A 230686-nucleotide genomic window follows, 5' to 3' on the forward strand; every position below is an offset into this window, starting at 1 on the left:
AGTATTGCTTACCTGGATTGCTAAAAGAAGAAAGCGAAAATATGCGTACGCGTCCCTTGCTAACGAAAGCTTTACTGTTTTAGTAGCACTAACCCTGGGCATATCTGTGGCTTATTTTACCAGGAGCTTCCAACCTACCTACTATTATTATGGTATAGGTATTTTCATTGCAGCGGCACTGTATGGCTTCCTGGCTGTTTATCTCCAGTCCAAAATATTATGGACCTGTATGTTGCTGGCGCTGATCAGCAGTTGGGCTACACAAACTTACGCATGGTCAACGCCTCCCTCTCATTCTTACTTTTTAGGAATGAATTATCCTTTAAGAATGGTCTTGTTGGGCATATTGATGATATTTCTATCGCCGCTGACCCAACAGCACCCGTCTACTACAAGATACTTCAACCTGTCCTGGTATGCGGGCTGGATCTTCCTGCTGCTTTCCGCACTCTTCCTTTCAGTGTCAGGTAATTTAAGTTATGATGTATGGTCAGCCATCAAGCAGGGAAAGCTTTTTATGTGGGCGATAACTTACACCCTGGTTTTGAGCGGCATTTTAGTATATGCTATAAAACAAAAAGATGAAACCCTGAGAGATATCGCCATTGTCTTTTTCCTGCTTAATATCTATACCCGTTATTTTGAATACTTTTGGGACCACACCAACAAGGGATTATTTTTCGCATTGCTGGCGCTCTCCTTCTGGTTAATTGGCAAAAAAGCTGAGCAGCTGCGCAAACGGCTTTCTGAGTAAAGCAGATTGCATTGATCTTTAACCGCGGAGAAATAAGGGCGCGAAGGATACGCAGAGATTACTCAATCCCTCATGCCGTAAATTGAATAATACAAATTATTTACCGCTCTGCAGAGTCTCTGCCTCTCTTTTTCTCAGCAGTTAATAATATCCAGTCACTTAACCATAGCATAACAGGCATCAACTAAAACATAAAACCCAGTCCGATATTAGCCCCTATACTGGTATTTTCTCCAAAACGCTGGGCGTTAAAATTCAGAGATGGCAAAAACGAAATGGTTTCCCCGAGCGGGATACGGTATGCGGCTCCAAGTTTTAATAAAGCGCCGCCGTCGAGATACATTTTATCGAAATCGTTTTTAATGTTCAACAAAGGAGCGTACCCCACATCTAATATTAGCATTAAGCTATTTCTGGTACCGTTAGGGTAATATCTAAAATCGGCAAAGATCGGCAAGGCTGTCATGCTGTGACCGTCCTCAAAATACCCGGCCGCAAAAGTACTATCAGGCGTTGCCGCATTTCGGTGCGCTTTATACCGGGTAAACTGAACGCCCACGCCCAGGCCAATAGATAAATGAGGGTTCAGAAAAACTCCGTTAATCGTGCTGGCAGCAAAACCAACAGTCTTAATATAAGCGTCGCCAAACGCCAGTTCAGACGAATCAACAGATTGTAAATATTGAGGCTCAGCAATATTAGTAATATTGAAATAGCCTTTTCCCTCTTTGGCCCTTAATTGGGCAGATACGATATGGGTGCACAATAATAAGCAGCCCAGAAGTGCAGGTTTAAAGATATTCATGAAGGAGGTGGTTTATTACATTAACATTTCCTTTAAAGTTATACTATTTTAATGATATAAGATGCAACACCTATCCCCGCCACACATTCTTTTGGTTCAGCCGGAAAATGGATAGAAAGTTCCTTCAATACAACTTAATGTTTCCGTTCCTGCCAAAGCATCATTGCGCAGGCCTGACCCAGCCATTTACACGAAGTGAAATTTACCTACCGGAACGAGTTAAAACTATTTCAGGTCCTCGCCCACAGGCAGCAGGTTAGCTTAGCCCTGCTTTTTCTTCTATTAGATAAGCATTTCGGCCTGCAGCGTTACGGGATATTAATTCACTCAGGAAACCCGCGAGGAACAATTGCATCCCTATAATAATAGTGGTTAATGCGATATAAAAAGTGGGACGGTTAGTGATGGCATATTCGAAATTGATCAACTTGGATACAATTAAAAACAGCGATGTCAGAAAACCGACCAAAAAGAAAATCATTCCCCACAAACCAAAAAAGTGCATGGGTTTTTTAGAGAACTTACCTACAAAAGTAATCGACATCAGGTCAAGAAAGCCGTTGATAAAGCGATCCCAGCCAAATTTAGTAACACCATATTTTCGTTTACGGTGCTCCACCACTTTTTCCCCGATCTTTCTAAAGCCCGACCATTTGGCTATTACCGGTATATAACGATGCATTTCACCATACACTTCAATGCTCTTAACTACTTTCTTATTATAGGATTTGAGGCCACAATTAAAATCGTGCAGTTTTATTTTAGAAACCTTACTGGTTACGGCATTAAAAAACTTGGAGGGAATATTCTTGGTCAGCGTGTTATCATAACGAACCTTCTTCCAGCCGCTCACCAGGTCGTATTGATCTTCTACAATCATCCTTCTTAGCTCGGGAATTTCATCCGGACTGTCCTGCAAATCGGCATCCATGGTTATCACCACATCACCCTGCGAAGCCCGGAATGCCTCGTTTAAGGCAGCAGACTTCCCATAATTTCGTTGAAATTTAATGCCCTTGATACTATCATTCTTAGCCCGCAGCTCCTGGATCACCTTCCAGGAATGATCCGTACTTCCATCGTCTACAAAAATCACTTCGTAGCTAAAGTTGTTATCGTGCATTATGCGGGCAATCCATTCAGCCAGTTCGGGCAAAGATTCTTCCTCATTTAAGAGAGGTATAACAACTGAAATATCCATTACAAGTTTTTGTTGCGCAAATATAAAGCCCCGGAAGTTGCCATTGTAACAATAACGCCTGTAAATAAGTTAGAAAAAACTAAAATAGACAACTGAAAGGGGATATAGTATTTACGGGTTTGCTGGGCTTCCGTTTCTATTTCCGCGGGAGTGCGGTCTTTAGCGGTCCTGAGGCGCTCCTGTTTAGCCTGCTGTACCACTGCATCAATTTCTGTTTCATTCAATTTAAAATAAATAAACGTGTATAGCGCCAAAACCAATGTGGCAGCCAGTACACACCGAAACCCCTGTTGAAACAAATCTTTAAACTGAGTAGACCGGGTTTGTTTTACAAAGGAGGTGATGCTCCAAACTATACCCAACCCAAAAATAACATAGCCCAGATAGTTTAACGGGGATGTTTCGTCGATCTTATTGAAATAAAAAGCAACTGCCACAGCTACCATCAGCAGCCCTGTTATCAATCCTTTTATCGTAGCGTTTAACTTCACAATTGATTATTTAATGTAAGCCTGCTTTTATGATAAATACCCAAAGGCTTACCGGTAAACTTATGCCCGGTTAACGGAGTATTCTTGCTTTTGGAAACAATGTCTTTCAACTCCAGCACCCATTCCTGCTTAGGCAAAAATAAAGTAAGGGACGCTTCGTTACCTTCAGCAATGGTAGGAACGGGTATATTTAAGATACGGCGTGCATTAATAGCCAATAATTCTACCCAACGCTCCTGGGAAATCTCCGGTAAACAGGTATTTACAGCTGCATAGCTAGCTTGCAGGCTGATCATACCATTTTTGGCATATTCAAATTCCACCACCTTGTGATCTTTATCCTGCGGTATATGATGTGAAGCGATACAGTCAATGAAACCTTCTGCAACGGCTTTCTGCAAAGCCTTTCTGTCTTTCTTACTTCTCAATGGAGGATTGACCTTCAGGTTAGAATCGTAGGTAGTGATATCCTCATCACAAAAAATAAGGTTATACGGAGTTACCGAACAGGTTACAGCTACTTTCTTCTGGCGGGCCTCTTTTACCAGTTTTATGGATCCTTCCGTACTAATACCCGTTAAATGCAGGTTAGATTCGGCATAGGCGGCCAGTTTCACATTAGCAGCCACCGCAATTTCTTCTGCAATCTCAGGGCGCCCCGGCAATCCCATCCGGGTAGAAGTAATTCCCTCATGCATCAGGCCGTTAGGACTGATGCTTTTATCATCCGGTACCTGTATCAATGCACCGTTGAAAGATTTTACATACTGAAGGGCTTTTACGAGTATACCAGCAGACTGAAGGGAAGATTTACCATCGCTGAAAGCCACGGCGCCACTAAGCTTCATGTCATATATTTCGGCAAGATCTTTTCCTTCAACGCCACGTGTAATGCTTCCAAGCGGATGAATACTTACGGGTAATTGCCTGGCCTTCTGCACCACATATTCCACCACCGATTTCTGATCAATAGCAGGTTTCGTGTTCGGAACCACACAAACATCTGTATAGCCTCCGGCGGCGGCCGCTGCCGCACCGGTTTCCAGGGTTTCCCTGAACTCATACCCCGGATCAGCAAAATCTGCAAACAGATCGATCCAGCCCGGAGAAACATGCACACCCGGAGCGTCTACTATTTTAGCACCCTTTGCTACAATATCTTTACCAATTGAAACTATTTTGCCGCTGGCAATATGTATATCAGCAATTTGACCGTTGTGAGGCGATGTAGGGTCAGTAATTTTTGCCTTCTTAATGATAATGTTCATTAAGGTGCGAAGATAAGGCAATGAAATTTTAAAATTAATATTTGCGATTCGTAGTCTACAACATTTTTCGCCGCTGCTTTTTTCAAGTTCATACCCATGTATTTTAACACACACATTATCTCAAATACTTATATGCAATTTCCGGCTTATAGTTTAATCTTTACTTAAATGCGGAGCACAACGAAAATTGTTATTTCATGATATTTGAAAATTGCGTAAGATTTATATACATTTGCGTCCCTTCTGCTTTTGCAGAGCTGAGTTCGGGACGTAGCTCAGCCCGGTAGAGTACACGTCTGGGGGGCGTGTGGTCGCAAGTTCGAATCTTGTCGTCCCGACATTTAAAAATCCGCTGTGTTATTCTTGATGCAGCGGATTTTTAATTAACGCACTTAATCCATCAATATCATTTCATGCATGCTCACATACAACATTTAATCCGTTGCATTAACCTGGAGGAAAAGGAGCAAACCGAACGTTACCAGTTAAGCCAGGCGCATACGTTAAGATCATTAAAAGCAGAAGGCCTGGCCCTACACCCTATTGCTGTAACCCGTAAAAGTTTTGGGTACGCCGATTATCCCGAGATCAGTTTTCGCCTCCCTTATCCCGGCACCACGCATTTGTTTCGCGATGGCGCGGCTATCGAATGTTTTAAACAGGGAGAGGAACCCGTTAAAGGCATCATGATGAGCATGGAAGGCAAGACCGGGGAGTTCAGGCTATTCGCACCCGACTTTCCGGACTGGGTAGAAGATGAAGGCGTGGGTATTAAGCTGGCGCCGGACACCCGTACCAATAGCATTATGAAAGAAGCCTTAACGAATCTTGAAAAGAATAAGCACCTCTTCCGCTTATTCGAAGAACTACATGGAGAGAAGGCCACAGCTGCGGGCATTCCAGCTTTCAATACCAGGCTCTCTTTTTTCAATAAAAACCTGAACAACAGTCAGCAGCAGGCAGTATCGGCTATCACAGAAAACCAGGAACTCACCATTGTACACGGACCTCCCGGCACGGGCAAAACAACCACACTTATAGAAGCTATTCAACAATTGGTTAAGCGTGGGGAAAAAGTGCTGGTTTCTGCTCCAAGCAATGCAGCGGTAGATAATATTTGCAAAGGGGTGCTTGAAAAAGGCATACAATTACTACGAGTGGGCAATGCCAGTAAAACTGATGAAGCCATCTTCATGCACACACCTGAAGGCAAACTCAGCAATAGCAAAGTGCAGAAAGATATCCGCCAGTTAAAACTAAGAGCGGAAGAATTCAGACGGATGGCCTTAAAGTACAAGCGAAATTTCGGTAAAGCCGAAAGAGAGCAGCGAAGCCTGTTATTTAAAGAGGTTAAAAATATCAGAAACGAAATAAAGCAGTTGCAGCATTATAATGAAGAAAAGCTATTTACAGAAGCGCAGGTAATTGCAGGCACACCAATTGGCCTGCACGACGCAGGCCTGGAAAAGATCGCATTCCATCATCTTATTATTGACGAAGCAGGACAGTGCATTGAGCCCCTGGCCTGGTGCATATTTCCTTTTGCACCTAAAATAGTACTGGCCGGAGACCACTTGCAGCTCCCCCCTACTGTTTTAAGCAGCGCTGCCGTGAAGGCCGGATTTAATCGCTCTATCCTGGAAATTGCTATTGATATCATCCCGGCAGTTTACCTGCTAAATACACAATATCGTATGAAGCCGGTAATTGCCGGATTTAGCAGCGAATACTTCTACAAAGGTTTACTCCTATCAGCATCTCACCTGGTCAACCAGGCTCCCCACCTCACTTTTATTGACACAGCAGGCTCTGGCTTTAACGAAAGTAAGGGGCCTGATGGCAGCAGCCTCCAAAATGAAGGCGAGCTGAATATTGCACAGCAACTCCTGCAGAATGAAGAAGTAACTGCTGAAGATGCCGCATTCATTTCGCCTTATGCGGGCCAGGTGCTGATGGCTAAAGACCAGCTTCCCAAAACTATGCGCATCAGCACCATTGACAGCTTCCAGGGGCAGGAAAAATCTGTTATTGTACTGTCACTGGTAAGAAGTAACGAAGATTGCGAGATTGGATTTTTAAAAGATTACAGGCGCATGAATGTTGCGATCACCAGAGCTAAAGAGATGCTTATTGTTATAGGAGACAGCGCTACCATTGGCGCTGATCCGTTCTACAAATCGTTTCTGCAATATGTAGAACAACACGGCACTTATCGTTCAGTATGGGAGTTTGATATGAGCTGAACCCGGCGAAAGTTCAAGCCCCGGTGTCGGCATATTTCTGATAAACTAATGTAAGCTCGCGAGTATACGCCGCCCTGTCTTGAAGATTTTTATATTTAAAAGCAAATGTCTCCCAGTCTTTGTTTCGCAGATCTTCGTCAAGCGAAAGATTGGTAAGGTACTGAATAAAGGCCAACAGGTGTTCTCCCTCGCTTTTATACATAGCGCTGACAAAATCCTGTAATGAGTAATATCCCGCCAGCGCATAATTATATCCCATCAGCTGAAATTTGCCCCAGCTGGCAGACATCAGTGCTGCGTTCCGGTCCAGCCAGGCTGCTTTGTGCAGTCGGTCATGTTGAATCGATACAGGCCCGAATTCACCCGGTTCCGGATTTGAGATATCCGGCGCGATCCTGTCATATACTCCCTGAGTCCGGCGCGAAAAAACATCCTTATGAAACCAAAGCAAAGGTTCGTAAGTTGATAAAAAACCACTGTGGCGACCTTCTACTTCAACGATAGTCTTTATGATTGCCATGTCACAGCGCATCACAGCGGCTGCTTCCGATAAATCTGAGTTTGTTAACCCTTCAGTTGTCATTAATGGTACTCCCTTATGAGCAGGTTTAGAAAGTTGTACATTAGCGAAAATTATGCCGCTTTTTGATTTTCTTCTAATAAAAACACATTAAAATCACTGTATTTTTTAATTCATTTAAAATCATCTTAATAAAATAAAATCTGAAAGGAAAAAATTTTTATTTTTTTTCAGCCAATAAAAAGTTAAAAGCCTCAAAATAGTGATTTGGAGCAAAATTTGATATGTTAAATTGAGCTTAAAAGCTTTTGTATTGTTACATTTGCTTAGCAATCTCAAATTAACTTTCTTATACATCCAAACAAAACCAGATGAAAAATTTGCTATCACTTGTTACAGTAATTGTAATGCTGGCTTCGTGTGGCAAAACAGACATAACTCACGAACAAAAAGAGCCTCTTAAACTGGATATTGATCAATTGGTAGGATTTATCGGCAAGAAGTATTACACGCTTCAGTCTGCATTTGCAAACACTAATATTGTTATTATAGATTCCATGGGCTATAAAAAAGCCACAGTACCCGTATTGGACAAGGAGTCTCCCAATCCGAATTTTATTTGTGTATTGTCCGAAGAAAACGACATCATCACAAAAATAGAGATCAACGCCACTATTGGCACCCACGGTACCTACAAGAACACTTTCCACTATTTTGACAATTTACTGAGCTCGAAGTACCCGCTGTCAAAATTCTATGCAATTGATGCCGATGGAGGTGTGAACAGCAGCAGTCAAACCAAAGAAGATCTGTATAATTATTTACAATACAATACTTCTTCGGGGGCGGCATTAGAATTCAAGACCTCTACAGCTGATATTGTAAACTTTTTCTTCAACGAGGCTAATAAAGCCTTCATTATTTCCATAGAACGAAAAAAGTAACAAACAATTGTCTTTACATGATACAGGAAAGCCAGGTTAGATTCGTTTCCAACCTGGCTTTTGGCTTAAATGCTTTTTAGCTAAGCTTCCGCATACATCTCTGTCGGCTCGCAGGTACAAATAAGGTTTCTGTCCCCTACTGTATTATTCACCCTGGCTACAGATGGCCAGAATTTATTAAGCGTTACATAGTGAATTGGAAATGCTGCAACCTGGCGACTGTAACTATGGTTCCACTCATTAGCAGTTACCACCTGCTGCGTATGAGGTGCATTTTTTAAAGCATTATCTTTTACATCAGCCCTTCCCTCTTCTATCGCTCTAATTTCTTCTCTTATGCTGATTAGCGCATCACAAAAACGGTCTAACTCCGCTTTATCCTCACTTTCTGTAGGCTCGATCATAATAGTGCCCGGCACAGGAAAACTCATAGTAGGTGCATGAAAACCATAATCCATCAGGCGTTTAGCCACATCTTCAGCTTCTATCTGTGCTGTCTTTTTAAAGGGTCTCAGGTCTACTATGAATTCATGCGCACAAAGCCCGTTATCGTTAGTGTATAAAATATCATAATGCTTGCCCAATCTCGAGCGCATATAATTAGCGTTTAATATGGCATATTCGGTAGCCGATTTAACACCATCTCCCCCCAGCATCATTATATAGGCATACGAGATCAGCAGGATAGATGCGGATCCGTACGGAGCTGCCGAAACTGCATGTTGCAAACCATTGTCCCCCAGGAAAACGTGACCGGGTAAATACTGGGCCAAATGCGCTTTCACACAAATAGGCCCCATGCCCGGGCCACCACCACCGTGCGGGATAGCAAATGTTTTGTGCAGGTTCAGGTGACAAACATCGGCTCCAATCAGGCCCGGGGCCGTTAAGCCCACCTGGGCATTCATATTGGCCCCGTCCATATATACCTGGCCACCATGATCATGTACAATCTGGTTAATCTCTTTAACTGTTTCTTCATAAACCCCGTAGGTGCTCGGATAAGTGATCATGATACCTGCGAGATGCTCCGAATGCTGCGCGGCTTTTGCCTTCAGATCTTCAACATCAATATAACCATTCTCCAAAGCTTTTACCACCACCACTTTCATACCAGCCATAACCGCAGATGCAGGGTTAGTACCATGTGCAGATATAGGGATCAACATCACATTTCTATGCGGATTGCCCTGTGCTTCATGATATGCCTTTATAGTAAGCAGACCGGCATATTCGCCCTGCGCTCCACTGTTGGGCTGAAGGCTACAGGCATCAAAGGCCGTAATCTCACATAAATATTTACTCAGGTTATCAACCAACTCCCTATATCCACCCGCCTGATCCACAGGGACAAAAGGATGAATACTGGCCCAATGCGACCAGCTTAAAGGCATCATTTGGGTTGCCGCATTCAATTTCATGGTACAGCTTCCCAGGGATATCATCGAGGTATTTAAAGACAGGTCTTTGTTTTCCAGGTATTTGATATAACGCATCATCTGGCTTTCGCTGTGATGTGTGTTAAAAACAGCATGAGTCAGGTAGGACGACTTCCTGATCAATGCTTCTGGAAGACGATAGGTGCCTGAATCGGCATTAATATCAAAAGCAACGGGATCTGTATCATTTTCAAAGCAGTTAATGATATCAAACAGATCCTCCACAATAATTGTTTCATCAATTGAAATACCTACCAGGTTATCACCAATATATCTGAAGTTGATCTTCTGAGCTTCGGCTTTTTGCCTTATAGCTGCTATATCTGAAGCTTTTACCACAATAGTATCAAAGAAATATTCGCTAACCAGCTCAAAACCGCGCGCCTCTATTTCTGCGGCCACCGTTTGCGCATATATCGCAATTCTTTCAGCAATTGCTTTCAGTCCTGCCGGACCATGATAAACGGCATACATGGCAGCCATATTGGCCAGCAATGCCTGCGCAGTACAGATATTTGAAGTAGCTTTTTCTCTTTTTATATGTTGTTCGCGGGTTTGCAAAGCCATTCTCAGCGCTCTGTTACCCTGAGCATCCACGCTAACACCAATGATGCGGCCGGGCATTACCCTCTTAAAATCATCTTTTGCCGCCATAAAAGCTGCATGCGGCCCCCCATAACCCAGGGGTACACCCAATCTTTGGGCGGAGCCGATAGCTACGTCTGCGCCTAACTCCCCCGGAGCGGCTAAAACAGTAAGCGCCAGCAGATCTGTTGCCATCACAACATGCCCGCCAATATGCTGAACAGCACTGATAAAACTGCTGTAATCCTCAATGCTACCTACGTTATTGGGATACTGTACCAGTGCGCCAAAATAAGTTTCATCGATCGTTACCGATTTATAATCTCCCTCTATCACTTCAATACCAAAAGGAATAGCTCTTGTATGAATTACATCTTTCGTTTGGGGAAAAGTTGCCGCATCTAAAAAGAAACGGGGCCTCTCAATATGGTCCTGCCTGTTTTTTAGGTTAAAGAACATGGCCATAGCTTCCGCAGCGGCTGTTGCTTCATCCAGGAGAGAAGCGTTGGCCAGCGGTAATCCCGTCAGGTCGCTTACTAAAGTCTGGTAGTTTAAAAGACTTTCCAATCTGCCCTGAGAAATCTCTGCCTGATAGGGAGTATACTGCGTGTACCAGCCCGGGTTTTCAAAAATATTACGCAAAATAACCGAGGGTGTAATGGTACCGTAATATCCCTGCCCGATATAGTTCTTGAAAATCTTGTTTTTAAGAGACACGTTCTTGATATGCCTCAAATACTCATGCTCACTCATGGCCCTTGGAATCCGAAGCGCAGTTTTCATCCGGATACCGGAAGGTACAGTCTTCTCAATTAAGCCATCCAAATTGCTAAACCCCGTCTCCTGCAACATCTTTTGGGTTTCAGCTTCATTAGGCCCGATATGCCTTTTTGCAAACTCTTTTGACTGGAGTTCTAAAATACTCATAGTGTGGTAGAAATTAAAATTTTTGACCGAAGATCAGCAGAACTCCCTTGGAGGCTCCTTCGGAGGATGTGCAAAGGTAATGGTAATTTATCAGCTGTTTTTGTGCATACGATTGACCATCTGCCATAATACACATAACATGTGCATAAGTATTTTGTTTTGTATTAATGTAACCGTTAGCAGATTAGCCTGAATACCAAAATATAAACTTATTTATCTTTGCGCCCATTATGGACACAGCCAAAGAACAACTGTTAATTTTACTGACGACGCCCTTATATATGGTTGTAATTGGTATAGAACTGATTTTTAGTCACTTAAGAAAACAGAATACCTATTCTTTTAAGGATACCGTTCAGAATATCTACCTGATGCTATTAAATGGCGGACTGGATCTGGCCTTTCGTTCTGTGTACATAGGCGTCGTATTGCTGTTTTTTTATAACCACCGGCTAGTGGCGCCTATTGAAGCACCATGGCTGTACTGGCTTACGTTATTAGTGTTCCAGGACTTCATGTATTACTGGCTGCACCGGGTAGATCATGAATGCCGTTTATTCTGGGCAACCCATTTCACCCATCACTCGTCTCCCAAATTCAACCTTACCGTAGGATTCAGGTCATCAGTTTTAGAGCCCCTGTACCGCTTTGTCTACTTCATTCCTATCGCATGGCTGGGCTTTCATCCGATAGATATTGCTTTTATATACTCTGCTACCCAGATCTGGGGAATTTTAATACATACCGAAAAAGTGGGCAACCTGGGGATATTGGAATATATTTTTGTTACGCCATCACATCACCGCGTGCATCATGGCTCTAATCCCAAATACCTCGATAAAAATATGGGTATGTTCCTGATCATTTGGGACAAAATTTTTGGAACCTTCCAAAAAGAGCTGCCTGCAGCATCATATCAACCCATCAAATATGGCCTTACCACTCCTATGGAGAAAGAAAATGCATTTACCATTGTATTTTACGAATGGATCAATATCTTTAAAGATCTGAAACAAAAAAACCTGACTTTCAAACAAAAGTTAGGTTATCTTTTTGGACCACCCGGATGGAGCCATAATGGCAGCCGTCAAACCAGCGAGCAGATGAGACAACAGGAAGAGCTGGAACAAAGCAATCAATAATGGCAAAAGATATACTTCAGAACTGGGAAAAAAGATCTAAAGAACATCGTAAACAGTACCAACAGTTTCTGAAAAGGACCGACAAAAATAAAGTGTTGAAATCTTTACCAGCCCTTCATGAAGAAGCTTTTGAACAGGTAGATTGCCTTAGCTGCGCCAACTGTTGTAAAAATTATTCCCCCCGCTTTAAAACACCGGATGTAAAGCGCATTTCAAAACATCTGGGCATGAAAGAAAGCGCTTTTATAGATACTTATCTCCGTGTGGATGAAGATGGTGATTTTGTAGTAAAATCGTCCCCCTGCCCTTTCCTTGCCGCAGACAATACCTGCAATATATACGAACAGCGCCCCTCCGATTGTGCCCGTTTTCCGTATACCGACGAGGATGTGCTGATCAAACGCCAGGCCCTGACCTTAAAAAACAGCGAGTTTTGCCCTATTACCTATTATGTGCTGGAAAAATTAATCCAGTAATACCATTCCCGGCAGGTTTTCTGTCCTGTACTTACTTGATATTCCTGCAATTTTGATGTAGTATACTAAATTTGCATACATTTTAATTTTATGAGGCAAAAGGTTTTAGTGATAAAGTTGGGTTCTGCAGTTATCACCAACGCGAACGGCAATATTAATAAAGCTGTTATTAAGAAGATCGTAACCGACATAGGTAACCTCCATACCAACTACAAGATCGTTTTGGTGAGTAGCGGAGCCGTTAGTAGCGGTAAAAAATATCTTTCGGGCTATAAGGGCACCCTGCTTCAACGTAAGGTAGCAGCCGCCATAGGCAATCCCATACTGATTCAACTATACAGAAGCTATTTCCAAAGGAGCGGGCTTACCGTAGCTCAGGCTTTGTGTGAGCGATCACATTTCAGTAACCGGAAGCAGTTTTTACAGTTGCGCGACACCTTTAATACATTCTGGTCGCACAATGTTATTCCTGTTGTGAATGAAAACGATGTCATCAGCGACCTCGAACTGAAATTTTCCGACAACGATGAATTAGCCACCTTACTGGCGATTGCTTTTGATGCCGAAACATTAGTACTATGTACCTCTGTGGGTGGTTTCTTAAATGGAGAAAAAAAGATCATCCCTGAAATAAAAGCCATAGACAAAGATGTTCTGGGGTTGGTAAAAAAGGGAGAAAAATCTGAATTTGGTTTGGGTGGGATGCTATCAAAATTAACCTTCACCAGGTTGGCCACCAATTTAGGTATCCATGTAATCATGTGCGGACTAAAATCTGCGTCTCCTATTACAGATGCTTTAAATAAAAAAACAGGCAGCTGGTTTCATGCGCAAAAATCCAATTTAAAAAACAGGCAGAAATGGCTGGCCAGCGGATCCATCACTTTGGGTAACGTCAAGCTCGATAAAGGAGCGGCAAAAGCTGTAGCAGAAAGAAAGAGTTTATTAACAGTGGGAATTACAGGCATTGAAGGGAGTTTTGCGATTGGTGAAGTGGTGCAATTAATGGGTGAGGATGATATCATTATTGGCATTGCCAAAACCAAATTAAGCAGCGCTGAATTAAAGAAACAACTAAAGGAAAAAAATGTTGTAGCTGCACATGCTAACGATATAGTGTTGGTTTAATATTAAAAAAAATAACAAAAACGAAGCAAAAAAAAGAGGGCTAAAAATGCATAAATTTACACTCGTTGTAAAAACGAGTGTAAAAAATTACTCTTATCAAAATGAGCAACTTCACCCCCAAAATACCGTATAATAATTTGCCAGACCGGCCTTCGGCAGCCGATATTGAAACGAAGTAAATACTTCGAAAAACTATATAAGAGGGAAGAGCATTAGCCAATTAAACAGAACACTGCTCAATCTTTGTAGCCCCAGTAAATATACTGGAGAATTAAACAAACTAATCAATCCTACTTTCGCAAAAGGTACATACCATATAAGAACCATCAACATGTCAATACAAACAACGCTCATCAAAACCAATAAAGCTAAAATAGCTTTACAAAAACTGCCGGAAAAGCAATTAAAAGGCTTATTGCAAGCCATTGCCCATGGTATTCTCAAAAATGAAGCGGCTATCTTAAAAGCCAATAAAAAAGACCTGGCGGCAAAAGAACCGAACGATCCTAAGAACGACCGCTTAATGCTCAACAGCGAGCGGCTTAAAAATATTGCCAATGCTATTAAAAACATTGCGCTACTCCCCGATCCTACAGGAACCGTTCTTGCTAAAAGAACTTTACCCAATGGTATCCGGCTTAAAAAGGTAGCGGTATCACTGGGAGTAGTAGGCGCCATTTATGAGAGCCGACCCAATGTTACCTATGATATTGCGGCACTTTGCTTACGTAGCCGGAATGCCTGTATATTAAAGGGTAGCAGCGATGCACAGCATACTAACAAAGTTTCTATCAGCATTATACAAACAGCGTTAAAAGAATTTGGCCTGGATATAAACACGGTAAGCCTGCTACCCCCTCAACGGGAAGTAGTACAGGAAATGTTTACGGCTACCAGATACCTGGATGTATTGATACCGCGGGGATCTGAAGGCCTGATCAGTTTTGTTCGTCAGAACAGCCTGGTACCGGTTATTGAAACAGGCGCAGGCGTTTGTCATGTATATATAGAAAAGACCGCCGACCTCAAAAAAGCAGTAGCTATTGCGGTAAACGCCAAGGTAAGCAGACCCTCGGTTTGCAATGCCGCAGATACCATTTTGGTAGACAAAGACATTGCCACCGATTTCCTTTATTTATTAAAGCCAGCTTTTGAGAAGTATGAGGTTGAAATTTTCGCAGATGCTGTATCTTATAAAAACTTAAAAGGCTACCCCTATTTAATCAAAGCAAAACCGGAAGATTTCGGCAGGGAGTTCCTGTCTTTGAAATGTGCTGTAAAGACCGTTAAGGATATTGATGAGGCTTTGGACCATATTGCCGAATACTCCACCAAACACTCAGAAGCCATTGTATCCAAAAACAAAAAAGCCTGCGAACGTTTTGTTACCGAAGTAGATGCAGCCGCAGTTTATACCAATGCGTCTACAAGATTTACGGACGGTGAAGAGTTTGGCCTGGGAGCAGAGATCGGCATTTCCACACAAAAACTACATGCCCGTGGGCCATTTGCCCTGGAAAAGCTCGTAACAGAAAAATGGATACTGGAGGGTAACGGACAAATAAGATAAATTCTAAAGTTCCTCATCAACGAAAAAGCTGGTAAATCACTTTACCAGCCTTTTTTATGAGCCGAAGAAGGGAGTCGAACCCCCGACCTGCTGATTACAAATCAGCTGCTCTACCAACTGAGCTACTTCGGCCTGCTGCAAAAAAGCACTGCGTTTTATCAACGGGCCGCGAAAATAAAGTAAAATTCATACCATACCACCATCACTATATTTCCTTCACTTTAATGCGTCTTCATTCCATTGCCACCTAACAATTTATCGAAATATCAGCTCCTCATGCCGCAAAAAACGACTTTTAAAACAGCGCCCCTTTACAGTTATCCACTACAACTCCCGGTATTGCTAAATAATCATTAATTTAGCCGCCTCATATAAAAGCATTGATTATGCCCCAAAATGCAAACAGGCAGTTCCTTGATTTTGAAAAACCAATAAAGGATTTATTGGACGAAATTGAATTAACTACTGAGCGAGAAAAGAAAACGGACATCGATCTAGGCGGCCAGATAGAGCAGCTTCAAAATAAAGTAGATGAAACGCGTAAGACCATCACTCATAATCTTACCGATTGGCAGCGTGTACAATTAAGCCGGCACCCGGACAGACCTTATACACATAAGTATATTGAGCTGATGACGGAGAACTATACGGAATTATATGGCGACCGTAACATTAAGGACGACAAAGCCATGGTAGGCGGGTTTGCTTCTTTAGATGGTCAAACAGTAATGATCATTGGCCAGCAAAAAGGATCTAATACCAAAAAGCGCCAGTTACGCAATTTTGGTATGGCAAATCCTGAAGGTTACCGTAAGGCCCTGCGTTTGATGAAGCTGGCCGAAAAATTTAATAAACCGGTTATTACATTGATCGATACTCCCGGAGCTTTCCCCGGTTTGGAAGCCGAAGAGCGGGGACAAGGCGAAGCGATTGCCCGCAATATTTACGAAATGATGCGTTTGAAAGTGCCGGTAATATGTATTATCATTGGCGAAGGCGCAAGTGGCGGAGCATTAGGCATAGGTGTGGGCGACAGAGTGTATATGATGGAAAACACCTGGTACACGGTTATCTCTCCCGAAAACTGCAGCACCATTCTCTGGCGTAGCTGGGACTATAAAATGAAAGCGGCAGAACAACTAAAACTCACTTCTACTAAAATGAAAGAGTTTGGCCTTATAGACGGTATTATACCCGAGCCTGATGGCGGAGCACATTGGGACTATGAACTGGCCGCTCAAAATTTAAAGAAGCAAATATTAGCAGGTCTCGCAGAAATAAAGAATATGAAACCTGAGAAACGTGTTGAAGCCCGTATAGAAAAGTTCAGCAAAATGGGCTTCTGGGAAGAAGTGTAGTAACAGATGAAAGATAGTAGTTTACGGGATAGCCGCGATACAATATCCTTACACCCGTTGGCGCTATCATTTTAAACTGATTATCTGCCGAAGCTAAAAGCATGCACTTCAACTGAAAAATAAAACCAATTAAGTTATGTTAGATACGTGATGTATATCCGTTATCTGTCAACTATCACCTATCATCTCAAATTTCGGACTAAAATGTCTTTACAACAAAAACTTACCGGCACCGGTATTGCAATAGTAACTCCCTTTACATCTAATGGCGATTTTGATTGGGCCACACTCGAAAACCTGATCAACTTCTGGATTGAAAATAAAATAGAATACCTGGTTGTAGCAGGTACTACAGGCGAAAGTGCTACCCTTACACGTGGAGAAGAACAGGAGTTGTTCGATTTCGTAAAGGAAAAAGCTGCGGGTCGCATTGGCCTGGTAGCGGGTATTGGCGGCAATGACACACGAGAAGTAGTTCATGCTTTTCAAACCATGAAACTGGATGGATACGATGCCATTCTTTCAGTAGCGCCTTATTACAATAAACCAGGTCAGGAAGGATTATACCAGCACTATAAAACCATTGACGCTGTAGCACCTTTACCGATAATCATGTATAATGTACCGGGACGTACCGGCCAGAGCGTAAGCGCTGAAACTACCGTTCGGATTGCCAATGATTGTAAAAACATTATTGCTACAAAAGAAGCTTCGGGTAGTTTTGAGCAATTCAATTATATCATGAAGTATAAACCAGCCGGGTTCATGCTGATCAGCGGAGATGATCCTATTGCGCTACCCATGATCGCACTGGGAGCCAAAGGAGTTATATCGGTGGTAGCTAACGCTTATCCCAAAGAGTTTGGAGACATGATACGTCTTTGCCTCGCAGGTGAATTTTCGCAAGCATTGCCTTTACACCTGAAGTTCACAGACATCATCACTTCTTTGTTTGCAGAAGGTAGCCCCGCTGGTGTAAAACAGTACCTGCAGGAGATGGGATTTTGCACTACCAACTCCCGTCTCCCGGTCGTGCCTGTAAGTGATGCGCATGCAGCGAAAATAAAAGCGCTCATGGCAACTGTTTAGTTATACAGCGATTTAGATTATTGGGGGTTGATGGCTGTTGCTGTCAACCTTTTTTTAATGCCTGTATTGGTCTGTAGCCGGTGGCTTAAAATATTGTCGTGTAAAAAAAGCGATGGGCAAACCGATGCAGAAAAATAAAATCGCGATTGCTGTAAGCGCAGCACTAAGCTCAAAGGAAGACGCCCCAATCTTACTTAAGGGAACAACCAACAGCGTAGTAACTGCCCAGGCTATAAGCGCTACCAACAGCGCGCTCAGAAAAATATTTTTCTGTAGGAATTGCATCCGGGGAAACAATTTAAAATAAACCACTACACAAGCGAGTACAATAAGAAAATGGCATAATAATCCAACTAAAGGATAGAGCGCCCCACCTGTAAATGCAGTTTTACCAAAGAGCCCGCTTGCGATATATCTCAATATGATATCCGGCGGTGTTTTACGGGCTACATAATTTTGGGCGAACGCACCAAATATATCTAATATGCCGGCAACTAATGTGGTTTTCAATATTTCCCTTTTCATAACCTGTTATTTAAACGATGACCTCCGCCTCAATAAATACACAAGTAAGCTAGTATTTTTTTTAATGGACAAGATGGTTCCTGCCGTTCAGTTGCTAGTTACCATCATTTTCAGTTTTGATCAATAGTTCTGTCAGCCTGTTCTCCAGGGCCAGCAAACGGTCCATTTTTTCGTGCAGCAGCTTTATTTCGAGCTCTGCCTTCAGGTTGATCATATAATCTTTCTTGGCCCTTTCCCTGTCTTTTTCCTCCTGCCGGTTCTGGCTCATCATAATTACCGGCGCCTGCAGCGCTGCCAGGCAGGACAGAATAAGATTCAGAAGGATAAAAGGGTAAGGATCAAATCCTTTATTCAGCAGTATCAATGCGTTAAGCCCAATCCATAATAGTAAAAAAACAATAAAGGAAATAATAAAGGTCCAGCTTCCGCCAAATGTGGCCACCTTATCTGCAACTCTTTGTCCGAGGGTAGCGCCTGAACTATTTTCATCCTCAATCGCATCTGCCAGTATCGTATCCCCGGCTATTGACTCCATAACGTTTTTTGCCAGGTCAGTAACTTTCCCGGTTTGGGCTGACAGGTGATGAACAATATACTTTTCCCTGTAGGCTTTTAACTCGGTAACCGACAGGCAATGATGGGTTGTAAAACCAGGGCTTTCCTGCCGGATCAAATCCACAATTTTATCATTGAGAGAACTGCCCGCCACCTTTTGAGATACAGGATACTCTCTCCCTGAAACATCGCTACGAAATGTTTTCATCAGATACGATTTAAAATTCAACCTTCCTTTTCAGCCATCATCCTTTTTCAAAAAGCTCCTTTAACTCTTTAGCATCGTCGGGCTTCATTTTACCGCCTAATATTAATCTCAACTGGCGACGACGCAATGCGCCGTTGTAACGTTCAACGTCATCCGCGGTTTCAGGCTCAATAGGCTGAGCGGCTTTGGGCCTGCTGTGCTCGTCCAAAGCAACAAAAGTGTAATAAGCTGTATTACTTCTATATTTCTGTTGCGTTACCAGGTCTTCCCCCCATACATCCAAAAACACTTCCATCGAAGAATTAAATGCACGGGTAACACGTGCTTCAATATGCACGGCATTGCCCAACTTAATAGCGTTTAAAAAAGAAATATTATCAACAGAAGCTGTTACTACAGGTGCGTTGCTGTGTTTTTGAGCAGACAAAGCAGCGGCAATATCCATCCAATACATCAATCTCCCTCCCATTAAATTCCCAAACACATTCGTATCATTCGGTAATACCAATTCTGTCATCACAATCAAACTATCTGCGGGTTTTTTAACCATTCTATACTTTTTTTACAAATGTAGCAGCAAATTGCAGATTTTTACAGTTACAACTTAAATATCAATAATAATACATGAGTACTACATCAGGCATTAAAATCCAGTCCGGTCAGAAGCAGGAAACCCGGGCCTTAGGTCTTTTTATGTTAGGATGGTTTATTGTAAACGCTCTGCAGGCCTATTTCCTGGGACTGGAAGGAGACGAAGCGTACTACTGGCATTTGTCCCAAAATATAGATTGGAGTTATTTCGACCATCCCCCTATGGTGGCTTTACTGATCCGGATGGGAGAAATTTTGGGTCATGGAAGCTTGTTTACCCGCTTAGGCACGGTATTCATAACAACGCTCTCCATTGGCATTATTTATAAAGCCCTGCCTGACTATTTAAAGAATATAAGATGGTATATACTGATAGCTGCATCAACACTTTTGGTAAACGTTTATAGCTTTATCACAACACCCGATGCGCCTCTTTTATTTTTTTCGTCCTTATTCCTGTTAACCTATAAAAGCTTTTTGAATAAAAGAAGTATTGCCAATAGTCTTTTGATGGCTTTATGTATCACCGGCATGTTTTACAGCAAGTATCATGGTATCTTACTCATTTTTTTCGTAGTACTTTCCAATTACAAATTGCTTATCAACCGGTATTTCTGGCTAACCATATTGATTACTACAGTTTTCTTTTTACCGCATATTTACTGGCAGTACGAGCACGACTGGCCTAGTTTCCGTTATCATTTGAATGAGCGTCTCGCCAGGCACTACCGAATAAACCACACCACCGATTATTTGCTAGGCCAGATTTTGGTTTTCGGCCCGTTTATCTCACTATTATTTTATGCAACCTGTTACAGACTTAAGATCAAAGACCCATTACTCAGAACTCATTTATTCATTTTTGCAGGCACTCTGATCTTCTTTTTGATCTCCTCCTTTAAAAACACGGTAGAAGCACACTGGACATTAATAGCAGCGCCTTCATTTATGACCTTATTTATGTCGCTTATTATAAACGGCACTAATAAGTACCAGCGTCTTTTTCGCAAATTTGCTATCGCCAATATCGTGATCATACTATTGGCCAGGGTGCTTTTTTTAGTTCCCCACTCTCCGTTTACCTTAATCCGGCATTATTATCCGTTTTTCTACGGAAAGCAATGGGCCGAAACTTTGCATAAGGCCGCAGGCAACACTCCGGTCATTTTTGAGAACTCTTATGTATTGCCATCGCTGTACACTTATTATTATCCGGAAGCTCAAGCCCTGGATTACAACACTAAGAGCTACCGCAAAACCAATTATAATCTGGAAAACGATTGTAAATTGAGTGGCCAAAAAGTATGGCATTATCAAATAACCCGGGAAAAAGATCCGGCTTTTACTTATATCGATACTAAATACAACCCCGGGCAGCTGCGTCCTATTGAAAGTTTCACCTGTGTCAATTCCTTAAGGATCGTTCCTCTGCAATTACCTTCCCGGTTAAAGGCCGGCTCGTCTTATCCAATTAAGATTAGGTTTGAAAACAAATCTGCCCGGACAATCACGCTTTATAATGAGCTTGAGATCGATTATGCTTTTTTTATCGCAAAGTCCGATTTTGTTAACGCGGATGAAGCTTATAAAATTGACGGGGATACGATTGCTCCGGGGCAAAAAAGCATTATTGCCCTTAACCTACGGACACCTGATCAACCGGGCTGCTACAAACTCCTTTTCTCCATAAAAAACAGACATCTGCAAGGCAACTTTGCCAGTCCGTTTTATGAAATAGAAATAAACTAAAGCCACTACCGTACAGTTAATCGGTTATCGATTAACCGGTTATTGTATTGCTGAATAAACGCTTTTAATCTTTTGTTCATTCGTGCCAAAGTATCTGGTTTTTGTTGCGCCAGGTCGGCTTGCAAAAACCGGTCAATCTTCCAGTTGTATAACTTTCCAGGTTTCAGGGCATCGCTCATTAATAAATAATCACCCTGAAACCAGCGGTATCCACCCGAGTATTGGTAAGCAAAATGAGGATCTTGTTGTGTACTGTCCAACACATTATTGCCGTAGGCCAAAAACGGTTTGTTGTAGTTGAGATAGCCCAGCACCGTCGGCATAATATCAATTTGCTGTATAATTTCATTCGTTACTCCTTTCATATTGTCATCGCCCGGAGCGTACAGGAGTATAGGAATGGCATATTCACCCCAGGCGTTCTGATATTCGCGGTGATGGGTTTCCGTAGCATGGTCGGCGCTTATAATAAAAAGTGTATTGTTAAACCAGGGCTGTGTTTTTGCCCGGTTGAAAAATTTTCTCAGGGCCATATCTGTATAACTAATACACTCAAATACGGGTAAGGCTCCTTTTTCAAAAACACCCTCGTATTGTTTAGGCACTTTAAAAGGATGATGCGATGAAACTGAAAATATAGTGCTGAAAAAAGGTTGCTGAAAACTGCTTAGCTTTTCATCAAAAAACTGGAAGAATGGCTCATCCCAAATGCCCCAGATCCCATCATATTCTTTATCATTATTAAATTCATTTTTTCCATAATAATGCGCTATACCCAATAATTTGATAATTGCTGCAAACCCCATTGACCCGTTTGGTGCTCCATGAAAAAAGGAGGTATGGTAACCTTCATTTTTCAAGGCATGCGCTAACCCGCCAATAGTATCAGACACATAGGGAGTCAGTACAAACGGATTGAATCCGCTTGGGATAGAGGCGATGCAGGATGGTATCGCATCTATCGATTTACGGCCATTTGCAAACGAATTCCAGAACACTTTGCTTTGCCCGGCCAGTGAATCCAGAAACGGCGTATAACCTTTATAGGTTCCATTATCCAAATCCTTATTATAAAAACCAACGGCCTCTTTACCAAAACTTTCGAGTAATATTAAAACCACATTCTTTTTTTGAAAGTGATTAGCCGGATCAGGCGTGTGAACCGGCGTGTAAATAGCTTCCAGCGCATACTCTTTGTAATACTCCATTTTTTTCAGCCCTTTCACACTCATGGTTCGGATAAATGTGAACGGAGTATTTAATACCAGGTAAATTTCATTGGGACTTTTCACATAATCGCCTGCGTTGCTGATGGTGATAGGCCTTGTGCTATGTTTAAAATCACCACGTATTCCACCTATAGCAAGTACTACTGTTAATACGAGTATGCCCGTACCCGTGATGTAATATCTAAGTTTGGATGAAGAGCTGTTGAACCTGGCCTGTACCCTGTTATAAAGCCAAATCATTGACAGGATGAGCCCCGCAAAAATCAATACAACATACCAGAAATCAAATATAAAATCCCAAACCAGCTTCAGGCCGTTTTTTTCATTTTGAAACTCCTGCAAGACGCTGAATGTGGTGCGGCGTAAAGTAAACCTGTAGTAGATAAAATCAATACAGTTAAGCAGCAGAGCAATACCTATGAAAATAAAAAATACAAGCCTTACTATTTTCAGGTACATTTTATTGTTACGCCATTTCTCCGGCACAGGCAGCAACATCATTACCAGCGGAAGCCCCCCAAAATAAAACAGGGCGGCGATATCAAATTTGCCTCCTCCCTTTAAAATATTAAACCAATCTTCCCACCCCAGGTGAGGAAACATTGATCTGTTAATCCAGAAAAAAAACAGTCTGCACAGGAAAAACAGGAACATTACCGTTGTAAACCGGTAAAGGACAACTGCATAGTAGTTAGTTTTGTACGTTTTCATAGCAAAAAAGAGCGCAAATTTAATAATATGATAATACTAGTTTAATAAGGCTTGCTTAAAATTTCCTTAAACTACCGGGAATATCTGCCGGCGCATGATTCAATTGGCAAATGACAATCGCTTATCATAAAAGTAGTTAAGATGGCCTGGCCTCTGTATGCCGGGCAATTTTCGTATCTTTGCAGCCCTGTCAAATTGTCTGTATGTTTAATACAAGCATTGTTTTTGACAAGAATATTTCTTTAAAAGATTTTAATTATTAATATATTATCATGTTTGGTTTCCTATCAAAAATTTTCGGGGGCAGTAAGTCAGAGAAAGACACTAAAAAACTTCAGCCGGTTATTGAAAAAGTAAACAGCTTTTTTAGTCAGTACCAGTCTTTAAGCAATGATGAGCTTCGTTATAAAACGCAGGAGTTCAGACAAAGAATTAAGGAACGTCTCAATAAAATTGACGAAGAAATCAATACCCTGAATGCCAGTGCAGAAGCATTGTCTCACGAAGCATTACAGGAAAAGGATAATATATACAAACAGGTAGACGACCTCAAAAAAAATCGGGATAAAGAAATCGAAGCGGTACTTGAGGAAATAATGCCGGAGGCCTTTGCAGTAATGAAGGAAACAGCGCGAAGGTTTAAAGAAAATGAAAAAGTGGTAGCCAAAGCTACTGATCTTGATCGTGAATTAAGCGTAAAGAGCGAGTACATTACTATTGATGGCGATAATGCCATATTTAATAACAGCTGGACTGCAGCCGGCAACACCGTAAACTGGAACATGGTACATTACGATGTACAGTTAATAGGGGGCGCTGTTTTACATAGCGGTAAAATTGCCGAGATGGCTACAGGTGAAGGTAAAACGCTGGTATCTACCCTGCCCGCCTACCTGAATGCCCTGGCCGGGGAAGGTGTACATATTGTAACGGTGAACGATTACCTGGCACGTCGGGACCAGGAATGGAACGGCCCTATTTTCGAATGGCTCGGTCTGAGAGTAGATTGTATTGATAAGCACCAGCCTAATACCGCAGCCCGGAGAAATGCATACCTCGCAGATATCACATATGGTACCAATAACGAGTTTGGTTTCGATTACCTGCGTGACAACATGGTGCATACCGCCGATGAAATGGTACAGCGTAAGCACCATTATGCCATGGTAGATGAGGTAGATAGTGTTTTAATTGATGATGCACGTACACCATTGATCATAAGCGGGCCTGTTGACAAAGCAGACGACCAGCAATATCATATTCATAAACCACGTGTACAGCAATTATTTATTGAGCAGGAGCGTATCGTAAGAAACGCTTTAAATGAGGCGAAGAAGTTAATTGAAAAAGGTGAAGATGATCCCAAAACAGGAGGGCTTCATTTGTTCCGTGCGTTCAGGGGCTTACCTAAGTACAATCCGCTTATTAAGTTCTTAAGTGAACCCGGCATCAAAGTAAAACTTCAAAAAGCAGAAAATTACTACCTGCAGGATCAGGAGCGTAATATGCATATCATTGATTCAGAATTATTGTTCAGAATCGATGAGAAAAACAAATCGGTAGATCTCACCGAGAAAGGCCTGGGAACTATTACCCGCTCAGGAGAAGATCCCGATTTTTTTGTGCTCCCGGACATCAGCGTAAGCCTTGCTGACATAGAAAAAAGTGATGTACCGGCCGAAGAAAAATTAAGACAGAAGGAACATATTCTTAATGATTATTCACAGAAAGCTGACCGTATCCACTCGGTACAACAATTACTGAAAGCCTATGCCCTGTTTGAAAAAGATGTAGAGTATGTGGTAATTGACGGGGCTATCAAAATTGTAGACGAACAAACAGGCCGTATTATGGATGGCCGCCGTTACAGCGATGGCTTACACCAGGCACTGGAAGCCAAGGAGAATGTGAAAATTGAGGCGGCTACGCAAACTTATGCAACGGTTACGCTTCAAAACTTTTTCCGTATGTATCACAAACTAGGTGGTATGACGGGTACTGCCGAAACAGAAGCTGCAGAGCTTTGGAGTATTTATAAACTGGATGTAGTAAACATTCCTACCAATGTTCCTATCATTAGAGATGACAAACAGGATCTGGTTTATAAAACCAAGCGTGAGAAATACAAGGCCGTAATCGATGAAATTGAAGTATTGAGAAACGCGGGTCGCCCGGTACTGGTAGGTACTACTTCTGTTGAGATAAGTGAGCTCTTGGGGCGCATGCTGCAACAAAAGAAAATCCCGCACAATGTATTAAACGCCAAACAACATGCCCGTGAAGCCAGCGTTGTTGCTGAAGCAGGATTGGCAGGCGCAGTAACCATTGCCACCAACATGGCGGGTCGGGGTACCGATATCAAACTGGGCCCAGGTGTAAAAGAAGCAGGCGGTTTAGCCATTATTGGTACAGAGCGGCACGAAAGCCGCCGCGTTGACAGACAGCTTCGTGGTCGTGCCGGTCGCCAGGGAGACCCGGGTAGTTCGCAGTTTTATGTATCGCTTGAGGATGACCTGATGCGTATGTTTGGTAGTGACCGTATTGCGGGCATGATGGACAAACTTGGTTACAAAGAAGGCGATGTCATTCAGCACAGTATGATCAGCAACTCTATTCAGCGTGCGCAGAAGAAAGTGGAAGAAAATAACTTTGGTATCCGTAAGAGATTGCTGGAGTATGATGATGTGATGAACAAACAGAGAAATGCTGTTTACGAAAAAAGAAATCATGCTTTGTTTGGAGAGCGCCTTTCACTGGATATTGACAGCGCCTTCTCAATAGTAGCAGAAAGCGTGGTTAATTCTTTTAAAGAGCAGGACGATTACGAAGGGTTTAAGCTGGCATGTATTGTAAACTTTGGTATGGATACCGCTATCACCGCTGATGAGTTTAACGCTACTTCGGAAAACAAACTGATTGATAAATTATACGAAGAAGCTACACAACGTTACAACCGGCATACAGAAGCGATTGGCCAGAAAGCAATACCCGTATTTAAGAATATTCGGGCAACGCAAGGCCCTCATATCGAAAACGTGGTGGTACCATTTACAGATGGCCGCAAAGGCATCAACGTTCTCGCACCTTTAGATAAAACGGTTGAAACCAACGGACAGGCACTTGTGGCTAACATGGAAAAATCTATTACCCTGGCGGTGATAGATGATGCATGGAAAGAGCATCTGCGTGCAATGGACGATCTGAAGCAAAGCGTACAAACAGCCTACCTGGAGCAAAAAGATCCATTGGTAATTTACAAAGTAGAAGCCTTCCAGTTGTTTAACAACATGACCACTACTTTGAACAAGGATATTATATCCTTCCTTACACAGGCTAATTTACCGGATCAGCAGGAAAGCAATGAGATAAAAGAAGGTCGCCAGGAGAAAACAGACTTAAGTAAATTAAGCGCTAATAAAGATGAGATCGATGCAGCTGGCGATGATTATGCCGCTAATGAAAATGATTATTTCGATCCGTCGGCACCGCCTGTAAAACAAGAGCCTGTGCGCGTTGGGCCTAAAATAGGACGTAATGACCCCTGCCCTTGCGGTAGCGGAAAAAAATTCAAGCAATGCCATGGCAAAGGCGCAGAATAAAATTGCAAAGTCCCTTCACTCCGAAGGGACTTTTTTTATGGAAATCTATTTACTGACGCATCTGTGAATAAACGACTAATGTCTTATGAGAGCCCTGCTGTTACTATTTCTTTTTCCTTTTTTCGGGCAATGCAGGAATTACTGCAGTTCCGGGACGTATCCCACAGCTCACGACACCACTGATACTCTTTTCTGTGTTTTGTCCGCCAGGGCTGCCCGGGCAGCTACCCTGCTTGCACAAACGGCCAGTTATGATAATGCTGTTGCCTCCATCAGGAAAGCACAGGCCATCGATTTTAAAGAGCATGTGGTTTCTTTCGGGAAAGATTCAACCGGGCAAGTGATCCATTCTCTGACAGGCACAGGCAATATCAATAATGGTTATATCCCTGCTATTAATAATCGATTGGCAGACATACATATCCACACCAATGAGCAACCACCATCCACCGGCGACCTGTATGGATTTATTGATCAGATCACAACTGACACCAGCTATATCAGATATATTATAACTCCTATGGGCACCGAATACGCCCTGGTGCTACTTAATAAAAAAGAAGCGCTAAGCTTTAATATCTCTTACGCCCGAAGAGCAGGCATTAAACAAATTCAGTCTGATGGTGCCGCTGTTATTTATCAGCCCACATTTCCCCCGCAATTGGTAGACGAGTTCAATGAATTAAGATCCTGGAACCACGCGACGCATGAAGCGGCACTGGCATTTTTGCTTAAAAAGTATAAAGCGGGGATAGCATTACTAAAACAAAACACAGGTGGCCACTATACCGCGCTTGATGTAGTAGAAAAAAAAGATAAACAAGGAGATAAAACTTATCTTCTTTCCCACTGTCCTTAACCAAAATACCGGATCACAAAACACCTGTCCGTTATATTGTAATAACAATTACAACGGATCTGCCGTACCTTTGCAGCCGATAACTTATTCTTGTCTAAATCCATGCTTACTATGGATGATTTTCTGGCGGCTCGTTCGCAAATGGCGCTTTCTCTTGGCTTTCACATCATTTTTGCATGTATCGGGATGATCATGCCTTTCTTTATGGCAGTGTCTCATTACAAGTGGTTAAAAACAGGTGACACTACCTATCAGAATGTAACCAGGGCCTGGAGCCGGGGTGTTGCCATATTTTTTGCAACAGGTGCAGTTTCCGGCACTGTTTTGTCTTTTGAGCTGGGCTTATTATGGCCGGAGTTTATGAAACATGCAGGCCCTATCTTCGGCATGCCTTTTTCTTTGGAAGGAACGGCCTTCTTTATCGAAGCCATTGCATTAGGTTTTTATTTATATGGATGGAATCGCTTTAACAGGTGGTTTCATTGGTTTACCGGTGTGGTGGTAGGGCTAAGCGGCTTGGCTTCGGGCATACTTGTGGTGGCAGCCAACGCGTGGATGAATAGTCCAACAGGATTTGAATACGTAAACGGACAATATATCAACGCCGATCCTATAGCTGCCATGTTTAACGATGCCTGGCTTTCTCAATCTATACATATGGTGTTGGCGGCTACCGTAGCCACCAGCTTCGCTGTAGCCGGTGTGCATGCCCTGATGATACTAAAAGGAAAGAATACACAGTTTCATACAAAAGCATTTCGGATTGCGGCCGTATTTGCTGCAGTCAGCGCCATTCTGCAACCATTGAGCGGAGATTTTTCAGCCAAGGATGTAGCGAAAAGACAACCTGCAAAACTGGCTGCCATGGAAGCTCATTTTAAAACAGAAGAAAAAGCAGCATTGATCATAGGCGGTGTTCCGGATGAAAAAACCGAAACCGTAAAATATGCATTAAAAATACCGGGAGCCTTAAGTTTCCTGGCCCATGGCGATTTTAATACTGAAGTAACAGGCCTGGATAAAATCCCCAAAGATGAACGGCCTCCCGTTGCAATAGTACATTACTCTTTCCAGGTCATGGTAATGCTGGGTGTGGCAATGATGCTCATCGCCCTTCTGTATCTGTTCATTTTATGGAGAAAGAAAAACTGGCTTCAAAAAAGATGGCTGTTAAAGATGTTTGTACTCGCTATCCCGGCAGGATTTATTGCTGTGGAAGCCGGGTGGATGGTGACTGAGGTAGGAAGACAACCGTGGATCATGTATGGCTTTATGCGCACGGCTGATGCGGTTACTCCCATGCCGGGCATTATCTATTCGTTTTATATTTTCACTGCAGTTTATCTTTCCCTGAGCATTATTGTAATGATATTGCTGTACCGGCAGGTAAAAATGGTGGGTGCTTTATACGATACTCCCGCAAACCAATCATTACCCGATAACCATTAAAGGATTTTATGATTTACGTAGTAATGGCATATTTATGGGCTTCAGTTTTACTGTACGTATTAATGGGTGGAGCTGATTTTGGCGCCGGTGTGCTGGAGTTTCTCTCCACATCGAAAAGTAAAGACAGTACCCGTAAAGTAATGTACAGAGCCATAGGACCTATTTGGGAAGCCAATCATATGTGGCTGATTATTGCTATTGTAATACTTTTTGTGGGGTTCCCGGTCATTTATACCACCATGTCGGTCTATCTCCATATTCCTTTAACCATCATGCTGCTGGGCATTATTGCCAGGGGCACAGCTTTTACTTTCAGGAACTACGACGCTGTAAAAGATAAAATGCAGGTAGTGTATTCCAAAACCTTTATGTACTCCAGTATCATCACTCCGCTGTTCTTAGGCATCATTGCGGGTAGCGCTGTATCGGGCAGGATAGATCCCGGCGCTGCTAATTTTTTAGATGCCTATATTTTCAGCTGGCTGGCGCCATTTCCCGTTGCCGTTGGAATTTTTACCGTCACCATCTGTGGTTTCCTGGCAGCTATATTTATAATTGGCGAAACAAGATCTGAAGAGGATACAAAACGTTTTGTTACTAAATCAAAACATATGAGCATTGCGGCCCTGGCAGCCGCAGCACTAGTATTTATAGCAGCCCGGGTAGAAGATATCCCGCTGGAACACTGGCTTTTTGGAAATCCTGTAAGTATCATTTGCGTAATATTAGCTATCATATCCCTGGTATGGATGTGGGCCTCTTTATTTACCAGGCAAACCAAACTGATCAGGGTAATTGCCGGCGCCCAGGTATCTCTGTTACTGGTTGCTATCACCTACGAGCATTACCCCGTATTAGTCAACCTGAAAAATACGGAGGGACTATCTTTATTGGCACAGCAGGGAGCAGAAAAGACCATCAGGGCGCTGGGCATAGCATTGCTTGCGGGAAGTGTTTTAATATTACCCTCCTTGTTTTACCTGTTATATAGTTTTTCTAACCGCGCAGAGGAATAAGCCTTTAACAAACAATTATTGGAGGACCAGGTTACCTGCATATACATAACCCTTACATTTATATATGATTACCCGCTATATACTTACATTTTGCCTGCTAATGGCCATGCTACCGCTTGCCGCACAAAAAACAGTAAAAGGAAGAGTGAATAATTTTACTTACGATACGATATCCCCCCTGCCCCACGCTACTGTAACTAATATTAGCCGTAGCTCATCTGTATCAGCCGACAATAGCGGTTATTATATTATAAGGGCTAATGAAAATGACAGCCTGGTCTTTTCTTTCAATGGCTATATCAGCGATACAGTCCGGGTTCAGGAACAGTTTTTTATATCCGGGTATGATGCTGCGCTCATTGAAAGAGCTGCATTTTTAAGCGGGGTGACAGTTATGGCTGATTATCGCAGAGACTCTATCCGTCGACGGCAGGAATATAGCTATGCCTATGAAAAACCATTGGGAATAACAGGTGGTCATACGCCCTCTGCCGGAGCAGGCATTGTATTAAGTCCGTCCAGTATATTTTCAAAGGAGCGTAAAGCCAATAAGAGACTGAAGGCGCGGTTACTAAAACAGGAAGAAGATGCTTATATCGACTATGTATTTTCTCCAGGCTGGGTAGGCTCTTTAACAGGCCTTAAAGACGGAGCGCTTGAGACATTTATGAACCGGTACAGGCCCTCTTACGAATTCTGCCGGCAACGTGACAGGGCTGAAATGATCACTTATGTTAGTGATAAATTCAAGGAGTTTCAAAAGGCTAATGCGGTAAAATAACCCAATAAAAAAAGGTGAGCGCGAGGCTTCACCTTTATCAAAACATAACCAAAAAATACTTGACTATTTTTTAAGATCTTCTTTTACTTCGTTCGCTTTATCACCCACTTTACGGGCTCCTTTCTTTATTGCCTGACCTACATCTTCCGCTGTTTCTTTGGTAGCATCGGTAGCCTTTTCTACTCCTTTTTTAGTAGCATCATAACCTTTTTCTACAGCATTACCTGTAGCTTCGGCTGCGTTCGTCACACCCCTTTTCGTAGCGTCCCATGCATCTTCTACTGCTGCACCCGCCCTGTTGAAAAACAAACCTGTTTTAGTTACCCTTTCGCCGTCTTCCAGGACGATGGTTCTGCCGTTCTGGTCAACAATTTCACCGTTCTTTTTAACGGTAACTCCATTGTCCAATACCAGGTCTTTTTCAACTGCAACCCAGGCACCATTGGTGTATACAACCAACTGACCGTCTTTTCTAATGACATCGCCTTCTTTATAATCCGAGAAGGTTTCTGCTACCGGTAATGTATCAACAGGAGTAATTGCAACGGTGTCATTCGCTTCAGTTTGATTAGCTTCATTGTTACATGCAACAGCTATCGAAGCTACTGCAGCTGCCAGTAATAGTTTTTTCATTTGTTTAAGTTTGGTTCCGGTGATGACTTACATTCACCGGAGGTAGTTAAAAATAAGGAATATATATGACAAAAGCGGCCCAAAACCGCTTTGCCCTAATGCATACTAATAACCATTCCTCTGCCTTTCTTTCTTATCTACGATAGCACCCACACCCGCGCCGGTTGCTGCTCCTATAACACCACCTACAACACCCCCACCTAACCGGTTCTTTTTGTTAGCCACCGCTCCGATCACCGCACCTGAAGCCGCGCCTACGATAGCTCCTTTAGCAGTATGACTCATTCCCTTCCTTTGAGGAGCGGGGGCCGGGGCAGACGCAGTGCCTGAACCTGATGAGTTGCTGCTTCCGCTGCTGCTGCCGCCACTACTTCTATACACTCTGTTTCCTGATCTCGAACTACTTGAAGCGGAAGATTTTCGTGTAGCAGCAGCTGCTGCTGCGGCGTTGTTCTCCAGTTCTTTTTCTGCTTCAATTTTTTCACGTATTTCACTTTCCATTTTCCATTTTTGATACTCAGCTAATCCAAGAGTATCCTGTACCTGTGCAGCACCGGCCTCAGCATCTTTTTTCCTGCTGGTGCAAGACGTGATGAAGAAGGTGAATAATATTGCTGCTATTAATACAATACTGAACTTTTTCATAAAAAATAATTTTGTCTGGTAATAATGATCTAACACCTAATAGACAAAAAATTATGCCAAAGAGGTTGGCCGCTAATTCTTAAAAAAAAGCCAATAGCCACAGACCATTGAAATCCAAAGCCAACTGAAGCTTCCGATTAATGGACTTTAATAAAAAAGCCGTTTCTTACGAAACGGCTTAAACAAACTTTTATAAAACAGATTAAATAATCTTTTCTACCTGCATATAGTTTAACTCTACCGGTGTTGAACGCCCGAATATCTTAACTATAACTTTCAATTTCTTCTTCTCATCATTTACCTCTTCAATAATACCATTAAAGTCGTTAAATGGTCCTTCTACTATCTTAATAGTTTCTCCCACGATGTAAGGCTCAACCATACTAACGCCACCCGCTTCATTCATTTCATCCATACGGCCCAGCATCTTATTCACTTCAGCCTTACGTAATGAGATCGGGTTATCCTTTCCTAAAAAATGAATAACACTATTCGTTCCAACTACCAAATCACGTAAATCATCGCTCATCTTACCATCCTGCACTTCAATCATCACATAACCTGGGTAGTAGTTTCTTTCGCGCATTACCTTCTTCCCATTCTGCACCTTGTATACTTTTTCAACAGGCAGGAACACCTGTTTAACTACTTTTTCGAATGGGCTGCGAGAAATTTCCTTATCCAGATACTCCTTAACCTTGCGCTCTTTACCGCTCACCACACGCAACACGTACCATTTGGTATCCTGTTGTGGAGCAGCTTCTGCGGCATTATTATCAACAATATTCTCTACCATTTCTTAGCTGTATAATATTTTGTACAAGAAGTTAAGGCCGCCACCCGCTAAAAAGTCCATAATCCAAACTAAAAGCGTAATGAGAATAGTAGCAACCAATACAATCATAGTAGATTGCTGTAACTGAGCCCAATCGGGCCAGGTTACTTTTTCAGCTAATTCTTTATAGCTATTCTTTAAATAATTGCCAAATTTGTTCATCTATAAAGTTTAAAGTTTAAGATTCAAGGTTTAAAGCTTGGCTATGCCATTTATCTAACTTTAAACTTTAAACATCAAACAACAAATGATTGCACGGGCACTAGGATTCGAACCCAGATCAACGGTTTTGGAGACCGGTATCCTACCATTGGACGATGCCCGTAAACTAATTAGCTAATTAGCGAACTGCTAATTAGCTAATGTTTAGTATTTCAAAGAAATTAATTCTTACTTGATGATCTCAGTTACCTGACCAGCACCTACTGTACGACCACCTTCACGAATCGCAAATTTCAAACCTTTTTCCATCGCGATTGGAGTGATTAATTTTACAGTTAAGGTAGTGTTATCACCAGGCATAACCATTTCTGTACCTTCTGGTAAAGAACACTCTCCGGTTACGTCAGTTGTACGGAAGTAGAACTGAGGACGGTATTTTTGGAAGAATGGAGTGTGACGACCACCCTCATCTTTGCTCAATACGTAAACTTCGCCTTTGAACTCAGTGTGAGGAGTGATAGAACCTGGCTTACAAATTACCATACCACGACGGATTTGAGTTTTCTCAATACCACGTAATAATAAACCTGCGTTATCACCAGCTTCACCTTCGTCTAATATTTTGCGGAACATTTCAACACCTGTTACAGTAGATGTTAAAGGTTTTTCCATCAAACCTACGATCTCAACTGGATCACCGGTTTTGATTTTACCTCTTTCAATACGACCTGTAGCAACTGTACCACGACCTGTAATAGAGAATACATCTTCTACAGACATCAGCATTGGCAGATCAACCGGACGAGGAGGAAGAGGAATATAAGTATCAACTGCATCCATCAACTCAGTGATAGCGCCAATCCATTTTTCGTCACCAGCTAATGCGCCGGTTGCAGAACCTTTAATGATTGGAGTGTTATCACCATCAAAACCACGTTTGCTTAACTCATCACGAACTTCCATTTCAACTAAATCTAAAAGTTCAGGATCGTCAACCAAATCAACTTTATTTAAGAAAACCACCATTTTAGGTACACCTACCTGTGCAGCCAAAAGGATGTGTTCTTTAGTTTGAGGCATAGGACCGTCAGTAGCAGCAACTACAAGGATAGCGCCATCCATCTGAGCAGCACCTGTGATCATATTTTTTACGTAGTCAGCGTGACCTGGGCAGTCAACGTGTGCGTAGTGACGGCTGTCAGTTTGATATTCTACGTGAGCAGTATTAATTGTGATACCCCTTTCTTTTTCCTCAGGTGCACCATCGATATCGTCATATTTCTTTGCAGTAGCTAAACCTTTTTTCGCAAGAACTTCAGTAATAGCTGCAGTCAAAGTTGTTTTACCATGGTCAACGTGACCAATAGTACCAATGTTTACGTGGGGTTTCTCCCTCTTAAAGGTCTCTTTTGACATTGTTATCTGTTTTTAAAGTTGTTTTTATATTCTTGTACGATACAGCAAATTTACTAAAAGCCTTGTTGTGTCGCATGTTTGTACTACTGTACACAGTTGGAGCTGTTGAAGAGAATTGAACTCTCGACCTCTTCCTTACCAAGGAAGTGCTCTACCCCTGAGCTACAACAGCGTTTGTCTAAGCTGACAGCTGACTGTTGTAGGCTGACAGTTTTCATTCCATCGCTGTCATCCGTCATCTCATCTCTGTCATTTACAAAGAGCGGGAGACCGGGCTCGAACCGGCCACCTGAAGCTTGGAAGGCTACCGCTCTACCAAATGAGCTACTCCCGCTGATTAATTTTGAAGCTTAAATATAAGCAATCAAAATTCAAAGAACTAAATGTGGGCAGTGAAGGATTCGAACCTCCGTACTCGTGAGAGAACAGATTTACAGTCTGTCGCCTTTAACCACTCGGCCAACTACCCGGTTAAGTTTAAAGTCCAAAGGTTTAAAAGTTAACAAGGAAATCCTTTTCAACTTATCAACAAATCAACTTGTCAACTAAGAAAAGAGCCGAAGAAGGGAGTCGAACCCGCGACCTGCTGATTACAAATCAGCTGCTCTACCAACTGAGCTACTTCGGCTTTTAAATAAAGAACTAAATTTTTCAGATTTTCCGCTATTCTGTAGCTATACAATTAATAGCACCCTCAAAATTTGGAAGGCAAAAGTAGGGGGAATTTTCCAAACCTCAAAATACCCAAACAATATTTTTATAAAAATTTATTAAGTCGCGTCTTTTTCCTTCTCTTACCTTAGAAAATGATTGTTAATCAACCTTTTTAAGAATAATTAGGGCTTGCAGTAACCGTATCTAACCGGGTAAAACAAAAGCCCAGGTTAAATCCTACATACAGGTTACGCCGCACAATATCCCGAACTTTATTTACATCGCAAAAACAAGGTCGTATATTAACCATTTCCCGTAACAGCCTTTGCTCATAACCCCGGCGCAAAATCAGGCCGGGTTTATATCTTTCGTAAATATCCCTGCCAGCTGCTGAAATTGTCAGGTGTTAAAGCAGCCGGTAAATTTCATAATTCCTTTAAAGCGACAATTTAATAAAAACACACATCGAAAATCTTCTATACAAAAATGCGTCAACTGTCAAGGAAGTATTTTACCACTCATCCCTTTTAACAATACAGATCAGATAAGCCACCCTATTTTTAGTGAAACCAAAATAGCGGGTATACCAGCCTGTTTAAAATAATAAATTCACAACACCAGAATCATCATGCATATCCATCGACTGTTTAACAAACGCCTGTTACTGATCATTACAATAGTTTGCAGCAATTATATGCTTTTAGCCCAGCAAGGTTCCCTGAAAGGAAAGCTGGAAGGGCTAACAACAGGTGAGCTGCCTGTATTAAACCTGGTAACAGCAAAAGACTCCCAGTTAGTTAAAACAACCATTCCCGACTCTGCCGGTAAATATGAATTTAACCAGTTAAAAACCGGGAATTACTTCCTGTATATAACCCATATCGGTTATCAATCCTATTATAGTAAACTTATTGATATCAGCAATCCTAGCCAGGAGATCAGCCTTCCCCCCATTCAAATGACACCAAAAATAAACGAACTGGAATCCGTAAAAGTGTCGGCCGTCAGGCCATTCATACAAAGGAAAATTGATCGCGTAGTTGTCAATCCGGACGCATTGATCAGCAATGCCGGCACTACCTCGCTGGATGTACTTGAAAAAGCGCCCGGGGTGCTGGTTGATATCGATGGTAACATTTCAATGAAAGGTAAATCGGGGGTGGTAGTATTCATCGATAATAAGCCTACCTATATGGCTGCAGGCGATCTGGCTAATTATTTACGTTCGCTGCCCTCCGGCTCTATCGATGCCATAGAACTGATGACTACCCCTCCGGCAGGCTATGATGCAGCGGGTAATGCAGGTATCATCAACATCAAGCTAAAAAAGAATACAGTAAGAGGACTAAACGCCGGTATCAACCTTAGCTATGGCCAGGGAAAATATTTACGCTCTAACAACAGCTTTAATTTCAACTATCGCGTTAACAAATTTAACCTCTTTAGCAATCTTAGCTGGAATCAGAACAATAACTACCAGGACCTGACTATCAACAGGTATTACTACAAACCTGATGGAACTTACAATTCAGGCTTCTCTCAAAACTCTTATATAAAAAGAAAATCAACAGGTCAGAACGCCAGGGTGGGCGTAGACTATTACATGACTAAAAAGTCTACTATTGGTGCTGTACTATCGGGATTTATCAATCCCTTCAAATCAGGCATACTCAACAATGCCCAGGTATTGAATGCGAATAATACCCCTACAGCCCTGATCAATGCAATAAGTGAATCTGACAGAAAATGGACAAACGGGAGCGCTAATCTAAACTACAGTTATAAAATAGACGAAAAAGGAAAAGAATTAACCGCCAATGCTGATTATATTACCTACCGTGCTAACCAAATACAAAGCCTCATCAATAGCAGCTTTACACCTGATCATTCACTAACTGATCAGTCCGTGCTGGAATCTACATTGCCGGCTACTATCAAAATACAAACAGCCAAGTTAGATTATATTCATCCTTTGGAAAAAACAGGCAAGATAGAATTAGGCGTTAAAAGCAGCTTCGTTAATACCGATAACACAGCTTCCTTTTTTGATGTGGTGAATGGAATAAGTACCCCCAATTATGAGTTTTCCAATCGTTTTAAGTATAAGGAAAATATTAACGCCGGATACTTCAACTACTCCAGGGACTGGACCAAGCTATCCCTGCAATTGGGTATGCGGCTCGAAAATACCAGGATTGACGGGCACCAGTTAGGCAATCCGTTGATCGCAGATTCCGGCTTTACCAGAAACTATACCGGACTGTTCCCTACCCTTTACCTGGCTTATCGTCCCGATAGTGCTCAAAAACACCAGTTCGGCTTCTCTTTAGGCAGAAGAATTGACAGGCCGGATTACCAGGACCTGAATCCCTTCACCTACCCTATAGACCGGTTTACTTATTATGGCGGCAATCCTTTTCTGGTTCCCACCTATTCTTACAACCTGGAACTATCACATACTTATAAAAACAAGATCACCACATCACTCGAATACAGTATTATTAAAAACCTGATACAGGAAACCAACGAACAAAAAGGCACCGTTTATTATAGCAGGCCCGGCAACTATGGTCAGCAAACGGTTTTCGGCCTTACCATAAACGGCAACCTGCAACCTTATAAATGGTGGACCTTACAGGTATATACTGAATTTAAAAACGTAGGGTTTGAGTCGATACTATATGGCCAGACACTGGATGAAAAAAGGTGGTATTGGTATGTGGGGCCAACCAACCAGTTTACGATAACTAAAAATTTAAGTGCCGAATTAGCCGGCTCTTATCAAACAAGAATATTGTCGGGACAATTCTTAACTATACCGGTATGGCAGGTGCGCACCGGTCTTTCGCAAAAGGTGCTGAAAGGAAATGGTACAGTACGATTGAATTTATCAGACGCTTTTTATACCAATCAACCAGGCGGGGATATCAGGAATATTGCCAACTCAAAAGCCAACTGGCTCAGCAAGCTGGATAGCCGTGTATTCACCATAAGCTTTGCGTACAGGTTTAACAAAGGCAAAACGCTTAACATACGCCAGTCTGGAGGCTCCGACTCGGAAAAGGGCAGGGTAAGAACCAGCTAACATTTTAATAAATAACCCGCCGAAAAAAGCATTAAAAAAGCCCGTCGCTTTAAACGACGGGCTTTCAGTATTTTATTTAAGCAATCATTTTTTCTTTTCGTCTTTTAACCTGGTTTACCAAAGAATCAAAAGCGGCTTCAAATGACTCTTCAAAGGACTTACTGGTTGATTTAACAAAGAAACTATGACGCGGCACATGTACTTTTATCTCTACAATTTTGTCTTTAATGTTATGCACCACGTTATCCAGTTTTAAAAAAACATCCGACTCAATAATGCGATCATGAAACGTATTTAACTTCTCCATTTTTCGGCTCACTAATTCAATAAGTTTCTGATCGGCATTGAAATTAACCGTTTGAATGTTTACATTCATAGTTCATATATTTAAGAGTGAATAATCGAAATAAATTCTTTTCAAAGAACTGCTTTAGCTATAAACTAAAGTTACTAAAAACAACATCGATTCTCAAAAAAATATTTGCTAAAGTTTTTATATAAATTTCAAGCTTTGGGGTGAGCATTTTTATATACCTCTTTCAGCTTTTCGATGGTATTATGCGTGTAAACCTGGGTAGCCGCCAGGCTGGAATGCCCCAGTAATTCTTTAACCGCATTCAGCTCAGCTCCATTATTAACCATATGGGTAGCAAACGTGTGCCGTAGCACATGCGGACTTTTTTTATCCAGCGTTGCAACTTCAGAAAGTAGCTTTTTAACCAGGAGATAGGCATATTTAGCGTACATCTTTTTACCCTTTTCCGTAACCATCAATTCCGCTGACGGTTGCTCAAACTCCTTTCTTTTGAGCGCTATATATTCCCGGATATCTTGTAATACATTTTTGGTAAGCGGAATGCTGCGTTCTTTATTACCCTTACCCAAAACTTTCAGTTGTTGCCTGCTAAAATCAACCTGACTTTCCTTAAGGTTAATCAGCTCGCTTAAACGCATACCAGTGGCATAAAAAAGTGTCATCAGCATTTTCTCATTCAGGGTTTTCCAGTCTTCTGTGGCAGCGCTAACCCTTTCCTTTAATATTGCAACATCATTTTCCTTAATAAATACTGGCAGGCGTCTACTCGTCTTGGGAGTAACAATTTTAGCCATAGGGTTGGCTTTTATATTCCCGTGTTTAAGATGATATTTAAAAAAAGATTTAAGCGTAGAGATCTTCCGGTTAATACTTCGTGAGGTAAGTTTATTTTCTTTGAGATCTGCCAACCAGCTCCTTATATGCTGATAATTCAGTTCAGTAAAAGCTACTCCATCAAATACACGCAGTAAAAACAGGCTAAAATCTTTTAAATCGGTAGTATAAGCCAATATTGTATGTTGGGAAAACCTTTTTTCAAATTTCAGAAAATTGATAAAAGTATTGATTGGCTCGTTAAAGGTATCCGTATCAGGCATAAAAAAAGTCCTACAATAATGTAGGACTGCAATTTATTTAAAATCTTATTCTAATTATAATTCGATTTTACCGCTGGCGATCTGCTGCTTGTAAACGGCTTTCAAAACCTCTCCACGACGTTTAACAGATGGCTTTGTAAAGCTCTGACGTTCACGCAATTGTAAAAGAACTTTAGATTTCTCAAATTTCTTCTTGTACTTTTTCAGCGCTTTATCAATGTTTTCGCAGTCTTTAGAATCAATAATTAACATAATTTATATACCTCCTTTGGTAAATTTTTTGAGAGTGCAAAGATAGTATATTCTTTTTTACAAACAAATATTTTGGATATTATGTTATTGTGTAGAAATTAGCGTCATGTTTACCGGTATTATTGAAGCCTCAGGAATTGTAAAGAAAATAGCCATTGCGGGCAGTAACAAAACTTTTTGGATTGAAAGTCCTATTAGTCACGAGTTAAAGGTAGATCAAAGTATAAGTCATAACGGCGTATGCCTCACCGTTGAATCTGTAGCAGGAAGCATTCATTCGGTGACAGCCATTGACGAAACCCTGAATAAAACCAACCTGGGCACTCTGAAGGAAGGAGATTTATTGAACCTGGAACGTTGTATGATCATGAACGGACGACTGGACGGGCATATTGTGCAGGGGCATGTAGACGGCACGGCGCGATGTATTGAGGTAGCGGAAAAAGAAGGTAGCTGGGAGTATGTATTTCAGTTTGACGAAAAGTTTGCTCCGCTGATTATAGAAAAAGGATCAGCCTGTGTTAACGGCATCAGCTTAACCGTTTTTCAGGTTAAAAGAAATAGTTTTAAGGTAGCAATCATCCCCTACACCTATAACCATACTAATATTAAACAGGTAACGGAAAACAGCATTGTCAATATTGAATTTGACGTGATAGGAAAATACATTATGCGTAGTAATGAACTGAATCAGCACAGTTAGCGTACAAATTCGGTGATAAAAACCGAAACTGCGCAGTCCGAAACAATTACCTTTTTTTAAGCGAATAAACTACCGGCCATGGCTGCGGTTTCCTGCTTTTGTCCCCAGTCATTTTTTTTCAATATTATTTTTTTTGTTACATATTTTTGCAGCTTGTTTAAATAAGAAGCAATGAATCTAATACCCATTCCAACGGTTGAAACTATTTCTACCGGCGACTTTAAAACGAACTATTACAACACCAATCAACCGCTGATCATTAAGAGACTTGCCAGGCAATGGCCCGCTTATAACAAATGGAACTGGGATTATTTTATTGATATTGTAGGGGAAAAAGAAGTGGGCGTATACAATAACGTAAAGAGCGATTCTTACACACCCATCAACACAGCGGATGCCTACATGAAATTTGGCGAATACCTGCAGATGGTAAAAAAAGGACCTGTTGACCTGCGCATTTTTTTGTTCAATATATTTCAGCATGCGCCACAAATTGTACAGGATTTTACCTGGCCGGATGAATACATGAAAGGTTTTGTGAAGAGATTCCCTATGTTATTTGTCGGCGGGCAAGGCGCTATTACGCATATGCATTTTGATATTGACCTCAGCCATATTTTGCATACGCAGTTTGCTGGACGCAAACGGGTGTTATTATTTCCTTTTGAAGAACAGCATAAGCTATACCGGAAACCCTGGGAAGTATTGAGCCTGGCCAATTATGCGAATTATAATGAGCAATTTGACTACGAGAATTTCCCTGCCGTAAAACTGGCTAAAGGTTTTGAAGCGGTACTGGAGCATGGAGATACTTTATTTATGCCTGCAGGATACTGGCATCATATGGAATATATCGATGCAGGTTTTGCCATGAGCCTCCGGGCCCTGCAAAGCAGCCTGGGCGGTAAGCTCAATGGTGTATGGAATCTTTTTGGTATGCGCAATATCGACACCCTGATGAAAAAAACTGCTCCCAAATGGTGGTACGACCGTAAGAAGGAGAAGCTATACCAATATGCGGCTAAGGAACTGGCCGCAGCTAAATAATCATCACGTTTTTAAATATAGTGTAAAGGTTCATTCAGCCTGTCACTTTTGACCTGATTATGTTTTAAACCCGATGAGATTACAGGGACGGGGACGCATTTTTTCTTCCATAATTTCTTTGATCAGCTCGAAAATAGTTTCGATTTCGCCATCATGCATTTTTACATCATGGCCAATACCAATAAGTTTGCGATCTAATTGTTCAGGCTTTAATAAAATATCCTGATTAGTCATTAGCGCTTCCCTCAACCGAACGAAAATGTCGATAATCTGTAAGCTAACTTCTATAGCTTTCTTACTTTTCAACACATTGGCCAACATCAATACACCATGCTCTGTAAAAGCGTTAGGCAATGAGCCGCCCAAAATCTGCCTGGATGGTATCGCATTTTGCGACACCATCAATTCCACTTCTTCTTCAGTGAGTTTGAATGCGAAATTTTCAGGGAAGCGATCGGTATTACGTTTCACCTGCTCATTTAGTCTTCTCGTTTCCACTCCATACATTTCAGCCAGATCCCGGTCTATCATCACTTTTTGATTTCTGATCTGTAATATTTTTGATAACAGGAGATCGTCGGTTATCAACATTTCGGTTTTCATATGGTTATTCGTTTATTTACAAAGTTGTTAGCTACCTTAAATTTACTAATCTTTCTACATTTTCTGAAATTTCCAGGCGATCAAGGGGTACACGTAGCATTTCAGCATGTCTCCGCCAAAAATGCATTACTTTCGCGGCCTTAGAAAAGAGGATATTGCAATGAGCGAACCTAACGTACAAGTATATACAGGCAGTAATTGCATCGAAGTACAATACTATTTCGAAGAAGAAACGCATTTAATGGATGCGTTGGTTCAAAATAAATGTGAATATGAATTACTGGCATTGATCAAAGAAGTAGCAGCGCGCTTCCGGCTGAGCATTCACATAGAAACGGCGCCGTTGGCCGAAAAAGGATTCAGATGGCGGTTTAAAGTAGCTTTAAAAAAAGATAACAAAACCGGGCCTGTCGCTATTACCATTGCTACCGCTGTTTTGGTAGCAATGATCGCTAATCCACTAGCTACTTCAGGGAGCGAAGAGGCGAGACAGCTCATCGATCATTTAGTTGCCACACCCGAATTTGAACAGTTTTCCGACGAAAAAACGAAAGCATTGGTGGAGAAAAGGGTACAGCAAATGGTAGCCAGCTGTAGTAACCTGGATGCCAGCAATGTATTGAAAAAACGCCGCTCCAATTTTTTTGAACTCCTGAAAAAATATCCCAGGATCAACAAAGTACAACTAACAGCTTTAGACGAGCAACGGTCTAAAATAACCCAGGAAAAAACGATCACCCGGCAGCGATTTGAGCAACAGATATTAACCTCGGATGTACTGGAGCCCGAAGAAATTGACCATGTAGATATAGAAATTGTATCTCCCGTACTTAAAAAAAGTAATTACAAATGGGTGGGCGTTTACAATGGAAAAGCCCGTTCATTCACCATGCTCTCAAAAGAATTTAAAAAACTGGTTCAATCCGGTAAAGTGGAGTTCAAGAATGGCACCATCATTAATTGTCAGATATCCATCCATAAAAAGATCAATAGCGAGGGCACAGAACGGATTACAGGAATGACCATTGACCGGGTAAACCAGTACTATGAGAACGACAAACCGGTAGAAACAAACGAAGGTAAAAAACAAAAGAAACAGCCGGAACAAGGGCCTACCCAACAATTAGCGCTGTTCATGTAACCATTGCATCAATCAGGGTAACCGTTCTTCTTTAAAGTTAATTTTATTATTGGGAGTCATCATTCCATATCTGCCAGCTTAATTCTGCCTGGCCTACCAGCATCTCGTATCCGTTTTTTATGGCAGCGCCCCGCTCCTCCCCTTTTTGAAGAAACAGGGTTTTAGCAGGATTATATACGAGATCGTATAAGTAGTTATCTGCAGTCAGATATTCATAGGGTATATCGGGAGCCGTATCTACTTTAGGAAAACTACCTAAAGGTGTAGAGTTGATAATAAGTGAATATTCCTGCACGATGGCCTTACTAAGTTCATCATAAGTAAAACCGGCGCCTTTGCTACGTGATACATATGCATACTCAATTCCAAGGCTACGCAACACATATAGCACGGCTTTGGCGGCGCCACCTGTACCCAATATCAGCGCTTTCTTATGGCCGGATTTAAGTTGAGGCAACAAAGATTGCTTAAAAGCGGGTGCATCGGTGTTGAAGCCGGTTAAATGACCGTTGGTTATTTTGATACAATTACAGGCGCCAATCTCTCCCGCCTCTTCATTTAAACCCGATAAAAAAGGCAACACCTGCTCTTTATAAGGAATGGTCACATTCAGACCTTTCAGATTGGGTTGTGCGGCCAGCAAGTCCTTTAGCAAGGAAATATTTTCAAGAGGAAATAATTCGTATGCCGTATCAGCTATTCCTTCCTGTTCAAATTTTTGGGTAAAGTATTTTTTTGAAAAGGACTGTGCCAACGGCATACCGATAAGCCCGTACAAATTCATCAGGCTGAAGTTTTCTTGTTCAGGTATAAATCGAAAGTATCGCCACGAAGTCCAATACGCATAGCTTCCAGCGCTATTACTTCATTGGGAGGTATATTACCGAGGTTTACATTGCATCCGATCAGTTCCAGGAAATAAAGTTGCTGTGCTTTCTGAGGCGCTTCCCATACAATTTTTTCTGCGGGTATCTGCGTTAGTATCTCTTGTACAAGACCCTCACGAACTTCCCCGCTGCCACGATAAATACCGACATTTCCTGCTTCCCTCGCTTCGGCTATCACATAAGAAGAACCCGCTTCCAGTTCGGCACGCATCAATTCAATCCATTTATAAGGAGGTATGATATGGGTGGCATCCTTGCTGCCTACTTCACTTAGCACTGTACCATGCTTAGTAAGTTTTTCTATATAGCCACATTTTTCTGCATGCGGTATTTCTATTGATCCGTCACTCACTTCCATATAATCAATGCCGAAAGACTTGCAGGTATCTATATAATCCTGTATCTGGTTACGCACCAGGTAGGCTTCAAATAAAGTACCACCAAAGTAAACGGCCATGCCATGCGACTTATATAAAGCGATCTTCTCTTCGAGTCGGGGTGTAACTACGGCGGTGCCAAAACCCAGCTTCACAATATCTACATGCGGTTGTGATACATCCATAAAGTTTTTAGCTTCTTCAAGACTAAGGCCTTTATCCATCACCATTGTAAGACCAGCGGTTCGAGGTTGTTGATTCCTTTCTGGTAGTTGAGTCAGATTAAACTTCATTCCCTAATTCAAATTAGTGTAGCGGCAAATGTATTATATATTGTTCAATAATAGGAAAGATAATGAGGCATATCAAAATATAGCCTATTTATAAAATAAGGGATACCATTAATAATTATTTATTGCTTTTGCGTTTTTTATATTTCAAAATCAAATCTGCTACCTGCTGATGCTGAAGCATGGAGGGATTGATCTGTATAATTTTCTTCAATTGAGCCGGTGCCTCTGTCAGCGCTTCCTCCAGGTGCAGCAAGGCTTCTTTTCTTTTTCCCATTACAAAGTACAACAGCGCTTTATAATAAGTAAATACAGGCTTATTTTTGGTCATCATTACTGCATTATCCAACTGCTTTAAAGCTTCTTCGTAATACCCGGCATCATACAGGCACTTAATAAGCGCTTCCCAACCTATAGCCGATTTTGGCTTCAGTCTAACTACATTGGTAAAGTACTGAATTGCTTCTTTTGTAAAACCCAGCTGCATCTTACATTCGCCCATCAGAATATTGTACTCCGCCTTATTGCGTTTTAACTTCAAAGCGGTATCGAGCTGTTTTATGCAAAGCTCATATTTTTCCTCTTTGTAATAAGTAAAAGCCATTTTGTAAGCCAGGTACCCTACTTCAGGATTTAAATGCGAAGCCTTGCGATAGTAGAACCGGGCCTGGGCATAATTTTTCATTTTCTCATAACAGTAACCAATAGCCTCATAAATTACATCTTCGGGTTTGGAAAGCTCTAATACTTTTTCGAGGCTTTCTATGGCATCCTTATACTTCCTAAGGCGTATATAAGCGTCGCCGATATTACGATATGCGTAATCCATTTTCTCGTCAATAACCAATGCATATTGATACGCATCTATTGCTTTCTCGTATAATTTAATACCCTGAAAAGCAGCACCCAGGTTGAACCAGGCCAATTCATTATAAGGGTACTCGTCAATTATCCTCCTGTGAATCTCAATGCTTTCCGCATTACGCCCCGTATAATCGGTCCAAAAACAGATCTTGTAAAGCGCCTCCTCATTGTCAGGTTCCTGCTGCAAAATCTCCTTTAAACAATCAAATACCTTGTCAAAATCCTCGTAATCGTCATACACGTCTGCCAGTTCAAACAACAGTTCCACCCTATCTTCCCCCTCAAAGAGCTCAAGCGCTTCATTTAACAATGCTACTGCATCCTCCTGCCGATCCAACGCCAGGAACGCTTCGGTCTTTAAAATATAAATATCAATATTGCTGTTATCAAAAATAGCAGCCTGCTCAAGCAGGGCAAGGGCTTCGTCGTATTGACGCCTGTTTAGCAACAGATCGGCTTTTTTAATTAATAGTGAGGCTGAATAAGGAAACTGCTCTGTTGCTATTTCTACAGCCTGAAAAGCCTTAATGTATTGCTCCTGCGACTCAAAATACTCAATGATCTTTTCGAAAGCCTCTTCTTCCAGGTAAGAACTACTTCTGCCCTTTCTTAAATTTTCATACCGTTGCAACAGTTCATCTAACTCCTGGTCCTTTTCTTCGTCGTGTTGGGAAAAATCTCTCATAATAATCTTCTTTAAATATTAATACTAGCGACCGAACTATTAACAATTACTAATTTATACCAGTTCAACAATTAAACCATAACTAAGTTTTCCTCGCGGTGTGTAAAACTATTAGGCCCGATATTTGCCTCTTTAACAATTGTTAATAAAATTTTAAAATTTATTACACATTATCATAAAATTTCGTATCTTTGTATTGTCTTTAAATCATACGTTATGCTAAAGGCCATTTTTTTTAACCTTCTGTTTATCTTTTCCTTATCCGCAGTAGCATTTGCGGAGGGAGAATCAATTGCCGATGATTTCGGTAAAGAAAAACCCAAAAATTTTTCGTTAGACAATAAATCATCGAAGCAGTTACATTCTTTTTCATTGAGATCTCCCATGTATTTCAAGGGTGAAAACCTCATCAATGCAGAATCAACTGTTAATGCAACTTATTCGAATCTGAATATTATCAGCTTTCAAAAAGGGCAGAGCAGCTATTTGCTTCCTTATAAAAAGAAAGCGGTTCTCAATAAGCTTACTTTTAATCCCAATGAAATATTGCGGAATTATTCAGGTAAATAGAAACTTAGTTTGATAAAAAAAATCCCGGTGCTACCGGGATTTTTTTTTATCTGTTATTCTGCATTTTGAATTCGGTGTAAGACATTCTCCGATATCCGGTTTTAGGAATATCAAATTTAGCGAGGGGCACCGGGGTAAATTCGATATTAGAAACCGTAAAGGTTACTTTATCATTTCCCCGGGCAGCATCATACTGCATGGCCAATCCGGGCAACCCCCTGTTAATGCTTTGAAAATTAGCATTGGTAGGAATTAAATCCCTGGTAAAATAAACAGTGAAGCTGGTGCCATCCGCCAGTTTCCCGGTCGCTTTCTGACACTGGTAGCCAGCTATTTTCTTAAACTCATTTTCGATTTTATAGCTTACCCCTTCGTATCTTTTATTATAAGCTTTCCATTCTGCATTAGAGTAACTAATCAGGAACTTTTTATTCCCATATTCCCTGATATTGCTGGCAGTCCCATTCTTATCATCATAAATTGTAAACTGAGAGCCAAGCGAACTGATAAAATCAGAACGGCTCATATTGCCCTTAACATAAATAATATTAGTGGAGCCGTCCAGCATATCGGCCTTTTTAGGGGTATTATTATCTGTGCTCACCACAATATCGTAATATATGGTAGCTTCAGTCAGCTTCTTTTGCGCTACCGAAAATTTAGCAGCTAATACAAGAGCCAGTACTGGTAAAAATCGAGTTTTCATTTTAGTTGAGTTCAACATGATCTATAGACGCTACAAGATAAACAATAAGTTGCTTAAAAAAAATCCGGGTTACAAATAACCCGGATTTACTGCTTTTAATTATTTCTTATTTTGTCTTTGTTGCATTTGCTTCTGCTGCTCCTGCATTTGCTCCAGCCGCTCCTGCCATTTAGACTTTCCCTTTGGCTTTTTACGATTGGCCTCAATTTTTGCAAGAATTTTATCATGATCGATAATATAGTTCTGGATGATAAACTGCAATACCAGTGTAATTATATTGGATACTGTATAATACCAGGTAAGTGCCGATGGAAGCTTATTAAAGATAAACAACAGGAATATAGGCATGATATAAGGCATGTACTTCATCATCGGATTGTTCTGATCCGGTGTCATGCTCATACTATATAACGAAATTAACAAGCTGGTTACTACTGCCGCAATGGTAAATAAACTCAAATGATCTCCTAACAACGGTATGTTAAATCCAAATTTAATAGGTGCATCATACGCGGAAAGGTCATTCGTCCATAAGAAATCAACCCCTCTCAAATCTACATTGGCGCTGAAAAAACTATATAAGGCGAAGAAGATAGGGATTTGCAATAAAGCAGGGATACAGCCTCCTAAAGGATTTACACCAGCTTCCCTGAACAATTTCATCTGATCCATGCTCATCGCCTGCTGATCATCTCCATGCTTCTCTTTTAGCTTAGCAATTTCCGGTCTTAATGCCTTCATTTTGGCACCACTTAAATAGCTGCTATAGTTTAACGGGGAGATCAGAAGCCTGATAATAAGCGTAAGCAACGCGATAATAATACCATAGCTGGATACAAAACCCTTAAAGAAATTAAAGATCGGGATCACCACAAACTGGTTCAAAGGTCTTACAAAGGCATAAATACCCTGTCCTAAGTTGACAAGCTTGCTCAACCCGCCGCCTTCTTTTTTCAGGATATTATAGTCGGAAGGCCCATAAAACAAGCTTAAAGGTACAGTTGCAGTAGCAGCCGGGTTTACAGATACCCGCATATTAGCAGTGGACTGAGAAACAATATGGCCGTTACTCTCAGGCATGCTCCATTCCATTTTACCACCCGAAAACTTGTTCTTTGCTATCAGAAAGGTATTGAAAAAACGTTGTCTCACACCTACCCAGTCTACAGATTTTCCAAACTCAACAATATTCGTTTTCCCGATGGTATGATAGTCAAAGCTACCATCTTCCATGTAACCTACCTGAGTGTTTTGCTTTTCAAACTCTATATCAGCTTCCTGCTGGTGTGCCTCGTACTGCCATAAAAGATTAAGATTTCCCTGTGTAAGCAACTGTGCGGGCTGGGTCAAAGATATATTAAGGTCAATTTTATACGCATCCGGGTAAATGATATACTGGTGGGTAATATAGGTGTTACTTTGAGCACTATCGCCGCCTCTCAGCTCAAAACTAACCAACTGGGCACCTGAAGGTCCCTGCTCTACTTTACCGTTGCTGAAAAATAAATCAGCGGTTTGTGAGCTCTGATTAGCGGCTGTGTTAATGGCGTAGCTGATCTTATTAAAATCTGCTGCTGCCAACCTGACCGGTTGCTGCGTCTCGGCATTTTTAAAGTTTTTAAGCTCTACATATTTAGGCTGCCCACCTTTGTTGGTAAAAGCTACTTTAAACACATTGTTTTCTGCAAAAACCAGTTGCTCCTGCCCACTGGCAGCTTGTTGAAACATCCCTGCCCGTGTAACATTAAGCTGAGAATCAGCTTTTAAGGCGTTTAAACGCAAGGCTGCAGAATCTACTTTAGGCTGCATGGCCTTTGCTATAGAATCTTGCCTGGCCTGCTCTGCACGGGCAGCAGTCTGCTGTTTTGAATTGTAAACAAAATAAAAGATAAAAAGCACCGCCAACAGAGAAAAACCGATGACGGTATTACGATCAAACTTCATTATGAGCTGTAATTTTTTGTCCGAAGAACCCCTTCGGGAAGGCGCAAAGATAAGCATTGTGAAACAGGATCAATAGCTTTTGGAAAGATAATAAGGGTTTTAAGCTGACAAATACTGCATACATATATTTTATTGGAGATATGAACGGATGTATAGAATCAACTATTTTTATTAAAAATTTAAACTATGCCTATAAGAATGACTGATGATCCTAATGGAGAGGACAATGACTACAACAATGACCGGGGTGGCGGGGGCTCCGGATCCGGCAGCGGTGCGGGCCTTTTTGCCCTCCTTCCCTTGCTATTGAGCTTATTCAGAGGCAAAAAGATCATATTCCTTTTGGTAATCGGCGCCGCACTTTGGTTTTTTATGGGCCGCGGAGGTGGTGGTTGCGGCAACCTGAATATAGGCGACGTAGCACAACAACTGTTTTCGCAAAGCGGCTACAGTTATAATCCTAACGAATTCAACAAGGCCTCTATTTATGAAGGGCTGGAAGATAATAACAGCAAAAATCCTTTACCCGAAGCCGTATCATTACTTCGCTTTGCTCCACGCCGTGGCGACCAGGGTGAACAAGGCAGTTGTGTTGCCTGGAGCAGCGCCTATGCCGCACAAACCATTTTGACTGCAGCGGCAACTGGGAAAGACCCTAATGCGATTACCTTCAGTCCTTCTTACCTGTACAATCAGATCCGACTGGGAGACGATTGCCAGGGTTCTTATATACAACGTGCCATGCAGGCCATGAAGGCCAATGGAGGTGTTCCGATTAGCCAATACCCTTACAGCGACCAGGACTGTACGCGTACGCCGGATGGTAGCGCTATACAATCGGGCAGACAAAACCTGATTCATGGCTTTACCCGGTTAACGGAAGGTGACAATTTAAACCAGATCAGTGTTCGCGCAGTAAAAGAGCATCTTTCAAAAGATGCACCCGTAGTTATAGGAATGATGGTAGGACAAAGTTTTATGCAGGGTATGATGGGCAGGGATCTATGGCAGCCTCAAGGCGCAGACCAATCGCAGGTAGGATTAGGTGGCCATGCCATGTGTGTAATAGGATATGACGATAAGAAATACGGAGGGGCTTTCCAGATCATGAATAGCTGGTCGCCCCAGTGGGGAAATAACGGTAATGCCTGGGTACGTTACGGTGACTTTAAAGAATATGTACGCGAAGCCTACGGAATAGACCCACTGCCTAAATCATCGGCGGTTGCTACTTTACCCCTGGAATGCAATATTGGCCTGGTTGATAATTCCAATAAACAATATATCAAACTCAAATCCACGGGCAACAACACTTTCCAAACAGCCTCACCGATAGCAATAGGCACCCGCTTCAAAATGGAAGTAAAAAACTCCAACGAATGCTATATCTATATTTTCGGGCTGGAAACGAATGGAACCAGCTACGTACTGTTTCCCTACCTAAAACCAGGAGAAACGGTATCCAAACACGCACCTTACTGCGGTATTACCGGCTACCGCCTGTTTCCGAAATCTCAGTCACTTGAAGCAGATAACACAGGCACCCGGGATTATATAGCCATTGTCACCAGTAAAAAGGAACTAAGCTATAACCTCGTAAATGAGGCCATTAATAACAGCACGCAGAGCAATTTTGCAGCTAAAGTAAACGAGGCTTTGAAGAACTCCCTGGCCCCATCAAGCCAAACAGCTACGGCTGACGGCAGAATTTATTTTAAAGTGAATGCCAATCCCAACCAGGCGGTAGCGACAATCGTTGCGTTTGATAAAAAATAAAGAACATATATTGATTCTCAACGGGCAGGCTTATGGTCTGCCCGTTTTTTATTTAGGTAAGCTCCAACTGGCAACACATCAATAGCTGCCATTTTTTGACAATAATCACCCTACGATATGATACGGGTCAGCAGTTACCCGTGATATAAATGATTGCTTTGCGGTTCATTTAAACATCACCCATTGAGCAACATACCGGTCTATACTCCAACAACCTGTTATCATTGCGGCGATACCTGCAATGATACCCATCTTAAAATCGATGAAAAAGCTTTTTGTTGTGCCGGATGTAAACTCGTATATGAAATACTTAACGAAAACAACCTTTGCACCTACTACGATTTAAATGTTCACCCGGGGCGCCAGCAATTACAGCAGAAACGAAAGAACAGATTTGCCTACCTGGATAAAGAGGAAATTATCAGCCAGCTGGTTTCTTTTTCCGACGGGCAGCAATCTCATATAACCTTCCAGGTACCACAAATACATTGCAGCAGCTGTCTTTGGCTGCTGGAGCACCTGGATCGGCTTCAACCCGGTATTTTATCGACCCGGGTCAACTTTGTAAAGAAAGAGGTCTTTGTAATTTTTGACAACCTTAAGACTACCCTAAGAGAGGTAGTCGAGACGATGAATGCTATTGGATACGAACCTTATCTTAGCCTGGGCGCTACTCAATCAGGTCGCAAGGTTAGCTATTCACGTGTAACCCAAATAAGCATTGCGGGATTCTGTTTCGCTAATATTATGATGCTGAGCCTGCCCGAATATTTTTCTGTAACCAATTACCTGCAGGAGAAAACAGGAACGGCATTCCGTTATATAGCACTGCTGCTCTCCCTCCCGGTATTCTTTTATTGTTCCAGGGAATTTTTCAGCAATGCTTACAGCTCCATCAAAACAAGGTACTTAAACATAGACAGTTCTATCGCCCTGGCGATCCTGCTCACTTTTGGCCGGAGTCTTTATAATCTATTTGTATTGGATGGCAATACGTATTTCGATAGCATGAGTGGCATCGTTTTCTTTATGCTGGTAGGTAGATGGGCGCAGGACCGGACCCAGCAATCGCTGATTTTCGACAGGGATTACAGGTCTTTCTTCCCTATTGCCGTTAACGTAAAACGAAGCAGCGGCATTGAGCCTGTAATGATCCATGAGCTAAAAGAAAAAGATATTATAGAAGTGTTTGACCAGGAAATCATACCCGCCGATGCTATTTTAGCCAAAGGCAGGGCGCTAATCGACTATAGTTTTGTTACAGGTGAAAGTCTTCCCAAGCCAATAGAACCTGGTTCGCTGATTTACGCAGGAGGAAAGCAGTTAGGTGGGCGCATTGAATTAATGGTTTTAAAAAAATCGGACCAGGGCTACCTCACCAATCTTTGGAACAAGGAAGGCAAAAGAGATTCGGCAGCAAATAGTAATCTCCACCGTATCAGTAATTACTTTACCCTGGTTGTCTTTGCGCTAACCCTTACCAGCGCCATATTCTGGCTGACCCAGGGAGCTTATACTACTATGTGGAATGCGCTAACAACCACCTTAATTGTAGCCTGTCCCTGTGCCCTGCTCCTGGCATCTACCTTTACCAATGGCAACGTAATGCGCATACTAAGCCGGTCGGGGATCTTTCTGAAAAACTCTGATGTGATCAGCGATATGGCAGGCATTACCCACGTGGTATTGGATAAAACGGGTACCATCACCATTAATAAAAACTTCCATGTGAGCTACAAAGGTAAAACACTGACGGAAGCAGATAAAGAATTGATCGCCTCCCTCTGCCGGCATTCTACGCACCCCTTAAGCAAGGCGATATTCGATCACTTAAAAACAATGCCCCTCCATCCCGTTGATAGCTTCAGCAATGTACCGGGGAAAGGCATTGAGGGATGGGTCAATGACCGGCATATCAAAATCGGTAATAAGGTATTTGTTCAGCCAGGAGCTACGGATTCTGAAGCTGTTAATACCAGCAAAGTTTTTGTGTGGATGGATGGTGTTGTACCGGGGGTATTTGAACTGGAGAATATATACCGCCCGGGCCTTGCTACCCTATTACAAAACCTGAGAAAAAAATGCTCGCTATCCATTTTAAGCGGCGATAACAGTGCCGAAAGCGCCCGGCTAAGTTCCATGACCGGGGGGTGCAAGGATATCTATTTTAATCAATCGCCCGAAGACAAATATAATTATGTCACCGAATTGCAGGCAAAGGGTGCAAAGGTGCTGATGGCGGGCGACGGTTTGAATGATGCGGGAGCGCTTCGGAAAAGTGACGTAGGTATAGCCGTTATGGAAGGCAGTAATTCTTTTACGCCCGCATCAGATGTTATCATCAGCGGAACGGTATTGCCCCAGCTTACATCCATCCTGGCTTTCACCCAAAAAGCCAAACGCATCATCCTTATCAGTTTTATCATATCTGTTTTTTATAATATCATTGGTCTCTACTTTGCTTTGCAAGGCTTGTTGGCGCCGGTGATTGCCGCTATTTTGATGCCCGCCAGTACAATTAGTATTATCCTTATTACATTCCTACTATCAGAATGGTATAGCAGGAACCTAGCCCGCCTGTAAAATGACATATATCATATGTCCATCTGTTTCAAATCAAGTTTCTCCCGCATTGTTAAAGTGACCTTTGTGTGACAAATGAGCATCATTGTTATTACAGCTATTGCCAGTTTATTAATTGCGGGAGTTTTCCTGGCAGCACTGGTATGGAGTATTAAAGACGGACAATATGAAGATGATTATGCGCCTCCCAACCGCATACTATTTGATGAAAACAATACAAAAAACAAATAACCAAAGCACATGGAGTTAGAAAAATTTAGTTACGACAACAAAATCCCTAAAATGTTTGCTATTGCCACCGTCACCTGGGGTGTGGTGGGTATGCTGGCAGGGGTGCTGGCTGCTTTTCAACTGGCCTTTCCTGCTTTAAATTTCAGTTTGGAGTTTACCACTTTTGGCCGTGTTCGCCCGGTGCATACGAACGCTGTTATTTTTGCCTTTGTTGGTAATGCCATTTTTACTGCTGTGTATTACTCCATGCCGCGGCTGTTAAAAACACCTATGTGGAGCAATGCGCTCAGCAAAATTCATTTCTGGGGCTGGCAATTGATTATTGTTGCCGCTGCCGCCACGCTGCTTGCCGGATTTACAACATCAAAAGAATATGCTGAACTGGAATGGCCTATTGATATTGCCATTACGCTGATATGGGTATTGTTTGGTATCAATATGATGGGCACCATTCTTACCCGGAGAGAAAGACACTTATATGTGGCCATCTGGTTCTACCTGGGTTCCTGGGTAACCGTTGCCTTGTTACATATTGTCAACTCCTTCGAAATGCCGGTGTCTGGCCTTAAAAGCTACTCCTGGTATGCCGGAGTGCAGGATGCATTGGTACAATGGTGGTACGGGCATAACGCGGTAGCCTTTTTTCTTACCACTCCTTTCCTGGGAATGATGTACTACTTCCTGCCTAAAGCGGCTAACCGTCCTATCTATTCGTACCGGTTGAGCATTGTACACTTCTGGAGCCTGATTTTCATCTATATATGGGCCGGACCTCACCACCTGTTGTATACTGCATTACCGGAGTGGGCTCAATCTTTAGGAACAGCGCTTTCTATCATGCTTTTGTTGCCCAGCTGGGGTGGTATGCTGAACGGGTTATTTACTCTGCGAGGCGCCTGGGATAAAGTACGTGAAGATCCTGTTTTAAAATTTATAGTTGTGGCGGTGATCTGCTATGGTATGGCTACGTTTGAAGGCCCTATGCTTTCATTGAAAAACGTGAATGCCATTTCGCATTATAGCGACTGGACTGTTGCTCACGTACACATTGGAGCACTGGGCTGGAACGGCTTTTTAACATTTGGTATGATGTATTGGCTGATACCCAAAATGTTCAATACCACCCTGTTCTCCAGGAAACTGGCAGGCACTCACTTTTTGATCGGCACATTAGGTATTATTTTGTATGCGGTACCTATGTATTGGGCAGCTTTCAGAAGCTATTTTATGATGAGCGCCTTTACTCCCGAAGGCCAGCTACAATACCAGTTTATTGATGTGGTACAACAAATGGTTCCTTTTTATGCACTGCGGGCAATTGGCGGTACCATTTATTTAATAGGTGTTTTTTTGATGGTGTACAACCTTATCAAAACCGCTAAGAAGGGAACATTTATAGCCAGCGAAGAGGCCAGTGCGGCTCCTTTAACGAAGAGCTATAAAGCGCCCGCCAAAGCACACTGGCACTCCAAAATAGAACGCAAGCCGGTTATGCTTTTAGTGTTAAGCTTAATAGTGGTAGCTATCGGGGGAATGGTAGAAATGGTGCCCACCTTCCTTGTAAAAGAAAATGTGCCTACTATCACCAGCGTCAAACCCTATACACCGCTTGAATTACATGGGCGTGATATTTATATACAGGAGGGCTGTAACAACTGTCACACGCAAATGATCCGGCCATTCCGGCATGAAGTAGCCCGCTATGGAGAGTACTCGAAAGCAGGAGAATTTGTTTATGACCATCCACATCTTTGGGGTAGTAAACGTACCGGCCCAGATCTGGCGCGCATCGGCAGCAAATACCCCGACAGCTGGCATTTCAATCACATGCTCGATCCAACGTCAATGGCTCCGGGATCTGTAATGCCACCTTACCCCTGGTTATTTGAAAAAACGATCAATACCGGTGCTACCAATTCCAAGATTCATGCCATGCGTAAGCTGGGTGTGCCTTATAAAGAAGGTTACGAAGCCGAGGCTGTGAACGATCTGAAAAAACAGGCAGAAGAGATCACTAAAAGATTAGAAAAAGAAAAGATCAAAATCATGAGCGATAAGCAGATTGTTGCCCTGATCGCCTACCTGCAAAGACTAGGCACAGATATCAAAAGCGAAGCGCCTACAACTAAATAACAAAAGAATAGGGCAACCGGGTTAGCCCGGTGTCACACTCTTTGCACCAATAATTATAAAAATGAAATTCATTAATTATCTCGAAAAAATAAGCGGTGTTAGCATATACCCTGTCGTTTCGTTACTACTGTTCACGGCCGTTTTTGTATTGGTGATCATCTATGCCATGAGAGCCAGCCGCGACACCATAGCTGAAATGGAAAATATACCTCTTGATGATCAATAAAAGTAACTGCGATGAAAAAACTTCAAACAACAAAAACAACAACTCTATTCATACTTCTCCTTTTTGCAGGCGCAGCTCCATTAACAGCACAAAATACATCTGGAGCTCCTACCTCCTCTTTTACACTGGATGCAAACGCAGTGTTGATATTTGCTATAGCCCTGCTGGCAATGGTTATAGGAGTTTTGGGCTACACGCTAAGCGCCTCCCTCGATCTGTATAAAAAAAGAAAAAACGATAAAAACACCACCGGGCAGGTTGTAAAATCTTTACTCGCAGGCTTTCTTTCATTAGGTGCTTTACAGGCATTTGGGCAGGATGGCAGCGAAGCCGCAGCACCGGTGACCGGCGTTTTCTCCGACGTCCATATATTCAGGTACCTGCTGTTGGGTATCATAACGCTGGAGCTCATTACCATATTTGCACTGGTGTACTGGATACGCTTTTTCACAGGCATTGAAGAGCTTCAAAGAGAAAAAGGGGCTGAGCGCAAAACCAAACTAAAAGATGCCTCTTCGTGGTGGAGCCGTGTCAATAAGCTGAAACCGATGGAGGAAGAAGCTTCCTTGGATGTAGGTCATAGTTATGACGGCATTAAAGAGCTGGACAATGTAACGCCACCCTGGTTCACCATTGCCTTTATTGCTTCTATTGTTTTCGGTATCGGATACTTATGGCATTATCATGTATCCAAAGCCGGGCCCAACCAATATGAAGAATATGAAATTGCAGTAACCAAAGCAAATCTTGAAAAGGAAGCGTACATGAAATTAAAAGGAGACGCCATCAATGAAAATACCGTAACTATGCTGGATGCTACAGGTGTTGATGCTGGAAAAGCACTATATACCAGCAACTGCTCTGCCTGTCATGGCAATGCCGGCCAGGGCGGCGTAGGACCCAATTTAACCGACGACTACTGGTTACATGGCGGCAGTATTGGTGATATTTTTAAAACGATCAAATTAGGTGTGGTAGAAAAAGGGATGATGAGCTGGAAGGATGTTTTTTCTGCTGAACAAATTGCGCAATTAGCCAGCTATATCAAATCCACACAAGGCAGCAAACCTGCAGGTGCTAAGGAGCCGCAAGGTGAGTTGTATAAAGAAACGCCCAAAACACAAAATGCTGATCCCGTTAAAACAGATAGCGCACAAACGGCAAAACTGTAAGCCTACATAAAAAGATGGAAACAAGTATAGATGATATCGGTCCGCAAAAAGTAAGCGACAGCTTTCGGGACAGGCATAGCAATGTAACTGATAAAGGCAAACGTAAATGGATCTACGCATTGAAGCCCAAGGGGAGGCTATATCAATACCGTAGTTGCCTGTCTTTTTTTTATCTCGGTTTATTCTTCACACTGCCCTTCATCAAAATAAATAACCTGCCGGCTATACAATTAAACTTTACCGAAGCAAAGTTTATACTCTTGGGTAAAATTTTCTGGCCCGATGATTTTTTCATCTTTGCAATAGCCATGATTGCATTTATAGTTTTCGTTGCCTTATTCACGGTGATCTATGGTAGAATATTTTGCGGTTGGATGTGCCCCCAAACCATTTTCATGGAATTTGTATTCCGGAAAATAGAATGGTGGATAGAAGGGGCTCCCGGCCAACAAAAAAAACTTAATGAAAATTCCTGGGGAAAAGAATGGATGTTCAAAAAAGCATTGAAACATTTCATTTACCTTTTCATTTCCCTGCTGATAGCACACACTTTTCTCTCTTATATACTTGGCGTAAAAGAAGTATTGAACCTGATCCAACATCCGATTTCAGAAAATGCCGGATTATTCATAGGCCTCCTTTTTTTTACCGGCCTCTTTTATTTTGTTTTTGCTTTTATAAGAGATATCGTTTGTACTACTATTTGTCCCTACGGCAGGTTACAAAGTGTGCTCTTTGACAAAGACACGATGCAGGTATCTTATGACTATAACCGTGGTGAGCCGCGCGGAAAGATCAAAAAAGGCTCAGGGCAGCAATTGGGAGATTGTATTGACTGTAAATTATGTGTCAGCGTATGCCCTACCGGTATTGATATCCGAAATGGTGTGCAAATGGAATGTGTAGGTTGTACGGCCTGTATTGATGCCTGTAATGCAGTAATGCATAAGATCAGCCGCCCCTCCGGCTTAATACGATTGGCCTCAGAGAACCAGATCTCGAAAAAACACCCCTTCCGCATCAATGGTAAGATCAGGTTCTATTCGGTACTATTGCTGGCGTTGGTTGGACTCATGTCTTTCCTGCTGTTATCCAGAAAAAGTATCGACACTTCTATATCAAGAGTGAAAGGCCAGCTTTACCAGGAAATAGGAAAGGATTCCCTCTCCAATTTGTTCCAGGCAAAGATCATTAACAAAACACTTAGTGATGTGCAATATGAGCTAAGAGTAGAAGGTGATATTCCCGGCACCATTAAAATGATCGATACAAAACACCATACTTTAAAAGCTGAAAGTTTAAGCAATGCAACATTTTTTATAGCAGTTCCGGTAAACAAGATAAAAGCCCGGTCATCCAGAATCAGGATCAGCGTATATGGCGATGGACAAAAGATACAGACCATCTCTTCTACCTTCCTGGGACCGTTTATTTAAAAATAAAAAATTAACAATATGAGTTGGGGAAACAGAGTTATTATTATCCTTGTCGTATTCGTAGCCGGAATCACATTCATGGTATACCTATCCATGCGCCAAACCAACGAGGTGGTAGATGCTAATTATTATGAGCGGGAAATGAAATACCAGCAGGTGATTGATGGCAAAAAAAACCTACTGGCACTGGGCGATTCAGTTACCATCATGAACGATGGCGCCGTTATAAAAGTTGCATTCCCTCCTTCAACAATAACAAGGCTCGACTCCGGATCGATACAATTCATGAAACTCTCCAATGCAAAAGATGACAAATTCATTCCTATGAGCGGCAATAAAACTGCCCTTTACCAGATACCGCTCAGCTACATAAGCAAAGGTTTGTATAAAGTTCGTATCGACTGGAGCAACCAGGGAACACCTTATTACCACGAACAAAGTTTTAATATCCAGTAGATGATTGAGGCTATGATAACGGGTTTAACTATGGGACTGGCAGGCAGCCTGCATTGCATAGGCATGTGCGGCCCTCTGGCCCTGGCACTACCCATCCATAGCGCAAAAGGCTTTAGCCGGTTTTTGTCTGCACTAGCCTACAATACGGGTCGCACTATTACTTATTTCTCGATGGGTACAGTCCTGGGATGGACGGGGTCACGGTTAGTGGTAGTGGGCTACCAGCAATTATTTTCTATCAGCGCCGGAGTATTGATCCTTTTATTATTGATAGCAGGTAAATACCTCCGTCATATAAGGTTGTTCCCGGCCCTCCAGACTCATTTTAAAAAATATATTGCCGTTTTTTTAACAAGAAAAAATTCGGTACAGGGTCTGTTTATTTTTGGGTTGCTTAACGGCTTGTTACCCTGTGGGTTGGTCTATATGGCTATCGCCTCAGCATTGATCATAGGAGGTCCTATGCAGTCGGGCATTTTCATGGCAGCGTTCGGACTTGGCACTATTCCATTAATGCTGATCCTGATGGTTACGGGTCATATGATTTCATTTTCTGCCAGGACAACCGTGAAAAAAGCAGTGCCTTATTTTATCGGTTTTGTGGCTGTTCTAATGATCCTGCGAGGTCTTAACCTGGGCATTCCTTATATAAGTCCGGCATTTGGTACAGCTCCTGCAGTTACAAGCCATTGTGCGCCCGCCCACTAATATTTATCGTTCCCCGTTAAAACACAAAGCCGCTCCCTGATGAAGCGGCTTTAAAACATATTAAATCAATAATTATCTTCTTTCAAAGGTATAAACTATATAAACGGTTCTGCCTTCAAACTGTATGGGGCTTTGAGCAACGAAAGAATTCTCCGTAAAAGAAGTAACCTCCAATGAATACCCTTCCTGAACATGTTTAGAATCACTTTTCTTTACACCGTCCATTTTTTTGAAGTTAAAAGTGGTTGTACCCCCGTTTACGCGTTGCGACCAAATGATCTGTCTCGCTCCTGCGGGGCAATCAGCACCGCCGTTGATAGTATAAGAGCCATAGCCATTATTAGGCAATACCCATTCGCTGCCTTCGAAACATTTTAAAGCGGCGTCATCGAAAGCGGTGACATTTACTTTTCCCTCAGCCCCCTGCAGCTGTGCCGATGTAATGGTCCAGTTACCTTTAAAATCCTTTCTTGGCGCTATCGGCACATTTTTACCGGACGAGCAGGATACGAGAAAAATAGCGGCGGCTACCAGTAGGACTGTCAGATTTTTTGTAATAGTCATATATATCATTTTAAACATAAAAATGCAATTGCGATGCCAAATTTAGTTTTTTGACGATATATTGAACGCAAGGGTTGTAAATATTATATATATTTTTTTTATACACCGAAAACTTCAATCTTTCAGTAGCTTGTATTTCAAACTATTTGATATGCAGCTGCTCATCACGGCATTCCTATCTTTTGTTGTAGCATAAGTTCAGCTACAAGCTCATTTAAACATCCATTACTACATTTTGACCCATCAGACAGCTGTTAAAAAGAATTGAAATGAGCGCCCTGTGTGCCCTATGTTCTTAGCTCTCCGGATTTATACACCCAGGCTCTTTAGTTTATACCCTGCAGCAAAAGCACGGATACGTTGCAATACAGAAGACATGTCATTTCGTCTTTCAACAGACAAATTACTATGCAAACTTATTTCATTAACGAAGTAAACATCAGAGTTAATGATCTCATGTGGCGTACGTCCGGAAAACACCCTGATGTAAAGAGCGAGTATTCCTTTAATAATTTTACTATCGCTGTCGCCGTAATAATACACTTTACCATCCCGGTATTCAGCATCCAGCCAAATGCGCGATTTGGTAAGCCTGACAAGCTTTTCGTTGGTTCTCTCTAAGACATACAGGGCAGGTTTAGCGCCCATATCAGCAAAATGGCGGAGGTATTTGAACTTGCTTTTTACCTGGTCGATCATCAGTTCGAATTCTTCAATAATGGTATCCTGTACTTTGTTTAAATCCATAATGAGCGTTTTTAAATGTTAACAGAATAAATACTATTTTTTATCCGGGCTTATCAGCAATCACCAATGTGGATGGTATATCTGACAGCCAGCTGCTTTTTGATTCTATCAATGTTTTCCAGCTGTTAAGGCTGATTAACATGAGGTTACGTCCTTTGAGACTTTCAGAGGTAATAACAGCGGTGCTGTTCAACGCTATATGATTCGGCGCTTTTTGCTCTATCGAGCGAATCCGTTCCCGAGCCGTATCATTTACTTTTAAAACACCGGAAGCATCAGCGATGGTTACCTGAGCCCCGGTATTATGAATCAATTTCTGGGCATAATCGATCAGGAATACATCCTGCTCTTCCAGAACAGGAATAAATACCTGGTCGGGATCTGAAAATCCTTTGTCTACCAAAATGCCCACCGGCACCTGTAATTTAGAAAGAATCTGGCGGGTATGTTCGTCAAAAGGTGAAGTATCAAAGATATTCTCCTTACCGGTAACTGTATTCAATAATTTTTCGGGGTTGATGATTCTTGTTGTAAAGCCCAGCAATCTGCCCAGCAGGCTTCCTTCATAAATCGACTCCTGAAGACTGATCAATAAAAGGTCATAGTTGCCTCTATTGGCAGCAACCGTAACTTCGTTATCGAGATCGGCAGACTCCTTAAAAACTGTTTCCAGTTTTCGATTCATAATTACAGACTCTTCCATTACCGGACGAAACATTTCCTTTTCATATTCTTCTACATCATAAAAATGCAATTTGTTTGCAGGAGAGAAGTGGGCGGCTGTTAATGATGCGTTACCGTTCATCTTATTGGTAAAAGCATTCGCCAGCTTTAATAAATTCACCCCCGACCAGGGTTTATCAAAAGAGAGCAATATCTTATATTTACTCATATCTTTGAGCTCCTGTCCCGACACCTGTGGTCTCGACCTAAATGCCCAATTGATCAAATCAAGCGCAGGACCGGTCATAAAAGTGGTTATAAGGGCCATTAATACCATCATTGAAAAAACCTGGGGTGTTAGTACGCCCAGATCATATCCGATGTTTAATACTACCAGCTCCATCAAACCTCTGGTGTTCATTAGGGCTCCTATAGAAAGACTGTCCTTCCAGCTTTGACCCACAAATTTCGCTGCCAGTGCACTGCCTAAAAATTTACCGGCAACCGCTATAACAATGATCATTGCAGTCAGCTTCCATAGCGCCGGGTCACTTAATAAACCTATCTGGGTTCTTAAACCCGTAAAAACAAAAAATAGAGGTAGTAATATAATCAAAGCTATATCCTCTATCTTCCCGATAAAGAGATTGCGGAATCTAATATTATCCGGCATAATGGCCCCTGCCATAAAAGCACCAAACAGTGCATGAATCCCAATCACTTCCGCCGCATAAGCCGAAACGATCAGGGTCAGAAAAAAGATGGTTACAATTGGCTTGGTGAGTGTTTGCTTTGAAGTACAAATGCTGCCAATACGTGATAAAAAAGGGCGCACCATTTTAATCATTACAATTACATAAACCAGGGCCAGCGCCATTATATAGAGGGAGCTTGTAAAAGATCCCGCCTTTACAATAGCAATAACAGCCGCCAGGATACACCAGGCAGTAATATCATCTGCTGCTGCACAGGTAATGACTATAGCCCCCAGCCGGGTTTTAGTGATACCCCGCTCCTGCACGATCCTGGCCAGCACAGGAAAAGCTGTAATGCTCATGGCGATGCCCATAAATAAACCAAAGGATAAAAACTGTACACCTTCGGGTGCAAAAGATTCGTATATGAAATAAGCCAATCCGATGCCTGACGCAAAAGGCACAATAATGCTGGCATGACTGATCACCACAGCATCATGCGTTTGTTTTCGCAACATCTTCAAATCCAGTTCCATTCCTACAATAAACATAAACAGGATCAGACCTATCTGGCTCAGGAATTGCAGGTTACCCAATGATTGTTTGGGAAATAAAACATTGGAAAACTCCGGCAGGTACAATCCCAGCAAAGAAGGACCCAATAAAATACCGGCAATCATTTCGCCTACTACAGTAGGCTGACCTATTTTCCTGCAAATCCAGCCGAATAGTTTCGCTGCGAGAATAATGGTAATAATCTGTGCCAGCAGGAGCGCCAACGGATGCTGCAGGTTATGCGACAAAGTATCCATAAATTCTCCCCATTGCCCTTTAAAAGAATCGGGCTTAACAACCTGCCTGCCACCTTCTAATTTCTCTCCCATTGTTACCATCCGGTAAATAAGTACCGAGAGTCCGCCAATAGTTAGAATATAGAAGATCGTATTTTTTAATTTGCCCATTTTAAAACAGCATGTGTTGTTTAAATTCTTTTTTTGATAAGAACCCGACTTTACTCATTTTACCTGGCTACGAAAGTGAGGTGTATCCGGAAATAAAAAAAGGAAAAAGGGAACTAAAATGCCAAAAATGTAATGAAAGGGTGAAAAATTGTAACCAATTTTAAAGGTTGACCCGCTGAATAAACTCTTTGCGGTAAGCGTCGCTCAGCACTACTTTTAATGGTTCGCCCGAAGCGGCAGTTATTTTAGTTGTAATTTCATCCGAAGAAAAGGTTTGAACCGTTTTCAAAGAGATCATTTCTTTCTTGTTAACACGCACAAAACCCTCTTTTGGCAACAACTCCTGCAGCTTTTCGAAGGATATATTTTTAAGCATTACAAAGCTCTGATCTGCCAGTAAGGCCGATTTGTCCCTGCTATCCACCCCGGAGGCTTTTATATAAAGCAGCTGATCAAAATAAATCAATGCCTTTCCCTTTTCTGTATTCAGTTGTACAAAACGCGCGCCCTGGTTTTTACTTTCCAGCCGGTGCTTTACCTTATCAACAGCTTGCTGTAAGCGCTCTTTCTTTACCGGCTTTCTTACATAATCTACTGCATCCAGGTCAAAGGCTTCGGCAGCGTATTCTTTATATGCAGTTGTAAAAACAACCGGCTTTCCTTTTAACAGGGCTGCCACCTGCAAGCCATTCATTTCGGGCATTTCAATATCCAGGATACAAAAATCAAATTCCAGTTTTGGGACTTCTTCTAAAAAATAAACAGGGCTGTTAAAAGCTTTTGCAACTTCCAGGTCCTGCAACTGCTCGCAAAGCATCTTCAGGTAAGTAAGACCCGGAATCTCATCATCCAGCAGTAAGCATCTGAGCTTTGTAGTCAAGAAGATTAATTTTTAAGTGTGCAATATAAACATCTCCTTCAATAAGCTTTTCCAGCTTAAAATGATTCTTATAAATGATACGCAGCCGATTTTCGAGTGTCATAACTCCAATACCGCCCTTTTCTTTTTCAATGGGCTTTTTAGAAGATATTTTATTGGATACCGTCAGGTAGAAATGATCATCCCGAAATTCAAAAACGATGGAAATAAATGCATCAGGGCTTTGCAGGTCTGCATGCTTAAAGGCATTTTCTATCAGGTCAATGGAAATTAAAGGCGCCAGTATTCTTTGTTTATACAAGGGCTCAGATTCATTGACCCTGGCCTTTACATTCAGCTCAAATAAGGGACTGATCTTTATCTTATTGATCTCTATCAGGCTCAATGCAAAATCTATCTCCTCTTTTGGAGTCACCAATTTCTTCCGGCTTTCATACAAAATATAATCCAGCACATTTCCCAGTTTATCCAGGGCAAAATAGGTTTGGTAGGCATGTGACTGTATAGAGTTGAGAATGTTTTTAAACAGGTGCGGGTTGAGGCGCGATTCGAGTGTTTCCAGCTGAAGAGAATTCATCCTGTTTTCTATCTGCTGAAAGCGGTCTTCCATATTCTTTTTTTGCTTACCTGATTTAGCTAACCTGATACTCAGGTATACAATCACGCCAAGGAGTATTGCAACAATTATTGCAGCAATCCAAAAAATACCGGATGTATGACTATTCAACATTAAATAAGAGAAAGCTACAGCCAAAGGTATTTATTTTACGGGTAAATGTATCAGTTGCGGAAAATGATTATATCAGAAAGTGTGGCCCGTTTACTGGTAAACTAAAAAATATGTTCTTACTTAGCAGGTATCACTTCGCTAAATCATTACTTATATGACCGGTAAGAATATAAAAGGACTAGCAACTGCTGCTATTCATGCATGCGGAAACTCCCTACCCGAGCACGCTCATGTGATGCCCATCTTTGCAACTTCATCTTTCACATTTGACAATGCTGCACAAGGCATGGCCCGGTTTTCGGGTGAAGAAAAAGGATATACCTATTCAAGATTTGGCAATCCTACTACGGATACTGCGGCAAAGCTGATCGCAGACCTGGAGGCATTTGGCGCAACCGATGAAAATGGGAATACCCTTGAAGCCTGGGGTTTATTGACTGCTTCAGGGCAGGCCGCCATGTCTACCATGATCATGGCCAATGTTTCAGCAGGAGACACTATTTTATCCAGCCAATCTTTATACGGAGGAACACAGGAGTTTTTCAGTGGCATATTGCCCCGATTTGGAGTTACATGCATCTCACTGGACCTGAACAACGCTGAATTACTGGAAGCTACTTTGCAGCAGACGCCTTCGATCCGACTCATACACCTGGAAACGCCGGCCAACCCAGGTATGCAATGTATCGACATTGCGGCCGTAAGCGCACTGGCTAAAAAGTTCGATGTGCTGGTAACGGTCGATAATACTTTTGCAACCCCTTATCTCCAACAGCCTTTTAAGCTGGGCGCTGATCTTATTTTCCATTCTACCACCAAGTTTTTAAATGGTCATGGGAGCGCGATAGGTGGCGTGATTTTGGGGAAAGACCAGCAAAGCTTTCAAAAAGTGTACCCTACTTATAAACTGCTGGGCGCAAATGCCAATCCATTTGATGCTTTTCTTTTGTTACAGGGAATTAAAACACTGGCTACCCGTATGGACAAGCATTGCGACAATGCAGAGGCAGTAGCGAGGTTCCTGCAGCAACACTCCGCTGTTTTAAAAGTAAATTATAACGGACTTGAAACGCATCCCGATTATCAACTTTGCCGGTCTCAAATGCGGCGTGCCGGTGCGGTGCTCAGTTTTGAATTAAAGGACGGCTTTGAAGAAGCAGTGCACTTTATTGACCGGCTTCAGATTTTTGTAAGAGCCGTATCCCTGGGCACAACGGACAGCCTTATATCCCATCCCGCATCGATGTCACATGCAGCGGTAGCTAAAGAGCAGCGCTTAAAGGCCGGTATCACAGACGGACTCGTCAGAATGAGTGTAGGCCTGGAAGACATAACGGACCTGATCGCTGACCTGGAACAGGCCCTGAGATAGTATACTGTATTACCTTTATCCATGCCGCAAGACTACGGTGCCGGTCAGCTTTTTTCTTTTCCTTTTGTCTTTGCCTTTTCGCCTGGCTGAGCTCCGGTTTTTCCCCTGCCCGATCTCAGCACTGCCTCATGCAGTAAATACTCTATTTGCCCATTGACACTCCTGAATTCATCGGCGGCCCATTTTTCAAGCGCCTGAAAAGTGTCGGGATTAATTCTTAATATAAAACTCTTCTTATCGTTCAAAACATCAATTCTAATGATGCAGGGTCCCTGCGTTTAAAATAGGCTGAGCAGCTTTTTCTCCACACAACACTACCATTAAATTACTCACCATAGCAGCTTTGCGCTCATCGTCTAACTCAACAATATTCTCTGCAGATAGTTTTTTTAATGCCAGATCTACCATACCTACGGCACCTTCTACAATTTTTGTACGGGCAGCCACAATAGCGGTAGCTTGCTGTCGTTGCAACATAGCTCCCGCAATTTCTGAAGCATATGCCAGGTGACTGATACGGGCTTCCTGCACAATAATACCAGCCCGCGCCAAGCGGTCGGTCAACTCCTGCTCCAATATCTGGTTCACTTTTTCTCCGCCTTCTCTTAGCGTAATACCCGCATGTTCATCTTCAAGATTATCATAGGGAAAGCTTACCGCCAGGTGCCTGATAGCCGCTTCGCTTTGCGCATTCACATAATCTACATAGTTAGCTACATCGTAAGCCGCTTTATAGGTATCTCCTACCTGCCATACCACTACCGCCCCAATCTCAATAGGGTTACCCATCTTATCATTTACCTTCAAAGTTTGGCCCTGCATATTCTGAGAACGCAGGCTTAATTTGTGTGTACCATACAACGGGTTGATAAAGAACAGTCCGTTTTCTTTAACAGAACCTACATACCTGCCAAAAAATGTAAGTACTCTTGAATGATTCGGTTGTATGATCATCAGGCCTTTAATAAAAAATACAAATAGCACGAAACATAACAGACCCAATACCACACCTGCAACAGTACGTTCAGATTGTAAGAACATAAAGAAAACACCCAACCCCAGAAGAACCAGGGATATGATCAGCGCCAGAAATCCTGACATTGGTTTTACGATTTTTTCCATATAAATTATTTGATATTAAAACGATATCATAAAGATATGAAAAATTATTCTTTATTCCCCAATAATTCTCTATGCACCGTAGCCCCAAAAAAGAATAACCAGCTGCAAGGAGGATTTTTTTTTACCGATGTGTATCAGGAGGTTAAACCTGATATAAGATAAATTGATCAAGCGCTTTAGGTTTTCGGTACGACTTTGGTTATCTGATACGATGGATGGCCTTAAAAAAAACCACCTATGATTACAGAAATAAAAGAAATATCAAACAATATTGTAGCATTCAAGGCATGCGGAACCATTCATGGAAATGATTTCGAGACAACGCTGGTTCCGGCTATCCAACAGTATAAACGAAGTCACAAAGAGCTCAATTACATGCTGGTGCTGGAACATGATCTTAGTAGTTTTTCTATTACCTGGTGGATTAAAAGCCTGTGGCTGGCTGTAAGGGACTGGAGCACCTGGAAGCGTTGTGCGATCATCAGCAACCTGGAAGGGCTGAAAAACTTCAATAATGAAACATGCAACGACATCCCCGGTGAATTGCGCATTTACCCTCATGAACAAATGGATGACGCGATCAGATGGCTGCATACTAATAATGGATCTTAAAACAGACTTACACCACCTTACATAAAACCCATAAAAAGGCCCGGCAGATTGCCGGACCTTACTTAAGGTTAACAGTTTGGTCTTTTATAGATCAACTTTTTATATTTCTTAAGGGAGGGTTCGCCCACTATTTTTACAGCTGTTGATTCACTTTTGACGCTCACTCTCTTCATATTGCCAACCCCATGCCAAAGCTTGATGACTTGTGTTAACTAATAATTACTATAGCCATCTCCAAAAATTTTACAGCCCGACAATTAACAGCTCTCTCTGTATTACAATTAAATATGCAGTTCTTTTATTATAGTTATGCAGGCTTTTCTGCTTTCAAAATAAATTGCAGACTATGATCCGATCCAAACTTGGAAAAGGACTGACACTTACATTATCTATTGTTTTCCTGTGTTACGGCACCCGGCGATGGCGGAAGCCAGTACTTAATCAGCACTCACCTAATCATGGTATAGATTGCAGCTTTGAATACAGCTAACTTAGCAGTAAAATCTAAACCAATGGCACTAAATGCATACCTGAAAATTACGGGAAGCAAACAAGGCATCATCAAAGGCAGCTGTATTCAAAGAGGCAAGGAAGGACTGATAGAGGTCATTGCCTTTGATCACGAAATAACATCACCCCGCGATGCGGCCACGGGTCAGGCCAGTGGAAAGCGCCAGCACCAACCGCTGGTTGTTACCAAAGAGCTGGACAAAAGCACAACAGCCCTGATCCAGGCTTTGATTCAGAATGAAACACTAAGTTCTTTTGAATTGAAGTTCTTTGCACCTAATAAACTGGGAACAGCCGGAGGACAAGGCGCAGAATTCAATCATTTTACTATACGACTGAAGAATGCTTCAGTTACAGGTATCAAAACTATTATGCCCAATAATAAAAATCCGGAGCTGAGTAAATATGCGGAATACGAAGAATGTTCTTTTGTTTACGAGGAAATAGAATGGGTTTGGACACTAGGAAGCTTAACTACCAATGATTCTCTCAAGTCAAATCCTTAATTCATACCGGAAAAATAGTCCATTTCTTCTTTCAGGTTCAGAAACGGATACTTTTCCATCAATCCTTTTGCCTTTTCATAATGCGCTTTCAGGAACTGTTGATGAGCGTGGGTATCGGGCTGAAAAGCTTTATGCCGCCTGGCAATGGACACCTGCCTCACTTCTTTCATTATAGGCTTGGAAGCATCGTCAATACAGGCTTCTGTAAATTTCTCCAGAACAAACTCTGTAGCCTGGTAATTGGGATGCGCCAGGTCTATGTCATAAAAACGATAATCGCGAAGCACATCAATCACTAATTCATAAGCGGGAAAATAATACACCCCCGGAAATTTATCCACCATATGGTGTACTACTTCTATCAAACGGGCTTTGCTGCGATTGTTCTCGGTAACGCCATCCCGCAAATGCCTTACAGGACTAACCGTGAACAGTATTTTTATTTTAGGATTAAAGGTTCTCAGCCGATGATAGGTATTGTCCATAGCCGCTATGATCTCCTCAATGCCTAACAGCTTTTTATAAAACCATTGCCCCGGTGCCCGGTGGCAATTGGCTACATGCAGATCGTAGCGCTCCTTTTCAGGATTATCAGAAGATAAAATATAGGAAAAAGCAGAACCCAGTGTAATAACCACCCAATCGCAATCTTTTAAAAAATGATGCGCCTGCTCAACCGACTGATTCATGGCATCCAGCGCTCTTTCCTTATTGATGTGAGAAAAGCGGGAATGATGATGCCAGGAGCTCCAGATCTCGTTTAAATAAAAGAGGTCGGCCTCTGTATACCTTTTGTTTTCTATATAAGATATCAGGCTATGCCTTACACTGGCCGGCTCAAACAATATCCCGTGCGGATTCTGCAGTACATTGAACTTATAATCCGCCAGCGCATTGCCGATATGCTCAGTAAAACAAGAACCAATCAGCAGCAACTTATTTCCATAAGCAACCGGCTCCGGCAATTTCGGAATATGTATCGGGGACATAAAATCCATACAGAATGTTTAAGGTTTGAAGTTTGACAGTTTCAGGTCACCGTTTGCTCAAGTGATACCCATGAACGAGTTAGCCGTGATCCGGTCCACTATTCATTACCACCCCGTTGCTTCATCACTTCATATAATATCATCCCTGTGGCAACTGAAACGTTCAGGCTTTCAAAGTTATTTTTCATAGGAATGCTGATACGCTCATCGCATATTTTAAGCAATGCCGGGTAAACCCCTTTTTCCTCACTCCCCATTATAATAGCCGCAGGTATGGAAAAGTCACAATCTGCAATATTCTTTGATGCGGTCATTTCGCTTGCGAAAACCGTGATGCCATTCATATGCAGCTCATCTACGGCCTTCATCAGGCTGTTAACGCGGCATACAGGGATCTTCTCCAAAGCGCCTGCCGAAGTAAGGATAGCATCTTCATTCAGCGCCCCCACACCTTTATCGGGAATGATAATTGCATTAACGCCACAGCACCAGGCTGTACGGGCGATACCTCCAATATTACGTATATCGGTGATACCGTCAAGGATCAGAAATAAAGGCGTTTGCCCCTGCTCTACCACGAAAGATATAATATCCTGCAAATTCTGGTACTGCACTTTTGCTATTTGTGCGATGCAACCACCATGGCCTTCTACGTTAAAGCTATTAAGCTTTTGAGGCGGCACATAGTTGAGCGGCACGGCCAGCTCAGTAGCCAGCTTCCTCAATACAGACAATTCTGCGCTTACCAGTTTGGCATCTACATAAATTTTGTCTAAGGCTTTGCCTTGTTGCAAAGCGTCAATAATTGCGGCAGCGCCTGCAATTAACGAACTTTTTTTGGGCCTTTGCGGCGACCTGAAATTTTTCACCCGGCAAAGAAACTAAAAAGCCGCTACAATTCAATACAGCCCGCACGCAGATCTTTATAAAACGCCCGGTTCAGGTCATAATAAGCGCTTCCAGCCACTGGAATAGCTTTATTACCAGGTATACCAGCAGTGTTAGCACCAACAACATAATAATAAGAATAGAAATAATGACCGGCTTTGCGCTTCCCCGATGTTTTCCCTCAGTATAATGTTCCGTCAGCAGTTTCAGGTTGCGGGTATTGGCCTTGTAGGAAAAATCAAAAATCCACCCTAAAACCGGTATGGAGCCCACCAGGGCATCTAAGGTAGCATTGGCCAGCATCTTCATAGCTACTCTTCCTGAAGCGCCATGTTGCGCCATGGTGATGATCAGGGTAATTGATATAATGTAGCTGCTTACGTCACCCGCAACAGGAATCAGGTTGAGTATAGGATCCAGTCCGAACTTAAATCCCCCAACGGAAAACTGCTCGTCCATCAAACGTGTCACCCTTTGTACCATTTTCAGCCTGGGGTCGTTATTGATGGGAGCGGGTATATTTTGCCGGCTTTCTGACATGTTTAAATCTCTTTTAAAAGGATCATTAACTGCACCTTCTGTATAGCCATAATGGAAATAGAATCGGTAATACGACCATCGTTTACCATAGCCACGGCTTCACTAAATGGAACTTTTTTAGATCGCATGTCCTGCTCTGTTTCCTCGGGCGAAGCCAAACCTTGCTTCAGTTTTCTAGCTAAAAAAATGATGCCATGTTCATCGCAAACCGAATTCGACAAGTGAAAACGCAATAATTCCGTCCAGTTATCTGCTGTTAAGCCTGCTTCCTCCAATAATTCCCGCTGTGCAGCTTCAAGGTAGGTCTCCTGGTCTTCCGGGCAACCACCTTCCGGTATTTCCCAGCTATAAGCATCCAGAACAAACCGATACTGTCCCACGAGATAGGTATTCAAATCCTCATCCAGGGCGATAACACCAATCGCGGCATTTTTAAAATGCACTTTTCCATAAATCCCTTTTCCTCCGCCCGGGTTCACAACATCAAATTCGGTAAGACTGATCCAGGGATTACTATACACTTCTTTCTTACCGGTTACCTTCCACGGGTTTTCTATCTCGCTCATATTTGGTTCAATGTTTGTATCAAGACAATAATTATTGATAATACAGTAATTATAACTTTAGTAAAAGTAAACTTTTATATATTTTTATTCGTTCAAACCTCTTAATTAAAATTAAAAAAGCATTATGAAACGTTCTCATTTACTATTGAGCGGTATGATAGCTCTCGCCGCGCTGACATCCTGCGGTAGCGGAGCTAATACCAACAGCGATGAAGCTACAGGCGGCGATTCTGCCGTAGTGGCAACAGACAGTACCGATATACTTCCTTCGGCAGATGGCACATTGGTAGCTACAGCTAACCTGATGTCTACAGCCGACTCTACGCAACAAATTGGGACGGCTCAATTCTACCAGTTAGACAGTACACAAATACGCCTTGACCTGGTAATTGATGATAAAGCGAGAGCAGACAGTAATGTAGCCGTACATTTTCACGAACATGGCGATTGCAGCAATAAAGGAGAAGGCGCTCATGGACACTGGAACCCGACCAAAGAGCAGCATGGCGAGTGGGGATCCGCTGCTTACCATTCTGGCGACATCGGCAATATTAAATTAGACAATAATGGTCACGCTACTAAATCAGTAACTACCGACAGATGGAGCATTACTGACAAAGCAGTGAACAATGTAATCGGCCTGGGCATTATTGTGCATGGCGGCACCGACGATTATAAAACACAGCCAACCGGCAATTCTGGTCCGCGCGTTGGTTGTGGTGTTATTGTAAAACAATAATGTACTGATCCTTACCTTCTATATAAAAAGGAGAGCGTGCAGATGCCGGCTCTCCTTCTTTTCTTAGTCAGATAGTATCGTTACTAAAAGAACATTCCCAAACGAATAGCCCACCGGTTCAATCCTACTTTGCCATCTTTCCAATCCTTATTAGCTGTAATATCTGTAAACCCGTTTTCCATACCAATACCAAAGAACAGGTCTGTTTTAGGAGCTACTTCATACTCGCCACCGGCACCCACTAAAAGGCCCATATTTACTTTATTGGTATTCTTCATGGCGTTAACATTGCTTTCTGATGTCGAACCATAAGAATAATCCATTCTTGACTTTAACAAAGCTCCCATGTAAGTACCAAACTGTCCCCAGAATCTAAAACCATTATTCTGGTTGGTTTTTAACTTCACACTTAAAGGAATTTGCAGGTATTGCAGCTTTAGCTTGTAACTCTGATCGACGCCTGCTGCCTCAGCCCTTTTTAATCCCCTGCTGCTGGTGCTGTAAATTAATTCAGACGAAGCATGTGCCACTTCCAAACCTGTGGCAAATGCACCGCGACCATCACTAAACAAAATATCAGCCATCAGGCCATAGTTTACACCAAAACCACTGCCACTGCGTTCTATATCATTTTCGGCTGCCCGGAAAGAATTGGCGAATACCGGATCAATCTTAAATCCAAACCTTACATCTCTGTTGTAAACCGATCTTTGAGCGTTAAGACCTAAACACAGGGTAGCTGACATCAAACCTAATAAAAATACTTTTTTCATCCGTTATTTTTTTGTTGCGGCTGCGCCGCGTTTTTATGTCGGATGAAACGCCCTGCATACATTGTCTCAAAATGAGACCTGCCTATTGCGAGACAAAAGCCAACGGGCATTTCATCGTTCAATATTTTGAATAATAAGCAGAGGGCTCTGAAAATTGGGTGCGAATATAGGGTTTTATTCTTTATGGCTATTTACACAATATTAACCTCCGGCGCAAGTTCTACACCAAATCTCTCATATACAGCATCTTGCACCAAACTGCAGGTCTCTAAAATTTCTGCTCCACTGGCGTTCCCATAATTCACCAATACCAGGGCCTGACGGGCATGTACACCCGCATCACCTTTTCTAAAGCCTTTTAAGCCGGCTTGTTCTATCAGCCAACCGGCAGCGAGCTTCATGGTATGATCAGGGTTTTCATAAGCTACTATTTCGGGAAACATAAGCTTCAATATTTCAAATTGCTCTTTTGAAACAGATGGATTTTTAAAAAAACTACCCGCATTGCCTATGTCTTTCGGATCAGGCAGCTTGGAAGACCGTATAGCAATAACAGCATTAGCAATCGCCTGTATGGACAGGTCCTGTACGGCAGCCTTTTCCAGCTCCTGCTTTATAGCGCCATACTCTACCTTAAATACCGGCTTTTTGCTTAGCTTATAAGTGACATCAGTTATAACGAACTGATCTTTATACCGGTGTTTAAAAACGCTTTCACGGTATCCGAATTCGCAATCTTTATTAGAAAACTGTACTTCTTCTAAAGTTGCTCTATGAATAGCTGTAAGCTCATGAAAAACTTCCTTTATTTCTACACCATAAGCGCCAATGTTTTGCATAGGCGATGCCCCTGCCAGCCCGGGGATCAGCGCCAGGTTTTCAACACCTGCATAGTTATGATCCAGGCAATATAAAACAAACCGGTGCCAGGCCTCTCCCCCCCCTACTTTCAGATGCACATATTCTTCATCTTCGTATACCTTTTCAATGCCTTTTATGCTATTTTGTATCACCAGGCCATCCACATCTTTTGTAAAGAGGATATTGCTGCCACCTCCCAGTATAAAGGATGGCAACCCTTTACCGGTAGCCCATTGTAACGAAGCCCTTACCTCCTCTCTGTCCGAAACCGTTACAAAATGACTGGCCTGCACGTTCATGCTAAATGTATTGAACGATTTTAGGGATTTATTATCTTCTATCTGGATACTCATTGTGTATGCAATGTTACAGCAAAAGCAGCTTAAAAAGTTTGATTGGCATTGAAAGATCATCTAACTCAAATAACCGGCTGCTGATCACCTTTTGTATCATATCAAAAAATGCAGGTCACACATTTCCACTGTTAACAAACTTCCCAAACAGATATTTGTAAAAATTATTTGCCTACCTACTGGTAGGTTTGTACCTTTGTGAAAATATTCTCCCATGACAACACGGGACCACATCATTTCTACCGCCGACGGCCTGATCAGAGACAAGGGGTACAATGCTTTCAGCTTTGTTGATGTAGCCCGGATTGTGGGCATTAAAAAGCCTTCGATCCATCACCACTTTCCCCGCAAAACAGATTTGGGCATTGCTGTAATTGAATATCATATTAAAGGCCTGGAACAGATACAGCAGGAAACCCAGGATAAAACAGCCCTGGAGAGGTTAGAACGTTTTTTTCTGATTTATACCGATATTAAATGTCAGAATAAGGTTTGCATAGTCGGATCTCTTTCTACAGATTATAACACGCTGGAACCGGAAGTGCAGGAAAAGATAAAAGAGTTTTCTGATGCTTTTCTTACCTGGGTAACCGACATTTTAAAAGAAGGCCGGCAGGCAGGTGTTTTTCATTTTGATGAATCGCCCAGAACAAGAGCTATTTTAATCATCGCCGGCATGATGTCCATCTTGAAGCTTTCAAGACTAACCGGCGAGAAAGATTTTAGCCTGATAAAGAAAACCCTGCGGCAGGGATTATTGAAATAAGGCAGCAAATCCTAACGGAATCATTTTATACACTATTAGCTAACCAGATAACCCGTCCCGGGCATATTGCAAGGGATTATAAAAATAAAAGTAATGAAACGAGTAGTAATAACAGGAATGGGGGCCATCACTCCCCTTGGCAATACCATAGATGAATACTGGCAATCGTTGGTGAATGGTGTAAGCGGCGCTAAGCTGATCAGCAAGTTTGACACCACGCATTTTAAAACAAAATTCGCCTGCGAAGTGCGCAATTTTGATCCATTACAATATATAGAGAAATCTGAAGTGAGGAAATACGACCCTTACTCCCAGTATGCCCTGGCAAGCGCACAACAGGCAGTGGAAAATGCTCAAATCGATTTCGCTCAGTTAAATAAAGACCGGATCGGGGTAATATGGGCTTCGGGCGATGGAGGCGTTTCAACATTCGAAGAGCAAATGACCGAGTACAATAAGGGTAATGGCACGCCCAGGTTTAACCCGTTTTTTATATCCAAAAGGATCATGAATATTGCCTCGGGTCTTATCTCGATCCGGTATGGATTGAGGGGTGTTAATTATACAACGGCGGCAGCTTGTTCAGCCAGTAATACCTCTATTATCGACGCATTCAATTATATACGCTGGGGAAAAGCGGATATGATTATTACAGGCGGCTCCGAGGCTTCTATAACCCAAAGCTCCATAGGCGGTTTTAATGCATCCAAAGCTTTATCAACCAATAATGATCATTACCAGCAGGCGTCGAAGCCCTTTGATATTAAAAGAGATGGGTTTGTTTTGGGAGAAGGCGCCGGCGCCCTGGTGTTGGAAAGCTACGAAAGCGCTTTGAAAAGAAATGCGCCAATTATTGCCGAAATCATTGGTGGAGGGCTTGCTGCTGATGCCTATCATATCACCGGCACACATCCTGAAGGCGACGGCGCTTTCCTGGGAATGAATATGGCTATGGAAGACGCGGGAATTACAGCCAATGGTATTGACTATATCAATGCTCATGCTACATCTACCCCGATGGGCGACCGGAGCGAACTGAAAGCGATTCGGAGAGCTTTTGAAAGCCATCCCGGAGTAGCTATCAGTGCTACCAAATCGATGACCGGGCACCTGCTGGGTGCCGCAGGAGCCATTGAGGCCATTGCCTGCGTTAAAGCCGTGGAAACAGATACAATTCCACCCACTATCAACACTACACAGGTAGAACCGGAGTTTGAAGGTAGGTTGAACCTTATATTAGGCAAAGCCGAGATTAAAAAAGTGAATATAGCAATCAGTAATACTTTTGGTTTTGGCGGACATATTGCCTGCAGTATTTTTAGAAAATTCACTCCTTAATCATTGAAGCACATAGATTATTCAATAGCATTTTTTTTCGTACGAAACGGCAGCAATAGAGCGGCCGTTTTCTATATGAGTGCGTAAAAGATCGGTCGTTTATTCTTAACTTCAGTCAGAATTGGTTTATATGCAAATTTGATGCGTTTACATGTAGTTCCTTTATTAGTACTATTCCTTTTATATGGATTATCTTCAGAAAATAGCCGGAGACTTTGAGACACATTCCGCGGAAGGCATCAGAGAATGTTTTGAAAACGGCATTGATCCCAACCTCCTACACAGGGGTAAGCCCCTGATCTATGAACTGATCAATATGTATTTAAGAAGTGAGCGATTTAAAGACTGTGTTCAGGCATTTGTAGATTTTGGTTTACAATTCGATGATAAGGCTTTGCTTGCAGTGCTACTGGATGATGCCCAACAGTTAGATCTGCTACTGAATCAGGATAAAGAATTGCTCTATAAAAAATATACTTTCGATTGCGCATTCACGCCGCTTTACGAAGCATCATTGCTACATATCTGTGCCGAATACAACCATCTTCATTGCGCAAAAACGCTTATAGAGCACGGGATGGCTGTTAATATAAAGGCAGGCATTGACTCCTTCGGATTTGGCGGACAAACACCCGTCTTCCACACAGTAAATCAGCATGCAAATGCCTGTATAGATGTAATGAAGTTCCTTATTTCCCGGGGAGCTGATTTAAAGTTAACGTTACCCGGCCTAATCTGGGGTAAGGGTTATGAGTGGGAAACCTTCATTCCATCCATCAACCCCATAAGCTATGCCATGATGGGCCTGCTACCGCAGTTTCAGAGAACAGAGGTACAGATTTATGAAACGATAGGCATATTGCTAAAAGCTCGTTATGGTATCAGCTATTTCCCTGTAAATGTCCCGAATGAATACCTGAAGAACTAACTTCTTATAAAATGTACAGAATTGGTTATGGGCAAGCCCGGTAAATTCAACAACAAGTGATACGTAAGCAAGAAAATTTAAAGACCTTTAATTTATTTCATTACCTGAAAGAGCAGGACCAGCAAAGCATGTCGATACCTTATTTTATGGCTAACGACTCTACTTATAAAAATGCCGGTGTCAGCTTTCCTATCAGAAATTTCGTTTATGGAATAGGCATCACCTACAGCGGTAAACCTGGCAGCGTAAAGATCGGCAGCGCAGACTATGTATTGCAGCCCGGTAGCCTTACAACTATCGGTCCCGGTATCGTATCGCAATGGGAACCTTATCATAACGCAAAGCATGAAACCCTGTTTTTTACGGAAAGCATTTTTACTGATGTCATTAAAAACTCCTTTCTGAGTACATTACCATTTTTTCAGCCGGGCGGGCAGCATGTAATACAAACCTCAAGGGAGCAAACCTTACAAATCAAATCACTTTTCGCTACTATCTCAGCTTTCAGGAATCAGCCGTTGGTGATGCCTGGCCTAATTTATAGTTTATTAATGCTGGCCCAAACCTGCCATCAATCAGCAAAGCCCGCAATCTCGCTCACTTCGCAACAAGAGCAGGTTGCCGCTAAGTTCAGGAAGCTGCTTTCACTCCATGTACTGGAACAGAAAGATGTAAACTTTTATGCACAACAACTACATATCACCCCAAAATACCTAAGCGAGGTACTGGTACAGTTAACCGGGAAAACTACCAAAAAATGGATCGACGAGCACCTGGCAATGGAAGCCAAAAGCCTTTTAAGGCAAACTTCAATGACCATACTGGAAATTTCCTTCTGGCTTGGATTTGAAGATAGCTCTTACTTTATCAAAGCCTTTAAAAAATGGGAGGGCATGACGCCTTTAGCTTTTAGAAAGCTATAATTGCATTTTAACAGCTACCGAAAAAACTACCATTTTTACCGATTTATCCCCTACATCTCAGGCACTACCCTGGGCTACTTTTGTGTTGTACTTATTAATTCAACTGATTTAAACAACATAAAAATGAAAAAGCTGCTCATCGCCCTTTGCATTTGTCAGGCCGTTATATCTTTTCAAAACGCATTCTCTCAAACCTCAAATACAAACAAAATGAAACCATTTACAGTAAACATTCCTCAAGCAGTTATTACCGACCTTAAAAACCGTATTCAAAATACCCGGTGGCCCGGGGCGCCCGATGGAGCTGGGTGGCAATGGGGCACCAGCGAGCAATACCTGAAAGAACTGGCACACTACTGGGTGAACGGGTATAGCTGGGAGAAATATGAAAAACAATTAAACCAATATCCCCAATACATTGCCGAAATCGACGGAATACAAATTCATTTCCAATACATAAAAGGTAACGGTACTAATGCCAGGCCTCTACTGCTCACACATGGATGGCCGGACAGCTATTATCGTTTTCACAAAATTATTCCAATGCTTACTGAAGGAGATCAAAGCTTTGACCTGGTGATTCCGTCCATACCCGGGTTTGGCTTTTCGGAAAAAACTGCCCTTACCAGTGTGGCGGTTGCCGACCTCTGGAAAAAACTGATGACTGAAACGCTGGGTTACCAAAAGTTTAACGCCGCCGGGGGAGATGTGGGCATGGGTATCACTAAAGCCCTGGCTTCCAAATATCCCGCTGTGGTGTCAGCTGTTCACTTTACCGATCTTGGTTATCCGATGGGACAGGAAGATCCTGCAACGATGACCGATGAGGAAAAGCAATTTGCCCTGTTTGTTCAGCAATGGTGGTATAGCGAGGGCGCCTATGCAATGGTACACAGCACCAAGCCGCAATCATTAGCTTATGGACTCAATGATTCGCCGGTAGCCCTGGCAGCCTGGATCCTGAGCTTCGGCAGCGCCGGCGCATCTCCCGATGTAATTGAAGCCGCATTTGGCGGGAAAGATGAAATGCTCACCAATATCATGATTTATTGGATTACCCAAACCATAGGATCGTCGGTAAGGATGTACAAAACAGATGCGGTAGCCCAATGGGGAGGTGCGCAACCGCTAAGCAAGACCGGGGTTCCGGCCGGCGTAGCGGTATTTCCACGGGAAGCGCAGTTCCCGAAGGAGTGGGCGGAACGTTTTGTAAATGTGGTACATTATAAAAAAATGGAAGCCGGCGGTCACTTTGCAGCGCTGGAAGTACCTGAAGCATTTGCCGGCGAATTGCGGTCTTTCTTTTATTCTGTAAAATAATGGGCCATTTCGATCATCGCCTTACGGATGCCAGGAACATTGGTCCTGTAATAGCCCAAAAGCTTCATGAAATAGGCATACATTCGCTGCCTGCGCTGGCAGTACTAACACCGGTAAAAGCATATATACAATTAGCAAAAAAGTCAAATGGCATACCGCCCCCTGTATCGCACTATCTTTATGCCTTGCAGGGGGCATTAATGAACGTACACTGGATCAAGTTACCCAAAAGATTGAAGCAAGAATTACTCAACAAACTGGAGAAGGAAAGGGCGGGTGCCAAAAGAAATTTGAAGGGGAAAATATAATGCCGTATAGCTCATGAAAAATTACCCCCTATTAAAACCTGCTGACATAGGGTTGTCACAGGCCGGTTTAGTTTTGTGCCATAAAAGAGCAAGAAATGAGTATTCAAACCATTCCAACCTTCCATGTTATAGGTATATCGGTACGTACTACCAACGAAAGCGGGCAGGCCTTGCAGGATATTCCGGCGCTTTGGGCCAGGTTTATAGAGGAGCAGATAGTAGCCCAAATCCCAGGCAAGATCAATGACGACCTTTATTGTATTTACACTGATTACGAAAAAGATCATACCCGTCCTTATACTACCCTGTTGGGCTGCCGGGTTCATAACATTGACCAGATCCCGGAGGGCATGACCGGCAAAACATTTAGCGAAAGCCATTATACCCGTTTTACAGCAAAAGGCAATTTAGCGCAGGGCATTGTATATAACGAGTGGGTCAGGATATGGAATACATCATTAGACAGGGCTTTTACGGCCGATTTTGAAGTGTATGGCGAAAAGACAACCAACCCGGAGAACGCAGAAGTTGATATTTTTGTAGCACTACAATGAAGGCCTCAGAAAACTACTACGATCAACTGGAAGAGCCTGTAAAAAGCTGCTTCCTGGCTTTGCACCATCTTATTCTCAACCAAGATAAAGATATAGCCCCGGCCTGGAAGTATGGAATGCCTTTCTTTTGCTATAAAGGCCGCATGGTCTGTTATCTCTGGATCCATAAAAAACATCAACAGCCTTATATCGGTATTGTAGAAGGTAAGCATTTCAATGAACCTTTTTTATTACAGGAAGGCCGTTTGCGGATGAAAATAATGTTGCTGGATCCTCACAAAGACCTGCCTGTTGCCCGCATCAAAGCGATTATTCATAAAGCTATCCGCCTTTACAAGACGGGACTTATTGCTACTAAAAATAGTGTTCATTTTTAAAAATTAATGCATGCCCGGTATCAGACAGGAGGCTTTAATTACCACTCCGGCCTCTATCTCTTCGACGCTTTGAGCACGCAACAAGAATCATCCGCAGGGGTGGACTCCGCTCCACGTTAGTTCCATGTTCATCAATATCGGTCATCCTCAATTAATCACTATATGATATGGAAAAACTAGATCTTACTAAAAAGTACAAATCTTATTTTACGGCCAAAACACAGCCGGAAATTGTTGACATAGAAAAAGCATCCTTTATCGCTTTATGCGGCAAGGGCGATCCTTCAGGCGAGGCTTTCGCCAAAACTATTGAAGCAATGTATTCAACAGCATACACCATCAAATTCGCCTGCAAAGTGAAGGGTAAAGATTTTGTGGTATCAAAGCTGGAAGGTCAATGGTGGTTTGACACAACCTGGTTCACCGGGCAAACCATGAACAGTGCCGCTGTTGAAGTGCCCCGTAGCGAGTGGGAATACAGGTTGCTGATACGTATGCCCGGCTTCGTGACCGCTGAACATATGGAAGCAGCTAAATCGATCGTTACAGGTCAAAAAGGAATACAGAGAGCCACTGCTATTGAATGGCATACTTTAGAGGAAGGCAAATGCGTACAGATGCTGCATGTAGGTCCGTTCTCCACTGAGCCCGAATCGTTAAAAATTATGGATGCTTTTATGAAAACACATCAGTTTGCCCAAAACGGACAACACCATGAAATTTATCTTTCTGATTTCAGGAAGACAGCACCCGAAAAGCTGAGAACTATTTTAAGGGAGCCGGTGAAATAATAAAACTTGTGACATACCTCACAGGTGGCTATGCTGCTGTTTAAAGAACTTTGCTCTTTCTAAAAAACACAGCATGACAAAGATATTTATCATCAACGGCGGACAGCATTTTGCACATTCAGGTGGAAAGTTCAACCAAACATTGGTGCAATGGGATAAAAGCTTTTTCACCTCCCTGGATGGCTTTGAAGTACAAATAACTGATATCAACGAACCCTACGATCTTGAAGAGGAAGTAAGTAAGTTTGTATGGGCTGATGTAGTGATCTATCATACACCTGTATGGTGGTTTGGCCTGCCTCACAAATTCAAAGAATACCTGGATACCGTTTTTACCGCCGGCCATCGTAAAGGCATTTATTACAGCGATGGCAGGAAGAGGGAAAATCCCGAAATTAACTATGGAACAGGCGGCTCGCTGCATGGGCGTCATTATATGTTAACCACTACCTGGAATGCGCCGGAAACCGCATTTACCCTGCCAGGTGAATTTTTTGACCAGAATAGTGTGGATGAAGGTGTGATGTTTGGGTTTCACCGGATGAATGCTTTTACCGGAATGAAGCAGCTGGAAGGCTTTCATTTTCATGACCTGGAGAAGAATGCCAGGCCCGACCGGATACAGGACTATTTCGAGCGTTATACTTCTCATCTCGCTGAAACCATTCAATCTTTACCATTAACAATAACTGAGGAAAAGCCGGAGTTATGCTAAAACATTTCTTAATCAACAACAAAATATTTTGGGTTGGCACCCTGCTGGCAGTCACGCTCGCTATAGGTTGTTCCGCCATAACCCATCGATCCAATACAAAAACACATACTATGAAAAAGAAAATATTATTTGTAGTAACCAGCCACGATACCAAAGGAAGCACGGGGGAAAAAACGGGCTATTACCTGGGTGAAGTATCTCATCCCTGGGAAGTACTTACCGAAGCCGGCTATGAAATTGATTTCGTCAGTCCGAAAGGGGGTAATCCACCGGTAGATGGTTTTGATTTAAGCGACCCGGTTAATAAAAAATTCTGGGAAGACGCTGTTTATCAAAAGAAAATAACCAATAGTATGCGCCCATCAGAGGTAAAGGCAGAGGATTATGCAGCTATTTATTATGCTGGTGGACATGGCGCCATGTGGGACTTACCAACTAATGACGCGCTGAACAAAATAGCGGCAAACATTTATGAAAAAGATGGTATTGTTGCAGCGGTATGTCATGGTCCTGCCGGTATTATGAATATACAACTGAGTGATGGCAGCTACCTGGTAAAGGATAAAAAAGTAAATGGGTTTAGCAATGAGGAAGAAGAGCAGGTAAAACTCACCCGGGTTGTTCCCTTCCTTTTAGAAGATCAACTAAAGAAACATGGCGGCGTTTATGAAAAATCGGCACCCTGGCAGCCCCATGTAACAACAGACCAGCGGCTGATTACGGGACAAAATCCACAGTCGGCAAAAGCCGTGGGAGAAGCTATGGTAAAGGAGCTCAACCGTTAATAGTAAAAGGTAATCATTTACATAATAACCGATGTGCCAGTCTTGACAAGTATTAATTTCACCACATAGAGACAGTTACTGCGAAAAAGATACATAAGCTCCACCGATGCCGAAAGATAGCTTTAATAAAGCACAACGTACATAACAGACTGTTCAGATTGGTTTGGTTTTAATGGTCTAAGCAGGTGCAATAATATAATGAGCAGTATACGCCGTTTCGTATTTTTACAAAATGGAGTATGCTGCTTTTTTGCGTAAACATATAGAGGAGATCATTCCTTTTTCGGATGAAGAGCTCGAAATTATTCTACCTTTTTTTAAGCCGCTGGAGATCCGGAGGAAAGACTACCTGATCAAAAGCGGCAAAAGGGTTACGGCCGAATATCTTGTAATAAAAGGTTTATTAAAAGCTTTTATGCATGACGATATGGAGCGGGAACATATTATGCAGTTTGCAATGGAAAACTGGTGGATATCTGACTACCCCGCTTACAGGCTTCAATCAAAAGGCGAGCTTTGCGTGCAGGCATTGGAGCCTTGCCTGGTTTTGGAACTTAGCCAGGAAAGTAAACAGAGAATGTGCGAAGCGGTGCCGGCCATGTATCGCTTTCATGGAGTTAAAGCCTTTGGAGGATTTGTTGCGCTACAGAAAAGAGTATTGTCTTTAATGAAAAACTCGGCAAAAGAAAAATATGAATTATTGCTGGAACAATACCCTGAGCTTTTTCAACGGGTTTCCAAAACCATGATTGCGCATTACCTCGGTGTTTCAAGAGAAACACTCAGCCGGCTGCAAAAATAAAAGTTCGTGGGTTGGCACCAACGGACTCTAGAGGTGGCTTACGAATGTTTATTTCACCCCCATTAAATATTCTTTGGGTGGCTCGGCACCTAATAAGTGCTTTACAAAATAATCCCAGCGCCGGCGCATCATGTAGCTGGAATATTCACCAAACCCGTGTCGTGCATTGGGGAAGACTACCAGATCAAAATCTTTATTAGCCTTCTGCAAAGCTTCTACAACTAATAAGGTATTATAAGGCGGTACATTATCATCCATCATACCATGTACCAGCATCAGCTTGCCTTTCAGATTTTTTGCATAAGCCTGGTTGGCCTGTGCTGCATAATCACTATTTTCAACCAACCCGTTATAACGCTCACCCCAATCATCTTCATAATTACGGTTGTCATGATTACCTGATTCCGCGATCCCCACTTTAAAGAAATCGGGGTAGCGTAATAACGCCGCTGCTGTGGCAAAGCCGCCGCCACTATGTCCCCATATACCCACTTTGGTGGTATCGATCGGGTAGATTTTTGATAACTGCCTGATAGCAGCTATCTGGTCGGGCAAAGTGTTTTCAGCCATATTGCCGTAGCTCATATCATGGAAGCTTTTAGAACGGTAAGGATTGCTGGTACCTTCTATTACAACAACGATGAACCCCAGCTCAGCCAGGGCCTGGTTATCACCCCGCGATGGTGAAAAGCTCCAGCTACCCACACTTCCACCCTGTGGTCCCGGATATATATAATCAATAACCGGATATTTCTTCGACGGATCCATTTTAGTGGGCGTGAACACCAATCCATAAATATCGGTTTCCCCATCCGCAGCTTTTACCGATACGGGTGTTGGCGCCTTCCATCCTTTTGCCTGCAAACGGGATACGTCAGCCTTCTCTAAACCTGTAATCAACGCACCCTTTGTATTCCTGAAATTAGCAACAGGCGGCACATCAGGCTGGGAATACACATCTACAAAATGATTACCGGATGGCGACAAATAAATGTTATGATTCCCCGTTTCGGGCGTTAATAAGGTTAACCCTTTCCCATCAAATCCTATTTTATAGAAATAAGCAAAATAGGGATTTCCTTTTTCCCGCCCATAGCCGGTAAAGTAAATCGTACGCTCTTTTTCATCTATTTTCAGCACTTTCCCCACCAGCCAATTGCCTTTGGTGATCTGGTGTTTTAAATTCCCCGTCTTACTGTCGTACAAATACAAGTGTCCCCAGTTATCCCGCTCAGAGTACCAAATTATTTCGTTGGTTTTAGCCAGGTATCGCCAGTTGATGGCCCCCCTACCCGATTCAAACTGCGTTTTTACAGTCTCTTCAAATATTTCCCGTACTTCTCCGGTTGCTGTATTAGCAATGCGTACTTTGGCATTTTTATGATCTCTTGATGAAGAAACAAAAGCAACTTCTTTAGCATCCGGTGACCAGTCTATATCATCAAAGCTTCCGCTACTGGAAATATCATCACTCATTGTAGCGCGATGTGGGTCAGGAGGAATGTTCAGCGATATCACTTTTGGTGTTTCTACATCAATAACAACCCTTCTTATGGTAGGAATATATGGATCACCCGGTAATGGATATTTCCATTGCTCCAGTTTAGGAGCGCCCACATTAGTAGTCACCAGGTACATATCATTCACCTTCCGCTGGTCCTGCTGAAAAGTGGCTATCTTTTTAGAGTCAGGAGACCAGCTTACAATAGCGGCATCGCTATGCTTCCACCCTGCATTATCAGTTGCATATCCGTAATCTTTTGTACCATCGGTAGTCAGCTGCGTTTCCCTTTTGGTATCCAGATCCTTTACCCAAAGATTCCAGTCTTTAATAAATACTGCTCTTTTGCCATCAGGCGAAATCACTTCGTTGGCAGCACGTCTTCTACCCTGAGACACTCCTGCCCCGGGCATACTTCCATAAATGGCAGTTTCTGTTTTAGATTTTGTTTTAGGATCTGCTAATAACACTTTATTCCCGCTCCTGTACCAGAACTTGTCGCCCTCTACCCAGTTAGGATAGGGGTTTACCCAATCTACCAATGTTGTAGTATTATATCCCATGAACTGTTCAGCCCTCCTGTAATCATTTGCTGTAAGCTGTACAGTTTGGGCATGAGCCGCTCCTGCTACAACAGCCGTAGCCAGTAAACCAAAATATTTATTCATTTACGACTTATTTTAAAATGACCGTTCTATGGTCGGTTACAACTTTCTCATGCGACAAACGCAAACGCAATAAGGCTAAATTATTAGTTTTTGTATAAACAACCGTTTATAATTACAAAAACAAGCGCATTAATGGCATAAACGGTAATCGCAAAAAGTACAGACAAAAAAAAGGGACCTTCCGGTCCCTGATACCCATTTATTCAACTGTTGTTTTAATTAATCTTCTTTTTCATCCCATCCACCTGTTGTTGCAGGTTGGCTACAATATTTACCAACTGCCCCACATCCCAATTCTGAGCTACATTGGTTTTAGAAATCACGTATTGCGCCTGCCACATTTCCAGCACCTCATCAGAATTGATAGTGTAAGGCTGGAACGTTGGATTGTCACTCACCAATGTGATCTTATTCTTGGCTTTTGTATTTTTCTGTACCCGCTTGTAAACAATACCATCATTGCGTGACACTAATATACATGCTGTATTATTTTTCAGGGATTCGAGTTCATCTACCTTTTCTCCCACAATAACAGAACCGCTGGGAGTTGGCAACATCGAGTCTCCCAAAATCTCAAAAGCCCGGTAATTGCCACCACTAACCATCGGGAGTGTAAATGTGTTCAGTTCATCAACAAATTCGTGATCAGCGTAACCGGCCAGGTAACCCGCTGCGGCTTTAACAGGCACAAAAGGTATATGTGTAATTACAGGAGCCAGTTTAAGAGCACGTCTCTTCGCAAGATAATTGTCAGAGTTGGATTCCACACTGAGGTCTTTCCTTAACAGTTCATCCAGTGTTAATTTAAACATATCGCAGATCACTTCCAATACATCAATACGCGGCTCTGCACGTTCTTCTTCGTAAGCGCCCAGCAATGACCGTTTGATATTTAATTTAGTCGCAAATTCATCCTGCGTCCATCCCCGAAGCTTTCTTAAATACTTCAAATTCTTGTTGGCTACTGACATGACTAATTATTTTAGTGCAAAATACTAATTTTTTTATCATTTTCAAAAAAAGTATTTTTTTGCCCATTTTTTTGCCTTGAGGTATCTATTACAGAAGAGCTAAAAAAAGAAAAAATGCCGGAACAAAGTATTTAAACAGCCTTTACATCTTTCACATCGTAGCCTTCAATATCTTTTATGTAATGGTTCACTACCAGAAAATCAAATAAAGGCTTAGCTTCAACCGACACCGGCATATTTTTTAACGTTACCACCTCGTTGGTTTTCTTATTGAGATAAGGATACGCATACAGTTTTACATTGCGGCTAAAGAGATCGCTGACATAAGTCAACAACTCCTGTGTGTAAGAATCACTATAATTTTTTGCGTTGAAAATAGTACGCAGGTTAGATATATTGGTGGAAATGCCCACATTACGTGGCTTACAAAGGGCCAGGTATTGAGCCAGTTTATTATTACGCTTAAAGTTAGAAACAATTACATTATTGCCGGTAGTACAAAGCTCCTCTGCCCGTTTTGCAAAAATTTCTACATCGTTGTCATTATGCGGATCGTCGTCTTCGAGCAGGTTACTCATCAACACTTCGATGAGCACCACCAGGTTATCATCCTGTACATTCTGAGAACGTTTGAACTGCTCAATGGCCTTATTAAAAAGATCGAAATTGGGTTTAGACTTTTGCAGGAATTTGGTACGAAGGATCATGATATCCTTCTTATACAACAAATCTTTTGCCTGCGTTACATTACCATTGGGATCGAAAACAGCGGCGCCGGAGAATCCTTTGGCAATTAAGTATAAGTTGACCAACCTGTCGTTGGTATTTTTAAATACAGGACCACGCAGGCTGATCATATCTATTTCCACCGAGCCAAATGAAAGATTATCCACCAGCGACTCTACCATCAACTGCACATCATGATTATAGTAAAAGGCCCCGTACACCAGGTTTACTCCCAGTATACCCAATACATTCTGTTGCAAACTGGTATCGTTATCCAATAATCTAACGTGGAAAATAATGTCATTGTGTTCTCCACCGGGTGTAACCTGGAAGCGAAGGCCCAGCCAGCCATGCGGTTCGTTATTACGGGCGAAATTGAGCGTGGTTACGGTGTCAGCGAAAGCAAAAAATGTTTTATCATCATATTTTTCTCCGTGCAGGCGCTCGGTTAGCAGGTCATATTCATGAGACAACATTTGCTTCACGCGCGAACGGCTTACATAGCGGCCCTTTTCTTCGACACCATAAATAGCATTACTGAATGCCATATCGTAGGCGGACATGGTTTTAGCAACCGTACCGGAAGCGGCACCTGCAGTGAAAAAGTTCCTGGCAACTTCCTGACCTGCTCCGATTTCGGCGAAAGTGCCATATACCGGACCATCTAAATTAATTTTTAAAGCTTTTCTTTTAGTTTCGAGTATTTCCCTGCCCATATATTAACAAAGCTACATTTTTTAAATCCCCAGAGAAGGGTTAGTACATTAAATTATAATTAGAAATATGTACTTTGATACAATGATAGTGGATTTCAGGATAAATGGTTACCACTAATACATAAATCCCTTTATTTAAGGACGAAAGGCTAATAATCTATATAACATCGGAAACACCCAAAAGTTAATGGTCAATTCAATTCACAACGCCGAACGGCTTTCAGGTATTCATATCCTCACGGAATGCTTTCGGGTACCTAACTTTTTTTAAACCACATAGCCCCATGCATTATATAGCGTTTTAGAATACATAGAACTCCGCCTTTGGCAGCGCATAGATCTGTGTGGTTCTAATGTTTTTCTGCTTTGCGATCCCATTCTATGTGCTTATGTCCGAAGGACTCCTTTGGAGTAGTAAAAAATAAACGTTCCATAAAAATATTAAGCATCCATGCTTTATGTTAATTATAACAAAAATTGATATTTTTGTAAACTTAATAGATAATAATTATTTCAACAATGACCCTTCAACAGCTCGAATATTTACTGGCGGTGCACCAGCACCAGAACTTTTTAAAGGCCGCAGATGCCTGCTTTGTGACACAGCCTACATTAAGCATGCAAATTCAAAAACTTGAGGAAGAATTTGAAATTAAAATTTTTGATCGGCGTAAACAGCCTATTGTCGCAACCCCTGCAGGTCTTGAAATTATCGGACACGCCCGCAATGTTATTAACGCAGCGCATGAGTTATCTTCGCTGGTAGAATCACAAAAAGGCAAAATGAAGGGGCAACTGCGCATCGGCATTATCCCTACACTGGCTCCTTACCTGCTTCCTTTATTTGTGCCGTCTTTTACTAAAAACTATCCCGGGGTAAAACTACTGGTACAGGAGCAAACAACAGACGTTCTTATCAGCATGCTAAAACAAGGCAGCATAGACGTAGGTATATTGGTTACACCAATTAAAGAAAACGGTATATCAGAAGAAGTGCTGTTTTACGAAGAGCTCATGGTATATGCCTCTAAAAATAACCGGTTATACCAAAAACAATATCTGTTACAAAAAGATATAGATGTAAGCAAACTATGGTTACTGGAAGAAAGCCATTGCTTTCGTTCGCAGATACTTTCTTTATGCGAGTTAAAAAAACAAAGCAGCGAGTTCTTCAACTTTGAATACGAAGCAGGCAGTATTGAAACGCTCAAGCGTATGGTGGATGTAAATGACGGGATCACCATCATTCCTGAGCTGGTGACTTTCCAAATGCCAAAAAATGAATTGAGAGCGGTAAGAAATTTTAAAAGTCCGGCACCGGTACGCGAGGTAAGCCTGGTGGTGCATGGCAATTTTGTAAAAAAGCGGCTGATCGATTCTTTAAAAAGATCGATATTGGATACGATTCCCGAAAAGCTAAGATTGAATAAAAAGAAGAATGTAATACCGATACAGTTGTAGTGAACCGTGAGGACACGGTTCACTACAACTGAGAGAACACGGTTCATGGTATCTAGAAAGCGATTATTGGATTCAGGAGCTTTCATTAAAATTCTACCGTTATCGCCGGAGGGGAATGTAAGAGTTTAAGGCCGGGATGTCCAAACAGGTTTCACTTCTTATAAACCACATTTTTCAACAATACATCTATCCTTTTTTTTGCCAGCAGATCGGTTAGTAAAACGCCCTTCTGCTTATCCAGGTCGAGCAGGGTTACATCATGGTCATATCCCAGCTTAAAGAACACCCGGTCATCGATGATCCAGCCCTGCACACCAAAAGAATAGCCTTTAAAAGACAAGCCGTAGTTGGAGGTTTGCAGATCTTCGTCCAATACGATGGTTATCATATCACCATCCTGGAAATTCTTAATCTTCCCATTGACGTGTGCCAACACATATTGCTCCTCTTTGATTTCCGGCGCCTTTTTATCTTTATTTTTTTCCAGTTCCTTTTCAATTGCACTCAGGATATTCGGATCATTGACAACATCCAAATCTGTTTGTTGAGGTTGGGTACGCGGTCCCATTTTAGCGCTAAAGACATTATACCCGAATTTAGAATTGTACAGCTCGGGATATTCAAATAACTCTTTTACTGCGATGATCTTATAAACATATAAACCGGTTTCGGAATTTAACTTCATCGTAAAGTAATTATTACCCTGCGCTTTCATGGCATTAAGGATATTGCCTATTCCAAAATTGTAAGCTGCTATGGCAAGCGGCCAGTTAACGGAACCCGCCAGCTTACGAAGCCCGGTGTAGTTATCCCTGATCAGCTGACAAGCTACTCTTGTGGCCTTATCAAAATTCTCTCTTTCATCTATATTATCTCCCACCTGCATACCGTAGCCCCTTGCAGTAGCAGGCATAATCTGCCATATTCCCCTGGCCCCCACCCCTGATTCCGCTTTGGTCAAAAAACCACTTTCCACTATGGGGAGGTACTTCAGGTCGGGATGGAGACCGTAGGCTTTAAGATATTTTTCTACCAGCGGAAAATAACTATTGGCCCGTTGCCTCAGCGAGGGCAGGTTTACCACGTTCACCTGTTTTTTTATTACATTGATCAACTTATCCTGGATGAATTGCTGATTCATAGGCACAGCTTCCCCACAAAACGTAATAATGTGCTGGGCCTGCGCATTAATAATCGGCAGCAGGGAAAATAAAAAACAGTATACGATGATCTTTTTCTTCATTGGGTTAAACAGATTTCACAGTCATCATTTTTTCCTGCGATTTCTTTTAGAGGATTTGGTATCCGGCTCCTCCGCTTTAAACTCAGCCTGTCGTTTATTCCCTGAGGTCTTAACAGTACTTTGAACTTTTGCCAGTTCACTTACATAATACTTGCCAGGCACCACAATACTTGCGCTTCCCTTTTCCTTACGGCGATCATCAATAAATAACACCAGGCTTTCATCCTCCACTACATTAGGTGAACGGGTGGCGAACACAATATACTGGCTGGTATGAGGCCGTATAATAGGGTAAAAACTAATATAGGTCAGATAACTTCCTTTGATGATCATTTTTGCTTTTTCATTTTTATCGTACCAATACATATAAGTCCGGCCCAGTAAAAAATCTTCATTAGTCTCGTTCTCAATTTTAATCTTATAATATGTATGCACATCTTTAAACGCAATATTTTCAAGGGTCATTTTCACACCGCCGCTTAATACTTTATCTGCCGCAATATTGATCTTACCGGATGCGTCATTCCTGATCAGTGAGTCGGCAATTCTGTAGTTGCGAAGCGTATCTGCCACAATAAAAAAATCTGCGTTTACCATGGCCATCTGGCCCGCTGGTATATTATACACATCGATACCCTTTTTTCCGTATCGTTGCCAAAGCCCCATTTCAGAATAGGCTCTTTCTGCCTCTCGTTTTTTCCGGTCTGCTTCCAATTGTGCGAGTTTTTCCTGCGCCACCTTTTTCTCTGCCTCTTTTCGTTCGAATTCTTCGGTCGCTTTCTTTTGCTTCTCCTCTTCCGCTGCCTGCTTTTTTGCCAGCTCCTGTTCGCGCAATAGTTTTTGCTCTTCGGCAGCTTTTTCTGCTTTTGCTAAAGCCTCCGCATCATTTTTTGCCTTTAGTTCCTTTATCCGCTGTTCTTCAGCCGCTTGCTTTTTTGCTAAGGCGTCCGCGTCTTTTTTCTCCTTCAGCGCTCTTGCTTTTTTTTCCATTTCCTCTTTTTGCAAGGCCAGTTCCAACTGTTTCTCTTTATCTTCGGCTTCCTTTTTTGTTTTAGCGATCAGGGCGGCTTCTTCCTTTTCTTTTATTTCTTCATTTCTCCTGAGTTTTTCAGCTTCCTTTGCTTTCTCAGCAGCTTCTTCACCTGATTTTTTCTGGGCCAATGCAGCTTCCGTCTTCCTGGCTTCTATCTGTTTTTTGCGCTCCGCCTCCTGCTCTTTGTCCTGCTTCGCTATGGCGGCTTCATCATTACCTGCAGACTGGTTCTCTTTTTGTTTCTGTATAAAAGCTTTTAGCTCTTTGAGGTTAGAATGATCGTACCACAAAGGCGGTCGACTGTCGTCATTAATATTATAGGTTGAGTCGTACACAATACGGAACATATGACTTCTTCCTCCTTCGTTCACCAGTAAACCGGTGTTAGGCCCTGCTGTCTGCTCTTTATTAAACTGTAAAGAGATCGACTTTTCTTCCCTCCTCTTGGGTATATAATAATCATAAGCCCCATCGTCAGAAAAATTAATATTCAATACCTTATCCGGAAAATTGATAACGGTAATGCTTTCGCGTCCTACCAGGATACGTTCGCCATTGATATTCTGGGCATTGGTTCTCCACCCTGTTGAGCTAAAAAGAAGTATCAAAAAGATCCTTTGTATTGGCTTCATGTTTGTTTTGTTTTGAATTGAATATTACTGCTGGTCGTAGGTGGTATCCCAACTGTGCCCATCATCTCCTTTCTTACCCTCCATTTTGATCATAAAGTTTTTGGCCGGGAAATAAGGCTTCAAATGAATATCAAGGTGTATCTTATCTTTCTGCTCTGCATCCTGCTCAAAACGCCTGATGCTAAAGTCTTCTATCAGCTTGCCATTGCCCGAAACACCATCCAGGAACTTCACCACCTGCCCCATCAGCTCCTTACGAATATTTGCGTTGAAATTTTCAAAAGCCCTCCTGTTCAAAAAATCCATCAATACTTTGGCAACATGATCAAAGACCCGCACAACAGAATATATCTGCAAGCCGAGATTAGCTCCGTTGAAAAGTGTTTTGGCAGAAAAAGCCATTACCTTTCCGTATTCATTAAACATGGGAACCAGGTTCATCTTCTCCAATACCGAAACCTCACTTTTTTTTAAGGGAAATTTCACGCCATCCACGCCATTGATCACTCCAAACTTTTTCCCTGCAGCCACCTGGCTTAACAAGCTCTTATAGATCTTTCCACCCAAAGCCAAAGAGGGAGGAATGAACAAATCGTCTTCTTCATGAATCGCATCATGTTTACCGCGCCCCACCAACCAGTTACAACAAACCAAAACGCTGGCTTTATATAGATCACCTCCCGCCAGTCCGCTTGCATCAAAAACTTCCATCACGTCATCAGCTTCATCCAGATTTTCAAAATCAGTGATGATCATCACTTTGTTATCACAGGCAAGCTTGGCCCATTTTTCTACAACGGCATTGCCTCCTAGATAGCCCGGCAACAGCAGAAGGCTGTAGTTATTGCGTAAATCAATCCGGTCAAAATTCATCTTCAGCTCTTCACCGATATGATCAAAAAAACGGGGTACAGTAAGATCAGCCAACTGACTGATATCACAGTTGATAAACGATATATTACTTAACTGATCGCTCTCTGCATTTTCAAAGAAAAGCGATACGCCTCTATACGATTCTTCAACTGGTTTTATGGACTGTGTAACGCCCAGTAGATTCTTTTGTACAATAGCTTGCTGCTCCTCCGCCCTGTCAAAACAATAGCCGAGCTTTTCGTCCATTTCTTCGCATGCATCCAGTAACTCCTGCCATATTTCCAGGGAGTTTAAAAGTGCCTGCCGATCGTTTTCGTACTCTTTATCCTGTAAGAAAATATCCCGGCGAGCCTTATTCGATGCAACCAGATTGCTACATCCTTCTAATATATCTTCTAACCAATCGATACCCCCAGCATGAGTTAGCTGCGCCACCAACCCATCATACACCAGGTTACCGTGCTCAGCCATTGAACCATATGCACCGGTTGCTTCCATCATGCCTGCATCAGTTTTTAATCATTGGGGTTAAAAGAGCTGATACCTGAGGATGAGCCCGAAGACGAAGAAGAGGATGATGAAGAACCGGAACTCTCTGAAGCGCCTGTCCAGGTCTTAACCAATGTAGCTTCGGCCCCACCTCCGTCAATCGTAATCTCCCTGCAGGATATCCTGAAATCTATTTTCATAAAGGAGTCATTAAATGCATCGAAGATCTCTTTGAAGTAAATACAGTAAGCACCTTTAAACTCCACAGAGCGCACCTGTCTTCCATGCCTGTCGAAAAAATACGCGCCTCCGTCTGTCATTCTTTCATGGGAAAGCATCCATTGGATTACGGTAACATCTGAAGTAGATGATTCAACAGTCAAGTTAATAAAACCGCCATCAGGTGCGCCATTGGGCTGCCCGAAGCGATCAACAGGCTGGAAAAATTCGTAGGTCATATTAATGATCCGCCAGGTAGGTCCGCCTTCCCCTGCAGCCCCTAATTGTAATGATCCGGATATCGCCATTATACTATATTTTTATTTTTTAAGATCTTCCATCATCGCCTTTAGCATGGTTTCAAAAGCTTTTCGTTTATTCTTGTCAGTCAATACATCCCTGAGAGGTTGATTTGTTTTTAATTGCCGGGCCAACTTCAAATAGATCTTCTTTTTTTCCAGTTGATGGGTTAAGAACCGGCTTTGCCGGGTGATACTGCTGCAACTAAAATCATCAATCGTTTTAAATCTCAGCTCTTCTGAACGGGCAAGGCCTTCGGGATCCTCAAACCTGAAATGGAGCCTGGGCTGGTAGTAATTAAAAACCTGTTCAATCGTTTGTAAACCATGCACTACTTCCGGCTTCATTACTTCTTCTACCGTAAGCTTCTTAGCGATCAGGGTTCTGTTGGCTGATATATGATTTAATGTTTCACCCAAATTTCCATTTGCATCACTCATGATTTGATATGTTTTAATGTCACGATCCTAACGATCCCTTTTTCAATAACTGGAGGGCATTGAAAGAATAGCCGTACCTACCGTTACATAATCGGCTGCACCAGATGCCTTCAATCGCTCCATCGCCTGGTGAATACATTGAGTTGGCCGCACTTCCAATGGATGCCAGGTGTAAGGGTCGCGGATCGTTATCTCCACCTGGATCATACGTATCCGGTCCCGGCCTACTTCCCTTAAGTAGTAGGCCCGGTCGTCTGTTTCCCTGTTGTCATAAGGATTATAATCTCCGATCAATCGCCAATGTACTTCATCTATATTGCCATTTGAATTCACCCAATCATCCGAGTCATAATCCTGTTGCCTTATAGGAGGCGGCTGCCCATCATCCACACCCCTCCCTATAATACTACCAGAGTCCCAGCGATGATTAGCGCGCATCTGTGCATGGATCATGCTGAACACCCTTTCCCTGATACGGGGATTCGCATCAAACAAGCCCCTTACATTCTCAATATAATCAACGCCATTACCGTAACGGTAATGATACAGATGACTTTTTGCATTAGCTTGTGGCGAGACATAGGTCCAGTGAAATATGATATGATCATAAACGATCTGATCCGTTGCCGCAAAACAGATGGCTGCAGCCTGCGTTCTGGCAATCAACCAGGAAGTGTCTAGTATGATATCATCTTCATCCATTGAAAAACTTAATTATTAATAACCTTTAAGCGCCCTGCTCCTCTTCCTCTAATACTTTTGCCGGTTGAACATTTGCACTCGTCGTACCGTTTCCCTGGTATTCATTTTTTTCGAGATTGCAAACATTGGTATAGCCGGCATTTTGCATATAATCCAAATAGCCGGTTTCTTTATCGATCGTATTGAGAATAATGCCATAGGGCTTCTTTAACATCAGGTTATGCGCATTATATATAAAGTAGAGGCTGTTGGCATCCTTGTGTACGGGATAGTCATTCTTATTCAAAAAACCTTTGATTCGGCTAAGCTCCGTATCAAAATTGCGCAATGATTTCTTTAATCCAGGCTCGTCATCCGTGCCCTCGTCAAAATCAAACCCCGCCTTTACATTTCCCAGTAGATCTTTTAAAGGCGCCATGGCTGCGTCGCTTGTCAGCTTTTTTAAAAAACCTGTAATACCATCTAATGGGATATAGTTCAGCAGCGTACCGTAAAATTTCTTTTTCGAAGGCATCATCGGCAAGAGCATGGCTGCAATAGCCGCTCCGATCTTCGCTTTCGCTTCTGCACTAAGCGATTCACTGATCTCCAGATCACCCGATTTTGTCGCTGTCCCGATATTGCTTTTACAGGTACTGATCATGGTGGTAGCCTGGTCATATTGATGAACATCGGAACTTTGTTGTACCACATGTGTCGCTTCGTGTCCGGCCCGATCGCCCTGTGCGGCGCTTTCCGTTGCGGCGCGCTCCTGCTCTTCAGCTTTCTTTGCCATTTCAGCTGCTTTTTCTATATAGGGATCAACAGGAAGTATTTTGGTAGTAAGAACTGCAGGCTGCAATACTTTCTTTACTTCAGCCTTCTCCATTATTTTATCAAAAAGCTGGTTGGTTGTTTCGCTGTCAAAAGCAAATAATCTCAGCATGCCGGTGAGCTGATCCACCAGCGGGCATAAAAAATTGAATAGTTTCCCCAAACCGATGCGGCTGGTATCCAGGCTGGTACCACTATGCACTTTTTTCAATTCATCAATAAATTTCTCCAACCGGTCTACCGATTTGCCCGGCACTGAATCGAAGCCATTTAACATTTGATCGAACTTTGGCAGATCCGGCGGCCTCACTAACCCGGGGAAGGCATCCAGGATACTTTTGACAGCATTAATGCATTCTTCCACCAGTCCCTGCACATCGTCTTTACACTGTGTAAGCTTGTTTATATTGCCCTCATTATCGTGGCTGGTACCAAATCCCTTAATACTTAAAAGCCTCCCCAGCGTAGCTATCAATTGCGCTTTTATTTTCCCTGTAAAAATGGAAAGCAGGTTCGAATTACTTTCGGCGATCATCTTCAGCAACTGATCATTGGGTTCAAAAAAGGCAATGGCCTGCTGTGTTAAATCGTAGGCATTACCGAAGGAGTAGGATTTCCCTTTTCCTTTAAAAGCATCGGCCTCATTGAAACTATGCCTGTTTTTGTACAAAGGTGTTCCCACATATATTACAGACTGTACCCACCATTTTTCCTTAAAATCACTTTCTTTCACCAGTTCCTTAATACATTCATTCGCCACATTGCCCCCCTGCCCTATACCTGCAAAATGAAAGCAGGCTGTATAATTTTTCCAGGCAGCAACTTTGCCCTTAATCTCGTTTAATAATTTTTTGCCCTCCTGCGCTCTGCCTTCAGCGTCATCGGCCTCAAAGTCGAACACCAGCGTTTCATTATCATTATTGAGTTTGTTGACCAGTTCCTCTTTCATCTTTTTCATATACTGGTCCCATCCACTATAATCTTCGAAATAATTATACTCTTTATCGCATTTTTTCTCCGGATCTTTTTCTTCTTTAAAAAATAAATTGAGGCCGGGGATCGAACTGGCGGCATCCTGTACCTTGTCTGCCACACCCTGTACTTTATCAGCGATACCGCCAATCATGCTATCGGCACCCATAGCGCCTGCCGGCTTGTACCTTACCAGTACCAGCATCTGCTTTTTTTCATTGATCTGAAAGTCTCTTTGTGTCTGGCTGCCAGCCATGTCCTGTTATTTTAATTAAGAAAAGTTACCCTGCAATCGGCTTCGGTGTAGCCTGAAAGATTCTGCGTTTCGCCATTACCATTGGTTTTGCCTTCGTGCAACTGATCATCATTGGTTCTGATCTCGTATTTCACATCTTTCATTGGTTTATTGGCTTCATCTACAAGGGTAAATTTTGCCTGGAAATCTTCTTTATCTGTTTTTTCGGCTGTATCCTCTCCCTCTTTGGCCGCTTTTTTTAATGCCTCCTGGTTCGCCACTTTTTTGGCCTGCATAGCGCCTACTCCTTTGGGCACACCCCCTCCGCCTCCTACGCTACCACCACCTCCGCCACCACCACTGCCGGCATCGCCTATCAATACGGTAAAACAGCCTAAAACAATACTGCCTCCATGAGCTGTCATGTCTCCCATGCGCGCAGCAGGCATCCCGCCTATCAATACCGTTCCGCTCCCCATCGTTATGGCATCGGGAGGCCCTGTGCAGGTACACATCGTTCCGGAAGTAGCTGCCGGGGCGCCCTGAATCAACACTGTAGGAACACCCGCAGGTAATACGGGTCCTCCTACGTGAGGTACCAGTCCGTTTACCAAAGGGCAAACATGCATATCGCCTACTCTTGCTGCCGGTTGTCCCATATACTTTTTTTAATCTATAAAGAATCTTCTCCTTTTTGGTGGTTGACTGATTGAATCGGCTGACGGTGCTTCTGCCTCCGGCCCGGGCATCAGCTCCGGATTCTCACCAGCAACTGTAGCGGGTTTTCTATCCGGATCTGTTAAAGATGCCGTGGTTAAAACCTCTGTTTTCAAAACAGGTACAGCTGCCGGTTTATTAAACCTGGCCAGTTGCCATCTATCCAGCCATTCCCCGTTCTCCTGTTCAGTATAAACAGCTTTGAAAAATTCAAAAAAGCTGACCCGTTCTTTCTCGTCCCATACCGGCAAATGCTTTATTAAAACACGCGCATCCCATATCCTTACATAAACCGTTTTATTCCCCGTTTTCTTATACATATAATAGTGCAGGAACCGGCAAACCTCTTCTTTGGTTTCATGGGTTTCAAAAAGAATGCAATGATCTAATTGGATAAACGGATCTTTCCTCAATTGATAGAAATTATCGCTGACCTCAAAAAGATAGGGCGCCGCATCCCAGATATCCTGGTCATCGGTTCCTGTAAATAAAGAAATATAACCAGGATACTTTTGTATCAGTTTAACGAGCGTATACTCTTCGTTCAGGGCCGTATCGTAGCATAGGTATACCATTAATTAATTTTTACCAATCCTCCCTGCAAACTGGCAATGCCACTTCCGTTCAAATCTAGCTTGGCGCCCTTGATTTCTGTCATAGAACCTTCGGCAGCCATCTTTGCCGATGCTTTCATCTTAATGTTTACACCGGCAGTTTCAGCATCTCCCACGGCATCTATCTTAACATTCCCATCTGCCTTGCAATTGATATTTCCATCGGCCTTCAGGTTAATATCCTTTTTGGCTTCTATGCTGATAGAGCCGGAGGACTTGATCGTCATGTCGTCTTCCGAATAGATATACATTTGCTTTTTTGCTGCATCGAACGTAATATTTAATATCGCCTTTCCTCCTTCCTGACAATAGAAGCTGGCATTCTTTTCTTTATAATCCAGGATCATGGCATAGTGATTTTCCCCATCCTCCCCAGATACGATCTTAATTGATCTTCCTTCTTTACTCTCGGTCAATCGTATGAGATTTTTACCCCTGCTTTTCGAATTACCGCCATCGCTTATGGAAAGCGTTCCTTCTTCATCATCTATTAAAAGGCTTCTGCCTGTTCTGGAGCCGATCATTTTGATATGATTGCCTCCCTCAGCAATACCTGACTGGTTTTTATCCGTATAAACCGAACCATTCACAAAAGGCGTCTCCACATTACCGTCCCAAAAATCTACCATCACCTCATCATCTTTTTCGGGTATAAAACGGAAACCTTTACCATTGCCTGCATGAGGCGCTAAAACGCTGATCCAGGGCGATTTTTCGTCGTCTGCCATCCAGGGAAATTTCACTTTTACCCGGGCCAGGCCGGCATCGTCTTCGTTATCCGTAACAATGGCGGCCTGGGCAGTAGCTTTAGGCACGAGCAACGGATTGGTATAAGGGGGCACCGGTACTTCCAGGGGCACCGCGGTAAAACGATTTACATAATTGCTGGCATTGGTGGCTGTATGTTGCACCTGGGTAAGCAGGTAACTTTTACCGGCCGTATCCTGCGCATCTTTGATTTTGATAATCTTACCAATACCTAATTTCGTATCGCGGGTATTACCTGTAATATATACCGAGGAGGCCAGGATCGCCTGTTGCTCCAGTTTAAATTTATCATTTACCGCCTCCTGCGAAAAACCCGAGGGAATGAACATATTCCGGGGAGCATCTTCAATGGCCTTGCCACCCGACTCCTCTGCTGCTTTTATGGCAGGGTTATCCGGCGCCTGCTCTTTGGTAGTAGCTTCAATAACCGAGCTCTTAAAAATATCGGTGCTCGCTATACCTTTCGGGCTTTTAACAACCTGGGCTCTTATATTCAGGTTATTGACGTCGGCAGGAACATTTAATTGTATGGCATTCCCTTCCGGCTTTTTCCCAAACTGGAGTTTTTCGCCATCATAAAACATCCATTCGCCAAAACGGGTGGCTAAGGAAGACAGGAAACCAAAAGCTGTTTGATCATACTGTACCGTATAATGCAGCTCTTTTCCATTTTGGGGATTTTTGTTAATACTCTTTTTAAGAGATGAGTTTTGAAATACTGCATCAATAATAGCATCCAGCTTTTTTTTATAAAAAGAGTGATACTGTGTCAATTCATTTACCTTACAAAATAATCCGCAACCATCAATCCTGAATTCATAAAAATGCTCATCTGCGAGGGAAGAATGCACTTCAAGAATAATACCTTTAAATTGATAATTAACCGTATCTCCATCCTTAAAGCTCAACTGCACCTCCTTACCCAGGACTTCTTTCTTAAAATTAATGATGGAATTAAGCGTTCCCTCATCATTAGCAGGCCTGATGGAAAATGAAAAGCTGTTCACATTGATCAGCGACTCGCTTAACATTAAGTTGGAGAAAACAACGGGGTTGTTACTGTTATAATCCTGTATGATGATCTCTGTTTTTGCGAGTATTGAGTTTTCAGGCATCTGGCATCTTTTTAAGCTTCTTTAAACTAGTACAGAGGGGAAACCAATGTAAGTTTTGAATGAAAAGTTGAAACGGGTTAACTGCTTCGCATTGTAAATTTAGAATATTAAAATGCGTTGCTCTATCACTATTTTTAGTGATGCGCCCTTTTAAAGGTTTGACATAATTTTGAATGAAACTAAATCATGGAGCGCTCGTTGAACTAAAAGATCAGCATACCAGGTATCATTATGAATAGCCCCAGCAATAACTCCGAATTTAAATCAGCTTTTCTGGCTGAAGTGATTTTCGCTTCGCTTACGGAAGCGGGGCATGTGACTAACAACATCAAAGTGCTGAACAAAGGTGGATTCAAAAAGGGATTCAGCAATGATGTAGAACAGGTTTTCCTAGAGGAATCGGACAACCAGGTCTTTTTTGAAATGATCCTTAACCGCGATGGCATTTACGACCTGCTACCGGAGGGATTGTTTCATCAATCGAAGGGCAATACGCGGGTCAACTCCGTTCAGGATGCCGTTGAAGAGCATAAACAATTTAAGGAAGAAGAAAAACTGGCAAGAAGATTTTTTACTCCTCTGGAGCAATTGCTTTTTTTATACAGAGCGGGGGCTGAAACAGCAGAACGCGAAGCCTTATACGATATTCAAAACGGACAGTTAAACGACTCTTTCTATCGTTTCTGGAATATCGATATTAACCTGCCGGGAGGGCCAGCCAGCAGGCTGCTACGCCTGATGCCTTACGCAGATACAATTAAATCTGACAGGGATGCCACCGCAGCGGCACTCTCTTACGTGTTGCAAAGCCAGGCGACCTTAAAGGCTTCTTCACTCCCCGATAAGTACTTACTGAAACAACAGAACCTAAATGAGCAATATTTAGGAGTGGATGCCACCATGGGTAATACCATAGGCGAATGGATAACCCAATGGACCTTTACCATATGGGATATACCGGGAAAGGACCTGGTCTTATATGTAGATGGAGGCGCGCACAAAAAAGTAACAGACCGGTTCATAGAGATATTTGTACCTGTAGAAATTGATGTATTATTTGACTTCAGACAGGCACTTGATCCGGAGACAGAGACATATGAAAATATATTAGGAGTTGGTGCTTATTTATAAGCATCGCATTCAAAACTCAACAAAATGGCCTTAAAGTATTTTTTAATTTTTGCGGGGGCTTTCTTTGCTTCGTCTATGATCATAATGGCTTTTATAAAGCCGTTAAGCAGCAGCTTTGGTAATTTTGGTAAAAAGCCCTGGATATTTAATTTTATTTCGTCTGCATTAGTTTCGGGCATAGCTTTCGCTACCACTTATATTACTAAAAATCTTTTTTTCACATTCTGGATCCTTTCGGCTGTGTTCCTGCTATTCGGCATCATAATTGTGTTAATGGTACACAAAAAATATTTCAGGGTAAGACATGATAACTGGGGAAAACAGTTTTTTGCTGAACTCCTGTTTGCCCTATCCATCATACTGCTTTGCGTTGCAATCTTCTCTTCTTTACAATACTTTATAAAAGATAAAGACTTCATGCATTTCCCCACCCTGTTATGCATGCTCTTTCTTTTAATACCTTTTTTACTACTACACAGTTTTGATGCCGCGCTGGCCATTCCTGAACCTGTTTATCACTACTGGCAATATCCTGTCAACAACCCCATTGAGTTACCCGATGAAGATGAAAGGGAGCGGCTTTATGTAATCGGCCTGGAAATTCCTAAAAAGACCACTGACAGGGAACGAACTTATTTTACTGTTAAAGCGCCGGAGCATATGAAACTGGGCGACCTGTTCTACCATTTTATCAACGATTATAATGAGGTACAAAGTGAAACGCCCATACAGTATATAGAGGGAGCAACGGTTCACGACTGGACCTTTCGTACCAAACCCAAATGGTACAGCACCTCCAGGGTATTAGATTCGGCTTTAACAATCAAATACAATAAACTCAAAGAAAATTCGGTAGTCATCTGTGAAAGGGTTGTTTAAGGTTCAAAAACAACAATTAAATTATGGAACAAAATAATACATATCCGCATGTTAACTGGACCGATGGAATGAAGTTAAATAAAGACGCTTTTATTGCCCAGGACCATGCGCATACTTTTGACCTCTACAGCCTCATCTCATCAACGCTTTCACCGATACGATACGGCATATTACCGGCTGAAGGCAGCTTTAATGTCCAGATAAGTACGGATAATCAAAACACACTACGCGTAAGTGTACTATCCTGCAAGGCCATAACCATTGGTGGCGCCTATATTCATATCAATGCTACGGAGCCCAATAGCAACACAGATGCCAACCCATCAATATCGTTACCCCTACCCTCTTCGGTTAGCGAAGTATACTGGGTAGTACTTACATTACATGCTTTTGAACGTATACCTTTTGGCCTTATTAACCCGCAGGAAAACCCACCCCGTTTTCCTTATGTAAAGCCGGGCTATAGTGTACAATTAGTAGCCAATCACCAGCTCAACCAGTTTTCTCAAAACGCTTACTCCTTATTTATCGGCAAACTGGTTCCTGCCGGAGGTTACCTACAGGTAGACGCAGAATATATGCCCCCTTGCCTTTCGATTAATGCATCACAGGACCTGCTAGGGCTCCATTCTGAATTAGACAGCTTCCTGGCGAATCTCGAACAGGCTTGTGCGCAAATCGTGCAGAAAATCTATAAGAAAAGTCAGCAAAATGAACTGGCGGAACTGGCCCAGTTTGTTTGCGACCGGTTAATGCTTTATTTAAGCAAAGCCCTTACTGATTTCAGGTGGTTATATATATATGATTCCCCGGCTAAAATGATCAGCGAGATCGTAGGGTTGGCCAGGGCACTAAAAAACACCATTGATCTCCGTACCGGTTCGGGTAAAGAAGAGCTGATGAATTATTTAAGTGAGTGGAGCGAGCTCAACCAGGGAGAACTGGAAACCTTATTGAATAACATGGCTGTACTACGATATAATCATAATGACATCAACGAAAATGTGAATAGCATCATTCAATTTGCCAAGGTAATCGGCAAGCTTTTCAACACATTGAGCAACCTTGAATTTATCGGTAAGAAAAAAGAATCAGGCATTTTCGTTAAAGAGGGTTATATCAACGACTCGGGAGAGAACAGCAATGCCCCGAAACCGAAGAGAAGATTTTTTGGATAACTGTATTAACAAACGAAGCTATCGCCACTAAAAGACAAAATAGCTATCCACCCTATTAAAGAGATCAAGATGAAACCATTAAATGTTCAGGACAGACAAAGAGCCTTTCAGAGGTTTTTACTATTCTTTATTCTTACTATAGCGGTGATCATCACCGCAGTATTCTTCGGCATAAAGATCCCCTATGCTGAAAACGAAAAGCTACAGGAACAACTGGCGGTGGTTGACAAGGAAAATCATTTCAGAAACGACTTCAGCCTGGCCATGACTGAAGCACAATCACTCCTGGATACCGTTAATATGGATCCCCAGAAGTCAGGCTTACTCGACGGAAGGATTACCCAAAAGATACAGGAAATGGATGCCATGCTGGCGAAAAACGATATTACATCCAAAGGCCTGTACAGCCAGGTCATCAAATCGCTCAACAGCATGCAGTCCGACAAAAGAGGCCTGAGAGCTGCCAGTAATAAGGATTCGGTAGTGGCCATGTACAATATGCAGATACTAGAACTGAAAAATTCACTCGCCAAATGGCAGGAGTCGTATAATCAACTACAAACACAAAACCTGATATTAAGGCAAAAATAATCATGTAACCGAAAATCACAGACATGCATTCTTCGCTTTCAAAAAGATGGGCCGGCATTGACTTCAAAGTATGGATATCGCTACTGGTATTAGTTGCATTATCAGTAATGCTGCTCGCCTATAAAGTAGCAACCCATACTCCCTGTCCCGATTTCACCATTAAAGCGAAAGGTAAATTGAGTCATCCTGAGACCGGAGGCACCCAAACGTTTTATGTTAATGAACAGGTGATCTTCTTTACATCCGGCACCAATAAAACCAGCAATATTGTATGGGACTTTGACGATGGAACAGAGAAAAAAGCAGGTACTGCAACTTCGCATGTATATGCTGCGGAGGGTTATTACCTGGTTAAAGCGATACTAAATGGCAAATGCCTGCAATCCTTTAATGTTCGGGTTACACAAAGCAGCACCATACTTAATATCAGCGCACCAGCAGTAAGTCCCATTATTTCTGCGGACATAATATCCACCGGGGATGAAGCGCTCTTTAATACCAGTGCTATTGGAGCCAATTATGAATGGAGCGTGGAAGAGCTACCAGCTATGCCTCCCCAAAATGCGAATCCGGCTAAATTCATTTTCACTAAACCCGGAACTTTTACCGTAGTATTAAAAGTAGACAATACAAAGATTTATAAAAAAATAGTGCAGGTTACCGATGCCGGCGCCACATTAGATCAGGCAGGCGCGCTTCCACCAGTTTCCCCCATGGATGTGCCCCCTATACCCCAGGAACCTTTGCCACTGGAGGATAAAAAGCCATTGGATGAAACCAAACCCGTCAATGAAACTCCTACCCCCGAACCTGCTGCCCCACCTGCTAAATCATACGATCAGCTTCCCGAGCCAGCTATCAGATCTATGGTGCAGGGTGTGATTGACGGCAAAAAAAATGTAGAAGACTTTAATAATATACTTTGTAATGGAGCAGGTACGAAGGTAATGGCTAATAACGAATCTACTACGTTTGCCGCTCTTTGTAATGAATTGAAAGAAAAGAAAGGCGTTCTGATACTTAAAAAGAAAAGGAAAATAGAATCGTTTAAAGTAGTAAGGGACGAGACGAACGGCAATTGTGTAAAAATTATTTATATCCAATACAAATAAGCCAATGCCCGACAATATCAAACTCCCCATACGTTTTCATCACTTTTTTGACAGTAAAAAGTTACCGGTTTGTAGTTTGCTGGACTCAGTTTACAGAAACCTGCACCTGATCATTACTACGGTTCCCGGTGAACACAAAACCGATGAACATTATGGCGCTTCTTTCTGGGATAGTGATTATGATATTCACCTGAATAATGATGTAAGAAAAGAACTGATCATCAGTAGTCTTAAAAACCAGATCAGCCGGTATGAAAAAAGAATCACCGATGTGGTGCTGGATGTAAGCGTGCGATTATCGACAGCGATGGTCAATAACATGGAGGTTCAAAAAAAGAAAATAGAAATTATTATAAAGGGGAAGACCAAGCGCAATATGGAGGCTTTTACTTTTCAGACAGGTTTCTTTATCAGCCCGTATACGCTCGATTAAAAACCTGAAGCTTTTCAATCCGGCAATCAAAAAACATTAAATACTGGCAATGGATGTACAAAGCAGAGAACAGATAAAGGACAAGATGATCCGTCTGGCCGCGGAGCATTGGAACCTGGAAGAGAATGAAATTGAAGCCAATTTTGACCCATTGGTTGTGTTACTTTTTGATGCGGTTGCCGGTGAAATAGAATCATTGGGATATCGTATCAAAGACATTCAAAGCAACCTGTTGAATGAACTGGCAGCTTTGATGCTGCCACATTCCCTGTTAAGAGCCAAACCAGCGGCCTGCATACTATCCGCACGGCCGGCAGAAGACACCTGTTTATTAAAAAGTGAAACCAATTTCAGTACGATCGCCAAAACATCGAGAGCAGATGAAGCTATTAAAGAAGCAGAGTTAAACTTTACACCTATTGGAGAGGTGAAATTAGTAAAAGCCAGCCTGGGCCATTTACGTGCAGGCAACAGAGTTTACAAATATCAGGATGACGGGAAAAAAACCGTCCAACACCCCGATGCTGCTACCGATAGCATGATACAGCAGATACATTTTACTATTACGGGTAAAGCACCTATCCGGACTTTGGCCGGATTGCAACTTTTCTTCGATCTGAAAGGGCATTCAGAAGCTAACAGCTTTTATTTTGCCTTAAAGGACGCAAGCCTCTCTATCAATAATACCGGTGTATTATTACAAAAAGGCTTTTTCAGAAATGAGCAGTTTGAAACCTCGATAAGGGATGCTTTTAATAATGATACGGATTATTCACGCAAACTACAAAGAGAGATTGCAGGTGTCTATTCCAACCAGTTTTTTACGATAGATGAACGGTCTGAAGCGATAGCCAGCCCACCCAATGCACCTGCTATACTACAGGACCTTCCGGAGAAATTGACGCAGGAAATCAATGGCCCTAATACCGTTTTCTGTACGCTTTCGTTGCGGCGTCCATTCAGCATAGAGCTCATTGAAAGATTACAGATTGCAATCAATGCATTTCCTGTCATTAACAGGCGAATGGAACACATTTTTCATAAAACAGAAAAATGGATAAATATTATTCCATTACAACTTCATGGCACTTACCTGGATATTCATACCATCGAAAACGTGAACGGAATGAAGTACCGGCTGCAGCATGCCAACTACGATAGTAAGGTTGAGGAGGGGCAGGCCATTATACGAGCTGCCAGGGTAAGTAAAAACAGCAGCAATGATATACGTAATGCATTGAAGAGCCTGCTGGAAGCGATCCGTGATGAGAGCGCTTATTTTAGCAGAACCAGTAATGATTTTATCAGCTCCCGGCTTACGGATATCTCCAAAACTTTAACCCGGCTGGAAGATCAGGTACAACTATCAAAGGACGAGAAGCCAACCTTTCGCTATGTATTATTGAAATCTAAAAGTCCCGGCGAGCAGGTACAAGTATCTTACTGGACAACTGCACCAGCAGAAGCTGGCTTTGTGAAAGCCAATGCAGGTTTCAAGCCTGTACAACACAGCCTGGTTGAGGCAGGAAGTTGCTTTTCTGTTACGCCTGCTGTAGGAGGCATGGAGATATTAAATGACTATGCACAAAAACAAATGCTGGTAAGGCAGCTTTCTTCCAAAGGTAAAATCGTGTCTGTTGAAGATATCAAATTATTGTGCTTTGAAATTTTCGGTCAAAAGCTCAGGGATGTCCGGGTTCAAAAAACAATGAAAGTGCTTGCAGGTACGCATTCGGGTATTAGCCGGTTTATTGAGATCGCCCTTTGGTTTGCAAATGATAACTATTCAGAAGAAGAAAAAGTATACCTGGTTAAACAGCTTTCTTACCAGCTGGAGCTGAATGGATCTTTTGTGTTCCCTTTTGAGATTAGAATTAAGGAGGAATAACTTTTTGTTCAAAAAATTAAGTAATTAAGAAAGCTTACTGTGTTATACCTTTCACCTTAACTAATCTAACTCCTCAACGGTTCTATTTTATCCATTAAGGTATTGAGGCACATTAAGAGAGCGTTTAGCAGGAATCACAACCTCAGCTAATTTTACGCCTGAAGTTTTTTATTTAAAACATAAGGGAAACATTAAGAAGTCATGCCAGCTATAGCATTCAACCTTACCTCCTTAATATTTATACTACCAACACACTTAAACCGTCCAGACAAATTCATCGTTGACTGCATCCAGGGTAATAGTGGTGCCTGGCGTTAACTCACCTGCAATAATCTTTTTCGACAAGGGTCTTCTTACCTGCGACCGTATAGCGCCGTGCAAAGGACGCGCTCCATACTCGGGTGTAAAACCAAGCACTGCAATTTTGCTTTTAGCTGCCGGTGTTATGGTTAATGATATCTGTTGCTTTTCAAGCGCAGCATACAAATCTTTTAGATTGATCTCCAGGATCCGCTCTACCATCTGCTGTGTCATGGGTGCAAAAGGAACAATCTCCGTTAAACGGCCTAAAAACTCAGGACGAAAATGATTACCCATAGTCGTCAGCAATTGAGAGTGGTCGGGTATTTCGCCTTTGTTGAAAGAATCCACAACAAACTTACTACCTATGTTGGAAGTAAATATGATCAATGAATTGGAGAAATCTCCTTCCTTCCCCAGCTTATCATGCAGCTTACCTTCATCCAGTATTTGTAAGAACAGATCAAAAACGGAAGGATGTGCTTTTTCAATTTCATCAAACAATACCACCGCATAAGGTTGTTGCCTTATTTTATTTACGAGCAGCCCGCCTTCTTCATACCCTACATACCCGGGAGGTGCTCCATATAATAAAGCTGCAGAATGTTCTTCTTTAAACTCGCTCATATCGAAGCGAATGATATTACTCGCATCCTGGAAAAGGAAATCTGCCAGGGATTTAGCTAACTCCGTTTTACCGGTGCCGGTTGGTCCTAAAAAGAAAAAGGATCCGATCGGCTGACCTGCTTTCCCGAGGCCCGAACGTGATTCCAGAATAGATTCACTGATCACTTTCACTGCATGATCCTGTCCTACTACCCGCTGTGATAAAATATCCCTGATATTCAACAGGCGCTCTTTCTCCTGCGCCTGAATTTTACCAAGAGGTATGCCCGTTTTATCTGCCACTATAGAGATCACGTCATGCTTTTGTAGTTCTGTCCGCTGTTCCTGCACCAAAGGCTCTAATATTTCATACACCTGATCTAAAAAGCCGGTTACTTTTTCGGTTTCCTTCATTTGCAAGGGATCATCGGATGAGGGCACAGCACTCCACACAATCGGGCTCATGCCACTTTTCAATTGATGATAATGCCATTGGTACTCCGCCACATCCATGTCAGCTACTTCCCTGAGCTTCTGAAACTCTTCTTTGCGGGCTGCTAATGTAATAGCGCCCGTATCGGTAGCCAGCCTCAACGCCGCCATGGAGCGGTCTGCCAGGTCAATGGCAGCATCCGGTAATCGACGGTCTTTTATATATCTTTTCGCCAACCTGATAGATTCATGTAAAGTTTCGTCGTCCACATTGATCTTATGGTGTTGTTCATACAATGGCATTACCACTTTCATCATTCTGAATGCTACGGTTGGAGAAGGCTCTTCCACATCCAGTATTTCAAAACGCCTGGCAAAAGCCTCATCCCGCTCAATATTTTTACGATACTCATCTACCGTAGTCGCTCCGATAATAGTGATCGTACCTCTGGCCAGTTCGGGTTTCAGCAGATTGGCTGCCCCGGCAAAAGGACCATTCTTATCTAATAAAACATGTATTTCATCAATAAACAAAACAGCCTTATCAAACTCCTTTATCTCGGTAATTACCGACTTCAATCGCTCTTCGGTTTCTCCTTTATAGGAAGCTCCTGCTGCCATTGCTCCATTGTTCAATTCAAACAACTTAGCATTCTTCAGGAAGGCCGGCACTTTGCCTGCAGCTATAGCCAATGCAAAGCCATCAACAAGGGCGGTTTTACCTACACCGGGCTCGCCGGTCAGAATCACATTAGGTTTGCTGCGCCTGCATAAGATCTCTGCCATCATCCTTACTTCCTGTTCACGCCCGATAATGGGGTCCAGCTTGCCTTCTGCGGCCAGCCGGGTTTTATCTATACAATATTTCTGCAGTGCCTTTTTTGAAGCAACATCATTATTCTTTACGCCCCCGCCAACGCTATTGTTACTGCTTCCCAATATTTGTTCTATATCCCCGCCCACTTCGGCCAATCCTATCAATTCCTCTCTTTTTACCGGGAATGTTTTAAGCTGATCAAAAGAGAACACAACACCCGGCGTGCTGATAGAAGCCAGTACATGCAAAGGGGTAATTTCCTCAGCCTTCAACTTCAGCCTGATATTGTCAGCATCATCCAGTATTGTGGCGATATCATCTGCCGGAGGGATCTCGTCTTTAGGTCCCGGACTTTTGGGTAATGATTCTATGCGTACATCAGCCCAATCGGCCAGGTAATACATGTCTATATCGGCCTTCATTAACAGGGGATCGAGTTCAACATCATCATGCAGAAGTGCCTTTAACAAGTGAGGTGCAGCATATTGAGCATGTATATTTTCTTTGGCGATGGCTTTGGATATAGCGATTGCTTTCTCAAGCGTTTTTGATAGTTGCATGGTTTAAAAATCAGGGGTTTTAGATAAACCAAATATACCTGTTTTTACCCTTATTACAATGCTTACAGAAGAAATACAATTGGTTTCCTGGTTCTTTTTAGGAGTCACCGTCATGCTTTTAATATCGCCTGATTTTTTCAATTTTGCCAGCTTGGCGCAAAGCTCGTTGAAAGTAGAAGGCTTACCGTTTATATTCGTGTAAGTGTTTAAATTACCGTCGCAGAAATACCTGGCAAAACTTCCGGCAGTGACTCTTTTATCTGCTACCCCATACAACATGTATTTAAAATCGGTAATAGAAATTTCCGGAGCTTTCACTACAGGTGGCGGAGCAACAGGCTGCTCCGGTTCCGGATTCAGCTGTTCTTCCAAAGGATCCGTCTCCGGCTTTGTGTTGATTGGCTTGCGCCCACCTCCGGGTCTTGGAGTAACCGTTGGAGCAGGTCCCTGCCTGGGAGGGTTTACAAAAATCTTTTTTACCAAAACCGCATTATTGTTGCCATTAACTGTCAGTGTGATGGTCTTCCATCCCGGCTGCCTGAAAGAATAAACCGGGTTTTTTATATAAGCGTCTACTTTTTCGTTTTCGCCAAAACGCCATTCCCAGGCATTGGCACCAGCGGTGGTATCAGTAAAATTAGTTGGCTTCCCCACTTCGGTTAGTTCAGGAATGATCGCATGCGGCATGCGCGACTGGTCTGTCACTTCAGCTGCCTGCTGTACAAAAATGGTAGTGGTTTCCATACAACGGTCATCAACTTTTAAAGTAACCACGTACTCTCCTGGCCGGTCGTAAGAATGAACGGCGGAATTCACTTCACTATGACTGGCTTCATTGTCACCGAAATCCCATTCAAAGTCTTTATAGCCTTTTACATCTGCATCAAAACGAATTAAAGTGCCTGTGTAAATTTTGTTGGTTAATGTTTTTATCTCAAACTCCTTACAGGGCGTATGATTTTTATAGCGCACCACGAAAGCCATCGAGGCAATCACACTAATAACCAGGAAGGTTATGGTGACATTATCGTCGAGGCGAAAAGCCATATACTGCTTTTTTTTCATTCGTATATATTTTCTAAGTTTAACTTACCTGAGAAACAATAAAGCTACCGGCAGATTTTCCAGGTTTGTTTATAAAAAATTATCATTCCGTTTTGATCTTAGTTTGTACTTTTAAATATGCTGACAAAACCGATATCCTTTGCGTTGATTATTTTATTACTAGCAGGCTGTACCGCGTTGAAAAAAAGCCCCCAACCAGACTATAGCCAATTCATTTTCGAAAATGGTCCCGATGTGGCTGTTATTAATGACAGCACCAAAACGCCCGATCAAATGGTTGTTAAAGTAACCGGTAGCGCACCTGACAAAGCAGTGAGCAGCCAGGAAGAAACACGTTTAAAAAACAAATACTCGGGTTACCTGAAAACCAAGCCCGAAAAAATAACCGACGTAAAGCTCTATGCATTTATTGATGACTGGCTGCATACACCTTACTTATGGGCAGGTACTACCAAAAACGGCATTGACTGTTCGGCTTTTATACAACGGTTATTCTCCGATGTGTACAAGATCCGAATTCCGCGTACATCCGTTCAACAGTTCTTTACACAGAACGTGGAACGCTTTACAGTAAGGCCTGAACTTGCCAAAGGCGACCTTGTCTTCTTCCGAACATTGCCCGGCACTTATGTATCGCACGTAGGTATGTACCTGGACAATAATATGTTTGTCAACTCCTCTTCTTCAAAAGGCGTAAGTATTGCCAGCCTTAATGATCCTTACTGGTCATCCAAATATGTTGGAGCCGGCAGGTTGATTGTTAACAAATCGGTTCGCGTAGAGTAATCAAAGAACTAAAAACAGGTTAATAAGTACCTGCAGGATTCAGCAGGTTATTCAGGTTCTGCCTGCAGGTGATCAATTCCTTCTGCGCATTTTCATATTCCATTTTTACTTTCTGAAAATCTTCAGGCATGGTTCCCAGTTTGGCAACCTGGCTCATCGCCTCCTGGTAGCGCTGAAATACGTCAATAACACTCGCATTTAAGCGGCTGTACATACTGCTATCTTTGTACTGCAAGGCTGTAAGTTCCCTTATTTTTTCAAGTGCCTGTGAATTAATATATGCTTCATTTACCCCGGGCTTTCTTAGTGAATCAATCAGCGTGCGGGCTTCAATCATACTATTGGTAAAACGTTCCTGCGCAGCCTCCCTTACTTTAAACTTTGCCAGTTGCTCGCGCATCATCCGGTTCTCTTTAGTAGGCACCAGAGTGTCAAAGTACACGGCCAGCAATATGATACCGACAGAGATAATAAAGAAAAATAAAAACTTCCAGAAAGCCTGTCTTCTCTCTTTTGCATTAATAACGATCTGCGCCATTGTTGCTTACTTTTTATAAGGTTTAGTATTTATCAATTTTAATCAGCCAGAAAGAAACCTCTTCTTCTCGATTGTATATCTTCTTCGGGTACAATCAGCTGCTCTTTTACAAATATGCCGGTCTCTTTCTTCTTTCCTATATAATCCAATGCAGCCAGGGCATCGAATAAGCCCAATATCAGTCCGCAGAAATTAGAGCATTTTACAATTCCCGTATGTATATTCAAATGATCATAGCGATAATTGCATACTTCAGCAATCTCATCTTCCAGCTCACCTTGTTTTACATTGCACCACTCGGTAAAATAATTAATCATTTCTTCTTTGGAAGTACCCGCGTAGATATCAATTGCGTTCTTAATATTCCTTGCAAGCCCCGACACCATGGCAATCAGCTGAATGGGTGGTGCATACCGAACCGTTTGCCGGTAGACACCGTACACATTAGAGATATAAGACAATACCTGTTCGGATAATTTCCTGACAGGTTCAATAATATCATTAGACTGATTTTTTTGGATGATCTTTTGGATGATCTGTAAAGCGTTCAGTTCGAGCTTACCCAGGAACTGTTCGGTTTGTGCATGATGCTGTAACAAGAATTCGTGGCTATTTACGTTGGTACATGCAGGTATATAATTTTCTATCAGTAATACGGTTTGATCTCTCACCTCCAGTTTTCCTACCGGTAACTGAAAATCTCCCAGGGTATTGACACTGGTCTCCTCTTCTTCGAGTAACAGAACAGAATAAGCAGGCCGCAGAAAGGGTAAACGAACGGGCTGCTCCTCAGGATTAGCGGCTCCTGTAGGTTCAGGATTATATGGGTCTACAGACAGTACTATGTAGAAGGATTTGCTTTTGTCTTTCAATAAACTAAAGGGGATACTCAGTCCCGGGATCTTTGCGGAGAGCGGGTTAGCAAGGTCTACTTCATCTGAATTAAAGTCGATAATATAGCCGCCCCTTGTTATAGCCAGACATGACATAATACGGATATTAACATGATTGGCGTTATCTACACTCAACCAGATCCTTGACGATGGGGTATTGCCTTTAAACGGCAGGATACCATAGTTATGGTCGTTTAAAAAAGAGTTATTGCCCATTGCCTGCTGATAGGTGCCGGCATTTCGCTCAGCAATAAAATGGGTTTTATTGATCTTCATTCCATTGATCCAATTCACTGGTTGATATTCCCCCGGTCTTTTCATTCTTTTATGTTTTTATATATTGAACGATGTTGCCTTTTCGTCATTATACTGCTTATCAGGATACACGGATGCACATAATGATATCGTTCTCTCTTATATGATTAGTAAATATGGTTCGTTCCGAATCGATGTATTTCGTAAACAAGGTATACCATTTAGGCTTTTTAAAGAATATCCACCCCGAGGGCATACCGGTTTCATTGGAATAAGAGATGGTAGCATGCGGGTGACGTTCATTGTAATCATTAATGAAGTAATAGAACAATTCCCCAAAGTCCATATCTGATGGTGCTTTTGCCCTGAAATTGGTATAGTGTTTATCATTCTCCTTTTTCAAAAATTCAAAGCTGATCACCAACAGGTTCTTTAGCTTTTTCTCGTCGGGCTCTGAACTGGCCGCCTGCAGCGGGTAATGCCATTGCTTCAATATTTTAAAGGGAATAGCAATAGCTGCTTTATAGGTATAGTAAACAAATAAGGGAATAATAAAACTCAATGCGGCGCCCAACATGGCCCAATCCATTTCATCGCGGCTAAAATAACGATACACCATCATAAAACACAAACCGCCTGCAGCTGCTATGACTAATGTAAAAATAACTTCAGCCCAAAAGGTTTTTTCATTTACCCATTTCTGATACTTATAAAGTGTAAATACATGCAATATTCCCAAACCAATAAAAAGCAACTGAAAAAAAACAAAGTACTGCGTATAGCTTTCAAACATGCGCAGCGCAATAAAGAGCCCTGTAACCGCAAAAGCCAATGCATATAGAAGCAGGTACAATAAACAGGGTTTAACAAAAGGTTTTACACTCCCCCTGATACGGGAAATAATAATACCCGTTACCACTGAAAGACTGACCAACCCAATACCCAACACCGAAAGTATGCCCCGCATTGATTGAGAAAACCAACTATCCATTTGTAAAGCACTATTATTGATCAATAAAATTTCTATCATATTACATAACAGATGAATAACCCAATATTATTTCGTCTTCTTCAGCAAAACTCATTCCCGATACTTTGCTGTCGATTGCTATATCAATTTCTATATCAGCCTCTACAGGTGCAAAAAAATTATTAAAAGTCCTGATCAAGACCTCCCTGCGTCCTTCTTCAATATATTCAATGACACGGCTGTTTTTTAGCGGGCCTATCTTATAAACAAGGTTTGGATACTCTTCCATAAATTCATTACCACAGATCATGTAATCACCCAGTGGCTGGCTGCCTAAGCCCATATCCCAGTTGCCTTCAGCCAATGTGGGCGCCGGCTGCTTTTGTGTTATTACAACTTCTTCTTTCAACAGCACTCGCAAGCAGGATTCCATCAGCGGGATATTTCCATTGATCATATTGGCGTATGGAAACAGCAATAAAAAAGAAGCCACTTCATGCACGCTAAAACTTGTTGGCAATCCCCAGAACTTCGAAAAATATAAACTAAGGGCTTTATTTCTCAGGGTATCCAGCAGGTTTAGCTCTTCCCGCTCTAATTCCATCTGCTGATGAAAAAATTCATTTTCAAACGGCTGAAAGAATTTGCGTGCTTCTTTTTCCTTCGTAGTATTCTTTTTATACCGGGTGATCATCTCTGAAACACCTGAGCGTTGCCGGAACTCACTGGTTTCTGGTTGATGAAATAAAGCTTCGGGCAGCATGTCATAAAAACCAGACCGGGATAGTTTAATTTCGAGGTACTGCCGGAACCATTTATCCTCGGTTACAGAAGCTCCATAGATGTCCTTGGTAAATTCGCGATAAAAAAAACCATTGTGACTGACAACAAATCCTTCGTCTATTAAACCATTTTCACGAAGATGGTTTAATAAAACTTCAGCCCTGACGTCAGTGCCGCGTTTCTCCAATACACCCAGTAATTCATATAGCTGCGCTTCTCTTATCATACAGCAACAGTATTATTTACTATTGATTTTACAAATACTCTAAAAGGTATAAATGCCATCGACCTTTCGTCTAACTGCAAGGCAATGTCTTTTTCCCAATTAGCCAATTCCCCACTGTCCTTAGCATCCTCATAGCTTTTACGGTCTATAAAGATGGTTACATCTATTGTTTTTTTAAACCCGCTGGTATTTTCCGCCGATATCATAAATCCCTTTGCGATCGATACCTCACGCACTATATTACCTAATGTTAGCTGACAATACAGTTTAATATCTTCCTTACTCATTACCCGGTCTTTGGTAAGCAGCGCATACTTATAGGCCACTACACTATCTGTTTGACTCAACCTGTTTTTACCCCCCTGAGTCGGCGTTAACAAAAATGCTGAAGAGGCTTTTACCGAACTGGTGCGGTAAGACTGTAGCCTGGTTCCGGCCCTAACGCCATTTGCGGCAGCACCATTGGTGGTCCAATAAGATATGTACAGGAACCGGGAGTCTGCCTTCTTATTATTCCTAACCATCAGGTAGGGTGTAAAAGAAGTAGGATTCCCTTTTGTTCCGGCGCCTACCAATTGCTCAATTTTAGTAATGGATTGCTGCAGGTTTTTCACTTCCTGTGCTATCAGGTCTTTCCCTATATTTGAAAACGCCGCGCTTTCATCTCTTAATAACTGTACCAGATTTTCTATCACCATCTGTGCATCGCGTTCATCAAACCGGCCCGCGCCCCCGTTTCGCATCACTATGCTTAAGCCCGTCTTTTCCACTTCTTCCTGCTCACGTATATGTAGCTTTCTCCCATTCTCATCCGTAATAGCATCTATATCAAAAAACTGATTTTCCTCTGAAAGAAGCGGGATCACATTCATCATTTCCTGCAAGCGATAAGATACTTCATGCAAGCGCCTGTTCACAACAGGAAAGGCGTTGGCAAAAACACTTACTTCCTCCAGCATAGCGCCGGTGATATTTTCCGGGAAAACAATTTTGATCCACCTTAATTTTTCGTTATCCAGGCTATTGATAGCAGCGCCAAATATTTCTTTCAATGGATCCGGAATTTTTGTATCCTGGTTGATCATCCTTCCCGGAGCCTCCGCTATAGAGATAAAATAATTTTCATGTTGCTGCTTTACCAGCTTCATAAACTTATCGGAGATACTGGCTTGTTGGTGGATCATTTGCTGTGCATACCAATCTGAATTCGTATGCGGCAAACGATTATACCCCTGGCGCGTTACTGCAGTGTTGCCATCTATTATCCACTTTGTATTTTTCAGTTGATTGTAAAAAATATCTTTGTGGATCTCGCTGCGGTACTGGAAATAAAACTGGGTATTATTCAGATTTACGTGCGGATGGTCCAAAGCGATCCAAAGTGTGGCATTCGATAAAAACTGCTGCTCACTACCCATGGCTAACAGTTCTTTAGTGATACTATCTGACGTGTACCGGAAAAATTTATTGCCTGCTGCCAGGTATTTTACCGAACAGGCATTGACAAAGAAGGCATCGGCAGGTGTAAAATAGATATCAACATTAGCATTCCCTTCCTGGCCGATTGTAAGAGGCTGCGTTACAAAAAATTGCTCACGCGGCGAAAGCACCGCTGTATCATCCAAGCTATTGGCATTTAATATAGCCGAAGCCTGCTGTGGCCCTGTAAGTACATCGGGGGCCAGTATTTGCATAATACGCTCCATTACCCGGGTTCGCGAATGATGGATCTCGTTAGACAAACGTTCTAATTCCGCGGCATTTACCGACATTAATAAATTCACCAATGGATCGAAGCTGGAAGTATCTTCTGTTTCCGGATACCCCCATATCCTGGCCGCATGATGCAACATCCTGTTTCTTATATGCTCCCTGCTTTCGCTCATGTTATATTAGTTATAGGCCAGGGGACTTACAAAAAAGCTATCCCTGTATACAATGTTTTCATTGGTAGCAACCATCACAGCTGTTATTACAAAATCAAGTTTTCGTTTCATACGGGGGTCCGTAGTTCTATCCGGTACTTCTTCCTGCATCACATTCATTTCAACTTTTACTTTTTCGATACGGCTCTCGTATTTAGCAATGGTTGAGGTTATAGACTTCAGTATGTTTTCTTTTTGCTTATTTCGGTAAGACACGTTGTCGAAATCCTCATCCCATAAACTACTGCCATACCGGACATCGCTAAGCAACTCCCCGAAAGAAGTAGTTAATATCAGGTGCAAATGGTGCGCAATAGATTCTTTTTGATTACATTTTGGCAATATTTTCTTCGCCGTAATGCTCCCAAGATCAAGCGGTAGCCTGTAATAGTTTTGAAAATTCATATCCCGGCATTTTCAGTAAATGGTAAGATGCGATTAGCCAGGTTCAAAAGATATTTTCTTGATAGGTAAACGCGAAAACAGTAAAATCTCGTATAACAAATATGGTTATTTTTTAAGTTTTTCCAAGCGCTTTTAGTTAATTTTTACCAAACGTTAATAATCAACTCACTACAGGCATACAACAATTATTGTGCTAAAATTTCAACATCTTCCGTTTTTAACCACCCTTCTATTTTATAAGAGCTGTTTACCGCACTTTGGAACACGCCATAATAAAAGTTTCCGGCCCTTTTTAGGGCATGAATTTTATTTCCTTTTGATAAGAATTTATCATCCAGCACGGCGCCCCCCGGCTCCTCAAAAAAATAAGCTTTAGCGGCAACTACTCTCAGCCGGAGATTTATTGGTACTTGCTCTGTATCTCTTTCTGCTGTTACAGGTGTTTGAGCCTGTTGGAGCTTCGGCCGCAGGGGTAGTACAGATGCCTGATCCACAACAGAAGAAGGGGCTGCTAACAATTTTTCCAGCAGATGCTTATTGGAAACTCCCACCCAGACCAGGATAACCAGGATCAGTATACCGCCTGAAATAAAATGCGGAACGGTATTCGTTCTCTTTACCTTTAACCTGGCTTCTATGGCTGCTACATTACGTGCTGCCTTTATATAAGCCTGCCGGGCTGATACGTAAACAGGAGCCAGCTTTTGTATGGATGCATCAACAGTGATAGCCGGACGCCCTTCTCCCGGTGTCGTCTTCTCAGCCGCATCTTTATTCACCGCAGCAGTTGGCCGCGAAGCCGCCCTGGCTTCATCGTATACCAGGTCATATTCTGACCGTACCTCAGGATTCATTAACACTTCGAATGCCTCATTAATTTTCTTAGACCATTCCTCAAAATAGGTATCGCCAACATTTTTATCCGGATGGAATTTTAATAGCAGTTTCCTATAGGCAATACGTATCTGGTCGGCTGTAGCAGACCTGGGCACGCCCAGGATTTCATAATAATTTTTTAATGTTCCGGGCATATCAGCAATCTTTCAATTTTATTACCCGCTGATTCTCCACCACTACCTGCGTTGACGCTCCAGACAGCTTATGCTCTTTATAATACCAGTTTTCGTCGCCTGTTGGCGCATCAATCTTTTCTATACGTTGCGGATGCCCCCAAGCCATTGTAAGAAAAGTAGTGGGCATCCCGATATCCACAATGCCGTTGCTGATGTACTCAGCATAAGGCTCTTCAAATTGTTCGTTAATCAGCTGAAAAATTTCCTTTTCAATATAGTTAAAATCCTCACTTGCTTCAGATAGCCGCTGCCTGGCGTGCAACAGTTCTTCCTGAGCCGATCGGTAAGCTTTTTTTTCATTTTTATTCTTTTGGTAGATATATAAGATATACATCAACACCAGAAGCAACGCAACTACCTGTATTGTGATCATGGAGCGCAATATTGAATTACATAGCTCACAGCAAATTCATAGCCAAAGTGATACTCTAATCAAATATTCATCATACTTTTTAGAACTAAGTAGTTGTCAATGTGCAGTGATACGGCGACCGGGTGCGCTAATTCGGGCTGAAAGCCCAAATCCGAGTACGCGTTAATAATTTTAAATAATTATTTATCACTTTTAATAAATGTCGTAACGCCTTCCGGAATGGAAACCGGTAAAAGTATGACGCTAATACATACAGTAATCATAATCGACTATTTCTTCTTCATTTGATTTTAGTACTTCCTGAAAATATTTCCCGAACTATCTGTACTTTTCCTAATTAATAGCTTAATGGTGTGCTCTTTTAGTTTTGGAGCAAATGTGTCAAAACACCTACAAGAGATAAATAAAAAGAGGCAGCATCCGCTACTCCATAAAACTTTAATACCCATAATTTATTACACAAGGAAAGTAATGGACTTATCACCCGTTTTTTGAAGCTCCGAAATCATATTAAAAAGCAACACCACATTGTTTACCTTATCGGTTGTTAACAGCAAATTAAAGTAGTAATACACCTGAATACCGTAACTGAGGTCCGGAGAGCATATAGCATAAGCGAATTGATTGGCTGTTTTTATTTTGGACCAGTTCCATCCAAAATAATCTTGAATTAAAATGCCGTAAGCAGAGCCTATTTGAAAACAGTTATCAATAACTGCATCATCTGATAACGAAGAATTCTTTAGTACATCTACCTTATCCTTAATGCAGGAAAGTGCATCATTGTTATCAGAAAGATTGTTTTTCTTAAAAAAAAGATCCTTCAGCCTGGTCACTTCCGCTAATTCTAAGGATGTCATTTCTTCGATGTTCATTGGTATTTATGGATATTCGTTAATCAATTGAATCTATTGTTGTATTGCGTCATATCTGCAATGTTGACATGTTGAATAGTATTAAAAAACTCTTGAATCTTTTGATGCCCTTGTTCATCACAAATCAAATCGTGCACCGCCAGGTCTTTTAACTTAAAAATATTATAGCTAATGTTTTGTTCTAATAATGAAATCTTTTCATACACTTTGATATTACCAAAATAGTCCCCCGAATTCCTAATCTTTTCTATAGACAATCCTCTCATCTTTATTATATCCTCATTTAAAGTGAACAATGAATTTGTATAATCCACAACATCCTGAACAACGCTACGCATATCAATGAAAAAATATTCTCTTCCCCCAGAGATATCTTCACCTTTAGCATTTACTACTTTAAGCTTTACTGATTTATAGGATGGGCATTTCAAGGTATCCAATAAATTTTTAAACGCTCCACTAATAATATAGCCGTCCCAAAAGCTTGCATAATCAAGATAAAAGTCAATCCCCTTAAAAATGTAATATAGTTCCGACGGATAAACACGATCCAAATCTCTTGGTTTTGTCCATGAATACTTCATCGGAGGAAAAGGATTGTTTTTATCGTACCCTTCTGCTAAAATACCGTCAGCTGCAGAAGATGTTCGCTGACTATAATTATTTGAAAAAATATAATAATTCATTTTTAGAGTTATTTAATGAAGTTTCTTTTTACCATCTACTATCTTATGTTGAGCGTCACCTTCCCACAGTTTATTTTTATACTCATTTTGTAATTTCCAAACCTGCTTTTTTGCTGTTGAAGCATCTATCAGCCCGGCATCGTAGGCGCCTCTTATATTTGTCACCCTGTCTGCAATTTCGTCATTATATCTTGGGTGTGATCCCCTATGAACAATTTGCGGCCCTTCAGAATCAATCATAGAAGCTTTATCCGGAAGCAAAATACCATTCGTGGCTTTGTCCATTTGACCTTGTAATCCGATGTCATCAAAAAAATCCTGATTTGCTTTCCATACCTGCTCAGGTATAACGTGATGAGCTTGCATTTGATCTCCGACGACACCACCCAAATTTTTGTTTAAAATAGTGCTGCTTAATCCGAGAGAATCAAAATGTGCAGCAACATTAGCTACATATTTGTACATCCGCAACCCACCATGAAATCCTATCGGATCCTGACTTATATAGTTTCCGCTTCCATTATCGTAGTACCTGAACCTGTTATATGCCAAACCGGTTTCCTCATCCACATACTGTCCCTGGTAAAGATAAGGTACAAAACCATTTTCTCCTTTTTGTTGACGGGTAGTGCCATATATATCCAGTTCCCGCTCCCATACTATTTTGCCATCGCCATCATAGGCATGAGTGGGTGTGCCCAGATAGTCGGCAACAATACTGTATTTTTTTTCTCCTTCAAACTTGGCACAGGGCACAAAAGCCCCCTCTTCAAATAACCAGGTAATTATGTTCTCAACCGGTTCCTTCTCTTCTTTTATACCCTCTTCAGTAATTGTTTTTTTTGATGGATACTGCCCTTTATACTGCCATTCATGCAGCGGTACATTCCCATCCCAAACAAAGCGGGTAATGGTGTCATTCACTATTAGACAAGGTTCTTCGGCAAGCCCGGAGCTGTTATTCGTTTTGACTATTTTAGCTGTTCTTCTACCCAGAGGATCGTAATAAAATTCAATTTCCCTGCCACCCGGATTGATCACTTTTTGTAACATTCCATTTCCCGCCCATTCGTACTCCCAGCCTGTGGCAGTACGCCGTAGGGCTATTCCCTTTTCTTTGGCTATTTCAGTTTTATCAATTGCACTCAGGTTCTCATTGCGTTTAAACTCTTTGAAAATGAGGTTACCCTCAGCATCGTAATAGTAGCAATATTGGTCATCTTCCAGCAAACGACCACCCTTGCTATATTTCCGGTCGCTTTTGTCTTTTGTTTTAAACAGGTTACCTATTTTATCCGGCACGCGATAAATGGTTTCCGTACCGCTTTTGTCCTCATACGTAGCGCTTACTAAATTATCAAAGGCGTCATATTCAAAATTAGCCTGCGTACGTGTTATCTCATTTACAATTTTATGAAGCTTATTACCTAGTCCCCAATCATAGCGGGTTTTGCTTTGCTCTATATGCTTAGCGCCAATCGCACGGCGGGTAACCCTTCCCAACCGATCGCGTTCTGTTTGCACGCTCACCCCGCCGCTGAGCTGACGGTGCAGCTCCAGCCCCGAATCATCACGCTGAAACACAGCCTGCCAGCCTGCGGGTTCAGATGCTTTGGGTTGACTCTCGGGATTAACGGCTCCGGTAAGCCTCGCTACCCGCGCATCCACTTCTTTTAATTTAGCGTCTAATGAAGCCGCTGCCGGTGACGGTTGTGCTTCGATGCCAGGACCACATTTGCCGCTCATTTCAATCAACATACCCCACTCGTCATATTGCATTGCAATGTCGGCCCCCTGGCTGCTGGCCGTCCGGATGCAATTCCCATCGCTATCATAGGTTTTGCCTACCCAATACCCGTCCTGCTCTTCCCGGATCACCCGCCCGGATTTATCCCGGATCAATTTTATATGGCTGGTTTCGTTGATAGCCTCTGAAAGCATCGCGTCAGCATCATATTTATAAGCAGCCATGCTACCGTCACTATGCTCCTCTTTCACAATATTACCCAGGCTGTCATAATCGTAACTGGTCCATTTTTCGTCAGGTCTCAGTACTTTGCTCACCCGGCTATTGCCATCACGCTGGTATCGGCGATTGAGCCCATCGAAGCCCCATTCGCTTACAACATTGCCTAAAGCATCCAAACCAAACCTGTATACTTCGCCGCCTTCATTTACAATACTGCGTAATTGCAATTCTGTATCGTAATTAAATCTTACCACACGATCGTTTTGTTTACGCCCGCGCAATACGCCCAGGGGCCCATAATCAAACTGCACCAGGTGGCTATAATCCCTGACTTCTATCATATTGCGGGCTGCATCATATTCAAACTGGTGAATATTGCCATCCGGCCCTTTAATACGGGTCACCAGCCCTGCATCATTATTTTCATAAGTTGTTATATTACCTCTTATATCTTTGTGAAAGATGGTGTTTCCCAATTCGTCATAACTCCATAGCTGCTCTAATCCGTTAGGGTACCGCAAACGGGACAGATTATGCTGTTCATCATAAATTAATTCGAAACGGCGTTCCTTATTATCCGTGATATACCTAAGATCTTTGTTATCGTAAGTGTAGTAAACCGGGTTCCCCGCAACTCCGCTTCGGTTCACCAGCCTGTTTTGCTGATCATACTCCCAACTCATCGTTTTACCACCCGGACTTCCCGCAAAAACAAGGTTCAGCCGGTCATCATACAAATAGGTACTGGCCTCATCATTTTCGTTAATCACCCGTACCACTTTGCCATATCCATTATATTGATACTGCACCTTTCCGCCTTCCGGGTTCACCAGCACTTCAAGATCCTGGTATTGATTATAGATCTGCCGGGTAATACCGCCATTGGCATCTACAATTTTATAGATCAGCTTTTTATTATCGTAAAAATATTCCGTTTCGTGCCCCAGGCTATCCCGTGTAATAGTTATACCACTTCCATCTTCGTTTTGTTTATACTCTGTCCAGTATTCTAATATACCGCCATCTCCCCAGGTATGTATACATCTTGCGTCATCTCCCTTCCCTTCGTATTCCCAGTAAAAGCTGTGATCACTTTGATTAGTCAGCTTTACTAACAAGTGGCCATCATACTCAAAACGTTTAACGGCCCCCAGCACATCTTCATTAGTCACCATGTTGCCGGCAGCGTCATAGGTATATTGTATGAAGTTGATGCGCCGGTTGTTGGCGATAGTATACACACGGAGCACTCTTCCCAGTTCATCGCATTGTACCCTGAGCATCCGACCCGAGCTATCTATAATAGCAGACAGGCTACCTTTAGCGTCATAATCAAACCTTATATCAAATCCTTGCGGATTCGTAATAGAAGCGATCATTGCAAACCCCTGCCGGTCTTTCTTTTCGCTAAACCGGTAAACCAGCTTATGCTCATCCGTTACAAAATACCCGGCCTCATCTTTTTCAAAAAAAAGTTGTTCTATCCGATGATAAAATATTTCCCCTTTTTGCAGGTAAGGCAATGCCGCTTCCCTTCCATCTTTCAAACGTATGGCAAACCCATTGCCCACATCGTATAAGCCTATATTATAGCTATGGTGCCAGTTATACCCCAACGAAGTTTCCACTTCAGCATCGCTATAATAGGTGCGTTCCCAAACTAAAGGTATGGGGCCTGGCAAATCAAAATCTACGTTGGTATGTATTACCCGTCCCGTGGCTGCATCAACCGGTTCACCAAAAGATTTACATTTGATGGACTGCAGCACATTAGCCAGCTTCTCGTTCTTCTTCGCAATTTTATCAATAATATCCTGGAACTTATCACCCAGCTTTTTCCAGGCTTTGCTCAAACCTTTAATACCCAACGATAACATTAGCTGGAACAGGTCGATGGTAGGCGGACCTCCTACCAATACCGGTCCGCCGCTGCTGATGATGGCCAGCAACATAGAAGTAGGCATCATCAGATCGAGTACAGGCCGTGGTGTTTTGTTCATCCGGGGCAGGCTGGGAAAGCCCACCAGGTTACAGGAAAGTGCAGGGTGAAACTGCGTAGAGAAGGGGCCTCCATCTGCCAGCACCGTGCTGCTTCCCATCCACATTTCCGAGGAAGAAGTGGGAACAGCCATGGGTAGCAAATGCAGGAACATAGCGGGCAGGTGCATAACTGGCGTACCGGCATTATTGATCCAACGGGAATGAACTTTTACAGAAGGCTTTAATGCGTTAACAATGGTAGCAGCTACACCGGCTACGCTAAATCCTTCCCCTTCTGCAGGTGGCGGTGGTAAGGCGGAGGCAATCGCATTCATTACCGCGCCAAAAATATCAAATACCAGTCCTACATGCGGAACCGGAAAAACGGGACAGGGAGGTGCAATCGTTTGCTCAAAATCGATGCCCATGGCCAGGTCGAAATACTTTCCTGCGGGCATTCCCGGCATTGCGGGAAATATACTGGCCAGGCCCGCCTGAAGTTCATCGAGCTTGCCCTTTGCTTCGCCAAACAGTTCACCAAAGCCTTTACTGGGTGCTGATCCTGCTGCTACTGCCATTATAGAATGCTTTTAAATAGTTTGTATAAGATTATCAACCGCCGCTGTTATCCTGCTTAAAATGAAACCGGCGGCATGTATTTACTACGTGGTTTCACCGTACTCTTTTCCAGCTCCGTGCCGCCAATTAATTCTCTCCAGTCGTCCCCAATCCAAACATCCAGCTGCTCTTCGAGCGCTTTCAGTTCGTCTTTGGGCTTGAGCTTCTCACCCAGGAATACTGCGAGATAGGCTGCATGCAGAAAAGTACTTTGCCTGATCATTTCCTTGCTTAACTGGCTTCCCGCCACCATGGCCATCAACGTATTTTCAAAAGCCGGTTTTAATCGTCCTCTTAAATAATACAAATGTCCCGAAATACGATAACCTTCCATTACAAAAAACACATCGCCGTACTTCAGGGCTTTGGTGGCCATATCCTCATAGATTTTTATGGCCGCTTCCCATTTTCTTTTTGCAGCCTGCAATGCACCTTTCAACATCATACAGGCTTTCCAGGAGTGATAGCCACCGGCTTCCCCATTTTCCATTTCCAGTTCAGCTTTTTTTATAGCTTCATCAGCATAGCGTTCACTTGGCTCATGATCTTTAATATTATAATGTGCCTGCGAAGCCACCAATAAAGTAGATACCAGCGTGGAAGCATTGCCGGTTTCTTTAGCAATGGATAGCATTTTACCAACCTCTCTACCGGTAAGATTCGGATCTTTTTTAATGATAGTATCCATCACTGTTCTTATCTGTTTGGTCAGCCTTGCTTCCGGACTAACCGTATCACTGCTGCCTCCTCCTTTATCCATTTCGTTATTAATGGCGGCCAGCATATCTAACTGTGGGTGCAGTTCTACCACCTTGTCGGTATTAGCAATAAAAATTTTCCTGCCGGCTGCATGATCGATCGTTACTAACCTGATTTGCGGAGGAATACCGTTTTTTAGTTTTTGCGCCAGCCAGTCACCAATGATCAGCTGCCGCGGCTGAGCCGGCGGAAAGTACAGGCAAAAATTGTTTTTGTCAAAACCGCGTAGATGATCTTTTAAACGAAGCATTTCTTTCAGGAGTCCATCAAAGCCAGCGGAGGCATCTATTTCCGGGGAAAATAAGGGATTCAATATCCCGTCATTCTTTAACGCCAGCATCAGGTCCTGGGCCGGATCAGGTACGGGTTGAAACCAGCCCTCATACTCCTTCCAAAGCGCTTCTTCAAAAGAAGTAGGGTCTCCTTTATAAGGTGTATTGAAACGAAAAAATATATCGTCAAAAACGCCAATGGGTAACCGTTCTGTTTCTATAAATTTATCGATAATATCCAGGTCCTGGTAGTTCGCAATCCATACGGCGAGGCTCCATGTTTTTAGTTGATCTGCCCGGGCCCATTCTTCGCGTATCTTATAAAACTCCTGCGCTACCGATGTTTTAATGCTCATAGTTGGATTATTTAGGAGTTGATTTTTACGATAGCGCCGGTTACGCTTACATCTCCCCCCGCGCCCATATCTATCTTACCTCCATTAATGCTGGTAGTGGCCGAACCTACTGCTTCCAGCTTTTTAGAGAACAGGCCCATTTCATTAGAACCTACTACCGTAGTGGCTTTGGAAGAAACGGTGGCAGTTGTTTTTCCTGATGCCAGGAAATCCACATCTGCTACCATGGCCAGGTTGTTTTTGGCGCTGGATACCACATCTTTGGTAGCTACTGTAAAAACATCTTTACCGCTGATAGTAATGGTCCCGTCTTTTTTCATATTCAGGGTACTATCCCCACAGGTAAGCGTAATGCTTTCATTACTCTTCATCGTTACATTACCTGCACCATCCATTAGTACGCTGTTTCCATCTTTATCTTCCACAAATACGCTTCCCGCGTTATCATCCAACAACACTTTATTACCACTACGACTTTGCAGCGCTTTCACATCATTACCCGCATTACCAAAACTGTTATTGGCTTTACCGTGGTATACAGCGCCTATTACATAGGGCTTGGTGGCGCTATCCCCCTCAAAACCTATGATTACTTCCTCGCCTACCTCAGGAATAAAGAACATTCCTTTTCCACCCCCTGCATGTGGCGTCGTAACCCTTATCCAGGGCGTCTTTTCCGACCCACCCATCCAGTGAAATTTAACCCTTATACGGCCAAGGCCGTTGAAGTCGTTATTATCTGTAACAATCGCACTCTGGGTTTCACAATTAGGTTCTTTAGGTGACACTACAGGAGGGACCCTGATAGTACCCGGTACAGCCGTAAACTGATTATCGTAATTGCCCATTGCATCTACATAATGCGTTGCTGCTATTACCAGGTATTCACCATAACCTTCTGTTTGCTCGCTAAAGACATTATTGCCTGATACTTCTACCATACCTCCAATTTTTACTCCGGGATGCCCGCTCTTGCCATTGAACATGATCATACGGCTGCCCTGTATCGCGCTCTTCATATTGGTAATATCATCCTGCTGCTTTTTATTGGTGAGAAACTGGTTGTTCCATAAAACAGGTTGTGCTGTGTATATCGACTGGCCTAACTGCATTACCTGCTTCCCTAACGGATTGAGCCCGGCCTTATCTTCTACCCCCGATGGCTGACTCGTATATACCTGGCTGTTCAGGTAATCCCAACCCATCATTTGTGTTTTGACCGGCCGTGCATTTAACGACATATTAAAACTGCTGATATGACTGCCGTAGGTTAATGTAACGGATTCACCCGACTGAGGTTGTCCGATGATCAGGGCCTGACCATCCCAAAACAGCCACTCGCCGAAAGTACCGGTTAACCGCTGCAGAAACTCCCAGGCCGTTTCTTTATACTGAACGGTATAAGCCAGTGTTTCACCGTATAAGGGCTGCACTTTCGGACTTAAGAGATTTTGAGGAAAGGGTTTTAATACATCGTTCGCAATATTCTTTATAGCTTTCTTTTCCCAGCTCTGACAGTGGGGACCGCTTTCCATCATTATGGTGGGCGAATAACCACTGATAATTACATTTCCATGATGGCCCGTAAACCGCGATGTTTCCACACTGGTCACCACGCCTTTAAACAATAAGCTACCATTAAAGCCTTCTGCCAGGATACGTGCACCAAATGTGCCTCCGATCATATCTTTGGAAGAGGTAAAGATGCCGGCTTTTCCGTCGATTGCTTCTGCAGGGCAGACTAAGGAAAACTGGTGATGATCAAAAATACTTTGAGATAGAGAGAAAGAGGTGAAAACGGAAATAGCATTACCGTTAATGCTGAAAGAAGCATTGGTTAACTGAGCCATAAATAAAGGTTTTGTCGTTTATGGATGAAATATGTTTAGTTACGAATATTAGTTCATATTGATGAATGATTGCATCTACTTTTCAGGCCGATCTTTTGATAATTACAAAATACTTGTACTACTTAAAGTATTACTCATTAAAAAGATAAAAAGCATTTCCCGGATTTTTTGGTCTCCAGCCCTGCTTTTCCAAAACCACCTCGTTCCCGTTCGTATAAAATTTTATAGTAACATCCTGAGGCCTATAACCAACTGGTGCATTTGCCAGGTTAACGAGGCTGTCTTTATCTTGCAGCGATTTACCAAATACTTCGTAAGAAATTTTCTCGTCGCGCAGGTAAACCCTGAATGCTTCAAGTATATCTACCTCCTGACTTTCAGTTGAGGCTGTTGTTAAATCTTGCCAGTATTTGTCTATCGACTTCATTGTATTATTATTAAAAGTGCAAGCCATTATCATTGAGCAATGCAGTGCCAGTATCCATCCTGAAAATCTTAGGTATTTCATCCGTATATTTTTTATTTTTCAGTTTGGCCCGATGCCCACCCGGATGAACCCAGTCGGACGGGGAACTCCGCACATACCTGTCCGTCCGGTCGGGCGGGCATCTCGCGTGTGAGAAAAATCGATCATGCTCCTTTTCATTTTATATTATGTTTCCTGAATTTCTGGTTTACCCACGAAACAAAATGAGCGATATGACGGTTTCGCACTATTTCCCCATTGTTCATTACAGAAGCGCCATCATGCTGCCACCTGGTTCTGGGCTTGTATTCATCTTCCAGGCCAATCATATGTCCAAACTCGTGCACCACCCCGCGCTGACGCCCCCTGGGCTTGGTAGTCAGTACCAGATCCATACTATCTAATTGAGAAGACCCCCTTGCAGGTGTGACATAACTTTGCTCAAAGCTGGTCGTCTTTTGTACTGAAATTTCCCAATGATCAAAGATCCATATACCCTCTACCTGGGTCTTGAACTCAAATTCGAGCACCACCTGCACGCCGTTACCCAGCACTCGTAACAACTTTCTATTCCAGGCAGATTTCACCCCTGCTATCCAGTCATTTACAAAACTTTGCTTTTGTAAATCAGTCCATTTCCCATTCTTATCCTGGAAGAAAAATTGCAGGTTCATAAAGCAAACCAGCTTATATTCACGTACCGGCTTACCCCTGGCTATCAGATAAAGATCATAAGCATCATTCACATCCAGCTCGCCTGCCGTGATATCTGTTTCATGGTCAATACATACCTCATCAGCTGCTAATGTAAAAGGAGTATGATGCGGCATAAAGTTTTATTTTCAATAGATGCAACAGACGAGCCATTAAACGCCCCTCCGCAATTTTCAACAAGTGTTTAACAGTAACAGAAAGTATACCAGTTTTACACAGGCCAGTTCTTCCTGAAGCTGGAATCATTCAACTTCACTTCTTTGGCGCTTAACCTCAGCGTTATCTGCATGGGATATTCACCGTTATGTGTATACTCCTCGGTATAGTCAATACAATGAGCGTCAACAAACCTGATCGTTTTCAGCTGGCTCATATTATCTCTTCTGTAAAAAGTGATAGCGCCGCTTTTTGTTTGTGTAGGGCTAATCATCCAGTCGAAAAGATCAGTTTTACCATTGCTTTCAATAGTAACATCAATTACACCACCTTTAGGAATGGACGTAGGCCTGCTCGTGGCATCTGTTTCCTGGGAGAAATGGTATCTGCAATGAAGGACATTAATTTCTTCGCCATCTAATGTAAGTTTTGAAATAAATGACATAAGGTTGCTTTTAAGGTATCAACTTTAATTGATAGCGTTTTTCATAAGTATGGACAGCAAGTAACTATAAATAACCCAGCACCTTAACAGCAGGTGCCGGGTTATCCAGTTTAATATAACACATTTTCAAGGCTTAACAGCTCATGTTGTTCTAAAAATATTAAACAGCCCACTGGTTCATATGCGAGGCATTGCCCATGCTGATCTCCTTTGCACTAATGGTAAAGGTTTCAGTAATAGGGTTTTCACCAGTAGCATTAAAGTTTTCCCGATAGGAAACCAGGTACCCTTCCTTGAAGGAAAGCTCCTTCATAGTGGCATCAGAATCTCTTTTGGTAAAAGTTATCTTACCATCTTTTCTTTCGAAATTGTTACACATCCATTCGAAGAATTTGGTGTCACCGGTAGATTCAACGGTTAGGGTAATCTGGCCACCACGGGTGATAGATGATGGTCGGCCTGTGGCATCTGTTTCCTGCTTGAGGGCATAGCTAAGATCCAGGATGTTGTTTTTAGCACCTGCCACATCAATTTGTGCTTTAAATGACATAGTTGTACATTTTTGATGTTAAAAAATAAGTATAAAAACTATAAATAAAAAATACATGCTTATAATACTTATCTATGTAACACACGGTAAGATCGAGCTTTCAAATAATTCATCATAGATTTAAGTATAGGATTAAACGTTCGGGGTGTTTGAATTATTGCAGAGGGTTTATTAATAAAATATTAATTACTTATTTATCCTGCTCGTAGCTAGACATCCATTCTACGCCATCTGCATCATCACCTTTTTGTCCGTCCAGCTTGATTAAAAATGTTTTAGCCGGGAAATAAGGCTTCAGGTGAATGTCCAGGAAAATCCGGTCTTTTTGAAGCGGATCCTGTTCAAATCTTTTTATGGTAAAGTTTTCAATTAATTTGCTGGGGCCGGTAATACTATCCAGGAAACGAACAATCTGTCCGTTTAATTCTTTCCTGGTATTGGCATTGAAATTTTCGAAAGCACGCCTGTTGAGAAAGTCCATCATTACCTTGGCCACATAGTCAAATACGCGGACCACAGAGTAGGTTTGCAAACCTATATTATCGCCATTGAATAAAGTCTTTGCTGAGAAGGCCATTACTTTGCCATACTCTTTTGCCATTGGCACCAGGCCCAATTTTTCAAGACCTGCTATCTCGCTTTTCTTCAGATCAAACTTAACGCCGTCTACCTCGTTCATACTACCATGTTTCTTACCGGCAGTAACCTGCGACATCAGGGTGTAGTAGATCTTTCCGCCAAGGGATGAAGACGGTGGGATAAACAGGTGATCATCTTCCCCCACTTCATCTTCTTTACCCCGCCCTACCAGCCAGTTACAAGCCATTACCACATTGGAGCGGTAAGGGTCTCCCCCTGTTAAATTAGCAGCCTCAAACAATTCCATTACATCATCGGGTGTGTCCAGGTTTTCAAAATCAGTCACCAGCATCACTTTATTATCATAGGCTATTTTGGCCCATTTTTCTACCACTTTATTAGAACCCAGATAACCGGGTAATATCAAAATGCCATAGTTATTGCGCAAATCCAGCCTGTCGTAATTATTAACCAGCTCGGCCTGTACATGATCAATAAACCTGGTATTATCCAGGTCTTTCAACTGATCAGGCTCCGCATTCATAAACGATACGTTCTTCACTTTCTGGCTTTCCGTATTCTTAAAGAATAATGCTACAGAGCGATAGGAACGCTCCAGATCCCCGGTACGCTCCAGTGCTTTTCTTACATTCGACTTTAATGTTCTGTCAGCCGTCTCAGCCAATTGGTTGCAATTATCAACCATCTGTCCCAGATCGTCTGTAGACTCTAATATATCAACCCACCAGCTCAGCATTTTTTTCAGCTCCTCCCGCTCTTTCTTCTTACTGGCTTCTTCCAGGAATATCTTCTTTCTCGCCTTTCGCTCAGGGTTCAAATTTTGCACATTATCGATAGCGGATTCCAGGAGATCATATCCACCCAACTTGGCAAGCGGTTGAAGATGAGAATCCAGGGTACCTAACTCAACTGATGAAGGTTGCTTATACTCTTTTTGCAGATTTTGGTCTTCCGGGGAAAGTTGATTTTGAGCTGTTGACATATGATGACTATAGGTTTATGAATTGAATATATTATTTAGACTTACCGTCCAGTTCCTGTATGAGCACTTTTAATGCGGCAACCAGGTTTTCCTTAGTGCCAGAGTCAGACAAGGCCTGCTTCAGCAATTTATTGGTCTTAAGCTGCTTCACGATTTTTTGGTACTGGGTACGCTTCATATCCAACTCGCTCAGATACTGGCTTTGACGGGTAATGCCTTTGGGACCGAAATCTTCAAGTCCTTTAAAGTTCAGCTCTTCTCTTTTAGAGGCTCCCTCTTCCGTTTCAAATTCCATATCCACGGAAGGGTTAAAATGGTTGAATACGGCACTGACATCGGTCAGTCCATGAACAATCTCCGGCCTCACAGGAGGCAGGTCTGTTAACTTCTCGGCTAATAATACACGATTCTGCGGGATATCGGCAAAAGCTTCAAACGCATCGTTCTTTACTTCGGTACCGCCTATTCCATAAGGTTCCAGTGGCATAGTTGTTTTTTTAATAGATTGTGATAACGAATGTATATGTCATGTCCGTTTTGAAAGATCCCGCAATGCACGGGAAAGGTTATTTAAAAAGGGACTATGTAAAAGTAAACCCTTTATTTTTTTCTCATAATAGCTAAATATAGTGATGCCCAAGGTCGAAAAATTTGATAATAAATAAAATAGCCTAAGAAAGAAATTGCTATTTAATTAACTCATTTCCCTCTTAGGCCAACAAAACTCATGCCTATCATGTATTTTGTTCAGATTTTTTTTATCATTCTATATAAACCTGATCTGCATCACTATTTTCTTCCCACCTCACCAATACTTTCTGATTTTCAAAACTATCTATTGCTCTTCCGATATAATCGGCCTGGATGGGCACTTCCCGGCTAAACCGGCGATCGATCAGTACACAAAGCTCCACTTTTGCCGGGCGGCCAAAATCGAGCAGTGCATCCAGGGCCGCACGGATGGTTCTGCCGGTATACAATACATCATCTATCAGGATTACCGTTTTGTTTTCAATACTAAAAGGAATATCTGTAGCGTTGGCTTTGTGCAGGGTATTACGGACATCATCCCGGTAAAAAGTGATATCCAGCTTACCATATTCGATAGTTGTTTTACCCACCAATTGCTTTACCTGCTGATGCATCCTGTCTGACAAATAAACACCCCTGGGTTGAAGCCCAATCATTACCACTTTAGAAAGATCTGTATGATTTTCAATAACCTGTTGTGCCAGTCTTTTTATCGTTATTGATATATGTTCCTTATTTAAAATAGATTTCACGCTATTGTCTTTAGTGCTAAAAACCGAAAGTCGGAAAGTTTAAGCTTTTAAAAAACTTTTTCTTTCCGACTCTCTTATTATAAAATAACTCAATTAATCCTCGGCTAAAAACGGATATTTATAATCTGTTGGCGGATTAAATGTTTCTTTAATAGTACGGGCACTTAACCAGCGGTATAAATTTAATATAAAGCCGGCTTTATCGTTAGTACCCGAAGCACGCCCTCCACCGAATGGTTGCTGTCCTACAACGGCGCCTGTTGGCTTATCATTGATATAGAAGTTACCTGCCGCGTTTTCCAGTTTCCTTGTTGCTAACTCCACCGCAGCTCGATCGGTCGAAATAATAGCCCCGGTAAGCGCATAAGGCGATGTATTATTAACCAGGTCCAGCGTTTTCTCAAATGCACTGGCAGGATAAACATATAAAGTAAGTACGGGCCCAAAGATCTCCTCGCACATAGTAAGGTATTGCGGGTTCGTAGTTTCAATTACTGTAGGCTGGATGAAATACCCGTTTTTTTTATCACAGCTTCCACCCGCAAGTATGGACGCATCTTTATCCTTTTTCGCTTTATCAATATAATTTTTGATCTTGTCGAAGCTACGTTCGTCGATCACCGCATTAATAAAATTGCTGAAGTCTTCTACCATGCCCATTTTAAAGGAGTTGATGCCTTCAACCAATTTCTTTTTTACTTCTTTAGCAATATTGGAGGGGATGTAAGCGCGGGAAGCCGCCGAGCACTTTTGCCCCTGGAACTCAAAGGCGCCCCGTAAAAGCGCCGTAGCTACCACTGCAGGATCGGCGCTCTTATGCGCTATAACGAAATCCTTCCCGCCGGTTTCACCAACAATACGGGGATAGCTTTTGTATCTGCCAATATTTTTACCAATCGTTTCCCACATGGTATTAAACACACCTGTAGAACCTGTAAAGTGTACTCCTGCAAAATCACGATGACTAAAACATACTTCTCCTAATTCAGGACCGTTAACATAAATAAGGTTGATCACACCATCAGGTAATCCTGCTTCCTTCAAAATCCGCATGAACATTTGCGCAGAGTAAACCTGCGTGTTTGCAGGTTTCCATACCACTACGTTACCGCACATTGCTGCCGAAGTAGGCAAGTTGCCTCCAATTGCCGTGAAGTTGAACGGGGTTACCGCCAGCACAAATCCCTCCAGAGGACGATACTCCAAACGGTTGTGCATACCCGGGCCACTGATGGGCTGTTGCTTATAGATCTCGCTTAAGAAATGCACATTAAACCGGAGGAAATCTATGATCTCACAGGCGCTGTCTATTTCTGCCTGGTAAGCATTTTTACTCTGCCCTAACATAGTAGTACCATTCATGTGAAAACGGTATTTGGTAGCAATCAGGTCTGCAGCTTTTAAAAAGATACCAGCGCGGCTTTCCCAGCTTAATGCGGCCCATTTTTCTTTGGCGGCAAGCGCTGCATCAATAGCCTGCTGCACATGCTTTTTATCGCCCATGGAAAACTGTCCCAGGGTATATTTTCTTTCATGGGGAGGGTGTATGGATATTTTATTTTTTGTAAACACCTGCTCGCTACCTATATACATCGGAATATCCAGTGTCTCCGCCTTAAGCGTTGCTAACGTAACTTTTAGCTGCTCCCTTTCTTTGCTGCCGGGTGCATAATTCAATACCGGTTCGTTAACCGGTAAAGGGTATGAAAAGGTTCCTATACTCATGATAAAATTTATTAGTATAAAACTATTGAAAATAACAGTACGCTAAATTGGATAGCATAAGCTACGATGCATCTCCTTCTTTATCAGCCATCAGGTAAGCTTTAATGAAGCCATCCAGCTCGCCGTCCATAACCGGTTGTACATTCCCAACTTCATAATCAGTTCGATGGTCCTTGATCATTTTGTAGGGGTGAAAAACATAGCTGCGGATCTGGCTTCCCCATTCTATCTTTTTCTTATTAGCATTGGTGGCATTCTTTAATTCCTCCCGCTTGCGCAGCTCTTCTTCATATAAGCGGCTCTTCAGCATTTGCATGGCTTTTTCCCGGTTGCCCATTTGTGTGCGCTCGGTTTGGCAAACTACCACAATACCCGTAGGTATATGCGTTAAAAACACCTTGGTTTCTACTTTGTTTACGTTCTGCCCACCGGCGCCGCCGCTTCGCGCTGTTTCCATTTTTACTTCACTGTCCTTGATCTCGATCTCAATCGTATCGTCGATTAATGGATATACGAATACCGATACAAATGAAGTATGCCTTCTGGCATTGCTGTCAAACGGTGAAATACGTACGAGCCGGTGCACACCGCTTTCTGCTTTTAAGAAGCCGTAGGCAAAAGCGCCATCAAACTGCAGCGTAGCTGTTTTAATACCTGCGCCATCGCCCCACTGCCAATCAAGCTCGGTAACCCTCCATCCCTGCTTCTCACCATACATACGATACATACGCGCGACCATCTCTGCCCAATCCTGGCTTTCGGTACCACCGGCACCTGAGTTGATCTGCAGCACCGCGGGCAATTCATCTTCGGGCTCGTTCAAAGTGCTTTTGAACTCAGCTTCATCTAAAGTCTGAAGCGCCTGGTCGTAAGCCTCCTGCGTTTCAGCTTCTGTGGCATCCCCTTCTTTCCAGAAATCAAAAAGTATGGCAAAATCTTCTACTGCTGTTTCAGCATGGTTAAAAAGATTGACCCAATATTCGTTTACTTTTAAAGTCTTTAGAATTTCGGTTGCACGTTTGTTATCATCCCAGAATCCGGGACTTAACGATAATTGTTTGTCTTGTTGAATTTTTTGCGTACGGTTCCCGACGTCAAAGAAACCTCCTTATCCCGAGAACGCGGGACCGCATATCCTGTAATTTTTCCTGTGTCATGATTGCAAATATAGAGTGAATCCTGTTACATTGCTTTAATGACGCTATATTTGCGCTCATTAATCGTGCCCGAAAGCCATATTATATATTTATAATATGTAAATTTGTGTGTTGATGGCATTGTAAAAAATGCTTTAATTGTGGATACATGAGAGCGCTATCTTCTAATAATCAAAACATTCTGAGAAATCCGCCACTACTGATTAGCGCTTTAGCAGCTATCGTTGTTTTCATTGTTTCCATATTGATTATTGAACAGCGCCGGAATATTGCGATCACCCAGGCCAGATTTGAGCTGGCTACGGAAATGAAAAGGGTAAATACCCGTTTGAATTATTTTTTTAGCGACATGTATAGTGGATTGGCGGCTATTACGCGGATCATTGATGACAAGGGGCAGGTGCATGGTTTTGATACCGTAGCCAAAGAAGTGCTAGCCAATAACGGCAGGTTAACCAGCATCTCTCTTATTCCGGGCGGCACCATTAAATATACTTACCCCGCCAGCAATAATATGGCATTAAATAAAAGCATATTGCATACAGGGAGTAGGGAGGAGGCTGCCGGCGCTTTGGCCGCCTACAAATCCAAAAAGATTGTGATTGCCGGCCCCTTCACCAATTTCTCAAAAGTAGAATCTATTGCTGCACGACTGCCCGTTGTTATAGGCGATAAATTCTGGGGCTTCTCAAGTGCACTGGTTTCCCTGGAAGATCTTTTAGAAGCCAGCAATATCAAAAACTCTGATAGCAGTAAATACCGGTACAGCTTATCTTACATTAGCTATATCAATGGAAAGGAATCCTTTTTTTTGGGGAGTAAACCGCCTGACAGCCCTACGACATTAGAAGAACAAATGTCCCATATCAACTGGAAGTTCTATATAACAGCTCAAATGTCGTCGTTCCGTCTTTTTTGGTTGCCGGCATTTATCTCGCTATTGGGTTCAGTAATAATAGGGGTTATTCTCAAAAGAACGCTGACCAAAACCTTCAGGCTTCAAACCCTGGTATTTCAAAAGGACCAGCAAATTGCCGAAGCCCAAAAAGAGTTCAAGGCTATATTTGATAACGCGCCCATTGGCCTGGCCCTGATTAACCCGGAAACGCAAAAGTTCTCAAGCACCAATGAAACCTTCCGAAGAATTTTCGGGCTGGAAAGAGGCATATTTCCGGAAGGTAATGAGCCGGCGGTTGCTACACAGGAAGTCTTTTCCGATATGCTGGCAAAGATCAACGATATTAACGAGGGAAATATCGGACAATTATCTGGTGATTATCGCCACATTACTAAACAAGGCTATGAAATATGGACCCACTATAAGCTATTCGCATTGCCAACACTCCCTCACCAGAACCGAAAGTATGTAGTGATTGCGGAAGACATTACCGAAAAGCTGGTAGCGGATCAAAAACTTAAACATTCGGAGAAAAAATACCGGCACCTGTTTGATGAATCGCCTGTTGCTTTGTGGGAAGAAGATTTTTCAGATGTGGTAGCTCTGTTGAGAAAAAACGGAATGATGGGAAAAAGTGAGGAAGAGGTGATTGATTATTTCACCCGGCAGCCTAATTCGCTCGCTTCTTATACCGGGTTGGTTAAAGTAAAGTCGATTAACGATGAATGTTTCAGGCAGTATAAATTTAACAGCAAAGAAGAGTTGTTTGAACACTTCCCCCGAACGCTCGTCCACGATAGTAATCTTCACACCACTAAAAAGATATTAGCAGCTATCTGTGCAGGGCAACACCAGTTTAAATCGCAAAGTTTATTCTACAATGCTGAAGGGGAAATGAGAACCTGCATTTTATCATGGCAGGTCATTCCCGGGCACGAAGAAAATTATGACCAGATCATTCTTACTACAGTAGACATTACAGATCTCAGGAACTCAAAGGAAGAGCTGCGTAAATCGCTTGAAAAGCTGGATCATCAAAATAAAAGACTCCTCGATTTTTCCTATATCGTATCTCACAACTTAAGGTCGCATGCCAGCAATATCCAATCTTTAACTGATCTGATTTTGTCATCTCAGGATATGGAAGAAAAAAAAGAGCTGGTAATCTACCTGCATAAAGTAGTTAAGATCTTAGGTAGCAGTATTGATGCCCTTAACGATGTAGTAACTATTAATGCAGATGTTGATGTGTCGCAACAACAGGTTAAGCTACGGGAAGCAGTAGATAAAACGGTTCATGTGTTGAGTGATAAAATCCGTCAAAAAGAAGGGGTTATACTTAACAATGTTCCCAAAGACATAACTATATTTCACAATAGGGCTTATATAGAAAGTATTTTGTTAAATTTGGTTTCAAATAGCCTTAAATACTCTAAGCCGAATGTTTGCCCGGTCGTGAGCATTACCTACAATGAAGAGAAGTCTGAAAAAGTTCTGACTTTAAATGACAATGGTATAGGCATAGATCTTGAAAAAAATGGTCACAAACTATTTGGTCTCTTTAAAACTTTTACACACAACCCCGATGCTAAGGGTATAGGGCTCTATATAACCAAACGACAAATTGAGGCTATGGGAGGACGTATTACAGTGGACAGCGTAGTAAATGTGGGAACCACTTTTAAAATTTATTTTAAATGACAAAGCGAAAGAATGTACTGGTTGTAGATGATGACCCTGTTTTTAAATTGATAGCGAGAAAACTTTTTGAAAGAAGTGGTGATTTTTTTGAAGTAACATTTGCAGAAAACGGGCTTGAAGCTATTGAGCTTTTAAGAGCAATGATCGACGAAAAATTAAAGTCTATACCCGATATCATTCTGCTCGATATAGAAATGCCCATCATGAACGGATGGGGCTTCATGGAAGAATTTGTAAAACTACCTGAGGAAGCAACACAGGATATCAGCGTTTATACAGTCAGTTCGTCAATAGCCCAGGAAGATAAAAACCGAACCGCTTCCTACCCTCAAATCAAGGCTTATATTACCAAGCCCCTTACCGTTGATATTATCAGGAGTATCGCCGGAATACCGTAACCCTTCTATTGCTCAACAATACCCTCATAAACTGTGGTATCGCTTTTCAGGATGGGAACTTTGTAGCCGCCTGTATCAATTAATGTTCCGGGTAGTTGCTTTTTTAAAGATGACAGGTCAAACTTAGCCCCGGCTATATCGTATAGGTAAAGCCTTTCCAATCTTTTTAAACCTGACAGTTGCATAAGAGACTCAGAAGATATACGCGTTCGGCCCAGATTAAGGTATTGCAGTTGCTGAAGGGTTTTTAAAAACAACAAACCGGCATCTGTTATCGGATTACCTTCCAAATGAAGCCTTCTTAAATTTTGAAATATTCCTATAATTTTAAGGTCCTGATCCCTGACGTTTTTATTCCCCAGCTTTAACCATACCAGCTGATCCTTTAACTGTTCTAATAATTTCAACTCTTCCGTGGTTACGGGGTCTGCGCCCACAAAATTGGCGGAAAGGTAATTGCTGTTGGTAGCTACAGGTATCACAACTACCCCCTTCTCCCGAAGCGCCGATATAATTTTGCTACTGGCCGCAGCAACTTCTTTATCAGGCAAACCAACAGGCCGTTCCTCCTTCTTTTCTCCACCCGTTTGCAAGGCAGTAAGAACGGGCCTGATCTTCTCAGATACATTTAACTGGCTTACTTTTTTATTAAAACCAGCGCCACTATTCACCCACCAGTGCAACAAATCTATCTCCTGCCGGGTTAGCTGTGGCTTTTCTTTGGGCGGCATATGATCTTCGTCGCTTTGCGGCAATAATATACGGTCTATCAAAATGCTCTTCTCTGCATGATTCCAATCTACAGGCACACCTCCTTTACCTCCCTTTAATATGTAATCCGGCTCATCCAGTCTCAACTTTCCTTTTTGCTTACTACTGCCATGACAGCTATAGCATTTGGTTGAAAGAATAGGTTTGATAATATCATTATATACTATTGCCTCCTGTACACGGGCAATAGGTTTAAATTCTACGGAATCTGCAGATTGCATCGGCGCTGATAAATAATCAGCACCATGCGTAATAGAGCCGCCCAAATGCCCGGCAACGGTAATACAGAGCACCAGCAGTATCATCAAAGCCTTGAGAAATCTTACTTGTAATCGGTGTACAATATAACAAGCGATAGCTATAACTGCCGTTGTAATCCCCACCCACTGATGCGGGCCAACCGATACCTGGTCATAATCTCCGCTACGAGACAGCAAGAAGCCCGATATGCATGCGGCAAGGGCTGTTAGCATACCCGCCAGCAGGGCTATACTGATAAAGCTATACTGTGATTGCCTTTTTTCGGCGCCTGTGAAAATATAGTATAAGCAAACTAATAGCAGGATGCCGATAGGCAGATGTACCACAACCGGGTGCAGACGCCCTCCCAGCTCTGTTATACTATTTAAAGTCACAAATGATTTGAGCATTTACCAGGAGGATTAATCAGGAAGCGTAACGTTTTTTAAGTAGCTGCATCATACCCACGTTTACCTGCCATAGGTCTGCTAATGGTTTTCGGGTAAAAGGCATGGTTGGCATGTAATCCGGCGGACCAAACTCTGTTAGAAAAGTGATGCTACCCCCTTCTTTCCGTTTTCTCTCTACAACTTTATCCCACCATGCGAAATGAGCTTTGACCGCATTTTCCCATTCAGGTGCCTTGGGATCATTTACCTGCGGTCCCTGCTGATGCCCAATGCGCGCATGTATATGTTCCACTCTTTCCAGAGCCTGGTTCACTGTCTCCTGCTGATCGGCGAGCAGACTTTCATGCACACAGCACCAATGAGAAATATCCAATGTGAGTTTCAAGTCTGGATACCTGTTCATAAAAGTTCTGGCCACGGGCGCTGCATACAACATACGCCCACGATGCGTTTCATGGCATATTTTTATACCGGTTTGTTTAGCCAGGTCTAAAGTGTATTCTATAAACTTTGCATTATCATCAAAACTGAAATAATCCCTTCCTGATTGATTGTTGATATAAACCGGTTTTTTACGGGATTGGCCGGTAGCGTCATCGATCATTTTTTTAAAGGCGGCCAGATGCTCTGCGGGGTCAGTTTGCCAACCGCCGCATAAAAAACCTATTTCAAGATCATACTTCTTTAATGCATTAAATATCTCATCCTGCTCTTTTTTATCGTCCGTCCACCAAAGCTCTATACCGTCATAGCCTGCCTGTTTTGCCTTATTGCAAAACGAATCCATAGTGCCCTCAATACCCCAGTTGGTTGCCATGATCTGGATACCGAACCCTTTTGCCGGTTGGTGTTCGGGTTTATTGATCATTGCAACACTGTCCAACGAGGCCAGCAATAATGCAGCGGAACCCGCCGCTGAAGTCCTGATAAAATGTCTCCTGTTTTGTTTCATTAATTTTCTATTAAGCAAGAATGTCATGTATTACTTTACCCCCCACATCTGTAAGCCGGAAAGGTCTTCCCTGGAATTCATAGGTGAATTGTTCATGATTAAATCCCAACTGGTTCAATATTGTAGCCTGGATATCGAAGGCTTCTGTTTTACCTTCTACGATACTATAACCTATTTCATCTGTTTCGCCATAGCTGGTTCCGCCTTTTACGCCACCACCCGCCATCCATACGGTAAATGCGTCTCCATGATGATCGCGTCCTTTGAAGGCCATCGTTTTACCATCCCTGTTCTCCTGCATGGGTGTACGGCCAAATTCTGCTCCCCATACTACCAATGTTTCATCCAGTAAGCCTCTTTGCTTTAAATCCAGCAATAATGCGGTAACCGGTTTATCAACCTGCCTGCATTTATTCACCAGCCCTATATCAACTGCATTACCTGCCGAATCTCCGTGTGCATCCCAGCCCCAATCAAATAGCTGCACAAACCTTACGCCCTTTTCCACCAGCTTGCGGGCCAATAACACATTATTAGCAAAGCAGGCTTCGCCGGGCCGGGTGCCATACATATCATGAATGTATTTCGGTTCATCGTTAATATTCATCACCTCAGGAACCGATATCTGCATCTTATAGGCCATCTCGTATTGTGCGATGCGGCTCAATATTTCCGGATCATTATAAGCTTTATACTCCTCGCGGTTCACTTCATTGATGGCGTCAATAGAAGCTTTGCGGATATCACGATTCATCCCCCCGGGATCTGCAATAAACAATACCGGGTCGCCTTCACTACGACATTGCACACCCTGGTATACACTGGGTAAGAAACCGCTGCCCCAGAGGCTTTTCCCTCCGTCAGGATTATTGCCACCCGAAGTAAGCACTACGAATCCGGGCAGATTTTTATTTTCAGTACCCAGTCCGTAAGTGATCCATGAGCCTATACTGGGTCGGCCACTGCGTGCCGAACCGGTGTTCATTAATAATTGAGCCGGTGCATGGTTAAACTGATCGGTAGTTACGGTATTGATAAAAGCAATATCATCTATCGCATTAGCGAGATGCGGCAAATTATCGGATAACCATAAGCCACTTTGCCCATGCTGCCTGAACTTGGCCTGCGGTCCCAGCATCTTGGGTACGCCCCGGATAAAGGCGAACTTTTTTCCTTCCAGTAGTGATGGCGGACAATCCAGGCCGTCCAGCTTCGCCAGTTCCGGCTTATAACTAAACAATTCTAATTGGGATGGCGCACCGGCCATATGAATATATATTACCGCTCGCGCCTTTCCCGGGAACATCGGGGGTTTAGCCGCCAATGGGTGGACGGGATCAAAAAGATGATTGGAAGAGTCGGTTTTCCTCCCGCCGCAACCACTCAATAAGGAACCAAAGGCCAGCGCACCTAAACCAAATGCGCTTTCTTTTAAAAAGTGTCGCCGGGTATGCATTTGCATTTGTACATGAGCAGCCTCGCTTTGAAGCCGGTCGTTATGTAATTCATCTTTGGTCATCAGCAGGCAATAATTTAATGAAGTATTATTGATCAGTTTTTACGCCCGATCCCATTAACTTTTCGTCAGCCATTCATCGAAGTTTAACATCGCATTCGCCACCACTATCATAGCAGCCCTTTCGGGCTTGGCAACAGAACGGCCCATGCTATCTGCTACGAGGGTCATTGTTTTACCGGCATCAGCGCCAAAAGTTTTTAAAGACTTATTGTACAGGCCCATTAAAATATCCAGCTTCGCCGGATGAATGGGTTTATACATCATACATTCATAGCCTTTTTCAATTTGCTTTCCGGGATCGCCACCACCCAAGCTTTCCATTCTTTTGGCTAAATGCCGGGCCATATCTAAGTAAGCAGAATCATTGAGCATACTTAAAGCCTGTAAAGGCGTATTGGTTCGTATACGCCGGGGCAAACACACATCCCGCATGGCCGCATCAAAGCCAATCATCGACGGATAAGGAGCCGTTCGTTTCCAGTAGGTATATACCGCCCTGCGATACTGGTCTTCACCTTCACTCTGCTTCCAGTCTGCCCCGTTATAAGGCGATTTCCATATACCTTTTGGCTGGTAGGGCATCACACTTTTCCCAAACATTTTGTCACTTAAAACAGCACTTACAGCCAAAGCCTGATCCCTTATCTGCTCGGCGGAAAGCCGAACCCGTGGACCTCGTGCATATAATTTATTGGCAGGGTCTTTTGCAAGTAATTCATCCGGCACTTCTGAACGTTGCCGGTAAGTGGCAGACATTACTATTTCCCTGAGCAATTGTTTTACACTCCATTTATGGTCGTTCATAAAACGCCATGCTAAATAATCCAGCAGTTCTTTATGCGTTGGAGCCACACCCTGCGTTCCCATATCTTCTAATGTTTCTGCAATACCAGTACCAAATAGCTGCTCCCACAAACGATTTACCATGGTTCTTGCCGTAAGCGGGTTGGTTTTATCCGTCAGCCACATCGCCAGTCCCAACCTGTTCTTTGGCGCCTTAGCAGGCATAGCGTTCAAAACAGCCGGTACACCTGGTTGCACAGCATCTCCTTTCGAAAGCCAGCTGCCCCTGTCGAAAATATTGGTAGTGCGGAACATATCGGAGGGGCTCTCAACTAAAATGGGTGTAGCCGTATAATCTGAAGAAGTGATCAGGTCATTATAAAGCTTATAGGCACTATCGAAGCCTGGCAATTCTTTACCCGGAAACGGTTGCTTTAAATAAAACCAGCTGAATGTGGCGCCATTTTCTTCCGGTGTTTTTAACGCAGGGTTATGGTAAGTAAGCCAGAGATCATGCACACCTTCCGGCGCTTTTATATCAACGGTTGCCACCTGCCATCCATCGGTAGGCTTTAATACTATGCTTGCTATAACAGGTCCCTTTAACGAATCTGCATGCACCTGCCACAAACCTCCGGAAATACCTGTAGCATAACGAAACATCAGCTCCGTCTTATCGGTCAGATTCACTTTCTTAAGACGGCTGCTGCCGTTATTCCGAAGCGAGAGCCACTTGGTATCGGCCAATGCGCTATTCGTAAAAGCGTCCGTTGTAACCGAGTTGATGACAGGTTGCCCGGTTTTTAAAAAACGGATGACCTGTTCTTTCTCATTTCCCTTTACATTTTGCGATAGCCATGCTTTTAGTTTTTCAAATTTCAGGCTGTCGCCATTTTTATATTCTCTGAGCAGCGGAAAATCTTCAAAAGTATCTTCATCCCGGGTATTGTTGAAGAAAGCCATAAACCGGTAGTAGTCTTCGTGTTTAAAAGGATCGTATGGGTGGCTATGGCACTGTACACAGGCAAAAGTAGTTCCCATTAAAGCTTCCCAGGTTGTGTTTACCCGGTCAATTACTGCAGCAGTGCGATACTCTTCATTATCAGTGCCCCCTTCATCATTGGTTAAAGTATTACGCTGGAATGCAGTGGCAATATATTGCGCGTCGGTAGGATCGGGCAAAAGATCTCCGGCTATTTGCTCGATCAGAAAAGCATCATAGGGTTGATCACTGTTGAAAGCATTAATCAACCAGTCGCGGTATCGCCATATAGAGCGATGCGCGTCTTTTTCATAACCCTTTGTATCAGCATAACGCGCCAGGTCGAGCCAGAGCGAGGTCCATCTTTCGCCATAGGCCGGCGAAGCCAGCAATGCATCCACCAGCCGCTCATAAGCCTTATCGGAAGGATCATTTAAAAACTTACGGGATACTGCTTCTGAAGGGGGCAACCCGGTAAGATCCAGGCTAACACGTCTTAACAAAGTAGGTTTATCGGCTTCGGCTGCCGGGGATAAACCATTTGCTTCTAATTGGTCAGAAATAAAGCGATCTATATCATTTTTACTCCAATCCTCGTTCCCTTCAGGAACCGGTTCCTTTTGTGCGGGGATATAGGCCCAATGCTTCCCCCATTCGGCGCCCTGCTTCACCCAGCTTTTCAGGATCTTTATTTCTGCATCCGGAAGCGCATCATGCTTATAGGGCATCCGCTCTTCCGGGTTCACCGTAAGGCGTCGTATAAATTCACTTTCATCAGGTTTACCGGGAATAATTGCCGGTTTGCCACTCTCTGTTTTGGCCAGCGCTTCCTCCCTGAAAAGAACGCTAAAGCCGCCACTTTGCTTTACACCGCCGTGACAGCTGATACACTTCTTATTGAGAATAGGTTTTACATCGGCATTAAAATCCACCTTCTTTTCCGATGAAAAAAAATACCATGTCCCGGCTGTAACCACCAGTAAAGAAATAACCAGCAATACCCTGTAATTTGATAAAAGCATACAACAATCGTTCTTCAAATTTATGAAGTCTTTTCTGCAATCGTAGTACAGAATTGGTCAAAAGTTACAGCTTTTTAACCAGTTGCAGAGGGTCTCTACATAGGCGCTTTCATTAAAGCGGCAAACATCGTATCTGCTTTTTGTTTATACCCCTTTAAAACCAGTTGTTCAACCAGCTGTAATCCTTTATTTTGAAGTAGGTTGACCTGACCTTCATTTTCTTTTTCGAATACCGAACAGGTAATATAAAGCAGGTATCCGCCGGGCTTCAGATATTGAATGATATTGGCTGTAATAGAGGATTGCAGTTTCACAAATGCATCAATGCTGCCCGGTTCAAAATAAAGCAATTGCTCCGGCGTGCGTGCCCAGGTACCGCTACCGCTGCAGGGAACATCGGCAATGATCAGATCAAACAACCTGCCCGGGTTCGCACTGGTAGCGTCCCCAACAAAAGCACGGTAATTTTTTACCCGGGCTTCCTGGAACCTTTTCTTTAAATTGAAAAGAATAGTAGGTCTTATATCCGATACGGTAAGTTCCATTTGCTGCAATATATCATTGGCCAGTATCGACTTTCCACCGCTGGCAGCACAACAATCCCAAACAAGCGGAACCATCTCATTCTTATTTACTGTTTGGTATAGCTGCAGCAGCTTAGCTACCCTTTGAGAGCTGAGGTCCTGTACCACCACTTCCTGGTTCAATCGCACCAGGTCTTCCACGCGAACGCTATTGCTTAACCGTAAACTGTCATCCGTCAAAACAAACGGAATATCTGCAGTCTTGAGTTTGTCAGTCACAGCGCCTTTATGCCCTGGCCTTACACGAAGGAACAAGTCGGGTTGTATCAAATGAGACCGGGTAAATGCATCATTGTTGATTCCCGCACTGAATGAATGTACCGCTGGAAAGATATGATCAGGAGACTCTTTAGGTAAATGAAAACTGTCAAAAAAAGCAAGCCACTCATCCGGCCAGGAGGCTTTTGAAAGCCAATAGCCTTTCACTATTTTTTGCCCGGTTGCTAGTTGGGGATAGGATCGGCCCAAACGAAAATAGCAGTAGCAGAGTTCGGATATCTGCCTGCGATCTTTGCTGCCGAATTTTTTATGCTGTGAAAAATAATTCTTAACAAAATGAGCAAACGGTATGCGGCCATCATACAATTGCAAAATGGTTACGGCACTATTCAGGTGCGAATAAAAACGCCTGAATACCGGATCCTGTATTTTAGTATTGCTCATATTGCCGGTAAAAAAATGGTTCGTGCTTTGAACACGAACCTGTTATTTTTTTTTCAATTTGTTGATTATCTTATAATTCCAGCAAGGCTTTTACAGGATCTTTTTGAACCAGTAATAACGCAGGATTTTCCAGTAGCTCTTTCACTCTTACCAGGAAGCTTACTGATTCACGTCCATCAATAATACGGTGATCATAGCTTAACGCCACGTACATCATCGGCCGGATCACCACCTGCCCGTTGATGGCTACCGGGCGCTGAATAATATTATGCATACCCAGGATAGCGCTTTGCGGAATATTGATAATGGGCGTACTTAGCATAGAGCCGAATACACCACCATTGGTGATGGTAAACGTTCCGCCCGTAAGATCTTCAGCGGTTAACTTGCTGTTTTTGGCTTTATTGGCCAGGTTAATCACTTCTTTTTCAATATCGGCCATTCCCAGGCTTTCCACGTTGCGTATAACAGGCACGGTCAAACCTCTGGGGGTGCTCACCGCTATACTGATATCAGCATAGTCGTGAAATAATATCTGGTCTCCATCGATATAAGCATTAACCGTAGGCCACTCAGATAAGGCGATCGCACAGGCTTTGGCAAAAAAGCTCATAAAACCTAAACCAACACCATGCGCTTCTTTAAACTTATCCTTATACTTAGCACGAATGTCCATGATTGGCTGCATATCTACTTCGTTAAAAGTAGTTAGCATCGCTGTCGTATTTTTAGCTTCAACCAATCTGCGGCTGATGGTTTTGCGCAGGTTGGTCATTTTTTCTCCACGCTGGTTGCGTGTGAACAATTCACCTCCGTCAAAAGCTTTTTTACCCGGATTAGCTAAAGCAGCCAGAACATCATCTTTTATTATTTTGCCAGAAAAACCAGAAGGTTTCACTGTTTTAGGATCTACTTTTTTATCTGCGATAATTGCCGAAGCCACTGGTGTTGCCTTCACATCTGCAGTAGCAGCTGCGGGCTTCTGTGCTTCTACTTTCTTTTCTTCGGCCTTAGGAGCTGGTCTTTCAGATGCTGCTTTAGCCGGCTTGCCGGTTGTTTCTTTGATAACAGCAATAGTATCGCCGATCTTAAGAGTATCGCCTTCTGCAACCGAAGATTCTAAAATCCCCGCCAGCTCTGCATTTACTTCAAAAGTAGCTTTCTCACTTTCCAACTCTGCTACTACCTCATCTCTTTCTACATAATCACCTGATTTTTTCACCCACTTCAACAAGGTCACTTCGCTGATAGATTCACCTACGGTTGGTATTTTAACGGGAACTTCTTTTCCGGTTGTTTTTAATGGTTCGGCTGCCTGTCCCGGTTCGGCTGCTTTTTCGGGGGCTGCTTCTTTTGGTGCATTGGCAGCTGGCGCATTGCTACCGTCGGGTTTTGAGGCGGTATCGTCAATGCTGGCTATAATGTCTCCGATATTAATAGAGTCTCCTTCGGCAACCGTTGTAGTCAATACACCTGCTTTCTCAGCATTTACTTCAAAAGTAGCTTTTTCACTCTCCAGCTCAGCAATTACCTCATCTCTTTCAACGTAATCGCCTGTTTTTTTTACCCATTTCAAAAGCGTTACTTCACTTATCGACTCGCCCACCGTAGGCACCTTAATATCAACAGCCATAAATACAAATGATTTTTATAGAATAGGTTGGCAAATTACGTAAAAATGACAAAAAAACGGTTTTAAATAGACAGTGATATTTAAAAAATGACTTACATTAAAAAAACATCCCCAGAATTAGTGATGAATTGCTAGTAAGGCTTCAATTATCTTTGATTGTAAGATGAGTACCCCTCCTATTAAAGTAACTGTTTTCGACGATAACGCCTATCGCAGGGACAGTTTATGTATGCTAATCAACTCCTCGCCCGGGATGACCTGTGCAGGAACTTTTTTTGACTGCAGCAATGTGATTGCTGATGTCAGGAAAACGGCACCCGATGTGGTGCTGATGGATATTGATATGCCCAATGTAAATGGCATTGAAGGTGTGAAACTGATCAGGATGAACTTTCCCAAAGTTCAGGTTTTAATGCAAACAGTTTTTGAAGATGATGACAAGATATTTGCCTCTATTTGTGCGGGTGCTTCAGGATATATTTTAAAGAAATCAACACCTGCCCAGTTATTGCAGGCTGTAGAAGATGTGTATAACGGTGATGCAGCCATGACCGCATCTATTGCAAAAAAGGTATTGACCGCCTTTCAAAAAAATGTTTTCTACGAAAACAACCAGGAAATATCATTAACTCCCAGGGAGAAGGAAGTACTGGGCTACCTGGTAAAAGGATTCAGCCATAAAATGGTAGCCTCTGCCTGCGGATTAAGCATTCATACCGTAAATACGCATATTAAAAAAATATACGAAAAGTTACAGGTGAATTCAGTTGCAGAAGCCGTAGTCAAAGCATTAAACCAAAAATTAATATAAAAATCTCATGTTTAGTTTTGAATATAAGAGGGCGGAATGTCTATTCCGCCCGATATTTTCAAACCAGGTCTTATTGGCTAGCTTCCTAGATCGTAAAAGCTGTATTTACAATTTCTTCCTGCTCTGCCTTATGCACTTTCATAAATCCTGATGCAGTCGACGCACTGGCTTTTCTGCCAATGATACCGTAGTTAATATGTTTCAGGTTCATTTGAAGGAAGGAGGCGGCGCCCATATTCAGGGGTTCTTCCTGTACCCAATACCATACGGCATTCTTGTACTTATTATATAAAGCGGCCAGCTGTTTGCCCGGTAAAGGATATATCTGCTCCAGTCTTACCACTGCTACATCTTTACGTCCTTCTTTCTGTTGTCTTTCCAACAGGTCATAATAAACTTTACCGCTACAGAAAAGCACTTTCTTTACCTCATCTGCCTTCACATAACTATCATCGATTAACTCCTGGAAAGATCCGGTTAAGAAATCTTTTTGGGCTGAATAAGTACCCGGATGACGCAAATTGGCTTTAGGCGCAAAATTGATCAATGGTTTCCTGAAAGGCCATGCCAGCTGTCTTCTTAATGCATGGAAGTAATTTGCCGCTGTAGTGATATTAGTCACTACAATATTCAATTCCGCACAGGCAATTAAAAAGCGTTCCATACGGGCGCTGCTATGCTCGGGCCCTTGTCCTTCGTAACCATGCGGCAGCAACATCACCAGGCCATTCATACGGTTCCATTTTTGCTCGGCACCGGTTATAAACTGGTCAATAATTGTTTGCGCACCATTTACAAAATCTCCAAACTGGGCTTCCCATAACACCAGGGCATTGGGAGAAGAAAGCGCATAGCCATATTCAAAACCTAAAACTGCATTCTCGCTCAACAGGGAGTTAAACATCCTGATCTTACCTTCAGCACCCGGAATGCCCGCCAGCCTGTTATAAGGTTTATCATTCACTTCGTCCCTTAATACGCAATGACGGGAACTAAAAGTACCCCTGCCTACATCCTGGCCGCTCATTCTCACATCTGCACCGTCCACCATCACCGATCCGAAAGCCAGCAACTCAGCGGTAGCCCAGTCCAGCTTAGCTTCTTCATTAAACAATTTCACCTTATCCTTCAGCAGCTTATCCACCTTTTTCAAAGGAGTAAAGCCTTCAGGAATTGTCATAATGGCGTTAAACACCTGGTTAAACTTTTCTTCCGTAATACCTGTTACCGGACTTTTATCGAAATCTGCTTCTGTAGCTTTTCTCAATTGCTTCCACAATAACTCCGGAGTCTGGTAGGTATAAGGTAATGGTCTCTGCTTTACATCATCCAGTCTATCCTGCAGATCTGCCCAGAATTTAGTCTCCATTTCTTTGGCCAGGTCTTTTGCATCTTCTTCACCGTTGTCCAGTAAATACTTTACATATACTTCACGTGGATTCGGATGCTTATCGATTAACGCGTACATGGCGGGTTGCGTGAACTTAGGATCATCACCTTCATTATGCCCGTGCTTACGATAGCATACCATATCGATAAATACATCATCATGGAAAGTGCTCCTGTAACGCGTTGCGATTTCAGCGCATTTTACCACAGCTTCAGGGTCATCTCCGTTTACATGAAACACCGGGCTTTGCGTCATTGCAGCCAATGACGTACAATAGTCGGCACTGCGGGCATCCGAGAAATCGGTGGTGAAACCGATCTGGTTATTGATAATAAAATGTATGGTTCCGCCCACCTGGTAACCAGGTAGTTTCGACATTTGCAGGAGTTCATAAACCACTCCCTGCCCCGCAACTGCCGCATCGCCATGTATCAAAATAGGCAACACTTTATCGTACTGCTCATCGTGTATATTATTGGCGCTACTTCTGGCAAATCCTAATACCACAGGGTCAACTGCTTCAAGATGCGATGGGTTAGGCATTAGCTTCAGATGAATTTTATTGCCACCCGTAGTTTCGATTTCACTACCATAACCCAGGTGGTATTTAACATCACCGCTGCCCATGGTCTGGTTAATCTCGCCTGTTCCTTCAAATTCGCTGAATATTTGCTCGTAAGTTTTTCCTAAAATATTCGCCAGTACATTTAATCGTCCCCTGTGCGCCATACCAATTACCGCTTCCTTTACATCCAGCTCGGCTGATATGTTAATGATCGCATCAAGGGCAGCAATAGTAGTCTCACCACCTTCCAGGGAAAAGCGCTTCTGGCCTACGTATTTGGTATGCAGAAACTTTTCAAACATTACCCCCTGGTTCAATTTCTCAAGAATTCTCTTCTTCTTCTCTAAAGGGAAAGGTTTGGAAAAATTTCTCTCAATTTCATTGGTGATCCAATCTACTTTCTTCTGATCGCTGATGTATTTAAACTCAACACCTACATGGCTGGCATACCAGTTTTGCAGATGCGTAAAAATATTTCTTAAGGTGGTAGTACCCAGGCCAATCAAATTACCTACTTCATATTCTGTATCCAGGTCAGCTTCACTCAAACCGTAAAAGGACAATTCTACATTGGCTCCGCGGTCTTTACGTTTTTTGATAGGGTTAGTATTGGCTAAAAGGTGTCCCTTATTGCGGTACCCCAGGATCAGCCGGTATACTGCAATCTCCTTTCTCCAGTCGTTTTTTCCCGCAGATTTAGTGGCGGCACCATTTTCGGAAACAGCCGCACCATTTTTCCCGGCCAACCCGTTCCCCACTGCAAAATCAAAGCCTTCAAAAAATTTGCGAAAATCAGCATCTACATTTTCAGGATTAGCAACAAACTCATGGTACATATTTTCAATAAACGCAGGTGATGAGTTCGTGATATAAGAAAAGTCTTTCATTATAAATGAATCATTAATATATAAATAATATTTTCAATCTTAAAGTATCCGAGAGTGTTAAAAGACGCTTTAACTATATTTCCGCGAAATTAAGATTTAATTTCTATTGGTCACAATAAAGATGCATAGAAAGCGTTAAAAGATGCTTATTCTTAAGACTTTTTAATGTGTAGGTTTACAGTCCTGTTGGACGATGCGAAACGCACCCTGTAAAAAATTAAAAAAAATTATGGTAGTATCTCTAAAAGTCCTTACCTTTGCCGTCCAAAAATTAGAAATAGATGGCCAATCATAAAGCTACAAAAAAAGATGCGCGTCAGGCAGCTAAACGCCGCGAAAGAAACAGATACTATGGCAAAACTACACGTAATGCTATCAGGGATTTGAAAGCAGCGGAAACTACTGAAGCAGCGTCTAAATTTTCTTCTGTTGAAAGCATGATTGATAAATTAGCTAAACGTGGCGTTATTCACCGCAATAAGGCAGCTAACTTAAAAAGCAAGCTGGCAAAAAGGTTGAATGCAGCTAAAGCAGCTTAATTAATTCAATTCGATATATTTTATGAAGGAAGGCTTTCGCCTTCCTTTTTTAGGTTGTACTTATTGGTGACAGTGATCAGGAAACTGCATCTATCGCAAGCTTAACACTCCCCTTCTCCAGCAGCAACTGCTTAGCCCTTTCGTAGTCTGTGATGCCGGTGCGGTCCATGATCATCCGGGTTCCCCGATCTATTAATTTATCATTAGTTAACTGCATATTAACCATTCGGTTCCCTTCTACCCTACCCATTTGTATCATTACGGTAGTGGAGATCATATTCAGGACCAGCTTTTGCGCGGTACCGCTTTTCATACGGGTACTTCCTGTAACAAACTCGGGCCCTACAATTACTTCTACCGGATGATCTGCCACTTTGCTGATATCTGCATCGGGATTACAGGAAATACTGCCTGTAACAATATTATTAGCCTGGCAATGTCTTAACGCTCCGATCACGTAAGGAGTAGTACCGCTCGCCGCCACTCCTACTACAACATCCTTCTCGCTTACATTATGTTCTTTTAAATCATTCCAGCCCTGCTCTTCGTCATCTTCTGCATTTTCTACCGGGGTCGTGATCGCTTTATTACCTCCCGCAATCACACCTATAACCACACCCGGAGGCATCCCATAGGTGGGAGGAATTTCACTGGCATCCAGTATGCCTAATCTTCCGCTGGTACCGGCTCCAATATAAAATAGTCGTCCACCCGAAAGCATCCGGTCTACGATTGCATCTACCAGCCCTTCTATTTGTGACAACGCTGCTTCTACAGCCACAGGCACTGTTTGATCTTCTTTATTAATAGAGCCCAGCAACTCCTTAATGCTCATTTTTTCCAGGTCGTTATACCTGCTGGGCTGCTCCGTTACTTTTTGATTCATCCGTAATTTTTTTAGTTGCGGCACAGCCGCGATTATTCTTGTCGGTTACCTGCCTGTCGGCAGACAGGCCCGCCTGACCGGACGGGCAGAACGCCCTGAATACACATCCTCCCTTGTGTGAAAAATGCTATACGGACGTTTCATATAGATACCAGTTTATTTTTATCTCCTGAGCCTTTACGCTTCCTTATGATATTCGATCAACCCTTTCATAGGTTTTTGCAGTATTCTTCCCAGTTCAAAATTATAGGTCGCACAAAGGTCTTTAATAACATCTTTAAAACCAAACGCTATACCGCCTACAAAATTGATCGGGTACTTCCAGGCTTCATTGTATTTGCCTAAATGTGTAAAGAAAAAATCGTTCAACCCATCTTCAATGATATTTTCAATCATATAATGCCCGCGGTTATCTGCCAGAAACCGGGCGAATGACGCGAGGTAGCGGTTAGGTAACGGCTTTTTATAGACATTCTCCAGTATTTCAGTTGCATTGGTCACATACGCCGCATCAAACCGGGCCCGCAGGTCCTCATCAAAAGTATTATACATGTAATACTGTAATACTTTTTTGCCAAGATAGGCCCCGCTACCTTCATCACCCAGGGCATACCCCAGGCCCGGGTTATTCTTTTTTATTTTCTTTCCGTCGTAAAAACAGCTGCTCGAACCCGTTCCAAGGATACAGGCAATACCTTTATTATTACCACAAAGCCCGATGGCTGCCCCCTCCACATCATTGGTAACATTAACGGTTGCCCCGGGAAAGGTTTTTTTGATAGCGTTACGAACCAGCTTGTTATTGGCAGGATTCAGGCAACCTGTTCCATAAAAGTAAACCTTATCTATCTCAGCCTTTTTTAAAGAAGGTATTAATTCGTTACGCAATAATTCAGCAATTTGCGCCTCGCCTAAAAAATAAGGGCTGATACCCGCTGTTTCTATCGATTTCACTTTTCCATTTCGCAAAAGACTCCATTCGGTCTTAGTAGATCCGGCATCAGCAATAAGAATAGATTTTGACATTAGCTAACGGTTTAAAAATAATATGCTAATATAGGTATTGATATGGTGTGAACCATGATTTATACCATCTGATTCCGATATCAGGTTTTGACAGGCTATAAAACAATCAATGTTCAACAACGGTTCAGACAATTTTATCTATTTTGCAGGCTTATTTTTAATAAAGATGAAGAGAAAATTTGTCCAAGGGACTCCTTCGCGAGAGGTTTGGCTCCCGTTGCTGCTTTCCGCTGTAATGATTTTAGGCATGTATATCGGATACAGGTTTGCAACAGGACAACCCAATAAAAAAATATTCAAAAAGGACAGGGTTACTGCCTTACAGGAAGCCCTGGATATCATCAGAACCCGCTATGTTGATTCTGTACAGATCGATACCCTGGAGGGAAATGCGATACGGGAAATGATGAGCGAGCTGGATCCCCATTCCGTATACCTGCCACCTGCAGAGCTCAAGGAAGCCAATGAAGACCTCTCCGGAAACTTTGAAGGTATTGGCGTAGAGTTTAACCAGATCAGGGATACCGTTAACATTACCTATGTTATAGAGGGGGGGCCCAGTGATAAAGCAGGTTTGCTGATTGGCGACCAGATCATTAAAGTAGACAGCAATAACCTTACGGGCAAATCGATCAATAGTTTTAAAATACGGAACCTGATACGTGGCGAAAGAGGTTCACCTGCTAAACTGGAAATCATGCGTAGCGGAAAGGTATTGCCTATAACTGTAATCAGGGGCAATATTCCTACACCTTCTATTTCAGCTGCCTATATGATGGATAAAACCACTGCATTTATCAAGCTCGACAGATTCACCAACACCACGTACCGCGAATTTATGGAGGCGGCTGAAGGGCTGAAAAAGCAGGGTATGACCCAACTGATATTTGACCTGAGAAGCAATGGCGGCGGCTATATGGATCAGGCGATACAGATTGCAGATGAATTTTTAAGCGGCGATAAGCTGATTGTATACACCCAGGGCGTTAACAGTCCTAAAACAGAATACCGCTGCAAAAGACCTGGCATATTCGAAAACGGGAAGCTGGCCGTTTTGGTGGATGAATTAAGCGCCAGCGCGAGTGAAATTTTGGCCGGGGCGTTGCAGGATTGGGATCGCGCTACTATTATAGGCCGGAGAACTTTTGGGAAAGGCCTGGTGCAGGAACCGTTCCTGTTAAGCGACGGGTCGGCCATGCGCCTTACGATCGCGAGATACTATACACCTATTGGCAGAAGCATTCAGAAACCTTATACCGGCGGCAAAAAAGTGTATATGGATGAGGTTTGGGAACGTTATGCTACCGGACAATTGTATTATGCAGATAGTAATAAAGTAAGCAATGGCAAGGTTTACAAAACTCATGGAGGCAGAACTGTATATGGCGGCGGCGGTATTATGCCTGATGTTTTTGTAGGCCTTGATACCTCCAATTATTCACGTGAAATCAACATGTTGTTTTTAAACGGTTCCTTTAACGACTTCGTATTTCATTATTACCTGGACAATAAAAAGATCCTGGATCCTTATCCAAACCCGCAGGTGTATACACAACAATTTGACCCTGCCCAAAGCATGTGGATACAGTTTACCAACTGGGTAAAAAAAGATACGATAAATCTATCGGGTGTTCCGGCCTTTGAAAAAGCAAAAGTTGAGCAAAGGATGGAAGCGCAATTGGCCCGTTTCAAATGGCGGGATTCGGGCTTTTACCAGGTAATGAATACCAAGGACACCCTGGTACTTACCGCGCTTAAAGAACTGGCAAAATAATGGGCAGTATTCAGCATCAAACACAATTAATGATCTAATTTACCTTAAAAATATCAACCACATAGAAACGTAGTTTACGAAAATAGAAAGAAAACCGAGAGGCAGATAAAGTCAATGGTATAAGCACTATGTTCAACCGCCAAGGCGGTTCTATAAATACTTAATCCGGGTATAAACTATAGGCCTATGTGTTTAAAAATCGTCGGGTTATTTAGCGGAATCGCTTAATTTGAAAAATATGGACATCAAAAATAATATCCTGGAAACCATCGGCAATACGCCTTTGATACGATTAAACAAAGTTACTCAAAACCTGCCTTGCACGGTATTGGCTAAAGTAGACTACTTTAATCCGGGGAACAGTATTAAAGACCGGATGGCTTTAAAAATGGTTGAAGTGGCAGAGCAGGAAGGAAAGCTCAAACCCGGCGGAACCATTATCGAGGGCACCAGCGGCAATACCGGGATGGGCCTGGCACTGGCAGCTATCGTGAAGGGTTATAAGTGCATTTTTGTTACTACAGATAAACAATCGAAGGAGAAAGCAGATGTTTTAAAAGCAATGGGTGCAGAGGTAATCGTATGCCCGAATAATGTGGAGCCCGATGACCCGCAAAGCTATTACAGCGTAGCAGCGAGACTGGCAAAGGAAGTGCCGAACTCCTGCCACATGAATCAATATGATAACCTGGCTAACAGGCAGGCCCATTATGAAACAACAGGCCCTGAAATATGGAAGCAAACCGAGGGTAAGATCACGCACCTGGTATGTACTGCCGGTACCGGGGGAACCATTACAGGCGTAGCGATGTACCTTAAAGAGAAAAATCCAAATATTAAAATATGGGCGGTAGATGCTTATGGCTCTTTACTGACTAAATATTTCCGTACCGGCGAACTGGACGAGAAAGAAGTTTATCCTTATTTCAGCGAAGGCTTTGGTGAAGATTTTCTGCCAAAGAACTACGACATGCGTGTGATTGATGAATTTACCCAGGTGAGTGATAAAGATGGCGCAGTGATGGCCCGAAGACTGGCGAAGGAAGAAGGCTTGTTTTGCGGATATAGTGCAGGAAGCTGCCTGAAAGGACTAATGCAGCTAAAAGATACTTTAACCAAAGACGACCTGGTGGTTTGTATTTTGCATGACCATGGCAGCCGTTACGTGGCTAAGATTTATAACGATCAGTGGATGATGGAACGGGGGTTTCTTGATGTAAAGACATTTAAGGATATTATCAGCGGCAGGCCCGGAAAGCAAAAACTGCTCACAATCACTTCTGACAAGGCGGTGGCCGATGCAGTTGAGTTGATGAAGCAATACGATATTGAGCATATTCCCGTGACCAGGGAGGGCGAGATCATTGGATCTATTACGGAGGGTGGGCTATTTCAAAAAGTATTTAGTAACCCTGATATTAAAAATCAAAAGATCGAAACTGTCATAGAGCCGGCTTTTCCTTTGGTTGATTTCAACATTGCTGTTGATAAACTAAAAACGCTGATCACTAAAGAGAATGGTGCTGTAATGAGCAAAGACGATGCGGGTATTTACCACATTGTAACCAAGTATGATGTGATTCAGGCATTGGGAGTGTAAGAAAACGCAAACAGGCTGGTATCATTACAACTTCTTAACTACGACCTTTTTCCTATACGCTTCCAATGCATCCAGCTGTGCGGCAATGGCTTCATCCCAGTCTTCCTGGGCTGCAAAATCTTCACCGTGCCGGGTTTCCTGGTCGTATAGTCGCTGATAGGCTTCTGCCGCTTTAAATTTCGCCTGCACAAAGTCAGCTATTTCTTTCCTGTAATTGGCCGACAGCTTTAAGACCTGGAGTTCACGCACGGCCTGCCGGGCGAATATCTCAGAGATATCGAAATGCTTCTGTTCGTGCATCAACAAACGCTGCTTCACCGAGGCATTATAATCCAATACCCGTTCTTTAATAAAAGTATTTTGTTTGTGTACCGTTGCTTCTACCGTGATCCGGATGCTAACCGGTCTACCGTTTACTTTGTCGGTAGTCAAATAATAAGTAATGCCGGTACGTGTTAATGCAGACACCTTATCCTCTACCGTATCCAGGCTATCGTTTACCACTTTAAAATCCTGTAATTGCAGCCTTCTTCCTTCCGTCCAGAAAATAACACTGGTGCTATTACCTGTTTGAGCAGCGGCTGTGAAACAAACCAACTGCAGAACGATCAGGATATGTAGAAAAGATACTCTAATAAAAAACTATTTGATCATAAAATAACCGGCCCGGATATAGCATATATCCTCACTACTATAGAGACGTATTGTCTAAAATAAGGTTTTTAAAACCCTGTTAAAAATAGAAGTCCCTACGGCCAATATTCCAACGGAGTCCTACATTAAACACCGTGCTGTTTTTGGTAGCTACCGCGGGTGGTGTGTCATATCGTTGCTTACGAATCATACCCATAAGTTCTAAAAACAGGTTTTCTTTCAGCTCATAAGACAAGAGCAGACTTACCATTGCAGCATTCGTTTTCCAGCCACTGCCTATTTCATGTCCATAGTCCCCACCCGTTCTGGTTGTGCTGGGTAAAAATATATTACTGCCGTAATTAACCGTTCTATTACTATCCAGCCCCTGCATATAATACATGGCTCGGCCTTCTATCATCCATTTGGGAGCCGGTCTGTAACGCGCCACGCCTATCCATTCGTTAAAATTAGCCATTAAAGGATGCGCCAAAGGCTGATTATAGTGAGTATAATTGGCCACAGAATCATAGTGTGAATAGGTGTATGGTCTTACACGATTCAACTCTAACTGCAGATCCAGGTTTTTAACGGTAAAGGCATCAATGTATTTGGCTCCTACCTGGTAACCAAACTTATTGGCCCACCAGTTATTGCCCCCGGTTAACTCAGATATCTTAAATTCATCAAACAAGAGTTGCCCGTAAACCTGCGCTGTTTTTGCAATGTTTGCTTTAAAATCCATCCCTACCACCGCATTATCAGGACTCCCCTGGTCACGCTCTACCGACCTGTAAAAAATAACCGGCACCAGGTAACCTAATTCAAAACGATTGGTTCTGCCAAATATAATACCCTCAAACACCCCTACGTTCAACCATTTGGTAAGGTTGATATCCAGGTGGTGCATAGCCGCATATTTTTTACCCAATAAATTATCGCCGGGATTGCTTTGATAAGCATTCGTTAGCTCCATAAAAAGATTCTGGTAATTGAATTTCCAGATCCGTGTATTTAATCTTAAAAACAAATTGTTATTTCCAAAATCGCTTAAAAACAAACTACGCTGGCCGTTACCAATAAAATTTTTGTCGTAACCAAAAGTTACATCTACATACTTTGTAGCTCCAAATGTTATATACCCACGTGCGTCAAAAAAATCCCTCCCACCTTCTTTTTTAAACCGGTGATTAAACCCGGCACCAGGCACTGCTGTACGTTCATTCATCCAATCCTGCACATAAGTTGGATAGCGCTCCTGGTTATCGGTCAATGTTGTGTAAAAACCTATTTTTTGGGCAATGCGGCCACGTATAGCAATTCCTCTTGTATTATAAAAAAGGCTCTGATCATTGTCACTTTCTTTCATGTAGCCAATATTTAATACCGGGTTAACAGTAAGGTCGAAGTCCTTGCTATGTGTTTCATACAAACCTGCAGGATACTGATAAAATGTATTTCCTACCAGCTTTTTACTCATGTACGCTTCCCGTTCTTCTTCGGGCAACCATTCTATATTGTTGGCCAATGCACTTCTTAAGTAATACTTATCTACATTAGTCAGTTTTGCATCGAGTGCCGAATCCACATTCAGGTAATTTTTTATAGCGGGTATATAAAACTCCCTGCTGTAAGGCTTCGTCTTACTTAAATTCAGCATCGGATCTCTCTGAGCTTTGATTTCCAGGCGATCGAGTAAAATCTCCTGCTTATCGCCCCTGGGCAAATAAGTAGATTGAGATGCAGCAAGAATTGGTAATAAAACAACTGCTAGCAAAGGCAGGTATTTCTTAAATTGCATAGTTTATTGATAAGGTTAATTAAAGTATTTCTATTGATGATCCCTGTAGTACCTATAGTATTGGTTTGTAGCATATCCGACATTACTTCAAACCAATATCATTATCCGACCTGTCGGGCGGATAATATCAACCGTTTATGATAAAACGGCAATCAGCAAAACAAGGGGCCAAAAACAAAAACCATGCAAATATATCTTTTTAAAAACATTCAGGTAGTAAATGAAGGCAAAACAGAAACAAAGGACGTTCTAATAAAAAATGGCCGCATCGAAAAAATTGATAACCAAATCAATACATCCGAAAATGTTGTAGAAATAAATGGAGAGGGCAAGCATCTGCTTCCTGGCGCTATTGATGACCAGGTACATTTCAGAGAGCCCGGCTTAACCCATAAAGCTAATATTTATACAGAGAGCAAAGCCGCAGTGGCCGGAGGCGTAACAAGTTTTATGGAAATGCCTAATACAGCCCCTCCGGCATTCACGCTTGATTTACTGGAAGACAAGTACCAGATTGCTGCCCAAACCTCCCTGGCCAACTACTCTTTTTATATTGGCACCAGCAATGTTAATGCGGATGACACTTTAGCCGCTAATAAATTTAAAGACCGTATTTGTGGCATTAAAATGTTTATGGGAAGCAGCACCGGTAATTTGCTGGTGGATAACCCACTGGTATTGCACCGGATTTTTGGTGAAAGTGAAATGCTGATTGCTACTCATTGTGAAGACGAAAAGATCATTAAGGCTAATTTGCAAAAAGCTTTGGATGAAAACCGGGAGCTCACTGCAGCCGATCATCCTATCATCAGGAACGAAGAGGCCTGCTTTGAATCCTCATTTTATGCTATTCAACTGGCCAAAAAATACGAATCCCGGCTACATATTCTGCATATTACTACAGAAAGAGAGTTACAGCTTTTCACCAATATGATTCCCCTGAAAGACAAACGAATTACGGCGGAGGTCTGCGTGCATCACCTGCATTTTACGGCAGACGATTACGAACGCCAGGGCAATTTTATTAAATGTAATCCGGCTATCAAAGCGGCTCACAATAAAGAAGCTTTATGGGAAGCCCTGCTGGACGATCGCCTGGATGTAATTGCTACCGACCATGCTCCTCATACTTTTGATGAAAAAAACGAGCCTTATCTGAAAGCTCATGCAGGACTTCCATTGGTACAGCACGCATTGCCATTAATGCTTTATTATAACCGCCTGGGAAAAATATCCATCGAAAAAATTGTCGAAAAAATGAGCCACGCGGTGGCAGACTGCTTTTCCATCAGGGAAAGAGGTTATATACGTGAAGGATACTTTGCAGATTTAGTGATAGCTGACCTGAATGCGCCTTCTACCGTTAATAAAGAAAATATCCTTTACAAATGCGGCTGGAGTCCCTTTGAACAGGCTGGTGAAAACGGAGCCCCTTTCCGTTTCCCGGCCAGCATTACCCATACTTTTGTAAACGGACATTTGGTTTATGCCCGCCTGTCGGACGGACAGGGAAACGGGCAGTGGGATGAGTCTAAGAAAGGAGAACGCTTACTGTTTGAAAGATAATTCCGGGTTAAGGTTTAAGGTTTAAAATTAAAGGTAAGACCGGGGGTCAGCTTAGAATGTAAACATCAAAAAACTACCATGCAGATAGACGATATTTCTTTTAATGATATTTCCATATTTCATGCTGAAGAAAGCTATTCCATCTTCCATAAGCTGAACTTTACCCGGACAGAGGGTGGTAAAGAATGGCTGCGGCATTTTTTTTCTACCCCGTTCAGCGATATAAAAAAAATAACCGGGACCCAGAATATACTAAAAAAGCTGATTGAACAGGTGGACGACTGGCCCCAGGAGATATCTAATGGAACTGTGCTGGTGATGATCAAGTTCCTGGACTATGCCCTGGATGCCATTGGTAACAAACCTTCTGCTGTAGATGCTTTCATGTATCGTTTGCTGCACAGCGCAGATTATTCGATGGCCAAATTTTCTGTAAAACATTTTACAGATTTCTTCCGGGGACTAAAAAAAATTGAAACGATATTGGCTAATGTTGATATGCCTGTCCATTTCAAGAGATATATTGATCGTATCGGCCATTTGCTGAGCGTGGTAGAGCCATTTAAACAAATGGCTGCCGTTGAAAAAGACGAAACCATACCTCAACACAAAAACCTGTATTTCGCAGCTAATGTCAGGGTTCATTATAAAATTGAAGTACAGGAGCTGATCGATATTTACAGCAGGCTGGACGCCTGGTACTCGATGGCTTTTGCTGTAAAAAAATACAACCTGCATTTTCCCGAGTTCATAGAAAGTGATAAGCCTTTTATAGAAGCCAGGGGGTTGTACCACCTGCTATTACACAATCCCGTTCCTTACCATTTACAGATGAGCCCTGAACATAATTTTCTTTTTTTGACAGGCGCTAATATGGCCGGCAAAAGCACCCTGATCAAATCGGTAGGGTCATCCGTTTTCCTGGCACATATTGGAATGGGAGTGCCCGCTTCGGCCATGCAACTCACCATGTTTGACGGCCTGATCAGCAATATTAATGTGGTGGATAATATTGCGAAAGGCGAAAGTTTTTTCTTCAATGAAGTTCAAAGGATTAAAAACACGGTGCAAAAGATCAGCGATGGTAAAAAATGGCTGGTGTTAATAGACGAATTATTTAAAGGCACCAATGTGGAAGACGCGATGAGGTGTTCGCTGGCGGTTATTAAAGGGTTGATTAAGGTAAAAACCTCTTTATTTATCCTTTCTACCCACTTGTATGAAATTGGAGATGAGTTGCAGGAGTTGCCTACGATTGCGTTCCGGCACTTTGAAACCATGGTAACAGAAGAAGCCCTGTCTTTTAGCTACCAATTAAAAGAAGGCATCAGCAAAGACCGTTTGGGATACCTGATCCTCCGGCGCGAAAAAGTAGTGGATATGCTCGAAAAGCTTTGATTACTCGCTGCTATAAGCGTTGATCAATAAGTCAGCTATCTCGTTAATCCCCTCGTAAGAAGTATCCTGAGTAAGGGTATAAAAATTCGTCTTCATGATCTCCCTGATCCGAAGATACGCTTCGGTACTTAAAGCGGTGCTTTCCCGGTATTTTAGCGCTATTATTAAGCCGTGGGCTTTTGACAGGTAATGTAATTTAGCCACAGGATCAGCTATTTGCCGGGCACTATCGAGTGCAAATAAGGATGACTGGACTAAAGTAACCTCAGTATATCCTTTTATTGTAGCTACGGAAATAGCATTAACCCGGATGTCGCCGGCAATGGCCGAAGCCCTGGCTCTCCTGAACTCTTCATATATTTTGGCACCCGCATCCAGGTTTTTAACACCTGCAAAAAGCGCAGCTATGCCCAGTGGGCGGTTTCGTGGCACCGTTCCCTCGTTATAATCCCGGTTAGGCTCATAGCCAGAAGGGAAGCCCATATAATTATACGCCAGGTCCCAGGCCTGCACTACGCTTTGCCCCGGGCCGGACAGGTTGCTAAAAGCATTTCGCATAAAATTTGCTCCTAACATGGTATTAAACCATACTTCCTGTATCTCCACGCCGCTTTCGTTAAAAAGGCGTTTCACTGATACCGGAGTGCTTTGTGTGCGAACGCCGGCAACGCCATTACTGGCTGTAGTTCCATAAAATCGGCTCAGAATTGCAACCGAATCAGCCAGGCTTTTCAATGAATCGGCATCGCTGGTATTGGTAGCTATACTCACCCGCCTCGCCATGTTATTCAGCAGGGTATCGCTATATACAAAATCAGGAACCATTTCCCGGGTAAAGGGTCTGCCGTGGTTGAGCCATAAAGAGTCTATAACTGTAATATCAATAGGGCCGCTTACAGATTTAGACAGGTAATTGGCCATCCCATAAGTCATGATCACCCTAGCAAGCGCAGAGGAATCATTGCTTTCCTGGTTAAAAACAGGGGGTACCGAATAGGAAGATAAAAACGGTTTGTTTTTTACACAGGAAACGAAAAGCAGCGTAACAATAATAACAGGAAACAATTTAAAATGCAACTTCATTGGTGTATTTTAAAACGGACAATGCTCTAAATTAGTGTTTATTTGAATCTATGCTTCATTACTTCCCCTGTAACGCGGTAAACTCTTTGTTCAGCCCATGGATAAATGACAGCAGCTCTTCTCTCCCATCCCCGCGGGTGGCCGAAGTAACGAAATAGGGTGGTAAATCGGCCCAGGTATTTTTTAAAGTTTCGATAAATTTTTGGACATTGTTTACGGTGGCCCCGGGCTTGTTTTTATCAGCTTTGGTAAATACAATTGCAAACGGAACCTGCCATTCCCCTAATTGATCTACAAACTCCAGGTCGATTTTCTGAGGCTCATGACGACTATCAATCAAAACAAACAGGTTGCCCAGATTAGTACGCTTTAAGATATAATCTTCAATCATGGAGGTCCAACTCTTGCGTTGCTTTTGTGACACTTTAGCATAACCATAGCCTGGCAGATCTACCAGGTACCAACTCTGGCCTACTTTTGCTTTTACGTTACCTTTTGCCAGATCGTTAATAACAAAATGATTGATCAACTGCGTTTTCCCGGGGGCAGCCGATGTTTTAGCAAGGCCCTTCATATTGCACAACATATTGATCAGAGAAGATTTACCCACATTACTTCTTCCGATAAAGGCATACTCGGCTTTATCTGCAGGAGGGCATTGCGTGTAGATGGCACTACTCTTAATATAAGAAGCTGAAATAATTTGCATACAGACTGCAAATGTAGAACATACTCAGCAGTAATCAGTGATGAGTATCAGTGATAAAATCAGTACATGCCCGCGTCAATCAAAGCGATGGCCTGAGCTTCAAATGAAACGGGGTCTCGATCTTCTTTCTTTTTCCATCCAGAATCAACAATGCAGCCTGCCGGCCCATCTCCTCAAAATCAGTGGAGAAAGTAGTAATACCCTGCAGGATCAGCTTTTTTAAAGGTGTTTCATTATAGCTGATCACTCCTATATCTTTCCCTATTTTTAATTTCGACTCTTTAATTTTCTCAATCAATGTAACCAGGTCATCTTCCATTAAACTGATATATGCGGTTCCCTTCTCTACTTTTTCCTTGGCAATGTCATTCACAATTCCTGCAGAAAAAGCATACTCATGGCAAAATCTCTTAAATCCTTTCATTATTTCTTCGGGAAAATAAGTATAGGAAGGTACAATAATCTTTAAGGTTTCATATTTCTTCAAGCTGCCCACAGCTTCTTCCAGCGCGCCATAGATGTCGTTTTCAAAATTTTCATACACCGCGCTGAAATCCCCGCTGACACCCGGCACAAGTTTATCCAGCAGGATCAGCTTCTCTTTAGGAATGGTATTCAAAATCTCGTAAGCATTTTCACCACTTTCCAGGAAATGGGCGATAATTACAAAATGAGAATAATGCCTCCCCGCATTCGTTAAAAGCCTTTTAAAAAAATTAAAATCGTTGTTATAGATATAAAAGTCAATAACGGCATTGTCTCCCAGCGTTTTCACAAAAGAATCATAAATAATTTTTTTATGAGAACTCAACTTGTTGAAAAGCAAAAAAACCTTGATATCGTTTTTTACATTGGTGGTTTTTACATAATAGCCTTTACCAGGTACAGAGCCTAAAACCCCCAGCTTTTTCAGGTATTTGTAAGATTTTTCGGCTGTATCCCTCGAAATATCGAACTCAAAGCTCATTTCATTAATAGAGGGCATTACTTCATCATGCCTGATTTTGCCTAATGCAATTGCTTTGATCACAGATTGAGCCAATTGCAGGTACTTGGGGGTGGAAGAAAGCTCGTCCAGTTCTATATTATTAAAAAATTCCTTCATCGGCAACCTAATTACGCTACTAAGATATTATAAAGGCTTCGGCTACGCGCATTTCGTTTAAAATAATTACAGTTCCCGTTTTTCATATTGTTCCTTCCCGTTCCCCTGTTTCTCAATTCATCACGTATCTTTGCGCCCATGTCGGCACAACCCCACGATCACATTATACCGTTTAGCGAATCTGAGAAGACGAAAAAAGAACAGGTTGCAGAAATGTTTGATAAGATAGCAGGAAAATACGATTTTATGAATCGGTTTTTATCTGCCCGAACGGATGTAAGCTGGCGTAAAAAAGCAATCAACTCCCTGCGCAAAAAACAACCACAATATATACTGGATATTGCTACCGGTACCGGGGATATGGCCATCAGGGCTACCAGGATGCTGAATCCCAAACAGGTAACGGGTGTAGACATTTCTACTCAGATGCTGGAAGAAGGCCGTAAGAAAATTGAAAAACTAGGTTTAACCGGCCAGATACAACTGGAAAAAGGCGACTCGGAAAATCTTCATTTCGCGGATAACAGCTTTGATGTAACCATGGCTGCCTTTGGTGTTCGCAATTTTGAACATCTTGAAAAAGGGCTTTCAGAAATGTTCAGGGTTTTAAAACCGGGCGGGCAATTATGCATTATTGAGTTTTCGAGACCCCGACCGGCTTTTATCAATAATATCTACCAGTTTTATATGAGCCTGGTGGCGCCGCAAATTGCAAAGGCTTTCAAGCAGGATAAACAGGCTTATCAATACCTGAACAAATCGGCCAGGGCTTTTCCTGAACGCAAGGATTTTACAGCAATATTGGACAAAGTGGGCTTTCAACAAACCAGCTATAAGGCACTTACTTTTGGCATGTGCTGTATTTATTCCGCTACCAAGTAATTTTGCGCTATGCGCATTATCTCCCTTGTTCCGTCCATTACAGAACTGTTATATCACCTGGGGTTGAACGATGAAGTAGTTGGGATCACCAAATTCTGTGTGCATCCCCAACAATGGCATGAAACTAAACCCCGCGTAGGTAGTACCAAGAATGTACATACCGAAACCGTAAAAGCGCTTCATCCTACCCTGATCATCGCCAGTAAAGAAGAAAACATTAAAGAACAGGTGAACGAATTATCACTATTTAGTGAAATATTGCTCACGGACGTCTCCAACTTCGATAGTGCGCTGCAAATGATCGACACCATTGGAATCCTTACCGGAAAACCCCAGCAGGCCAACCATCTTATATCTAAAATACAGGAGGAGTTCCAGGACCAGGCCCGATACATATTAGCAACAGCCGCCTATCTTATATGGAAAGATCCCTGGATGACTGTTGGAAGGGATACTTTTATACACTCGATGATGGGAAAAGCCGGTTTCAGGAATGTAATGGATCAGCAAACCCGGTATCCTGTAATAACCATCAAAAAAATACAGGAAATGCAACCGCAATATGTATTTCTTTCCAGCGAGCCCTACCCCTTTAAAAAGGAGGACATTGGGGCAGTACAGGAACTGCTTCCTTCTTCTAATATACTGCTGGTGGATGGAGAAATGTTTAGCTGGTACGGTAGCCGCATGCTACATGCCGCCGGCTACTTTAAAGAATTACGCGATAGTATCAAAGCTATATAAAATCTTGTTTATTTCCTGTCTCGTACACACCTGAAACCGGTATGTTCCAAACCTGTATCGGGGCTGCTTTTCATACGCCTTGCCGCACGATACCCGCTGCAATAAGAATCGTTACATAAAAAGCTTCCGCCACGTAAACTGCGTTTGGCATTATAAGGTTCCTGCGGATCATAGGATTTATCGGGGCCCCGGGGATTCACGGTCAGCTTTCCTTCCAGCTGCCGGTAATAATCGTGATGATACCAGTCGCTACACCACTCCCATACATTACCGGCCATATCGTAAAGACCATAGCCATTTGCAACAAAGGATTTAACGGGCGCCACAGTTATATAACCATCTTTTCTTTCGTTCAAATAAGGAAATTTACCTTCCCAGCTATTAGCCTTGGATGTACCACGGTTTACATGCTCATTACCCCAGGGATAAATATTATTGATCAAACCGCCCCTGGCAGCAAACTCCCATTCAGCTTCTGTCGGCAATCGCTTACCAGCCCATTTGCAATAAGCCTGCGCATCGTCCCAGCTCACATGCACTACAGGGTAGTTGTCTTTTCCCTCTATGCTGCTGCCTGGTCCCTGGGGGTGTTTCCAGCTGGCGTCCTCTACCCAACTCCACCATTGACTAAAGTTATTCAGATCAACCGGACCATCCGACTGTCTGAATACCAGCGAGGCCGCAACCAATAAACTGTCATGAGGTTTAGGGGTACCCGGCGGCAGGGTCTTCCGGATCTCTTCCCAGTCAGGCTTGCGTTCTGCCGTGGTAATATAGCCTGTAGCCGCTACAAATTTTTTAAACTGTGCATTGGTTACTTCGGTTACATCCATATAAAAGGGATCTACCTGAACTTTATGTTTGGGATATTCATCTGCACTTGCCTGGTCATTATCCCCTCCCATATCAAATATGCCACCAGGTATCAATATCATCTCCTGCAGGGAAGTGTCGCCGCTAAAGCTAATAGCTGAAGAATCTGCTACACCAAAACGCGTTGGAGCTTTCATGCAGGAATGATTGGAATCCGTTGCCGCAGGTTCCCGCTTCCCACCTGAATTACCACAAGCAGAGAGCAGATATATCGCACTAATAAAATAAACGGTTTTCTTAAAAAGGCTCATCAGATAAAAATACTGGTTTTATTAAAAACGATGCAGTATTCATAATTTATCAGGAATAAAAAAATATTAGTCTATTATTTTAATAGACTAAAAAGAACTACTATATTTGCTTCATGACTATTTCGTTAGCATCCAAACATACCTATTGTTGTTGCTGTGGGCCATCGTTCTAAAACTGCCCGCTACAATATTAATATACCGCCATAGCAAAGTATTATTCAAAAAATTCCAAACCCGCTTTTCATCACATTCGTACCTATCTCATTATTTAACCACGGCCATCAGCCATTAAACCTTTTTTATGCCACTATTTTCAGCAAACATTGTATTACATTATGCAGGCCAGCAAGATTTTGCTTTACTAGATGAAGCCTTAAGATCGAATCACTTTTTTCCCGGGAACGCACCAAATGAAGACCTGGCGGAAAATCAAACCAGGGAAGCCATTACACTGCAGTATCTTAAAAAAGGTAATTTAGCCTTATTGGAGGTAATGGAACTGGTGAAAAATGCGGCCGCCAAAACCGGAAAAAAATTCTCCTTCACCGTTTTGAAAAACAGGTATGAGTAGTTGAGACAGGCCGTGCAATCAGGGTGAATTGGCAAGTATTGATTTCACTGTTTCTTGTTGTTTTACATGAGAAGGGCCGTTTTCACGGCCCTTTGTAATTAATTTGGAAAGCCATACTTTCCTGACAATACGGCTCGCTTATTCAAATGGACCAGGCTGTTAAAGCACTTGGTTGGACAATAACTTGCCGTGCTCCGTAAACAATACTTTATGCTTTTCCTTCGCCTTTGTTAACCTCATCTTATAGAAAACATTGCGTCCTTCCTGCAGGCGCTCTACGCTTGAGGGTGCAAATCCGTCGAAGGATTTTTTAATCGCTGATTGTACCGCACCAGGTAACTTCTCTTTATCAAAATCCTGCTTCCAGCGTTTCAGCTTTCCGCTATGATCCAGCCAAACCTCAAACTCCTGCCTGCCGATCTCAAATTCTGCTTTGTACAAACCGTTCTCCAATTCCCATACAACATCAGTAGCTTTTGGAAATTTTAATTGCAAAGCATTAATGATGATAGAAGGCACATTTTTAGACTGTACTTCCTGCGCATTTAAATAGCTGCCTGTTACCAGTAATATCAGTAAAATAATCGTTCTCAACACCTATCTTGTTTACAATACAAAAATAAAAGACCAAAACGGGAAAAAATCAGGAATGCTTGCGTTCCTGTCCGGTACCATTATCACCCGCTTGTATACTAAACCTGTGCTTACCGGTACCAAAGGAATAATGTGCAGAAAGGTGGTATAAACCCGCAATAGCCTTAACAATGGCCAGGCCCAAACCAGTGGATCCGCTTTCGGCAGATCGCTTATAAAACCGGTTAAACATTTTCTCCTCATCCAATGGCTCGGAAGCGTCGCCTGTATTCTCTATGTTAAATCCTGAATTTGACACAGTAATTACTATGGTACCTCCGGGGATATTGTGTACAATAGCATTTTTTAGGAGATTCACGACCAGTATTTCCGCCAGGGCGTAATTCATCTGTTTTTCGAAGCCACCCTCCTCCAGAAGCTGTATCTGTACTTTTCTGAAGCGAAGCAGGTCGGCAAAATCCTTTGCCAGTCTCTGAAAAATATCGTTAAACCGCACTTTTTGCTCTTCTGCAAATTGCTGGTTTTCTATTTTGGACAGCAACAATAAAGCCTTATTCAGGCGTTTAAGACTTTCAAGAGCCTGTATCACTTCTCCTACCGTTGCGGCATCTTCATCTGTTAACGCGCCTCTTTCTGCCAGTAACTCCAGTTTGTTAATACTGATAGCCAGTGGCGTTTGTAACTCGTGGGACGCATTTTCATTAAACTGTTTCTGGCTTAAATAGGTATCTGAGTTTCTTTGCAGGAGAGACTGCAGCGAATCATTCAACTCCCTGAACTCTTTCACTGAAGTATGGGCTGGTTTAAATAGAGGTGTATTACCCAGTTTAAAATTTCTGAGCTGGGTCAGTAAATAATGGAATGGCTTCCATATTTTCTTTAAAACAAAATTGTTCACCACCAGTATACTCGCCAGCATTACCCCATATAGAGCTGCCAAAGCCAAAAAAAGCTTCCGGATCAGGTCCGCTTTATTAATGACTGCCGATATGATCTTTAACTCATAATATTTCTCATTTGCCACAAATGCCGTAGTCAACAAGCGTACCGGCGCATGCTGTTCCAGTCGTTCCTGGTAAATAAGGGTATCTTTGTAAGTATCTAACACACGAATGGCTTTTTCTGCTGATATTTCATTGATCCTGTAATTTTTATCCCCAAATAAATTGCTACTCAGCATGGATGTATCGCCCTGCGCCCGGTGCACAATAAACATTTTATAATTGGTAAGACCGTCATCTACCGTTTCTTTCACTTCCTGCAACATGAAAAAGTAAAAAACAACTGCCCAAAGTCCTAATACGCCTAATAGAGATACAGACAGGTACAATAGTGTATGGTTCAGCAATTTCATATTACCTGCATCTTATAGCCAATACCATATACGGCACGTATCTCAAGGCTGCTCTCATGTTCATTTAACTTCCTTCTTAAATTTTTGATCTGCGAGTAAAGGAATTCGTAATCATTAGCCTCATCGGCATAAGCGCCCCAAACATGTTCGGCCAATGCTGTTTTTAATACGAGGCGATTATGGTTCAGCATAAAATAAGTTAATACATCCAGCTCCTTACGGTTAAACGCTACTGGTGTATCGCGAATGCTTACCGTTCTCTCATCAAGGTCCAATTTCACATTGCCCAGTTCTAATATATTCTTGCCGCTGAAAGCCTTTCTGCGAAGCACAGATCGTATCCTTGCGTTAAGCTCCGCTATGTGAAACGGCTTGGTCAAATAATCGTCGGCACCCAGGTTCAGGCCCTGCACCTTGTCATCCAAAGAGTCATTTGCTGAAATAATGATCACATTATCAGCCTTGCGCATGGTCTTCAGTTCCTTTAAAATATCCATTCCGTTCCCGCCAGGAAGCATAATATCCAGCAAGATACAGTCGTAATCGTAGGCGATGATTTTTCGAATGGCTGTTTCAAAATCCGGAGCTTCTTCTACCAGAAAATGCTCTTTCTGCAGGGACTGGCGGATGACCCCCAGCAACTCAGGCTCGTCTTCTATCACCAATATTTTCATGTAATCACTCCAGTTTTATTTGTTGCACATGTAATTCAGCATCATTACATGCTTACAATAATAGCTATTAAAACCGTAAAAAAACAGGAACAAATATCGCCGGGAGAATAGCGGGGGTTCATTCAGACTCCAGGATGCGAACTATCTCTTTATAACCCAGGCTTTTTGCGTGTTGCAGGGAGGTAACCCCATTTTTATCAGCAATATGAATATTGCAGCCGGCATCTTTAAGAATACGCACAATTTGCTGGTATTTTTCGGTTCCGTCACCTAAGATCACTGCTTCCAGCAATCCTGTCCAACCCAGCCGGTTTACATGGTCGATAGGAAATCCGCTGGTAGTGGCCAATAACCTCACGGTTTCCACATGTCCCCTTTCACAAGCCGGAATCAACGCAGATCCGTTATAGCGGTTAAATACATCAAACCGGGCACCATGCTGCAGGAACAATTTCAACAATTCGGTCTGGCCCGTAGCGCCGGCATATAGAAAAGGGCTATCCAATATCGCATCCTGCCGGTTAACATCAGCACGATGCGCCACCAGCAGCCGTGCCATCCTGAGATTCGCGGCATGAGTAGCCCATAACAGCAATGACCTTTTGCTGCCATCTGTTGTATTTACATCAGCCCCCCTTTTCAAAGCCGCTTCTACCGCCTTGAGGTCATTCTTTTTTACATCTTCAATGATAGTTGAATACATAGAATCTGTATTGGGTGAGCTGCAAAAACTGCAACAAGCCAGCAATAATACAATGATCAGCGTTCTCATACCTTCTTTTTTCAGTAGTCTTTACCAACCGCTTCAGCTCCCACCAACTGCTTTTCCAGGGCCTCCAGCGAAACGCCTTTGGTTTCGGGTACTTTGGTTAGCACCCATATCAACTGGAGTAACATCATAAAAGCAAAAAACGCAAATATAGGCCAGGGATTATCCTTAAATACGCCATGATTTGCATCCAGGAATACAGGAGTGATTAAAGTAATAATAGCCGCAAATACCCAGTGTACACTGGCGCCGAAGGATTGCCCAAGCGCCCGTATTTTGTTGGGGAATATTTCAGAAATAAACACCCATATCACCGCTCCCTGTCCGATTGCATGCGATGCTATAAAAAGCAATAGAAAGGATAACAGGAAAGTAGGTGAAGCATGCGTATAAAACGCATAAGCCACCATACCCAGGCTCACAATATACCCGATTGAGCCCCATACCAGTAAAGCTTTACGCCCCGCACGATCGATGAGATACAATCCTACAAATGTAAACACCAGATTGGTGCCTCCGATAGCAATTGAATTCAATAAAGAATCTTTTGACGCCAGGCCTGCCCTTTCCAGTATCTCAGGGGCGTAGTACAATATAAAATTGATCCCCGACCATTGATTAAAAAATGCTACTAAAAAGGCCAGCCAGAGAATACGGTTATAACGCGCACTAAAAAAAGAAGTTTTGCTTTTCCGCGATTCTTCCTCCGCTGCCCGCCTGATGGCGCCGATCTCTTCTTCAGCATTTTGAATACCCAGCGTCTGCAATACTTTACGGGCAGCGGCATCATCGTTTTTGCGTGCTACCAGCCAGCGTGGACTTTCAGGAATGCCAAATACAAGCAATGTATAAACGAGCGATGGTACAGCCATTACCCCCAGCATCCAGCGCCAGTCATTGGCGCCATCTACGCCTTTTAGAAAGTAATTAGACAGGAAAGCAACCAATATACCAAACACGATATTAAACTGGTACATAGCTCCTAGTCTGCCCCTGGTTTGAGCAGTAGAGATTTCCGAAATATAAGTCGGGGCTGCAACCGAAGATATACCGATACCAAGGCCACCCATGAAACGGAAAAAAGAGAAAGTATAAGGGTCCTGTGCCACTGCCGATCCTACAGATGATATTGTAAAAAATATCCCTATCCACAAAAGCACTTTTTTACGCCCGTATTTTTCGGTAGGTCCACCTCCAAAAATAGCACCTATAACGGTACCCCATAAAGCCATGGACATAATAAAAAAGCCATGGAACCAGGGCGATATATCAGTTGTATGCCACAAATCTTTTATCGGCTGATTGGCACCTGATATTACTACCGTATCAAAACCAAATATAAATCCGGCCAGGGCCGCAATAATGGATATTCCGAAAAGGTTTTTTCCACCTTTCGCGGTGGTATTCAAAGCATCGTTATTTACCTGCATCTTTACTCTTTTTAGTTTAGTGGTAGGCCTATAATATATGATTTACAACCATGGGATTGCAAAATCGATTTTTGAAGGTACTGTAATTATTTTATCTGCGCTTCATTTTTTCAGAAGGAGATTCAAGTAATCGCATGAAGATAAAACAGCTTGCTATTGCAGGGTATGTTTTCAAACTATAGTCCTACTTTAGCAAATATCAGATCTAATATTTTACAATAACAGAAGCGCATGAAATGGTTTAATCTTCTCCTAATCGCCTGCCTTTATACACCGGTATGCCAATCGCAAAATTATACGGGCCCTTCGCGCACGGAAAAGCGTGATGCCATTTTGAAAAAAATAATTCCGCCGGCTATTTCTACTGATTCTATCCTGGTTACAAAGTATGGCGCCAAAGGAGATTCGATAACCAACTGCAAACCTGCATTTGACAGGGCGTTAAAATGGTGCAAAGAAAAGAAAGGAGGAAAAATAGTAGTACCTCCCGGTATCTATATCATGAACGGCCCCATCCACCTGGTCGACAATACCTGTATTGAATTGCAAAAAGGTGCGAAGCTGGTATTCAGTACTCATCCTGATCACTACCTACCCGTAGTACCTACCAGTTGGGAAGGCACTTTTCTGTATAATTACAGCCCGCTGATCTATGCCTATAAAGTAAACAATGTGTCTATCATTGGCGAAGGCATTATTGATGGTAACGGCAAGGAGGGCTTTAGCAAATGGTACGACCAGCAAAAGCCGGCCCAGCAGCTTAGCCGTAAAATGAACCACAAGGGCGTACCCGTAAAAGAAAGAATATTTGGTAAGGGTCACTATTTGCGTCCGCAACTGATACAGTTTTATGACTGTAAGAATATATTGATTGAAGGTATTACTATTGCGAATTCGCCCTTCTGGTGTGTTCATTTTTTACAGTCGGAAAATATTACTGCCCGAAAAGTAAAGTTCGATGCGTTTAATAAAAACAATGATGGTTTTGACCCGGAATATTCCAGGAATATTTTAATAGAAGACATCGACTTTAATAATGCAGATGATAACGTGGCGGTTAAAGCCGGACGCGATTATGAAGGACGCAAAACTGCTATCAGCTCTGAAAATATAATTGTGCGCAATAGTCGTTTCAAAGGACTTCACGGACTGGTAATTGGTAGTGAGATGTCGGCTGGCGTACAAAATGTTTTTGTGGAGAACTGTACTTATAGCGGATACTGTAAACGTGGCATATATTTAAAATCCAACCCCGACCGGGGTGGCTTTATCAAAGACATTTATGTAAACGACGTGCAATTCGGTAATGTAGAAGATGCGATCTTTATTACGTCCTTCTATCATGGCGAGGGTAAAGGATTTGAAACAGATATCCGGAACATTTTCCTGGAGAACCTGCGTTTTAAACATGCCGGTGAGGCCGGTTTAGTAATACAAGGCTATCCAACACAAAAAGTACGCGATGTTTATCTGACTAACGTAAAGATCGATTCCTGCACTACCGCATTGAGTTTATCAAATACACAGAACATTGTATTGAATGATGTAGTGATTGGAAAAGAAGTGAGCACACCGTCTTCAGCTAAATAATAAAACCGGGGAATTTATTAGTCCTGCTCCTTTTCAGTACGATGCAAATACACTTCGTTACCCCGCCACTTATAACAATTAATAACAAAATCCTCCGGCCCCTGATCGTATCGGTAGATTTCTTTTTTGACCGGGTCGAAAAACAGGTACTCAAGGTCAATCAGTTGCTGATGCCTGACAAACTTTTGCGTAGAAGCATTGTAAATAAAATAAAGGAAACTACCGTCATATTTGGTCCTGTCTGGGAATGAGATAGGAATTTTTATATCCAAATGTCCATCGAAATTGAGATCTTCCAGTTCTACTTCGGGACTGTTACCGATGAACTCGTTAAAACCCGATAAGGTCTGTAAAATTCTTCCCTCCTGGATGATCTTTAAAGCGGTGGTTTTATAACGATGTTCTTCCTGCTCCGAAAGATTGATAATCTTCTCTTGATGTATTACCAGTTCGTAATCATAAAACACAGGCGCGTCTTCCGCTACGGTCAATAACTCTAATTGCACCGGTAATTGTTTGCCTGTCTTTGTGTTCGTCCAGTTGCCGTTCAATTTGCCCGTTGCAAGCAGGGGGGCTACTATGGAAAAGCGGCCGGTAGTTTCCCATGAATATTTACCATTCTTCTCTACAGAAACGCGTTCAGTAAGTAAGGTGGGATGGCGCAAAAGCCCCCTAAGATCAATCGCTTTTTCACGGCCGCTGCGCAGGTAATAATAACTCCCGTTCAGTGTATCGTTCCGTCTTTTTTGCTGAATTTGCATGGCTATCGGATAGCTGCCAACAGTACCTTTATAAGACGCAGTAGTAGTTATGCAGGTTTGGCCATTGGCTGCAGTATACATCCCAGCTACTAAAATCAATTTTATAAAAAAGCCTCTGCCCATTATCCGTTTGTTATATAGAAAGAAATCATCGCTCAAATATATTTTCTTTTACTTTTTTCACCAACGATCGATTTACAATTTGCAGGTGTGATTTAATATTTGCAAACCTCAACTATTGCTTTTTGCACCACTCTATCAGCTCAGGGTATAGGTCGTCGTTTTTTTTGCTGCATTATTTTTTTCAGACGCTTCAGCCTTTTTAAAGCTTTCATCAAAATTCACCTTCCTGAATTTTCCTGGCCGGTAACTACCTGGGAGATAAATAGCACGAAAAATAATATACCAATTATTTTTGTCTTCATATTCTGATTGATCGGGTTGTTTAAAGGGCGCAAATATCAAATCTTCTTTCAAAACACCAACTTGATTTCCGATTCGCAACCCAATAACGCAGCGGCGAAAAAATCCGCTTCTATTTATCCTTCGGTATAGATTTTGATTTTCGTTTACACGATTCCTGGTTTTTCCCTGGAATCTTTATCAATCATAAAAAGAAGTAGTATGAAAAACAGATTAGCCCTTTTAACATTTATCGCTATTGTTACTTTATGGAGTTGTAATGGTATATCAGATGACAAAGATGGAACAGGACAACCGGAAAACACACAGGGTATGCCTACAGATACTGCGATGCAGGGAGCTACACCCACCACGTTAAGTGAGCAGGAAACGAAATTTGCCATAGATGCCGCTAACGGAGGTATGGCTGAAATACAACTGGGAGAACTTGCCAAGAGTAACAGTAAGGCGCCGGAAGTAAAAGAATTGGGTCGCATGATGATTGAGGACCACAGTAAGGCCAATGAAGCTTTAAAGATCATTGCTGCAGACAAAAACATACAGCTTCCTGCCAAAGCCAGCGAGGACAAACAGCAGGTAGCGATACAATTATCATCAAAAAATGGTAGTGATTTTGACAAAGCATATATTGCTCAAATGATTAAAGATCACGAAACCGCCCTGCAACTTTTTGAAACCGGGCAGCAAACTGTAAAAGATTCTACGCTAAAGGCTTTTATAGATAATACGTTACCGGTGCTACGCAAGCATATGGAGCATGTGAAGACGCTCAACAAATTGAAATAACGCCAACAACGGGGACCGCTGTGCCTTGCTATCAATACATTTAACCACAATAATCCAGGTTTCATGAAACACATATTAATGGTTTTAACCTCTCATTCTGCCATGGAAAATACAGACAGTACCACGGGCCTGTGGCTCGGCGAATTTACAGACCCGTATTACGGGTTTATTGACGCCGGCTACCGGGTAACCATTGCAAGCCCTTTGGGCGGAAAGCCTCCGATAGACCCCCTTAGTTTACTGACGGAAAATATAACCGCCTCCAACAGAAGGTTCAACGATGATAAAGCAGCTCAGTCAGCATTGGACGCCACACTTGTGCTTGATACGATCAATGCTACGGACTTCGATGCGGTATTTTATCCTGGTGGACATGGACCTCTTTGGGACCTGGCCGATGATGAGTATAATGGCCGCCTGATTCTGGAATTTATTAAATCACGAAAGCCCGTGGGTGCCGTATGTCATGGTCCTGCAGCTCTGATCAAAGCTGCTGAGCTTGCCCCCGGCCTCTTAAGCGGAACAAGAATAACCGCTTTTACCAATACCGAGGAAACACTTACCCTACGTGCGGATAATATTCCCTATCACCTGGAAACCCGTTTAAAAAAATTAGGAGCTGATTTCAAAAGTGCAGTGCTGCCTTTTACCAATCATGTGGAAACAGACGGGCTTTTTGTAACAGGACAAAATCCTTTATCAGCAGGTCCCGCCGCCCGGGCGCTAATCGCATTATTAAAGAAAGGAACTATTAAAGATTAGCAGCCGCACGGCTCTGCTAAAAAGAGTACTTTTGAATCAAACTCTTACTACAATTTATGGCGCGGCAAATAGAATTTAATTTACCTGAATTTTCCTACGGTTTTCATATTATTACTGATCTGGTATTGGATGAGTTAGGCGAACTGCCGCAAACAGGTATGCTACACGTCTTTATTAAACACACTTCGGCTGGCCTTACCATTAACGAGAACGCAGACCCTACCGTTTTAAAAGATTTTAAAACCTTTTTTGCGGATTGGATACCGGAGCGCTATTCAAAGTTTGTACACACCGACGAGGGGCCTGATGATATGCCGGCACATATTAAGGCTTCGGTGGTAGGACACGCAGTTACCATACCTATCACCCACCATCGTTTAAACCTAGGTACCTGGCAGGGCATTTACTTATGCGAATTCAGGTATCATGGAGGACGGAGAAAACTGGTAGCTACTATTTTAGATTGATTTAATTAGGTTTTACATTTCGCTTTAAGCAACCAGCCGTTAATTTATTTTTGTTTTTGGAGGTGCATTACCTGACCACCTCCGGGCGCCAATTCCAGGGTGAGCACATCTTTGTGACTTACGGTTTTGATTTGCTTAATCAGATGATCAGGGTTTTCATCTACATCATGCGCATCGGTATACCACTCAAGAGTATAGGTTCCTTCCGGTAAAAAATCTAAAGCCATATTCACGTTCCTTGCTTCCGTGTTATTTATTGTTCCTACATACCAGTCAGTATTTTTACGCCTGGCTACTGTTATGTATTTCTCCACTTTTGCATTTGGAACTACAGTTTCATCCCATGTTGTCGGAACTTTTTGTAAAAACTCAAAGCCGGGCTGTCCCTCATAGGCTTCGGGGTAATCGGCTACCATCTGCAAATAACTCTCTAACACTACATACATGGCTAACATATGGGCCCGGGTGCCAATCATTAATGGCCTGGTGTACTGCGTTTTAAATTTTTTTGATGGTGTTGCTCTAAATCCTCCCAAATGGTAGTCTGTTGCTCCTGCCAAAAGACGAGTAAAAGCAACATCCAGATCATGATCAGGACTTAACCCTTCTTTCAACCACTTGTTATTCTCATAATTCAAAGCTCCTTCCCTCGTGAACTCATTGGGATAGGTGCGGTGTAACCCTGTGGATTTATACGCACCGTGAAATTGAATAAATAATTTATGTTCAGCAGCTTTCTTTAAAATTTCTTCCTGGATGTTAACCATTTCCTGGTCGTCCCGCTCCAGAAAATCTACCATCATACCTTTAATACCCCATTTCTGAAATTGAGAGAACGCTTTATCCAAATTTGGGTAAATGGCTTTCCAGTGTACCCAAACATGAATATCAACGCCCTTTTTTTGGGCATAATTGCATATTTCCTCGATATTTAAACTAGGTACAGTTTTAGTGACGTCGGTGCGGGGGCCTACCGCACCATAGTTGGGCGCATCACTCTGATACCACGCAAAGCCACCGTAACCAATCACCGAGTGGTACGCCAGTCCGTTTCTCGCGCAAAAATCAATGTAATATTTGTTGGTTTCAAAATTAGCTCCCGGAGCAAAAGTTGTATCGGGGACAATATCACCATTCCACCAGTGAAATGAAGTTTTACCGGGCTTTAACCAGGACCAGTCTTTCGTTTGAGCCGGATCATTGAGATTGGTTAATATATTGGATTCAATCAATGCTCCAATACGATCACTCATCATCATCACTCTCCATGGTGTGCGATGAGGAAGACTGGCTTTTACTTTGATCTCCGTTTGGCCCTGCAGGGGAGATAATTGACTTGTTAGTATACCATTCTTTTTTACAAGATACATTCCGGCATAATTTCTCAGATTCGCTTCGGTAATGGCCATATAAACTCTTCCGGGAAACTCTAATAAAGCCGGGAGATCCATCAAGTCGCCGGCTTTAAGTTCACTCAATTTGTTTTTTTGATAAAACCCCTCGTGTGTATTATTGTAATTATCCCAATGGAGCGCACGCACTGTGGGATCGCCGTTGACATTAAAAGTACTGGATTCATTGGTTAATGTATAAGATGACCAATTCTGCTGTTCGGGAAACTCGTAACGAAAAGCAAGCCCGTCATTAAATGCCCGAACCACGAAGTTGATTCGCCTTTTCTTTCCTCCCTTTTCTACCAACGGAATAGAGACTTCCCTATACTGATTTCTTGCCGTTTTTGCCTTTCCAACAATTAAATCGTAATATTCATCCACTTCTATAAATGTAGGTTTAAGTAATTGAAGCGAGGTTCCAAAACCATCTGCTCCGCTGAAATCGAGACTTAGCTCCGAATCGTCAATTATGGTTTTCCCCTTATACATTATTTTATAGACCGGTGCTTTTTTTGTAAGCCTGAATGAAAATTTGATCTTTCCATCCAAAGAAGTTAACTGCAGAGGGCTTTGCGCCGAAACAGGTAAATTGACAATCCACAAAAAAAGTAAAGGCAGCTGTCGAAAGATATTCATAGTATTAAAATAGTTTAACCTTGGTTGTTTATTTGCAGTCCCAATAATGATTGCATCAATGTCCTAGATTAATTACCAGTTCTTTTCCAGCGATCATTGAATCGATGTTATCGAGATCAGTCTCTAACATATTAGCCAGAGGCCAAGATTTTTTAGTCTATTAAAATTGCTTAATCGTTTAAGTAGACTTAAAGCTACATGTTATTTTTTATTTTCCAACTTAAAATATCGGTGAATTTTGCAGATAAGGCGCCCTCCTTGTTCTGTTTTTAAATTTGGAAGTAAGAGCTGACGATTTCCCTTTCTTAAAGGCGGGATGCTCTAGCTAACTTTGGCAATTAGTAACCTGATGCGGCTTGCACTTTTCCCGCCATCAATCTCTTTCCCTCTTTTTGTGCATCTTCCTTGTGGGAGTAACATCCTGAAAAAACATATTGCCAATCTTTGGCACGTGACCCAAATCCCGAATGACTATTTAAATGACGGTGTACACGCTCCTCCAGGCTATCAGACGTAAAACCAATAAAATTTATTGAATATTCCTGAATACAGAATGTAGACGGTGTATATCACAGCAAGCAAATAAAAAGCACCTACATTGTTGTAAGTGCCTGAACTTATGTGATCCGGATTGGATTCGAACCAATGACCTACTGCTTAGAAGGCAGTTGCTCTATCCAGCTGAGCTACCGGACCATCCTGAAAAAAAATTCCAGGGCGCAAATATAAAGATTTTAGTTGAAGCTATCCTAAATATTTCGCCATTTCTTGCTGATAGCCCAACGCCTTGGTACGCGCAGCTTCTGCAAAATCGGCTCCGCCCGAGGCAAAAATAATATCGCGGCTTACATTTACCAACAGTCCGCAGTCGTTATTCATGGCTTTCTCCGATATATCTTTTAAGCTGCCACCCTGAGCGCCTACTCCCGGAACCAGCAAAAAGTGTCCCGGAATAATCTGGCGGATAGCAGTAAAAGAATCCGCCTGGGTGGCGCCTACCACAAACATAATATTTTCATCAGAGCCCCATTGGGACACTGTTTTTAGCACTTTTTCATATAATAATCCCTCGCCGCAAGGCTGCAATTCAAAGTCGGCAGCTCCTTTATTGGAAGTTAAACCCAGCACAATAGCCCATTTACCATCGTATTTCAAAAAGGGCTGTACGCTATCGCTACCCATGTAAGGAGCAACGGTAACCGAATCAAAAGGCAGGGCCGAGAAAAAAGCTTTGGCATACTGATCAGAAGTATTGCCGATATCGCCTCTTTTCGCATCAGCTATTTTAAAGTGCTCATTGCCGATATACTCAACAGTTTGCTGCATGGTTTGCCAACCGGCAACGCCCTGTGCTTCATAAAAGGCCGTATTGATCTTATAAGATACGCACAGATCGCGGGTGGCATCAATAATCGCCTTGTTAAACTCCAGCACCCCATCGGGCTTATCCTTCAGGTGTTCCGGTATTTTAGTGATATCGGTATCTAACCCTACACAGAGATAAGATTTCCTGCTTTTAATTAATTGTACCAGCTCTGCTCTTGTCATCTTTATTTAATTACTTTTAAAATTCTATCCAACCTTCCTTGCCAACTCACTCACTACCCTGTCAACTTATCAACCAGTCAACTTCTCAACCAATCAACCAACCTCAACATTCCGGCAAACTTAAGGGAACATTTACAGCTAAACCACCATCGGCTGTTTCTTTATACTTAAAATTCATATCCTGTGCCGTATCCCACATCGTTTTGATCACTTCATCCAGTGAAACCCGGGCGAAATCCGGTGTGCTTTGTAAAGCCAGCTGGCTGGCCGTGATGGCCTTTATGGCTCCCATTGTATTGCGTTCAATACAGGGTACCTGCACCAGGCCGCCGATGGGATCACAGGTCATGCCCAGGTGATGCTCCATGGCGATTTCTGCGGCCATCAACGCCTGTTTTTGTGTACCGCCCAATGCTTCGGTTAATGCAGCAGCAGCCATAGAAGAGGACACCCCAATTTCTGCCTGGCAACCACCCATGGCAGCTGAGATCGTCGACTCCTTTTTGAAAATACTGCCAATTTCGGATGCCGTCATCAGGAAATCAATGATCTTCTGCTCGCTGTTCTGTTCCGCATTGCTATCGTTACAAAAAACCGTATAGTAATGCAGTACTGCCGGTATTACACCGGCCGATCCGTTAGTGGGAGCGGTTACCACTCGACCAAAAGAAGCATTTTCTTCATTTACGGCCAGGGCAAAACAGCTTACCCAATCGAGTATATACTTAAAACTGTTGCCGCCGTTTTGTATTGCAGCGATCCATTCTTCATAATTGCTATATGCAACATCACCAATCAGCTTTCGATTCAAGCTGGCTGCTCTGCGGTGCACGTTGAGACCTCCCGGTAAAATACCGGTAGTGTGACAGCCCCTGTATACACACTCCTTCATCACCTGCCATATTTTTAAGATTCCGGCTCTTACCTCCTCTTCCTTTCGCCAGGCCTGTTCGTTTTCATAAACGATCTCATGAATAGAAAGCCCGGTTTTAATGCACCATTTTAACAGGTCGTCGGCATCATTGATAGGAAAAGGTAAACTTACCGAAGCATCGGCCACCACTTCTTCCCCTTCTTTTTTCACAAAGCCTCCGCCTATAGAATAGTAGGTTTCAGCAATATGCTCCCCGTTGTTTAAAGCTGCCAGAAAGGTGACTCCATTTGAGTGATAGGGCAGGGTTTCCGTAAAAAGAAATTGTATATCAGTAGCGGGGTTAAAAGTTATTTGCTTTTTACCAACCAATACAATTTGCTGCTCCTGCGCAATGCGGTTAATAGCCGGTGTGATCTGTTCTACATCAAAGGTAACCGGGTCGTAGCCGCAAAGGCCCATCTGCACCGCGATACCGGTACCATGCCCTACACCCGTTTTAGCCAGTGAACCATACAGCACCACTTTAACCTGCCCGACCTGCTCAAGCTTCCCTTTGCTTTCTAACTCATTTACGAAGCGCTCTGCAGCCCGCCAGGGACCTAAGGTATGGGAACTGGAAGGCCCCACCCCAATTTTCAACATATCAAACACTGAAATAGGCTCGTATAGCATTACAACATTTTAGAAGGCAAAAATAAGCGGAATGCAGCGCCTGCTATAACATTTTTATGAAATCGACAGTGAATACGGTACATCGGTATTGCCACGCTCGCTTGTACGGCAGTACATGTATCAACCTATATATAACAAAAAAAGCCCGAAACGAATCGGGCTTCAAATAAACTATAGAAGTTAAGCACTATTTCACACTTACCAGTTCTACATAAAAATAGAGTGGTTGATTGGGAGCAATGATTTGTTCACCTGTATAAGGATTTCTAGACCCGGCACATCCATATGCAAGCGATGAAGGTATAATTAATTTCATTTTTCCGCCTGCCTTTATCTTTGGTATGCCAAGTGTCCAACCTGGTATTACTCCGTTTAAGGGAAACTCTACACCTCCCGGATACGCTTTGTAAGACGAATCAAAACCTTTGCCATCCATAAAACGACCAACATACTTAGCAACAACCGTACTGGAGCTGGTTGGAGTGGCGCCGGTACCTGGTTCAATTACCTGATATAAAAATCCGGTGGCGTCCTGCGTAGTACTGATAGAACTATCAGTTGCAAATTTTGTCATAACCGACATTTCTTCCTGTACTGACTTGTTGGTACAAGGCTTATAGTCGTCTTCATTGTTCTTTAAACACCCTATCCCGATCAGGGCTATTAAGCCTGTGGCCAATAATATTTTCTTCATATCAATCTTATCTTCTTACGTCAGTTAAATTATAGGTATAGATTAGTTGAGAATTCGGTGGAATCCGATTTACACCTGTCATTTCCTGGCAGCCAAATAGTTGTGACGAAGGCACTATGACAGTTATCGACCCACCTTCCTTAATTTTAGGCAAAGCATAAGAAGCTACAATCAGGCGGGCATAATATGACAAATTATTTGTAGCCGGAGGTTTAATTGTCAGGGAATCTATAATAGTACCTGTGCCTGTACTGTTAAGCAAACGTCCTACATAATTAAACGCCACAAGAGAATCATTGGTAACAGCACCTTCACCTGCCCCTGGATTATTAATCTTGTAGTAGAGCGAATTCTGGGTATCAAAGGTATAAGTGTCCAACTCTGAACCAATTATAGAATCAATTGCCTGTTGGTCCCTTTGCAAAGTATAAGAAGTGCAACGAACAATATCGTCGTCATTATTCTTCAAGCAAGCCGTTAAACTCAAAGCGGTTGCCACAGCTGCAACCGGGAGCCAAAATCTTTTTTTCATTTTCTTTCGAGATTTAAATTTAAAGTGAGCGGATTAGAGCGTCTTATTCCTGCTGATCAACTCTTTATAGCGGGTTTCGTTAATATCCCACTTATGGTAAGACGTGAACACGCCTGCAAACGCAACAATAATTATTCCGGCAATTAATAAAATTATAAATAAAGAGGGGTCGGCATTGGCCACCATAGCGGCCCTTTTATACCAGCCACTCATAAAATTAGCCAGGATGGCAATCATCAAAACCAGGCCGGCAGGCAATCCCAGCAATATTTGCCTGAAAATCCGTTTTTTCTTTTGCCGGTTGGCGGCCCAATATTTTATAAAAGCATCTTCCTCCTGGGTATACATCTGTCAAAATTACGCGGTTTATCTCATTTTGGGTAATACAATAAAATCGGCTATATTGCGAACTCATCATAATCAATTGTTTGTGAAATGAGCTGCAGGACTTTCGCTAATGTCTTAACCAGTTCTATATGGCGAAAAGGATTCGGCCATTAAAAACCGTTCAACTGCAATCATTGTGGTGGACACAAAAACAATACTAATGAAGTTAGCGCCCGTACTGGCTCAATACCTGGCCACCCACAAAGTTTTAAGCCTTCCCGGCTTAGGCACTTTTCATGCGGACAATACCTACAACCCTGAAGTAGATTACAGCAAAAAGGGGGCATCCCTCCTTGATATCAGTTTTGAGCAAACCAAGGTACCGGGCCTGGACGAGGAACTGGTCAATTTTGTGTCGAAGGAAACCGGTAAAATGAAAATACTGGCCGAGTCCGATATACGCTCACAAACAGAGGGAGTGATTGATTTTTTAAATACCGGGAAACCCTATTTCCTGGCGGGCATTGGCACGCTGACCAAAAAAATGGACGGCAGCTTTGAATTTCATAAGGAGAAATTCATTCATACCGAAAAAGAAAAAAAGAAGCCGGTTCCTATTACCGAAAAAAACTCGGTTCCACAATCTTATATCGACGAGAGCCGGAAGCCGCGTAAAACCAAACCAGCCGCTATTATAGGGGCCATCTGCCTGGTGGCAGTAGCCGCCGTGATCTGGTTCTATACCCAAAATAAAGAAAGGAACGACGGCAATATTGAAGAAGTAACTACCGCCAGCAATAGCGCTGCTACACCTCCGGCGGGCGACAGCGTTGCGCCTGCCACGCCCAAACCGGCAACCACAGCCACACTATCTGACAGTTACAGGTATGTACTGGAAATAGCCAAACAACCGCGAGCCTCTAAAAGATTCAACCAGCTTAAAACGATCAATTGGCCTATTGAAATGGAAACGGCAGATTCGCTTAGCTATAAACTCTTTATCAAATTACCGGTAGCCCATGCTGACACCACCCGTATTAAAGATTCTTTAAGTGCGCTTTCGGGAAGAAAGGTTTGGATTGAAAGATAGCAGTAAGGTTGGATTGTAATAACCTTTGTTGATGCTAATAAGATTGCGGCTCCTGGCTGGTATGTCTAAACCGGACAATAATAATTTCAGTTGCTGAAACAAGGTAAGCAATACGGTACCGATACAATTCAAATGCACGATAACATCCGGAATTATTGATTTTGTATTTATCTGGCGCATGTACTTCAGGACGAAAAGATAAGTCCTCAATCTTTTTCAAAATCTCCTGTTTAATTTTATCAGCATTCTGAGAGGAGTTTTGCCGGATGTAGCGAATAGCCTCCTTAAAATACAAAAAAGCCTTTTTATCCCATTTAATTTTTCGTTTTTGCATTAAAAATCCTTTGCCATTTTCTCCACCTGCTCTTGCGTATAAAAGTCTCCTGCCTGAACACGAGCAATTGCCTCATCTATTTCCTTATTATACTGTTCTACGCTCATATTCTGCTCCGGGGCAGGACGACCTTTTAAAAAGGTTTTCAACATTTGAACTACCGTTTTTTTTTCTGCTTCATTCAACTGGATAAAGTAGTTGAACATCTCCTGCTCTAGTATCCCAGCCATATTGCTTATTTTTTACAAATTTAGCCCTAGAAAACGAAAAAGAGGGCTCTTGTATAAGTTAAATGACGCACCCGACTTTTGGGAGAGTGAAACAATCACCTGAATACGCATTTGAAAAAGCTTGAATTGATGTTAATAATGAAATATAATTATAAAAAGTGCGCTTCATTTTTTGACGAAGCGCACTTTTTTATATGAATGCTATGAAGTAACTATCTTAAGCCTACCTGTTCCTATCGCTATCTGTTCTTGTGCTCATAATAAATTCCGACATTTTTTGTTCTTCTTTCATTTAATTGATCAAGCTTACCAGATACTACAGATCTCGATGTCGTCGTCTTCAGCGATGTAGCAGGTGACGTAGCCAAAAAGTTTCCTGTATTGATATAATTAAGCGCATTGGCAAGACAAGGCTCTGTAACATCTCCCCAATCTTTATTAATGCCATCTACTACTATTTTATCAGGCGCAAAGCCTTCATAGGGCACTTCGGCACCCACACTGTTAACTGTTTTAAAAGAAACGGGGTATAAAGCTACTTTGTCAAATAATTCAATTGGGAAGTATCCTACCGGCTTGCCGTGCGTATTTTTTTCGCCTATCAGCTTCACATCCATCACAGGTTTTAAATTATTAATTAAAAGCTCGCTCGACGAAGCGGTGTTCTCAGTCACAATAAAGAATACCCTGCTTAACGCAAGAGTCCTGATTTTAGCAAATGTTTCAGTGTTGGTGCTTACGCTGAAATAATCATTATTAGGAATACGAAGTTTTTTCTTTACGAGTGGAAAATTACCCTGTTGCAATTGCTGATTAAATTCATATCGATACATAGTTTGACCGGTTTTAGAGGCAGGCACTAGAATGTTGGCAAACCTGTCCTGCATTACAGTCGATCCACCAAGGTTTTCTCTTAGATCAATGATCAATTCATTGACTCCCTGACCAATAAAATTGTCGAAAACTGCAAGCAAGTCATTCAAAGCAGCCTGTGTGCCTAAAAACGTATTAAAAACAATATAACCAATCTTTTTACTACCATTTGTGTAAATGGTGGAATATAGGACCGGATTTTCTGTAAATCGTGTTTTAGATAAGCTTATACTTTGTGTTGTTCCATCTGGTTTTATAAATTCAACATTTGCAGAGGTTGCTGTTCCAAAAAACAATGCATTTAATTTATCAACACTGGCCTGATCTCCCCTTATTTCTGAACCATTAAGTTTGTTTAAGATCCAACCGCGCCTCACCCCTTTTGATCCAGCATCGGAGCCCGCATATACATAGGGTATAAACCATCGGGTATTGTTTGCGTCATTAGCAGGAAGTGCAACTAAGCCAGATTTTACCCAAAAGCCCCAACTAGTTCCATCCCCGGTAATAATCTGATCAGACTGCTCGGACGAAATTGCGTTACTGAACTGATCAGCAGGCTGCAATGCCCTGATAGATTTAATAAGATCATCGGCTGTTTTAACCAGGTCTGAATTGGCAAATTTCCGGGGATTAAAGCTTTCGTAAGTTCCTATGCCTGGCAATGTATTCCAGAAGTACACTTCTTTGGTATATAAATAAGCGGAATCTGCGACAAGTTGCGGAGTAGTGGCATTGTCTGCCATCTGGTCTTTCTTTTTAGGGCAAGCCGTCAATATCACCAGCAGTAACGCCAGTATCGGGAATGTTTTTTTCATTCGAGGTACTATTTTTTGTAAAAATTGGGAAATCCAGGTGTCACCATTTCACATAAACAGGTACAAATATGAAATTTTTACAGCATTTCCGAAAATTAATCTTTTTGACAGTTAAAGCATTTTAAGTTACTTTTCGCCCGATTTTTAATCGTTGCTTATGTCTAAAAAAGATTTGAGAAAAGAGCTGGCGCTGGAGTACCACGCCAAGGGTCGCCCCGGGAAAATTGAAGTCATTCCCACTAAAGAAGCCAAAACCCAGAGAGACCTTTCCCTGGCTTACTCTCCTGGTGTGGCGGTGCCCTGTTTGGAGATTGCCGAAAATGTAGAGAACGTATATAAGTATACTGCCAAGGGTAACCTGGTAGCGGTGATCAGCAATGGCACCGCTGTTCTGGGCCTGGGCGATATTGGCCCCGAAGCCGGTAAGCCGGTGATGGAAGGCAAGGGTGTATTGTTTAAAATATTTGCAGACATTGATGTATTCGACATCGAGATCAACGAAAAAGACCCGGTAAAGTTTGTAGAGATCGTTCAGGCGCTGGAACCAACTTTCGGTGGCATTAACCTGGAAGATATTAAAGCGCCCGGCTGCTTCTATATTGAACGGGAGCTGAAAAAGCGGTTGAAAATACCGGTAATGCACGATGACCAGCATGGTACCGCCATCATTAGCGCTGCTGCCCTGCTGAATGCACTGGAAATTCAAAAGAAAAAGATTGAGAAAGCGAAGTTTGTAGTCAACGGCGCCGGCGCTGCTGCCATGGCCTGCGTATTATTATACCAGCAAATGGGTGCCAAACCAGAGAACTTTATCATGTTCGACAGCAAGGGCGCCCTGCATAAAGGCCGCACCGGACTGGACGATATTAAAGCGCCTTTTGCCATTGCGCCTAAAGACATTTCATTAGAAGATGCTCTCAAAGGAGCCGATGTATTTATTGGTTTGAGCGCTGCCAATGTTTTAAATGGCGAAATGGTAAAAAGCATGGCCAAAAACCCGATTGTTTTTGCCATGGCCAATCCCGATCCCGAGATCTCCTGGGAAGAAGCCACCACCGCCCGTAAAGACGTGATCATGGCCACCGGCCGCAGCGATTATCCCAACCAGGTAAACAATGTACTGGGCTTCCCTTATATTTTCAGGGGGGCACTGGACGTAAGAGCTACGCAGATCAATACCCAAATGCAACTGGCCGCTGTAAAGGCTTTGGCTGAAATGGCGAAAACCCCGGTACCGGATATTGTAAACCTGGCCTATAACCAGAACAATATGCATTTCGGACCTGAATATATTATTCCCAAACCGCTTGATCCCCGCCTTCTGTCAACTGTGGCTCCCGCGGTAGCTAAAGCAGCGATGGATTCGGGCGTAGCAAAGATCCATATTGAGAACTGGGAGCAATATGAGCATGACCTGAATAAGAGATTAGGCCTCGATAACCAGGTACTTCGGGTACTTGGCGCCAAAGCCCGCAGCGCACCTAAACGTATTGTTTTTGCGGAAGGTGAAAATGTAAATATTTTGAAAGCCGCACAAATTGTGCTAGACGAAGGTATCGGCTATCCTACCCTTTTGGGAGATGTGAGAAAAATACAGGAGCTGGCCGATGTACACAAGCTGGACATCAGCGACATACCGGTAATTAACCCACGCAGCGATGAGGCGAAAGCCAAAAGAGAAGAGTATGTCAACCTCTTTTATAAGAAAAGAGCCCGCAAAGGCTACACAAAGGAAGAAGCATCAAAACTCATGGAAGACCGCAACCATTTCGGTTGTATGATGGTGGAATGCGGTGATGTGGATTGTATGATATCCGGACTTACCAAAAGATACTCAGACGCCATCCGCCCCGCCCTGCAGATCATTGGCACCGAAGACGGCGTGAAAAAAGTAGCCGGAATGTACCTGATCATGACCTCCAAAGGGCCTCTGTTCTTAGCTGATACTACAGTAAACATTAACCCAACGGCTGAAGAACTGGCCGAAATAGTACTGCTGACCGCTAAAGAAGTTGCCGCATTTAATATTACACCCAGGATCGCTATGTTGAGCTATTCTAATTTTGGCAGCAGCAATACACCCGAAGCACAACTGGTTTCCAAAGCGAGGGAATTGGTGAAGCAAAAAGATCCTTCGCTGATCGTTGACGGGGAGATGCAGGCTAATGTGGCGCTTAATAATAGTTTGTTAAAAGAGATGTATCCTTTTAGCGAACTGGTTGAAAAAGAAGTAAACACATTAATCTTCCCTAATTTAGCATCTGGTAATATTACTTACAATATCCTGAAAGAGATCGGCTCTACGGACGCAATAGGTCCTATCCTTTTGGGATTGAAAAAACCGGTACATTTGTTGCAACTGGGTAGCACGGTGAACAACATTGTCAACATGGCTTTAATAGCAGTTACGGATGCCCAGTTAAAGTCAGCGGCAATGTCGGCCAAAGCTGGTTCAGAAGCAGGAAAAAACCAGGGAAACACCAAAAAGAAAAAATAGGCTATTTCCAACTAAACGACTTTATTCTTGAAAATACTTAGAGAATTCGGGCAGTATATCCAGATGTTCAAAGGTATGTTTCGCATGCCGGAGAACAGAACCATGTACTGGCGGCAGTTTATGCTGCAATGTAACGATATCGGCATCGGGTCGCTTGGTATCATTTGCGTTATTTCTGTTTTTATAGGTGCGGTATCTACCGTGCAAACAGCTTATCAGATCACATCCCCTATCATTCCGAAAACCACCATTGCACAAATTGTAAGAGATACGGTGATATTGGAATTTGCCCCTACGCTCAGCTGTATAGTGCTGGCCGGTGTGGTGGGTAGTAAAATAGCCAGTGAACTGGGTAATATGCGGGTAAGTGAACAAATAGATGCGCTGGAAATAATGGGCATCAATACCAAAGCCTACCTCATACTTCCTAAAATCATTGCAGGGGTTATTACAATACCTATGCTGATCATACTGGCCATGGTTTTAGGTATCTGGGGGGGGCGTTTGGCCGGGTCTGCTACAGGCATTATTGGCACTTCTATTTTCGACAACGGGCTGTTAATGGGCTTTAAGGGATATAACGTGTTCTTTGCGCTTACCAAAAGTTTTGTTTTCGCATTCCTGATCACCAGTATCCCATGTTTTTACGGCTACCATGTAAAAGGCGGCGCCCTGGAGATAGGACATTCCAGTACCCGTGCTGTTGTAATTTCCTGTATCCTGCTTTTACTGGCAGACTACATTTTATCTGCCCTGTTATTATAATAATAACGAAAAAATATACCAGTCATAACTGGTGAGGCAGATGCTGATTGTCGTTATATAAAATAGTTACTTCAAACCGAAGTACCATGATAGAGATAAAAGGTCTTAAAAAAAGTTTCGGAGAAAAAGTTGTACTCAAAGAGGTGACTGCCCTGATGGAACCAGGCAAATGTAATCTTATTATCGGTTCGAGCGGTAGCGGAAAAACGGTATTAATGAAATGCATTGTGGGACTGATGCAGCCTACCGAAGGAGAAGTTATTTACAACGGCACCAATTATATAACCATGTCCTCCGAAGAGAAAAAAGCTATCCGCAAGGAAATCGGTATGTTGTTCCAGGGATCGGCACTATTTGACAGCCAGACGGTGGAGCAGAACGTTATTTTCCCACTGGACATGTTCACGAACGACAAATACTCGGTAAAAAAAGCGAGGGTGAAAGAAGTGCTGGACCGGGTAAAACTGAACGAAGATGCCTATAAGAAATTTCCTTCGGAGATAAGTGGCGGTATGCAAAAAAGGGTAGCATTGGCCAGAGCCATTGTGCTTAACCCTAAATACCTGTTTTGCGATGAACCCAACTCGGGGCTGGATCCGCAAACTTCTATTGTAATTGATAAACTGATCAGTGAGATCACCCAGGAATACAATACTACCACTATCATGAACACGCATGATATGAATAGTGTGATGGAAATTGGCGACCACATTGTGTATATGCACCAGGGGGAAAAGGAATGGGAAGGCACCAATAAAGAGATCATTTACAGCGATAATAAAAAACTCAACGAGTTCATTTTTGCATCTAACTTCCTGCAGGATGCAAAAAATATGCGCACCATACAGGAAACCGGAGAAATTCCCAAAGAGGTGCACGAAGATGTACGGGACGCCCTGGAAGAGAAATTTAACACCGATATGGATGGCGATGGTGTTGTAGGTGCAACCAAAGAATAACACACCAGGTCCAATGCATGCTCCCCTATGCCGCCCCTCATATTATCATTATTGTTTTTGTATAGGAAACAGCAAAAATTTAGCTTATTAGCATGCTGGTTTCCTTACTTTTGTAACCAATCAGAAAAAACTATAAAATGGCAGTATTAGTAAATAAAGATTCGAAAGTGTTAGTACAGGGCTTTACGGGTACAGAAGGCACCTTCCATGCAACCCAAATGATTGAGTATGGAACGAATGTGGTAGGTGGCGTTACCCCTAATAAAGGAGGTACCACTCATTTGGACAGACCGGTATTTAATACGGTGGCTGACGCGGTAACAGCAACCAACGCTAACGTCAGCATTATTTTCGTTCCACCAGCTTTTGCAGCAGATGCGATCATGGAAGCTGCGGATGCAGGTATCGGTTTAGTGGTTTGTATTACTGAAGGTATTCCTGTACAGGATATGGTGAAAGTGAAAAACTATTTACTGGGCTCCAATACAAGATTGATAGGACCTAACTGTCCGGGTGTTATAACTGCCGGCGAGTGCAAAGTAGGCATTATGCCAGGCTTTGTATTTAAACAAGGGCGCATAGGTATCGTAAGCAAATCAGGCACTCTTACCTATGAAGCAGCTGACCAGGTAGCAAAAGCAGGTTTGGGAATCAGTACGGCCATTGGCATTGGCGGAGATCCCATCATTGGAACCCCTACCAAAGAAGCAGTAGAGCTATTAATGAATGATCCTGAAACCGATGCTATTGTTATGATTGGTGAAATTGGTGGTGGCATGGAAGCCGAAGCTGCCAACTGGATCAAAGCTACCGGCAACAAAAAACCCGTGGTAGGCTTTATTGCAGGCCAAACAGCTCCTCCCGGCCGTCGCATGGGCCATGCAGGTGCTATTGTAGGCGGAGCAGATGATACGGCAGCAGCTAAAATGAAAATCATGAGTGAATGCGGTATTCATGTAGTAAGCAGCCCGGCTGATATTGGTAAGACAATGGCGGAAGTATTAAAAAAGTAATGATATTAAAATTTAATAGAAAATCCTCCGACTTTATCGGGGGATTTTTTTTGGCCGCAGGCCCCAATATGGGTCTTTACCATTGGTGCATCCCGAAAGAATTACCGCAGAAAACAATCAATGGCTATTTAATATTTTTATAATAAATTGCTATTGTTACCTTGAAAAATAAATCATGAAATTGTATACACTGGCCGGGTTCACTGCACTGCTTACTGCCCTTTCATTCATTTCCTGCTCATCAGGGAACAAAATACAGGTAAACGAGTATGCCCGGCTGGTGTCTTGTCACCAGGCGAACAATGTGCCTGTGCAGAGTCCCGGTTTAAGGCCGCTGCATGAATTAACCACAGACAGTATCCTGTTGGGCAAATACAGTTTTCGTAGTTTAAATATCGCTTACGCGTTTGGCTTCCTCCCCTTACTGTTGCAATACGAAAAATTGCAATCTAACCAACCATCTATAGAAACAGATATGGATCGCCGCCTGAAGAAAATTGAAATAGCCCTCCAGCTTTCTGAGCGTATTGACCTGGCTTCACTTGAGATATCTTCCTTTGCCTCAGAACTGGATTGTGAAGAGGAAAGAATTACACAGGTGGCAGATTTCCTCAAAGGAAAAGAAAAACAGAGAGAAACCCGGCTAACGGTATCCGCTATCGGCGTAGGTGCAATAGGCGGTGTAGCCTCGGGTATTTTATCAACAAGAAGTGATGCCGGCAACAGCGGCGACTACTTGGGTATTGCAACAGGTATAACTGAAGCTATTTTAGGTGTGTTGATTTTAAGAAACAGCAAAAAGACGGAACTACTTCATCCGCGAAATGCACTAAAAGATATCTGGTTTGGGCAAGCAGTATCAGACATTTTCCCTCCGGCCGTATGGTATTACCTGAAGTATAAAAACCCGAATCAACCGGAAGAGCTCTCTTTAAGAGAACGCATTATCGAACGCTGGAAAAGCTTCAACCAGGTTGATCCAAAAGCATTAAATCAATTTGAAACCTTATACCTGAAAGATAAAGGTATATATGACACTGAGGCGCTTTATAACAGAGCAAAAATGTACGACCAGGTCGAATCTTATGTAAAAATGATCAAACAAGATCTTACCACACTATCGTATGAACTGGCGTTGCAAAATCATGCTAAATAAATATGACCTGGATATCATCAGAATATTGCCGTAATGGATGCTCTTCCGGTGTGAATTGTCCTGGTGTTTCCCGGCTTACGGCCATCATACTGGAAGTTAAGTTCCAGGTTATTTAAAAGACGTTTGGTTACCTGAAGATTCCACAAAAGGTTGGTGCCTGGCAGCAATCCGTCTAACATGATATACCCAACAGTAGTTTGTGCGCTATTAGCACCTGCACTATACTTTAGCCCGTTATAAGTAAACTTGCCAGTAACGGAGGCGCTTTGCAGTATATTATATTTCGTTTCAGCGGTAAATGCGTTCGATAAAGAAGTTTCGCCCCCATATATACCCGCATTTTTCTTATGCTCCCGTTTGTAGCCCGTAGTAACCCGGAAAGAAGTTCCTTTGATATAAGACAACAGCAGTTCCCCGTTATTCCTATTAATTTCGTAGTTACGATTATCAAATAACACATCATCCGTATACAAAGCATTAACACCCCTTAAGGCATTCATGTTTAAGGTAATGGAGCTGGATAAAAAATGCCGGTATTTAAGCAGCCACTCATTGTTCTGGCGGCTCTCGTATCCATAGGTAAGAAAGGCTTTATTGTTGTTACGCAGGTTGCTCAGATCAACTCCCCATTTGTTGCTCTGACGATTAAAAGATAAAGTATTGGCCAGGGTGGTAGTCAGGGTGATCAGGTTGGAATCTGCCAATCCGTAACTAAAAGGATTAAATTCAAACAAACCCTCCGCCATTGATTTCTTAGCGATTTGTAAAGAACTCGTCAGCATCCACTTAGACAAAAAGCTCTTCATTCCTTTCGTCTGGTTACCCCAAAGTTGTCGAGGAGTTATATTCAGGCTGTAGTTAAGCGTAGTATAATTGGCCTTTATGTACTCGTTGGTGGGTGTGAAAATTCGTATAAATCTTGCCTGATCGGCAAAAGCAGCCAGCTCAAACTCATTTAATTGCTGTACGCCGTCTTCATTGTAGTCAATCCAGGTATATTGTCCTGTTCCAGGTGGCACTTCAAGGTATGCATAATCCCGTTTTTGCTCCTGCCCCGATCCTACTTCGTATAAAACATTGCCATTTAAGAAGCCATTCCATTCATTCATTTGATACTCAGCGCGGGCCAGCACCGTATTGTCTTCCGTTTGCGCGCTTACTTCATCATTATAAATCTTCAGTTTCCTGAATGTAGTATTCAGGTAAAATTGTCGGTTGGCATTAGAGAGCAGCTCGGCTTGCAGATTCAGGTTATAACTCCTGTCCGCACGTACTAACTCTTTTCCAACCGGATATTTATCACTTCGTGTATAAAAATTAATACCATACCGGTTTCTTTTTTCCGGGCTGGATTTTAAGTAAGCCGTGTAAGTGTCAAAAGAAAAGGAGGTAAAATTGAGTGAGTCATTATGCGTGTTGCGATTGACATTTTCTTCCAGGGTATAGCGCCCCCCAATGATCCAGTTATCCATCCAGGACAGCTTCTTACTAATATCAACAATAGGTTTCAGGAAATAGCCTTCGTAGGAGCTGGTCTTGTAATTAGTTATAACAAACTGGTTGTTAAAGCCCCAGTTCTTCCAATTAGTAAACTGAGTAAGCGCGTTTTGAAAACCGTTATAATCATCGCTCCGGTTATAGTTCATAAATGCATACTGCACCGCATTCCCGTTATCGGCCCGTAGCCCCGCCGAGGCTTTTATAATATTTTCGGTGGCGCGTTGCGCTACCAATGGCAGGCCCCAGTCTCTTGTAAACTCTACATCTCTGAGCCGCTCCAGGGGTTGAAAACGCTGCTGCACATATTCATAATCGAGAGAACTTACAAGGCTTAGCTTATTCTTCTCTCTTAATAACCGGTTATTACTTAAATTAACCTTTGCCGCATAACCATTATCATCATTATCGTTGAGCGATGAAAGTGTATTGACGTCATACTTACTGGTAGCCAGCTCTGTTTTTAAAATCGTGTTAGCAGAAATATGGTAATCTATCCCCAATGTCAGTATTTGCTGCTTACGCGGAGCTACCAGCAGAACAACGGGCTCATAGCTACCTTGCCTTACCCCGTTTACCGGTGCTATATATACAAACACCTTCCCGTTGGCATTACCATTGTCTGCAATATAATTACCGCGCCCCGGCCCCACATCTGTAAAAGCCAGATTATACTTAGCCGTTTCCGGATTGGTCGCGTACCGGTAAAAGGAATCCACTACGTTATCAATGGTATCATACACACGTTCATATAATATCTTGCCGGCAGTTAAAGTATCCGTTGCTACAGAGGGGTAATAGGCATTCTGTATACTATCTCCTATATCAAAAAGAAACTGTTTTTGCCGGGTATCCAATACCTGGTTGATGGAAGAGTTTTTGGCATCGCTGTTATTAAAATACCCTACTTTCAACTTTACTTTGTTATTAAAGTTCAGTTCCTGCATAGCGTATATGTTCGTGTTCAGAAAATTCCTGTCGGCATATTCAAACTCTACCTGTATACGGCTATCCTTTGTGATCATCCGCCGGGGTGTAAAAGTTATTTCAGCTGTATTATAGTTGATCACATAATCCTGGTCTTCCCCCCTTTGCAATAACGCTCCGTCAATAAAAACTCTTTCTGTGTTAGCCAATATGATGAAGAAGGTTTCCCCATTGGCCCCAGAAAGCCGGTATGGCCCCTGGTTCCCTTCCAGCCCCTGCAAAATATTCCTGGTAAATTTCCCTTTGGCAATAGAACCACTGACCAGCGTATTCGACTGTGTTCGCTTCGAAATATTATTGACCGTTTGAAAGGATATCCCCTGCAGCCTTTTGTAGAATTTGAGAAAATAGCTGCGATCCTCCCGAAGATCCATATCTCCGATATTCAGCTGCCAGTTTTTCTTTTTAAACCGGATATAGACTTCATCAAACTCATTCAATTGCCGGGTATTCCCATCAGGCTGAATGGGCACATTATTATCGGTAATCGCCGCCTGCAGTTCTATACTGTCCGCCAGCATACCGCTTAGCTGTATGTTGAGGTTTGAATTGAGCACAACATCCTGGTTATTTCCAAAACCCACCTGGCGACCAAAGCTACCCTGGGCATTGATGGTTCCAAAATTAAACAGCTCTTTTTGTCGGTCAGCCCTGTTATAAGGCGCTCTTATAGGCGCCGCAGAAAACAATACCAGGCTATCAAAATTCATACGTTGCAATGCCCCGTTCAGCTTAAAAGGAAAAACACGGTACTTTACCCAAACCACAGAATCCGTCGGCGGTAATTTCCAATACAGCGCTGCGTTAATGTAATCCAACGTGTATTGAAGGCTGTCTATCCCTTCTACTCTAAAGCTACTCGGGATGATGCTTAATGTATCCAGCCTGACTCCGGTGCCCGGAGTAACAATGATCTTTTTATATCTTAAATTATTAGAGCTATTGACAGGAGACTGCCCCTGCGCTTTTGCGGTTAAGAAAAAAAGTATTGCAATTAAAAATATAGTACGGAAAACACCCAACAGTTATTATTTGTTGGCGCAAAAATCGGGTATTAACGTCATAAACGGCGAGCATACTCATAACTCCGTTTCCGGGCACTCAATCCGGTACTGTAATTTATTACACTAAAAAAGAGAAGTTTTGTTCATTTTTTTAAGATTTAAATCCAAAATAGTTATAATTAAACAGGATTTAAATCCAAAATAATTATGTTTATATTTCTTTTAAATCCAAAATTATTATATTTTTATAGGATTTAAATCCAAAATAATTATACTTTTGTTTTATTAACTTTTAGGGAATGATCGTGAGAGATTTGCAAAAATTGATTGTAGACAGTTTCCATAAGGGAAAAGCCATTCTTATATTTGGTGCAAGACAGGTAGGCAAATCTACCCTTGTAGAACAGTTACTAAAAAAAAAGGACTACTTGTACCTTAATGGCGATGATGCAGATGTAAGAGAAATTTTTGCTAATGCCACCTCTACCCAATTAAAAACTATAGCTAATAAGAAGACTCTTGTATTTATCGATGAAGCGCAGCGCATTCCAAACATAGGCCTCACACTAAAAATATTTACCGACCGGCTTAAGCAAGTACAGGTTATAGCTACGGGGTCTTCAGCATTTGAGCTCACCGCACAGGTAAACGAACCATTAACCGGCCGGAAATTTGAATTTATGCTTTACCCGCTAAGCTTCAATGAAATGGTTCAGCATCATGGACTGCTTGAAGAAAAGCGTTTGCTTGAGCAGCGAATGATCTATGGCTATTACCCCGAAATTGTTTCCTCCGCCGGCAATGAGAAACGGTTGTTAAAGCTCCTGGCTAATAGTTATCTTTATAAAGACCTGCTGATGCTGGAGCAGATTAAAAAGCCATTACTACTTTCAAAGCTGCTGAAGGCCCTGGCATTACAATTAGGTAGCGAGGTAAGCTACCAGGAAATTGCGCAGCTGGTAGACAGCGACTATAAAACGGTTGACAAATACATTGATCTGCTGGAAAAAGCATTTGTCGTTTTCAGATTGCCGGCTCTCAGTAGAAATGTTCGCAATGAAATTAAAAAAGGGAAAAAGATTTACTTCTATGATTGTGGTATCCGCAACGCTGTACTTAACAATTTCAAATTATTAAATGAAAGAACAGATACAGGAGCTCTTTGGGAAAATTATATTATTTCTGAACGGATAAAATTCCTATCCAATCACGAAAGGGAAGCCGCACATTATTTTTGGCGCACTACCCAACAACAGGAGATCGACCTGGTAGAAGAAACGAACGAAGGCATGGCTGCCTATGAATTTAAATGGTCTAAAAATGCCCGGGCCCGTTTCTCCTCTACTTTCATCACCAACTACCCCGGCACCAGCAGTAAAGTCATTACGCCCGATAATATGGAAGATTTTTTACTCCCTTCATAAAAGAAGATGTCTAAAGTAAAATAAAGCCTGCAGAACCGCTTAGAACGAAAACTTCCCATCACCTTACTGAATAAAAAGAGCCTGTCCCGGAACATGGAGACAGGCTCTTTGCTACACGGAAGAATTATCTCTTTCGCAGCGGTTACTTTGCCATCATATCTACAAACTCGTTCACCTTCATCGGTATCAATGCATTATAATCGAGTCCCGTTTTTAAGATCTGCTCCTGCTGTGTTCCTTCGAAAATGCGGGCTACATTGATCTTAAATTTCTCTATCAACTTGGGAATCCCCTCTTCTCTCCTGCGTTTATGCCCGATCGGGTATTCTACCACCACTTCATCCAGCAGAGTGCCATCGTTCAATTCAACCGTCAATGCATTGGCTATAGATCTTTTTTCAGGGTCGTGATAATCCAATGTAAACTGAGTATCCTGCACACAAAATATCTTCTCTCTCAAAACATCAATTCTTTCATCGGCTGCCACCACATCTTCATAATCAGCAGCAGTTAACTGCCCGAAGATCAATGGAACGGCTACCATGTATTGAATGCAATGATCGCGGTCTGCCGGGTTATTCAAGGGACCTTTTTTATCGATAATGCGTATCGCTGCCTCATGGGTACGGATGATGATCCGCTTAATATCGGCTGTGGTTTTTCTTAAGGCGTTTAACCGGTCATGAAGCGTCATAGCCGCCTCTACCGCAGTTTGGGAATGAAATTCTGCCGGGAACGATATTTTAAACAGGATATGTTCCATCACGTACGTGCCGTATGCTCTTTGAAAAGTGAAAGGATTTCCTTTGAAGGATACATCATAAAATCCCCAGGTCTTAGCGGTAAGCACTGAGGGATACCCCATTTCACCGGTTTGTGCAATTAAAGCCAGACGCACCGCCCTGGAAGTGGCATCGCCCGCAGCCCAGGACTTACGGCTGCCGGTGTTGGGAGCATGCCTGTAGGTACGTAAAGATTGGCCATCCACAAAAGCCAGGGAAACCGCATTAATGAGTTCTTCCCTGTTTAATCCTATCAGTTTACCTACAACAGCAGTAGAAGCTACCTTCACCAATATTACATGATCGAGACCTACCCTGTTAAAAGAGTTTTCAAGCGCCAATACGCCCTGCACTTCATGGGCCATCACCATGGCATGCAATACCTGTAGCATGGTTAAGGGCTCTTTGCCTTCAGCAATGTTGGTACGCGATAACCAGTCGGCTGTAGCCAATATACCTCCCAGATTGTCGGAGGGGTGCCCCCACTCTGCTGCTAACCAGGTATCATTAAAATCGAGCCAGCGAATAATAGCGCCTATATTAAATGCAGCCTGTATGGGGTCGAGCTGATAACTGGTGCCGGGTACTTTAGCGCCGTTGGGCACAATGGTTCCGGGTATTACCGGGCCCAACAATTTCGTACAGGCAGGGTAAGTCAGGGCTTCAAAGCCACAACCCAGGGTATCGAGCAGGCAGTAATACGCCGTTTTTAAAGCGAGTTCACTTCTAATTTCATAGTTTAAAACATAATCAGCAATATCTGCCAGAACCTGGTCTGGTTGCGGCCTTTCGTTTGAAATGTAAGATGACATGAATCAGTTGAAAAGTTTATAAGTTAAAAAGTTATTAGTCAGAAATAGGGATTCTCTAATCCGTTTGCTAAGATCTTTCCCCGATCGGCTCAAATGTCAGATTCTCCGGCCCGGTGTAATTAGCGCTGGGCCTGATTATTTTACCATCCAGTCTTTGCTCAATAACATGAGCACTCCAGCCCGTGATGCGAGACACCACAAACAGTGGCGTAAACATGGCTGTAGGTACTCCCATAATATGATAGGCCACTGCCGAAAACCAGTCCAGGTTGGGAAACATTTTCTTTTCGTCCCACATTACCTTTTCCAATCGTTCAGCTATAGAAAACAATTGCACATCTCCTGCTTCTTTGGATAACATTTCGGCAACTTTCTTAATGATGCCGTTTCGCGGATCGCCAATTGTATAAACAGGATGACCAAAACCGATGATCACTTCTTTCTTCTCCAGTCTCAGTTTGATATCCGCCTCTGCCACATCAGCATTTGCATACCGGCTTTGGATGTCAAAAGCCACTTCATTGGCACCTCCATGCTTAGGCCCCCTTAAAGCACCGATTGCGCCTGCAACTGCAGAATACATGTCTGAGCCGGTACCGGCAATAACACGACTGGTGAAGGTTGATGCATTAAATTCATGCTCGGCATATAAGTTCAATGACACCTGCATTGCGTTTACCCAGCTACCAGACGGCTTTTCGCCGTGAAGCAAATGAAGAAAATGCCCTCCCACCGTATCATCATCCGTCTCTACCTCTATCTGCCTGCCATTATGTGAGTAATGATACCAGAACAACAAAGCCGAAGCGTAAGACGCCAATAGTTTATCGGCTATATCCCTTGCCCCTGCTACGTTATGATCTTCCCGTTCGGGAAGTATAGTACCTAATACCGAAGTATACGTTCTCAATACATCCATAGGATGGGCTGCTGCCGGAATCTGCATCAACACTTTCTTTATCACATCCGGCAAACCTCTTAAGGACTTCAGTTTGGCCTGGTAGGCTTTCAGTTGAGGGATAGTGGGCAGTTTCTCGTGGATCAGCAAATAAGCCACTTCTTCAAAGCTCGCTTTTTCGGCCAGGTCGTTGATATCATATCCCCTGTAATGCAGGTCGTTACCGCTTTTCCCCACTGTGCAAAGGGCGGTATTTCCGGCAGCAACACCTGATAGGGATACGCTTTTCTTAGGTTTAAATGTTATTTCGTTTGTGGCAGCCATCGTTATTTTATTTAGGTATTACTTCTTTTTAAAAAGCTCATCCATCTTTTTTTCATACTCATAGTAATTAATACTATCGTAAAGCTCCCGGCGGGTTTGCATGGTGTCTAACACATTCTGCTGAGTTCCTTCTTTACGAATATGCGTATATACATTTTGAGCGGCTTTATTAGCAGCGCGAAAAGCAGATAAAGGATAAAGCACCAAACCTACACCGGCATTTTTTAATTCGTCAACCGTATACATAGGGATCATCCCAAACTCGGTAATATTAGCCAGCACCGGGATACCGGTAGCGTCTACAAATTTCTGGTAATAGGAAAGATCGGGAACGGCTTCGGCAAAAATAAAATCTGCTCCGGCTTCTTTATACGCCACTGCCCGCTCTAATGTTTTTTCAAACCCTTCATTAGCAAAAGCATCCGTCCGGGCGCCTATTACAAAATGTTCATCAAAACGCGCATCGGCAGCGGCTTTCAGCCGGTCTACCATTTCATCTTTGCTTACTATTTCTTTACCGGGTCGGTGTCCGCAACGTTTAGCCCCCACCTGGTCTTCAATATGCAATGCTGCAGCGCCCGCTTTGATCAATGATTTTACAGTACGTTCTATATTAAATGCAGACGCCCCAAATCCGGTATCTATATCAACCATTAAAGGAGTATCCGTAATATTGGTAATGCGGTTTACATCTATCAGTACATCGTCGAGGTTGGTGATACCTAAATCCGGAATGCCCAACGAACCCGCGGCCACGCCTCCGCCCGACAAATAAATAGCTTTAAAACCTGCCTGGGTGGCTAGTAATGCATGATTGGCATTAATGGCACCAACAATTTGCAGAGGATTTTCGTTTTGGATGGCCTCACGAAAGCGCAATCCGGCAGAACCTGTTGCTGAAGACTTCATTTGCATACCGGCAAACCTACATTAATTTTTTATCCAATACGAATATGTGATAAAGATAAAAAAATTAAAATGCAGGATTATAGCTCACGCCTGCCAGCGCTCTACATCTCAGACATGTTCAGGTAAATACCAGAATCAGCAGCATTACCAGCATACCCAGCACAAAAGAAACCAGTGAGCAAACTATTATTAATACGCCCCTGGCTTTGAACCTTCTTTTATACTGTTCTGCCCGTTCAAAATCAGAAAACAGGTCGTCATCTTGCATGCGGCAAAACTATCTAAACTTACAGCAGGTACCTGCTAACGACGGTACTTCTTTTGCTGACCTGGCGCAAAAGGTTTGGCCGATTTAGTACCGTACACTTTTTTGGCTTGCCCGGGTGGCATTCGATGGCCATGGCCCGGATGATGCACCGGCGCGCAGGAAAACAACAGGGAACCTATAAACACAAACAAAAGAAATTGTTTCATAAATGAGTATTTAATTCAAAGACGATATAAAAACCCATTAGGTAAGCAAATGAAGTGCCGTTATTGCCCTGACAGTACCAAAAATGAAATTAATTTGTTTAAAATAAGGTAATTATGTACACTTAAATAATTCAATAAATGCACCGGCAATGATTAGCAAAAAATTTTGCGGAGACGGCGAGATTCGAACTCGCGATACGGTTGCTCCAATGGAGTCCTTCGGACCCGTATACACACTTTCCAGGCATGCTCTAAATGATTTCCTGACTTCTTAACCACAAATAACCATCTATCGACTTAAAAAACATTTCTCGCCTAAAGGCCTCAGATCTTGTAGCAAATTTTTCAAAATAATGTACGACCAAAGGGCGTCTATACTTCGTAGATTTTACTTTTCCCTGGTTATGAGTAGCTAAGCGCTTTTCTAAATCCTGGCAGCTACCATAATAATAACGGTTATCTTTTCCTTTCAGTATGTAGGCGTAATACATGGTAAGGTTAGCAGTAGCCAAATTTTGCGGAGACGGCGAGATTCGAACTCGCGATACGGTTGCCCGTATACACACTTTCCAGGCGTGCTCCTTCAACCACTCGGACACGTCTCCATTATTTTTATTCCCTTTTCAGCGTTCCTACGCTTTCCAGCCGTGTTTCTTCTCCAAGGGAGTCCTTCGGACAACCACTCCACACGTCTCCGTAAAAGGGGTGCAAAAATAAGCTTCTTACACTATAAATTAAATAATTTTTTTGCATTATTTGTGGTAACCTCAGCAATCTCATCCATTGTCACTCCCATTACTTCCGATAGTCTTTGTGCGATCAGCGGAATATAAGCGGGTTCATTTCTTTTTCCCCTGTAAGGCACCGGCGCCAGGTAGGGCGCATCTGTTTCCAATACTACCCTATCCAGCCCCACCTGCCGCATCACCTCATCTAAACCCGATTTTTTAAAAGTGAGCACGCCACCAATACCCAGGTAGAAACCGAGGTTCATGATTTGTTCTGCTTCTTCGCGGCTTCCCCCAAAACAATGGAAAACTCCTTTCAACCCCTTGCCTTTATATTGTGTTACCAGGTCGATACATTCCCGGGTCGAACTACGGCTGTGAATAACAATGGGAACATCATATTGTATCGCCCACTCTATCTGCTGTTTGAAGGCTATATATTGCTGTTCTTTAAAGTTCAGATCCCAATAAAAATCGAGGCCGGTTTCTCCTATGGCGACAAATTTCCGCTGCCTTAAATGATCTTCAATCAATTGAAGCTCCTGTTCAAAGTCACCTTTTACCGAACAAGGGTGTAATCCCATCATACTGATGCATTTCACAGGCGACGGGCCTTCCATAGCCAGCATAGCTTCATGCGTATGTTTATCAATGGCCGGCATTAAAATGGTGGTTACGTTAGCAGCGAGGGATCTTTCTAAAAATTCATCTTTATCCATCAAAAGTTGCTCAGAGTAGATGTGAGCATGCGTATCAATAAACATTATCTAATATTTTATTAAATATCTTAGATTTTATCTAAAATATAATTTTCCTTTTTATATGTGTGCAAAAAAAATTAACTTCATCGCAAGTTTTCATAGGGTACGGATTAAAAATCGGGCTCGGGTATTTACCCAGGGCCCTTTTTATTCGCATTAATTGTTTGAAAGACCTTTAAATACAAAGCCGGCAGCCGAAAAATGCTCCAATACGTTGGGGAGTACATATTTCAAGTTGGGAAAAGCCTTTTCACTGTCGTGAAATACAATAATCGACCCGTTCCCCGCCTTTTCTATTACATTTTTTTGACAATTTTCCGGGCTTAGTTCTCTATCAAAGTCCCCGCTTAATACATCCCACATTACAATTTCAAAACCTTTCTTTTTGAGCGACTTGCCTGCTTTATTGCCGATACGGCCATAAGGGGGTCTGAAAAAACCCGAGACAATATGGGCCGATGCCTGGTCAACATTATCTACATAAACATCATGAGATGTTTTCCATCCGTTTAAATGGTTATGTGTATGATTACCCACAGTATGGCCCCTGCCTATAATATCCTGGTAAATAGCCGGGTACTCCAATACATTTTTCCCCAAACAAAAAAAACTGCCTTTGGCATTAAAAGCGGCCAATTGCCGTAAAACGAAGGGCGTAGCTACCGGATGCGGACCATCATCGAAGGTCAGGTATAACTCCTTATTAGCTGTTTTTACATCCCAGGTGTAGGATCGAAATATTTTCTTTAACCAAAAAGGTGTTTTGACAAAATACATGAAAGGCAAAGTTACTATTTGTTTGAATGTGGATTTATTAACATTTATCCTGCATATTTTAATATGGACATTGAATCATTTTGCGTCTAAAAAGAAAAGTTTTTTATCTTGCCGGATACCAATTTTACAATGAGTCTGAAAACAAACGAAGAATATGAACAACGGAGGACCCGACAGGTCTCCAGGATAAGGGGGGTGCTGGACTATACAATGGGTATTCTGATCATTGGTATAGGGCTGTTCCTTGTATTCAGATCAGCGATTAACATTAAATTAAATAAAATATACCCTCCCGACGTTTGGGATAAAGTGTATGGCATCCTGGTGATTCTTTATGGTAGCTGGAGACTTTACAGAGGGTATAAGAAAAAATAGAATTAAAAATGCGCTGCATTTATACAAGTATACTTTTCCTTATGGTTTACCTGGCTTCCTGCAAATCTGAAAAAAGCAGGATAGAGGAACAGCCTGACGCGCCGGGGAAAGGTACCATCACCATTAGTGCCGATGAATCGTTTAAACCCATTGTGGATGAGTTGGTAAAAGTGTACGAGTCGAACAATTATGGCACAAAAATAAACGTGCAGTATAAGCCGGAGGCGGATTGCATAAAGGATCTCTGGAACGATAGCATAAGGATGATCATATCTACTATAGCGCTTACCAATGGAGAGAGCCGGAAGCTTTCGGACTCTTTAAAAGTGAGTGTGGATCAGTTGCCTGTGGCCAGAGACGCTATTGCGGTTATCAGGCACCCCGGAGCCAAAGAAACGGAGTTTGACATGAATGATATCAAGGCCATTCTGGCCGGAACTTATAGTCAGTCGCTGATCCCTGTATTTGACGGCGTAAAAGCAACCAGTAGTGTAAGATTTATCGTCGATTCTGTAATGAAAGGGGCGAAACTCACCAACAGGGCGGTTGCTGCCCAAACCAGTGATTCGGTAATCAATTACGTGGCTAAAAACCCTGATGCTATAGGCTTTGTCGGTGTAAGCTGGATCGGGAACCCTAATGACGATCAGCAATCGAGCTTTTTAAAAAAAGTTAAAATTTGTCGTTTAAAAAGCACAGATAGCACAGGAAATTATATATTGCCGGTACAGGCCAACCTGTATGGGCGGTTATATCCCATGACAAGAGATCTCACGTATATAGTAAAAGAAAAATACAGGGGATTGGGCACAGGTTTTGCGCAACTGATGGCCACGGAGATTGGGCAGCTTATTTTTAAAAGGGCTTATTTAATGCCTGGAAGAAGATATTATGTGATACGTCCGATACAATTAAATGAAGATTCTATATAAAAGATAAAAAAATTATATTTACAACTTCTTATTTAAACAACTACAAAACAAGAAAGATGATGAAGAAAACAATCCATCTGCTCGCACTAGGAGTTTTACTGAATGCCGGGGTGTATGCACAGTCCGTAGAGGATGGTGTTAAAGCTTACTATAACGGCAACTATGCTTCTGCAGTAAACATACTGGAAAAGCATGGCGACAAGCAGGAAGCAGCCTACTGGTTAGCAGAGTCTTATTTTTCTCAGGGAAAGACAGCTTTAGCTAAAGCTGCGGTTGACAAGGCCATTGCAGCCAAACCCGGCGATCCGTTTACTTTGGTAGCTAAGGGACATTATTTATTATTAGAAAATAAAGCAGCCGAGGCTAGCCAGAGTTTCGAAGCAGCAATTGCTGCTGCCGGTAAGAAAGACGAGGATAAGGCGATGATTTTAAATGCAGTAGGTAATGCAGTAACCAAAGTCTACAATAATATTGATAAGGTAGGTGATATTAAATATGCCGTTACCAAATTAGAAGAGGCTAAAAACCTTGTTATGGGTATGAAGGAAAAAAACCGTCCTGCCCAGTTACTGGCGGATATTAATACCAACCTGGCAGATGCTACTTTAAAGGCGAACCCGGGTGATGGTAGCAAGGCATTTGTGTTATATCAGGATGCAATGAACGCTGATCCTACTTTTGCTAAGGCAGAATTCAGAAAAGCTATGATTTTCAAGTCGCAAAAAAACACGGAGCTTTATTTACAAACTTTAGAGAAAGCTTCAGCGGCCAACCCGGCAAACGTTGCTGTACTCGAAGAGTTGTATAACTATTATAGTTTCACCGCACAGGATGCTGTTAAGGCAAAGCCTTACGGCGACAAAATCGTAGCTTTATTACCTCCAGGCCCGAATGTTGAATATTTCAAGGCGGCGGGCTCTTACTTTGCAAAAGATTATACCGGTGCGATCACCATAGGTAAAGATATTATTGCCAAGGCTGGTGAGCAGGCAGATCCAAGAACTTATAAACTGATTGCCTATAGCCTTATAGCGAATAAAGATACAGCCGCAGCAATACCTTTTGTAGAAGATTACTTTAAAAATCAGGCAAAAGATCAAATTAGCTCATTTGACTACGCGTTGAAGGCCACAGCGCTCTCTAATACTCCCGGTAAAGAAGCGGAGGTTATCAAAACCTACATGGAGGCAGCAGCAGCAGACACTACTGTAGCAGGCAAAGTTGAAATACTGGAAGAAGGAGCTAAGAACTTTGCAAAATCAGGGAAAGGTGTTCTGGCCGGCGATTTATATGCTAAGATCCTGGAAATTAAACCAGCGGACAAGTTAACGATCAACGATTACTTCAATGCAGGTTACACAGGTTATTACAAATCTGGCCAGTACGACAAAGCATGGAAGGTTTTTGATGCAGCAAGAACAAAATTCCCTAACTGGAATTATGGTTATATGTTAGCCGCAGGTAGCAGTAAGGTATTTGACTCTACCAACGCTCAAAATATAATGGTACCAGATGCTGAAAAATACATTGCTTACCTGCAATCTCCCAATGATACTTCTGCAGCAACTGCAAAACGAGGAGAGATCTTCAAAACAGCGCTTTCATTGGCTATTTTCTACATCAATGATAAAAAAGACAGCGAGAATGGCTTGAAATATTTACATGTAGCTCATGACAATGCTGATGACCCAAGTGCAAAAGCACAGGTTGCTGAATATATCAAAGGCTTAGGTGGCACACCTGGTGCTCCGGCAGCGGGAGGAACAACTCCGGCAGCAGCACCTGCAACTGACTCTACAAAGGCTCCGGCTGGCGGTCCTAAAAAATAAGATCTATTTTTATGATAGCAACACCCCACAGTGTGGGGTGTTTTTTTATGTAATTATTAATTTAGAATTAGAATATCAGCAAATTATTGCAACTCTTTGAGGTTAATTGACCAACCTGCCTTATTTTTGCGCATTACTAAAAGATATGGTTTATTTACTAAAAACCGTTGTTACTGATAATACAGCACAGTCTTTTTTACCGATTGGATTGCAGCTTGTTTTTGCCGCGGGTCTTATTATTGCACTGGTTATTCTGACTCATTTTTTAGGCCCCAAACGCAAAACAAAAGACAAACTCGAAAACTTCGCAAGTGGTATCGAATCGCATGGAGACGCGCGCCAACCCATGGCCATCAAGTACTTTTTAACGGCTATTCTGTTCGTTTTATTTGATGTGGAGGTTATATTCTTCTATCCTTATGCGGTTAATTTTAAGGATCTTGGCTGGAGCGGCTTTTACGCTGTATTGATGTTTGTAGCATTCTTTTTATGTGGTTTCACCTACATTATTAAGAAGGGCGCACTAAAATGGGAAGACTAGAATCGACCGTCCGAACGGAAGATTGATTTATATTTTTAACTAATTTTCACCGTAAGGCTGAAACAAAATGCCCCTGTACGGGGTTTGGTTGATATGAGACCAGTTTCTTACAATATAAAACAAAAACCTCTTGAAGCCGATATCAGCATGGCTGACATGCCAGCCGGCCATGAGGGTCAGGGATTTTTTGCTACTACACTTGACAGCGTTATAGGGCTTGCCAGGAAGAACTCCATCTGGCCCCTCCCCTTTGCAACGTCCTGTTGTGGTATCGAGTTTATGGCTACTATGGGCGCTACCTACGATTTAGCCCGTTTTGGTAGCGAACGTGTTGGATTTTCTCCGCGTCAGTGCGACCTTTTAATGGTTATGGGAACGATTGCGAAGAAAATGGGACCCGTTGTAAAGCAGGTTTACCTGCAAATGGCAGAACCCCGCTGGGTAATTGCCGTAGGCGCCTGTGCCAGCAGCGGTGGTATTTTTGATACTTACAGTGTTTTACAGGGAATTGACCAGGTAGTACCGGTAGACGTGTATGTGCCCGGTTGTCCGCCACGCCCTGAGGCAATACTGGATGGTGTCATGCGCATACAGGACCTGATTGGCAAAGAAAGCCTGCGCAGAAGAAACGGAGAGCAATATAAAGCCCTGCTTGAAAGTTACGGAATACAATAGAAGTTTAGATTTTAGTATTTAGTATACAGATTGAAAAACAATACCGGCTAAATACTTTAACAATCTAAATACTTGGTACTAAATACTTATAGTCTATTAAAAAATGGCAATCACTAACGAAATTATACAACAAAAGCTTACTGATAAATTCGGAGACCAGGTATCTGACTTCGAAGTTACTTTCGATACCCTGAGCTTTAATGCCAACAAAGAGATCAATCTGAAGGTGCTGAATTTTTTACAGGAAGACGGGCTGAATTTCAATTTCTTAACTGATTTATGCGGGGTACATTACCCGGACAGACAAGGTGAAGAACTGGCTGTAGTATACCATTTGCATAATATCAAAGAGAACATAAGAGTTCGGTTCAAAGTTTTTACCGACATTACAAAGCCGGATGTATATACCGCCACCGGCGTTTTTGCCGCGGCCAACTGGATGGAGCGGGAAACCTTTGATTTCTACGGTATCAACTTCATTGGCCATCCCAACCTGATCCGGATATTAAACGTTGACGAAATGGATTATTTCCCTATGCGGAAAGAATATCCATTGGAAGACCAAAGCCGTACCGATAAAGATGATGAAATGTTTGGAAGGGGTGGCATGTTAGGTTTTGGAACCGAGAAGACTGTACACGGCACAATAGCTGAAGATGAAAAGTGATGATTGGCTGATAGTACTTGAGGCAACTCTTGCCGTTTCCTTTATTGTGGGTGTGGCGATCTTAATCAGGAATAAGAAAAAAAGAGCTCAATAACAAGACGACAATAAACGACAAAGCAGATACATATCAAATGTCAGATATACATCAAAATATAAATCTCCCTGCCGGTAGTATTGAAAAACAAACTACCACGCTCAACCTGGGGCCTACGCACCCGGCTACACACGGAGTATTTCAAAATATTATTGAACTGGATGGGGAGAAGATCGTAAAGGCCGATGCGACGGTTGGCTATATTCACCGGGCTTTCGAAAAAATTGCAGAACGCAGGCCTTTATACCAGATCACGCCTTTAACAGACAGGTTGAACTATTGCTCTGCCCCGCTGAACAATATGGGCTGGCATTTAACCTGCGAAACGCTGTTGGGTGTAAAAACGCCGAAGCGGGTAGATTATTTGCGCATTATTGTAATGGAACTGGCACGTATCGCTGATCATTTGATCTGCAGCTCTATTATGGGTGTGGATGCGGGCGCCTACACAGGCTTCCTTTATGTAATGCAGTATCGCGAATTGATCTATGAGATCTATGAAGAGATCTGCGGATCAAGATTGACGACCAATATGGGTCGTATCGGCGGTTTTGAAAGAGACTTCAATGATACCGCTTTCCAAAAAATTGAAAAGTTCCTGAGAGAATATCCTGCGGTTTTAAAAGAGTTTGAAAACCTTTTTACCCGCAACCGTATTTTCATGGAACGTACTATGGGCGTTGGCGCTATTTCAGCTGAAAGAGCTTTAAATTATGGTTTCACAGGGCCTAACCTGAGGGCAGCAGGCGTAGACTATGATGTACGAGTAACGGCTCCTTACAGCAGTTATGAAGAATTTGACTTCGACATCCCGGTTGGTTCTACAGGCGATTGCTATGACCGTTTCCAGGTACGCAATGGTGAAATGTGGCAAAGCCTGCGCATTATAGAACAGGCCATGCAAAAGCTGAACAACCTAAAAGGTGAAGAAGCGACCGCTTATCATGCGGATGTTCCTGAATACTACCTTCCGAAAAAGAAGGATGTGTATACTAAAATGGAAGCCCTGATCTGGCATTTTAAAATTATTATGGGTGAGATCGATATGCCCAAAGGCGAGCTGTATCATTCTATTGAAGCAGGTAATGGTGAGCTGGGATATTATTTTATCAGTGACGGCGGCAGAAGCCCTTACCGGCTGCATTTCAGACGTCCCTGCTTTATTTACTACCAGGCTTTCGAAGAGCTGGTAAAGGATGGCATGTTGAGTGACGCCATCCTGGTAATGTCTTCATTGAACCTGATTGCAGGGGAAATGGACGCTTAAAGAACAAAGAATGATGAATTAAGAATGGATTCCTGTTCATGATCATGTTTATGAGCTTCGATGATTTTTAATTTTGTCTTTAATTATATTATCAATTATGGTTCAATTCTCTCAGGAAAACTTATTAAAAGTTGACAAAATAATAGCCCGGTATCCGGAAGGCCGACAAAAAAGCGCCCTGATACCTTTATTGCACCTGGCACAGGAGCAATACGGCTGGTTAAGTGTTGAAACCATGGACTATGTGGCGTCGCTGTTAAGTATTGACCCAATTGAGGTTTACGAAGTGGCTTCTTTTTATAGCATGTATAATTTGAAACCTATAGGTAAGTACATGTTTGAAGTATGCCAAACCGGTCCCTGTATGATCAATGGCAGTGATGATATCATTGAATACATCGGCGAAAAGCTGAACATCAAACCAGGAGAGACTACGGCTGACGGACTTTTTACTCTAAAAACAGTGGAATGCCTTGGGGCCTGTGGTTATGCGCCGATGATGCAAATGGGTAAGTTTTACAAAGAGCATCTTACCAAAGAAAAAGTGGACGCGATTATTGAAGAGTGCAGGGCTAAAGCAAATTAAATCTCTCGTTTAGGAAATTATAAAATGGGTAGAAAACTATTACTAGAAAAAGCACATGTAGAGGGTATCCGGTATTTCGATACTTATCGTCGTGAAGGTGGTTACCGTAGCGTTGAAAAGGCATTGAAAACAATGGGCCCCGATGATGTTACAGAAGAGGTAAAAAAATCAGGACTTCGTGGTCGCGGTGGTGCCGGTTTCCCCACCGGTATGAAGTGGAGTTTCCTGGCTAAACCGGAAGGTGTCCCCCGTCACCTGGTGGTAAATGCCGATGAGAGTGAGCCAGGTACTTTTAAAGACCGCTACCTGATGGAATTTATTCCGCACCTGCTGATAGAAGGTGTTATTGTAGCCTCTTATGCTTTGGGCTCTAATACTTCTTATATATATATCCGTGGTGAATATGCCTGGATCGTTGATATACTCGAACAAGCCATACAGGAAGCACATAACAATGGTTTCCTGGGTAAAAATATATTAGGGAGCGGCTTTGATTGCGATATCCATGTACAACGTGGCGCCGGCGCTTATATCTGTGGAGAAGAAACGGCCCTGATCGAATCGCTGGAAGGTAAAAGAGGTAACCCTCGTATCAAGCCGCCCTTCCCTGCTGTAAAAGGTGCATGGGACAGGCCGACAGTGGTAAACAATGTAGAGAGCATTGCCGCTGTAGTGCCTATCATTAATGAGGGTGGTGAAGAGTACGCAAAAATTGGTGTAGGAAAATCTACGGGTACCAAATTAATATCTGCCTGTGGCAATATCAATAAGCCTGGTGTTTATGAAATTGATATGACCATTTCGGTGGAAGAGTTTATTTACAGTGATGAATGGTGTGGTGGTATCGCCAAAGGTAAAAGGCTTAAAGCCTGTATTCCGGGTGGTTCATCGGTTCCTATTCTGCCGGCCAATCTCTTATTGAAGACTGCCAAGGGAGAACAAAGGATGATGAATTATGAAAGCCTTGCTGATGGCGGTTTTCAGACGGGTACTATGATGGGTAGTGGTGGCTTTATTGTTTTTGATGAAGACCAGTGCGTGGTAAAGCATACCTACACCCTGGCTCGTTTCTATCGCCATGAAAGCTGTGGTCAGTGCTCACCTTGCAGAGAGGGCACCGGATGGATGGAGAAGCTTTTATTGAGGCTGGATAAAGGTCAGGGAAAAATGAGCGATATCGATTTACTGTGGGACATTCAAAGTAGAATAGAAGGTAATACCATTTGTCCTTTAGGTGATGCAGCAGCGTGGCCGGTAGCAGCAGCCATACGCCACTTCCGCGATGAGTTTGAGTGGCATATTACCAATGCGGCTGAAGCACAGGTAAGAAATTTTGGATTGGCGCATTATGCAGATGTCAGAGAAGTGGTACCGGCCTAATAAGACGTTCTCGCAAAGCCGCAAAGCAAATAAAACGCAAAGATTATGACAGAAATGATCTTTCTAAGTTGATTGTAGATTTGTGTTTTAAAGTTCATAAACAGTACGGACCGGGACTTTTTGAAAGTGTGTATGAAGAGATTTTCTGCTACGAGTGGGCAAAAAATGGAATTTCTTTTAAAAGACAGCATGGAGTTCCATTAGTGCATGAAACGATAAGGATGGAAGTGGGGTTCAGGGCAGATGTAATTATAGACGATAAAGTAATTGTAGAATTGAAATCAGTTGAAAAACTGTGTGATATTCATTATAAACAAGTACTGACATATCTTAAGTTGACCCATATTAAATTGGGATTGTTAGTCAATTTTAATGAGTCACTTATAAAAAATGGTATTCATAGGATAGTTAATAACTTATAAACTTAGCGACTTGATTTCTTATGTTGCTTTGCGTGAAATAAAATTATGGCAGAAGAAATAAAAAAGGAAGCACCTCCTAAAATGAAAGTAACAATAGATAATATATCTGTTGAGGTGGATCCTGGTACAACCATATTACAGGCGGCACGTTTGATAGGCGGTGATGTAACACCTCCTGCCATGTGCTTTTATACTCCTTTGAAAGGCAGTGGTGGTAAATGCCGCACCTGCCTGGTAGAAGTAAGCAAAGGCTCTGAAAAAGATCCGCGCCCCATGCCGAAGCTGGTAGCCAGCTGCCGTACCGGTGTGATGGATGGCATGGAAGTGAAGAGCGTAACCAGCCCGCGTGTACTAGATGCCCGTGCCGGTGTGGTAGAATTTTTATTACTCAACCATCCATTAGATTGCCCTATTTGCGACCAGGCCGGCGAATGCCATTTGCAGGACCTGAGCTACGAGCATGGTAAGGAAGGCACCCGCTACGAGTTTAAAAGAAGAACTTTTAAAAAGCACAACCTCGGTCAATACATTCAGTTACACATGACGCGTTGCATTTTGTGCTACCGTTGTGTATTTACTGCCGACCAGGTAACGAATAAACGTTCCCATGGTGTTTTAGACCGTGGTGACCATGCAGAGATCGCTACTTATATTGAAAAGTCGCTGGACAATGATTTTATTGGTAACGTAATTGATGTTTGTCCGGTAGGTGCATTAACAGATAAAACCTTCCGCTTTAAAAATCGTGTTTGGTTCACCAAGCCGGAAGATGCACACCGCGACTGTGACAAATGTTGTGGCAAAGTAACCTTATGGAAACGAGGAGATGAAGTATTACGCGTAACGGCCCGCAAAGATCAATGGGGTGAAATCATGAATACGGAGGAAGGCAAAACCGGCTGGATCTGTAACGAGTGCCGTTTTGAAAAGAAAGACGTGAAAGATTGGGTAATTGAAGGTCCTACTAAAGTGGCTCGTCATTCCGTTATCGGCGCCAATCACTATGAAGTGCTGGATAAACCGGAAGAAACGGTTGCCAAAGTGATGGGAGGCCGGCAGCCTAAGCTGTTACTGGATATTCACAATATCAGTGATGTAAATGATCCGTCGGTAGACCTGAGCAAAATAAAAGGACCCGCTACCGGCGCGGTTTTCAATAAAACGAAATTAATACAGGAAAAAGAGAACAATAATTAATACCATGCACTTACTTGCGATAGACTGGTTTTTTATTTTAGAAAAATTGATTCTGATAGCCCTCGTGGTTACCCTATCAATGATCGTTGCCATGTATGCTACATATGGTGAGCGGAAGGTAGCGGCATTTATGCAGGACAGGATTGGCCCCAACAGGGCGGGTCCTTTTGGTCTGTTGCAACCTCTGGCTGATGGTGGTAAACTTTTCTTTAAAGAAGAGATCATCCCTCTCGCCTCTTCTAAATTCCTGTTTGTATTAGGTCCGGTACTGGCTATGGTAACCGCCCTGCTTACCAGCGCTGTTATCCCCTGGGGTTCTCCGGCTTTGATAGCAGGCAGAACCGTTCCGTTACAAATTGCAGATATTAACATAGGTATCTTATATGTTTTTGGTGTAGTAAGCTTAGGTGTATACGGCATCATGATCGGCGGCTGGGCCTCTAACAATAAATTTTCTTTGTTAGCAGGTATTCGCGGGGCTTCTCAAATGATCTCCTACGAATTAGCCATGGGGCTGTCTTTGATCGCTGTATTAATGCTTACCGGGTCATTACAGATGAGCACGATTGTACAAAACCAATTGGACAATGGCTGGAACATCATCTATCAACCGCTCGGATTCATAATATTTTTCATCTGCGCACTGGCCGAGTGTAATCGTACACCGTTCGACCTACCTGAAGCAGAAAACGAGCTCAACTTCGGTTATCACCAGGAGTATTCCAGTATGAAACTGGGATTTTACCTGTTTGCAGAATACATTAATATGTTTATAAGCGGCGTTATCATGTCCACCCTTTATTTTGGCGGCTATGATATCCCGTTTGTTAATGAAGCATCGTGGGGCATTTCACAAAATTTCCTGGCCTTTATCAGCTTTGCGGTATTAATGGTGAAAGCGTGCTTCTTTGTATTTGTATTTATGTGGATCCGCTGGACCATCCCACGTTTCCGCTTTGACCAGTTGATGCATTTGGGATGGAAACGACTAGTACCCCTGGCTTTAGTGAATATGATCATTACAGCATTGGTGGTATTGTGGCTACAAAAATAGGTTGACAGAGGGCAGGGATTAGCTGGCAGCAAGCCAACAAGGGAAAGCAAGGTACTGTCTTGTAGCAAAATCTGGCTGCAGACCAGGATGATTGAAAGTTAGTATAGACAACATAATAAATATTAGATGATTAGTCTGTCAACTGTCATCTAAATACTGACAACTGAATTATATTTGCGAAAATTTAAAATACTTCTCGAAAACTAATGGGTATTCAATATACAAATAGAGCCAAACCGGTAGACCGCAGCCCCATGACCTTTGTGGAGCGCTTATACCTTTGGAATATTTTGAAGGGAATGGGTATTACGCTGAAACACTTTTTTTCTAAAAAAGCCACCATCAAATACCCGGAAGAAACCAGGCCTTTTAGTAAAGTATTTCGTGGCCTGCATATCCTGAACAGGGATGAAGAAGGCCGCGAAAATTGCACTGCCTGCGGACTTTGTGCTGTTGCCTGCCCTGCTGAAGCTATCACTATGGAAGCTGCAGAAAGACAGGAGGGTGAAGAGCACCTGTACCGCGAAGAGAAGTATGCTGCGAAATATGAGATCAATATGCTGCGTTGCATTTTTTGCGGCTATTGCGAAGAAGCTTGTCCTAAAGATGCCATTTATCTTTCTCAAACTTTCACCCCATCGAATTACGACCGCAAAGGTTTTATTTATAAAAAAGACGACCTTTTAATTCCGAACCCTGTAACAGAGCCAGAGGCTTACCAAAAGGCATTAGGAACTATTAATAAGGAAAATAAAAAAGCGGAAGCTATTTAAGGGCATGAGCATTACACAAATATTATTCTGGATTCTTACAGTGGCGGCTTTGTTTAGCGCCATCATGGTAGTAAGCAGCAAGAACCCTGTGCACAGTGTACTGTGGCTGGTAGCAACATTCTTTGCCATATCGGGGCACTATATCTTACTGAATGCTCAGTTCCTGGCTGTTGTTAATATTATTGTTTATGCGGGCGCCATCATGGTTTTATTCCTTTTTGTGATCATGTTGATGAACCTGAATAAAAGCGCAGAGCCCATTAAAAACCGCTGGCTGCAGATCATTGGGATCGTATCTGGAGGTTGTTTGTTGCTGGTGCTGGTAGCTGCCTTGAGGAATACCGAAGTAGCAAAAAATATTGCCGAAGTGAATACCGGAGATGCGGGCCTTATTAAAACCCTGGGTAAAGAATTGTTTACCACTTTTGTGGTGCCATTTGAAATCAGCAGCATCCTGTTTCTGAGTGCAATGGTAGGCGCCGTAGTTATTGGTAAAAAAGATTAAAATCGTACATCGTAAAATTATACATCGTACATTAAGTTATGCCTATTAATTATTATATCGTATTGGCTTTAGCATTATTCAGCATTGGAATAGTAGGGGTACTTACACGCCGCAATGCAATAATAGTGTTTATGTGCATAGAGCTGATGCTCAACTCTGTCAACCTGTTACTCGTAGCATTTTCCAAAATGCAACCGGCCAAGGAAGCCGCAATGACAGTGGCAGGAACAGACGGGCAATTATTTGTATTCTTTATAATGGTGGTAGCAGCAGCAGAGGTAAGTGTGGGACTGGCTATCATTGTAATGATGTATCGTAATATTCACTCGGTGGATATTAATTTTTTAAACAGACTAAAACATTAAGACGGCTCCATCTGATTTTTCGTTGAGAAATGCTGGAGGTTAGGCTAAATACTACCAAATGAACATGCAACTACTCTTAATACCATTATTGCCTTTGATTGGATTTTTATTGAATGGCTTATTAAGAAACTATTTGTCGAAAGGAGTGATCGGGCTAATTGGTAGCGGTTCCATTTTAGGATCGTTTATTTTGAGCATCCTTGCTTTTATGCAGGTTCGTTCGGGCACTATCGTTACTGCTGAATATTTTGAGTTTATTAAGATTGCAGGCTTACGTATTCCTTTTGCGTTCCAGGTAGATCAGTTAAGTTCTATTTTTCTCCTGGTGATCACAGGTGTAGGCTTTTTGATCCATGTGTACTCTACCTCCTACATGCATGAAGAGAAGTCGCATCATTTCGCCCGTTATTTTGCCTATCTCAACCTGTTCGTTTTCTCCATGCTTCTATTGGTAATGGGTTCGAACTTTGTGATTATGTTTATTGGCTGGGAAGGTGTTGGTTTATGCTCTTATTTATTGATAGGCTTCTGGTTTAAAAAAGAAGATTATACCAAAGCTGCTTCCAAGGCCTTTATCATGAACCGTATAGGGGATCTGGCATTCCTGATCGCTTTATTCATCCTGATTAATAAGCTGGGGACCGTAACTTTTAGTGAAATTTTTACCACCGAAGCTTTGGCTAAACTATCTGCATTTGATATTACGATCATCACAACTTTACTATTTGTAGGGGCCACCGGTAAAAGCGCACAAATACCTTTGTATACCTGGTTACCCGATGCGATGGCGGGTCCCACCCCGGTTTCAGCGTTAATACACGCCGCAACGATGGTAACGGCAGGTATTTATATGATCGCCCGTAGTAACTTAATGTACTCTATGGCCCCGGGTACTTTAAACTGCATTGCCATTATTGGTATTGCAACTGCCCTGCTAGCAGCAAGTATTGCGCTCAAACAAAACGATATCAAAAAAGTACTGGCCTACTCAACGGTAAGCCAGTTAGGATATATGTTCCTGGCGTTGGGTACGGGTTCTTATGTAGCAGCCGTTTTCCACGTAATGACACATGCTTTCTTTAAGGCGCTTTTGTTCCTGGGCTCTGGTTCCGTAATACATGCCATGGGTGGAGAACAGGATATGCGTAAAATGGGCGGTTTAGATAAGTACATGAAAATCACTAATATTACCTTCTTGTTGGGTTGTTTGGCTATTGCAGGTATCCCTGGCTTCTCCGGCTTTTTCTCAAAAGATGAAATTCTGGCTGGCGCATTTGCCACCTCCCCTATCTTATATGCATTGGGACTTTTTGGTGCTTTACTCACTGCTTTTTATATGTTCCGTCTATACGCAACCACCTTTAAAGGTAGCTTCCGTGGTACACATGAGCAGGAACATCATTTACACGAAAGCCCGGCTGCGATCACTATTCCGTTGATCATATTGGCCATCCTTTCGGTTGTGGGTGGCTTTATTGGCATACCTGAGTTTTTGATGCACGGTGCGCACAGCTTAAAAGATTATCTGCACCCCATATTCGAAAAATCTTATGCGATCCTGCCAGCACATCATGTATCTCATAGCACAGAGTGGACGTTGACTGGTGTATCTTCTTTACTGATCATCATAATGGTAGTACTGGCATGGACCCGGTACAGTAAAAAGCCTGATATCGAAGAGGCGAAAGGTTTTGGTAAGTTATTACAGGAGAAATGGTATGTGGATGAGATTTACCAATCGGTTATCGTTAAACCACTAAATGCGTTGGGCGCATTTTTCAATAATATTTTTGAGAAGAACATTGTAGACGGCATTGTAAACGGCGTGGGCAGGCTGGTGAACTATGGCGGCAGACAATTGCGCTGGCTACAAAGCGGGCAGACGGGAGCTTACATACTGATGATGGTAATTGGAGTGCTGATTGTTTTTGCCCTGCAATTCTTTTTAAGAAAATAAAGCTTTTCTCTTTCCATTAAAGGAAAGGGACCAGGATATTTGAATTTATATTTAGAAATTATCATTTTAGCATGATCGCACTGTTGTTGATATTAGTCCCATTGCTTAGCGGCATTATCACTTTTTTTATTAAGAAAGAAGAAGGCGCCAGAACCTGGTCCTTGCTGTCGGCTATTGCAACTTTTATTATTGCCATAATAGGATTTACCTGCTATAGCAATACGGCTGCATTAAGCTTTAAAGCACACTGGATGGGCATTTTAAACAGTAGCTTTTCGCTCAGCGCCGATGGAATGGGCGCTATGCTATGCATGCTTACCGGCATTTCTTTTCCGCTGATCTTTGTTTCTACCTGGAATACCGTTTATAAAAAAGCTCACAATTTTCTAGGACTGATGTTGTTGGCACAAGCTGGTTTGATGGGCGTGTTCCTGGCCATGGACGCATTATTGTTCTACTTCTTTTGGGAGTTGGCACTTATTCCCGTTTACTTTATCTGTTCGCAATGGGGTGGTGAAAAGCGTATTAAGATCACTTTCAAATTTTTCATTTACACTTTTATTGGTTCGCTTTTGATGCTGGTAGGTATACTGTACATCTATTCGAAAACTAATTCTTTCGATATTACCGCTTTTTACAACTCCAATCTTCCGCTTAAAGAGCAGATGTGGGTGTTCTGGCTGTTCTTCCTGGCTTTTGCTATCAAAATGCCCATATTCCCCTTTCATACCTGGCAGCCCGATGCGTACGAGCAATCCCCTACTGCCGCTACAATGGTGTTAAGCGGCATCATGGTTAAGATGGGCGTACTAGGCTTACTTCGCTGGTTACTTCCCGTACTGCCCCTGGCATCTTTCAGCTGGGGCGATACAGTGTCTACCATGGCAGTTATTGGTATTGTATATGCGTCCCTCATTGCATTTCAGCAGGATGATATGAAGAGACTGGTAGCCTATTCTTCTATCGCCCACATTGGTTTAATGTGTGTGGCAGTGTTTGCCGAAAACAAAAGCGCTTTACAGGGCACTATGATACAGATGTTTTCCCATGGTATCAACATCCTGGGTATGTGGATCATTGTGGAGATCATTGAAAGAAAATTCGGAACCCGTAAAATGAGTGAACTTGGGGGTATTGCCAAGACAGCTCCCGTGTTAACCATCTTCTTCTTTATTATCGCATTTGCCAATATAGCTTTGCCTTTAACTAATGCGTTTATAGGCGAGTTCCTGATGTTTAATGGCATATTAGGGGTCAACCCGCAGATATCCAAATATGGTATTCCGTTAGCTGTTACAGCTGGTCTGGGTATTATTCTGGGGGCTGTGTACACGTTGAAAATGGCCCGTAAAGTATTTTTAGGTGAAACCAATAGCTTAACCGAACAGGGTACAGACATTGTCTTTCATGAAAAAGCTATTTTAGGAATTATTGCAGTAACAATTATTGTTGCCGGTGTTTATCCGCAACCGCTGTTACACTCTTTTGAAGATATAACAAATTCTATTTTACATAAATCAGACGTGCTTCACCTGTTGAAACCGGCGAAGCATTAAGCAATAAAGTATGAACGCATTAGTACTCTCTGCAATTTTGGGCGTTGTTATGATGTTTAGTGGTGTAGTGTTTCAAAAGAACGCGCCCATTAAAACCACTGGCATTATAGCCATGATATTGCTCTTTTTAGCAAACTGCATGGAAATGAGGGGCATCCGGTTTTTTAAATTTGATGTCTCCGGTTTTATGGCTTTTGACAGTTATGCCTTGTTTTTTAATGGTATTGCTATATTCGCTACGTTGATTTATTTACTGATCACTTCCAGCCAAATGGAAAAAGTAGGTAAGAATTTTGCAGATTACCTGGCTTTGATCTTTTTTATCATTGCCGGTATTACAATTACTACCAGCTTTAAATCTTTATTGACCTTATTCCTGGGCATTGAAATTATTTCCATTCCTCTTTATATACTAACAGGCGCAGATAAAAAGAACCTGAAAAGTAATGAAGCTGCATTAAAATACTTCCTGATGGGCTCCTTCTCAACTGGTATTATGCTGATGGGAATTGCACTCATCTACGGCTCCCAGGGTACCTTTACCATTGACAAGATGAACTTTACGGTGGCCGCTAAATCAACCCTGCATATTGCCGGGATGTTATTCCTGCTATTTGCCATGAGTTTTAAGGCTTCTGTAGCCCCCTTCCATTTCTGGACTCCTGATGTTTATGACGGAGCCCCAACAGTCTTTACCTCGTTTATGGCAACCATCGTAAAAGCTGCTGTATTTGTGGGCTTTGTTCGTCTCTTTGGTGGTGCTTTTGGTAAACTAGAAGACACTTGGTCGATTTGGGTGGCCATCATGATTGCTGCAACTCTATTTGTAGGTAATATTACAGCAGTATTTCAGCAAAGCGTTAAGCGCATGCTCTCCTACTCCAGTATTGCCCAGGCCGGTTTTCTATTGTTTGGTGTATATGCCATGAACGATGCAGCCCGCGAAGGTTTGTTGATTTATTCTGCAGCTTATTGTTTGGCAACTATTGGCATTTTTGCAGTATTAAGCAAAATGACTGATTACAGCTTTGAAGGTTTTAACGGATTGGCGAAACATCAGCCGGTATTAGCTTTTACTACTACTATTTGTCTTTTATCGTTAGCAGGTATCCCTTTAACAGCAGGCTTCCTCGGTAAATTCTACATGTTAAAAGCCGCTATAATGACCGGCCAGCACCTTTGGCTAGTGATTTTTGCAGTGGTAATGGCTGCCGTAAGCGTTTACTACTATTTCCGGGTTATACAGGCCATGTATTTTAAAGAAGGGCCTGTTCAATCAGTAGCTGCCAGCAGCTTTGAAAAATACACGCTGATCGCTGTTTGCGTGCTGATTATCCTTCTGGGCATTTTCCCGGGTACTTTCCTGGGCTGGTTATATTTTTAGTCGGTGTATTGACTTTTTGTGAGTGAACGGATTAATATAATTTGTAGTTCTTCTGGTTAAGACAAAATGACGTTGTCGCAACTTTTAGACGTAAATGCTTACAAACTGTTCAATTAAATTCAATGGAAACAATAGCGATTGAGCATTTCAACAAATTGTTTAAAAAGGAGCTAGCCCTAACAAAAGTTAAAATACCTACCGCTTGCTGTCTTTCGACTATTGGTATAGACGGGTTCCCCAATGCCAGGTTTGTTTCACTCAAAGACGTTGTAGAAAATAAGTTTATTGTCACCGGGCCTCTTACCTCAAGGAAAGGAAGCGAAATAAACACCACCAGCCAAGTGGCATTAACTTTTTGGTGGACAGAAACAGAAATACAGGTCAGGATACAAGGAATCGCTATTAAATTATCAGAAGAACTTGCTGACAGATATTTTGCAGAACGCAACAGGGATAGTCAAATAGTTTCAATAGTGAGTGAGCAGGGAAAAGACATCGATGACATTGAAATACTCCGAAAACAATATACAATCGTTGAAACAGTTTCTTTCAGTAAGCCTTTAGCAAGACCCGGAAGCTGGGGCGGTTATTCAATCGATCCTTTAAGAATAGAATTTTTGGCATTTAAAACAACGCGTTTTCATGATAGAAAACTATATGAACTTCATAACGGCCAATGGACGGTAAAACAAATACAGCCCTGACAGGTCCTCCATACTGTACAGAAATCCCAGGACTATTTACAAGCTAACCCCAGACTGGGCATAGCAATTTAATGCCGCCACCTTCACCTGTCCAATAATAAATTTGCTGATGTTGCTTTATGCTGTTAGCTTTATATTAGGTGTATTACGAACATGAAATTCAGCGACACATTTCTTCTGGCTTTTAGAACCGTTAAAGGAAATACTTTACGTACAGCCCTTACTGTGGCTATTATAGCTTTTGGTATTATGGCGCTGATAGGCATTATTACAGCTATTAAAGCCATGAACCAGAAGTTCACCGAGAGTTTCTCCAGTATGGGAGCTAACGCATTTACGATCCGGTTTAAAGAACGTAATATCCGTTTTGGTGGCGGAGGAGATGATCTGACCGTTTCACAAAAAGGTAAGAAAGAAAAAAAATCGAACCTGGGCCGTAATATTTCAAAAGAGGAAGCTGAATATTTTATCAACAATTATAAATTTCCGGGTGTAGTTAGCGGGCTGTCTGTATTTGGCAATCGTAGTAACACTGTTTCGTTTGCTGATAAAAAAACCAGTCCGAATGTAATGATGTTTGGGGGTGACGAGAAGTACCTTGAACTAAACGGGTATACCTTGCTCAACGGACGGAATCTTACACTCCAGGAAGTTAGAAATGCCCAGAACGTATGCATATTAGGTTACGATGTAGCCAAAAAATTTTTCGATGAGGCAGCAGACAAGGCTGTAGGAAAAACCGTACGTATCAATAATCTCCCCTACCTGGTTTTAGGCGTGCTGGACAGCCGTGGTTCTACGTTTGGCTTTAGCAGGGATAATATGGCCATCATAGGTTACCGCAACCTCGCTAAGAATTTTGCCGGTAATAATACTTCCTACGTACTTGCGGTAAAGGTAGATGATATCAATAAAATGAACGAAGCTATGGGAGAAGCCGAAGCGCTGTTCAGGGGAGTCAGAAAAACTTTGATCACCGAAGAAAGCAATTTTGTGATGGACAAAAGCGATAGCATGGTAGAAAGGGCTATGAATAGTCTGGGCTTTTTGACTATATCGGCCACGGTAATAGGACTGATCACTCTTATAGGGGCCGCCATAGGGCTTATGAATATTATGCTGGTAAGCGTGGCAGAGCGCACTAAAGAGGTAGGGCTGATAAAAGCAATTGGCGGTAAAAGTAAAGTGGTAAAAAAGCAATTCCTGCTCGAAGCAGTGATCATCAGCATACTGGGAGCCATTTTCGGAATCATCCTGGGCATTTTGGTTGGCAATAGTTTTGCTGTTGTATTAGGTACAGGATTTGTGGTGCCCTGGGGATGGGTATTATATGGCATTTTAATTTGTAGTGGTGTAGGTTTGCTGGCAGGGTTGTACCCGGCGATAAAAGCAGGAAAACTCAATCCCATCGAGGCCCTTCGGTACGAGTAAGTACGAAAAGGCATAATTTCCACACTTCACCTCATCTGAAAAAAATTATGTACGTTTGTACCTTATCTAAAAATATATTTATCTACTTATGGCTGAGGAGATAGAAGATTTTGATGCCGATCTGGCGGGTGAACAGGGAAAGGACCAGAAAACAGGCTGGTTCCGCAGGATTAAGAAAGGCATTTTAACAAAAACGTCTGAGAAGAAGGAAACACAGGAAGGTTTATGGACCAAGTGTCCTGAATGTAACTATATTTCTACTTTTGCTGAGCTCAAAGAGCAACTATATGTATGCCCTAAATGCGATTATCATCATCGCCTGAACAGCTATCAGTACTACGAAGTATTGTTCGACAATAACGAATACGAAGAGCTTTTTACCAATATTAAAAGCAAAGACCTGTTAGGCTTTACTGACCTGAAACCCTATAAAAAAAGGCTGGAAGATATCTGGTCCAATAGCAGCCTGAATGATTCAATACGCGTGGGCGTTGGTTTGGTAGATGGCGAAAAAATGGTGATTGCCTGTATGGACTTCGAATTCATTGG

At 42.4% G+C, this 230686-nt stretch carries 209 protein-coding genes, 9 tRNA genes and 1 pseudogene (2 of these 219 running past the window's edge); 98 read left to right on the forward strand and 121 right to left on the reverse strand.

Translation table 11 applies throughout. From position 1 onward, the window contains the following. A protein-coding gene (locus tag U0035_RS07225; protein ID WP_114789334.1) for a DUF2157 domain-containing protein crosses the window boundary here: on the forward strand, positions 1-754 show its 3' portion. Its footprint begins 281 nt before the window's first position; the window shows 754 of its 1035 coding nt (coding positions 282-1035); its start codon lies beyond the left edge, outside the window; the stop codon is at positions 752-754. A gap of 184 nt (positions 755-938) precedes the next feature. Here U0035_RS07225 and U0035_RS07230 read toward each other — a convergent pair whose 3' ends face one another. The 4 genes from U0035_RS07230 to U0035_RS07245 form a co-directional block, all read right to left on the reverse strand. Next, complete coding sequence (locus U0035_RS07230; protein WP_114789335.1) at positions 939-1559, reverse strand: hypothetical protein; 621 nt, start codon at positions 1557-1559, stop codon at positions 939-941. Positions 1560-1815: 256 nt separating this feature from the next. Further along, positions 1816-2760 (reverse strand): glycosyltransferase family 2 protein, encoded by a 945-nt coding sequence (locus U0035_RS07235; RefSeq protein ID WP_114789336.1) that lies wholly within the window; start codon positions 2758-2760, stop codon positions 1816-1818. Continuing rightward, on the reverse strand, positions 2760-3251 hold the full coding sequence (locus U0035_RS07240) for a DUF4199 domain-containing protein (protein WP_114789337.1): 492 nt from the start codon (positions 3249-3251) through the stop codon (positions 2760-2762). The genes U0035_RS07235 and U0035_RS07240 overlap by 1 nt, the downstream gene beginning before the upstream one ends. Continuing rightward, a complete protein-coding gene (locus U0035_RS07245) occupies positions 3248-4519 on the reverse strand; it encodes a dihydroorotase (RefSeq protein WP_114789338.1) in 1272 nt (423 codons plus the stop codon). Before U0035_RS07245 ends, U0035_RS07240 begins: the two co-directional genes overlap by 4 nt. Positions 4520-4783: 264 nt before the next feature. Between U0035_RS07245 and U0035_RS07250 the strand changes: the two genes are divergently transcribed. Together U0035_RS07250 and U0035_RS07255 are read left to right on the forward strand one after the other, a co-directional pair. Next, positions 4784-4857, forward strand: a tRNA-Pro gene (locus U0035_RS07250). Between the two features lie 75 nt (positions 4858-4932). Continuing rightward, on the forward strand, positions 4933-6762 hold the full coding sequence (locus U0035_RS07255) for an AAA domain-containing protein (protein ID WP_114789339.1): 1830 nt from the start codon (positions 4933-4935) through the stop codon (positions 6760-6762). Between the two features lie 13 nt (positions 6763-6775). Here the strand turns inward: U0035_RS07255 and U0035_RS07260 are convergent, their stop codons facing one another. After that, positions 6776-7282 carry an N-acetylmuramidase domain-containing protein gene (locus U0035_RS07260; protein WP_162817755.1) on the reverse strand — a complete coding sequence of 169 codons (507 nt, stop codon included), beginning with the start codon at positions 7280-7282 and terminating at the stop codon, positions 6776-6778. Positions 7283-7653: 371 nt separating this feature from the next. On the opposite strand from U0035_RS07260, the gene U0035_RS07265 reads away from it, so the two are divergent. Then, complete coding sequence (locus tag U0035_RS07265) at positions 7654-8226, forward strand: hypothetical protein (RefSeq protein ID WP_114789341.1); 573 nt, start codon at positions 7654-7656, stop codon at positions 8224-8226. Positions 8227-8306: 80 nt separating this feature from the next. Here U0035_RS07265 and gcvP read toward each other — a convergent pair whose 3' ends face one another. Further along, the gene (gene gcvP, locus U0035_RS07270; protein WP_114789342.1) at positions 8307-11177 is read right to left on the reverse strand and encodes an aminomethyl-transferring glycine dehydrogenase; all 2871 of its coding nucleotides are present in this window, start codon (positions 11175-11177) and stop codon (positions 8307-8309) included. A gap of 230 nt (positions 11178-11407) precedes the next feature. Here gcvP and U0035_RS07275 point away from each other — a divergent pair, with 230 nt between their 5' ends. The 4 genes from U0035_RS07275 to U0035_RS07290 all read left to right on the forward strand — a co-directional run bounded on the left by U0035_RS07275 (position 11408) and on the right by U0035_RS07290 (position 15493). Continuing rightward, positions 11408-12319, forward strand: a complete 912-nt coding sequence (locus tag U0035_RS07275) for a sterol desaturase family protein (RefSeq protein WP_114789343.1) — start codon at positions 11408-11410, stop codon at positions 12317-12319. Beyond that, positions 12319-12795 carry a YkgJ family cysteine cluster protein gene (locus tag U0035_RS07280; RefSeq protein WP_114789344.1) on the forward strand — a complete coding sequence of 159 codons (477 nt, stop codon included), beginning with the start codon at positions 12319-12321 and terminating at the stop codon, positions 12793-12795. The genes U0035_RS07275 and U0035_RS07280 overlap by 1 nt, the downstream gene beginning before the upstream one ends. A 90-nt stretch (positions 12796-12885) precedes the next feature. Beyond that, positions 12886-13923, forward strand: a complete 1038-nt coding sequence (proB, locus tag U0035_RS07285; protein ID WP_114789345.1) for a glutamate 5-kinase — start codon at positions 12886-12888, stop codon at positions 13921-13923. A gap of 331 nt (positions 13924-14254) precedes the next feature. Then, the gene (locus U0035_RS07290; protein ID WP_114789346.1) at positions 14255-15493 is read left to right on the forward strand and encodes a glutamate-5-semialdehyde dehydrogenase; all 1239 of its coding nucleotides are present in this window, start codon (positions 14255-14257) and stop codon (positions 15491-15493) included. 59 nt (positions 15494-15552) lie between these two features. Here U0035_RS07290 and U0035_RS07295 read toward each other — a convergent pair. Continuing rightward, positions 15553-15625, reverse strand: a tRNA-Thr gene (locus U0035_RS07295). Positions 15626-15879: 254 nt separating this feature from the next. Between U0035_RS07295 and U0035_RS07300 the strand changes: the two genes are divergently transcribed. Together U0035_RS07300 and dapA are read left to right on the forward strand one after the other, a co-directional pair. Then, a complete protein-coding gene (locus U0035_RS07300; protein ID WP_114789347.1) occupies positions 15880-16851 on the forward strand; it encodes an acetyl-CoA carboxylase carboxyltransferase subunit alpha in 972 nt (323 codons plus the stop codon). Positions 16852-17055: 204 nt separating this feature from the next. After that, positions 17056-17940 carry a 4-hydroxy-tetrahydrodipicolinate synthase gene (gene dapA / locus U0035_RS07305; RefSeq protein WP_114789348.1) on the forward strand — a complete coding sequence of 295 codons (885 nt, stop codon included), beginning with the start codon at positions 17056-17058 and terminating at the stop codon, positions 17938-17940. Between the two features lie 54 nt (positions 17941-17994). Here the strand turns inward: dapA and U0035_RS07310 are convergent, their stop codons facing one another. From U0035_RS07310 to U0035_RS07320, 3 genes are all read right to left on the reverse strand, one after another. After that, the gene (locus U0035_RS07310) at positions 17995-18465 is read right to left on the reverse strand and encodes a hypothetical protein (protein WP_114789349.1); all 471 of its coding nucleotides are present in this window, start codon (positions 18463-18465) and stop codon (positions 17995-17997) included. A 94-nt stretch (positions 18466-18559) separates the two neighbouring features. Continuing rightward, positions 18560-19228, reverse strand: coding sequence for a DUF1003 domain-containing protein (locus U0035_RS07315; RefSeq protein WP_114789350.1), 669 nt, complete (start codon positions 19226-19228; stop codon positions 18560-18562). A 37-nt stretch (positions 19229-19265) separates the two neighbouring features. Next, positions 19266-19778 carry an acyl-CoA thioesterase gene (locus U0035_RS07320; RefSeq protein WP_114789351.1) on the reverse strand — a complete coding sequence of 171 codons (513 nt, stop codon included), beginning with the start codon at positions 19776-19778 and terminating at the stop codon, positions 19266-19268. Between the two features lie 74 nt (positions 19779-19852). On the opposite strand from U0035_RS07320, the gene U0035_RS07325 reads away from it, so the two are divergent. Next, on the forward strand, positions 19853-21568 hold the full coding sequence (locus U0035_RS07325) for an ArnT family glycosyltransferase (protein ID WP_114789352.1): 1716 nt from the start codon (positions 19853-19855) through the stop codon (positions 21566-21568). 5 nt (positions 21569-21573) lie between these two features. On the opposite strand, the gene U0035_RS07330 is transcribed toward U0035_RS07325, so the two are convergent. Continuing rightward, on the reverse strand, positions 21574-23400 hold the full coding sequence (locus tag U0035_RS07330; protein WP_245957600.1) for an LTA synthase family protein: 1827 nt from the start codon (positions 23398-23400) through the stop codon (positions 21574-21576). A gap of 380 nt (positions 23401-23780) precedes the next feature. Here U0035_RS07330 and secA point away from each other — a divergent pair, with 380 nt between their 5' ends. The 5 genes from secA to U0035_RS07355 all read left to right on the forward strand — a co-directional run bounded on the left by secA (position 23781) and on the right by U0035_RS07355 (position 31212). Next, the gene (gene secA, locus U0035_RS07335; RefSeq protein WP_114789354.1) at positions 23781-27107 is read left to right on the forward strand and encodes a preprotein translocase subunit SecA; all 3327 of its coding nucleotides are present in this window, start codon (positions 23781-23783) and stop codon (positions 27105-27107) included. Positions 27108-27192: 85 nt separating this feature from the next. Next, the gene (locus tag U0035_RS07340; protein ID WP_114789355.1) at positions 27193-27966 is read left to right on the forward strand and encodes a hypothetical protein; all 774 of its coding nucleotides are present in this window, start codon (positions 27193-27195) and stop codon (positions 27964-27966) included. A gap of 111 nt (positions 27967-28077) precedes the next feature. Then, complete coding sequence (locus U0035_RS07345) at positions 28078-29415, forward strand: cytochrome ubiquinol oxidase subunit I (protein ID WP_114789356.1); 1338 nt, start codon at positions 28078-28080, stop codon at positions 29413-29415. Between the two features lie 8 nt (positions 29416-29423). Continuing rightward, positions 29424-30431: a cytochrome d ubiquinol oxidase subunit II gene (locus U0035_RS07350; protein WP_114789357.1), complete on the forward strand. Its 1008-nt coding sequence runs from the start codon at positions 29424-29426 to the stop codon at positions 30429-30431. Positions 30432-30495: 64 nt separating this feature from the next. Continuing rightward, a complete protein-coding gene (locus tag U0035_RS07355) occupies positions 30496-31212 on the forward strand; it encodes a peptidase associated/transthyretin-like domain-containing protein (protein WP_114789358.1) in 717 nt (238 codons plus the stop codon). A gap of 63 nt (positions 31213-31275) precedes the next feature. Here U0035_RS07355 and U0035_RS07360 read toward each other — a convergent pair whose 3' ends face one another. The 10 genes from U0035_RS07360 to U0035_RS07405 form a co-directional block, all read right to left on the reverse strand. Further along, a complete protein-coding gene (locus U0035_RS07360; RefSeq protein ID WP_114789359.1) occupies positions 31276-31845 on the reverse strand; it encodes a DUF6799 domain-containing protein in 570 nt (189 codons plus the stop codon). A gap of 105 nt (positions 31846-31950) precedes the next feature. Next, positions 31951-32490 carry a YMGG-like glycine zipper-containing protein gene (locus U0035_RS07365; RefSeq protein ID WP_114789360.1) on the reverse strand — a complete coding sequence of 180 codons (540 nt, stop codon included), beginning with the start codon at positions 32488-32490 and terminating at the stop codon, positions 31951-31953. Positions 32491-32692: 202 nt separating this feature from the next. Next, positions 32693-33286 (reverse strand): transcription termination/antitermination protein NusG, encoded by a 594-nt coding sequence (nusG, locus tag U0035_RS07370; RefSeq protein WP_114789361.1) that lies wholly within the window; start codon positions 33284-33286, stop codon positions 32693-32695. Between the two features lie 3 nt (positions 33287-33289). Further along, a complete protein-coding gene (gene secE, locus U0035_RS07375) occupies positions 33290-33487 on the reverse strand; it encodes a preprotein translocase subunit SecE (RefSeq protein ID WP_114789362.1) in 198 nt (65 codons plus the stop codon). A 92-nt stretch (positions 33488-33579) separates the two neighbouring features. Further along, a tRNA-Trp gene (locus U0035_RS07380) sits at positions 33580-33650 on the reverse strand. Positions 33651-33715: 65 nt separating this feature from the next. Next, positions 33716-34903 carry an elongation factor Tu gene (gene tuf, locus U0035_RS07385; protein ID WP_114789363.1) on the reverse strand — a complete coding sequence of 396 codons (1188 nt, stop codon included), beginning with the start codon at positions 34901-34903 and terminating at the stop codon, positions 33716-33718. 97 nt (positions 34904-35000) lie between these two features. After that, a tRNA-Thr gene (locus U0035_RS07390) sits at positions 35001-35075 on the reverse strand. A gap of 89 nt (positions 35076-35164) precedes the next feature. Then, positions 35165-35237, reverse strand: a tRNA-Gly gene (locus U0035_RS07395). Between the two features lie 52 nt (positions 35238-35289). Beyond that, a tRNA-Tyr gene (locus tag U0035_RS07400) sits at positions 35290-35372 on the reverse strand. 86 nt (positions 35373-35458) lie between these two features. Continuing rightward, positions 35459-35531: transfer RNA gene (locus U0035_RS07405), tRNA-Thr, on the reverse strand. A gap of 654 nt (positions 35532-36185) precedes the next feature. Between U0035_RS07405 and U0035_RS07410 the strand changes: the two genes are divergently transcribed. Next, on the forward strand, positions 36186-38642 hold the full coding sequence (locus U0035_RS07410) for a TonB-dependent receptor (RefSeq protein ID WP_114789364.1): 2457 nt from the start codon (positions 36186-36188) through the stop codon (positions 38640-38642). A gap of 76 nt (positions 38643-38718) precedes the next feature. On the opposite strand, the gene U0035_RS07415 is transcribed toward U0035_RS07410, so the two are convergent. The 3 genes from U0035_RS07415 to rpsU all read right to left on the reverse strand — a co-directional run bounded on the left by U0035_RS07415 (position 38719) and on the right by rpsU (position 40307). Beyond that, positions 38719-39018, reverse strand: coding sequence for an HPF/RaiA family ribosome-associated protein (locus tag U0035_RS07415; protein ID WP_114789365.1), 300 nt, complete (start codon positions 39016-39018; stop codon positions 38719-38721). Positions 39019-39146: 128 nt separating this feature from the next. After that, positions 39147-40055 carry a tyrosine-type recombinase/integrase gene (locus tag U0035_RS07420; protein WP_114789366.1) on the reverse strand — a complete coding sequence of 303 codons (909 nt, stop codon included), beginning with the start codon at positions 40053-40055 and terminating at the stop codon, positions 39147-39149. A 54-nt stretch (positions 40056-40109) separates the two neighbouring features. Next, the gene (gene rpsU / locus U0035_RS07425) at positions 40110-40307 is read right to left on the reverse strand and encodes a 30S ribosomal protein S21 (protein ID WP_114789367.1); all 198 of its coding nucleotides are present in this window, start codon (positions 40305-40307) and stop codon (positions 40110-40112) included. Positions 40308-40413: 106 nt separating this feature from the next. Between rpsU and U0035_RS07430 the strand changes: the two genes are divergently transcribed. After that, positions 40414-41010: a riboflavin synthase gene (locus tag U0035_RS07430; protein WP_114789368.1), complete on the forward strand. Its 597-nt coding sequence runs from the start codon at positions 40414-40416 to the stop codon at positions 41008-41010. A gap of 171 nt (positions 41011-41181) precedes the next feature. Beyond that, on the forward strand, positions 41182-42057 hold the full coding sequence (locus U0035_RS07435) for a cupin-like domain-containing protein (protein WP_114789369.1): 876 nt from the start codon (positions 41182-41184) through the stop codon (positions 42055-42057). 57 nt (positions 42058-42114) lie between these two features. On the opposite strand, the gene U0035_RS07440 is transcribed toward U0035_RS07435, so the two are convergent. Next, the gene (locus tag U0035_RS07440; RefSeq protein ID WP_114789370.1) at positions 42115-42660 is read right to left on the reverse strand and encodes an ORF6N domain-containing protein; all 546 of its coding nucleotides are present in this window, start codon (positions 42658-42660) and stop codon (positions 42115-42117) included. A gap of 121 nt (positions 42661-42781) precedes the next feature. On the opposite strand from U0035_RS07440, the gene U0035_RS07445 reads away from it, so the two are divergent. Further along, entirely contained in the window at positions 42782-43801 is a 1020-nt protein-coding gene (locus tag U0035_RS07445) for a hypothetical protein (RefSeq protein WP_327138732.1), read from the forward strand. A gap of 46 nt (positions 43802-43847) precedes the next feature. On the opposite strand, the gene U0035_RS07450 is transcribed toward U0035_RS07445, so the two are convergent. The 3 genes from U0035_RS07450 to U0035_RS07460 all read right to left on the reverse strand — a co-directional run bounded on the left by U0035_RS07450 (position 43848) and on the right by U0035_RS07460 (position 46904). Beyond that, positions 43848-44585 carry a shikimate dehydrogenase family protein gene (locus tag U0035_RS07450; protein ID WP_114789371.1) on the reverse strand — a complete coding sequence of 246 codons (738 nt, stop codon included), beginning with the start codon at positions 44583-44585 and terminating at the stop codon, positions 43848-43850. Then, positions 44585-45358 carry a phosphosulfolactate synthase gene (locus U0035_RS07455; RefSeq protein WP_114789372.1) on the reverse strand — a complete coding sequence of 258 codons (774 nt, stop codon included), beginning with the start codon at positions 45356-45358 and terminating at the stop codon, positions 44585-44587. Before U0035_RS07455 ends, U0035_RS07450 begins: the two co-directional genes overlap by 1 nt. Before the next feature lie 115 nt (positions 45359-45473). After that, positions 45474-46904, reverse strand: coding sequence for a tetratricopeptide repeat protein (locus tag U0035_RS07460; RefSeq protein WP_114789373.1), 1431 nt, complete (start codon positions 46902-46904; stop codon positions 45474-45476). Between the two features lie 216 nt (positions 46905-47120). Between U0035_RS07460 and U0035_RS07465 the strand changes: the two genes are divergently transcribed. After that, entirely contained in the window at positions 47121-47474 is a 354-nt protein-coding gene (locus tag U0035_RS07465) for a hypothetical protein (protein WP_114789374.1), read from the forward strand. 46 nt (positions 47475-47520) lie between these two features. Here the strand turns inward: U0035_RS07465 and U0035_RS07470 are convergent, their stop codons facing one another. Further along, positions 47521-48180, reverse strand: a complete 660-nt coding sequence (locus U0035_RS07470; protein WP_114789375.1) for a GLPGLI family protein — start codon at positions 48178-48180, stop codon at positions 47521-47523. Between the two features lie 99 nt (positions 48181-48279). Beyond that, positions 48280-50124 carry a membrane protein insertase YidC gene (gene yidC, locus U0035_RS07475; RefSeq protein ID WP_114789376.1) on the reverse strand — a complete coding sequence of 615 codons (1845 nt, stop codon included), beginning with the start codon at positions 50122-50124 and terminating at the stop codon, positions 48280-48282. A 186-nt stretch (positions 50125-50310) separates the two neighbouring features. Between yidC and U0035_RS07480 the strand changes: the two genes are divergently transcribed. The 9 genes from U0035_RS07480 to U0035_RS07520 all read left to right on the forward strand — a co-directional run bounded on the left by U0035_RS07480 (position 50311) and on the right by U0035_RS07520 (position 60845). Beyond that, on the forward strand, positions 50311-51900 hold the full coding sequence (locus tag U0035_RS07480) for a C1 family peptidase (RefSeq protein ID WP_245957602.1): 1590 nt from the start codon (positions 50311-50313) through the stop codon (positions 51898-51900). Between the two features lie 183 nt (positions 51901-52083). Continuing rightward, the gene (locus tag U0035_RS07485; RefSeq protein WP_162817756.1) at positions 52084-54483 is read left to right on the forward strand and encodes a heavy metal translocating P-type ATPase; all 2400 of its coding nucleotides are present in this window, start codon (positions 52084-52086) and stop codon (positions 54481-54483) included. Between the two features lie 75 nt (positions 54484-54558). Beyond that, positions 54559-54714: a cbb3-type cytochrome oxidase assembly protein CcoS gene (gene ccoS, locus U0035_RS07490; RefSeq protein ID WP_114789378.1), complete on the forward strand. Its 156-nt coding sequence runs from the start codon at positions 54559-54561 to the stop codon at positions 54712-54714. Positions 54715-54723: 9 nt separating this feature from the next. Beyond that, entirely contained in the window at positions 54724-56847 is a 2124-nt protein-coding gene (gene ccoN / locus U0035_RS07495) for a cytochrome-c oxidase, cbb3-type subunit I (protein ID WP_114789379.1), read from the forward strand. Positions 56848-56908: 61 nt separating this feature from the next. Next, the gene (locus U0035_RS07500; protein WP_114789380.1) at positions 56909-57073 is read left to right on the forward strand and encodes a CcoQ/FixQ family Cbb3-type cytochrome c oxidase assembly chaperone; all 165 of its coding nucleotides are present in this window, start codon (positions 56909-56911) and stop codon (positions 57071-57073) included. Between the two features lie 11 nt (positions 57074-57084). After that, on the forward strand, positions 57085-58245 hold the full coding sequence (locus tag U0035_RS07505) for a cbb3-type cytochrome c oxidase N-terminal domain-containing protein (RefSeq protein ID WP_114789381.1): 1161 nt from the start codon (positions 57085-57087) through the stop codon (positions 58243-58245). Positions 58246-58259: 14 nt separating this feature from the next. Next, complete coding sequence (ccoG, locus tag U0035_RS07510) at positions 58260-59681, forward strand: cytochrome c oxidase accessory protein CcoG (RefSeq protein ID WP_114789382.1); 1422 nt, start codon at positions 58260-58262, stop codon at positions 59679-59681. An 18-nt stretch (positions 59682-59699) separates the two neighbouring features. After that, positions 59700-60137, forward strand: coding sequence for a FixH family protein (locus U0035_RS07515; protein ID WP_114789383.1), 438 nt, complete (start codon positions 59700-59702; stop codon positions 60135-60137). Beyond that, the gene (locus tag U0035_RS07520) at positions 60138-60845 is read left to right on the forward strand and encodes a sulfite exporter TauE/SafE family protein (RefSeq protein ID WP_114789384.1); all 708 of its coding nucleotides are present in this window, start codon (positions 60138-60140) and stop codon (positions 60843-60845) included. It abuts the gene before it with no gap. Between the two features lie 72 nt (positions 60846-60917). On the opposite strand, the gene U0035_RS07525 is transcribed toward U0035_RS07520, so the two are convergent. The 5 genes from U0035_RS07525 to U0035_RS07545 form a co-directional block, all read right to left on the reverse strand. Then, positions 60918-61409, reverse strand: coding sequence for a lipocalin family protein (locus tag U0035_RS07525; protein ID WP_114789721.1), 492 nt, complete (start codon positions 61407-61409; stop codon positions 60918-60920). 309 nt (positions 61410-61718) lie between these two features. Next, positions 61719-62156 (reverse strand): SufE family protein, encoded by a 438-nt coding sequence (locus U0035_RS07530; RefSeq protein ID WP_114789385.1) that lies wholly within the window; start codon positions 62154-62156, stop codon positions 61719-61721. 40 nt (positions 62157-62196) lie between these two features. Then, on the reverse strand, positions 62197-64476 hold the full coding sequence (locus tag U0035_RS07535) for a cation:proton antiporter (protein WP_114789386.1): 2280 nt from the start codon (positions 64474-64476) through the stop codon (positions 62197-62199). A 160-nt stretch (positions 64477-64636) separates the two neighbouring features. Then, positions 64637-65356, reverse strand: a complete 720-nt coding sequence (locus tag U0035_RS07540; protein ID WP_114789387.1) for a LytR/AlgR family response regulator transcription factor — start codon at positions 65354-65356, stop codon at positions 64637-64639. Beyond that, entirely contained in the window at positions 65322-66110 is a 789-nt protein-coding gene (locus U0035_RS07545) for a sensor histidine kinase (protein ID WP_211316339.1), read from the reverse strand. The genes U0035_RS07540 and U0035_RS07545 overlap by 35 nt, the downstream gene beginning before the upstream one ends. A 130-nt stretch (positions 66111-66240) precedes the next feature. On the opposite strand from U0035_RS07545, the gene U0035_RS07550 reads away from it, so the two are divergent. Next, a complete protein-coding gene (locus tag U0035_RS07550; protein WP_114789389.1) occupies positions 66241-67458 on the forward strand; it encodes a trans-sulfuration enzyme family protein in 1218 nt (405 codons plus the stop codon). 44 nt (positions 67459-67502) lie between these two features. Here the strand turns inward: U0035_RS07550 and U0035_RS07555 are convergent, their stop codons facing one another. Together U0035_RS07555 and U0035_RS07560 are read right to left on the reverse strand one after the other, a co-directional pair. After that, on the reverse strand, positions 67503-67703 hold the full coding sequence (locus U0035_RS07555; RefSeq protein WP_114789390.1) for a type II toxin-antitoxin system antitoxin: 201 nt from the start codon (positions 67701-67703) through the stop codon (positions 67503-67505). Positions 67704-67713: 10 nt separating this feature from the next. Beyond that, positions 67714-68580 (reverse strand): SPFH domain-containing protein, encoded by an 867-nt coding sequence (locus U0035_RS07560; RefSeq protein ID WP_114789391.1) that lies wholly within the window; start codon positions 68578-68580, stop codon positions 67714-67716. A gap of 237 nt (positions 68581-68817) precedes the next feature. On the opposite strand from U0035_RS07560, the gene U0035_RS07565 reads away from it, so the two are divergent. Then, positions 68818-69192 carry a SpoIIAA family protein gene (locus U0035_RS07565; RefSeq protein ID WP_114789392.1) on the forward strand — a complete coding sequence of 125 codons (375 nt, stop codon included), beginning with the start codon at positions 68818-68820 and terminating at the stop codon, positions 69190-69192. Positions 69193-69704: 512 nt separating this feature from the next. Further along, positions 69705-70208 carry a type VI secretion system tube protein TssD gene (tssD, locus tag U0035_RS07570; protein ID WP_114789393.1) on the forward strand — a complete coding sequence of 168 codons (504 nt, stop codon included), beginning with the start codon at positions 69705-69707 and terminating at the stop codon, positions 70206-70208. On the opposite strand, the gene U0035_RS07575 is transcribed toward tssD (U0035_RS07570), so the two are convergent. The 4 genes from U0035_RS07575 to U0035_RS07590 all read right to left on the reverse strand — a co-directional run bounded on the left by U0035_RS07575 (position 70205) and on the right by U0035_RS07590 (position 73191). Next, positions 70205-71206 (reverse strand): GSCFA domain-containing protein, encoded by a 1002-nt coding sequence (locus tag U0035_RS07575; protein ID WP_114789394.1) that lies wholly within the window; start codon positions 71204-71206, stop codon positions 70205-70207. The two genes, tssD (U0035_RS07570) and U0035_RS07575, sit on opposite strands and share 4 nt — an antisense overlap. A gap of 89 nt (positions 71207-71295) precedes the next feature. Beyond that, entirely contained in the window at positions 71296-72066 is a 771-nt protein-coding gene (gene rlmB, locus U0035_RS07580; RefSeq protein WP_114789395.1) for a 23S rRNA (guanosine(2251)-2'-O)-methyltransferase RlmB, read from the reverse strand. 70 nt (positions 72067-72136) lie between these two features. Continuing rightward, a complete protein-coding gene (locus tag U0035_RS07585; protein WP_114789396.1) occupies positions 72137-72625 on the reverse strand; it encodes a DUF4112 domain-containing protein in 489 nt (162 codons plus the stop codon). Positions 72626-72627: 2 nt separating this feature from the next. Continuing rightward, positions 72628-73191 (reverse strand): NUDIX domain-containing protein, encoded by a 564-nt coding sequence (locus U0035_RS07590; RefSeq protein WP_114789397.1) that lies wholly within the window; start codon positions 73189-73191, stop codon positions 72628-72630. A gap of 124 nt (positions 73192-73315) precedes the next feature. On the opposite strand from U0035_RS07590, the gene U0035_RS07595 reads away from it, so the two are divergent. Continuing rightward, positions 73316-73930, forward strand: a complete 615-nt coding sequence (locus tag U0035_RS07595; protein WP_114789398.1) for a superoxide dismutase family protein — start codon at positions 73316-73318, stop codon at positions 73928-73930. Positions 73931-74013: 83 nt separating this feature from the next. Here U0035_RS07595 and U0035_RS07600 read toward each other — a convergent pair whose 3' ends face one another. Beyond that, positions 74014-74703, reverse strand: a complete 690-nt coding sequence (locus tag U0035_RS07600; protein ID WP_114789399.1) for a porin family protein — start codon at positions 74701-74703, stop codon at positions 74014-74016. 191 nt (positions 74704-74894) lie between these two features. Further along, positions 74895-75917, reverse strand: a complete 1023-nt coding sequence (gene murB, locus U0035_RS07605) for a UDP-N-acetylmuramate dehydrogenase (protein WP_245957604.1) — start codon at positions 75915-75917, stop codon at positions 74895-74897. A gap of 214 nt (positions 75918-76131) precedes the next feature. On the opposite strand from murB, the gene U0035_RS07610 reads away from it, so the two are divergent. From U0035_RS07610 to U0035_RS07665, 12 genes are all read left to right on the forward strand, one after another. Further along, positions 76132-76683 carry a TetR/AcrR family transcriptional regulator gene (locus U0035_RS07610; protein WP_114789400.1) on the forward strand — a complete coding sequence of 184 codons (552 nt, stop codon included), beginning with the start codon at positions 76132-76134 and terminating at the stop codon, positions 76681-76683. A 93-nt stretch (positions 76684-76776) separates the two neighbouring features. Next, positions 76777-78021 (forward strand): beta-ketoacyl-ACP synthase II, encoded by a 1245-nt coding sequence (fabF, locus tag U0035_RS07615; protein WP_114789401.1) that lies wholly within the window; start codon positions 76777-76779, stop codon positions 78019-78021. Between the two features lie 184 nt (positions 78022-78205). Further along, complete coding sequence (locus U0035_RS07620; protein WP_114789402.1) at positions 78206-78949, forward strand: ankyrin repeat domain-containing protein; 744 nt, start codon at positions 78206-78208, stop codon at positions 78947-78949. A 56-nt stretch (positions 78950-79005) separates the two neighbouring features. Continuing rightward, positions 79006-79872 (forward strand): helix-turn-helix domain-containing protein, encoded by an 867-nt coding sequence (locus tag U0035_RS07625; protein ID WP_114789403.1) that lies wholly within the window; start codon positions 79006-79008, stop codon positions 79870-79872. A gap of 210 nt (positions 79873-80082) precedes the next feature. Continuing rightward, on the forward strand, positions 80083-81192 hold the full coding sequence (locus U0035_RS07630) for an epoxide hydrolase family protein (protein WP_114789723.1): 1110 nt from the start codon (positions 80083-80085) through the stop codon (positions 81190-81192). After that, positions 81192-81500 carry a TfoX/Sxy family DNA transformation protein gene (locus U0035_RS07635; protein ID WP_114789404.1) on the forward strand — a complete coding sequence of 103 codons (309 nt, stop codon included), beginning with the start codon at positions 81192-81194 and terminating at the stop codon, positions 81498-81500. Before U0035_RS07630 ends, U0035_RS07635 begins: the two co-directional genes overlap by 1 nt. Positions 81501-81595: 95 nt before the next feature. Then, positions 81596-82054, forward strand: a complete 459-nt coding sequence (locus tag U0035_RS07640) for a GyrI-like domain-containing protein (RefSeq protein ID WP_114789405.1) — start codon at positions 81596-81598, stop codon at positions 82052-82054. After that, positions 82051-82431, forward strand: coding sequence for a DUF1801 domain-containing protein (locus U0035_RS07645; protein ID WP_114789406.1), 381 nt, complete (start codon positions 82051-82053; stop codon positions 82429-82431). Before U0035_RS07640 ends, U0035_RS07645 begins: the two co-directional genes overlap by 4 nt. 167 nt (positions 82432-82598) lie before the next feature. Continuing rightward, positions 82599-83222 (forward strand): GyrI-like domain-containing protein, encoded by a 624-nt coding sequence (locus U0035_RS07650; protein WP_114789407.1) that lies wholly within the window; start codon positions 82599-82601, stop codon positions 83220-83222. A gap of 73 nt (positions 83223-83295) precedes the next feature. Further along, positions 83296-83937, forward strand: coding sequence for an NAD(P)H-dependent oxidoreductase (locus U0035_RS07655; RefSeq protein ID WP_114789408.1), 642 nt, complete (start codon positions 83296-83298; stop codon positions 83935-83937). A gap of 110 nt (positions 83938-84047) precedes the next feature. Next, on the forward strand, positions 84048-84722 hold the full coding sequence (locus U0035_RS07660; protein ID WP_114789409.1) for a type 1 glutamine amidotransferase domain-containing protein: 675 nt from the start codon (positions 84048-84050) through the stop codon (positions 84720-84722). A gap of 232 nt (positions 84723-84954) precedes the next feature. Continuing rightward, a complete protein-coding gene (locus U0035_RS07665; RefSeq protein WP_114789410.1) occupies positions 84955-85524 on the forward strand; it encodes a Crp/Fnr family transcriptional regulator in 570 nt (189 codons plus the stop codon). A 48-nt stretch (positions 85525-85572) separates the two neighbouring features. Here the strand turns inward: U0035_RS07665 and U0035_RS07670 are convergent, their stop codons facing one another. The 3 genes from U0035_RS07670 to U0035_RS07680 all read right to left on the reverse strand — a co-directional run bounded on the left by U0035_RS07670 (position 85573) and on the right by U0035_RS07680 (position 90106). Then, positions 85573-87693 carry a S9 family peptidase gene (locus U0035_RS07670; RefSeq protein ID WP_114789411.1) on the reverse strand — a complete coding sequence of 707 codons (2121 nt, stop codon included), beginning with the start codon at positions 87691-87693 and terminating at the stop codon, positions 85573-85575. Between the two features lie 215 nt (positions 87694-87908). Next, positions 87909-88664, reverse strand: a complete 756-nt coding sequence (locus U0035_RS07675) for an XRE family transcriptional regulator (protein WP_114789412.1) — start codon at positions 88662-88664, stop codon at positions 87909-87911. Positions 88665-88795: 131 nt separating this feature from the next. Beyond that, the gene (locus U0035_RS07680; RefSeq protein WP_114789413.1) at positions 88796-90106 is read right to left on the reverse strand and encodes a nicotinamide mononucleotide adenylyltransferase; all 1311 of its coding nucleotides are present in this window, start codon (positions 90104-90106) and stop codon (positions 88796-88798) included. Positions 90107-90625: 519 nt separating this feature from the next. Between U0035_RS07680 and U0035_RS07685 the strand changes: the two genes are divergently transcribed. Then, on the forward strand, positions 90626-91567 hold the full coding sequence (locus U0035_RS07685; protein ID WP_114789414.1) for a hydrogen peroxide-inducible genes activator: 942 nt from the start codon (positions 90626-90628) through the stop codon (positions 91565-91567). Positions 91568-91718: 151 nt separating this feature from the next. Here U0035_RS07685 and U0035_RS07690 read toward each other — a convergent pair whose 3' ends face one another. Genes U0035_RS07690 through U0035_RS07735 form a run of 10 tightly spaced genes read right to left on the reverse strand, consistent with a single transcriptional unit; the run spans position 91719 to position 102732 of the window. Further along, on the reverse strand, positions 91719-92810 hold the full coding sequence (locus U0035_RS07690; protein ID WP_114789415.1) for a lytic transglycosylase domain-containing protein: 1092 nt from the start codon (positions 92808-92810) through the stop codon (positions 91719-91721). Between the two features lie 24 nt (positions 92811-92834). Beyond that, positions 92835-94475: a hypothetical protein gene (locus tag U0035_RS07695; protein WP_114789416.1), complete on the reverse strand. Its 1641-nt coding sequence runs from the start codon at positions 94473-94475 to the stop codon at positions 92835-92837. A 24-nt stretch (positions 94476-94499) separates the two neighbouring features. Beyond that, positions 94500-95849 carry a type VI secretion system contractile sheath protein TssC gene (locus tag U0035_RS07700; protein WP_114789417.1) on the reverse strand — a complete coding sequence of 450 codons (1350 nt, stop codon included), beginning with the start codon at positions 95847-95849 and terminating at the stop codon, positions 94500-94502. Between the two features lie 14 nt (positions 95850-95863). After that, complete coding sequence (tssD, locus tag U0035_RS07705) at positions 95864-96364, reverse strand: type VI secretion system tube protein TssD (RefSeq protein ID WP_114789418.1); 501 nt, start codon at positions 96362-96364, stop codon at positions 95864-95866. A gap of 12 nt (positions 96365-96376) precedes the next feature. After that, positions 96377-96796, reverse strand: coding sequence for a type VI secretion system contractile sheath small subunit (locus U0035_RS07710; protein ID WP_114789419.1), 420 nt, complete (start codon positions 96794-96796; stop codon positions 96377-96379). Positions 96797-96838: 42 nt separating this feature from the next. Beyond that, positions 96839-97498 (reverse strand): hypothetical protein, encoded by a 660-nt coding sequence (locus tag U0035_RS07715; protein ID WP_114789420.1) that lies wholly within the window; start codon positions 97496-97498, stop codon positions 96839-96841. 25 nt (positions 97499-97523) lie between these two features. Next, positions 97524-99539, reverse strand: a complete 2016-nt coding sequence (locus U0035_RS07720; RefSeq protein ID WP_114789421.1) for a hypothetical protein — start codon at positions 99537-99539, stop codon at positions 97524-97526. 11 nt (positions 99540-99550) lie between these two features. After that, positions 99551-100177, reverse strand: a complete 627-nt coding sequence (locus U0035_RS07725) for a PAAR domain-containing protein (protein WP_114789422.1) — start codon at positions 100175-100177, stop codon at positions 99551-99553. A gap of 9 nt (positions 100178-100186) precedes the next feature. Continuing rightward, positions 100187-100810 carry a DUF4123 domain-containing protein gene (locus U0035_RS07730; protein ID WP_114789423.1) on the reverse strand — a complete coding sequence of 208 codons (624 nt, stop codon included), beginning with the start codon at positions 100808-100810 and terminating at the stop codon, positions 100187-100189. Continuing rightward, positions 100810-102732, reverse strand: a complete 1923-nt coding sequence (locus U0035_RS07735; RefSeq protein ID WP_114789424.1) for a phage baseplate assembly protein V — start codon at positions 102730-102732, stop codon at positions 100810-100812. Before U0035_RS07735 ends, U0035_RS07730 begins: the two co-directional genes overlap by 1 nt. A 231-nt stretch (positions 102733-102963) precedes the next feature. On the opposite strand from U0035_RS07735, the gene U0035_RS07740 reads away from it, so the two are divergent. The 7 genes from U0035_RS07740 to U0035_RS07770 all read left to right on the forward strand — a co-directional run bounded on the left by U0035_RS07740 (position 102964) and on the right by U0035_RS07770 (position 109944). Then, positions 102964-103863, forward strand: coding sequence for a hypothetical protein (locus U0035_RS07740; RefSeq protein WP_114789425.1), 900 nt, complete (start codon positions 102964-102966; stop codon positions 103861-103863). Between the two features lie 24 nt (positions 103864-103887). After that, positions 103888-104742 carry a TssN family type VI secretion system protein gene (locus tag U0035_RS07745; protein ID WP_114789426.1) on the forward strand — a complete coding sequence of 285 codons (855 nt, stop codon included), beginning with the start codon at positions 103888-103890 and terminating at the stop codon, positions 104740-104742. A gap of 23 nt (positions 104743-104765) precedes the next feature. Continuing rightward, positions 104766-105920, forward strand: a complete 1155-nt coding sequence (gene tssK / locus U0035_RS07750) for a type VI secretion system baseplate subunit TssK (protein WP_114789427.1) — start codon at positions 104766-104768, stop codon at positions 105918-105920. Between the two features lie 69 nt (positions 105921-105989). Continuing rightward, positions 105990-106511 carry a type VI secretion system TssO gene (gene tssO / locus U0035_RS07755; protein WP_114789428.1) on the forward strand — a complete coding sequence of 174 codons (522 nt, stop codon included), beginning with the start codon at positions 105990-105992 and terminating at the stop codon, positions 106509-106511. 23 nt (positions 106512-106534) lie between these two features. Further along, the gene (locus tag U0035_RS07760) at positions 106535-107623 is read left to right on the forward strand and encodes a PKD domain-containing protein (RefSeq protein ID WP_114789429.1); all 1089 of its coding nucleotides are present in this window, start codon (positions 106535-106537) and stop codon (positions 107621-107623) included. Positions 107624-107627: 4 nt separating this feature from the next. Beyond that, positions 107628-108056, forward strand: a complete 429-nt coding sequence (locus U0035_RS07765; protein ID WP_114789430.1) for a GPW/gp25 family protein — start codon at positions 107628-107630, stop codon at positions 108054-108056. Positions 108057-108105: 49 nt separating this feature from the next. Further along, positions 108106-109944, forward strand: coding sequence for a type VI secretion system baseplate subunit TssF (locus U0035_RS07770; RefSeq protein WP_114789431.1), 1839 nt, complete (start codon positions 108106-108108; stop codon positions 109942-109944). A gap of 255 nt (positions 109945-110199) precedes the next feature. Here U0035_RS07770 and U0035_RS07775 read toward each other — a convergent pair whose 3' ends face one another. Beyond that, the gene (locus U0035_RS07775) at positions 110200-112659 is read right to left on the reverse strand and encodes an ATP-dependent Clp protease ATP-binding subunit (protein WP_114789432.1); all 2460 of its coding nucleotides are present in this window, start codon (positions 112657-112659) and stop codon (positions 110200-110202) included. A 3-nt stretch (positions 112660-112662) separates the two neighbouring features. Beyond that, positions 112663-113724, reverse strand: a complete 1062-nt coding sequence (locus U0035_RS07780; protein ID WP_114789433.1) for a PKD domain-containing protein — start codon at positions 113722-113724, stop codon at positions 112663-112665. A 117-nt stretch (positions 113725-113841) separates the two neighbouring features. Between U0035_RS07780 and U0035_RS07785 the strand changes: the two genes are divergently transcribed. Next, entirely contained in the window at positions 113842-114510 is a 669-nt protein-coding gene (locus U0035_RS07785; protein ID WP_114789434.1) for a C40 family peptidase, read from the forward strand. 19 nt (positions 114511-114529) lie between these two features. Here the strand turns inward: U0035_RS07785 and tssO (U0035_RS07790) are convergent, their stop codons facing one another. The 22 genes from tssO (U0035_RS07790) to prfB all read right to left on the reverse strand — a co-directional run bounded on the left by tssO (U0035_RS07790) (position 114530) and on the right by prfB (position 139394). Next, on the reverse strand, positions 114530-115048 hold the full coding sequence (gene tssO / locus U0035_RS07790; protein WP_114789435.1) for a type VI secretion system TssO: 519 nt from the start codon (positions 115046-115048) through the stop codon (positions 114530-114532). A gap of 38 nt (positions 115049-115086) precedes the next feature. Further along, positions 115087-116262, reverse strand: a complete 1176-nt coding sequence (locus tag U0035_RS07795) for a hypothetical protein (RefSeq protein WP_114789436.1) — start codon at positions 116260-116262, stop codon at positions 115087-115089. Between the two features lie 55 nt (positions 116263-116317). Beyond that, positions 116318-117226: a TssN family type VI secretion system protein gene (locus U0035_RS07800; protein ID WP_245957606.1), complete on the reverse strand. Its 909-nt coding sequence runs from the start codon at positions 117224-117226 to the stop codon at positions 116318-116320. 1 nt (position 117227) lies between these two features. Then, positions 117228-118175 carry a hypothetical protein gene (locus U0035_RS07805; RefSeq protein ID WP_114789437.1) on the reverse strand — a complete coding sequence of 316 codons (948 nt, stop codon included), beginning with the start codon at positions 118173-118175 and terminating at the stop codon, positions 117228-117230. Next, positions 118172-120061 carry a type VI secretion system baseplate subunit TssF gene (locus U0035_RS07810; RefSeq protein ID WP_114789438.1) on the reverse strand — a complete coding sequence of 630 codons (1890 nt, stop codon included), beginning with the start codon at positions 120059-120061 and terminating at the stop codon, positions 118172-118174. The genes U0035_RS07805 and U0035_RS07810 overlap by 4 nt, the downstream gene beginning before the upstream one ends. Positions 120062-120067: 6 nt before the next feature. Beyond that, positions 120068-120505 (reverse strand): GPW/gp25 family protein, encoded by a 438-nt coding sequence (locus tag U0035_RS07815; protein WP_114789439.1) that lies wholly within the window; start codon positions 120503-120505, stop codon positions 120068-120070. A 185-nt stretch (positions 120506-120690) separates the two neighbouring features. After that, positions 120691-121536, reverse strand: a complete 846-nt coding sequence (locus U0035_RS07820; protein ID WP_114789440.1) for a J domain-containing protein — start codon at positions 121534-121536, stop codon at positions 120691-120693. Between the two features lies 1 nt (position 121537). Beyond that, positions 121538-121951: a hypothetical protein gene (locus U0035_RS07825; protein ID WP_114789441.1), complete on the reverse strand. Its 414-nt coding sequence runs from the start codon at positions 121949-121951 to the stop codon at positions 121538-121540. 455 nt (positions 121952-122406) lie between these two features. Beyond that, positions 122407-122826 (reverse strand): hypothetical protein, encoded by a 420-nt coding sequence (locus U0035_RS07830; protein ID WP_114789442.1) that lies wholly within the window; start codon positions 122824-122826, stop codon positions 122407-122409. A 23-nt stretch (positions 122827-122849) separates the two neighbouring features. Then, positions 122850-123512: an Imm43 family immunity protein gene (locus U0035_RS07835; protein WP_114789443.1), complete on the reverse strand. Its 663-nt coding sequence runs from the start codon at positions 123510-123512 to the stop codon at positions 122850-122852. Between the two features lie 12 nt (positions 123513-123524). Then, entirely contained in the window at positions 123525-128039 is a 4515-nt protein-coding gene (locus U0035_RS07840; RefSeq protein ID WP_114789444.1) for a DUF6531 domain-containing protein, read from the reverse strand. Between the two features lie 56 nt (positions 128040-128095). Then, positions 128096-129466 (reverse strand): hypothetical protein, encoded by a 1371-nt coding sequence (locus U0035_RS07845; protein ID WP_114789445.1) that lies wholly within the window; start codon positions 129464-129466, stop codon positions 128096-128098. Positions 129467-129477: 11 nt separating this feature from the next. Then, positions 129478-131316 (reverse strand): type VI secretion system Vgr family protein, encoded by a 1839-nt coding sequence (locus U0035_RS07850; RefSeq protein ID WP_114789446.1) that lies wholly within the window; start codon positions 131314-131316, stop codon positions 129478-129480. A gap of 130 nt (positions 131317-131446) precedes the next feature. After that, entirely contained in the window at positions 131447-131824 is a 378-nt protein-coding gene (locus tag U0035_RS07855) for a hypothetical protein (protein ID WP_114789447.1), read from the reverse strand. Between the two features lie 134 nt (positions 131825-131958). Beyond that, positions 131959-132612, reverse strand: a complete 654-nt coding sequence (locus U0035_RS07860) for a hypothetical protein (protein WP_114789448.1) — start codon at positions 132610-132612, stop codon at positions 131959-131961. Between the two features lie 95 nt (positions 132613-132707). Then, the gene (gene tssD / locus U0035_RS07865) at positions 132708-133097 is read right to left on the reverse strand and encodes a type VI secretion system tube protein TssD (RefSeq protein WP_114789449.1); all 390 of its coding nucleotides are present in this window, start codon (positions 133095-133097) and stop codon (positions 132708-132710) included. 160 nt (positions 133098-133257) lie between these two features. Next, positions 133258-133647: a type VI secretion system tube protein TssD gene (tssD, locus tag U0035_RS07870; protein ID WP_114789450.1), complete on the reverse strand. Its 390-nt coding sequence runs from the start codon at positions 133645-133647 to the stop codon at positions 133258-133260. Between the two features lie 190 nt (positions 133648-133837). Beyond that, positions 133838-135229 (reverse strand): DUF5458 family protein, encoded by a 1392-nt coding sequence (locus U0035_RS07875; RefSeq protein WP_114789451.1) that lies wholly within the window; start codon positions 135227-135229, stop codon positions 133838-133840. Positions 135230-135260: 31 nt separating this feature from the next. Next, positions 135261-135716, reverse strand: coding sequence for a type VI secretion system contractile sheath small subunit (locus U0035_RS07880; protein ID WP_114789452.1), 456 nt, complete (start codon positions 135714-135716; stop codon positions 135261-135263). A gap of 274 nt (positions 135717-135990) precedes the next feature. Beyond that, positions 135991-136512 (reverse strand): bifunctional pyr operon transcriptional regulator/uracil phosphoribosyltransferase PyrR, encoded by a 522-nt coding sequence (pyrR, locus tag U0035_RS07885; RefSeq protein ID WP_114789453.1) that lies wholly within the window; start codon positions 136510-136512, stop codon positions 135991-135993. Between the two features lie 93 nt (positions 136513-136605). Beyond that, on the reverse strand, positions 136606-138237 hold the full coding sequence (gene pruA / locus U0035_RS07890; protein WP_114789454.1) for an L-glutamate gamma-semialdehyde dehydrogenase: 1632 nt from the start codon (positions 138235-138237) through the stop codon (positions 136606-136608). Between the two features lie 61 nt (positions 138238-138298). Next, a protein-coding gene (gene prfB / locus U0035_RS07895) for a peptide chain release factor 2 (RefSeq protein WP_114789455.1) occupies positions 138299-139394 on the reverse strand; the annotation gives its coding sequence in 2 pieces (ribosomal slippage) (positions 138299-139333 and positions 139335-139394; 1095 coding nt in all). A gap of 148 nt (positions 139395-139542) precedes the next feature. Here prfB and U0035_RS07900 point away from each other — a divergent pair. Both U0035_RS07900 and U0035_RS07905 read left to right on the forward strand, forming a co-directional pair. After that, positions 139543-141993, forward strand: a complete 2451-nt coding sequence (locus U0035_RS07900) for an ATP-binding protein (protein ID WP_114789456.1) — start codon at positions 139543-139545, stop codon at positions 141991-141993. Beyond that, complete coding sequence (locus tag U0035_RS07905) at positions 141990-142391, forward strand: response regulator (RefSeq protein WP_114789457.1); 402 nt, start codon at positions 141990-141992, stop codon at positions 142389-142391. The genes U0035_RS07900 and U0035_RS07905 overlap by 4 nt, the downstream gene beginning before the upstream one ends. Before the next feature lie 5 nt (positions 142392-142396). On the opposite strand, the gene U0035_RS07910 is transcribed toward U0035_RS07905, so the two are convergent. The 6 genes from U0035_RS07910 to odhB all read right to left on the reverse strand — a co-directional run bounded on the left by U0035_RS07910 (position 142397) and on the right by odhB (position 151950). Further along, entirely contained in the window at positions 142397-143812 is a 1416-nt protein-coding gene (locus tag U0035_RS07910; protein WP_114789458.1) for a c-type cytochrome domain-containing protein, read from the reverse strand. 16 nt (positions 143813-143828) lie between these two features. Then, complete coding sequence (locus U0035_RS07915) at positions 143829-144764, reverse strand: sugar phosphate isomerase/epimerase family protein (RefSeq protein WP_114789459.1); 936 nt, start codon at positions 144762-144764, stop codon at positions 143829-143831. Positions 144765-144774: 10 nt separating this feature from the next. After that, positions 144775-146283: a DUF1501 domain-containing protein gene (locus U0035_RS07920; RefSeq protein ID WP_114789460.1), complete on the reverse strand. Its 1509-nt coding sequence runs from the start codon at positions 146281-146283 to the stop codon at positions 144775-144777. Between the two features lie 54 nt (positions 146284-146337). Continuing rightward, complete coding sequence (locus tag U0035_RS07925) at positions 146338-149070, reverse strand: DUF1553 domain-containing protein (RefSeq protein WP_114789461.1); 2733 nt, start codon at positions 149068-149070, stop codon at positions 146338-146340. A gap of 95 nt (positions 149071-149165) precedes the next feature. After that, complete coding sequence (locus U0035_RS07930) at positions 149166-150317, reverse strand: RsmB/NOP family class I SAM-dependent RNA methyltransferase (protein WP_245957608.1); 1152 nt, start codon at positions 150315-150317, stop codon at positions 149166-149168. 70 nt (positions 150318-150387) lie between these two features. Continuing rightward, positions 150388-151950 carry a 2-oxoglutarate dehydrogenase complex dihydrolipoyllysine-residue succinyltransferase gene (odhB, locus tag U0035_RS07935; protein ID WP_114789462.1) on the reverse strand — a complete coding sequence of 521 codons (1563 nt, stop codon included), beginning with the start codon at positions 151948-151950 and terminating at the stop codon, positions 150388-150390. 163 nt (positions 151951-152113) lie between these two features. Here odhB and U0035_RS07940 point away from each other — a divergent pair, with 163 nt between their 5' ends. Further along, positions 152114-152761, forward strand: a complete 648-nt coding sequence (locus U0035_RS07940; RefSeq protein WP_114789463.1) for a response regulator transcription factor — start codon at positions 152114-152116, stop codon at positions 152759-152761. An 85-nt stretch (positions 152762-152846) separates the two neighbouring features. Here U0035_RS07940 and U0035_RS07945 read toward each other — a convergent pair whose 3' ends face one another. Beyond that, positions 152847-155603: a 2-oxoglutarate dehydrogenase E1 component gene (locus tag U0035_RS07945; protein WP_114789464.1), complete on the reverse strand. Its 2757-nt coding sequence runs from the start codon at positions 155601-155603 to the stop codon at positions 152847-152849. Positions 155604-155884: 281 nt separating this feature from the next. Between U0035_RS07945 and rpsT the strand changes: the two genes are divergently transcribed. Continuing rightward, positions 155885-156142 (forward strand): 30S ribosomal protein S20, encoded by a 258-nt coding sequence (gene rpsT, locus U0035_RS07950; protein WP_114789465.1) that lies wholly within the window; start codon positions 155885-155887, stop codon positions 156140-156142. 76 nt (positions 156143-156218) lie between these two features. On the opposite strand, the gene murQ is transcribed toward rpsT, so the two are convergent. Continuing rightward, positions 156219-157028 (reverse strand): N-acetylmuramic acid 6-phosphate etherase, encoded by an 810-nt coding sequence (murQ, locus tag U0035_RS07955; protein ID WP_114789466.1) that lies wholly within the window; start codon positions 157026-157028, stop codon positions 156219-156221. 177 nt (positions 157029-157205) lie between these two features. Next, entirely contained in the window at positions 157206-158054 is an 849-nt protein-coding gene (locus U0035_RS07960) for an N-acetylglucosamine kinase (RefSeq protein WP_114789467.1), read from the reverse strand. Positions 158055-158220: 166 nt separating this feature from the next. Here U0035_RS07960 and U0035_RS07965 point away from each other — a divergent pair, with 166 nt between their 5' ends. Both U0035_RS07965 and U0035_RS07970 read left to right on the forward strand, forming a co-directional pair. Next, positions 158221-159828: a S41 family peptidase gene (locus U0035_RS07965; protein ID WP_114789726.1), complete on the forward strand. Its 1608-nt coding sequence runs from the start codon at positions 158221-158223 to the stop codon at positions 159826-159828. Positions 159829-160066: 238 nt separating this feature from the next. Beyond that, positions 160067-161428 (forward strand): pyridoxal-phosphate dependent enzyme, encoded by a 1362-nt coding sequence (locus U0035_RS07970; protein WP_114789727.1) that lies wholly within the window; start codon positions 160067-160069, stop codon positions 161426-161428. Between the two features lie 24 nt (positions 161429-161452). Here the strand turns inward: U0035_RS07970 and U0035_RS07975 are convergent, their stop codons facing one another. Beyond that, positions 161453-162025 carry a DUF922 domain-containing protein gene (locus U0035_RS07975; protein ID WP_162817757.1) on the reverse strand — a complete coding sequence of 191 codons (573 nt, stop codon included), beginning with the start codon at positions 162023-162025 and terminating at the stop codon, positions 161453-161455. A 136-nt stretch (positions 162026-162161) separates the two neighbouring features. Further along, positions 162162-163862 carry a hypothetical protein gene (locus U0035_RS07980; protein WP_114789469.1) on the reverse strand — a complete coding sequence of 567 codons (1701 nt, stop codon included), beginning with the start codon at positions 163860-163862 and terminating at the stop codon, positions 162162-162164. Between the two features lie 183 nt (positions 163863-164045). Here U0035_RS07980 and U0035_RS07985 point away from each other — a divergent pair, with 183 nt between their 5' ends. Continuing rightward, positions 164046-165428: a dihydroorotase gene (locus tag U0035_RS07985; protein WP_114789470.1), complete on the forward strand. Its 1383-nt coding sequence runs from the start codon at positions 164046-164048 to the stop codon at positions 165426-165428. A 78-nt stretch (positions 165429-165506) separates the two neighbouring features. Continuing rightward, a complete protein-coding gene (locus U0035_RS07990) occupies positions 165507-166826 on the forward strand; it encodes a MutS-related protein (protein WP_114789471.1) in 1320 nt (439 codons plus the stop codon). On the opposite strand, the gene U0035_RS07995 is transcribed toward U0035_RS07990, so the two are convergent. The 3 genes from U0035_RS07995 to U0035_RS08005 all read right to left on the reverse strand — a co-directional run bounded on the left by U0035_RS07995 (position 166827) and on the right by U0035_RS08005 (position 169723). Then, the gene (locus U0035_RS07995) at positions 166827-167909 is read right to left on the reverse strand and encodes a hypothetical protein (RefSeq protein WP_114789472.1); all 1083 of its coding nucleotides are present in this window, start codon (positions 167907-167909) and stop codon (positions 166827-166829) included. 58 nt (positions 167910-167967) lie between these two features. Beyond that, complete coding sequence (gene yihA / locus U0035_RS08000; protein WP_114789473.1) at positions 167968-168618, reverse strand: ribosome biogenesis GTP-binding protein YihA/YsxC; 651 nt, start codon at positions 168616-168618, stop codon at positions 167968-167970. Between the two features lie 79 nt (positions 168619-168697). Beyond that, positions 168698-169723: a GntR family transcriptional regulator gene (locus U0035_RS08005; protein ID WP_114789474.1), complete on the reverse strand. Its 1026-nt coding sequence runs from the start codon at positions 169721-169723 to the stop codon at positions 168698-168700. A 138-nt stretch (positions 169724-169861) separates the two neighbouring features. Here U0035_RS08005 and ubiE point away from each other — a divergent pair, with 138 nt between their 5' ends. Next, positions 169862-170605, forward strand: a complete 744-nt coding sequence (gene ubiE / locus U0035_RS08010; RefSeq protein WP_114789475.1) for a bifunctional demethylmenaquinone methyltransferase/2-methoxy-6-polyprenyl-1,4-benzoquinol methylase UbiE — start codon at positions 169862-169864, stop codon at positions 170603-170605. 9 nt (positions 170606-170614) lie between these two features. Next, positions 170615-171349 (forward strand): ABC transporter substrate-binding protein, encoded by a 735-nt coding sequence (locus U0035_RS08015; protein WP_114789476.1) that lies wholly within the window; start codon positions 170615-170617, stop codon positions 171347-171349. 8 nt (positions 171350-171357) lie between these two features. Here the strand turns inward: U0035_RS08015 and U0035_RS08020 are convergent, their stop codons facing one another. Next, positions 171358-172359 (reverse strand): formylglycine-generating enzyme family protein, encoded by a 1002-nt coding sequence (locus tag U0035_RS08020; RefSeq protein WP_327138733.1) that lies wholly within the window; start codon positions 172357-172359, stop codon positions 171358-171360. A gap of 415 nt (positions 172360-172774) precedes the next feature. On the opposite strand from U0035_RS08020, the gene U0035_RS08025 reads away from it, so the two are divergent. Next, complete coding sequence (locus tag U0035_RS08025; RefSeq protein ID WP_114789478.1) at positions 172775-173044, forward strand: hypothetical protein; 270 nt, start codon at positions 172775-172777, stop codon at positions 173042-173044. A 159-nt stretch (positions 173045-173203) separates the two neighbouring features. Here U0035_RS08025 and U0035_RS08030 read toward each other — a convergent pair whose 3' ends face one another. From U0035_RS08030 to U0035_RS08050, 5 genes are all read right to left on the reverse strand, one after another. After that, the gene (locus tag U0035_RS08030; protein ID WP_162817758.1) at positions 173204-173638 is read right to left on the reverse strand and encodes a PepSY-like domain-containing protein; all 435 of its coding nucleotides are present in this window, start codon (positions 173636-173638) and stop codon (positions 173204-173206) included. 49 nt (positions 173639-173687) lie between these two features. Continuing rightward, positions 173688-174992 carry a sensor histidine kinase gene (locus tag U0035_RS08035; RefSeq protein WP_114789480.1) on the reverse strand — a complete coding sequence of 435 codons (1305 nt, stop codon included), beginning with the start codon at positions 174990-174992 and terminating at the stop codon, positions 173688-173690. Then, positions 174989-175666: a response regulator transcription factor gene (locus tag U0035_RS08040; RefSeq protein ID WP_114789481.1), complete on the reverse strand. Its 678-nt coding sequence runs from the start codon at positions 175664-175666 to the stop codon at positions 174989-174991. The genes U0035_RS08035 and U0035_RS08040 overlap by 4 nt, the downstream gene beginning before the upstream one ends. A 118-nt stretch (positions 175667-175784) precedes the next feature. Next, entirely contained in the window at positions 175785-176438 is a 654-nt protein-coding gene (locus tag U0035_RS08045) for an ankyrin repeat domain-containing protein (RefSeq protein ID WP_114789482.1), read from the reverse strand. Positions 176439-176449: 11 nt separating this feature from the next. Beyond that, a complete protein-coding gene (locus U0035_RS08050; protein ID WP_114789483.1) occupies positions 176450-177865 on the reverse strand; it encodes a sugar porter family MFS transporter in 1416 nt (471 codons plus the stop codon). A gap of 333 nt (positions 177866-178198) precedes the next feature. On the opposite strand from U0035_RS08050, the gene U0035_RS08055 reads away from it, so the two are divergent. Then, positions 178199-179455: a glycoside hydrolase family 28 protein gene (locus tag U0035_RS08055; protein WP_211316341.1), complete on the forward strand. Its 1257-nt coding sequence runs from the start codon at positions 178199-178201 to the stop codon at positions 179453-179455. Positions 179456-179472: 17 nt separating this feature from the next. Here the strand turns inward: U0035_RS08055 and U0035_RS08060 are convergent, their stop codons facing one another. Continuing rightward, positions 179473-180339, reverse strand: coding sequence for an XAC2610-related protein (locus U0035_RS08060; RefSeq protein ID WP_114789485.1), 867 nt, complete (start codon positions 180337-180339; stop codon positions 179473-179475). A 501-nt stretch (positions 180340-180840) separates the two neighbouring features. On the opposite strand from U0035_RS08060, the gene U0035_RS08065 reads away from it, so the two are divergent. The 3 genes from U0035_RS08065 to U0035_RS08075 all read left to right on the forward strand — a co-directional run bounded on the left by U0035_RS08065 (position 180841) and on the right by U0035_RS08075 (position 182654). Continuing rightward, positions 180841-181425, forward strand: a complete 585-nt coding sequence (locus tag U0035_RS08065) for a DUF4142 domain-containing protein (RefSeq protein WP_114789487.1) — start codon at positions 180841-180843, stop codon at positions 181423-181425. A 63-nt stretch (positions 181426-181488) separates the two neighbouring features. Further along, positions 181489-182187, forward strand: a complete 699-nt coding sequence (locus U0035_RS08070; RefSeq protein WP_170138294.1) for a type 1 glutamine amidotransferase domain-containing protein — start codon at positions 181489-181491, stop codon at positions 182185-182187. A gap of 56 nt (positions 182188-182243) precedes the next feature. Further along, a complete protein-coding gene (locus tag U0035_RS08075) occupies positions 182244-182654 on the forward strand; it encodes a secondary thiamine-phosphate synthase enzyme YjbQ (RefSeq protein WP_114789488.1) in 411 nt (136 codons plus the stop codon). A gap of 44 nt (positions 182655-182698) precedes the next feature. Here U0035_RS08075 and U0035_RS08080 read toward each other — a convergent pair whose 3' ends face one another. From U0035_RS08080 to U0035_RS08110, 7 genes are all read right to left on the reverse strand, one after another. Next, the gene (locus U0035_RS08080; RefSeq protein WP_114789489.1) at positions 182699-184684 is read right to left on the reverse strand and encodes a glycoside hydrolase family 97 protein; all 1986 of its coding nucleotides are present in this window, start codon (positions 184682-184684) and stop codon (positions 182699-182701) included. Between the two features lie 622 nt (positions 184685-185306). Further along, positions 185307-185380: transfer RNA gene (locus tag U0035_RS08085), tRNA-Arg, on the reverse strand. A gap of 48 nt (positions 185381-185428) precedes the next feature. Then, positions 185429-186232 carry an orotidine-5'-phosphate decarboxylase gene (gene pyrF, locus U0035_RS08090; protein WP_114789490.1) on the reverse strand — a complete coding sequence of 268 codons (804 nt, stop codon included), beginning with the start codon at positions 186230-186232 and terminating at the stop codon, positions 185429-185431. A 103-nt stretch (positions 186233-186335) separates the two neighbouring features. Then, positions 186336-187778, reverse strand: coding sequence for an L-serine ammonia-lyase (locus U0035_RS08095; RefSeq protein WP_114789491.1), 1443 nt, complete (start codon positions 187776-187778; stop codon positions 186336-186338). Between the two features lie 187 nt (positions 187779-187965). Further along, on the reverse strand, positions 187966-188472 hold the full coding sequence (locus U0035_RS08100; RefSeq protein WP_114789492.1) for an FKBP-type peptidyl-prolyl cis-trans isomerase: 507 nt from the start codon (positions 188470-188472) through the stop codon (positions 187966-187968). 7 nt (positions 188473-188479) lie between these two features. Beyond that, positions 188480-189004 carry an FKBP-type peptidyl-prolyl cis-trans isomerase gene (locus U0035_RS08105; protein WP_114789493.1) on the reverse strand — a complete coding sequence of 175 codons (525 nt, stop codon included), beginning with the start codon at positions 189002-189004 and terminating at the stop codon, positions 188480-188482. Positions 189005-189037: 33 nt separating this feature from the next. Then, positions 189038-189352, reverse strand: coding sequence for a hypothetical protein (locus tag U0035_RS08110; protein ID WP_114789494.1), 315 nt, complete (start codon positions 189350-189352; stop codon positions 189038-189040). A 199-nt stretch (positions 189353-189551) separates the two neighbouring features. Between U0035_RS08110 and U0035_RS08115 the strand changes: the two genes are divergently transcribed. Then, positions 189552-190421 (forward strand): hypothetical protein, encoded by an 870-nt coding sequence (locus U0035_RS08115; RefSeq protein ID WP_114789495.1) that lies wholly within the window; start codon positions 189552-189554, stop codon positions 190419-190421. A gap of 34 nt (positions 190422-190455) precedes the next feature. Here the strand turns inward: U0035_RS08115 and U0035_RS08120 are convergent, their stop codons facing one another. The 3 genes from U0035_RS08120 to U0035_RS08130 form a co-directional block, all read right to left on the reverse strand. Continuing rightward, on the reverse strand, positions 190456-190755 hold the full coding sequence (locus U0035_RS08120) for a type II toxin-antitoxin system RelE/ParE family toxin (RefSeq protein WP_114789496.1): 300 nt from the start codon (positions 190753-190755) through the stop codon (positions 190456-190458). Then, positions 190755-190985 (reverse strand): hypothetical protein, encoded by a 231-nt coding sequence (locus U0035_RS08125; protein WP_114789497.1) that lies wholly within the window; start codon positions 190983-190985, stop codon positions 190755-190757. The genes U0035_RS08120 and U0035_RS08125 overlap by 1 nt, the downstream gene beginning before the upstream one ends. A gap of 239 nt (positions 190986-191224) precedes the next feature. Next, positions 191225-192676 (reverse strand): S41 family peptidase, encoded by a 1452-nt coding sequence (locus U0035_RS08130; protein ID WP_114789498.1) that lies wholly within the window; start codon positions 192674-192676, stop codon positions 191225-191227. Between the two features lie 157 nt (positions 192677-192833). Between U0035_RS08130 and U0035_RS08135 the strand changes: the two genes are divergently transcribed. From U0035_RS08135 to U0035_RS08155, 5 genes are all read left to right on the forward strand, one after another. Further along, positions 192834-195173, forward strand: coding sequence for an NADP-dependent malic enzyme (locus U0035_RS08135; RefSeq protein ID WP_114789499.1), 2340 nt, complete (start codon positions 192834-192836; stop codon positions 195171-195173). A 27-nt stretch (positions 195174-195200) separates the two neighbouring features. After that, on the forward strand, positions 195201-195938 hold the full coding sequence (locus U0035_RS08140; RefSeq protein ID WP_211316342.1) for an MlaE family ABC transporter permease: 738 nt from the start codon (positions 195201-195203) through the stop codon (positions 195936-195938). Between the two features lie 86 nt (positions 195939-196024). After that, the gene (locus U0035_RS08145; RefSeq protein WP_114789501.1) at positions 196025-196897 is read left to right on the forward strand and encodes an ABC transporter ATP-binding protein; all 873 of its coding nucleotides are present in this window, start codon (positions 196025-196027) and stop codon (positions 196895-196897) included. A gap of 137 nt (positions 196898-197034) precedes the next feature. Then, positions 197035-197910, forward strand: coding sequence for a succinate--CoA ligase subunit alpha (gene sucD, locus U0035_RS08150; RefSeq protein ID WP_114789502.1), 876 nt, complete (start codon positions 197035-197037; stop codon positions 197908-197910). Positions 197911-198085: 175 nt separating this feature from the next. Beyond that, positions 198086-199066 (forward strand): hypothetical protein, encoded by a 981-nt coding sequence (locus U0035_RS08155; protein ID WP_114789503.1) that lies wholly within the window; start codon positions 198086-198088, stop codon positions 199064-199066. Positions 199067-199083: 17 nt separating this feature from the next. Here the strand turns inward: U0035_RS08155 and U0035_RS08160 are convergent, their stop codons facing one another. Then, complete coding sequence (locus U0035_RS08160; RefSeq protein ID WP_245957609.1) at positions 199084-202572, reverse strand: DUF8818 domain-containing protein; 3489 nt, start codon at positions 202570-202572, stop codon at positions 199084-199086. 281 nt (positions 202573-202853) lie between these two features. Here U0035_RS08160 and U0035_RS08165 point away from each other — a divergent pair, with 281 nt between their 5' ends. After that, positions 202854-203978, forward strand: a complete 1125-nt coding sequence (locus U0035_RS08165; protein ID WP_114789504.1) for an ATP-binding protein — start codon at positions 202854-202856, stop codon at positions 203976-203978. 142 nt (positions 203979-204120) lie between these two features. On the opposite strand, the gene U0035_RS08170 is transcribed toward U0035_RS08165, so the two are convergent. The 9 genes from U0035_RS08170 to U0035_RS08205 all read right to left on the reverse strand — a co-directional run bounded on the left by U0035_RS08170 (position 204121) and on the right by U0035_RS08205 (position 210443). Beyond that, on the reverse strand, positions 204121-205572 hold the full coding sequence (locus U0035_RS08170; RefSeq protein ID WP_114789505.1) for a bifunctional 2-methylcitrate dehydratase/aconitate hydratase: 1452 nt from the start codon (positions 205570-205572) through the stop codon (positions 204121-204123). A 67-nt stretch (positions 205573-205639) separates the two neighbouring features. After that, positions 205640-206794 carry a bifunctional 2-methylcitrate synthase/citrate synthase gene (gene prpC, locus U0035_RS08175; RefSeq protein WP_114789506.1) on the reverse strand — a complete coding sequence of 385 codons (1155 nt, stop codon included), beginning with the start codon at positions 206792-206794 and terminating at the stop codon, positions 205640-205642. A gap of 18 nt (positions 206795-206812) precedes the next feature. Next, positions 206813-207709, reverse strand: a complete 897-nt coding sequence (prpB, locus tag U0035_RS08180) for a methylisocitrate lyase (protein WP_211316343.1) — start codon at positions 207707-207709, stop codon at positions 206813-206815. A gap of 112 nt (positions 207710-207821) precedes the next feature. Continuing rightward, positions 207822-207971 carry a hypothetical protein gene (locus tag U0035_RS08185; protein ID WP_162817760.1) on the reverse strand — a complete coding sequence of 50 codons (150 nt, stop codon included), beginning with the start codon at positions 207969-207971 and terminating at the stop codon, positions 207822-207824. Positions 207972-208006: 35 nt separating this feature from the next. After that, the gene (locus U0035_RS08190; RefSeq protein WP_170138295.1) at positions 208007-208177 is read right to left on the reverse strand and encodes a hypothetical protein; all 171 of its coding nucleotides are present in this window, start codon (positions 208175-208177) and stop codon (positions 208007-208009) included. 251 nt (positions 208178-208428) lie between these two features. After that, entirely contained in the window at positions 208429-208668 is a 240-nt protein-coding gene (locus U0035_RS22930; protein WP_114789507.1) for a GIY-YIG nuclease family protein, read from the reverse strand. A gap of 27 nt (positions 208669-208695) precedes the next feature. Continuing rightward, positions 208696-208782: transfer RNA gene (locus tag U0035_RS08195), tRNA-Ser, on the reverse strand. Between the two features lie 122 nt (positions 208783-208904). Continuing rightward, positions 208905-209669: a TatD family hydrolase gene (locus tag U0035_RS08200; RefSeq protein ID WP_114789508.1), complete on the reverse strand. Its 765-nt coding sequence runs from the start codon at positions 209667-209669 to the stop codon at positions 208905-208907. A 153-nt stretch (positions 209670-209822) separates the two neighbouring features. Next, positions 209823-210443, reverse strand: coding sequence for a polysaccharide deacetylase family protein (locus tag U0035_RS08205; RefSeq protein ID WP_114789509.1), 621 nt, complete (start codon positions 210441-210443; stop codon positions 209823-209825). A gap of 129 nt (positions 210444-210572) precedes the next feature. Here U0035_RS08205 and U0035_RS08210 point away from each other — a divergent pair, with 129 nt between their 5' ends. From U0035_RS08210 to accD, 21 genes and pseudogenes are all read left to right on the forward strand, one after another. After that, positions 210573-210818, forward strand: coding sequence for a hypothetical protein (locus U0035_RS08210; RefSeq protein ID WP_114789510.1), 246 nt, complete (start codon positions 210573-210575; stop codon positions 210816-210818). Positions 210819-210859: 41 nt separating this feature from the next. Beyond that, a complete protein-coding gene (locus U0035_RS08215) occupies positions 210860-211750 on the forward strand; it encodes a PstS family phosphate ABC transporter substrate-binding protein (protein WP_245957611.1) in 891 nt (296 codons plus the stop codon). 56 nt (positions 211751-211806) lie between these two features. Continuing rightward, positions 211807-213579 (forward strand): tetratricopeptide repeat protein, encoded by a 1773-nt coding sequence (locus U0035_RS08220; protein WP_114789512.1) that lies wholly within the window; start codon positions 211807-211809, stop codon positions 213577-213579. Between the two features lie 145 nt (positions 213580-213724). Continuing rightward, entirely contained in the window at positions 213725-214120 is a 396-nt protein-coding gene (locus tag U0035_RS08225) for an NADH-quinone oxidoreductase subunit A (RefSeq protein WP_114789731.1), read from the forward strand. Positions 214121-214213: 93 nt separating this feature from the next. Continuing rightward, complete coding sequence (locus U0035_RS08230) at positions 214214-214795, forward strand: NADH-quinone oxidoreductase subunit B (protein ID WP_114789513.1); 582 nt, start codon at positions 214214-214216, stop codon at positions 214793-214795. A gap of 103 nt (positions 214796-214898) precedes the next feature. Continuing rightward, positions 214899-215462, forward strand: a complete 564-nt coding sequence (locus tag U0035_RS08235) for an NADH-quinone oxidoreductase subunit C (protein WP_114789514.1) — start codon at positions 214899-214901, stop codon at positions 215460-215462. Between the two features lie 131 nt (positions 215463-215593). Further along, entirely contained in the window at positions 215594-216823 is a 1230-nt protein-coding gene (locus U0035_RS08240; RefSeq protein ID WP_114789515.1) for an NADH-quinone oxidoreductase subunit D, read from the forward strand. A 97-nt stretch (positions 216824-216920) separates the two neighbouring features. After that, positions 216921-217409, forward strand: coding sequence for an NADH-quinone oxidoreductase subunit NuoE family protein (locus U0035_RS08245; RefSeq protein WP_114789516.1), 489 nt, complete (start codon positions 216921-216923; stop codon positions 217407-217409). Between the two features lie 24 nt (positions 217410-217433). After that, complete coding sequence (nuoF, locus tag U0035_RS08250; protein WP_114789517.1) at positions 217434-218789, forward strand: NADH-quinone oxidoreductase subunit NuoF; 1356 nt, start codon at positions 217434-217436, stop codon at positions 218787-218789. Between the two features lie 68 nt (positions 218790-218857). Then, positions 218858-219211 carry a GxxExxY protein gene (locus U0035_RS08255; protein ID WP_327138736.1) on the forward strand — a complete coding sequence of 118 codons (354 nt, stop codon included), beginning with the start codon at positions 218858-218860 and terminating at the stop codon, positions 219209-219211. A 45-nt stretch (positions 219212-219256) separates the two neighbouring features. Beyond that, positions 219257-220408, forward strand: a complete 1152-nt coding sequence (locus U0035_RS08260) for an NADH-quinone oxidoreductase subunit G (protein ID WP_114789519.1) — start codon at positions 219257-219259, stop codon at positions 220406-220408. A 4-nt stretch (positions 220409-220412) separates the two neighbouring features. Then, positions 220413-221462 (forward strand): NADH-quinone oxidoreductase subunit NuoH, encoded by a 1050-nt coding sequence (nuoH, locus tag U0035_RS08265; protein WP_114789520.1) that lies wholly within the window; start codon positions 220413-220415, stop codon positions 221460-221462. Between the two features lie 206 nt (positions 221463-221668). After that, the gene (nuoI, locus tag U0035_RS08270; RefSeq protein WP_114789521.1) at positions 221669-222235 is read left to right on the forward strand and encodes an NADH-quinone oxidoreductase subunit NuoI; all 567 of its coding nucleotides are present in this window, start codon (positions 221669-221671) and stop codon (positions 222233-222235) included. Between the two features lie 4 nt (positions 222236-222239). Further along, a complete protein-coding gene (locus tag U0035_RS08275; protein WP_114789522.1) occupies positions 222240-222740 on the forward strand; it encodes an NADH-quinone oxidoreductase subunit J family protein in 501 nt (166 codons plus the stop codon). Between the two features lie 38 nt (positions 222741-222778). Then, entirely contained in the window at positions 222779-223105 is a 327-nt protein-coding gene (gene nuoK / locus U0035_RS08280) for an NADH-quinone oxidoreductase subunit NuoK (protein ID WP_114789523.1), read from the forward strand. A gap of 64 nt (positions 223106-223169) precedes the next feature. Next, positions 223170-225062, forward strand: coding sequence for an NADH-quinone oxidoreductase subunit L (gene nuoL / locus U0035_RS08285; RefSeq protein WP_327138738.1), 1893 nt, complete (start codon positions 223170-223172; stop codon positions 225060-225062). Between the two features lie 71 nt (positions 225063-225133). Beyond that, positions 225134-226618 carry a complex I subunit 4 family protein gene (locus U0035_RS08290; protein WP_114789525.1) on the forward strand — a complete coding sequence of 495 codons (1485 nt, stop codon included), beginning with the start codon at positions 225134-225136 and terminating at the stop codon, positions 226616-226618. Positions 226619-226628: 10 nt separating this feature from the next. Beyond that, on the forward strand, positions 226629-228002 hold the full coding sequence (locus U0035_RS08295) for an NADH-quinone oxidoreductase subunit N (RefSeq protein WP_114789526.1): 1374 nt from the start codon (positions 226629-226631) through the stop codon (positions 228000-228002). Positions 228003-228118: 116 nt separating this feature from the next. After that, positions 228119-228706, forward strand: a pseudogene (locus tag U0035_RS08300) (pyridoxine/pyridoxamine 5'-phosphate oxidase); the annotation flags it as partial. Positions 228707-228859: 153 nt separating this feature from the next. Then, complete coding sequence (locus tag U0035_RS08305) at positions 228860-230137, forward strand: ABC transporter permease (protein WP_114789528.1); 1278 nt, start codon at positions 228860-228862, stop codon at positions 230135-230137. A gap of 88 nt (positions 230138-230225) precedes the next feature. Beyond that, positions 230226-230686: the 5' portion of an acetyl-CoA carboxylase, carboxyltransferase subunit beta gene (accD, locus tag U0035_RS08310; RefSeq protein WP_114789529.1), read on the forward strand. The gene runs 448 nt beyond the window's last position; only the first 461 of its 909 coding nucleotides appear in the window; its start codon is at positions 230226-230228; the stop codon falls past the right edge of the window.

This window comes from Niabella yanshanensis (assembly GCF_034424215.1).
Classification (GTDB): Bacteria; Bacteroidota; Bacteroidia; order Chitinophagales; family Chitinophagaceae; genus Niabella; species Niabella yanshanensis.

Coding starts and splice junctions, on each gene's coding strand:
- U0035_RS07515 (WP_114789383.1), top strand. CDS start 59,700: ATGAGTTGGGGAAACAGAGTTATTATTATCCTTGTCGTATTCGTAGCC.
- U0035_RS07320 (WP_114789351.1), bottom strand. CDS start 19,778: ATGGTTAAAAAACCCGCAGATAGTTTGATTGTGATGACAGAATTGGTA.
- U0035_RS08155 (WP_114789503.1), top strand. CDS start 198,086: ATGAAATTGTATACACTGGCCGGGTTCACTGCACTGCTTACTGCCCTT.
- odhB (WP_114789462.1), bottom strand. CDS start 151,950: ATGGCTGTTGATATTAAGGTGCCTACGGTGGGCGAGTCGATAAGTGAA.
- U0035_RS08015 (WP_114789476.1), top strand. CDS start 170,615: ATGCGCATTATCTCCCTTGTTCCGTCCATTACAGAACTGTTATATCAC.
- fabF (WP_114789401.1), top strand. CDS start 76,777: ATGAAACGAGTAGTAATAACAGGAATGGGGGCCATCACTCCCCTTGGC.
- U0035_RS07775 (WP_114789432.1), bottom strand. CDS start 112,659: ATGCAACTATCAAAAACGCTTGAGAAAGCAATCGCTATATCCAAAGCC.
- yidC (WP_114789376.1), bottom strand. CDS start 50,124: ATGAAGTTTGATCGTAATACCGTCATCGGTTTTTCTCTGTTGGCGGTG.
- U0035_RS08225 (WP_114789731.1), top strand. CDS start 213,725: ATGGTTTATTTACTAAAAACCGTTGTTACTGATAATACAGCACAGTCT.
- U0035_RS07560 (WP_114789391.1), bottom strand. CDS start 68,580: ATGGAAAAAATCGTAAAACCAATGTCAGGATTTCTGGCGCTGATCATA.
- U0035_RS07440 (WP_114789370.1), bottom strand. CDS start 42,660: ATGAAAACCGAAATGTTGATAACCGACGATCTCCTGTTATCAAAAATA.
- U0035_RS08070 (WP_170138294.1), top strand. CDS start 181,489: ATGAAACACATATTAATGGTTTTAACCTCTCATTCTGCCATGGAAAAT.
- U0035_RS07230 (WP_114789335.1), bottom strand. CDS start 1,559: ATGAATATCTTTAAACCTGCACTTCTGGGCTGCTTATTATTGTGCACC.
- U0035_RS07805 (WP_114789437.1), bottom strand. CDS start 118,175: ATGATAAGAGAAGCGCAGCTATATGAATTACTGGGTGTATTGGAGAAA.
- U0035_RS07855 (WP_114789447.1), bottom strand. CDS start 131,824: ATGAAATACCTAAGATTTTCAGGATGGATACTGGCACTGCATTGCTCA.
- U0035_RS07825 (WP_114789441.1), bottom strand. CDS start 121,951: ATGATCACAATACAGGTAGTTGCGTTGCTTCTGGTGTTGATGTATATC.
- U0035_RS07620 (WP_114789402.1), top strand. CDS start 78,206: ATGGATTATCTTCAGAAAATAGCCGGAGACTTTGAGACACATTCCGCG.
- U0035_RS08170 (WP_114789505.1), bottom strand. CDS start 205,572: ATGTCATCTTACATTTCAAACGAAAGGCCGCAACCAGACCAGGTTCTG.
- U0035_RS08095 (WP_114789491.1), bottom strand. CDS start 187,778: ATGCTATACGAGCCTATTTCAGTGTTTGATATGTTGAAAATTGGGGTG.
- U0035_RS08005 (WP_114789474.1), bottom strand. CDS start 169,723: ATGAAGGAATTTTTTAATAATATAGAACTGGACGAGCTTTCTTCCACC.
- U0035_RS08065 (WP_114789487.1), top strand. CDS start 180,841: ATGAAAAACAGATTAGCCCTTTTAACATTTATCGCTATTGTTACTTTA.
- U0035_RS08035 (WP_114789480.1), bottom strand. CDS start 174,992: ATGAAATTGCTGAACCATACACTATTGTACCTGTCTGTATCTCTATTA.
- U0035_RS07310 (WP_114789349.1), bottom strand. CDS start 18,465: ATGAAAAGGGAAATATTGAAAACCACATTAGTTGCCGGCATATTAGAT.
- U0035_RS07235 (WP_114789336.1), bottom strand. CDS start 2,760: ATGGATATTTCAGTTGTTATACCTCTCTTAAATGAGGAAGAATCTTTG.
- U0035_RS08080 (WP_114789489.1), bottom strand. CDS start 184,684: ATGAATATCTTTCGACAGCTGCCTTTACTTTTTTTGTGGATTGTCAAT.
- tssD (WP_114789418.1), bottom strand. CDS start 96,364: ATGGCGATATCCGGATCATTACAATTAGGGGCTGCAGGGGAAGGCGGA.
- U0035_RS07830 (WP_114789442.1), bottom strand. CDS start 122,826: ATGAACATCGAAGAAATGACATCCTTAGAATTAGCGGAAGTGACCAGG.
- tssO (WP_114789428.1), top strand. CDS start 105,990: ATGAAACCATTAAATGTTCAGGACAGACAAAGAGCCTTTCAGAGGTTT.
- U0035_RS07610 (WP_114789400.1), top strand. CDS start 76,132: ATGACAACACGGGACCACATCATTTCTACCGCCGACGGCCTGATCAGA.
- U0035_RS07850 (WP_114789446.1), bottom strand. CDS start 131,316: ATGGCTCAGTTAACCAATGCTTCTTTCAGCATTAACGGTAATGCTATT.
- U0035_RS08135 (WP_114789499.1), top strand. CDS start 192,834: ATGTCTAAAAAAGATTTGAGAAAAGAGCTGGCGCTGGAGTACCACGCC.
- U0035_RS07595 (WP_114789398.1), top strand. CDS start 73,316: ATGAAACGTTCTCATTTACTATTGAGCGGTATGATAGCTCTCGCCGCG.
- U0035_RS07530 (WP_114789385.1), bottom strand. CDS start 62,156: ATGGATTTAAACAAAGTACAGGATACCATTATTGAAGAATTCGAACTG.
- U0035_RS07525 (WP_114789721.1), bottom strand. CDS start 61,409: ATGACTATTACAAAAAATCTGACAGTCCTACTGGTAGCCGCCGCTATT.
- U0035_RS08190 (WP_170138295.1), bottom strand. CDS start 208,177: ATGAAACAATTTCTTTTGTTTGTGTTTATAGGTTCCCTGTTGTTTTCC.
- U0035_RS07685 (WP_114789414.1), top strand. CDS start 90,626: ATGACCCTTCAACAGCTCGAATATTTACTGGCGGTGCACCAGCACCAG.
- U0035_RS07680 (WP_114789413.1), bottom strand. CDS start 90,106: ATGGGCAGGGAAATACTCGAAACTAAAAGAAAAGCTTTAAAAATTAAT.
- U0035_RS08240 (WP_114789515.1), top strand. CDS start 215,594: ATGTCAGATATACATCAAAATATAAATCTCCCTGCCGGTAGTATTGAA.
- ccoS (WP_114789378.1), top strand. CDS start 54,559: ATGAGCATCATTGTTATTACAGCTATTGCCAGTTTATTAATTGCGGGA.
- U0035_RS07990 (WP_114789471.1), top strand. CDS start 165,507: ATGCAGATAGACGATATTTCTTTTAATGATATTTCCATATTTCATGCT.
- U0035_RS07840 (WP_114789444.1), bottom strand. CDS start 128,039: ATGGCAGTAGCAGCAGGATCAGCACCCAGTAAAGGCTTTGGTGAACTG.
- U0035_RS07585 (WP_114789396.1), bottom strand. CDS start 72,625: ATGTCAGAAAGCCGGCAAAATATACCCGCTCCCATCAATAACGACCCC.
- U0035_RS07770 (WP_114789431.1), top strand. CDS start 108,106: ATGGATGTACAAAGCAGAGAACAGATAAAGGACAAGATGATCCGTCTG.
- U0035_RS07655 (WP_114789408.1), top strand. CDS start 83,296: ATGACAAAGATATTTATCATCAACGGCGGACAGCATTTTGCACATTCA.
- U0035_RS07710 (WP_114789419.1), bottom strand. CDS start 96,796: ATGAGTGATGCAAATGGAAATTTGGGTGAAACATTAAATCATATATCA.
- U0035_RS07700 (WP_114789417.1), bottom strand. CDS start 95,849: ATGATGGAAGCAACCGGTGCATATGGTTCAATGGCTGAGCACGGTAAC.
- U0035_RS07880 (WP_114789452.1), bottom strand. CDS start 135,716: ATGCCACTGGAACCTTATGGAATAGGCGGTACCGAAGTAAAGAACGAT.
- U0035_RS07350 (WP_114789357.1), top strand. CDS start 29,424: ATGATTTACGTAGTAATGGCATATTTATGGGCTTCAGTTTTACTGTAC.
- tssD (WP_114789450.1), bottom strand. CDS start 133,647: ATGTCATTTAAAGCACAAATTGATGTGGCAGGTGCTAAAAACAACATC.
- U0035_RS07340 (WP_114789355.1), top strand. CDS start 27,193: ATGAGAGCCCTGCTGTTACTATTTCTTTTTCCTTTTTTCGGGCAATGC.
- murQ (WP_114789466.1), bottom strand. CDS start 157,028: ATGAATCAAAAAGTAACGGAGCAGCCCAGCAGGTATAACGACCTGGAA.
- U0035_RS08115 (WP_114789495.1), top strand. CDS start 189,552: ATGAAGTTAGCGCCCGTACTGGCTCAATACCTGGCCACCCACAAAGTT.
- U0035_RS07445 (WP_327138732.1), top strand. CDS start 42,782: ATGCATTACTTTCGCGGCCTTAGAAAAGAGGATATTGCAATGAGCGAA.
- U0035_RS08305 (WP_114789528.1), top strand. CDS start 228,860: ATGAAATTCAGCGACACATTTCTTCTGGCTTTTAGAACCGTTAAAGGA.
- U0035_RS07900 (WP_114789456.1), top strand. CDS start 139,543: ATGAGAGCGCTATCTTCTAATAATCAAAACATTCTGAGAAATCCGCCA.
- U0035_RS07265 (WP_114789341.1), top strand. CDS start 7,654: ATGAAAAATTTGCTATCACTTGTTACAGTAATTGTAATGCTGGCTTCG.
- secA (WP_114789354.1), top strand. CDS start 23,781: ATGTTTGGTTTCCTATCAAAAATTTTCGGGGGCAGTAAGTCAGAGAAA.
- U0035_RS07640 (WP_114789405.1), top strand. CDS start 81,596: ATGAGTATTCAAACCATTCCAACCTTCCATGTTATAGGTATATCGGTA.
- U0035_RS07415 (WP_114789365.1), bottom strand. CDS start 39,018: ATGAATGTAAACATTCAAACGGTTAATTTCAATGCCGATCAGAAACTT.
- U0035_RS07985 (WP_114789470.1), top strand. CDS start 164,046: ATGCAAATATATCTTTTTAAAAACATTCAGGTAGTAAATGAAGGCAAA.
- U0035_RS07430 (WP_114789368.1), top strand. CDS start 40,414: ATGTTTACCGGTATTATTGAAGCCTCAGGAATTGTAAAGAAAATAGCC.
- U0035_RS07260 (WP_162817755.1), bottom strand. CDS start 7,282: ATGGCAATCATAAAGACTATCGTTGAAGTAGAAGGTCGCCACAGTGGT.
- U0035_RS08075 (WP_114789488.1), top strand. CDS start 182,244: ATGGCGCGGCAAATAGAATTTAATTTACCTGAATTTTCCTACGGTTTT.
- U0035_RS07470 (WP_114789375.1), bottom strand. CDS start 48,180: ATGAAAACTCGATTTTTACCAGTACTGGCTCTTGTATTAGCTGCTAAA.
- U0035_RS07735 (WP_114789424.1), bottom strand. CDS start 102,732: ATGCCTGAAAACTCAATACTCGCAAAAACAGAGATCATCATACAGGAT.
- U0035_RS07435 (WP_114789369.1), top strand. CDS start 41,182: ATGAATCTAATACCCATTCCAACGGTTGAAACTATTTCTACCGGCGAC.
- U0035_RS08100 (WP_114789492.1), bottom strand. CDS start 188,472: ATGAAGAAAATATTATTGGCCACAGGCTTAATAGCCCTGATCGGGATA.
- U0035_RS07745 (WP_114789426.1), top strand. CDS start 103,888: ATGGCCTTAAAGTATTTTTTAATTTTTGCGGGGGCTTTCTTTGCTTCG.
- U0035_RS07420 (WP_114789366.1), bottom strand. CDS start 40,055: ATGCCTGATACGGATACCTTTAACGAGCCAATCAATACTTTTATCAAT.
- U0035_RS07645 (WP_114789406.1), top strand. CDS start 82,051: ATGAAGGCCTCAGAAAACTACTACGATCAACTGGAAGAGCCTGTAAAA.
- U0035_RS07795 (WP_114789436.1), bottom strand. CDS start 116,262: ATGAAAAGACCGGGGGAATATCAACCAGTGAATTGGATCAATGGAATG.
- U0035_RS07695 (WP_114789416.1), bottom strand. CDS start 94,475: ATGAAGCCAATACAAAGGATCTTTTTGATACTTCTTTTTAGCTCAACA.
- U0035_RS07800 (WP_245957606.1), bottom strand. CDS start 117,226: ATGATAGAAATTTTATTGATCAATAATAGTGCTTTACAAATGGATAGT.
- U0035_RS08040 (WP_114789481.1), bottom strand. CDS start 175,666: ATGAAAATATTGGTGATAGAAGACGAGCCTGAGTTGCTGGGGGTCATC.
- U0035_RS07980 (WP_114789469.1), bottom strand. CDS start 163,862: ATGCAATTTAAGAAATACCTGCCTTTGCTAGCAGTTGTTTTATTACCA.
- U0035_RS07290 (WP_114789346.1), top strand. CDS start 14,255: ATGTCAATACAAACAACGCTCATCAAAACCAATAAAGCTAAAATAGCT.
- U0035_RS07675 (WP_114789412.1), bottom strand. CDS start 88,664: ATGTCAGTAGCCAACAAGAATTTGAAGTATTTAAGAAAGCTTCGGGGA.
- U0035_RS07915 (WP_114789459.1), bottom strand. CDS start 144,764: ATGAAACAAAACAGGAGACATTTTATCAGGACTTCAGCGGCGGGTTCC.
- U0035_RS07920 (WP_114789460.1), bottom strand. CDS start 146,283: ATGACCAAAGATGAATTACATAACGACCGGCTTCAAAGCGAGGCTGCT.
- U0035_RS08205 (WP_114789509.1), bottom strand. CDS start 210,443: ATGTATTTTGTCAAAACACCTTTTTGGTTAAAGAAAATATTTCGATCC.
- U0035_RS07500 (WP_114789380.1), top strand. CDS start 56,909: ATGAAATTCATTAATTATCTCGAAAAAATAAGCGGTGTTAGCATATAC.
- U0035_RS08290 (WP_114789525.1), top strand. CDS start 225,134: ATGATCGCACTGTTGTTGATATTAGTCCCATTGCTTAGCGGCATTATC.
- U0035_RS08220 (WP_114789512.1), top strand. CDS start 211,807: ATGATGAAGAAAACAATCCATCTGCTCGCACTAGGAGTTTTACTGAAT.
- U0035_RS08165 (WP_114789504.1), top strand. CDS start 202,854: ATGATCGTGAGAGATTTGCAAAAATTGATTGTAGACAGTTTCCATAAG.
- U0035_RS07315 (WP_114789350.1), bottom strand. CDS start 19,228: ATGAAAACATTTCGTAGCGATGTTTCAGGGAGAGAGTATCCTGTATCT.
- U0035_RS08245 (WP_114789516.1), top strand. CDS start 216,921: ATGGTTCAATTCTCTCAGGAAAACTTATTAAAAGTTGACAAAATAATA.
- U0035_RS08235 (WP_114789514.1), top strand. CDS start 214,899: ATGGCAATCACTAACGAAATTATACAACAAAAGCTTACTGATAAATTC.
- U0035_RS07780 (WP_114789433.1), bottom strand. CDS start 113,724: ATGAAAAAAAAGCAGTATATGGCTTTTCGCCTCGACGATAATGTCACC.
- U0035_RS07550 (WP_114789389.1), top strand. CDS start 66,241: ATGACCGGTAAGAATATAAAAGGACTAGCAACTGCTGCTATTCATGCA.
- rpsT (WP_114789465.1), top strand. CDS start 155,885: ATGGCCAATCATAAAGCTACAAAAAAAGATGCGCGTCAGGCAGCTAAA.
- U0035_RS07690 (WP_114789415.1), bottom strand. CDS start 92,810: ATGAAGAAAAAGATCATCGTATACTGTTTTTTATTTTCCCTGCTGCCG.
- nuoK (WP_114789523.1), top strand. CDS start 222,779: ATGCCTATTAATTATTATATCGTATTGGCTTTAGCATTATTCAGCATT.
- U0035_RS07835 (WP_114789443.1), bottom strand. CDS start 123,512: ATGAATTATTATATTTTTTCAAATAATTATAGTCAGCGAACATCTTCT.
- U0035_RS07355 (WP_114789358.1), top strand. CDS start 30,496: ATGATTACCCGCTATATACTTACATTTTGCCTGCTAATGGCCATGCTA.
- murB (WP_245957604.1), bottom strand. CDS start 75,917: ATGAGTATCCAGATAGAAGATAATAAATCCCTAAAATCGTTCAATACA.
- U0035_RS07410 (WP_114789364.1), top strand. CDS start 36,186: ATGCATATCCATCGACTGTTTAACAAACGCCTGTTACTGATCATTACA.
- U0035_RS08020 (WP_327138733.1), bottom strand. CDS start 172,359: ATGAAAGCTCCAACGCGTTTTGGTGTAGCAGATTCTTCAGCTATTAGC.
- U0035_RS07860 (WP_114789448.1), bottom strand. CDS start 132,612: ATGCCGCATCATACTCCTTTTACATTAGCAGCTGATGAGGTATGTATT.
- yihA (WP_114789473.1), bottom strand. CDS start 168,618: ATGCAAATTATTTCAGCTTCTTATATTAAGAGTAGTGCCATCTACACG.
- U0035_RS07535 (WP_114789386.1), bottom strand. CDS start 64,476: ATGGGCAAATTAAAAAATACGATCTTCTATATTCTAACTATTGGCGGA.
- U0035_RS07910 (WP_114789458.1), bottom strand. CDS start 143,812: ATGCTCAAATCATTTGTGACTTTAAATAGTATAACAGAGCTGGGAGGG.
- U0035_RS07845 (WP_114789445.1), bottom strand. CDS start 129,466: ATGAGCATTAAAACATCGGTAGCGCAGGAGTTTTATAAGATACGCGAA.
- U0035_RS07505 (WP_114789381.1), top strand. CDS start 57,085: ATGAAAAAACTTCAAACAACAAAAACAACAACTCTATTCATACTTCTC.
- prpC (WP_114789506.1), bottom strand. CDS start 206,794: ATGGCTGCCACAAACGAAATAACATTTAAACCTAAGAAAAGCGTATCC.
- ccoG (WP_114789382.1), top strand. CDS start 58,260: ATGGAAACAAGTATAGATGATATCGGTCCGCAAAAAGTAAGCGACAGC.
- U0035_RS07665 (WP_114789410.1), top strand. CDS start 84,955: ATGGAGTATGCTGCTTTTTTGCGTAAACATATAGAGGAGATCATTCCT.
- U0035_RS07345 (WP_114789356.1), top strand. CDS start 28,078: ATGGATGATTTTCTGGCGGCTCGTTCGCAAATGGCGCTTTCTCTTGGC.
- proB (WP_114789345.1), top strand. CDS start 12,886: ATGAGGCAAAAGGTTTTAGTGATAAAGTTGGGTTCTGCAGTTATCACC.
- U0035_RS08295 (WP_114789526.1), top strand. CDS start 226,629: ATGAACGCATTAGTACTCTCTGCAATTTTGGGCGTTGTTATGATGTTT.
- U0035_RS08130 (WP_114789498.1), bottom strand. CDS start 192,676: ATGAAAAAAACATTCCCGATACTGGCGTTACTGCTGGTGATATTGACG.
- U0035_RS08045 (WP_114789482.1), bottom strand. CDS start 176,438: ATGAGAACGCTGATCATTGTATTATTGCTGGCTTGTTGCAGTTTTTGC.
- U0035_RS07740 (WP_114789425.1), top strand. CDS start 102,964: ATGAATAGCCCCAGCAATAACTCCGAATTTAAATCAGCTTTTCTGGCT.
- U0035_RS07365 (WP_114789360.1), bottom strand. CDS start 32,490: ATGAAAAAGTTCAGTATTGTATTAATAGCAGCAATATTATTCACCTTC.
- U0035_RS07815 (WP_114789439.1), bottom strand. CDS start 120,505: ATGAATTTTCAAAACTATTACAGGCTACCGCTTGATCTTGGGAGCATT.
- U0035_RS07450 (WP_114789371.1), bottom strand. CDS start 44,585: ATGAATTTGTACGGGCTTATCGGTATGCCGTTGGCACAGTCCTTTTCA.
- U0035_RS07925 (WP_114789461.1), bottom strand. CDS start 149,070: ATGCTTTTATCAAATTACAGGGTATTGCTGGTTATTTCTTTACTGGTG.
- U0035_RS07905 (WP_114789457.1), top strand. CDS start 141,990: ATGACAAAGCGAAAGAATGTACTGGTTGTAGATGATGACCCTGTTTTT.
- U0035_RS08110 (WP_114789494.1), bottom strand. CDS start 189,352: ATGTATACCCAGGAGGAAGATGCTTTTATAAAATATTGGGCCGCCAAC.
- U0035_RS07765 (WP_114789430.1), top strand. CDS start 107,628: ATGCCCGACAATATCAAACTCCCCATACGTTTTCATCACTTTTTTGAC.
- nuoF (WP_114789517.1), top strand. CDS start 217,434: ATGGGTAGAAAACTATTACTAGAAAAAGCACATGTAGAGGGTATCCGG.
- U0035_RS07575 (WP_114789394.1), bottom strand. CDS start 71,206: ATGGATTTTATGTCCCCGATACATATTCCGAAATTGCCGGAGCCGGTT.
- U0035_RS07945 (WP_114789464.1), bottom strand. CDS start 155,603: ATGAAAGACTTTTCTTATATCACGAACTCATCACCTGCGTTTATTGAA.
- U0035_RS08025 (WP_114789478.1), top strand. CDS start 172,775: ATGCCACTATTTTCAGCAAACATTGTATTACATTATGCAGGCCAGCAA.
- tuf (WP_114789363.1), bottom strand. CDS start 34,903: ATGTCAAAAGAGACCTTTAAGAGGGAGAAACCCCACGTAAACATTGGT.
- U0035_RS08050 (WP_114789483.1), bottom strand. CDS start 177,865: ATGCAGGTAAATAACGATGCTTTGAATACCACCGCGAAAGGTGGAAAA.
- U0035_RS08210 (WP_114789510.1), top strand. CDS start 210,573: ATGAGTCTGAAAACAAACGAAGAATATGAACAACGGAGGACCCGACAG.
- U0035_RS08105 (WP_114789493.1), bottom strand. CDS start 189,004: ATGAAAAAAAGATTTTGGCTCCCGGTTGCAGCTGTGGCAACCGCTTTG.
- U0035_RS22930 (WP_114789507.1), bottom strand. CDS start 208,668: ATGTATTACGCCTACATACTGAAAGGAAAAGATAACCGTTATTATTAT.
- U0035_RS07820 (WP_114789440.1), bottom strand. CDS start 121,536: ATGCCCGGAACATTAAAAAATTATTATGAAATCCTGGGCGTGCCCAGG.
- U0035_RS08260 (WP_114789519.1), top strand. CDS start 219,257: ATGGCAGAAGAAATAAAAAAGGAAGCACCTCCTAAAATGAAAGTAACA.
- U0035_RS07660 (WP_114789409.1), top strand. CDS start 84,048: ATGAAAAAGAAAATATTATTTGTAGTAACCAGCCACGATACCAAAGGA.
- U0035_RS07460 (WP_114789373.1), bottom strand. CDS start 46,904: ATGAGAGATTTTTCCCAACACGACGAAGAAAAGGACCAGGAGTTAGAT.
- U0035_RS07670 (WP_114789411.1), bottom strand. CDS start 87,693: ATGAATAAATATTTTGGTTTACTGGCTACGGCTGTTGTAGCAGGAGCG.
- U0035_RS07275 (WP_114789343.1), top strand. CDS start 11,408: ATGGACACAGCCAAAGAACAACTGTTAATTTTACTGACGACGCCCTTA.
- prpB (WP_211316343.1), bottom strand. CDS start 207,709: ATGCAAATGAAGTCTTCAGCAACAGGTTCTGCCGGATTGCGCTTTCGT.
- U0035_RS07465 (WP_114789374.1), top strand. CDS start 47,121: ATGCTAAAGGCCATTTTTTTTAACCTTCTGTTTATCTTTTCCTTATCC.
- sucD (WP_114789502.1), top strand. CDS start 197,035: ATGGCAGTATTAGTAAATAAAGATTCGAAAGTGTTAGTACAGGGCTTT.
- U0035_RS07930 (WP_245957608.1), bottom strand. CDS start 150,317: ATGAGCAATACTAAAATACAGGATCCGGTATTCAGGCGTTTTTATTCG.
- U0035_RS07720 (WP_114789421.1), bottom strand. CDS start 99,539: ATGGCTGGCAGCCAGACACAAAGAGACTTTCAGATCAATGAAAAAAAG.
- U0035_RS08120 (WP_114789496.1), bottom strand. CDS start 190,755: ATGCAAAAACGAAAAATTAAATGGGATAAAAAGGCTTTTTTGTATTTT.
- U0035_RS07480 (WP_245957602.1), top strand. CDS start 50,311: ATGCCTATAAGAATGACTGATGATCCTAATGGAGAGGACAATGACTAC.
- U0035_RS07650 (WP_114789407.1), top strand. CDS start 82,599: ATGGAAAAACTAGATCTTACTAAAAAGTACAAATCTTATTTTACGGCC.
- U0035_RS08275 (WP_114789522.1), top strand. CDS start 222,240: ATGAGCATTACACAAATATTATTCTGGATTCTTACAGTGGCGGCTTTG.
- U0035_RS07635 (WP_114789404.1), top strand. CDS start 81,192: ATGGGCCATTTCGATCATCGCCTTACGGATGCCAGGAACATTGGTCCT.
- U0035_RS07255 (WP_114789339.1), top strand. CDS start 4,933: ATGCATGCTCACATACAACATTTAATCCGTTGCATTAACCTGGAGGAA.
- dapA (WP_114789348.1), top strand. CDS start 17,056: ATGTCTTTACAACAAAAACTTACCGGCACCGGTATTGCAATAGTAACT.
- U0035_RS07875 (WP_114789451.1), bottom strand. CDS start 135,229: ATGTCAACAGCTCAAAATCAACTTTCCCCGGAAGACCAAAATCTGCAA.
- U0035_RS07730 (WP_114789423.1), bottom strand. CDS start 100,810: ATGGTATACCTATGCTACGATACGGCCCTGAACGAAGAGTATACGCTC.
- U0035_RS08200 (WP_114789508.1), bottom strand. CDS start 209,669: ATGTTTATTGATACGCATGCTCACATCTACTCTGAGCAACTTTTGATG.
- nusG (WP_114789361.1), bottom strand. CDS start 33,286: ATGGTAGAGAATATTGTTGATAATAATGCCGCAGAAGCTGCTCCACAA.
- tssO (WP_114789435.1), bottom strand. CDS start 115,048: ATGGCGCAGATCGTTATTAATGCAAAAGAGAGAAGACAGGCTTTCTGG.
- U0035_RS07960 (WP_114789467.1), bottom strand. CDS start 158,054: ATGTCAAAATCTATTCTTATTGCTGATGCCGGATCTACTAAGACCGAA.
- U0035_RS07325 (WP_114789352.1), top strand. CDS start 19,853: ATGAGTACTACATCAGGCATTAAAATCCAGTCCGGTCAGAAGCAGGAA.
- secE (WP_114789362.1), bottom strand. CDS start 33,487: ATGAACAAATTTGGCAATTATTTAAAGAATAGCTATAAAGAATTAGCT.
- tssD (WP_114789449.1), bottom strand. CDS start 133,097: ATGTCATTTATTTCAAAACTTACATTAGATGGCGAAGAAATTAATGTC.
- gcvP (WP_114789342.1), bottom strand. CDS start 11,177: ATGAGTATTTTAGAACTCCAGTCAAAAGAGTTTGCAAAAAGGCATATC.
- U0035_RS07760 (WP_114789429.1), top strand. CDS start 106,535: ATGCATTCTTCGCTTTCAAAAAGATGGGCCGGCATTGACTTCAAAGTA.
- U0035_RS07940 (WP_114789463.1), top strand. CDS start 152,114: ATGAGTACCCCTCCTATTAAAGTAACTGTTTTCGACGATAACGCCTAT.
- U0035_RS07715 (WP_114789420.1), bottom strand. CDS start 97,498: ATGGATGAAGATGATATCATACTAGACACTTCCTGGTTGATTGCCAGA.
- U0035_RS07725 (WP_114789422.1), bottom strand. CDS start 100,177: ATGGGACAACCGGCAGCAAGAGTAGGCGATATGCATGTTTGCCCTTTG.
- U0035_RS07995 (WP_114789472.1), bottom strand. CDS start 167,909: ATGAAGTTGCATTTTAAATTGTTTCCTGTTATTATTGTTACGCTGCTT.
- tssK (WP_114789427.1), top strand. CDS start 104,766: ATGGAACAAAATAATACATATCCGCATGTTAACTGGACCGATGGAATG.
- U0035_RS07970 (WP_114789727.1), top strand. CDS start 160,067: ATGGACATCAAAAATAATATCCTGGAAACCATCGGCAATACGCCTTTG.
- U0035_RS07455 (WP_114789372.1), bottom strand. CDS start 45,358: ATGAAGTTTAATCTGACTCAACTACCAGAAAGGAATCAACAACCTCGA.
- U0035_RS07810 (WP_114789438.1), bottom strand. CDS start 120,061: ATGAGCGAAAGCAGGGAGCATATAAGAAACAGGATGTTGCATCATGCG.
- U0035_RS07360 (WP_114789359.1), bottom strand. CDS start 31,845: ATGAAAAAACTATTACTGGCAGCTGCAGTAGCTTCGATAGCTGTTGCA.
- U0035_RS07965 (WP_114789726.1), top strand. CDS start 158,221: ATGAAGAGAAAATTTGTCCAAGGGACTCCTTCGCGAGAGGTTTGGCTC.
- nuoL (WP_327138738.1), top strand. CDS start 223,170: ATGCAACTACTCTTAATACCATTATTGCCTTTGATTGGATTTTTATTG.
- U0035_RS08230 (WP_114789513.1), top strand. CDS start 214,214: ATGAGACCAGTTTCTTACAATATAAAACAAAAACCTCTTGAAGCCGAT.
- U0035_RS07785 (WP_114789434.1), top strand. CDS start 113,842: ATGCTGACAAAACCGATATCCTTTGCGTTGATTATTTTATTACTAGCA.
- pruA (WP_114789454.1), bottom strand. CDS start 138,237: ATGAGTATAGGAACCTTTTCATACCCTTTACCGGTTAACGAACCGGTA.
- U0035_RS07520 (WP_114789384.1), top strand. CDS start 60,138: ATGATTGAGGCTATGATAACGGGTTTAACTATGGGACTGGCAGGCAGC.
- U0035_RS08125 (WP_114789497.1), bottom strand. CDS start 190,985: ATGGCTGGGATACTAGAGCAGGAGATGTTCAACTACTTTATCCAGTTG.
- ubiE (WP_114789475.1), top strand. CDS start 169,862: ATGTCGGCACAACCCCACGATCACATTATACCGTTTAGCGAATCTGAG.
- U0035_RS07565 (WP_114789392.1), top strand. CDS start 68,818: ATGATTACAGAAATAAAAGAAATATCAAACAATATTGTAGCATTCAAG.
- pyrF (WP_114789490.1), bottom strand. CDS start 186,232: ATGACAAGAGCAGAGCTGGTACAATTAATTAAAAGCAGGAAATCTTAT.
- U0035_RS07280 (WP_114789344.1), top strand. CDS start 12,319: ATGGCAAAAGATATACTTCAGAACTGGGAAAAAAGATCTAAAGAACAT.
- nuoI (WP_114789521.1), top strand. CDS start 221,669: ATGGGTATTCAATATACAAATAGAGCCAAACCGGTAGACCGCAGCCCC.
- U0035_RS07600 (WP_114789399.1), bottom strand. CDS start 74,703: ATGAAAAAAGTATTTTTATTAGGTTTGATGTCAGCTACCCTGTGTTTA.
- U0035_RS08145 (WP_114789501.1), top strand. CDS start 196,025: ATGATAGAGATAAAAGGTCTTAAAAAAAGTTTCGGAGAAAAAGTTGTA.
- nuoH (WP_114789520.1), top strand. CDS start 220,413: ATGCACTTACTTGCGATAGACTGGTTTTTTATTTTAGAAAAATTGATT.
- rpsU (WP_114789367.1), bottom strand. CDS start 40,307: ATGTTAATTATTGATTCTAAAGACTGCGAAAACATTGATAAAGCGCTG.
- U0035_RS08185 (WP_162817760.1), bottom strand. CDS start 207,971: ATGCAAGATGACGACCTGTTTTCTGATTTTGAACGGGCAGAACAGTAT.
- U0035_RS07590 (WP_114789397.1), bottom strand. CDS start 73,191: ATGAGCGAGATAGAAAACCCGTGGAAGGTAACCGGTAAGAAAGAAGTG.
- U0035_RS07630 (WP_114789723.1), top strand. CDS start 80,083: ATGAAACCATTTACAGTAAACATTCCTCAAGCAGTTATTACCGACCTT.
- ccoN (WP_114789379.1), top strand. CDS start 54,724: ATGGAGTTAGAAAAATTTAGTTACGACAACAAAATCCCTAAAATGTTT.
- U0035_RS08060 (WP_114789485.1), bottom strand. CDS start 180,339: ATGGGCAGAGGCTTTTTTATAAAATTGATTTTAGTAGCTGGGATGTAT.
- U0035_RS07300 (WP_114789347.1), top strand. CDS start 15,880: ATGCCCCAAAATGCAAACAGGCAGTTCCTTGATTTTGAAAAACCAATA.
- U0035_RS07245 (WP_114789338.1), bottom strand. CDS start 4,519: ATGAACATTATCATTAAGAAGGCAAAAATTACTGACCCTACATCGCCT.
- U0035_RS08215 (WP_245957611.1), top strand. CDS start 210,860: ATGGTTTACCTGGCTTCCTGCAAATCTGAAAAAAGCAGGATAGAGGAA.
- tssD (WP_114789393.1), top strand. CDS start 69,705: ATGGCACTAAATGCATACCTGAAAATTACGGGAAGCAAACAAGGCATC.
- U0035_RS07330 (WP_245957600.1), bottom strand. CDS start 23,400: ATGTTTCCTCACCTGGGGTGGGAAGATTGGTTTAATATTTTAAAGGGA.